Source organism: Pseudomonas sp. BT76 TE3572, from assembly GCF_050435365.1.
Classification (GTDB): domain Bacteria; phylum Pseudomonadota; class Gammaproteobacteria; order Pseudomonadales; family Pseudomonadaceae; genus Aquipseudomonas; species Aquipseudomonas fluorescens_W.
Window position 1 is genome coordinate 6,106,740 of sequence record NZ_JBNDKE010000001.1, and the last position, 227,218, is coordinate 6,333,957.

Annotated in this window: 213 protein-coding genes, 2 tRNA genes, 2 pseudogenes and 1 riboswitch (2 of these 218 only partly in view); of the genes and pseudogenes, 117 read left to right on the forward strand and 100 right to left on the reverse strand. The window is 58.7% G+C overall.

Annotated features, from left to right (window positions below; all coding sequences use genetic code 11):
- From ABH912_RS27865 to ABH912_RS27875, 3 genes are all read left to right on the forward strand, one after another.
- Positions 1-1,058 carry the 3' portion of a CaiB/BaiF CoA transferase family protein gene (locus tag ABH912_RS27865; RefSeq protein ID WP_033061368.1) on the forward strand. The gene continues 136 nt to the left of window position 1, outside the view, so 1,058 of the gene's 1,194 nt are visible here — the last part of the coding sequence; its start codon lies beyond the left edge, outside the window; it ends in the stop codon at positions 1,056-1,058.
- A complete protein-coding gene (locus tag ABH912_RS27870) occupies positions 1,055-1,981 on the forward strand; it encodes a hydroxymethylglutaryl-CoA lyase (RefSeq protein ID WP_033061369.1) in 927 nt (308 codons plus the stop codon). The genes ABH912_RS27865 and ABH912_RS27870 overlap by 4 nt, the downstream gene beginning before the upstream one ends.
- 183 nt (positions 1,982-2,164) lie before the next feature.
- Entirely contained in the window at positions 2,165-3,496 is a 1,332-nt protein-coding gene (locus ABH912_RS27875; RefSeq protein ID WP_033061371.1) for an MFS transporter, read from the forward strand.
- 78 nt (positions 3,497-3,574) lie between these two features.
- Here ABH912_RS27875 and ABH912_RS27880 read toward each other — a convergent pair whose 3' ends face one another.
- A complete protein-coding gene (locus ABH912_RS27880; protein ID WP_033061372.1) occupies positions 3,575-4,060 on the reverse strand; it encodes a DMT family transporter in 486 nt (161 codons plus the stop codon).
- Positions 4,061-4,137: 77 nt separating this feature from the next.
- Between ABH912_RS27880 and ABH912_RS27885 the strand changes: the two genes are divergently transcribed.
- Positions 4,138-5,115 carry a LysR substrate-binding domain-containing protein gene (locus ABH912_RS27885; protein WP_429512147.1) on the forward strand — a complete coding sequence of 326 codons (978 nt, stop codon included), beginning with the start codon at positions 4,138-4,140 and terminating at the stop codon, positions 5,113-5,115.
- Between the two features lie 31 nt (positions 5,116-5,146).
- Here ABH912_RS27885 and ABH912_RS27890 read toward each other — a convergent pair whose 3' ends face one another.
- Positions 5,147-5,431 carry a type II toxin-antitoxin system RelE/ParE family toxin gene (locus ABH912_RS27890; RefSeq protein ID WP_082459273.1) on the reverse strand — a complete coding sequence of 95 codons (285 nt, stop codon included), beginning with the start codon at positions 5,429-5,431 and terminating at the stop codon, positions 5,147-5,149.
- Positions 5,421-5,660 (reverse strand): CopG family ribbon-helix-helix protein, encoded by a 240-nt coding sequence (locus ABH912_RS27895; RefSeq protein WP_033061375.1) that lies wholly within the window; start codon positions 5,658-5,660, stop codon positions 5,421-5,423. The genes ABH912_RS27890 and ABH912_RS27895 overlap by 11 nt, the downstream gene beginning before the upstream one ends.
- A 166-nt stretch (positions 5,661-5,826) precedes the next feature.
- Between ABH912_RS27895 and ABH912_RS27900 the strand changes: the two genes are divergently transcribed.
- The 6 genes from ABH912_RS27900 (at position 5,827) to ABH912_RS27925 (ending at position 10,366) form a co-directional block, all read left to right on the forward strand.
- Entirely contained in the window at positions 5,827-6,561 is a 735-nt protein-coding gene (locus ABH912_RS27900; RefSeq protein WP_033061377.1) for a hypothetical protein, read from the forward strand.
- Between the two features lie 35 nt (positions 6,562-6,596).
- Complete coding sequence (locus ABH912_RS27905) at positions 6,597-7,328, forward strand: hypothetical protein (protein WP_033061378.1); 732 nt, start codon at positions 6,597-6,599, stop codon at positions 7,326-7,328.
- Positions 7,329-7,440: 112 nt separating this feature from the next.
- Positions 7,441-8,079 (forward strand): LysE family translocator, encoded by a 639-nt coding sequence (locus ABH912_RS27910; protein WP_033061380.1) that lies wholly within the window; start codon positions 7,441-7,443, stop codon positions 8,077-8,079.
- Between the two features lie 84 nt (positions 8,080-8,163).
- Complete coding sequence (locus ABH912_RS27915) at positions 8,164-9,513, forward strand: diguanylate cyclase domain-containing protein (RefSeq protein WP_429512150.1); 1,350 nt, start codon at positions 8,164-8,166, stop codon at positions 9,511-9,513.
- 117 nt (positions 9,514-9,630) lie between these two features.
- Entirely contained in the window at positions 9,631-9,789 is a 159-nt protein-coding gene (locus ABH912_RS27920) for a KGG domain-containing protein (RefSeq protein ID WP_010462447.1), read from the forward strand.
- Between the two features lie 73 nt (positions 9,790-9,862).
- Entirely contained in the window at positions 9,863-10,366 is a 504-nt protein-coding gene (locus ABH912_RS27925; RefSeq protein WP_429512152.1) for a DUF4142 domain-containing protein, read from the forward strand.
- Positions 10,367-10,411: 45 nt separating this feature from the next.
- On the opposite strand, the gene ABH912_RS27930 is transcribed toward ABH912_RS27925, so the two are convergent.
- A complete protein-coding gene (locus ABH912_RS27930) occupies positions 10,412-10,822 on the reverse strand; it encodes a low affinity iron permease family protein (RefSeq protein ID WP_033061385.1) in 411 nt (136 codons plus the stop codon).
- Between the two features lie 286 nt (positions 10,823-11,108).
- On the opposite strand from ABH912_RS27930, the gene ABH912_RS27935 reads away from it, so the two are divergent.
- Entirely contained in the window at positions 11,109-12,194 is a 1,086-nt protein-coding gene (locus ABH912_RS27935) for a type I restriction endonuclease (RefSeq protein WP_429512153.1), read from the forward strand.
- A 91-nt stretch (positions 12,195-12,285) separates the two neighbouring features.
- On the opposite strand, the gene ABH912_RS27940 is transcribed toward ABH912_RS27935, so the two are convergent.
- Together ABH912_RS27940 and ABH912_RS27945 are read right to left on the reverse strand one after the other, a co-directional pair.
- Positions 12,286-12,825 (reverse strand): AidA/PixA family protein, encoded by a 540-nt coding sequence (locus tag ABH912_RS27940; RefSeq protein WP_429512155.1) that lies wholly within the window; start codon positions 12,823-12,825, stop codon positions 12,286-12,288.
- A gap of 124 nt (positions 12,826-12,949) precedes the next feature.
- A complete protein-coding gene (locus ABH912_RS27945; RefSeq protein ID WP_033061388.1) occupies positions 12,950-13,453 on the reverse strand; it encodes an inclusion body family protein in 504 nt (167 codons plus the stop codon).
- Positions 13,454-13,855: 402 nt separating this feature from the next.
- Here ABH912_RS27945 and tam point away from each other — a divergent pair, with 402 nt between their 5' ends.
- Complete coding sequence (gene tam, locus ABH912_RS27950) at positions 13,856-14,626, forward strand: trans-aconitate 2-methyltransferase (protein ID WP_429512156.1); 771 nt, start codon at positions 13,856-13,858, stop codon at positions 14,624-14,626.
- An 80-nt stretch (positions 14,627-14,706) separates the two neighbouring features.
- Here the strand turns inward: tam and ABH912_RS27955 are convergent, their stop codons facing one another.
- The gene (locus ABH912_RS27955) at positions 14,707-15,045 is read right to left on the reverse strand and encodes a hypothetical protein (protein ID WP_046055747.1); all 339 of its coding nucleotides are present in this window, start codon (positions 15,043-15,045) and stop codon (positions 14,707-14,709) included.
- A 440-nt stretch (positions 15,046-15,485) separates the two neighbouring features.
- Here ABH912_RS27955 and ABH912_RS27960 point away from each other — a divergent pair, with 440 nt between their 5' ends.
- Genes ABH912_RS27960 through ABH912_RS27980 form a run of 5 tightly spaced genes read left to right on the forward strand, consistent with a single transcriptional unit; the run spans position 15,486 to position 20,524 of the window.
- Positions 15,486-16,958 (forward strand): c-type cytochrome, encoded by a 1,473-nt coding sequence (locus tag ABH912_RS27960; RefSeq protein WP_429512158.1) that lies wholly within the window; start codon positions 15,486-15,488, stop codon positions 16,956-16,958.
- Positions 16,959-17,008: 50 nt separating this feature from the next.
- The gene (ctaD, locus tag ABH912_RS27965) at positions 17,009-18,784 is read left to right on the forward strand and encodes a cytochrome c oxidase subunit I (protein WP_033061394.1); all 1,776 of its coding nucleotides are present in this window, start codon (positions 17,009-17,011) and stop codon (positions 18,782-18,784) included.
- Complete coding sequence (locus tag ABH912_RS27970) at positions 18,781-19,473, forward strand: cytochrome c oxidase subunit 3 (protein ID WP_429512160.1); 693 nt, start codon at positions 18,781-18,783, stop codon at positions 19,471-19,473. Before ctaD ends, ABH912_RS27970 begins: the two co-directional genes overlap by 4 nt.
- A gap of 6 nt (positions 19,474-19,479) precedes the next feature.
- Entirely contained in the window at positions 19,480-20,193 is a 714-nt protein-coding gene (locus ABH912_RS27975; RefSeq protein WP_033061396.1) for a heme-copper oxidase subunit III family protein, read from the forward strand.
- A 13-nt stretch (positions 20,194-20,206) separates the two neighbouring features.
- The gene (locus tag ABH912_RS27980) at positions 20,207-20,524 is read left to right on the forward strand and encodes a cytochrome C oxidase subunit IV family protein (protein WP_033061398.1); all 318 of its coding nucleotides are present in this window, start codon (positions 20,207-20,209) and stop codon (positions 20,522-20,524) included.
- Between the two features lie 31 nt (positions 20,525-20,555).
- Here ABH912_RS27980 and ABH912_RS27985 read toward each other — a convergent pair whose 3' ends face one another.
- From ABH912_RS27985 to ABH912_RS28050, 14 genes are all read right to left on the reverse strand, one after another.
- The gene (locus ABH912_RS27985; RefSeq protein WP_429512162.1) at positions 20,556-21,116 is read right to left on the reverse strand and encodes a magnesium transporter; all 561 of its coding nucleotides are present in this window, start codon (positions 21,114-21,116) and stop codon (positions 20,556-20,558) included.
- 261 nt (positions 21,117-21,377) lie between these two features.
- Positions 21,378-22,922: a Fic family protein gene (locus ABH912_RS27990; RefSeq protein WP_429512164.1), complete on the reverse strand. Its 1,545-nt coding sequence runs from the start codon at positions 22,920-22,922 to the stop codon at positions 21,378-21,380.
- A 280-nt stretch (positions 22,923-23,202) separates the two neighbouring features.
- Positions 23,203-23,276 (reverse strand) — tRNA-Gly (locus tag ABH912_RS27995).
- A 161-nt stretch (positions 23,277-23,437) separates the two neighbouring features.
- On the reverse strand, positions 23,438-24,322 hold the full coding sequence (locus ABH912_RS28000) for an alpha/beta fold hydrolase (protein ID WP_033061402.1): 885 nt from the start codon (positions 24,320-24,322) through the stop codon (positions 23,438-23,440).
- A gap of 312 nt (positions 24,323-24,634) precedes the next feature.
- On the reverse strand, positions 24,635-25,327 hold the full coding sequence (locus ABH912_RS28005) for a pseudouridine synthase (RefSeq protein ID WP_033061404.1): 693 nt from the start codon (positions 25,325-25,327) through the stop codon (positions 24,635-24,637).
- 56 nt (positions 25,328-25,383) lie between these two features.
- Positions 25,384-25,578 carry a cysteine-rich CWC family protein gene (locus ABH912_RS28010; RefSeq protein ID WP_008153014.1) on the reverse strand — a complete coding sequence of 65 codons (195 nt, stop codon included), beginning with the start codon at positions 25,576-25,578 and terminating at the stop codon, positions 25,384-25,386.
- Entirely contained in the window at positions 25,579-27,072 is a 1,494-nt protein-coding gene (locus ABH912_RS28015) for a sensor domain-containing diguanylate cyclase (protein WP_429512167.1), read from the reverse strand.
- A 271-nt stretch (positions 27,073-27,343) separates the two neighbouring features.
- Positions 27,344-29,122 (reverse strand): allophanate hydrolase, encoded by a 1,779-nt coding sequence (gene atzF, locus ABH912_RS28020; RefSeq protein WP_429512168.1) that lies wholly within the window; start codon positions 29,120-29,122, stop codon positions 27,344-27,346.
- 25 nt (positions 29,123-29,147) lie between these two features.
- Entirely contained in the window at positions 29,148-32,789 is a 3,642-nt protein-coding gene (gene uca, locus ABH912_RS28025; RefSeq protein WP_429512170.1) for an urea carboxylase, read from the reverse strand.
- Positions 32,790-33,069: 280 nt separating this feature from the next.
- The gene (locus ABH912_RS28030; RefSeq protein ID WP_076030050.1) at positions 33,070-33,711 is read right to left on the reverse strand and encodes an urea amidolyase associated protein UAAP2; all 642 of its coding nucleotides are present in this window, start codon (positions 33,709-33,711) and stop codon (positions 33,070-33,072) included.
- Positions 33,712-33,722: 11 nt separating this feature from the next.
- Complete coding sequence (locus ABH912_RS28035) at positions 33,723-34,448, reverse strand: urea amidolyase associated protein UAAP1 (RefSeq protein WP_429512172.1); 726 nt, start codon at positions 34,446-34,448, stop codon at positions 33,723-33,725.
- 12 nt (positions 34,449-34,460) lie between these two features.
- On the reverse strand, positions 34,461-35,249 hold the full coding sequence (locus tag ABH912_RS28040; protein ID WP_429512174.1) for an ABC transporter ATP-binding protein: 789 nt from the start codon (positions 35,247-35,249) through the stop codon (positions 34,461-34,463).
- The gene (locus tag ABH912_RS28045) at positions 35,246-36,061 is read right to left on the reverse strand and encodes an ABC transporter permease (RefSeq protein WP_429512176.1); all 816 of its coding nucleotides are present in this window, start codon (positions 36,059-36,061) and stop codon (positions 35,246-35,248) included. Before ABH912_RS28045 ends, ABH912_RS28040 begins: the two co-directional genes overlap by 4 nt.
- A gap of 16 nt (positions 36,062-36,077) precedes the next feature.
- The gene (locus ABH912_RS28050) at positions 36,078-37,145 is read right to left on the reverse strand and encodes a putative urea ABC transporter substrate-binding protein (protein WP_429512177.1); all 1,068 of its coding nucleotides are present in this window, start codon (positions 37,143-37,145) and stop codon (positions 36,078-36,080) included.
- Between the two features lie 62 nt (positions 37,146-37,207).
- Positions 37,208-37,308: riboswitch (guanidine-I (ykkC/yxkD leader) on the reverse strand.
- Positions 37,309-37,585: 277 nt separating this feature from the next.
- Between ABH912_RS28050 and ABH912_RS28055 the strand changes: the two genes are divergently transcribed.
- From ABH912_RS28055 to ABH912_RS28085, 7 genes are all read left to right on the forward strand, one after another.
- Positions 37,586-37,828: a hypothetical protein gene (locus ABH912_RS28055; protein WP_033054105.1), complete on the forward strand. Its 243-nt coding sequence runs from the start codon at positions 37,586-37,588 to the stop codon at positions 37,826-37,828.
- A gap of 167 nt (positions 37,829-37,995) precedes the next feature.
- Positions 37,996-38,454, forward strand: a complete 459-nt coding sequence (locus tag ABH912_RS28060; RefSeq protein ID WP_429512179.1) for a hypothetical protein — start codon at positions 37,996-37,998, stop codon at positions 38,452-38,454.
- A gap of 316 nt (positions 38,455-38,770) precedes the next feature.
- Positions 38,771-40,000 (forward strand): glycosyltransferase family 4 protein, encoded by a 1,230-nt coding sequence (locus ABH912_RS28065; protein WP_429512181.1) that lies wholly within the window; start codon positions 38,771-38,773, stop codon positions 39,998-40,000.
- A 22-nt stretch (positions 40,001-40,022) separates the two neighbouring features.
- Positions 40,023-40,880 carry a hypothetical protein gene (locus ABH912_RS28070; RefSeq protein ID WP_429512183.1) on the forward strand — a complete coding sequence of 286 codons (858 nt, stop codon included), beginning with the start codon at positions 40,023-40,025 and terminating at the stop codon, positions 40,878-40,880.
- Positions 40,881-40,882: 2 nt separating this feature from the next.
- The gene (locus tag ABH912_RS28075) at positions 40,883-41,473 is read left to right on the forward strand and encodes a hypothetical protein (RefSeq protein ID WP_429512185.1); all 591 of its coding nucleotides are present in this window, start codon (positions 40,883-40,885) and stop codon (positions 41,471-41,473) included.
- A 13-nt stretch (positions 41,474-41,486) separates the two neighbouring features.
- On the forward strand, positions 41,487-42,671 hold the full coding sequence (locus ABH912_RS28080) for a calcium-binding protein (protein WP_429512186.1): 1,185 nt from the start codon (positions 41,487-41,489) through the stop codon (positions 42,669-42,671).
- A gap of 126 nt (positions 42,672-42,797) precedes the next feature.
- On the forward strand, positions 42,798-46,475 hold the full coding sequence (locus ABH912_RS28085) for a calcium-binding protein (RefSeq protein ID WP_429512188.1): 3,678 nt from the start codon (positions 42,798-42,800) through the stop codon (positions 46,473-46,475).
- A 179-nt stretch (positions 46,476-46,654) separates the two neighbouring features.
- On the opposite strand, the gene ABH912_RS28090 is transcribed toward ABH912_RS28085, so the two are convergent.
- The gene (locus ABH912_RS28090) at positions 46,655-47,758 is read right to left on the reverse strand and encodes an enoyl-CoA hydratase/isomerase family protein (RefSeq protein ID WP_429512189.1); all 1,104 of its coding nucleotides are present in this window, start codon (positions 47,756-47,758) and stop codon (positions 46,655-46,657) included.
- Between the two features lie 132 nt (positions 47,759-47,890).
- On the opposite strand from ABH912_RS28090, the gene ung reads away from it, so the two are divergent.
- Positions 47,891-48,583: a uracil-DNA glycosylase gene (gene ung, locus ABH912_RS28095; protein ID WP_111450846.1), complete on the forward strand. Its 693-nt coding sequence runs from the start codon at positions 47,891-47,893 to the stop codon at positions 48,581-48,583.
- A gap of 85 nt (positions 48,584-48,668) precedes the next feature.
- Here the strand turns inward: ung and ABH912_RS28100 are convergent, their stop codons facing one another.
- The 5 genes from ABH912_RS28100 to ABH912_RS28120 are packed head-to-tail and all read right to left on the reverse strand — an operon-like array spanning position 48,669 to position 54,045.
- On the reverse strand, positions 48,669-49,709 hold the full coding sequence (locus ABH912_RS28100) for an AbrB family transcriptional regulator (protein ID WP_429512191.1): 1,041 nt from the start codon (positions 49,707-49,709) through the stop codon (positions 48,669-48,671).
- The gene (locus ABH912_RS28105; protein ID WP_033054084.1) at positions 49,702-51,216 is read right to left on the reverse strand and encodes a tripartite tricarboxylate transporter permease; all 1,515 of its coding nucleotides are present in this window, start codon (positions 51,214-51,216) and stop codon (positions 49,702-49,704) included. The genes ABH912_RS28100 and ABH912_RS28105 overlap by 8 nt, the downstream gene beginning before the upstream one ends.
- A 1-nt stretch (position 51,217) precedes the next feature.
- Positions 51,218-51,676 carry a tripartite tricarboxylate transporter TctB family protein gene (locus tag ABH912_RS28110; protein ID WP_033054082.1) on the reverse strand — a complete coding sequence of 153 codons (459 nt, stop codon included), beginning with the start codon at positions 51,674-51,676 and terminating at the stop codon, positions 51,218-51,220.
- A 59-nt stretch (positions 51,677-51,735) separates the two neighbouring features.
- On the reverse strand, positions 51,736-52,713 hold the full coding sequence (locus ABH912_RS28115) for a Bug family tripartite tricarboxylate transporter substrate binding protein (protein ID WP_033054080.1): 978 nt from the start codon (positions 52,711-52,713) through the stop codon (positions 51,736-51,738).
- 39 nt (positions 52,714-52,752) lie between these two features.
- On the reverse strand, positions 52,753-54,045 hold the full coding sequence (locus tag ABH912_RS28120) for an OprD family porin (RefSeq protein WP_429512194.1): 1,293 nt from the start codon (positions 54,043-54,045) through the stop codon (positions 52,753-52,755).
- Positions 54,046-54,280: 235 nt separating this feature from the next.
- Here ABH912_RS28120 and ABH912_RS28125 point away from each other — a divergent pair, with 235 nt between their 5' ends.
- Both ABH912_RS28125 and ABH912_RS28130 read left to right on the forward strand, forming a co-directional pair.
- A complete protein-coding gene (locus ABH912_RS28125; RefSeq protein ID WP_008153060.1) occupies positions 54,281-54,952 on the forward strand; it encodes a response regulator in 672 nt (223 codons plus the stop codon).
- Positions 54,945-56,333 carry a sensor histidine kinase gene (locus ABH912_RS28130; RefSeq protein ID WP_033054074.1) on the forward strand — a complete coding sequence of 463 codons (1,389 nt, stop codon included), beginning with the start codon at positions 54,945-54,947 and terminating at the stop codon, positions 56,331-56,333. Before ABH912_RS28125 ends, ABH912_RS28130 begins: the two co-directional genes overlap by 8 nt.
- Before the next feature lie 43 nt (positions 56,334-56,376).
- Here the strand turns inward: ABH912_RS28130 and ABH912_RS28135 are convergent, their stop codons facing one another.
- Positions 56,377-57,198, reverse strand: a complete 822-nt coding sequence (locus ABH912_RS28135; RefSeq protein ID WP_033054073.1) for an HDOD domain-containing protein — start codon at positions 57,196-57,198, stop codon at positions 56,377-56,379.
- Between the two features lie 34 nt (positions 57,199-57,232).
- Positions 57,233-58,174 (reverse strand): YgfZ/GcvT domain-containing protein, encoded by a 942-nt coding sequence (locus ABH912_RS28140; protein WP_429512197.1) that lies wholly within the window; start codon positions 58,172-58,174, stop codon positions 57,233-57,235.
- A gap of 149 nt (positions 58,175-58,323) precedes the next feature.
- Between ABH912_RS28140 and ABH912_RS28145 the strand changes: the two genes are divergently transcribed.
- On the forward strand, positions 58,324-58,578 hold the full coding sequence (locus ABH912_RS28145) for a succinate dehydrogenase assembly factor 2 (RefSeq protein WP_033054070.1): 255 nt from the start codon (positions 58,324-58,326) through the stop codon (positions 58,576-58,578).
- Positions 58,562-59,014 (forward strand): protein YgfX, encoded by a 453-nt coding sequence (locus ABH912_RS28150; protein ID WP_082458995.1) that lies wholly within the window; start codon positions 58,562-58,564, stop codon positions 59,012-59,014. The genes ABH912_RS28145 and ABH912_RS28150 overlap by 17 nt, the downstream gene beginning before the upstream one ends.
- Here ABH912_RS28150 and nadB read toward each other — a convergent pair.
- Positions 58,983-60,599 carry an L-aspartate oxidase gene (gene nadB / locus ABH912_RS28155; protein ID WP_033054068.1) on the reverse strand — a complete coding sequence of 539 codons (1,617 nt, stop codon included), beginning with the start codon at positions 60,597-60,599 and terminating at the stop codon, positions 58,983-58,985. The genes ABH912_RS28150 and nadB overlap by 32 nt on opposite strands.
- A 556-nt stretch (positions 60,600-61,155) precedes the next feature.
- Between nadB and rpoE the strand changes: the two genes are divergently transcribed.
- From rpoE to ABH912_RS28175, 4 genes are all read left to right on the forward strand, one after another.
- Positions 61,156-61,737: an RNA polymerase sigma factor RpoE gene (rpoE, locus tag ABH912_RS28160; protein WP_007944079.1), complete on the forward strand. Its 582-nt coding sequence runs from the start codon at positions 61,156-61,158 to the stop codon at positions 61,735-61,737.
- A gap of 30 nt (positions 61,738-61,767) precedes the next feature.
- Positions 61,768-62,355 carry a sigma-E factor negative regulatory protein gene (locus ABH912_RS28165; protein ID WP_033054066.1) on the forward strand — a complete coding sequence of 196 codons (588 nt, stop codon included), beginning with the start codon at positions 61,768-61,770 and terminating at the stop codon, positions 62,353-62,355.
- A gap of 8 nt (positions 62,356-62,363) precedes the next feature.
- Positions 62,364-63,320: a MucB/RseB C-terminal domain-containing protein gene (locus ABH912_RS28170; protein WP_033054065.1), complete on the forward strand. Its 957-nt coding sequence runs from the start codon at positions 62,364-62,366 to the stop codon at positions 63,318-63,320.
- Between the two features lie 181 nt (positions 63,321-63,501).
- Entirely contained in the window at positions 63,502-64,932 is a 1,431-nt protein-coding gene (locus tag ABH912_RS28175) for a DegQ family serine endoprotease (protein ID WP_033054064.1), read from the forward strand.
- Positions 64,933-65,008: 76 nt separating this feature from the next.
- Here ABH912_RS28175 and ABH912_RS28180 read toward each other — a convergent pair whose 3' ends face one another.
- Positions 65,009-66,442 carry a M48 family metalloprotease gene (locus tag ABH912_RS28180; RefSeq protein ID WP_429512201.1) on the reverse strand — a complete coding sequence of 478 codons (1,434 nt, stop codon included), beginning with the start codon at positions 66,440-66,442 and terminating at the stop codon, positions 65,009-65,011.
- 98 nt (positions 66,443-66,540) lie between these two features.
- On the opposite strand from ABH912_RS28180, the gene ABH912_RS28185 reads away from it, so the two are divergent.
- Together ABH912_RS28185 and ABH912_RS28190 are read left to right on the forward strand one after the other, a co-directional pair.
- A complete protein-coding gene (locus tag ABH912_RS28185) occupies positions 66,541-66,780 on the forward strand; it encodes a sulfurtransferase TusA family protein (RefSeq protein WP_123366784.1) in 240 nt (79 codons plus the stop codon).
- 31 nt (positions 66,781-66,811) lie between these two features.
- Entirely contained in the window at positions 66,812-67,882 is a 1,071-nt protein-coding gene (locus ABH912_RS28190) for an AI-2E family transporter (RefSeq protein WP_033054061.1), read from the forward strand.
- Positions 67,883-67,920: 38 nt separating this feature from the next.
- Here ABH912_RS28190 and ABH912_RS28195 read toward each other — a convergent pair whose 3' ends face one another.
- Together ABH912_RS28195 and ABH912_RS28200 are read right to left on the reverse strand one after the other, a co-directional pair.
- Positions 67,921-68,394, reverse strand: a complete 474-nt coding sequence (locus ABH912_RS28195; protein ID WP_429512204.1) for a peroxiredoxin — start codon at positions 68,392-68,394, stop codon at positions 67,921-67,923.
- A gap of 10 nt (positions 68,395-68,404) precedes the next feature.
- On the reverse strand, positions 68,405-68,965 hold the full coding sequence (locus ABH912_RS28200) for a glycine cleavage system protein R (RefSeq protein WP_046055714.1): 561 nt from the start codon (positions 68,963-68,965) through the stop codon (positions 68,405-68,407).
- A 328-nt stretch (positions 68,966-69,293) separates the two neighbouring features.
- On the opposite strand from ABH912_RS28200, the gene dapA reads away from it, so the two are divergent.
- From dapA to ABH912_RS28225, 5 genes are all read left to right on the forward strand, one after another.
- Positions 69,294-70,172, forward strand: a complete 879-nt coding sequence (gene dapA / locus ABH912_RS28205) for a 4-hydroxy-tetrahydrodipicolinate synthase (RefSeq protein WP_033054058.1) — start codon at positions 69,294-69,296, stop codon at positions 70,170-70,172.
- A gap of 17 nt (positions 70,173-70,189) precedes the next feature.
- On the forward strand, positions 70,190-71,305 hold the full coding sequence (gene bamC, locus ABH912_RS28210; RefSeq protein WP_033054057.1) for an outer membrane protein assembly factor BamC: 1,116 nt from the start codon (positions 70,190-70,192) through the stop codon (positions 71,303-71,305).
- A gap of 4 nt (positions 71,306-71,309) precedes the next feature.
- Positions 71,310-72,068 (forward strand): MBL fold metallo-hydrolase, encoded by a 759-nt coding sequence (locus ABH912_RS28215; RefSeq protein ID WP_008153089.1) that lies wholly within the window; start codon positions 71,310-71,312, stop codon positions 72,066-72,068.
- 28 nt (positions 72,069-72,096) lie between these two features.
- Positions 72,097-72,810, forward strand: coding sequence for a phosphoribosylaminoimidazolesuccinocarboxamide synthase (purC, locus tag ABH912_RS28220; RefSeq protein WP_008034929.1), 714 nt, complete (start codon positions 72,097-72,099; stop codon positions 72,808-72,810).
- An 83-nt stretch (positions 72,811-72,893) separates the two neighbouring features.
- Positions 72,894-72,983 (forward strand) — tRNA-Ser (locus ABH912_RS28225).
- 115 nt (positions 72,984-73,098) lie between these two features.
- On the opposite strand, the gene ABH912_RS28230 is transcribed toward ABH912_RS28225, so the two are convergent.
- Positions 73,099-74,265 (reverse strand): MFS transporter, encoded by a 1,167-nt coding sequence (locus ABH912_RS28230; RefSeq protein WP_429513170.1) that lies wholly within the window; start codon positions 74,263-74,265, stop codon positions 73,099-73,101.
- Positions 74,266-74,594: 329 nt separating this feature from the next.
- Between ABH912_RS28230 and ABH912_RS28235 the strand changes: the two genes are divergently transcribed.
- The 4 genes from ABH912_RS28235 to ABH912_RS28250 all read left to right on the forward strand — a co-directional run bounded on the left by ABH912_RS28235 (position 74,595) and on the right by ABH912_RS28250 (position 76,938).
- Positions 74,595-74,939: a hypothetical protein gene (locus ABH912_RS28235; protein WP_429512206.1), complete on the forward strand. Its 345-nt coding sequence runs from the start codon at positions 74,595-74,597 to the stop codon at positions 74,937-74,939.
- A gap of 290 nt (positions 74,940-75,229) precedes the next feature.
- Complete coding sequence (locus ABH912_RS28240; protein WP_008074435.1) at positions 75,230-75,421, forward strand: YegP family protein; 192 nt, start codon at positions 75,230-75,232, stop codon at positions 75,419-75,421.
- 170 nt (positions 75,422-75,591) lie between these two features.
- Complete coding sequence (locus tag ABH912_RS28245) at positions 75,592-76,503, forward strand: LysR substrate-binding domain-containing protein (RefSeq protein ID WP_033054053.1); 912 nt, start codon at positions 75,592-75,594, stop codon at positions 76,501-76,503.
- A 69-nt stretch (positions 76,504-76,572) separates the two neighbouring features.
- Positions 76,573-76,938 (forward strand): 5-carboxymethyl-2-hydroxymuconate Delta-isomerase, encoded by a 366-nt coding sequence (locus ABH912_RS28250; RefSeq protein WP_033054052.1) that lies wholly within the window; start codon positions 76,573-76,575, stop codon positions 76,936-76,938.
- Between the two features lie 3 nt (positions 76,939-76,941).
- On the opposite strand, the gene ABH912_RS28255 is transcribed toward ABH912_RS28250, so the two are convergent.
- From ABH912_RS28255 to ABH912_RS28265, 3 genes are all read right to left on the reverse strand, one after another.
- Positions 76,942-77,877: a LysR family transcriptional regulator gene (locus tag ABH912_RS28255; RefSeq protein WP_033054051.1), complete on the reverse strand. Its 936-nt coding sequence runs from the start codon at positions 77,875-77,877 to the stop codon at positions 76,942-76,944.
- Between the two features lie 131 nt (positions 77,878-78,008).
- A complete protein-coding gene (locus ABH912_RS28260; RefSeq protein WP_429512208.1) occupies positions 78,009-78,926 on the reverse strand; it encodes a DMT family transporter in 918 nt (305 codons plus the stop codon).
- A 15-nt stretch (positions 78,927-78,941) separates the two neighbouring features.
- Positions 78,942-80,126 carry a cyanate transporter gene (locus tag ABH912_RS28265; protein ID WP_429512209.1) on the reverse strand — a complete coding sequence of 395 codons (1,185 nt, stop codon included), beginning with the start codon at positions 80,124-80,126 and terminating at the stop codon, positions 78,942-78,944.
- A gap of 405 nt (positions 80,127-80,531) precedes the next feature.
- Here ABH912_RS28265 and ABH912_RS28270 point away from each other — a divergent pair, with 405 nt between their 5' ends.
- The 6 genes from ABH912_RS28270 to ABH912_RS28295 all read left to right on the forward strand — a co-directional run bounded on the left by ABH912_RS28270 (position 80,532) and on the right by ABH912_RS28295 (position 87,082).
- Positions 80,532-81,914, forward strand: coding sequence for a glutamine synthetase family protein (locus ABH912_RS28270; protein ID WP_033054048.1), 1,383 nt, complete (start codon positions 80,532-80,534; stop codon positions 81,912-81,914).
- 180 nt (positions 81,915-82,094) lie between these two features.
- A complete protein-coding gene (locus ABH912_RS28275) occupies positions 82,095-83,744 on the forward strand; it encodes a phosphoethanolamine transferase (RefSeq protein ID WP_429512211.1) in 1,650 nt (549 codons plus the stop codon).
- A 75-nt stretch (positions 83,745-83,819) separates the two neighbouring features.
- Complete coding sequence (locus ABH912_RS28280) at positions 83,820-84,482, forward strand: class I SAM-dependent methyltransferase (RefSeq protein ID WP_033054044.1); 663 nt, start codon at positions 83,820-83,822, stop codon at positions 84,480-84,482.
- Between the two features lie 123 nt (positions 84,483-84,605).
- Positions 84,606-85,739 (forward strand): ribonuclease D, encoded by a 1,134-nt coding sequence (gene rnd / locus ABH912_RS28285; RefSeq protein ID WP_033054042.1) that lies wholly within the window; start codon positions 84,606-84,608, stop codon positions 85,737-85,739.
- Positions 85,736-86,029 carry a YcgL domain-containing protein gene (locus tag ABH912_RS28290; protein WP_007898694.1) on the forward strand — a complete coding sequence of 98 codons (294 nt, stop codon included), beginning with the start codon at positions 85,736-85,738 and terminating at the stop codon, positions 86,027-86,029. Before rnd ends, ABH912_RS28290 begins: the two co-directional genes overlap by 4 nt.
- A 120-nt stretch (positions 86,030-86,149) precedes the next feature.
- The gene (locus ABH912_RS28295; protein WP_033054041.1) at positions 86,150-87,082 is read left to right on the forward strand and encodes a D-2-hydroxyacid dehydrogenase; all 933 of its coding nucleotides are present in this window, start codon (positions 86,150-86,152) and stop codon (positions 87,080-87,082) included.
- 62 nt (positions 87,083-87,144) lie between these two features.
- On the opposite strand, the gene ABH912_RS28300 is transcribed toward ABH912_RS28295, so the two are convergent.
- Positions 87,145-87,738: a nitroreductase family protein gene (locus tag ABH912_RS28300; RefSeq protein WP_046055702.1), complete on the reverse strand. Its 594-nt coding sequence runs from the start codon at positions 87,736-87,738 to the stop codon at positions 87,145-87,147.
- A 166-nt stretch (positions 87,739-87,904) separates the two neighbouring features.
- On the opposite strand from ABH912_RS28300, the gene ABH912_RS28305 reads away from it, so the two are divergent.
- The 3 genes from ABH912_RS28305 (at position 87,905) to ABH912_RS28315 (ending at position 90,835) form a co-directional block, all read left to right on the forward strand.
- Positions 87,905-88,354 carry a YcgN family cysteine cluster protein gene (locus ABH912_RS28305; protein WP_033054039.1) on the forward strand — a complete coding sequence of 150 codons (450 nt, stop codon included), beginning with the start codon at positions 87,905-87,907 and terminating at the stop codon, positions 88,352-88,354.
- Between the two features lie 90 nt (positions 88,355-88,444).
- Positions 88,445-89,674, forward strand: a complete 1,230-nt coding sequence (locus ABH912_RS28310) for a hypothetical protein (RefSeq protein WP_429512215.1) — start codon at positions 88,445-88,447, stop codon at positions 89,672-89,674.
- A 225-nt stretch (positions 89,675-89,899) separates the two neighbouring features.
- Positions 89,900-90,835: an IS110 family transposase gene (locus tag ABH912_RS28315; RefSeq protein ID WP_429512216.1), complete on the forward strand. Its 936-nt coding sequence runs from the start codon at positions 89,900-89,902 to the stop codon at positions 90,833-90,835.
- Positions 90,836-90,942: 107 nt separating this feature from the next.
- Here ABH912_RS28315 and ABH912_RS28320 read toward each other — a convergent pair whose 3' ends face one another.
- The 4 genes from ABH912_RS28320 to ABH912_RS28335 form a co-directional block, all read right to left on the reverse strand.
- Positions 90,943-91,320 carry a YgaP family membrane protein gene (locus ABH912_RS28320; RefSeq protein WP_429512218.1) on the reverse strand — a complete coding sequence of 126 codons (378 nt, stop codon included), beginning with the start codon at positions 91,318-91,320 and terminating at the stop codon, positions 90,943-90,945.
- Positions 91,321-91,412: 92 nt separating this feature from the next.
- Complete coding sequence (locus ABH912_RS28325; RefSeq protein WP_007944014.1) at positions 91,413-91,883, reverse strand: RNA methyltransferase; 471 nt, start codon at positions 91,881-91,883, stop codon at positions 91,413-91,415.
- 210 nt (positions 91,884-92,093) lie between these two features.
- Positions 92,094-92,468 carry a YajD family HNH nuclease gene (locus ABH912_RS28330; protein WP_007942195.1) on the reverse strand — a complete coding sequence of 125 codons (375 nt, stop codon included), beginning with the start codon at positions 92,466-92,468 and terminating at the stop codon, positions 92,094-92,096.
- A 48-nt stretch (positions 92,469-92,516) separates the two neighbouring features.
- The gene (locus ABH912_RS28335) at positions 92,517-93,203 is read right to left on the reverse strand and encodes a spermidine synthase (protein WP_046046099.1); all 687 of its coding nucleotides are present in this window, start codon (positions 93,201-93,203) and stop codon (positions 92,517-92,519) included.
- Between the two features lie 98 nt (positions 93,204-93,301).
- Between ABH912_RS28335 and ABH912_RS28340 the strand changes: the two genes are divergently transcribed.
- Complete coding sequence (locus ABH912_RS28340) at positions 93,302-93,592, forward strand: hypothetical protein (protein ID WP_429512219.1); 291 nt, start codon at positions 93,302-93,304, stop codon at positions 93,590-93,592.
- On the opposite strand, the gene ABH912_RS28345 is transcribed toward ABH912_RS28340, so the two are convergent.
- On the reverse strand, positions 93,589-94,062 hold the full coding sequence (locus tag ABH912_RS28345; RefSeq protein ID WP_123366765.1) for a cyclic nucleotide-binding domain-containing protein: 474 nt from the start codon (positions 94,060-94,062) through the stop codon (positions 93,589-93,591). The two genes, ABH912_RS28340 and ABH912_RS28345, sit on opposite strands and share 4 nt — an antisense overlap.
- 208 nt (positions 94,063-94,270) lie before the next feature.
- Positions 94,271-96,325, reverse strand: coding sequence for a S9 family peptidase (locus ABH912_RS28350; RefSeq protein WP_429512221.1), 2,055 nt, complete (start codon positions 96,323-96,325; stop codon positions 94,271-94,273).
- Between the two features lie 100 nt (positions 96,326-96,425).
- On the opposite strand from ABH912_RS28350, the gene ABH912_RS28355 reads away from it, so the two are divergent.
- Genes ABH912_RS28355 through ABH912_RS28365 form a run of 3 tightly spaced genes read left to right on the forward strand, consistent with a single transcriptional unit; the run spans position 96,426 to position 98,286 of the window.
- Positions 96,426-96,923, forward strand: a complete 498-nt coding sequence (locus tag ABH912_RS28355) for a hypothetical protein (protein ID WP_033053470.1) — start codon at positions 96,426-96,428, stop codon at positions 96,921-96,923.
- A 31-nt stretch (positions 96,924-96,954) separates the two neighbouring features.
- Positions 96,955-97,731 (forward strand): class II glutamine amidotransferase, encoded by a 777-nt coding sequence (locus ABH912_RS28360; RefSeq protein WP_033054032.1) that lies wholly within the window; start codon positions 96,955-96,957, stop codon positions 97,729-97,731.
- Positions 97,732-97,743: 12 nt separating this feature from the next.
- Positions 97,744-98,286 carry a DUF2937 family protein gene (locus ABH912_RS28365; protein ID WP_033054031.1) on the forward strand — a complete coding sequence of 181 codons (543 nt, stop codon included), beginning with the start codon at positions 97,744-97,746 and terminating at the stop codon, positions 98,284-98,286.
- Positions 98,287-98,440: 154 nt separating this feature from the next.
- On the opposite strand, the gene ABH912_RS28370 is transcribed toward ABH912_RS28365, so the two are convergent.
- Positions 98,441-99,355 carry a LysR family transcriptional regulator gene (locus tag ABH912_RS28370; protein WP_033056163.1) on the reverse strand — a complete coding sequence of 305 codons (915 nt, stop codon included), beginning with the start codon at positions 99,353-99,355 and terminating at the stop codon, positions 98,441-98,443.
- Between the two features lie 148 nt (positions 99,356-99,503).
- Between ABH912_RS28370 and ABH912_RS28375 the strand changes: the two genes are divergently transcribed.
- The 4 genes from ABH912_RS28375 to ABH912_RS28390 all read left to right on the forward strand — a co-directional run bounded on the left by ABH912_RS28375 (position 99,504) and on the right by ABH912_RS28390 (position 103,230).
- Entirely contained in the window at positions 99,504-100,790 is a 1,287-nt protein-coding gene (locus ABH912_RS28375; protein WP_033056162.1) for an MFS transporter, read from the forward strand.
- 63 nt (positions 100,791-100,853) lie between these two features.
- Positions 100,854-101,606 (forward strand): 5-oxoprolinase subunit PxpA, encoded by a 753-nt coding sequence (locus ABH912_RS28380; protein WP_429512224.1) that lies wholly within the window; start codon positions 100,854-100,856, stop codon positions 101,604-101,606.
- The gene (locus tag ABH912_RS28385; protein WP_429512226.1) at positions 101,603-102,307 is read left to right on the forward strand and encodes a 5-oxoprolinase subunit B family protein; all 705 of its coding nucleotides are present in this window, start codon (positions 101,603-101,605) and stop codon (positions 102,305-102,307) included. The genes ABH912_RS28380 and ABH912_RS28385 overlap by 4 nt, the downstream gene beginning before the upstream one ends.
- Positions 102,304-103,230 (forward strand): biotin-dependent carboxyltransferase family protein, encoded by a 927-nt coding sequence (locus tag ABH912_RS28390; RefSeq protein ID WP_429512228.1) that lies wholly within the window; start codon positions 102,304-102,306, stop codon positions 103,228-103,230. The genes ABH912_RS28385 and ABH912_RS28390 overlap by 4 nt, the downstream gene beginning before the upstream one ends.
- Before the next feature lie 112 nt (positions 103,231-103,342).
- Here the strand turns inward: ABH912_RS28390 and ABH912_RS28395 are convergent, their stop codons facing one another.
- Together ABH912_RS28395 and ABH912_RS28400 are read right to left on the reverse strand one after the other, a co-directional pair.
- The gene (locus ABH912_RS28395; protein WP_033056157.1) at positions 103,343-104,521 is read right to left on the reverse strand and encodes a vWA domain-containing protein; all 1,179 of its coding nucleotides are present in this window, start codon (positions 104,519-104,521) and stop codon (positions 103,343-103,345) included.
- A 33-nt stretch (positions 104,522-104,554) separates the two neighbouring features.
- Positions 104,555-105,400 (reverse strand): AAA family ATPase, encoded by an 846-nt coding sequence (locus ABH912_RS28400; RefSeq protein WP_008153159.1) that lies wholly within the window; start codon positions 105,398-105,400, stop codon positions 104,555-104,557.
- Positions 105,401-105,630: 230 nt separating this feature from the next.
- Between ABH912_RS28400 and ABH912_RS28405 the strand changes: the two genes are divergently transcribed.
- Positions 105,631-106,134, forward strand: a complete 504-nt coding sequence (locus tag ABH912_RS28405) for a DUF2442 domain-containing protein (protein ID WP_429512230.1) — start codon at positions 105,631-105,633, stop codon at positions 106,132-106,134.
- Here ABH912_RS28405 and ABH912_RS28410 read toward each other — a convergent pair.
- Positions 106,131-107,207 (reverse strand): DUF748 domain-containing protein, encoded by a 1,077-nt coding sequence (locus ABH912_RS28410; RefSeq protein ID WP_429512232.1) that lies wholly within the window; start codon positions 107,205-107,207, stop codon positions 106,131-106,133. The two genes, ABH912_RS28405 and ABH912_RS28410, sit on opposite strands and share 4 nt — an antisense overlap.
- A 126-nt stretch (positions 107,208-107,333) precedes the next feature.
- Between ABH912_RS28410 and cysK the strand changes: the two genes are divergently transcribed.
- Together cysK and ABH912_RS28420 are read left to right on the forward strand one after the other, a co-directional pair.
- The gene (gene cysK, locus ABH912_RS28415) at positions 107,334-108,308 is read left to right on the forward strand and encodes a cysteine synthase A (protein WP_033056153.1); all 975 of its coding nucleotides are present in this window, start codon (positions 107,334-107,336) and stop codon (positions 108,306-108,308) included.
- Positions 108,309-108,517: 209 nt separating this feature from the next.
- On the forward strand, positions 108,518-109,456 hold the full coding sequence (locus ABH912_RS28420; protein WP_429512234.1) for an aspartyl/asparaginyl beta-hydroxylase domain-containing protein: 939 nt from the start codon (positions 108,518-108,520) through the stop codon (positions 109,454-109,456).
- 53 nt (positions 109,457-109,509) lie between these two features.
- On the opposite strand, the gene ABH912_RS28425 is transcribed toward ABH912_RS28420, so the two are convergent.
- Positions 109,510-109,707, reverse strand: coding sequence for a hypothetical protein (locus ABH912_RS28425; RefSeq protein WP_156363910.1), 198 nt, complete (start codon positions 109,705-109,707; stop codon positions 109,510-109,512).
- Positions 109,708-110,433: 726 nt separating this feature from the next.
- Here ABH912_RS28425 and ABH912_RS28430 point away from each other — a divergent pair.
- Positions 110,434-111,297 carry a DMT family transporter gene (locus ABH912_RS28430; RefSeq protein WP_429512236.1) on the forward strand — a complete coding sequence of 288 codons (864 nt, stop codon included), beginning with the start codon at positions 110,434-110,436 and terminating at the stop codon, positions 111,295-111,297.
- Between the two features lie 33 nt (positions 111,298-111,330).
- On the opposite strand, the gene ABH912_RS28435 is transcribed toward ABH912_RS28430, so the two are convergent.
- The 4 genes from ABH912_RS28435 to ABH912_RS28450 all read right to left on the reverse strand — a co-directional run bounded on the left by ABH912_RS28435 (position 111,331) and on the right by ABH912_RS28450 (position 115,471).
- On the reverse strand, positions 111,331-112,272 hold the full coding sequence (locus tag ABH912_RS28435; protein WP_033056149.1) for a LysR family transcriptional regulator: 942 nt from the start codon (positions 112,270-112,272) through the stop codon (positions 111,331-111,333).
- A 69-nt stretch (positions 112,273-112,341) separates the two neighbouring features.
- Entirely contained in the window at positions 112,342-113,871 is a 1,530-nt protein-coding gene (locus ABH912_RS28440; protein ID WP_033056148.1) for a tripartite tricarboxylate transporter permease, read from the reverse strand.
- The gene (locus ABH912_RS28445) at positions 113,868-114,401 is read right to left on the reverse strand and encodes a tripartite tricarboxylate transporter TctB family protein (protein ID WP_429512238.1); all 534 of its coding nucleotides are present in this window, start codon (positions 114,399-114,401) and stop codon (positions 113,868-113,870) included. The genes ABH912_RS28440 and ABH912_RS28445 overlap by 4 nt, the downstream gene beginning before the upstream one ends.
- 53 nt (positions 114,402-114,454) lie before the next feature.
- A complete protein-coding gene (locus ABH912_RS28450) occupies positions 114,455-115,471 on the reverse strand; it encodes a Bug family tripartite tricarboxylate transporter substrate binding protein (protein ID WP_429512239.1) in 1,017 nt (338 codons plus the stop codon).
- 371 nt (positions 115,472-115,842) lie between these two features.
- Between ABH912_RS28450 and ABH912_RS28455 the strand changes: the two genes are divergently transcribed.
- The 6 genes from ABH912_RS28455 (at position 115,843) to ABH912_RS28480 (ending at position 123,276) form a co-directional block, all read left to right on the forward strand.
- Positions 115,843-117,177 (forward strand): MFS transporter, encoded by a 1,335-nt coding sequence (locus tag ABH912_RS28455; protein ID WP_429512240.1) that lies wholly within the window; start codon positions 115,843-115,845, stop codon positions 117,175-117,177.
- Entirely contained in the window at positions 117,170-118,126 is a 957-nt protein-coding gene (locus ABH912_RS28460) for an amidohydrolase family protein (protein WP_429512241.1), read from the forward strand. Before ABH912_RS28455 ends, ABH912_RS28460 begins: the two co-directional genes overlap by 8 nt.
- Positions 118,123-119,127 (forward strand): 4-hydroxythreonine-4-phosphate dehydrogenase PdxA, encoded by a 1,005-nt coding sequence (locus ABH912_RS28465; protein WP_429512243.1) that lies wholly within the window; start codon positions 118,123-118,125, stop codon positions 119,125-119,127. The genes ABH912_RS28460 and ABH912_RS28465 overlap by 4 nt, the downstream gene beginning before the upstream one ends.
- 313 nt (positions 119,128-119,440) lie before the next feature.
- The gene (locus ABH912_RS28470) at positions 119,441-120,616 is read left to right on the forward strand and encodes an L-rhamnonate dehydratase (RefSeq protein ID WP_140677315.1); all 1,176 of its coding nucleotides are present in this window, start codon (positions 119,441-119,443) and stop codon (positions 120,614-120,616) included.
- Between the two features lie 41 nt (positions 120,617-120,657).
- On the forward strand, positions 120,658-121,653 hold the full coding sequence (gene araD1 / locus ABH912_RS28475; protein WP_429512245.1) for an AraD1 family protein: 996 nt from the start codon (positions 120,658-120,660) through the stop codon (positions 121,651-121,653).
- A gap of 42 nt (positions 121,654-121,695) precedes the next feature.
- The gene (locus ABH912_RS28480) at positions 121,696-123,276 is read left to right on the forward strand and encodes an aldehyde dehydrogenase (NADP(+)) (protein WP_429512247.1); all 1,581 of its coding nucleotides are present in this window, start codon (positions 121,696-121,698) and stop codon (positions 123,274-123,276) included.
- A 131-nt stretch (positions 123,277-123,407) separates the two neighbouring features.
- Here the strand turns inward: ABH912_RS28480 and ABH912_RS28485 are convergent, their stop codons facing one another.
- Entirely contained in the window at positions 123,408-124,316 is a 909-nt protein-coding gene (locus ABH912_RS28485; protein ID WP_429512249.1) for a DMT family transporter, read from the reverse strand.
- Positions 124,317-124,445: 129 nt separating this feature from the next.
- Here ABH912_RS28485 and aceK point away from each other — a divergent pair, with 129 nt between their 5' ends.
- From aceK to ABH912_RS28500, 3 genes are all read left to right on the forward strand, one after another.
- Positions 124,446-126,164, forward strand: coding sequence for a bifunctional isocitrate dehydrogenase kinase/phosphatase (aceK, locus tag ABH912_RS28490; protein WP_033056136.1), 1,719 nt, complete (start codon positions 124,446-124,448; stop codon positions 126,162-126,164).
- Between the two features lie 191 nt (positions 126,165-126,355).
- Entirely contained in the window at positions 126,356-130,267 is a 3,912-nt protein-coding gene (hrpA, locus tag ABH912_RS28495) for an ATP-dependent RNA helicase HrpA (protein ID WP_429512251.1), read from the forward strand.
- Positions 130,268-130,475: 208 nt separating this feature from the next.
- Entirely contained in the window at positions 130,476-131,597 is a 1,122-nt protein-coding gene (locus tag ABH912_RS28500) for a beta-ketoacyl-ACP synthase III (RefSeq protein WP_429512253.1), read from the forward strand.
- 219 nt (positions 131,598-131,816) lie between these two features.
- On the opposite strand, the gene ABH912_RS28505 is transcribed toward ABH912_RS28500, so the two are convergent.
- The gene (locus ABH912_RS28505) at positions 131,817-133,148 is read right to left on the reverse strand and encodes a putative porin (protein WP_429512255.1); all 1,332 of its coding nucleotides are present in this window, start codon (positions 133,146-133,148) and stop codon (positions 131,817-131,819) included.
- 283 nt (positions 133,149-133,431) lie between these two features.
- Between ABH912_RS28505 and ABH912_RS28510 the strand changes: the two genes are divergently transcribed.
- Complete coding sequence (locus ABH912_RS28510; RefSeq protein WP_429512257.1) at positions 133,432-134,556, forward strand: GNAT family N-acetyltransferase; 1,125 nt, start codon at positions 133,432-133,434, stop codon at positions 134,554-134,556.
- A 15-nt stretch (positions 134,557-134,571) separates the two neighbouring features.
- On the opposite strand, the gene aqpZ is transcribed toward ABH912_RS28510, so the two are convergent.
- From aqpZ to ABH912_RS28535, 5 genes and pseudogenes are all read right to left on the reverse strand, one after another.
- Entirely contained in the window at positions 134,572-135,267 is a 696-nt protein-coding gene (gene aqpZ, locus ABH912_RS28515; RefSeq protein WP_429512259.1) for an aquaporin Z, read from the reverse strand.
- Positions 135,268-135,554: 287 nt separating this feature from the next.
- A complete protein-coding gene (locus ABH912_RS28520) occupies positions 135,555-137,387 on the reverse strand; it encodes an ABC transporter ATP-binding protein (protein WP_429512261.1) in 1,833 nt (610 codons plus the stop codon).
- Positions 137,388-137,469: 82 nt separating this feature from the next.
- Positions 137,470-138,027, reverse strand: a complete 558-nt coding sequence (locus ABH912_RS28525) for a peptidylprolyl isomerase A (RefSeq protein WP_008153188.1) — start codon at positions 138,025-138,027, stop codon at positions 137,470-137,472.
- Positions 138,028-138,030: 3 nt separating this feature from the next.
- Positions 138,031-138,836, reverse strand: a pseudogene (locus tag ABH912_RS28530) (alpha/beta fold hydrolase).
- 14 nt (positions 138,837-138,850) lie between these two features.
- Positions 138,851-139,774, reverse strand: a complete 924-nt coding sequence (locus ABH912_RS28535; protein ID WP_033056127.1) for a LysR family transcriptional regulator — start codon at positions 139,772-139,774, stop codon at positions 138,851-138,853.
- Positions 139,775-139,823: 49 nt separating this feature from the next.
- Here ABH912_RS28535 and ABH912_RS28540 point away from each other — a divergent pair, with 49 nt between their 5' ends.
- From ABH912_RS28540 to ABH912_RS28550, 3 genes are all read left to right on the forward strand, one after another.
- Positions 139,824-140,138, forward strand: coding sequence for a hypothetical protein (locus tag ABH912_RS28540; RefSeq protein WP_033056126.1), 315 nt, complete (start codon positions 139,824-139,826; stop codon positions 140,136-140,138).
- A gap of 150 nt (positions 140,139-140,288) precedes the next feature.
- Positions 140,289-140,888: an FMN-dependent NADH-azoreductase gene (locus tag ABH912_RS28545; protein ID WP_429512263.1), complete on the forward strand. Its 600-nt coding sequence runs from the start codon at positions 140,289-140,291 to the stop codon at positions 140,886-140,888.
- Positions 140,889-141,232: 344 nt separating this feature from the next.
- On the forward strand, positions 141,233-142,099 hold the full coding sequence (locus tag ABH912_RS28550; RefSeq protein WP_033056124.1) for a carboxylate/amino acid/amine transporter: 867 nt from the start codon (positions 141,233-141,235) through the stop codon (positions 142,097-142,099).
- Between the two features lie 108 nt (positions 142,100-142,207).
- Here ABH912_RS28550 and ABH912_RS28555 read toward each other — a convergent pair whose 3' ends face one another.
- A complete protein-coding gene (locus ABH912_RS28555; protein WP_429512265.1) occupies positions 142,208-143,506 on the reverse strand; it encodes a mechanosensitive ion channel family protein in 1,299 nt (432 codons plus the stop codon).
- Between the two features lie 193 nt (positions 143,507-143,699).
- Here ABH912_RS28555 and ABH912_RS28560 point away from each other — a divergent pair, with 193 nt between their 5' ends.
- Positions 143,700-145,046 carry a DEAD/DEAH box helicase gene (locus ABH912_RS28560; RefSeq protein WP_008153197.1) on the forward strand — a complete coding sequence of 449 codons (1,347 nt, stop codon included), beginning with the start codon at positions 143,700-143,702 and terminating at the stop codon, positions 145,044-145,046.
- Positions 145,047-145,116: 70 nt separating this feature from the next.
- On the opposite strand, the gene ABH912_RS28565 is transcribed toward ABH912_RS28560, so the two are convergent.
- Together ABH912_RS28565 and ABH912_RS28570 are read right to left on the reverse strand one after the other, a co-directional pair.
- Positions 145,117-145,392 (reverse strand): hypothetical protein, encoded by a 276-nt coding sequence (locus tag ABH912_RS28565; RefSeq protein ID WP_033056121.1) that lies wholly within the window; start codon positions 145,390-145,392, stop codon positions 145,117-145,119.
- Positions 145,393-145,761: 369 nt separating this feature from the next.
- Positions 145,762-146,496, reverse strand: coding sequence for a DUF899 domain-containing protein (locus tag ABH912_RS28570; RefSeq protein WP_429512268.1), 735 nt, complete (start codon positions 146,494-146,496; stop codon positions 145,762-145,764).
- 176 nt (positions 146,497-146,672) lie between these two features.
- Between ABH912_RS28570 and ABH912_RS28575 the strand changes: the two genes are divergently transcribed.
- Entirely contained in the window at positions 146,673-147,065 is a 393-nt protein-coding gene (locus tag ABH912_RS28575) for a hypothetical protein (protein WP_033056119.1), read from the forward strand.
- A gap of 63 nt (positions 147,066-147,128) precedes the next feature.
- Here the strand turns inward: ABH912_RS28575 and ABH912_RS28580 are convergent, their stop codons facing one another.
- The 3 genes from ABH912_RS28580 to ABH912_RS28590 form a co-directional block, all read right to left on the reverse strand.
- Complete coding sequence (locus ABH912_RS28580; RefSeq protein WP_429512270.1) at positions 147,129-147,998, reverse strand: DUF6279 family lipoprotein; 870 nt, start codon at positions 147,996-147,998, stop codon at positions 147,129-147,131.
- Positions 147,999-148,078: 80 nt separating this feature from the next.
- On the reverse strand, positions 148,079-148,795 hold the full coding sequence (locus tag ABH912_RS28585) for a TorF family putative porin (RefSeq protein WP_429512272.1): 717 nt from the start codon (positions 148,793-148,795) through the stop codon (positions 148,079-148,081).
- A 218-nt stretch (positions 148,796-149,013) separates the two neighbouring features.
- Positions 149,014-149,202 carry a hypothetical protein gene (locus ABH912_RS28590; RefSeq protein WP_017337097.1) on the reverse strand — a complete coding sequence of 63 codons (189 nt, stop codon included), beginning with the start codon at positions 149,200-149,202 and terminating at the stop codon, positions 149,014-149,016.
- Between the two features lie 351 nt (positions 149,203-149,553).
- On the opposite strand from ABH912_RS28590, the gene ABH912_RS28595 reads away from it, so the two are divergent.
- Both ABH912_RS28595 and ABH912_RS28600 read left to right on the forward strand, forming a co-directional pair.
- The gene (locus ABH912_RS28595; RefSeq protein WP_033056115.1) at positions 149,554-150,390 is read left to right on the forward strand and encodes a CvfB family protein; all 837 of its coding nucleotides are present in this window, start codon (positions 149,554-149,556) and stop codon (positions 150,388-150,390) included.
- 129 nt (positions 150,391-150,519) lie between these two features.
- Positions 150,520-151,452, forward strand: a complete 933-nt coding sequence (locus tag ABH912_RS28600) for a DMT family transporter (protein ID WP_033056114.1) — start codon at positions 150,520-150,522, stop codon at positions 151,450-151,452.
- On the opposite strand, the gene ABH912_RS28605 is transcribed toward ABH912_RS28600, so the two are convergent.
- Complete coding sequence (locus ABH912_RS28605; RefSeq protein ID WP_429512274.1) at positions 151,397-152,578, reverse strand: MFS transporter; 1,182 nt, start codon at positions 152,576-152,578, stop codon at positions 151,397-151,399. The two genes, ABH912_RS28600 and ABH912_RS28605, sit on opposite strands and share 56 nt — an antisense overlap.
- Positions 152,579-152,681: 103 nt before the next feature.
- Here ABH912_RS28605 and ptrR point away from each other — a divergent pair, with 103 nt between their 5' ends.
- On the forward strand, positions 152,682-153,575 hold the full coding sequence (gene ptrR, locus ABH912_RS28610) for a putrescine utilization regulator PtrR (RefSeq protein ID WP_429512276.1): 894 nt from the start codon (positions 152,682-152,684) through the stop codon (positions 153,573-153,575).
- 139 nt (positions 153,576-153,714) lie between these two features.
- On the forward strand, positions 153,715-153,843 hold the full coding sequence (locus tag ABH912_RS28615) for a PA1414 family protein (protein WP_007914492.1): 129 nt from the start codon (positions 153,715-153,717) through the stop codon (positions 153,841-153,843).
- 104 nt (positions 153,844-153,947) lie between these two features.
- On the opposite strand, the gene ABH912_RS28620 is transcribed toward ABH912_RS28615, so the two are convergent.
- The 6 genes from ABH912_RS28620 to speB all read right to left on the reverse strand — a co-directional run bounded on the left by ABH912_RS28620 (position 153,948) and on the right by speB (position 159,507).
- Positions 153,948-154,199: a phosphopantetheine-containing protein gene (locus ABH912_RS28620; protein WP_033056110.1), complete on the reverse strand. Its 252-nt coding sequence runs from the start codon at positions 154,197-154,199 to the stop codon at positions 153,948-153,950.
- A 55-nt stretch (positions 154,200-154,254) separates the two neighbouring features.
- A complete protein-coding gene (locus ABH912_RS28625; RefSeq protein WP_429512277.1) occupies positions 154,255-154,980 on the reverse strand; it encodes an MBL fold metallo-hydrolase in 726 nt (241 codons plus the stop codon).
- A gap of 84 nt (positions 154,981-155,064) precedes the next feature.
- The gene (locus tag ABH912_RS28630; protein ID WP_429512279.1) at positions 155,065-156,444 is read right to left on the reverse strand and encodes a sodium:solute symporter; all 1,380 of its coding nucleotides are present in this window, start codon (positions 156,442-156,444) and stop codon (positions 155,065-155,067) included.
- Positions 156,445-156,582: 138 nt separating this feature from the next.
- Complete coding sequence (locus ABH912_RS28635; RefSeq protein ID WP_429512280.1) at positions 156,583-158,085, reverse strand: purine-cytosine permease family protein; 1,503 nt, start codon at positions 158,083-158,085, stop codon at positions 156,583-156,585.
- Between the two features lie 54 nt (positions 158,086-158,139).
- Positions 158,140-158,547 carry a YybH family protein gene (locus ABH912_RS28640; RefSeq protein ID WP_033056105.1) on the reverse strand — a complete coding sequence of 136 codons (408 nt, stop codon included), beginning with the start codon at positions 158,545-158,547 and terminating at the stop codon, positions 158,140-158,142.
- Positions 158,548-158,556: 9 nt separating this feature from the next.
- The gene (gene speB, locus ABH912_RS28645; RefSeq protein ID WP_008153224.1) at positions 158,557-159,507 is read right to left on the reverse strand and encodes an agmatinase; all 951 of its coding nucleotides are present in this window, start codon (positions 159,505-159,507) and stop codon (positions 158,557-158,559) included.
- 404 nt (positions 159,508-159,911) lie between these two features.
- Here speB and ABH912_RS28650 point away from each other — a divergent pair, with 404 nt between their 5' ends.
- Together ABH912_RS28650 and ABH912_RS28655 are read left to right on the forward strand one after the other, a co-directional pair.
- Positions 159,912-160,805, forward strand: coding sequence for a LysR family transcriptional regulator (locus ABH912_RS28650; RefSeq protein ID WP_007945995.1), 894 nt, complete (start codon positions 159,912-159,914; stop codon positions 160,803-160,805).
- A gap of 4 nt (positions 160,806-160,809) precedes the next feature.
- Positions 160,810-161,406: a tRNA-uridine aminocarboxypropyltransferase gene (locus ABH912_RS28655; RefSeq protein WP_429512283.1), complete on the forward strand. Its 597-nt coding sequence runs from the start codon at positions 160,810-160,812 to the stop codon at positions 161,404-161,406.
- 139 nt (positions 161,407-161,545) lie between these two features.
- Here the strand turns inward: ABH912_RS28655 and ABH912_RS28660 are convergent, their stop codons facing one another.
- Genes ABH912_RS28660 through ABH912_RS28670 form a run of 3 tightly spaced genes read right to left on the reverse strand, consistent with a single transcriptional unit; the run spans position 161,546 to position 166,471 of the window.
- Positions 161,546-162,925 carry an HlyD family type I secretion periplasmic adaptor subunit gene (locus ABH912_RS28660; protein ID WP_033056102.1) on the reverse strand — a complete coding sequence of 460 codons (1,380 nt, stop codon included), beginning with the start codon at positions 162,923-162,925 and terminating at the stop codon, positions 161,546-161,548.
- 9 nt (positions 162,926-162,934) lie between these two features.
- Complete coding sequence (locus tag ABH912_RS28665) at positions 162,935-165,094, reverse strand: type I secretion system permease/ATPase (protein WP_033056100.1); 2,160 nt, start codon at positions 165,092-165,094, stop codon at positions 162,935-162,937.
- Between the two features lie 18 nt (positions 165,095-165,112).
- The gene (locus tag ABH912_RS28670; RefSeq protein ID WP_033056099.1) at positions 165,113-166,471 is read right to left on the reverse strand and encodes a TolC family outer membrane protein; all 1,359 of its coding nucleotides are present in this window, start codon (positions 166,469-166,471) and stop codon (positions 165,113-165,115) included.
- A 592-nt stretch (positions 166,472-167,063) separates the two neighbouring features.
- Between ABH912_RS28670 and ABH912_RS28675 the strand changes: the two genes are divergently transcribed.
- Positions 167,064-173,693, forward strand: a complete 6,630-nt coding sequence (locus tag ABH912_RS28675; protein WP_429512284.1) for a retention module-containing protein — start codon at positions 167,064-167,066, stop codon at positions 173,691-173,693.
- 241 nt (positions 173,694-173,934) lie between these two features.
- Here the strand turns inward: ABH912_RS28675 and ABH912_RS28680 are convergent, their stop codons facing one another.
- The 5 genes from ABH912_RS28680 to ABH912_RS28700 all read right to left on the reverse strand — a co-directional run bounded on the left by ABH912_RS28680 (position 173,935) and on the right by ABH912_RS28700 (position 178,820).
- Complete coding sequence (locus tag ABH912_RS28680) at positions 173,935-174,294, reverse strand: DUF6124 family protein (RefSeq protein WP_283183517.1); 360 nt, start codon at positions 174,292-174,294, stop codon at positions 173,935-173,937.
- A 731-nt stretch (positions 174,295-175,025) separates the two neighbouring features.
- Positions 175,026-176,966 (reverse strand): cyclic di-GMP receptor LapD, encoded by a 1,941-nt coding sequence (gene lapD / locus ABH912_RS28685; protein WP_429512287.1) that lies wholly within the window; start codon positions 176,964-176,966, stop codon positions 175,026-175,028.
- Positions 176,967-176,988: 22 nt separating this feature from the next.
- Positions 176,989-177,696, reverse strand: coding sequence for a cysteine protease LapG (gene lapG, locus ABH912_RS28690; RefSeq protein ID WP_429512289.1), 708 nt, complete (start codon positions 177,694-177,696; stop codon positions 176,989-176,991).
- 130 nt (positions 177,697-177,826) lie between these two features.
- Entirely contained in the window at positions 177,827-178,222 is a 396-nt protein-coding gene (locus ABH912_RS28695; RefSeq protein WP_429512290.1) for a YbaN family protein, read from the reverse strand.
- Positions 178,223-178,232: 10 nt separating this feature from the next.
- Positions 178,233-178,820, reverse strand: a complete 588-nt coding sequence (locus ABH912_RS28700; RefSeq protein ID WP_008156162.1) for a YecA family protein — start codon at positions 178,818-178,820, stop codon at positions 178,233-178,235.
- Positions 178,821-179,235: 415 nt separating this feature from the next.
- On the opposite strand from ABH912_RS28700, the gene recQ reads away from it, so the two are divergent.
- From recQ to ABH912_RS28720, 4 genes are all read left to right on the forward strand, one after another.
- Entirely contained in the window at positions 179,236-181,362 is a 2,127-nt protein-coding gene (gene recQ / locus ABH912_RS28705; RefSeq protein WP_046055971.1) for a DNA helicase RecQ, read from the forward strand.
- Between the two features lie 119 nt (positions 181,363-181,481).
- A complete protein-coding gene (locus ABH912_RS28710) occupies positions 181,482-181,916 on the forward strand; it encodes a MarR family transcriptional regulator (RefSeq protein WP_033055913.1) in 435 nt (144 codons plus the stop codon).
- Between the two features lie 128 nt (positions 181,917-182,044).
- On the forward strand, positions 182,045-183,835 hold the full coding sequence (locus ABH912_RS28715) for a FimV/HubP family polar landmark protein (RefSeq protein ID WP_429512291.1): 1,791 nt from the start codon (positions 182,045-182,047) through the stop codon (positions 183,833-183,835).
- A 32-nt stretch (positions 183,836-183,867) separates the two neighbouring features.
- Positions 183,868-184,155 (forward strand): SelT/SelW/SelH family protein, encoded by a 288-nt coding sequence (locus tag ABH912_RS28720; RefSeq protein ID WP_033055915.1) that lies wholly within the window; start codon positions 183,868-183,870, stop codon positions 184,153-184,155.
- Here the strand turns inward: ABH912_RS28720 and ABH912_RS28725 are convergent.
- A complete protein-coding gene (locus tag ABH912_RS28725) occupies positions 184,149-185,042 on the reverse strand; it encodes a DMT family transporter (RefSeq protein ID WP_033055916.1) in 894 nt (297 codons plus the stop codon). The two genes, ABH912_RS28720 and ABH912_RS28725, sit on opposite strands and share 7 nt — an antisense overlap.
- Before the next feature lie 219 nt (positions 185,043-185,261).
- Positions 185,262-186,026: an AraC family transcriptional regulator gene (locus ABH912_RS28730; RefSeq protein WP_429512294.1), complete on the reverse strand. Its 765-nt coding sequence runs from the start codon at positions 186,024-186,026 to the stop codon at positions 185,262-185,264.
- Between the two features lie 136 nt (positions 186,027-186,162).
- Between ABH912_RS28730 and ABH912_RS28735 the strand changes: the two genes are divergently transcribed.
- Entirely contained in the window at positions 186,163-186,978 is an 816-nt protein-coding gene (locus tag ABH912_RS28735) for a UDP-2,3-diacylglucosamine diphosphatase (RefSeq protein WP_033055919.1), read from the forward strand.
- A gap of 51 nt (positions 186,979-187,029) precedes the next feature.
- Here the strand turns inward: ABH912_RS28735 and ABH912_RS28740 are convergent, their stop codons facing one another.
- Both ABH912_RS28740 and ABH912_RS28745 read right to left on the reverse strand, forming a co-directional pair.
- A complete protein-coding gene (locus ABH912_RS28740) occupies positions 187,030-187,620 on the reverse strand; it encodes an HD domain-containing protein (RefSeq protein ID WP_429512295.1) in 591 nt (196 codons plus the stop codon).
- A gap of 99 nt (positions 187,621-187,719) precedes the next feature.
- Positions 187,720-188,031, reverse strand: a complete 312-nt coding sequence (locus ABH912_RS28745; protein ID WP_008156143.1) for an Mpo1-like protein — start codon at positions 188,029-188,031, stop codon at positions 187,720-187,722.
- Between the two features lie 160 nt (positions 188,032-188,191).
- Here ABH912_RS28745 and ABH912_RS28750 point away from each other — a divergent pair, with 160 nt between their 5' ends.
- The gene (locus ABH912_RS28750) at positions 188,192-189,253 is read left to right on the forward strand and encodes an AraC family transcriptional regulator (RefSeq protein ID WP_429512297.1); all 1,062 of its coding nucleotides are present in this window, start codon (positions 188,192-188,194) and stop codon (positions 189,251-189,253) included.
- Here ABH912_RS28750 and ABH912_RS28755 read toward each other — a convergent pair.
- Positions 189,210-190,664, reverse strand: a complete 1,455-nt coding sequence (locus ABH912_RS28755; RefSeq protein ID WP_429512299.1) for a TrkH family potassium uptake protein — start codon at positions 190,662-190,664, stop codon at positions 189,210-189,212. The genes ABH912_RS28750 and ABH912_RS28755 overlap by 44 nt on opposite strands.
- Positions 190,665-191,050: 386 nt before the next feature.
- Between ABH912_RS28755 and ABH912_RS28760 the strand changes: the two genes are divergently transcribed.
- On the forward strand, positions 191,051-191,617 hold the full coding sequence (locus ABH912_RS28760; RefSeq protein WP_033055926.1) for an NAD(P)H nitroreductase: 567 nt from the start codon (positions 191,051-191,053) through the stop codon (positions 191,615-191,617).
- Between the two features lie 228 nt (positions 191,618-191,845).
- Here ABH912_RS28760 and ABH912_RS28765 read toward each other — a convergent pair whose 3' ends face one another.
- The 6 genes from ABH912_RS28765 to ABH912_RS28790 form a co-directional block, all read right to left on the reverse strand.
- Complete coding sequence (locus ABH912_RS28765) at positions 191,846-193,186, reverse strand: sensor histidine kinase (protein WP_429512300.1); 1,341 nt, start codon at positions 193,184-193,186, stop codon at positions 191,846-191,848.
- A 67-nt stretch (positions 193,187-193,253) separates the two neighbouring features.
- Positions 193,254-193,703, reverse strand: coding sequence for an LTXXQ domain protein (locus tag ABH912_RS28770; protein ID WP_033055928.1), 450 nt, complete (start codon positions 193,701-193,703; stop codon positions 193,254-193,256).
- 192 nt (positions 193,704-193,895) lie between these two features.
- A complete protein-coding gene (locus ABH912_RS28775; protein ID WP_007975295.1) occupies positions 193,896-194,573 on the reverse strand; it encodes a response regulator transcription factor in 678 nt (225 codons plus the stop codon).
- Between the two features lie 7 nt (positions 194,574-194,580).
- Positions 194,581-194,994 carry a translation initiation factor 2 gene (locus ABH912_RS28780; protein ID WP_429512302.1) on the reverse strand — a complete coding sequence of 138 codons (414 nt, stop codon included), beginning with the start codon at positions 194,992-194,994 and terminating at the stop codon, positions 194,581-194,583.
- Positions 194,995-195,104: 110 nt separating this feature from the next.
- The gene (locus ABH912_RS28785; protein ID WP_008156126.1) at positions 195,105-195,404 is read right to left on the reverse strand and encodes a YciI family protein; all 300 of its coding nucleotides are present in this window, start codon (positions 195,402-195,404) and stop codon (positions 195,105-195,107) included.
- 1 nt (position 195,405) lies between these two features.
- Complete coding sequence (locus ABH912_RS28790) at positions 195,406-196,002, reverse strand: septation protein A (protein WP_033055932.1); 597 nt, start codon at positions 196,000-196,002, stop codon at positions 195,406-195,408.
- Positions 196,003-196,089: 87 nt separating this feature from the next.
- Here ABH912_RS28790 and ABH912_RS28795 point away from each other — a divergent pair, with 87 nt between their 5' ends.
- The 6 genes from ABH912_RS28795 (at position 196,090) to rluB (ending at position 201,185) form a co-directional block, all read left to right on the forward strand.
- Positions 196,090-196,953 carry a PHP domain-containing protein gene (locus tag ABH912_RS28795; RefSeq protein ID WP_033055933.1) on the forward strand — a complete coding sequence of 288 codons (864 nt, stop codon included), beginning with the start codon at positions 196,090-196,092 and terminating at the stop codon, positions 196,951-196,953.
- A 13-nt stretch (positions 196,954-196,966) separates the two neighbouring features.
- Positions 196,967-197,596 (forward strand): L-threonylcarbamoyladenylate synthase, encoded by a 630-nt coding sequence (locus ABH912_RS28800; RefSeq protein ID WP_033056081.1) that lies wholly within the window; start codon positions 196,967-196,969, stop codon positions 197,594-197,596.
- Positions 197,597-198,418, forward strand: a complete 822-nt coding sequence (locus tag ABH912_RS28805; protein ID WP_033055934.1) for a segregation and condensation protein A — start codon at positions 197,597-197,599, stop codon at positions 198,416-198,418. It begins immediately after the preceding gene.
- Positions 198,419-198,429: 11 nt separating this feature from the next.
- Positions 198,430-199,416 carry an SMC-Scp complex subunit ScpB gene (gene scpB / locus ABH912_RS28810; protein WP_429512305.1) on the forward strand — a complete coding sequence of 329 codons (987 nt, stop codon included), beginning with the start codon at positions 198,430-198,432 and terminating at the stop codon, positions 199,414-199,416.
- 127 nt (positions 199,417-199,543) lie between these two features.
- A complete protein-coding gene (locus tag ABH912_RS28815; protein WP_429512307.1) occupies positions 199,544-199,735 on the forward strand; it encodes a DUF1289 domain-containing protein in 192 nt (63 codons plus the stop codon).
- Positions 199,736-199,892: 157 nt separating this feature from the next.
- Positions 199,893-201,185: a 23S rRNA pseudouridine(2605) synthase RluB gene (rluB, locus tag ABH912_RS28820; RefSeq protein ID WP_033055938.1), complete on the forward strand. Its 1,293-nt coding sequence runs from the start codon at positions 199,893-199,895 to the stop codon at positions 201,183-201,185.
- A gap of 198 nt (positions 201,186-201,383) precedes the next feature.
- Here rluB and ABH912_RS28825 read toward each other — a convergent pair whose 3' ends face one another.
- On the reverse strand, positions 201,384-201,836 hold the full coding sequence (locus ABH912_RS28825) for a hypothetical protein (RefSeq protein WP_033055939.1): 453 nt from the start codon (positions 201,834-201,836) through the stop codon (positions 201,384-201,386).
- Between the two features lie 162 nt (positions 201,837-201,998).
- A pseudogene (locus tag ABH912_RS28830) lies at positions 201,999-202,463 on the reverse strand (helix-turn-helix domain-containing protein); the annotation flags it as partial.
- A 712-nt stretch (positions 202,464-203,175) separates the two neighbouring features.
- Between ABH912_RS28830 and ABH912_RS28835 the strand changes: the two are divergent.
- The 4 genes from ABH912_RS28835 (at position 203,176) to ABH912_RS28850 (ending at position 206,747) form a co-directional block, all read left to right on the forward strand.
- Positions 203,176-204,591 carry an amino acid permease gene (locus ABH912_RS28835; protein ID WP_429512310.1) on the forward strand — a complete coding sequence of 472 codons (1,416 nt, stop codon included), beginning with the start codon at positions 203,176-203,178 and terminating at the stop codon, positions 204,589-204,591.
- A 33-nt stretch (positions 204,592-204,624) separates the two neighbouring features.
- Positions 204,625-204,720, forward strand: a complete 96-nt coding sequence (locus ABH912_RS28840; RefSeq protein ID WP_082459041.1) for a hypothetical protein — start codon at positions 204,625-204,627, stop codon at positions 204,718-204,720.
- Between the two features lie 95 nt (positions 204,721-204,815).
- A complete protein-coding gene (gene arfB / locus ABH912_RS28845) occupies positions 204,816-205,229 on the forward strand; it encodes an alternative ribosome rescue aminoacyl-tRNA hydrolase ArfB (protein ID WP_429512312.1) in 414 nt (137 codons plus the stop codon).
- A 210-nt stretch (positions 205,230-205,439) separates the two neighbouring features.
- Positions 205,440-206,747 carry a hypothetical protein gene (locus ABH912_RS28850; RefSeq protein ID WP_429512314.1) on the forward strand — a complete coding sequence of 436 codons (1,308 nt, stop codon included), beginning with the start codon at positions 205,440-205,442 and terminating at the stop codon, positions 206,745-206,747.
- Between the two features lie 125 nt (positions 206,748-206,872).
- Here ABH912_RS28850 and ABH912_RS28855 read toward each other — a convergent pair whose 3' ends face one another.
- The 6 genes from ABH912_RS28855 to phhA form a co-directional block, all read right to left on the reverse strand.
- A complete protein-coding gene (locus ABH912_RS28855) occupies positions 206,873-208,054 on the reverse strand; it encodes an MFS transporter (protein WP_429512316.1) in 1,182 nt (393 codons plus the stop codon).
- A gap of 105 nt (positions 208,055-208,159) precedes the next feature.
- On the reverse strand, positions 208,160-208,357 hold the full coding sequence (locus tag ABH912_RS28860) for a hypothetical protein (RefSeq protein WP_429512318.1): 198 nt from the start codon (positions 208,355-208,357) through the stop codon (positions 208,160-208,162).
- Positions 208,358-208,434: 77 nt separating this feature from the next.
- Positions 208,435-208,566 carry a hypothetical protein gene (locus ABH912_RS28865; RefSeq protein WP_008156098.1) on the reverse strand — a complete coding sequence of 44 codons (132 nt, stop codon included), beginning with the start codon at positions 208,564-208,566 and terminating at the stop codon, positions 208,435-208,437.
- A gap of 279 nt (positions 208,567-208,845) precedes the next feature.
- Entirely contained in the window at positions 208,846-210,039 is a 1,194-nt protein-coding gene (locus ABH912_RS28870) for an amino acid aminotransferase (protein ID WP_429512320.1), read from the reverse strand.
- Positions 210,039-210,395: a 4a-hydroxytetrahydrobiopterin dehydratase gene (locus ABH912_RS28875; RefSeq protein WP_008030478.1), complete on the reverse strand. Its 357-nt coding sequence runs from the start codon at positions 210,393-210,395 to the stop codon at positions 210,039-210,041. Before ABH912_RS28875 ends, ABH912_RS28870 begins: the two co-directional genes overlap by 1 nt.
- A 103-nt stretch (positions 210,396-210,498) precedes the next feature.
- A complete protein-coding gene (gene phhA / locus ABH912_RS28880) occupies positions 210,499-211,284 on the reverse strand; it encodes a phenylalanine 4-monooxygenase (RefSeq protein ID WP_033055950.1) in 786 nt (261 codons plus the stop codon).
- Between the two features lie 280 nt (positions 211,285-211,564).
- On the opposite strand from phhA, the gene ABH912_RS28885 reads away from it, so the two are divergent.
- The 13 genes from ABH912_RS28885 to fliS all read left to right on the forward strand — a co-directional run.
- Positions 211,565-213,127, forward strand: a complete 1,563-nt coding sequence (locus ABH912_RS28885) for a sigma-54-dependent transcriptional regulator (protein WP_429512323.1) — start codon at positions 211,565-211,567, stop codon at positions 213,125-213,127.
- 366 nt (positions 213,128-213,493) lie between these two features.
- Positions 213,494-214,234: a flagellar basal body rod protein FlgF gene (locus tag ABH912_RS28890; RefSeq protein ID WP_429512325.1), complete on the forward strand. Its 741-nt coding sequence runs from the start codon at positions 213,494-213,496 to the stop codon at positions 214,232-214,234.
- 45 nt (positions 214,235-214,279) lie between these two features.
- On the forward strand, positions 214,280-215,065 hold the full coding sequence (gene flgG, locus ABH912_RS28895; RefSeq protein ID WP_033055957.1) for a flagellar basal-body rod protein FlgG: 786 nt from the start codon (positions 214,280-214,282) through the stop codon (positions 215,063-215,065).
- Between the two features lie 52 nt (positions 215,066-215,117).
- Positions 215,118-215,813 (forward strand): flagellar basal body L-ring protein FlgH, encoded by a 696-nt coding sequence (gene flgH / locus ABH912_RS28900; protein WP_033055959.1) that lies wholly within the window; start codon positions 215,118-215,120, stop codon positions 215,811-215,813.
- A gap of 272 nt (positions 215,814-216,085) precedes the next feature.
- Positions 216,086-217,195 (forward strand): flagellar basal body P-ring protein FlgI, encoded by a 1,110-nt coding sequence (locus ABH912_RS28905; protein WP_033056083.1) that lies wholly within the window; start codon positions 216,086-216,088, stop codon positions 217,193-217,195.
- Between the two features lie 11 nt (positions 217,196-217,206).
- Positions 217,207-218,508, forward strand: coding sequence for a flagellar assembly peptidoglycan hydrolase FlgJ (gene flgJ, locus ABH912_RS28910; protein ID WP_429512328.1), 1,302 nt, complete (start codon positions 217,207-217,209; stop codon positions 218,506-218,508).
- A 23-nt stretch (positions 218,509-218,531) separates the two neighbouring features.
- The gene (flgK, locus tag ABH912_RS28915) at positions 218,532-220,547 is read left to right on the forward strand and encodes a flagellar hook-associated protein FlgK (protein WP_429512330.1); all 2,016 of its coding nucleotides are present in this window, start codon (positions 218,532-218,534) and stop codon (positions 220,545-220,547) included.
- Positions 220,548-220,560: 13 nt separating this feature from the next.
- Positions 220,561-222,138, forward strand: a complete 1,578-nt coding sequence (locus ABH912_RS28920; protein WP_033055962.1) for a flagellar hook-associated protein 3 — start codon at positions 220,561-220,563, stop codon at positions 222,136-222,138.
- A 313-nt stretch (positions 222,139-222,451) separates the two neighbouring features.
- Entirely contained in the window at positions 222,452-223,381 is a 930-nt protein-coding gene (locus ABH912_RS28925) for a ketoacyl-ACP synthase III (RefSeq protein WP_033055964.1), read from the forward strand.
- Positions 223,382-223,635: 254 nt separating this feature from the next.
- The gene (locus tag ABH912_RS28930) at positions 223,636-225,081 is read left to right on the forward strand and encodes a flagellin (protein ID WP_033055965.1); all 1,446 of its coding nucleotides are present in this window, start codon (positions 223,636-223,638) and stop codon (positions 225,079-225,081) included.
- Positions 225,082-225,155: 74 nt separating this feature from the next.
- Positions 225,156-225,506 (forward strand): flagellar protein FlaG, encoded by a 351-nt coding sequence (locus tag ABH912_RS28935; protein ID WP_033055966.1) that lies wholly within the window; start codon positions 225,156-225,158, stop codon positions 225,504-225,506.
- 80 nt (positions 225,507-225,586) lie between these two features.
- Entirely contained in the window at positions 225,587-226,972 is a 1,386-nt protein-coding gene (gene fliD / locus ABH912_RS28940) for a flagellar filament capping protein FliD (protein ID WP_429512333.1), read from the forward strand.
- A 155-nt stretch (positions 226,973-227,127) separates the two neighbouring features.
- On the forward strand, positions 227,128-227,218 hold the 5' portion of the coding sequence (gene fliS / locus ABH912_RS28945; protein ID WP_033055968.1) for a flagellar export chaperone FliS. The gene runs 299 nt beyond the window's last position; the window shows 91 of its 390 coding nt (coding positions 1-91); its start codon is at positions 227,128-227,130; its stop codon lies beyond the right edge, outside the window.

Here is a 227,218-nt window from a genome sequence, read left to right on the forward strand (position 1 = left end):
GCAAATGGCGCAAGCTGCACGAAGGCACGTCGCTGTGGTGGTACCTGCAATCGCGAAACAAGAAGTCCCTGGCGCTGAATCTGAAATCTCCCGAAGGCATCGAACTGGTCAAGCAACTGGCGAGCAGCGCCGACGTGTTGATCGAAAACCTGCGTCCCGGCGCTCTGGAGAAACTCGGCTTGGGCTGGGACGTCTTGCACGCCCTCAACCCCAACCTGACGCTGGTGCGTATATCCGGTTATGGTCAGACCGGCCCGTACCGCGATCGTCCTGGGTTCGGTGCGATCGGCGAGGCCATGGGCGGGATCCGCTACACCACCGGCACCCCCGGTTCACCGCCGGCTCGGGTGGGCGTCAGCCTCGGTGATTCCCTGGCTTCGCTGCACGCGGTGATCGGTGCCTTGATGTCGCTGCTGCGGGTCAAGACCGGGCAGGGCGGCGGGCAAGTGGTCGATGTGTCCCTGGCCGAAAGTGTGTTCAACGTGATGGAAAGCCTGGTGCCGGAATATGACATGCTCGGCCATGTTCGTGAGCGCAGCGGCGGGGCCTTGCCGGGCATCGCGCCGTCGAACACTTATCTGACGGCCGATGGCGCCTACGTGGTGATCGCCGGCAACAGCGACCCGATCTACAAGCGCTTGATGGACGTCATCGGTCGCCGTGATCTGGCCGATGCGCCGGAGTTTGCCCATAACGACGGGCGTGCCGCCAAGAGCAACGTGCTCGACGCGGCGATCACTCACTGGACCAGCAGCCTGCCGATCGACGATGTGTTGTCGGCACTGGAAGCTGCAGAAGTCCCGGCCGGGCGCATCTATTCAGTCGCCGACATCGTCGCCGATCCGCACTATCAGGCGCGGGACATGCTGCTCAACGCCGACTTGCCGGGCGGTGCCACGGTGAAGATGCCCGGCATTGTGCCGAAAATGTCCGAGACGCCCGGTGGCGTGAACTGGTCCGGACCTGCGTTGGGCCAGCACACCGACGGCATCCTCGCGGGACTGGGCCTTACCGGTTCGGACATCGAACGACTAAAAGCTCAAGGGGTGGTGCAATGATCACTGATTTTGCCGAGACCCTGATTGTTCAGGAAGTCTCCCCCCGCGATGGCTTGCAGATCGAGCCGACCTGGGTCGAAACCGTCGACAAGATTGCCTTGATCGATCAGCTGTCGCTGGCCGGTTTCAGCCGCATCGAAGCCGGCTCGTTCGTTTCCCCCAAGGCGATTCCGGCGCTGCGCGATGGTGAGCTGGTGTTCAAGGGCATCGCCCGGCAACCGGGGGTGATCTACGTCGCGTTGATCCCCAACCTGAAAGGCGCGCAACGGGCGCTGGCGACGAAGGCCGACGAGTTGAATCTGGTGATGTCCGCCAGCCAGACCCACAACCTGGCCAACATGCGCATGCGTTGCGAAGCCTCATTGGCCGCGTTCGGCGAGATCGTGCAATACGTCCAAGGGACGAAGGTGCGACTCAACGCCAGCATCGCCACCACCTTCGGCTGTCCGTTTGAAGGCAAGATCGATGAGGATCGCGTGCTGCAAATCGTCGAGGCCTATCAGGAACTCGGGATTCGGGGCATTACCCTGGCCGACACTACTGGCATGGCCAATCCGCGGCAGGTTGATCGTCTGGTGCGGCGGGTCTTGCAGCGAGTTTCGTCGGCTGATCTGACCCTGCATTTCCACAACACCCGCGGCCTCGGTTTATGCAACGTGCTGGCTGCCTACGAAGCCGGTGCCCGACGCTTCGACGCGGCCCTCGGCGGGCTCGGCGGTTGCCCGTTCGCGCCGGGCGCCTCGGGCAATATTTGTACTGAAGATCTGGTCAACCTGTGCGATGAGATCGGCATTCATACCGGCATCGATCTGCCGCTGTTGCTGCAATTGTCGCGAGGATTACCCGCGCTGCTGGGCCACGAAGTGCCCGGTCAGCTGGCCAAGGCCGGACGCAATTGCGATCTGCATCCAGTGCCTTCCTGACCCAACTCAAAACCCTGTGGGAGTGAGCCTGCTCGCGATAGCGGTGGGTCAGTTCATGCGATGTCGGATATGACTCCGTCATCGCGAGCAGGCTCACTCCTACAGTAAAAGCGTCCACAAAGCCTCTCAACCAGACAACAAAAACAATCGGACACCCACGGGCAGTCCGCCTGGAGAACCATCATGAGCCTTAATGTACTGGAGGCGGGCGCGAGCCCGTCCGTTAGCCACGACGAAGAAAAAGCCCTGGTCAGCAAAGTCGCCTGGCGCCTGATGCCGTTGATCATGGTCTGCTACCTGTTCGCGTTTTTCGACCGCATCAACATCAGCTTCGCCAAGTTCCAGTTGCAGACCGACCTGAGCCTGAGCGACACCGCTTACGGCCTCGGCGCCGGGTTGTTCGTGGTCGGTTACGTGATCTTCGAAGTGCCGAGCAACATGATGCTGTACAAGGTCGGCGCCCGGCGCTGGATCGCCCGGATCATGATGTCCTGGGGCCTCGCTACCGCGGCTATGGTCTTCGTCAATAGTGAATGGCAGTTCTACGCGCTGCGCTTTGTGATTGGCGCGATGGAGGCCGGTTTTGCGCCGGGAGTCCTGTATTACCTGACGCTGTGGTTCCCGCAGCACTATCGCGGACGCATCACGTCGATGTTGTTTCTGTCGTCGGCGTTTGCCGGCCTGGTCGGCGCACCGTTCTCCGGGCTGGTGCTGCAACACCTCGACGGTTTTATGGATATGCGCGGCTGGCACTGGCTGTTTCTGCTGGGCGGCGTGCCTTGCATTGGCCTTGGCTTGCTGGTGCTGACGTTGCTCAAGGACCGCATCGAAGACGCCCATTGGCTGACGCCATCCGAGAAAACGCTGCTGGCCAGCCGCATCGCGCACCATGAACCGCACAAGAGTGGCGGCTCGTTGCTCGCCGCACTGCGGATTCCGGGTTTCCTGACCCTCGGGCTGATCTACTTCCTGATTCAGGTGGCGTCCTACGGCTTGAACTTCTGGGCCCCGCAACTGATTCGCAGCGCGGGTACCGAGAGCCCGGTGATGATCGGTTTGCTGACTGCCATCCCTTACATCTGCGGCGCGATCAGCATGGTGGTGATCGGGCGGTTGTCCGACTCGACCGGTGAACGGCGCAAGTTTGTCGCAGGTCTGGTTGCGGTGGGCGCGGTGGGGTTCTTCTGTGCGGGGATCTTCGCTAACCACACGACCTTCCTGATTGTCGCGCTGGGCTTGCTCGGTGCCGGGATCATCGCCTCCATCCCGAGCTTCTGGACCCTGCCGCCCAAACTGCTGGCCGGTGCTGGCGCAGGGGCTGCTGGCGGGATCGCAGTGATCAACACCCTCGGCCAGTTCGGCGGCATCGTCAGCCCGGTGATGGTGGGGCGGATCAAAGACCTGACCGGCAGCACCACGCCGGCACTGTATGTCATCGGCGTCGCTGCGCTGATCGCCGTCGCGCTGCTGCTGTGGGGGTTGCCGCAGAAGCTGCGCACGCTCGACAAGTTTTAAAGGTTCGCAGGCTACCTCAGCCCTTACATGGACCACGCATCCCTGTAGGAGCTGGCGCAGCCTGCGATCTTTTGATCTTCAAGTCGTGATCACCCCTTTAACCGGTGTGGCACTGAACTGAATCAACGCCACGCCTGCTATCAACAACACCGCCCCAAACACCCGCGGTAATGTCATCTCCCGCTCCACCAACCCAAACCACCCGAAGTGATCCAGCACCAGCGACGCCACCACCTGTCCCGCCAGCGCCAACGCAATAAACCCAGATGCCCCGAGCTTGGGCAGCAACATCAGCGCCAATGAAATAAAGCACACCCCAAACGCGCCACCGGCCCACATCCACAGCGGCGCCTTGCTGATGAACGCCAGCGACGGGAATGGCAAACGCAGTGCCAACATTACCGGCAGCAACACCACAATACTCACCAGCAACGACGCGAGAGTCGCCCACAACGGATGGCCCAAACCGCGCCCGAGGTTGGCGTTGATCGCGCTTTGAAAAGGCACCACAGCCCCGGCTATCACGGCCAGCAGCAACAGCCCGGCCCAATGCAACGTACTCATGAAGATTCTCCAACAGGTTTTGCTGGACTCTAGAGTATTCGTCGCGCAGATTTAAATTCCAAATAGCTATGCAGAACATGCATCAGATGAATGATCTTCGGCGCGTCGACCTCAATTTGCTGGTGATCCTCGACGCCTTGCTCAGCGAACAACACGTGACCCGTGCCGCCGAGCGCCTGCACCTGAGTCAGCCGGCCGTCAGTCATGCCTTGGCACGGTTGCGGGATCTGCTTGGCGATCCTTTGTTGGTACGGGCTGGCGCGAGCCTTGTGCCAACCCCGCGAGCCCTGGAGTTGATGGCTCCATTGGCCGAAGCCCTGGCCCAAGTGCAATCGCTGCTGGCACCGAATACCTTTGATCAGGCCACCGCCAAGCGCACGTTTCGACTGGCGATGTCCGACTATGGCGCTGCCATCGTCCTGCCGGGGTTGATACGGACTTTGCGCCGGGAAGCACCGGGCATCGATCTGCAAATCAGCCATGCCAGCCGCGAAGGCATGATCGAGGGAGTGCTCAACGGCGACATCGACGTGGCGGCAGGCGTCTTTCCAGAGTTGCCGAACGAGTTGCGCAGCACCCCGTTGTTCGAAGAGCACTACGCTTGCCTGCTCGACCGTAACAGCCTGCCCGCCGATGGCGTGCTCGACCGTAACAGCCTGCCCGCCGATGGCGTGCTCGACCGTAACAGCCTGCCCGCCGATGGCGTGCTCGACCTGCCGACCTACCTCGCCCGACCCCACGTCCTGCTGGAAATGCGCGGCAGCGGCACCCCGGAAATCGAACGGGCCCTGACCGCCCTGCGTGAACGCCGTCGCGTGGCGATCAGCCTGCCGCACTGGAGCGTCGCCCCGGAATTCATCAGCGGCACCGACCTGATCCTCACCGTCGCTTCCCGAGGGTTGCTCAATATCGATGAGCAGTCGTTGATCGTGGTCCCGCCGCCGTTTCACATTCCGTCGTTTACGTTTGTGTTGGTTTGGCACAAGCGGCGGGGTGGGGATCAGGCGTTGAACTGGTTGAATGGGCGGATTGGGGAGGGGATCGGGCACGAATGACGTTCTATCCAGTGCCCTGATTTTGTAGTGTTTACCAACTGGTAGGTGGAAGACGTCTGGTATGGAAGACCCTTAGTACCTGCAGGCGTCCTTGGCGAACTCGATAGGGAATCAGATAAGGCCGGTCGGGCAAAACCCATTCTCGAGTGCCGGGCAGGCGGCCTTCACGGCCGGTTGCCGGGAAGTGTGCAAGGTGATCGACGCTGGTAAGGATGGCTTGGACGAAGTCCGCTGCGGCTTTCGGATTCTCAATTGCTATATAAGCGGCTTCGTCATCGAGATTTTTTAATGCGGTACGCAACCACTCAACGCGCATTGGCATTCCACTTGTCAGCGATTGCATTCACTTCTTCCGGCGTTGCGAAGTCACCAGCATCGGCTTCTTTCAGTGCTTTCTGAATTTCCTCGATTTGCCAGGCTTCCCTCGCGAGATATTCACGCAGAGCATCCACCGCGAGAAATGATTTGCTGCGGCCAGTGGCCTTGGAAAGATTGGCGAGGGTATCGGCGATTTCGTCTGGCAGACGTAAAGACATGACGGACATGACGGTCTCGATGTAGTGGTTTGTAATACAACATACTACAGCGTCATGCAGGGGGTTAGGCCATCCCCGTTCGTCTGCCGTAACAAATGATTGAACAGGTCTACCGAGCCGGGGATAGTGCGCGGCTGAAATCGTCTAGGTTTTTGAATTGAACAAGGAGCAGGGAATGACATTGAAGTCTGGATTGATAGGCAGTTTGGCTGCATGCAGCCTGATAATGACGGCCCAAGTGTTTGCTGAATGCGCGCCGCCGCCGTTGAGTGACGATTTTGGTCTTTCCGTTTGTAAGGACTGGCCCGCTTATCCCGGCCTTACTCTCACTGCCACTTCGCAGCACGAAGCGAATTCGTCGTTCGACAGTTCGGGTCGTGACGGAATTTATGACCTCAGCCTTGCGGTTGTGTCGGGTAGTGATTTGAAACCTCTGGCGTCCTTCCATCAGGCGTCTGCCTTCGTGTCTGATGCATTTGGTATTGAAGACCTGCAACTGGATACCGCTCGCTACACACTCACTCCAGAACTGCGAGCATTTGGCGTACGGATCAGGTTCAGCGGTTCGTCTCGCGCCAATCCCATGGCTGAAACCTGGCTGTCGCTCTATGTAAAAGAAGGCAATCAGTTGCGTCCAGTCCTGGACAGGCTCATCACGGAGGCGGAGAGCGGCGAATGGGACACCAATTGTGCCGGTGAACGCTACAACACCGTTCGAACCGTCGAGATTGGCAAAACCAGCTCATATGGATTTGCGGATCTGATCGTCAAATCCGTGGCCACGAGCATCATCGGAAAAGGCGAGGGGGAGGCTTGTGAATCCAGATCAATCACCGCTAAACCCGTGCTGACGACACTTCGATACAACGGCAAAGCCTATGTCCTTCCGCAAGGTTTCAAGGGCGTTTAAGTACTACGAGCGATTTGTGACGATCAGGGAAGACTATGACTATTACCAGGAAACTGCTGAGCTCAATCGCCGCACTCGGCTTCATCATTGCTGCCGGCCAGGCTCAAGCGGGTTGCGATGATGAGGCGCCCTTCGGCCAGCGTTCATTCACGCTATGCAAGGTTTGGCCGGCTTATGACGACCTGACTATTGTTGCCACGTCGACGTTTACCCCGGACTTCGTAGATGCAGGTAATGACGGCGGGAATGTCGATCTGGAGTTGTCGCTGATCCATTCATCCAATTCGAAGCGCCTGGCCAACTACCGAAAAAAAGACGCCTATTATTCGGACGCTGTGGCGTATGAAGGGCTGGCCATTGATACAGCAAGGTACAAGCTGAACACTGACGAGCGTGCGTTTGGCATTCGTTCGAAATTTGCGCATGAGTCGAGTGTCAGTCCCTATTCGAAAATAGAACTGGCACTGTATCTCAAGGATGGCAGTGTTCTACGCCCCGTGCTGGAAGGGCTGGTGGTCGAGAGCAACAACGGCGAGTGGGACGGTAATTGCGCAGGAGAGGGCGCGCGGATGCAACGAACGGTCGGTATCGCTAAGTCGATGCAAAACGGGTTCGCAGACCTCATTGTCAGCTCCACTGTGACGCTGACGAAGAGCTTCAAGGTCGGCGAACTGTGCGATGGCGAATCCAAAAAATTGAAGACAACCCAAGTCACTCTCCGTTACGACGGTAAGCAATATGTCGTACCAGAGGCACTTAGAAGTTAATCGGTCGGCAGCAGCCCTATGCCGGAATGAAGTTCTTCGACGATCAGTAAGTCAGGCTCCGGGGACCTGAGATAGACTTGCGTGCATTCAACCCGGCTCAACAGGACTTCCAATGACCCCTTCGCTGCTAATGGCTGTTCTGGCCTCGGGCTTTATTTACGGCATCACGCCGGGGCCGGGTGTGTTGGCGGTGTTCGGCATCGGTGCGGCGCGTGGTCGGCGGGCTGGGGCGGGGTTTCTCTGCGGGCATTTGCTGGGGGATGTGGTCTGGTGCAGCACGGCGCTGATCGCGATTGTCGGTGCGCGGGAAATCGGCAGCACCGCGTTCGATGTGCTGGGAGTACTCAGCGGGCTGTACCTGTTTTGGCTCGGCCTGCGCGCGGTTCGTGCCCGTCGCAGCAGTGTCGAAGCGCCACAGGGCCCGGCGCGGCAGCCGTTCTGGCACGGCATTCTGTTTGGCCTGACCAATCCGAAGGCTTACCCGGTGGCGGTAGCGACTTTTACGGCGTTGCTGTCCAGCCGTGCCGAATTGCTGCACTGGTCGATGCTGCCGTGGCTGATTGTTCTGAGCTTCGTCGGTGGCCTCATGGCCTACGCTATCCTCATTGGCATTGTCGGTGCGCGGCAGGTGCGCAGCTTGTACCAGCGTCATGAGCTGTTGATCACCCGGTTGTGTGGGGTGATGTTTATCGGTTTCGCCATCAACGCCCTGGCGCATGCATTGCCGGGGCTGGTGACGAACAAGGCGTGAGGCTGATCGCAGGGACGCGTCAGTTGTATTGCTGGGGAAGGGAAGGTTCATTATTGCTGCATATCCGGACACGCTCACCGCACTATGGCAACCAGAAATTCCGCGCCGTTGGCGAGCTTCATCGATCTCTTGCTGGACGCCGTCTGTGCGGTCGACAAACAAGGTCGCTTCGTATTTGTCAGCGCGGCCTGCGAACGTATTTTCGGATATACCCCCGAAGAGCTGATCGGCCAGCCGATGATCGACCTGGTGCATCCCGCCGATCGACAGCGCACCCTCGATGCCGCGCGGGAAATCATGGGCGGCGACCCCAAGCTCAACTTCGAAAACCGCTATCTGCGCAAGGATGGCCGGGTGGCGCACATCCTCTGGTCGGCGCGCTGGTCTGAGGTCGACCAGCTGCGCATCGCCGTGGCACGCGACATCACTGAGCGTAAGCAGGCCGAATCCCGACAAGCGGCGTTGTATGCGATCTCCGAAGCGGCCCACGCGGCGGAAGACTTGTTGGCGTTGTTCAAACGCATCCATTTGATCATCGGTGAATGGCTGCCGGCGCTGAATTTCTCCGTGGCGCTGTATGACGAACACTGTGCACAGCTGAATTTCCCTTATCACGTGGACGACCTGGAGCTGCAACCCGAGCAGCCCGGAACGATCACCGGACGTCTCTGCGCCGAAGTGATTCGCAGCGGCCAGCCGATTCTGCTGACCGCGGGTCAGGACAATTTGCCGGAAGGGTTTGAGGCGCTGGTCGCGGGCCAGCATTCACCCTGCTGGCTGGGTGTGCCGTTGAGTTCTCAAAACGGCACCATCGGTGCGCTGATCGTCAAAAGCGTACCGGGCGGCGAGCGTTACACCGAGCAGGACAAGGAGCTGCTGCAATACGTTTGCGCCCAGGTCGCCACCGCGATTGAGCGCAAGCAATTGCATGCCAGACTGCAGCGCATGGCCCAATACGACCCACTGACTCAACTGGCCAACCGAGAGTTGCTCCGTGACAGGCTTAAAGACTCACTGACGCAGGCGCGAGCGGACTCTGGCCGAATGGCACTGCTGTACGTCGACCTCGACCGCTTCAAGCAAGTCAACGACACCCACGGTCATACGGTCGGCGACATGCTGCTGCAAGCGGTCGCCAATCGGCTCAAAGGCTGCGTGCGCGAAACCGACACCGTGGCGCGCATCGGCGGTGATGAGTTTGTAGTGTTGTTGCACAGCATCCACGCCTCGGAAGACGCCGACATCGTGGCGGGAAAAATCCGACACGTCCTGGCTCAACCCCTGCGTCTGGACGGCCACAGCCTGATCATCCAGACGAGCATCGGCGTTGCGCAATACCCCGACCACGGCACTGAAGAAAATCAGTTGTTTCGGCATGCCGATGAAGCCATGTACGCCGCCAAGCGCCAACATCATCAGCGCCTCGGGGCCTGAAAAATCTGCCACCGTTCGTCGCGTAAATTTCAATTTCTCTAAACCTTTGCGGTGATCGAAATTCTGATTTTATGCGGGCTCCTGCTCGCCGCGATCATTACCAAGAGGTAGATAATCATGCCTAATTCAAGAAACTCGAACTCGGGAAACTTCGCCAACGATCGAACGAAGGCGTCTGAAGCCGGTCGCAAAGGTGGGAAAACTACCACCACGACTGTCGATAAAGACCCTGCGAAACCCGATATGGGCCGCAAAGGTGGTCAGAAATCGAAGTAGCGGTGAAGGTAGTTTTGATTGAGAGGCGGGAGCGTAAGCTCCCGTTTGAATTTTTTACGAGGAGGGCGCGACCATGAGCCGGATGGCCACCCGATTACGCAATGCCAGTTTTGCCACGTTGCTGGCCCTGTGCGCCAGCAGCGCCTTTGCCCAGTCCCCCGTCGAATTCATTAACGATGCGTCGGCCAAAGGCATGGCCGATATCGAAGCCAGCCGCCTGGCGCACCAGAAAACCGAATCCAAAGAGGTCAAGGACTACACCATCGTCGTCATCAACGACCGCACCACCGCCAACCAGCACCTGGCGAAAATCGCCAAGCAGCTGGATTTGCCGGTGGCCCCGCGCGAAGAGGTCGTCGATAAAGCCAAAGCCTTGATGCCGCAAGTGCAGGACGACGCGAGCTTCGACCAGGCCTACGCGGCCAGTCAGGTGAAAACCACCCAGGAAGCCATCGAACAGCTTCAACAGGCAGCGCAGACCACTGACGTGCCTGAAATCAAAGCCTTCGCCGAAGAAACGTTGCCCAAACTGCAGAACCACCTGCAAATGGCCAAGGCGCTGCAAGCCAGTCGCTAGCCATCGGAGTGAGCGGGTGGTCTGGGGCCACCCGCGACTTCCCGATCAGCATTGATTCAAATCCGGTTTGCCTTTTTCCTCGGCGACGGTCCCGTCCACGGAAACCGTTTCGCCCTCGCCAAGTTGCCGATACTGCTTTCTCAGCGCTTCCAGCTGCTTGAGATCCAGCGCCTCGAGGCCCAGCATTGCGTTCTGCGCATCCTTCGTCACCCGCAGCAACTCATCGATCTTCAAATGCAAAATGTCCGTGTCGCGGTTCTGGGTGTTCTGGATCAGGAACACCATCAGGAACGTAATGATGGTGGTCGACGTATTGATGATCAGTTGCCAGGTGTCGTTGAAGTGAAAAATCGGCCCACTCAGACCCCACAGAAAAATCAGAATGATCGCCCCCATGAATGTTTTGGGACTGCCGGCCCACAGGGCAAGTTTCTGAGCGACTTTTGCGAATTTCATTGCCGTGTTCCTTATAGGGATGTGCCTGAGTTTCAGACAGCACGGGCATGATGAAAATTCTGATTAAATTCTGGGTTCAATGAAAAGCCGGTAGCTCGGAGGAGCAGACGAAGGCTGCGAGCTAGCGATCTTATAGGACAAATTGACCCGGATATGGATGGAAGAAATCTCTGTTGTTCCCAATTCTTGGTTGGATTCTTTCTTTGTGCCGGTTTGTGTCTAGTATCAAAGGCAATCAATTTGCCAGCATGCAAACACACGGATCGAACCAGATAAGAGGCCACTCATGGAATTCTTCGAAAAGTTAGCAAGCTTAGCCGCCAAAGTTCGTTTGCAAGGCGCTGCCATTAAGACGGAAGAAGCAACCAAGAACGCGTTTGTCATGCCATTTATCAGTACGGTGCTGGGCTACGATGTCTTCGATCCGACGGAAGTAACTCCCGAATTCGTTTGCGATATTGGAACGAAAAAGGGAGAAAAAATTGATTACGCAATCATGAAGGGAGGAGAGGTTCAAATCCTCATTGAGTGCAAAAAAATAGGCGAGCCGTTGCACATCAATCACGCCTCCCAGTTGTTTCGCTACTTCCACGTCACCAGCGCCCGAATCTCTATCCTTACCAACGGTCAGGTCTACAAGTTTTTCACCGACCTGGATGCGCCCAACAAGATGGATGAGAAGCCATTTCTTGAACTCGACCTTCTGGATATCGATGAGTATTCCGTCCCCGAATTGGTCAAGCTCACCAAGTCAGCCTTCGATGTGGATTCGATTATTAGCGCCGCAGGTGAGCTGAAGTACGTCAGCCAAATCAAAAAGGTCATTGCTTCGCAGGTCAGCAAACCTGATGACGACTTTGTGAAAGTGTTCGCTTCGCGTGTATACGACGGTGTGATTACTCAGAAGGTCCGTGAGCAGTTCCATGAGCTAACGAGAAAAGCTGTGGTGCAGTTTCTCAACGACCAAATTAACGACAGGCTCAAGTCGGCCATGAGCGGCGCCATTCAACCCGCGTTGGCCTCTTTGCCGGTTTCCTCCAGTGGCGCTGAGCAGCCGGATTTGCGAGACGAGTCCGAGGACAAGGTTCTGACCACCTTGGAAGAGCTGGAGGGATATCACATCGTCCGTGCCGTCGTTCGGTCTGTTGTCGATGCAAAGCGGATTGTTCAGCGCGATACACAGAGTTATTTCGGCATTCTGCTCGACGACAACAACCGCAAACCGATCTGCCGTCTGCACTTCAATCGTTCACAGAAGTACATCGGGATTTTTGACGAAGAGAAAAATGAAACCCGGCATGCAATAAACTCGATAGACGATATCTACGAATACTCGGATCACTTGAAGAAGACTGTTGGGTATTACGACTAGCCGAGCTTGCTCGGCGCGAAAGAAAACCGGCCATCGCGGCCGGTTTTTTGTGGGCATTTGCCCTAGAAGCTGGTGTTTTTGGGGTTTCTGTTCACCCCGCCAACTTCACGTCCACCGACCAACTGAAGTACCCCAGTGCCTCGCAGCTTTTATTGATCAGCATGAATTTCAGTTCGCACGCCTCAACCCCAGCCGCCAATTGCGTGCAATGCCAGTAATGATCATCGGCCATGTGGCTGCCCGGTTGGGTCGGGTTTTCGGGATCGGGTGCGGGGACTGTCAGGTTTGCGTGGACCACCAGTTCAGGCGGTGAAAGTACCCCTGCATCACCTGCAGACATCTCGTAGAACACCACGCTGTGTTCGGCGAGCAAGCTGACGGTCCTGCCACGGATGTGGAAGTTCTCGCCGTTATTCGCGGTGAGCGTCATTAAGCTGTCATTTGTTGTACTTTGTGTTGACTTTGTTCCGCTGATGGCGAAGATGAAACCTTCTTCAATACCGGTCGGGTTTTGCGGTTCAAGACTGGGCTGCGGATAGCGTGACAGCAGTGATTCGGCATCGACGATCAGCAGCACATTGTTGGCTGGCGCGATACTCGTCGAGGGGGAGGTAATCGGTTCGGAAGTCATCATGGATTCCTTTCATGATGTTGATTCAAGACGGCAGCCGCATCAGTTCAAGCAAGACATCCCGTCCCGGCCGAAGCGGCAACGAACTCGGTAGGCCCCTCGTTGCCAAGGGGCCTGGTCATCGTCAGTTACGGATGGTAATGAAAGGATCCCACGAGCAGCAGCCTACGATCTTGCAGTCGCGATCAACGATCAGGAAATGGAAGTGGTAGGTCACGCTACCGCACGAAAGTGTTTCCGAAGACCAGTAATGGTTATCGACTTTCTGGCAGCTAGGCACCGACGGGTTGCTGGTGTTGGGGACGGCAACGCACGCTGTAGCCTTGCGGGGCGTGGGGGTGGAGATCAACTCGTTGCCGACGTTGCCAACGAACTTGTAGAAAATTACTGCCGTCTCGAAGCTCTGCGACAGGCTGGTTTCACGCCAACGAATCAAGTCGCCTACCTGGGCTTTCAAGTTAAGTTCGCCACCGGCCTGGCCGCTGACCACGTTGTTCTGATTGGTCACCATGTACACATGATTGACGTCGATTAACGTCGGCGACGCAGGGTTTTTGCTGATGTTCGGGTAGTTTTTCAGAATGGTTTCAGTGTCGATTGAAACAAGTACATCCGTGACTCGAGACATAGTAAAGCTCCTTGTTCATAGTGAATGCCTGGTTACTTTTCAGGCGCAACAACGCTTGCTTGCCTTGCGGCCGTTGCGAACACACTACGGGCGGAACCCACCTGTCACGGGCATGAGCTGGCCTTGCTCCTTGCGTGCAAACTAACGGGTTCGGGTTCCTTCCGACGGGCCGCGATTAGGACTATAGATGCGATATACAGGCTGTCAAAATTGCTTGGCTTCTGTCTCGACGAACGGTCGGTTTGGTTATGGCGCAAGAAGATTTGGCGATAAAAATGCCGGCCCGGATTCCTCTATGTTGCGTCGCCATCCGTAGGTCGGGATAGGGCGCACACGCCGGTCGATGTAACCTAGCTGACCGGATGTCTGCATCAGGCAACATCGCACCGACAGGAGAACGCAATGAGTTGGTCCGCCAAACAATACGTCGCTTTTGAAGATGAACGCACACGCCCGGCCCGTGACTTGCTGGCTGCCATTCCGGGCACGGATGCGCGCTCGGCCATCGACATCGGTTGCGGCCCTGGCAACTCCACTGAATTGCTGGTTGAGCGCTTCGCCAATGCTACGGTGCGTGGCCTGGACAGTTCGACCGATATGATCGAGGCCGCCCGCAAGCGCTTGCCGCAAGTGCAATTCGATACGGCTGATATTGATACCTGGAACGAAAACGGCCCGTTTGATGTGATTTTCGCTAACGCGGTGTTGCAGTGGGTTCCTGACCACGCGAAGTTACTGCCTGCACTGGCGAGCAAGCTGGCGCCGGGTGGCAGCCTGGCGATCCAGATGCCGGACAATCTCAACGAACCTTCGCATCGCTTGATGCGCGAAGTTGCAGCCGATGGCCCATGGGTTGGCAAACTGGCGGGCGCCGCCGGGCAGCGAACGGACATGGCAGACGCCAGTGGGTATTACTCGATGCTGCGAGCCCACTGTTCCCGTGTCGATGTGTGGCGCACGACTTACCATCATCCACTTGCTGGCGGCGCGTCTGGTGTCGTCGAGTGGTTCAAGGGCAGCGGTTTGCGGCCGTTTCTTGATCCGCTGGATGAGGCGGAGCGGGCGCAGTATCTCAAGCAGTACCAAGTGGCGATCGAGCGGGCCTATCCGTCGTTGGCCGATGGATCAGTGCTGCTGCCGTTCCCACGGTTGTTTATCGTTGCGACGCGTTGATGCATTAATGAAAAAAGGGACAGATCCCGCTCTTTCCGTCTGTCCCTTTCTCGCACTGATGGCCGAGCAACCCGCCGCCGCTAATCAAGCAGTTGATCGATCAAAACAGCGTTGCTATAGATCAAGCTTCCATCACTCGCTCGATGCCCGACCAGATGAAACTGGCCGCGCTCGTAGTGTATATAGACGCGCATCTGGCAATCGGACAACGGGCCGTATCCCTCCGGCAATTTCAACTCCAGTGTATCCATGTCGACATCGACCATGGTTTCACGCCCATCTGTCTTCTGCAGGCGTTCTTCAGCTTCCTCCAGTCTCAGACGGAGAGGGTTATCGACGTAAAAATGGATTTCACCTATTGGTTCCGACTTTTCTGCACCGTTGAGTTTGCACCGACCTTCGATCGTCAAGGCACTCATGACGAAATCTCCGTTATGGACGGATGGACGCTATCGCCCTTGGCCGTCATTTGTCTGACCGCTATGCATAGGCGAGGATCTTTCGGGCGCTTTTAGCCGATCTTTGCCTTCCGTAATCAGATTTTAATTATAGCTGGCAACCGGGCCTCGCTTGCTCGACGTGTCGTTCAGGCGAGAGGTGTTGCTCAATAGTTACAGTTATATATAGCGAATAGATTTCAACTCATCAGGTTGATGCTGAAGTTGGAATATCCAGGCGGCAAGGCTTTTCCGGAAAAGCGTTTGCTCCGGCCATGAACTATACTTCCTGCGGACTTTGCTGCGAAGATAAGTGGTATTTGTCCAACCTGTTTTGGCGTCAGATTAGTATGAGTTTGACGATGTTGTTCTGTGGGAATGCTTAGGCATGCCGATGAGTAACAGGAATAGGATGAAGGCAAATGGCAATAGCAATTATTCTTGTGCTAATCGTTATTGCCTCCGTGCTGTTCCATCTGGTAGCGCCTTGGCATGCGGCGCCGCCCGCGTCGAACTGGGGTTCTATAGACACCACCCTGTTTATCACACTGGTCATCAGCGGCATATTTTTCATCGCCATTACCGGTTTCATGGCGGTGGCCATCATGCGCTTCCGTCACAAGGAAGGCTCCAGGGCGGCCTACCAGCCAGAAAATAAACGGCTGGAATTCTGGTTGATTGTCGTGACCTCGATCGGTATTGCCGGGATGTTGGCGCCGGGCCTGGTTGTTTACAATGATTTCATCCGGGTGCCTAAAAATGCTACTGAACTTGAAGTGATCGCCCAGCAGTGGCAATGGGCTTACCGTTTTCCGGGCCAGGACGGAAAGTTGGGTAAGTCGGATATAAAGTTGGTTGATGCGGTCAATCCACTCGGCGTTGATCCCAAAGATCCTGTCGGGCAGGATGATGTAATAGTCAGAAGTAATGAAGTTCACCTTCCGCTCGATCAGCCGGTGAAAGTCTTATTGCGTTCCAAAGATGTACTGCACAACTTCTATATACCGCAGATTCGCAGCAAGATGGACATGGTGCCTGGGATGGTGTCGTACTTTTGGTTTACGCCAACTGTTATCGGCAAGTATGAAGTCCTGTGTGCCGAGTATTGCGGTGTCGGTCATTACAACATGCGCGGCACTATGATCGTGGAAGACCAGGCTACCTTCGCCCAGTGGCTGGGCAGCCAACCGACCTTTGCGCAAACATTGGCGACCGCTGCCAAACCCAGTCGGGACAGCGTGTTGGAAAAAGGCCGCCTGTTGGTCGAGCAGTACGGCTGCCGTGCCTGCCATAGCCAGGACGGCAGTGCCAGTCTCGGCCCTGGATGGAAGGGCCTTTACGGGCGCACCGAACAACTGGCCGATGGCACCAGCGTGCAGGTCGATGAAGCCTACCTGAAAGAGTCGATCCTCGATCCGAAGGCCCGCCTGGTGCAAGGCTACCCGCCGGTGATGGTGGCCTATACTCTCAATGACGATGAACTGGGTGCGGTCATCACCCTGATCAAATCACTGGGTACCGGACAGCAAGCTGAAGAAGCTTCTCCCGGTGAAGCGTCGGCCCCGGGTGAGGACTTGGTGACACAGGGTCAACGGCTGGCTCAGTCGCTCGGCTGTATGGCCTGCCACAGTGTCGATGGCAGCAAGGGTGTCGGCCCCAGTTGGCAGGGCCTGTACGGCAAGACAGAAACCCTTGCCGACGATTCGACGATAAAGGCCGACGAGGGCTATATAAAGGATTCGATCCTTAATCCCGGCGCCAAAATCGTCAAGGGCTACGCAGCCGTCATGCCGCCCTTTACCCCGAGTGATCAGGAGTTGAACGCGCTGATCGCTTTTATCAAATCCAAAGCGAATGCCGACGCTGATGCGAGCAAGGCGGAGCCAGGGAAGTAACCGTAAAGCAGCCAGGAATGCACTGAAACTTCGAACAGGAGGATGACGTGATGGCCTATGCGGAGCAAGCCGAAACAGAAGCGCTACACGAGCCCAAAAGTTTCCTGACCAAATATGTCTGGAGTCAGGACCACAAGGTCATAGCCATTCAATATTCCTTGACGGCTTTGTTCGTGGGTCTTATCGCCATCGTGTTGTCCGGTTTGATGCGCATACAGATAGGCTTTCCCGGCAGCTTGGCGTTCATGGACGCCAGTACTTACTATCAGGCGATGACCATGCACGGCATGATCATGGTCATTTATTTGCTGACGGCCTTGTTTCTCGGGGGCTTCGGCAACTATCTGATCCCGCTGATGGTGGGCGCCCGCGACATGGTCTTCCCCTACGTCAACATGCTGAGTTACTGGTTCTACCTGCTGGCGGTAGTAGTGTTGCTCTCCAGTTTCTTTGTACCGGGCGGCCCCACCGGTTCGGGCTGGACGCTCTATCCGCCACAGTCCATTTCTCAGGGGACACCGGGGGTGGAGTGGGGCATCGTCCTGATGCTCGTCTCACTGGCGATTTTTATTGTCGCAGCCACCATGGGCGGGTTGAACTACGTCACCACGGTGTTGCAGGCGCGAACGCACGGCATGACATTGTTTCGCATGCCGCTCTCCGTATGGGGCATTTTCATGGCCTCGATCATGGCCCTGCTGGCTTTCCCGGCGTTGTTCGTCAGTGCGGTCATGATGCTGTTCGACAAACTGTTGGGCACCAGCTTCTTTATGCCGGCGATCATCTCGCTGGGGCAGCCACTCGCTCACCAGGGTGGCAGCCCGATCTTGTTCCAGCACCTGTTCTGGTTCTTCGGCCACCCGGAGGTCTACATCGTTGCTCTGCCTGCGTTTGGTCTGGTCTCTGACTTGATCAGCACGCATGCGCGTAAAAACATCTTCGGCTACCGAATGATGGTGTGGGCCATTATTGCGATTGGCGTACTCAGCTTTGTGGTCTGGGCGCACCATATGTATGTCAGCGGAATGAACCCGTACTTTGGCTTTTTCTTCGCCGTCACCACCTTGATCATCGCGGTGCCCACCGCACTGAAAGTCTACAACTGGGTGCTGACCCTCTGGCGCGGCGACATTCATCTGACCGTGCCGATGCTGTTTGCCCTGGCCTTTATCGTCACCTTCCTGGTCGGCGGTCTGACCGGCTTGTTTCTGGGCAATGTGATCGTGGACATTCCGCTCTCGGACACCTATTTCGTCGTAGCCCATTTTCATATGGTCATGGGTGTCGCGCCGGTGCTGGTGGTATTCGGCGGCATCTATCATTGGTTCCCGAAAGTCACTGGGCGGATGTTGAACGACACCTTGGGCAAGCTGCATTTCTGGATTACCTTCTTGGGTACCTACGCCATCTTCTTCCCCATGCACTACCTGGGATTCCAGGGCATGCCACGCCGTTACTATGCCTATGACAACTACGCGTTTATCCCGCAGTCGGCGCAGGAGTTGAATGCCTTCATCACGGTGATCGCATTGACGGTCGGCGTTTCCCAATTGCTGTTCGTGTTCAACCTGGCCTGGAGTGTGTTTAAAGGCAGGCCCGCAGGCAGTAACCCCTGGGGCGCGGCCAGTCTGGAATGGCAAACGCCGAACACCCCACCGATACACGGCAACTGGGGAGCGAAGCTGCCGGTCGTGCATCGCTGGGCTTATGACTACAGCGTGCCGGGGATAGAACAGGATTTCGTTCCGCAAACAGTCTCCGCCGAGGAGCTGGAGCAGATGCGCCAACTCAGTGCCGGAACCACGATAGCGGGCGTTAAACCATGAGCAGGCTGCTATTGAGAAACGCCGACGGCGCTGACCCCGGCGGCAGCTGGAATCGCGATCCGCGGGGTACTGAGGCCGGCGAGGGCGCCGATCGATACCAAATCGCAAGAACAGGCCTGCGTTTGTTTCTGGTCGTGGTGAGTTCGTTATTTTTCCTGTTCTTGCTCGCCTTTATCGCCCGTTCACAAATGACCGACTGGCAGCCCCTGACAGAGCCCTTGGCGCCGTTGGCCAATCCATGGCAGCTATGGGTGAATTCCGCATTTCTGGTCTTGAGTTGCATTGCATTGCAGTGGGCGCGCATGGCCGCTCGCAAGACTCGGCTCGACGCAACGGTCATCGGCTTTGTGTTGGGAGGCCTATTTGCAATGGCCTTTCTGCTGGGGCAGCTCTGGGTCTGGCAGCAGTTTGTCGCCTGGGGCTACTTTGTCGCCGGCAACCCGGCCAACAGCTTCTTCTACCTGTTGACCGGTGTGCACGGGCTCCACCTGCTGGGTGGGTTGATTGCCTGGGGCAGAACCGTTGCTAAATTCCTGCAACGTGTGCCGTTGCCGCAACTCAGCGCCAGCATCGAACTCTGTGCCATTTATTGGCATTACTTATTGGGTCTGTGGTTCGTGCTATTTGCTCTGCTGACCAGCACGCCACAAACCTATGAAGCCATCGCCAGACTCTGCGGCCTGAGGTAATCAGCCATGGCATCGCACCCAGCAACCCCAGGCGAGTCCAGTTCCTCCAATCCCCCCGGCTCACCGCTTGTACCAGGATGGGAGGGCATCGCCAGCGACTGGTCCTCGGATAAGGAGGCTTTCAAGCAGGTCCCCTGGGGCAAGGCGATGATGTGGATATTCCTGCTCAGCGATACCTTTATATTCACCTGTTTTTTAACCGGCTACATGTCGGTACGCATGACCATCACTACCGCCTGGCCGAACCCCAGTGAAGTGTTCGCATTGACGATCGGCGGTAGAGAAATCCCGCTTATTCTGATCGCCATCATGACCTTTGTGCTGATCAGTAGCAGCGGCACCATGGCCATGGCCGTCAATTTCGCCTATCGCCGTGATCGTGCGAAAACCACGGCCCTGATGCTGGCGACCGCTGCCTTGGGTGTGACCTTCGTCGGCATGCAGGCATTCGAATGGAGCAAGCTCATCGCAGAAGGCGTGCGTCCTTGGGGGAACCCTATGGGGGCGGCGCAGTTTGGCGCCAGCTTTTTCATGATTACCGGTTTCCACGGACTGCATGTGTCAATCGGAGCGATCTACCTCAGCATTGTGGCGCGGAAAGTATTGCGGGGAGATTATGAGCGCTCCGGAAACTATCAGAACGTCGAGATAGCCGGGCTTTACTGGCACTTCGTGGATTTGGTGTGGGTGTTTATTTTTGCTTTCTTCTATTTATGGTAGAGGAGCACGGGTGATGGCACATGCTCAGGGTCAACAACATCCGATTAGTTTGTATCTCAAAATCTGGGGGCTGTTATTCGTCCTCAGCACGATGTCGTATCTCGTCGACTATTTTCACTTCCATGGCTATCTTCGGTGGGCCCTGATAATCACGTTCATGTTGTTGAAGGCAGGTTTAATTGTCTCCATCTTCATGCATATGGCCTGGGAACGGTTGGCCATGGTCTACGCCATATTGGTGCCACCGTTGTGTTTGCTGGTACTCGTCGGACTGATGGCCACCGAGGCGGACTATGTGTTCCTCAGTCGGGTCATTTCCTTCGGCCAATAGCAGCGTCTGGATGGCCTTCAGTCTCCAGAGGCTAACCCGATATCACTCGTTTGAACTGATGCCATTTGTGCTGCCAGGCGACTGTCCAGTGGGGGGCTGCCGTTCCCGTGCCGGCGATCTCCAGCATTGGATGATGTTCGATAACACCGTCCAATACCGACTCCTGATTCGGCTCGACATCGACGAAGAAAATATGTTTTCCCTCTGCTACCACCTGTTTAAAACTGCGGAAGTGAGTGTTTGGCACCTGGATACCAAAAAAACCGCCTTCCCAGATGCAGAAGCCACATACAACAATGGCAAGAAAGATAAAAGGCATCCAGCCTGCGGCGGATTCGGTCCAGCCCAGCCAATAGGCGCCGCCAAGAACCAGCGCCGCGAGTGGTATACCGATCACTGCACCAATTTCGCCAGAGTGGACAACATCCTGTTCCATTAACGAATTAACTTCGTGAAGGTGATGTTGTTCAACATCGGCAACGTGCTCACTGAGCACATGAATTTGTTCGGAGTTGATGCCGCTGGCTTCCAGCTCATTTTCAACGGCTTCAAGTTCATCGAGATTGTTGCTGATGTAATAGTGTCGATTCATGCCACACCTCCCATCTCGTGCTTGCCGTAGACCTCCTTTGTCTTGTAGCTGCCAGTCGAGATTTGCAGTCGGTATCAGTACCCGTGGGCAACGCTGTACGCTTCATTCAAAGCATAAAAAAGTATAGCACTGCATATCATTCAGGCATGGGGGCGGGATGCAGGCGGTCTGATGCTTCGCCCGGTTTTTTGTGCCCGGAATGTGGGGGGGGGCGGGCCATTTCTCTGATCCACCCCAAAGCCTTATCTAATCCGTCGAAAGTCACTCCTTGCCGGCCCCCATCTCCCTATCCTCGAACGCGGAGCGCACCGCCTCTATGACACGTTCAGCCATGGCCTCATCTTCAAGCTGCGGATACCCTTTCTTTAGCTTGCCGGACACCACCCAGCCATTCTCCTTGATGGAACGGATAATGCGGTTCGCGTCCTGGTCTGGCATCTCCAGCACCTCTTTCAGTTGCTCCTGAGCTCGCTGAAAGATCACCAGTACTTTAGCTTCGTCTGCCATTTCCTTTTGGATCGTGTGCTTGACGACGCGTGCGGTGTACAGGACGTGCTCGGTCAGGTCGGGATACCGCCAGGCAAAGCATGCGTCCTCGTATTCATCGAAGATGAAGTTACTGAGAGCGCCGTCTTCGTAGGTTACAAGTTCGCCGAACCGATAGGCCGTCGCGTAGCGTCGCATGAACGGTCGCGAGAACACTTCGAGCGTACGATCGTAGCCGGCCCTGAAGTCGATCGAACTGGTAATGGTGGCTGACACCGGCAGTATCACGCCGTCCGGCACTGCCTTATCTCGAATCAAGGTGTCGTTGATCAGGAAGCGATGAATCCGGCCATTGCCGTCTCGCATGGGGTGGATATACACGAAGCCAAATGCCAACACAGCGGCACGTGCCAGTGACTCCGCCCCACGCGTCGCGACCTCAAACTCAGTAAGTCCTGCCAATAGCTGAGGAAGATCTGCGAAATGGGGGGCGATGTAATGCACGATGTCCTCGCGCATTGTGGCCTGACCCACAAACACAGGAGAGCGGCGCAAGCCCAGTCCGATGGCATCACGCCCCAGGATGCCGGCTTGCAAGGACTGCAGGCTGTCGTTGCTCAACGGGTTTTTGATGTGACCGCAGTGCTGGGCAATGACATGGGCAAAGCGCTGAATGCGATCGGCCTGGTCGGCTTCCTTTTCGATGAGAAAACTCGCGCGCGATTCCTTGAACGTCAGCCAACTGGCCGTACGCATCAGGATGTCGGAGCCATAGGCGTGATCCAACTCTTCCAATGCTTCGCGCAAATCGAATTGCAGAGCTTCCTGCACTGATGGGGTACGACGAACCAAGGGGCAGAACTCAGCCGTGCCCGGCAGGTTGTTATTGATTCGCCAGCGTCGCGTTCGCAGTGACTCGCAACGAGTCAGGTATTTTTGGGGCGAAACTGCATCGACATAGGCGCCATTGGTCACGTCAGGCACATCCAGACGTTCCCCTGTCAGCCATTCGTAAAGGAACCCGGTGCGCCGTGCGTACTGGCCGAAAGGCTCTCGTCGACACCAGTCTTCGATAGGCTGCGGGCCTATCGCCGCAAACAGGCGAGAGAAGAACTCAAGATGAATCTCTTCGTACTTCTGACCGAATTCGAAATGCCCTGCGAAATCGTCTTCGGGCCTGTAACTTGGCGGGTACCGGTTCTCCACATTCCCGTCACTCTCGCGGCTGAGACGTGCAGTGCCGATCTCAGACTCGACACGCAGAGGCTGTGCAAGTGCGATGTCGTAGCGATCGGCGAGGGCCTTGAAACCGACTGGCATTGACGAATTCCTTAACAGGGCAATGAAAACGCTAATAAAACACCAATATGGCGCGAAAACGTTAATTTCCTGCGACGCGAAAATACTAATCCTGTGTGAATTTTGATACTAAAACTGTCATTCCACAAAAAAACGTTAACGAATCTCAGCTTAGTCGTAACGGCCCTAAGGGCAAAAGGCAATTCCACCAAACCCCAGACACAAAAAAACCGGCCATCAAGGCCGGTTTTTTCTTTACCTGCATCCCCCGTCAAAAAACGACGTGAGATTGAAATTCGATTGGAGCGGGTGAAGGGAATCGAACCCTCGTTATCAGCTTGGGAAGCTGGAGTAATGCCATTATACGACACCCGCTCAGAGCGGCTGACTTTGTACCAGATGTGGGCGTGGAAATGAAGTTTTTCTTTGTGCGCGATGCGTTTAGCGCAACGGAAACGGTCTATCGCGGGCAAGCCTTGCGCCTACAGGAATGCATTCAACACTGTAGGGCGAAGCTTGCTCGCGATGACGCTGTTTCAGATGGCCAATGCATGTTGGTCCTGGACGTAGTGATAACGCGGTCGACTTTCGTGTTGCGAAGGTTTCAAGAAGCCCAGCAATGCGTTGCGGCTGTCTCGGCAAGCAGATTTGTGTTCCATGTCGAGAAAGTGGCCGGTGGCCTGCAGGGTGGTGAAAGTAGCGTGTTGCACGTGGTTGGCGAACAGTTGAGCGCCGTCGGCAGCGGTGTACTCGTCCCATTCGCCGTTCATGAACAGCACCGGCACGTTGATTTTCTCCGCGGCTTTGAAGAAGCACTGGCGATCACTTTGCAGCAGATCGCTGATGTGGAAGTGCATCTGCCCGTATTCATGCTCGGCCAGGGAACTGACGTGCCGATAATTGAAGCGCTTGAACAGTGTCGGCAGGTGTTTGCCGATGGTGCTGTTCACCAGGTTGCCGACCCGGTCACCGTCCCGGCTGCCGAGGTAATCGATGCCGCGCTCGAGGTAATCGAGCATGTGCGCGTTGATCTCCGGAGAGAACGAGCTGATCACGGCTTTTTCGATGCGTCGTGGCTGGTGGGCCAGGGCGACCAGGGTCGCGGCGCCACCCCAGGAAAACGACAGCACGTGTTCGGCGGCGAAGTGGTCGATCAGCTCGAGGAGGATCTGCCCTTCGATTTCCTTGGTCAGCAATTTCTCGTGCAGGTTGTGGGCTTTCGACTTGCCCGCGTAGGGCTGGTCGTAGCAAACCACATTGAACTGCGGGTGAAGGTTTTTCACGGTTTGTGCAAACGACGCAGTCGTGGCCATCGAGCCGTTGACCAGAATAATGGTCTTTTCTGCGGCGTCTGCGCGATAGAACTCCGTGTAAACCCGGTACTGACCCTGTATATCCAGCACAGCGATTTCTGGCCTCATGTCATAAGACTCCAAGCAAGCGGGTATGCGCGCAAATGAGATTGCACGAGTTTTGTGACAGGTAGGCATACGCCTGGAATTTGGAGGCCCATGTCGATCCAATGCAGTCCGGTCGACGGGTATTGTTATTGGCGGGCAGTCTGCCGGGGGAAAGCGGAACCTGAGGGTTCTCTACCGGCAAAAAGTTTCTTAGAAGTATGTTGTGACTCGTCGGTCACATTTCGGCCGACGTCCTGATTCAAGCAGGGGTCACGTCATCGCGCAAGTATCTTTGACAAATTGTTCGACAACTTCTGCTGAGCGGTCGCCTGCTTAGATCAATTGAATCTCTTCGGTGCGTAATGCGCGGTACTCGCCCGGTTTCAGGGCACTGTCGAGCACCAGCGGGCCCATGCTTTCGCGGTGCAGGCGCAGCACCTTGTTGTCGAAATGGCCGAACATACGCTTCACCTGGTGGTAACGACCCTCGACGATGCTCAGTCGTGCGGACTTGGGGCTGAGCACGTCCAGCCCGGCGGGTTGGGTGGTGAGGTCTTCGAAAGCGAAGTACAGGCCTTCGGTGAATTTCAATGCGTATTGCGGGCCAATCTCTTGCTCGGTTTCTACGTAGTAGACCTTGGGCAGTTTGGTTTGCGGCTGGGTCAGGCGTCGCGACCAGCTGCCATCATTGGTGATCAGCATCAGGCCGGTGGTGTTGAAGTCCAGGCGCCCGGCGATGTGCAGGTCCTCCTTGTCCGGCTCATGGATCAGGTCGAGCACGGTCGGATGTTGCGGATCTCGGGTGGCACTGACGCAGCCAGACGGTTTGTGCAGCATGAAGTAGCGTGCAGGCTTGCCGACTTGCAGCAGCTCATCGTCGACTTCCACACGGCTGAATTCCAGTACGTCGGCGTGAGGGTCGCTGACGACTTTTCCGTCGATCCTGACGCGCTTTTCCACCAGCAACAGACGCACCTGCTTACGGTTGAAGCGCGGCAGGTTGCTGAGGAAACGGTCAATGCGCATGACAAGGGATCGGTAGGAAAGGGGCGCGTATCTTACGTGATCGGTTGTGCGGTTGCTTACAGCTGCGCCTCGACTTGCGCGCAGCGTGGGCACAAACAGGATTTGTCGCGCAGTTCGGGCGGCAGCGCTTCGAGCACCGCCGGGTCGATGCTGACGCCGTAGCACCAGCAGGCCCGATCGGCGGTTCGCGGGTCGGCCAGGGTGCAGTCGTTGGAGGCGCCGCAGGCCGGGCAGAAATCTGGCTTATTCATTTAGGGGTATGCATAACTGGAGTGAGGCATTTCCACGCAGGTGCGGTTACGGCCGGCTTGCTTGGCCCGGTACATCGCATGATCCGCCCTTGAGAGCAGCGTGTGCAAGGTGTCATCGGTCTGCAGGGTGGTCAAGCCGATGCTGACGGTCAGCTGCAATGCCTTATCGTTGTAGGCATAACGCTGTTGTTCGATATGCCGACGAATTTTCTCTGCGACCATCAGACCGGTCTCACCATCGGTGTCCTTGAGCAACACGATAAATTCCTCCCCGCCCCAACGGCAGACGATGTCGGAGTGCCGCAGGCAACTCTCCAGATCCCGTGCAAAGCCGATCAGCACCTGGTCGCCGGCAAGGTGACCGTAGGTGTCGTTCAACGCCTTGAAGTGGTCCAGATCCAGCAGCAACGCGGTCAGCGGTTTGGGCTCGCGCAGGGCTTCGTGCATGGCTTGCGCCGCCAGCAGGTCGAAACCGCGGCGGTTCGGCAATTCGGTCAGGCTGTCGAGGATCGCCTGGGCCTGGATCTTGCCCTGGTAACGCTTGATCACCCGGTTGAGCAGGGCCAGCACAATTAGCGTGACGATCAGACAGATCAAGAGGTTGAGGTACAGCGACTGGCGGATTTCACTGAGGGCGCCGTCTTCGCGTTTGTCGACGAACAAGTACCAGTTCAGCTCCGGGATGAAACGCACATTGAGAAAATGTCCCTGGCCCTGGGCGGAATATTCGTAGCTGCCGCTGTGGGGCTTGGGCAGCTGACTGACGAGGCTTTTCATGCTGTCGAGTTCGCCGAGGCGCTGCCCGATCTTCGCGCCTTGCGGGCCGCCCTCGGCTCCGGTGAGCACCAGGCGTCCGAAATTGTCGACGAAGTACACACTGCGCTGGTAGCGCTGCTGATACTTGTCGATCAGCTTGATCACCGCATCGACTGTAAGACCGACGCCGGCCGCGCCGATGAAACGGTTGTTGTAGTCGTAGACCTTGTAGTTGATGAAGAAGGTCAGGTTGTCCTGGTTGGCAAGGTCCGGGTCGACATTGATCTCGTAGGGATCGGCCATGTCCCGTACGCGGAAATACCACGCATCGCGGGGTTCAGTGGCTTTGACCTGTTTGAGTACGCCCTTGGCGTGGTAGTAGGTGAGGCTGGTGTTGGAGACGAAAAATGCGGTGTAGGCGCCGTAGTGGGTCATGACCTCGTTGAGGTAGCGGGTCATTTTTTCGGGGTCTTGCTCGCCGTTTACCACCCAGTCACGCATGAAGGTATCGCGGGACATCATCGAGGAAATCAGGATCGGTCTGACGAGGTCTTTCTGGATTTCCGAGTAGACCGTGTCCGACGTGAGCGGCAGTTCGGTGTTGACGATGCTGTCACGGATCGACGCTCGCGAGGCGTAGTAACTGAGGAAGGACGTGGCGAGAAAACCTGCGCCCAGCAGCGCGATCAGCGTGAGGACCAACGAACGTTGCGAATACAGCGACGAGCGAAGCGGCATGACGATTCCGTTGGCAGTGACCCGATGGCAGGCATTCTAATGGCACTGCCGGGAAATAACTGCTGCATTTGTGGGGGGAATGGTGTCAGGTAGGGCCACCCCTCACCCCAGCCCTCTCCCCACGGGGGAGAGGGGGAAAGGGAGCAGATTTGTATGTTGTTCAAAACCAGAGTTCGGCTCGATATTTCAGGTCGCTGTAGCTCAAACAAACACCTCGGTCAGTCCCCTCTACCCCTTGGGGAGAGGGTTAGGGTGAGGGGTGGATTCCGGATCAGACACGAGTCTCCAGATACGCACGCCACCCACCAAGGTGACTAATATCCACCGCCCCCTCCAACCCATACGCCTCACAAATAAACCCGCTCTCCCAACGCCCATCCGCCAATTGCACCTTGCCCAACCCCAGCGGCGCCGGAATTCCGGTCAAAAACGAACCCAACTCACGGCTCGGCAGTTCCCAAACTTCCACGGCAATCGCCACCCCCCCGTCCTTCACGCGAACCATCCCGGGACGAAACGGCGGGCCGCCAGCCAGGGCATACAGTTGATAGTCCGGCGAGCTGAATGTCGTCTCGACCAGTCGAGCCCCGCGCTGCTTGAGCTGCCAGTTCAGCGCGAGCCCATCCAGATGCGCGCCACACACCACCAACCGCGCCAGGTCATTGCGTGCGACAGCCGTAGGCGCAGGCGCGAGCAAACCTTGCTGGCGCTGCAAGGCATCCGCCACACCCAACAAATACTGATCAGTAAACGCCCGCCCGAACAACGTCACGCCCCAAGGCAAACCATTGCCCATGAAACCGCTGGGCACGGCGACGGCGGCGTAATCGAGCAGGTTCATGAAATTGGTGTAGTAGCCCAGTTCCGAATTACGCAGCACCGGCTCGGCGTTCAGTTCCGCCAGCGTGACGGAGCGGCCGATGGTGGGTGTGAGCACGCAGTCGAGGTCGTCCAGTGCCTGGTCGCACAGGGCTTTCAGCGCTTGCAGCCGGTACTGGGCGCGGAAGGTTTGCACGCCGCTCACCGCCGGCGCCTTGGCCAGCACCGCGCGGATCACCGGCAGTACGGCTTCAGGATTTTGTTCCATCAATTCGCCGGCGACGCTGTAGCGCTCGGCCACCCACGGGCCTTCATAGAGCAACCGCGCCGCTTCAAGGAACGGCGACAAATCCAGTTCCACGGCTTCACCGCCCAACGCCTTGAGCTGATCGATGGCATCACCAAACAACAGCGGACCCTCAGGGCAGCCGAAGAACTGCAGATCCTGAGCACGCGGCACGCCAAAGCGGAAGGGGCGAGGCGCACCAAACGCCGAGCCGTCATTCCACAACGGATTACTACGGCTGTATTCATCGCGGGGATCAAGGTGCGCAGTGAGCGCGAGCAACTGACTGGCTTCCCGAGCGGTTGCGGTGAACGTGGTCACGCAATCGAGAGTGCGACACGCCGGGATCACACCGGCCGTGGAGATCAACCCTTTGGTGGCTTTCAACCCCACCAGATTGTTCAGCGCTGCCGGCACACGCCCGGAGCCCGCCGTGTCGGTGCCGAGGGAGAAACTCGCCACGCCGAGCGCCACCGCCAGCGACGATCCGGCACTGGAACCGCCCGACGGATACTCCGGCAACACGCTGTTCGGGCACACGCCATACGGTGAGCGACTGCCGTTAAGCCCGGTGGCGAATTGATCAAGATTGGTCTTGCCCAACGGAATCGCGCCCAGCGCCAGCAATTGCTCGACGATGGTCGCCGAGCGTTCCGGCACGTAGGCAAACGCCGGGCACGCTGCGGTGGTGGGAATACCCGCCAGGTCGATGTTGTCCTTGATCGCGAATGGCACGCCGAACAGCGGCAAGCTATCGGGGTCGCGACCGTCGAGTGCGGCGAGGTAAGGTTCCAGTTCTTCAACACTGAGCAAGTGGATGAACAGGTGATAATCCGGGTTCAGCGCCGCGGCTTTATCGCGCAGGCTCAGCAGCAATTGCCGAGGTGCGATGCTGCCGTCGCGATAGGCGTTGCGCAGGGCGTCGAGTTGCAGATTGATGTTCATGGCGTTAATCCTTTTCAAAATGGGTTCAGTCGAGTTCCAGCACCACGACGCGCTGTCCGGCGCGCACCGCCGAACCCGGTTGCACGCGAATCTCGCGTACCACTCCGGCCATGGGGGCGAGCAGCGGGATTTCCATCTTCATCGACTCCAGAATCACCAGCACATCACCGGCGGCGACGCGGCTGCCGGTCTCCACCTGAACCTGCCAGAGGTTGCCGGCGATGTGGCTGTCGACGCTCTGCTGACCGCTGGCCAGCGGCGCGTCTTCGGTCACTTGCGGGACAAGTTCTTCGCTGTCGAAATGCGCCTGGCCACTGGCAATCCAGCGCTCGCGCTCGGCGTTGAACGCGCCTTTTTGCTGATCGCGAAACGCGGCAATGCTCTCGGCTTCTTTCGTCAGGAAGGCTTGGTAATCCGCCAGATTCAGCTGACTTTGCTCGATGTTCAGGTCGAAGCGCCCGAGTGGGAAATCCCGTCGAATGCGCAGCAGTTCATCGGCACTGACCGGGTAGAACCGGATCTGATCGAAGAAGCGCAGCAGCCATGGTTTGCCATCGAATGCGGCGACCTCGCGATAGCGATTCCACATCTGCAAAGTGCGGCCGACGAACTGATAACCGCCAGGGCCTTCCATGCCATACACGCACATGTACGCGCCACCGATGCCCACCGAGTTTTCCGCGGTCCAGGTGCGGGCCGGGTTGTACTTGGTGGTCACCAGACGATGCCGCGGGTCGAGTGGCGTGGCGACCGGTGCACCGAGGTAGACGTCGCCCAGGCCCATCACCAGGTAGCTGGCGTCGAACACCGTGCGCTGCACTTCGTCGAGGTTTGGCAGGTCGTTGATGCGGCGGATGAACTCCAGATTGCTCGGGCACCACGGGGCGTCCTTGCGCACGGTGGTCATGTATTTTTCGATCGCCAACTGGCAGGCCGGGTCGTCCCAGGACAGCGGCAAATGCACGATGCGCGAGGGCACTTGCAGGTCCTTGGCGGCGCACACGGCGTCCCATTCGCCGGCGACGATGCCGAGCAGATCGGCCAGCGGCAGTTGCTCGGGCTGGTAGTGCACTTGCAGCGAGCGGATGCCGGGTGTCAGGTCGATGACGCCGTGCAGGTTTTGGCTTTCCAGTGCTTGCATTAAGGCGTGGGCGCGGAAGCGCAGGACCAGGTCCAACTCAGGTGCGCCGATCTCTAGCAATAAGTGAGTATCTCCCGACAATCTGGCAACCAGCCGCGTATCCTCCTGACCCAAGTCCAAAACCACAGGCGACACAATCCCCTGTAGGAGCGAGCCTGCTCGCGATAGCGGTGTGTCAGTCACATCAATGTTGGCTGTACTGCCGCCATCGCGAGCAGGCTCACTCCTACAGGGGGGATTCCATTTCAAGGCGAGGTTGCGGGCGGTCTTCAGGTCGACGGGGAGGAACTGCACTTTGTCGCCAGCCTTGAGCTGGCCCAGCTGCCAAAGATCCGCCTCGATCACCGTCACCGGGCAGACAAACCCGCCGAGGCTCGGGCCGTCGGGACCGAGGATGACCGGCATGTCACCGGTGAAATCCACTGCACCAATGGCGTACGGATTGTCATGAATATTCGACGGATGCAGACCCGCCTCGCCACCATCGGCACGCACCCATTCAGGCTTCGGCCCGATCAGCCGCACACCGGTTCGGCTGGAATTGAAATGGACTTCCCACTGGGTGGCGAAGAAGGTGCTGATGTAGTTTTCGGTGAAGTATTCCGGTGCGCCATGAGGGCCGTAGATCACGCGAATTTTTCGTACGGCAGGCAACTCAACGATTTCAGGCAGTTGGGCACCAGCGCTGCGGTTGATCAAAGCCGGCACATGCAGCACATCACCCGCCCGCAATGCACGCCCACCATGCCCACCAAACTGACCGAGGGTGAAGGTGCTTTTGCTGCCCAGATAATCCGGCATTTGCAGGCCACCGCGCAGGCACAAATAGCTGCGAGCGCCTGCGCCGGCCATTGTGCCGAGGCTCAAAGTCGCCCCCGCCGGAACCAGCAGTGCGGTGTTCATCGGTACGGTTTCACCGTCTAGTGCTAATGGAATCATCGCGCCGGTGACCGCCACCACCGCATCGCAATTGAAGCGCAGCAACGGCCCGCTCATGGTGATTTCCAGTGCTGCGGCGCCTTCGTCGTTACCCAGTAAAAGGTTGCCCAGACGCAACGCGCGACTGTCCATCGGCCCTGATGGCGGCACGCCTACCGCCCAATATCCAAGGCGCCCCGGATAGTCCTGAACGCTGGTTTGGGTACCGGCGCTGAGCACTTCAAACGTGTTGGCCTGATACACCAGACCTTCCAGGCAACGGGTCCACGGCTGACCGCTGGCGAAGGGCGCATCGAGCAGAATCTGCCGCAAATAATCGCGGTTGGTTTCCACCCCGTAGAGCAGGCTGTCGCCCAATGCCTGATGCAGATCGGCAGCGGCTTGTTCACGGCTCGGCGCCCAACTGATGACTTTGGCAATCATCGGATCGAAGTACGGCGGGATCTCGCAACCGGCCTCAACCCAGGTGTCGATGCGCAGGTGTTTGCCATCGGCGGTGGGGAAGTTCACGGCGGTCAGCAAGCCTGGGCTCGGCTGAAAATCCCGCCCCGGGTCTTCCGCGTAAAGCCGTGCCTGAATCGCATGGCCGCAGGCTTTCAAGCCTTGGCTCAACGAGCTCAGTGGCGGCAAATCACCCGCCGCCAGTTCCACCATCCAGCGCACCAGATCCACGCCCCAGACTTGCTCGGTGACGCCGTGTTCCACCTGCAAACGGGTGTTCACTTCGAGAAAGTAGAAACGCTGAGCCTCGCTGTCGAAGACGAATTCAACAGTGCCGGCACTGCGGTAGTTCACCGCTTTGGCCAGTTTGATTGCCGCTGCAGACAGTTCCTCAGCCATGCCCTCGGGCAGGTTTGGCGCCGGGGTTTCTTCGAGGACTTTCTGGTTGCGCCGCTGCACCGAACAGTCGCGCACGCCGAGGGCGATCACGTCGCCCCGGCCGTCGCCGAACACCTGGACTTCCAGATGCCGGGCACGCTGGATGTACTTCTCGATGAACACCCCGGCGTCGCTGAAGTTGTTCTGGCCGAGGCGTTTGACGGCTTCAAAGGATTCGCTCAACTCGGCCGCACTGCGACACACGCGCATGCCGATGCCGCCACCGCCGGCGGTGCTTTTGAGCATCACCGGGTAGCCGACCTGTTCGCCGGCAATCAGCGCTGCGTCGAGGCTGTCGAGCAACTCGGTGCCTTCGAGCATCGGAACGCCGTGTTGCTTGGCCAAGGCGCGGGCGGTGTGCTTAAGGCCGAACACTCGCAGCTGCTCTGGCGTCGGGCCGATGAAGGCGATGTTGGCGGCTTGGCAGGCTTCGGCGAACGCGGCGTTTTCCGAGAGAAAACCGTAGCCCGGATGGATCGCCGTGGCGCCAGTGGATTTGGCTATGGCGAGGATTTTTTCGACGGCCAGGTAGGTGCCGACAGCTGCGCCTTCACCGAGGCTGTGGGCTTCATTGGCTTGCAAGATGTGCAAACTGGCGGCATCGGCTTCGGAGTAAACGGCAACGCCCTGGACCTGCAACTGACGCAGGGTGCGCAGGATGCGACAGGCAATGGCGCCACGGTTGGCAATCAGGACTTTTTCGAACATGGCATAACCCCTGGAGGGGATGCGGGCCGTCCCGCAGTTTTTCTTGATGCATCCGGGCCGTCCCGGATGAAAAATCGAATTTCTCAAACGCCGCCGTTCCCCTGTAGGAGTGAGCCTGCTCGCGATAGCGGTGGGTCAGTCGACATCAAAGGTGACTTTGCTGACGCCATCGCGAGCAGGCTCACTCCTACATTGGGATTGCGGTGTTCTTATTTTTTCAGGCATTGGCCTGAACGGGCCTGGCACAGGGCAAACAACCATCTACGCAACCGTGAGAATTTCAGTTCCATACCAGCAGCTCCGCAGGAGTGGGGTTGTAGGCGTTGCACGGGTTGTTCAGTTGCGGGCAATTGGAGATCAGCACGATCACGTCCATCTCGGCCCGCAGGTCGACGTATTTGCCCGGCGCCGAGATGCCGTCTTCAAACGTCAGCCCGCCATCCGCTGTGACCGGTACGTTCATGAAGAAGTTGATGTTCGGCCCGATGTCGCCCTTGCCCAGTCGCCCGTCGTGGACGCAAGCGCGCAGGTAGTTGTCGCGGCAGCTGTGCATGTAGCGTTTCTCCAACGCATAACGCACCGTGTTGCTCTCTTGCGCGCAGGCACCGCCGAGGGTGTCGTGACGGCCGCAGGTGTCGGCAACGATGGTCAGCATCGGCTTGCCGAGGTTGGAATACAGCACGCTGCCGGTGCTCAGGTAGACGCTGTTCTGTCGACGCAACGTGCGTTGCACGTCGTAGCGCTCCTTTGGGTTGGCAACGCTGTAGAACAACGTGTCGACGGCCTGATTGCCTTCCAGGTCGAGGATGCGCAAGGTCTGGCCAGCCTTGACCTCCATCAGCCAAGGTTCGCCGGCCGGGATGGTGGCGCGGTAGATCGCGGTTTCGGGCAGCTGTTGAGCGGTAGCAATTGCGAGTGACATGGCAGCGATCCTCAGGCGAACAGACGGTCGGTGTTGATGAAGCCGCGCTCGTTTTCCGGGCGCGAGGTGCGGCAGTGTTCGGCGACGCTGGCGTCAGCGTTCATCCAGCTCAACTTCAATGGTTTCGGCGCGTACTCAGGCGAAGGGTCCATCGGATGTTGCAGAGCGGTGAGCACCACCAGCGTGTCCATCGGCGCATACAACTCGATGTAGTCGCCGGCCTTGGAATTGCCGTCGACGAAGTGAAAACACCCGGCCTCATCGACATTCACCCGGCTGAACAAATTGAGCGTCATCAGCAGGTCGGACAGACCCAAACCCCACTTGCCCAGCTCCACCAACAGGTTGTCGGTGCCGTTGCGGAAGAAGCCGTTGCGCAGTTCCTGATAGCGCCCCTCGCCGTATTTTTCTGCGACCTCTTCAGCGCAGAGCACACCGCCGAGGCTGTCGCTCCAGCCGCAGGTGTCAGCAGTGATGGCGGCCAGCACGCGGCCCATGTCCGAATACAGGCAATGGCCGCTGGTGAGTTTGGCGGTGTGTTGGCATTTGAGGCTGTCAGGCAGGTTCAGGCGTTCGGTTTTTTCGTTGGCGTTGAGCAGCGTCAGACTGACGTTGGTGCCACCGCGCAGGTCGGTCAGGCGCAGCAGTTGGCCGCGTTTCAACACGAAGGAACGATGGCCGCCACCGGGGAGCACTTCTTCGGCGAAGGGCGGGAACAGTTGAGTCGAATCAGTCATTTCAAAACTCCTCTAAGCGATACGAAGCGAGCCCGCCAGCGCTTCAGGCAGGGCGTCGACGGCGGCGCGATTCACGCGGCGGTCGCTGTTCAAAGGGATGTCGTAGGTGATGCGTGCGCCATAGGCACCGGGGGCGTGCGGGTCAACGCGGACCTTGTCGAACACCAGCAGGCGAGTGCCGAGGCTGAAGCCTTCGGACAGATCGTGGGTGACCATGAACACCGTCAGTTGCGTCTCGCGCCACAGCTCCAGCAGCAGGCCGTGCATGTCTTTGCGGATGCCTGGATCGAGGGCGCCGAACGGTTCGTCGAGCAGCAACACGCGCGGCTTCATGATCAGCGCCTGGGCAATCGCCAGTCGTTGTTGCATGCCGCCGGAGAGTTGCGCCGGGTACTTGTCCAGCGAGTGACCGAGACCGACTTTGTGCAGCAACACTGAGGCTTGTTCGCGTGCGTCTTTTTTTGCGCTGCCGAACAAGCGCCCGAGCAGCGGCGAACGTGGCAGTTCAAGGCCGAGGGCGACGTTGTCCAGCACCGTTAAATGTGGGAACACCGAGTAGCGCTGGAAGACCACGCCACGGCTGTCATCCGGCTCGCCGGCCAAGGCCTTGCCGTCGAGCAGAATCTCGCCGCGACTGGCGCGTTCCTGGCCCAGCAATAACCGCAGGAAGGTCGACTTGCCGCAACCCGACGCACCGACCAAGGTGCAGAACTCACCCTCGTTGACGTTCAGGTTCAGCCCTTCGAGCACCACCTGATCGGCGTATTGCTGCCAGACATTTTTCACCGTGATGAAGCTCATGCGCGGGCCCCTTCATACCAAGGAAACGCCCGTTGGGTCAGGCGCTTGAGGCCCCAATCCATCAGCCAGGCGAGCAGGGTGATCCACACCACGTAGGGCAAAATCACGTCCATCGCCAGGTAGCGGCGCACCAGGAAAATCCGGTAACCGAGGCCGTCGGTGGAGGCGATGGCTTCGGCGGCGATCAGGAACAACCACGCCGAACCCAGCATCAGCCGCAGCGAGATCAGCAGGCGTGGGAGCAATTGCGGCAGCACCACTCGCAGCATCAGCGTCCAGGTCGAAGCGCCGAGGGTCAGGGCCTTGATCAGCAACTCGACGGGAATTTCCCGGGCGCGTTGCTCCAGATCACGGGCCAGGCACGGGGTGATGCCGATCACGATCAGCATCACTTTCGACAACTCCCCCAGGCCGAACACGATGAACAGAATCGGCAGAATCGCCAGCGGCGGTACCATCGACAGCACCGTCAGCAACGGCGATAAAGGCGCGCCAAACAGCGGCAGCGTACCGGCGGCGATACCCAGGCACAGCCCGGCCAGCGCGCTGATGCCGAGGCCGATGGCCAAGCGTCGCAGGCTCGATGCGGTGTCTTGCCACAACACGTATTCACCGGTGCGGGTGTCGGCGGTGAACGCCAGGCGTTTCACCGCGTCGGTCATCTGCACGGCGCTCGGCAGCAGCTTGTCATTGGGGTTGTCCGTCAGCCGCTCGGCCGAGCCCATGAAGTAGGCAAACAGCACCAGGGCGAACGGGAGGATCACCAACAGCAGGCGACTCGGGCGATCCGGGTGGCGATTGATCAGGCGCATGGCCAGGTCCTCCTGTTTACAGCTTGGCGTCGGCAGCCATCTGCACGTAGGTCGGGTCGAAGCGCAGCTTGAGGTTGGTCTTGTCGCCGCTGGTCACGCCATTGGCGAACGCCATGCCGACCGCGCTGGTGTCCTTGGCGCCTTCACCCAGCAAGCCGTGCTGGAACGAGAATTCGGCCACCTTGCGCATGGTTTCCGGCAGTTGCTTGCTGGTGGAGAACGCCAGGGCTTCCTTAGGTGTGGCGAACAATTTGGTGGTGTCCAGTTGCGCCTGGAAACCGGCCAGATCGGTGCCGGAAGCTTTAGCCATGTGTTCGAGCGCGGCTTTGCTGGCGGCGTTTTTCGCGTTCATCAACTCGACCACTTCAAACCAGGCACCGGTCAGCGCTTTGCCCAGGGCCGGGTTGTCTTTGAGGGTCGATGAGTTGACCACCATCATGTCCATGATTTCGCCGGGGATCTGGCTGGAGTTGAACACTTCGGTCACCGCAGGCTTGGCCTTGATGTCCGAAAGCATCGGGTTCCAGGTGGTGACGGCGTTGACTTGATCGGTGTTGAAGGCGGCCGATATGTCGGCGTCGGAGGTGTTGACCACTTTCAGGTCTTTCTCGGTGAGATCGACCGAATCCAGCGCCCGGGCCAGCAGGTAGTGGGAAACCGAGAGCTCCACCAGATTGACGTCCATGCCTTTGAGGTCGGTGACTTTCTTGCCGTCACCCTTGAGCACGATGCCGTCGTTGCCATTGGAGAAGTCGCTGACGATCAGCGCGGTGCTGTCGACGCCACCGGCTGCCGGAATGGTCAGCGCATCCATGTTGGTCATGGTGCAGCCGTCGAACTGGCCAGCGGTGTATTGGTTGATGGATTCGACGTAATCATTGAGCTGCACCACATCGATCTTGATGCCGTACTTCTTTGCCCATTTGTCGATGATGCCTTGGCTGCCAGCGTATTCCCAGGGCATCCAGCCGGCGTAGATGGTCCAGCAGACGCTGAAGTGGTCTTTCTGGGCGGCCTGGGACGAGAAGCTCACGAAGGCTGCGAATGCAGCGGCGAGCAGGGCGGGTAAACGAAGCTGGGACATGGGTGGTTCTCCAGTTGGTCAAGGGCGGGCAGGAGTCAACGCGGCACCGCGAACGGTGGCTTGTCTCCCGGGCTTTTATCCCGCCGTGTAACCTCAACTGGAGGTCGCCAACTCTCGGACCAGCCACTCGCCTTAGCGAGCCGGAACCCTAGTCAGCCATTGCAAATTGTGGTGCCGCGAACCTGTGATGACTCCTGCACGTCTTTGCTAAAGCGAGAGCCGTGCCAAGTCGGCTTGAGCGCTCTAGCGTGGGCGATTACGCCGTTGGCGCGTTGGAGACAGGTGGCGGCGTTGCCTTGTGATGGTGCGTGGGTGCACCGCAATGGATCGGGTTGGCCGCTGATCTGAAGGTCCGGGCGGCTCGGCACTCGGTGCAACATTGCCAGTCAAAACAGATGTCAGCCGGCCTGTTCCGGTTGTGGGTCTTTCAGGAGGCCGCCATGTTTCGTCGACTGTTGCTTGGTGTTGTTCTGGGTCTTGGGCTAGCCGGCTGCTACTACTATGCCGGTGGCTATGATGTGTATTCCGAGCCTTATTACTACCCTGGCTATTCGCCCTATTCCTACTATTACGGACCGCGTTATTACTATGGTCCGCGCTTTTATGGCGGCTATCGCTACTACTATTGGGGCGGGCACGGGCCACGTCATTACGGAGGTGGATATCGTGGTGGCCACCATTAATCAGCGGGTGAATGGATGACAAACCTTTCATCGGCGACTTGTTTCAATCTGTTTCAGGAACGCACCAGATTTGGAAAACGATGTCTGATCTTTCGACAGTCACCGAATAATTGACTGTCGCCTGCCAGCGTCGCTGGTGTGGCTCACTCGCGGTCCAGGAGGCCGCCATGTATCTGCGAATTCTTCTGATTGCTGTATTGGGATTGTCTCTTGGTGCATGCGTGCCTTATTCCGATGGAGGAGCCAGCTATTACCGTTCCGAGGTCTATGACAGCGGACCTTACTATTCAGGTGGCGGCGGTTATTACACGCAACCACGCCGGTACTACGCACCGCCAGCGCGGTATTACCAGCCAACGCCGCGGTATTACCATCAGCCGCGGGTTTATCAACCGGCACCACGCTATTACCAGCCGCAACGAGGCGACTATCGGGCCCATCAGAATCAAGGTTGGGATGGCCATAACCGTGGCGGCTGGGATGGCCATAACCGTAGCGGTTGGGACGGCCGTAACCGCGGTGGAAACAACGACTATCGCGGCGGCCATGGCGGACGCGACAACCGTGGCGGAAGGGGCGACCATAACGGTCGCGGTGATCACGATGGCCGAGGCGGCCACCGGTAGTCCTCACAAAAACCTCTACAAAATAGCGGCGCATCAAGCGCCGCTTTTTTTTGCGCTGCGTCAGGCATCGCTCGTTGGGTCGTGACTGGCGTGGGGGGGGGGAAGCCCTCAACGAAATCGTACAGCCGGTGGCGGGAAAGAAAGAGAGGCGCTCCAACTCGATTCGAAAAATCACTCGTCTTGCCCATCTCCTCGGGTGTTCTCGGAACCCTCCTACAGTTTTATTTCTGCGCATTTGTTAGCGTTTGTGCATCACATTGATGTTGGAAAAACTTCAATTTAACGGGGGTATCCAAGGAAGAAAGTCGGTCAAATCATGAATTTACTCATTATTCATCAAAACTTCCCCGGTCAATTTCGGCATGTTGCATTGGCGGCGCTGAGACGACCAAGCATCACAGTTACTGCGATAGGGCGAAATACTGCTCCAGGTGTTCCTGGAATAAAGCTCTTTCGATATAGGCCTATAAGAAAAAAACCAGATCATGTTCATCCATATTTGCATAAATATGAAGAAGCGATACTTGATGGTCAGCAAGTCCTTAGAGTGTTGAGTAAACTCAAACGAGAAGGTTATTGCCCTGATGTGATACTCGCTCACCCGGGATGGGGTGAAACACTGTTCGTAAAGGATGTATATCCTGACACTCCGCTCATACATCTCTGTGAATATTATTATCATTCAAAGGGTGCGGATATGGGTTTCGATCCAGAATTCCCGTGTGCCGTAGATGCATCATCAAGGCTTCGTCTCCTGAATTCGATGCATCTTTTGAACCTTGAGCAATGTGATGTTGGAATTTCACCAACACATTGGCAGCGCAGTCTGTTTCCACCCAATTATCACTCTAAAATTCATGTGATTCATGAAGGTGTCCCTTTGCAATCTCCTGAACCTGTGCCAGTTGCCTCTGTAAAGTTACCCAGTGGACACGTAATAAAAGCCGGCCAATCAATCGTGACGTACGTTGCCAGAAACCTCGAACCCTATCGTGGGTTTCATAGTTTCATGAGAGCCATACCATATATTCAAGCGCAGTGTCCAGACGCTCAAATCGTAATAGTAGGAGGGGACGGCGTAAGTTATGGGCGAATGCCGGTGGGGCATAAAAATTGGCGCAGCAAAATGGTGGCTGAATTAAAAGTGGATCTTTCCAGGGTGCATTTTACCGGCAAACTGCCTTATGAAACTTATAGGGCTATTTTGCGGGTTTCAGTAGTTCATGTTTATTTGACTTATCCCTTCGTTCTGTCTTGGTCATTGCTTGAGGCTATGGCGTCTGGATGTGTCGTTATAGGTTCCGATACCGCTCCAGTCAAAGAGGTGATTGTTGACGGTGTAAATGGATTGTTAGTGGATTTCTTCGATAGTGAATCGATAGCAGGAAAAGTTTGCAATGTTCTAAGGTCTCCTGGTGATTTTAGGATAATTAAAAGATTTTCGGATTTGACAGCGAGCGAGTTTGATGTAAAGCATGGTGTCAAAAGCTATTTTGAGATTTTTGATCGCGTGATGTCTGGTTGTTGTTCTAGATTGGCTGTTTGATCATTTTAAAATGGAGTTTGAAATGCATAAGTTGTTTCGCAAAGGTGTAAGTCGGTGGTGTAAGGCGATACTGAAGTACGGTTTGGTTTTTGCTCTGTGTTATTGGGTTGTGGATTTTTATATTGAATGGGAGCGCATGGCAGAAGCAAGAGAACGTCATTATCAGGAATCAAAAAAATGTAGTCAGAAACTTGCCAGTATGGAATACGTTCCTATATTGGGAGGGGGGCTCCTTGATAGAACTAAAATACCAGGGTTTCATTTTGGTTCTTCAACGAGGGACGGGCTGTGTATTGCAGATGTTCTTGAGGGTTCTTTTTGGTGGACGGGGACGGAACTGCGCACGGAATATCAGGAGAGCGGGAAAGAAAAACCATCTAGCTGGGGTCATTTCAATGTGGCTGCCAGGCTGTATATAAGAAAGCCATCCACCGAACCGTACAATATGGGGTTTAAGGTTGTTGATTGGCCTGAAGAACTGATTGTGAAACTCAAAAATTATCCTGGCTTGGAGCTTTGGCTTAATGAGCGACCTCCTAGTATTAAGAATGAGTTCTCAGTTACAGATTTTGTAATACGAGACTGGCGCCGACGTGACGGAACACCGCGCACGATATCGTGTGACGGTTTGGGGTCCCCGAGGAAAGCAATTTTAGAAAGTGGAGTGAGTAAGGCGGATCTGTTGAAGTTTAATAAAACGCAACTGGAGAATTTAGATTTTGGTGATTTGAGTGCCTATTGTACAGTCGGATTGCATGATTTCGATTTTGCAGGTGGAGATGCTCGTATAGGAACTGGAACTGAATCGTTACTTGGCGCTCCCATAGCGCTTCAGTTGATTAGTGAATATCTTTCGAATGCTATAATTACAGGGAAGTAAATATGAGCTATGTTTTTAGTGTCTTAGAGAAAAAAAGAATTTTCGATGCTGTCAGTATGTGCGATGGGATGGTGTTTGATTCGGTAAAAGAAGACTATAAAGCAGTAGCGATAGAAGGTAAGAATTGCGTACCTTTCTATCAGACGTTATCAGATATTATTGGAGAGAAACTCTCTGGTCGAGTGGTTTTTAATGAAAGCGTTAAGCGTACTTTAAAAAGCGCCAAGCTCTGGCTTGATGTGGCGATTGATGCCAATGGAGGAAATGGTGCTTACTCTACTTTAATTCGTGCCTATACGCTACGGCAAGGACAGTTGAGGCTCAAGGAAACGCTTAGCACTGAGTTGATACAAGAAGCATCTAATGGGGTGGCAGCCAATTTTGTAAATGCTCTGGTATACGGATCAGCTAAAGATAATTTGGCGCCGTGGACCGTGCCTTTAATTAGCCAAATCGCTTCCATCGATGCAAGAGCCGTTGGCGAAATATTGTTCAGGCGGAAGATTGGTGAAGAAGACACTGCTTCAAGCCGTAACTCAGGTTGGTCGGGGACAATCGCGTTCAGTCTGTTGGGGGGGGGAGTTCCCCTATGAAACGTGGAGATTGATGTCGGCAGGTGATCCTGGATCGGAATTAAAAGGCAGTCATGAACAAGCAAAGGTTAATAGAGTCGATGATTTCAAGAACATCCTGTTTGCCATAGATTCATACAGTGTGGCGCTTGAAGCAGTGATCAAAAATTTCGGCAGGAATATTTTTGAGAGTTTGTTTTCAGTTGTGCCAGAGCAGATAAATGTGGCACTTAGTAGCGGTAGTGTTAATCCGCTAATCCAGTATGTGGTTAAAGGCACGCCTATTTCACCAGTGGTTGATCTGATATTAAGATATGGCGTGAATGCCTTCTTTGACATGTTTAGACGAACATACGAAGGAGACTCTACTGTTACACCTACTACGGATGAAACGTTTGCCGCTAACGCCTATACGTTTTTCTCGGCGCTCCCACCGAGCCAATCCCAAAGCATTGTTGCGAAGACAATTGGGGAGTACGGCAGCGCTTCTGAGTGGGGAGTACTAGCTGCCCAAGATACGTCTATCGGGCAGGCGTTACGGAACTCTCTGAAACACCTGAGCGAAATAGTTATAGAAAGAGACGACGGTTTTTCAGTGCAAGGGCTGGAACTTTATGACTCGAAAACCGGCGAAGGCGTCATCACCGAGCAATGGCTTATTGATCGCGCAGATATGTTAGGCCGCCTGATAGCCAGGACCAACGGATCATTTGGAGAAAACACCGCTCAGAAGTTTTCCTACTCAGATCTTGCGTCAGGCAAGCAAGCGCCAATGACTACAGGGGTTTCAAATCCGCTGGTCATGTTTGGTGATGATGGAGGCCGCTCGTTCAGCGGGGGAGCAAATATCGACCATCTTTACGGTGGCGCGGGCAATGACACTCTCAACGGGCTAGAAGGAAACGATTATATTGAAGGTGGTCATAGTCGCGATTCGTTAAGCGGCAGAGAGGGGAGTGACGCGCTACATGGGATGTCGGGTGATGATGTATTAGTGGGTGGTAAAGGTAACGATATTCTGATTGGCGGCGCAGGCAATGATCGATATGAATTTTCGAGTGGCGATGGAGTCGATCAGATTTTCGATTTGAACGCAGATGGTCATATACTTATAAATGGTTTTCCGATTCCTGTCCTTAAACGTAGTGGCCCTCTGGGCAATACTTGGATTACTGAAGATGGCGCTATTACTTTAACCCTCATCGAAGAGCTCGCTTAAAAAACACTTAATATCAAATACGGTCAGAATGACCTGGTTGTTATAAAGCACTACACACCAGGAATGTTGGGCGTCCAACTCCCGGATTACAAAGTTCAGCCGATTCCGAGACCCGATCTAACCGTAATGGGTGATTGGAAAGCAAAAGATACCGACCCAGATGTTCCCGGTGATCAGTTCTCTTACGATGAACTAGGCAATGTTGTGGTGATGCCGAATGTAAAGCAGAGAAACAAGGCCGACTCACTTTACGGATCGCCGAACGACGACGTAATTATTGGGCTTGGTGGTTCTGATCGGTTATTCGGTAAAGCTGGAAATGACCGGTTGTTTGGAGATAAGCAATCAACAATCGAACAAGCGTTGGCTGATGGAACCCTTCGCGGGAAGGCGAGTCGTGGTGATTGGCTTGATGGGGGGCAGGGCGATGATCTTCTTGTGGGCACCGGGTCCCGAGACGTGCTACTCGGAGGCAACGGTCGAGATACGCTCATTGGGGGAGCCGGCGACGACAATTTATCCGGTGATGAAGTGACCGGTGTGTTGGAGAAAAACTGGAATTTTAAAAGGATTGACGTTCCTCTCGGCGACGGTGTCGTCAGCATGCGTAACGTGTATGCCAAAGCGTCCCTTAGCAACCCTTTGGAGGGGGGCAATGACATTCTTTACGGTCAAGGTGGTCGGGACTTTATCTCTGGCGGCTGGGGGGACGATTTGCTCGATGGCGGAACTGAAAACGATGTCCTGAGCGGCGATGGGGGAAATGACACGCTTAGCGGCGGGGAGGGCAACGACACATTGGCGGGAGACAACCTTGATTGGGCTGGTGGTCTCCAAAGCAGGCACCACGGTAACGATTTGTTGGTTGGAGGGGATGGCAATGATGAACTTGCTGGTAACGGTGGTAGCGATGTGTTGTACGGCGGAATGGGTAACGATGATCTAAAAGGAGATGACCCTGTATTGCAGGGTATTGAGGGTGACGCCGCGAATTCTTTTGATAATGATTTTCTGGATGGTGGTGCGGGTGACGACTCCCTTCAAGGTGGCGGTGCTGATGATTTACTTTATGGCGGCGCAGGTAACGATGATCTATCTGGCGATTATGCCGATCACCCAATTCGCTACCACGGTGACGATTTCCTTGATGGCGGCATTGGTGATGACACTCTCCGAGGCATGGGAGGCTCCGATACGCTGATCGGGGGGCAAGGGGCTGACGCCCTGGATGGAGATGAGCAAAACCTACAATCGGGTGGAGCCAATGATGACTACGTTCAAGGCGATGCAGGAAACGATACGATCTGGGGAGGCTTAGGCGCCGATACACTTTACGGAGGTGCTGATGATGACTTCTTGCTGGGTGACTATGAGCAAACACCCGAAATGGAACATGGCGCAGATTATCTTGATGGAGGTCTAGGTAACGACACTCTATTAGGCGGTGGTGGAAACGACACATTATATGGCGATGCTGGTGTGGACTATCTTCGTGGTGGCTCCGGCAATAACGTTTTTGCAGGTGGCGTCGGCAACGACTATCTGGATGGGCTAGACGGTGATGATATTTATCATTTTGGTGCCGGTGATGGTCTCGACGTTATCGCAGATACAGGCGGAAATAACGTCATAAAATTTGGATCTGGATTTACTGCGGATAATTTAAAGGTTGACATCATTGTTGTCGATGTTGGGCCGGTATTACGACTATCGAATGGTTCAGGTGACGCCATTCTGATTCGCAATTTTGAAAAATGGCAAAATTCATCATTTGGTTTCACTGGCGGGGTTGTTTTAAGTTTTCAGGATGTTATGAAAATAGTCCAAAGACCGGTAGACGTTTCGCCTTTGGCAGAAACATCTCTGGTAGGTGGCACAGACGGAACTAGCGTCGGGGCTATAGATAATCATAATGTTACGGAGCAATCCGGTAATGACAATTCTAATGGGGCGACGGATACCACTAACGCAGCGGTCGATACTCCTCGCCTTGAAGGTGATAATGACAAACTGTGGGGCGAAGAGTTTCTGGCGAACATGAAAAAGCGCCGCTCGGCATTTATACTGGCATCGGGGTTCGTGCTAAATACTCAGGGCGCCTGGAGTAAAAGCCATATTACTGATGATGAGTACAACTACCACGAAAAAACCAATTTAATTGTTGAAAGCTTCCAGGCAGGATCATTGTCGGAAACTCCGGATCGAATGAGTCTTGTTTCTGGTAGAGCAGTACTCAGTGAGAGATCCTCTAATACGATGTCCCGCACTGAGTCAATACCTTCAGTGGTGGGTGGGCTGAAGTATACGCCAAAACAAGAGCCGAAATACTATCCCTCTGGCTCAAACAATAGTGGCTTTGCTTTAAGTGCCGGGGAAATTATCATCGAAAATAAAAGCGTTACAGGTGTCATCCAAGGTTGGTATGTTTATCCTGCTGGAAGCTTCGAAGATGGTGCGGTTAGTTATAAGCAGTTCAGTTGGGATGTCACCACTGAAACCGTTAGGCACCAAGTTGTTCAGGGCGATGACGCAGGCGGTAGAGTAAATCTTGAAGGTGGCAATATTTTTCATGGAGGGACGGGCGATGATTTAGTCGTCACTGTTAAGGATCCCGACGTTTATTATGGTGAACATGAAGGTAACACACTCGGTGCGTTTCTTTCAGGCGGGGCAGGAAACGATACGCTGCTTGGATCAGACGGTGCGGATTATTTAGTGAGTGGCTCTGGGCATGATTGGCTTTACGGTGAAAACGGTCCTGATACTTATATAATAGGTGCGCATGCAGGAGCGACTACCATTATTGCGGATATGTTAAGCCCTGTTTTTCTCCGTCCTGAAGTTGGGGTTGCTGGGTGGAAATCTGAGTCCGGACTAGACGATACTGATACCGTTAGACTTCCGGAGGGGGTGATTCTTGAGCAGTTGCAATTAAGTTGGGGTGCCGTATTGGTTGAAGCAGTCAATATAGAGTTATCACCAAAACCACAGCGCGGCACCTTTCGCAGTCCACCCCGTGGGCTAATGCTGTACTCAACACTTGATATTTCCTGGGGTAAGGAACAACAAGTGCGTATTGTATTGCCGAATGCAAGTGATCTTGGTGGTTCTGGTATTGAAGTTATAAAGTTTGCAGATGGTGTGACCATTCGCTTGGAACAGCTTATCGCTAACAGTAAATTAGGTCCTGCTCCTGATATTTACCGTGATGGCGTTTTGGTGGTCGACGCTCCTTTAGTCAGATCTTCTCGTGATAATAAAGCGCTTCCTCTCGTTGGTGGTCGAGGTGATGACACTTTGAGTGGGTCAGGTGAGATAAGAGGCATGCAGGGAGATGACTCGATCTCGGGCGGTCCAGGAGACGATGTTCTTTGGGGAGGACCGGGTGACGATACTCTCGTCGGTGGCGCGGGCAATGACGTTTACAAATATGACGGGCTGGGAAGAGATTTGATTGTTAATGCATCTGGCGGCATTGATGGAGTCGATTTTACGGATTTCGATGCATCCATCCATCAGCTGAAATTTCACCGCGATAATGATGATCTGGTAGTAGTGGTGAATTATGGTTCGTCTCCGAAGATACGAGTGGTTAATCATTTTTTAGGAGGCGATGCTGCGATAAGTTTTATCAGAGTACAAGCAGTGGACAGAACTCCCCAAGACTACACTGCGGACCAACTTGTTGAACTTCTACACGCTTTGCCCCCGCTTAGGGATGTGGAAGACATCTTGTTGCGCAATGACGATGACGCGTTGCAGGCATTGAAGGAAATAACACAATTTTATAGGCTTAACGGTTAATTATTACTTCGATGCCGAAAAACGGGTGATGACTACAAACAATTCCTCCGCTTGCGGTAGGAGGCTCGTTCCGGGAATAGGGCAGGGACGAAGTGCCGTTAACAGCGTGTAGGAGCATGGCTTGCCCGCGATAAGCCCTTGAGATAGCCATCGCGGGCAATGCTCGGATTTCAGTATTCCTACAGATCGGCCAATGGGTGCCGGCCTTCCCAGGCCTTGTGGAAATGCGCTTCTATCACTGCATCCGGCAGATTATTGATGTCTGGCCAGTGCCAATGAGGTTTTTGATCCTTGTCGATCAACCGTGCGCGTACACCTTCGCTGAACTCCGGATGACGGCAGCAGTTGAGGCTCATGGTGTATTCCATCTGAAAGACTTGAGCCAGTGACATGTGCCGGGCGCGGGCGATCTGCTCCCACACCAGATGAGCGGTCAGGGGCGAGCCTTCGCTCATGGTTTTCGCGGCACGGCTGAGCAGCAGATCCGTGTTGTCGCGCAGCTGGCTGATGGCCTTCCAGGCGCAGCGCACGTCACTGACATCCAGCAGCTCATCGATCTGCTGGCGTCGTGGCAGCCACTGGGCTTCGGGCATTTGCGCGATCGCTTCCTGCTGCAAGGCCTTGAGCAGGCTGTTCAGCTGCATCGGCGTCTGTTCCTGCCAGTTCAGCTGCAGCAGGCCTTCCATCAGCTCTTCCTGCTGTTCATCGAGCAGGAAGCGGTCGGCCAGGTCCAGATCGATCGCATCGCGACCGTTCATATGGGCGCCGGTCAGGCCGAGGAATAACCCGAGCTTGCCGGGCAGGCGTGACAGAAACCAACTGGCCCCGACATCCGGGTACAAACCGATACTGATCTCCGGCATTGCCAACCGGCTGCTCGGCGTAACAATCCGGATGCTCGCCCCTTGCAGCAGCCCCATGCCGCCGCCGAGCACATAGCCATGCCCCCAGCAGATCAGCGGTTTAGGGTAAGTGTGCAGATTGAAGTCCAGGCGATATTCTGCCGCAAAGAAATGCGCGGCCAGCGGCGGCACTTCGCCGGGATGGGCACGACAGGCTTCCACCAGGCTGCGGACTTCGCCCCCGGCGCAAAAGGCTTTGGCACCGTTGCCGCGCAGCACGACGCAGACGATTTGCGGCTCTTTGGCCCAGACGTCCAGTTGATCGCGCAAGGCGTTGATCATCGGCAAGGACAGGGCATTGAGGGATTTTTCGGCATCCAGGCTGGCGACTCCGATGCGTGCGCCATCGGTGCCAGTGAGTTCTTCGAAGTGCAGATTCATCGTGACCTCGATCGGGAATTTGAGCGTTCAGTATGATCGCTATGTAGGAAAGTGCCGGATCTGCGTCAGATCAATTGACAAGCGTGATGGGCTTTCCTAGGGTTCGCCCCATTGTTTTTGCCGGATGTAACCATGACTGCTGACGACCGTATCAAACTCGAACCGAGCTGGAAGGAGGCACTGCGTGCCGAATTCGACCAGCCCTACATGGCAGAGTTGCGCAACTTCCTGCAAGAGGAGCGCGCGGCCGGCAAGGAAATCTACCCTCCAGGACCGATGATTTTCAACGCGCTCAATTCGACGCCGCTGGATAAAGTCAAAGTCGTCATCCTCGGCCAGGACCCGTACCACGGTCCGGGACAGGCCCATGGCTTGTGCTTCTCGGTGCAACCGGGCGTACCGGCGCCGCCGTCGCTGGTGAACATCTACAAAGAGTTGAAACGCGACCTGAACATCGACATCCCGACCCACGGTTGCCTGCAAAGCTGGGCTGACCAGGGTGTGCTGATGATCAACACCACCATGACTGTGGAACGCGCCAACGCCAACGCTCACGCGGGCAAGGGCTGGCAGCACTTTACCGATCGGATTATCGAAGTGGTCAGCGAACACCAGCCACATCTGGTGTTCCTGCTGTGGGGCGCGCATGCCCAGAGCAAGCAGAAACTGATCGATGCCACCAAGCATCTGGTGCTGACGTCGGTGCATCCGTCACCGTTGTCCGCCTATCGCGGCTTCCTTGGATGCGGGCACTTCAGTCGAACCAATAAGTTTCTGGAGCAGAATGGCGAAACGCCTATTGAATGGCGGTTGCCGCCAGTCTAAAAAGCATCGCGAGCAAGCTCGCTCCCACAAGGATCACGCGAACCCTGTGGGAGCGAGCCTGCTCGCGAAAGAGGCGACTCGGTATTCAGTCCGAATCCGGCTGCCGATTCCAATACTTGAACAACGGCTCCGCCAGAAACAACACAAACAAAAGTCGCATCACCTGCATCGCCGTCACCAGCGGCACAGACAACTGCAACGTCTCTGCCGTCAGGCTCATCTCCGCAATCCCGCCGGGCATCATGCCTAACGTCAGCGAACGCAAATCCAAATGCGTCAGCGCACTCAACCCCAAAGCCGCCAGTGTGGCGATCAACATGGTCAACACCGTGCCGATCAAAGTCCGGCCCATGAACGACGGTGCGCGACGGAAAAACTGCCGATTGAAGTGACAGCCCAACCCGCTGCCAATCAGCCATTGGCCGATCTGGCTGCCGCCGTTGGGCAAACTGATGTGCAGATCCCAACCGATACTCACCGCCGCACTCACCAGCAATGGCCCGAACAGCCATGGATTGGGTTGACGCAGACGTTCCCAGAGCCAGGCGGCGAGGGCGCCAGCCGGAAACAGAAGTGCCAGCCAGCGCCAGTCAACGGAAGTTGCATGGGACAACGGCGCACCGTCACCCAACAAATACTTGAACGCCGCCGGCACACACAGCACCACCACCAACACCCGCAGACTTTGCCCCGCCGCAACGCGACTGAGCACCGCGCCGTTACGCGCGCCGAGGTTGACCATCTCCCCGGAGCCGCCCGGCATACTGGAAAAGAACGCGGTGGCGCGATCTTCACCGGTGCGCCGCATCAACCAGACCCCGACCACGGCCGAGAGGCTGGTGACCAATGCACCGAAGAAGATCAGACCGAAGTGGCTAAACACCTGCTCCATCACCACCGGGGTGAAGTGCAGGCCAATGCCGATGCCGACAATCCACTGGCCGCACTTGCGGCCGCCAGGGATTTCCGCCAACTGCCAGGGTGTCAGGCAACGCACCAGGATGATCGCCAGCAACGAGCCGACCATCCACGGCAGTGGCCAGCCGATCTGGCTGGCCAGGTAACCGCCCAGCAGACCGACCAGCGGCGTTCCCCACCAGGCTTTGAAGGGTGTTCGATCAGACATCGGCGATAACGCGCCGGGCGACCGAACGTTTGCGCCAGATTCGCAGGATCGGCATCAGCAGCATGATTGCGGTCAGTACCCAGACACCGAAGGTGATCGGGCTCGACCAGAGGATTTCCAGTGCACCGTTGGAGATCGACAGGGCGCGACGCAGGTTTTGCTCCATCAGGCCACCAAGAATGAAGCCCAACAGGACCGGCGACAGCGGGAAGTCCAGCTTGCGCAGGATGTAGCCGAAGATGCCGATACCGATCATCAGGAACAAGTCAAAGGTAGTGGCGTGCACCGCGTAGACGCCGATCCCGGTAATGATCGCGATCACTGGCACCAGCGCCCAGTTCGGTACGGCAAGGATGCGGGTGAAAATGCGGATCATCGGGATGTTGAGGATCACCAGCATGATGTTGGCGACGAACAACGAAGCGATCAGGCCCCAGACGATGTCCGGTTGCTGTTGGAACAACAGCGGGCCCGGGGTGATGTTGTACAGCGACAGTGCGCCGATCATCACCGCCGTGGTGCCCGAACCTGGAACGCCGAGGGTCAGCATGGGCACCAGGGCGCCGCAGGCAGCGCCACCGATAGCGGTTTCCGGAGCCGCGAGACCACGCATGTCGCCTTGTCCGAAAGTGCCGTTGGCGCCGGCGATACGTTTCTCGGTCATGTAGGCCACCGCGCTGGCCAACGTCGCGCCGGCACCCGGCAACACGCCCATGATGAAGCCCAGCAAACCGCAACGGATGTTCACCACGAACACCGCCGAAGCTTCCTTGAAGTTGAACATCATGCGCCCGGTGGCTTTCACCGCTTCCTGGCCGCGATGAGTTTTTTCCAGCAGCAGAAGGATTTCACTGATGGAGAACAAGCCCAGTACCAGCACAACGAACTGAATGCCGTCCGTCAAATGGATGTTATCCCCGGTGAAACGGTACACGCCGCTGTTGGCATCGATCCCGACGGTCGATAGAAACAAACCGATCAGCGCGGCGATAAAGGTCTTTAGTGGTCGGTCGCCGGCCATGCCGCCGAGACAGACAATCGCAAACACCATCAGCACGAAGTATTCCGCGGGTCCGAAGGCAATTGCCCATTTCGCCAGCAGCGGGGCGAACAGCACCATGCCGCACGTCGCGATGAACGCACCGATGAACGAGCTCCACGCCGACAGCGACAGCGCTACACCGGCCAGCCCCTTGCGGGCCATCGGGTAACCGTCGAGGGTGGTCATTACCGTGGAAGCTTCACCCGGGATGTTCAGCAGGATCGAACTGATCCGGCCGCCGTATTCGCAACCCAGGTACACCGCCGCCAGCAGAATCAGAGCCGACTCCGGTGGCAGGCCGAGGGCGAATGCGATCGGAATCAGCAACGCTACGCCGTTGATCGGGCCCAGGCCTGGCAACAGCCCCACGACGGTGCCGATCAGGGTGCCGCACAGCGCGGTCACCAGGTTGTACGGGCTCAGCGCGACGCCGAAGCCCTGACCCAAATAGCCAAGAGTATCCATATCAGTTCTCCAGAACGTCGAGCACGCCCAGCGGCAGTGGCACGTCCATCACCTTGTCGAACAGCAGATAAAGACCGATAGCCATCAGGCTGATGATCACCGTACTGGGCAGCCAGCGGCCGCCATACAGGCGTGCCATAGGGATTCCAATCAGAATGCTGGCGACGATGAAACCAAGGGGTTCGAAGGCCCCGGCGAACACCAGCAACAGCAGTACGCAGATGCCGATTTTGATCAGGGTTTCACGGTCCAGTTTCGGGTCGTCGTCGCTGTGCACAATGGGCGTCGGCCGAAACACCATGTACAACAATGCCAGCCCCATCAGGCCGAGCATCAACAGTGGAAAGGCTCGCGGCCCCACCGGTTCGTAGGAAAAAGACGCTTGGTACGGCCACGCCATCAGCGCCAGGCCGACACAGGCCAGTAACAGCACCGAAGCAAAAATGCGTTGTAAGAGCATGGGAAACTCCTGTGCCGCGGCCCTCCAGAACAAGGGCCGCAGCCGCTAGACAGAGGCGATCACTGAATCAGGCCGAACTCTTTGGCCAGCACTTTGTAGTCCGTGACCTGCTTCTTCACGTAGGTGTCCAGCTCCGGGCCGGTCATGGCGAACGGGAACAGTTCACGCTGATCGCGCAACTTGGCGAACTCTTCGGAAGCCAGCAGCTTGTCGAAAGCGTCTTTCCACCAGGCGTAGTCTTCGTCACTAACCTTTGGCCCGAGGTAGAAGCCGCGAACCACTGGCCAGACGATGTCGTAGCCTTGCTCTTTGGCGGTCGGAATGTCTTTCATTTCCGGCTCGTCCAGACGCTTCTCGGAGAACACGGCCAGCAGGCGCATGTCACCGCTCTGGATGTGCGGCATGGAGTCGGAGATGTCGGTGCTGCCGACCTGGATGTGGCCACCGAGCAGGGCGGTGGCGATTTCACCGCCACCTTCGAGGGCGACGTAACGCAGGTCGCGCGGGTTGATCCCGGCAGCCTTGGCGATCAGGGCGGTCTGCATCCAGTCCTGGCTGCCGACGGTGCCGCCGGAACCGATCACCACTTTGCTCGGATCTTTCTTCAACGCCTGAACCAGATCGTCCAGGTTCTTGTAAGGCGAATCGCTTTTCACCGCGATGGCGCCGTAGCTTGTGCCAACCGCTGCCAGCCAGCGCACGGCGCTTTCATCGAAACGACCGAACTTGCCTTGGGCCAGGTTCAACAGCGAACCGCTGGACCATGCCACCAGCGTGCCGGCATCGGCCGGACGCTGAGCGACCACCGCGTTGTAGGCCACCGCGCCAACGCCGCCGGGCATGTAGGTCACACGCATGGGTTTGGTCAGCAGTTTCTGATTCACCAGCGCGCTTTGCGCCAGTTTGCAGGTCAGGTCGAAACCGCCGCCGGGCGAGGCCGGGGCGATGCATTCCGGGCGTTTGGGTTCGGCGAGCAATTGGCCGGCGAACAGCAGGGCGCTGGCGGTGAGAGCAACTTTACGCAGTGATAGGTTCATTCAAGTCTCCTTGGGAGTTGTTGTTATAGGTTTACTGAATTACCAAAGGGCAACGCTATAGCTCACCAGCAGACGCACTTCATCGGCATCGCGAGCAGAGTAGTTGGAACGGTAAGTGGCATTACGCAGGCGCACGGCGACATCCTTGAGCGCGCCGCTTTGTACGACGTATTTGATTTCGGTGTTGCGTTCCCACTCTTTGCCTTCGTCACCGTTCTTGAGCTTGATGTTGTCGCCGCTCACATAACGGCTCATGAAACTCAGGCCGGGAACCCCAAGCCTGGCGAAGTCAAAGTCGTAACGTGCCTGCCAGGAACGTTCTTCGGCGCCGGCAAAGTCGTTGATCTGAACGAAGTTGACCAGGTAGGGGTCACTGCCATCGACATAAGGGAACGCGCTGTCGCCGGACATGTGCTGATAGCCGGCGCTGAATTTATGCCCGCTCAAGGCGTAGCTCACCAGGCCGTTGAGGGATTTGTTGTCGATATTGCCGCCACGGGCCGCGCCCTCGTCATCACTGATGGCCAGGCGCAGATCGGTGCCGAAAGTGCCGGGGCCGAAGGGTTGCGATGCGACAACACCGAGGAAGTGCTGGTTGTAGACTTCATCAAGTTGCGCGAAGTGGTAGCTGCCGGTGATTTTGTCGGTGAACTTGTAGTCCACGCCGCCAAAGTCGAAATGCTTGCCGGCTACAGTGCCAGCGAAGCGGCTGTTCTTGTTGTTGAGGGCGATGTCCTCGAAGTCGGTACTGTCGCGGTCCTTGGCTTTCTCCAGACGCCCGCCGGTGAAGGTCAGGTTCTTGATTTCCTTGGAGGTCAGCATGCCGCCTTCGAAGGTCTGCGGCAGGATGCGTCCGTCGTTGGGCTTGAGGATCGGCAATTCCGGAATCAGGCTGCCGATTTTAAGTTCCGTGGCGGAGATTTTCACTTTGCCGGTCAGGCCCAGCTTGGAGTACTCATCGGCTGCGCGGCCGTCGTCATGGGTTGGCAGCAGGCCGGTGCCGGTGCGGTCGGGACTCGAATCGAGTTTGACCCCCAGCATGCCCAGCGCATCGACACCGAACCCCACGGTGCCGTCGGTGTAACCCGATTGCAGATTGAGCATGAACCCCTGAGCCCATTCGTCCCGCTTGGATTGCTGGGCGCTGGTACCGTCGCGAAAGTCGCGGTTGAAATACATGTTGCGGGTTTCGAGCGTTGCCGTACTGTCTTCGAAGAAGGCAGCCTGGCTCAACGGAGAAAAGCCGGCGAGGGCGGCGGCACTGGCAAGGGCGGTGTGGCTGAGACGGGAAAAGCGAGCAGGCGGGCATGCCTGGAGCTGCATGGACAGCATATTGAAGTACTCCGTTTATTGTTCTTATTGGCGAAAACGCTTCGAGGCGTTTTTCGTATCGCTATGGGCGGTAGCGCACGGCAGTCGAAACTGTCCGTGGCTGGACTCTAACCGGCCAACCTTTCGCTAACCTTTCAGAAGACTTTCACGGTTTTCGGGCTTCACAGCGGCGGTTGCGGCTGTAAACTCCGCGCCAAAGAATGGCGCCGACCATCCCTGAATGAGGTAAAGATCCATGCGTGTTCTGCTCGTCGAAGACCATCTGCAGCTCGCCGAAAGTGTCGCCCAGGCGCTCAAGAGCACCGGGCTGACCGTGGATGTGCTACACGACGGTGTGGCGGCGGACCTGGCGTTGAGCAGCGAGGAATACGCCATGGCGATCCTCGACGTCGGCCTGCCGCGCATGGATGGCTTCGAGGTGCTGGCGCGCCTGCGGGCGCGGGGCAAGAACCTGCCAGTGTTGATGTTGACCGCTCGCAGCGACGTCAAGGATCGGGTCCACGGCCTGAACCTCGGCGCTGACGATTACCTGGCCAAACCATTCGAACTGACCGAACTCGAAGCCCGGGTCAAAGCCTTGCTGCGTCGCAGTGTGCTCGGCGGTGAACGACTGCAGCGCTGCGGCGTGCTGGCCTATGACCTGGACACTCGGCGTTTCACCCTCGGCGAAGAATTGCTGACCCTGACCTCCCGCGAACAAGCTGTTCTTGAAGCGCTGATCGCCCGTCCTGGCCGGGTGATGAGCAAGGAACAACTGGCCTCGCAAGTCTTCGGACTGGACGAAGAGGCCAGCCCCGACGCCATCGAGATCTATGTCCATCGCCTGCGCAAAAAGCTGGACGGCCAACCGGTGGTCATCGTGACCTTCCGCGGTCTCGGCTACTTGCTGGAAAGCCGCGATGCATAAGCCCAGCAGCCTGCGCTGGCGGTTGCTGTGGAATCTGGCGTTGTTGCTGGTGGTGTTGATGTTGGCCAGTGGTTTGAGCGCTTACTGGAACGGTCGCGAAGCTGCCGACACCGCCTATGACCGGACCTTGCTGGCCTCTGCGCGGACCATCGCGGCGGGCGTCTCCCAGCGCGACGGCTCACTGAGTGCTGACGTGCCGTACGTGGCCCTCGACACCTTCGCCTACGACAGCGCAGGACGGATTTTTTACCTGGTCAACGACATCAATCAGAAACTGATCTCGGGCTACGAAAACCTGCCGCCACCGCCGCCGGGAACCCCGCGAACGGATGACTATCCGGCACTGGCGCGTTTCTATAACGCCAAGTACCAGGGGCAGAACGTACGTGTGGTGAGCCTGCTCAAACCCGTGAGCGAGCCAAACATGAACGGTATGGCGGAAATCCGCGTGGCGGAAACCGATGAAGCGCGGGTCAGCATGGCCCGCAGCCTGGCAGCGGACACGTTGCTGCGTCTGGGCATGCTGGCGGTGGGGGCGTTGTTGCTGGTGTGGTTTGCGGTCAGCGCCGCGTTGCGTCCGCTGGAACGCTTGCGCACGGCGGTGGAAGAGCGTCAGTCGGACGATCTGCGGCCATTGCCGTTGGTGGAAGTGCAGCATGAATTGTGGCCGCTGGTGCGCGCGCTCAATCACTTCACCGAGCGCCTGCGCGGGCAGTTCGAGCGTCAGGCGCAGTTCATCGCCGATGCGGCCCATGAGCTGCGTACTCCCCTGGCGGCGCTCAAGGCACGACTGGAACTGGGTTTGCGCTCGACCGAACCTGAAACCTGGCGCAGTACATTGGAATCCGCCGCCCAAGGCACGGATCGTTTGACCCACCTTGCCAATCAATTGCTCTCGCTGGCACGGGTCGAAAATGGTGCCCGGGCCATCGCCGAGGGCGGCGCGCAGTTGCTTGACCTGAGTCAGCTGGCTCGCGAACTCGGCATGGCCATGGCGCCGCTGGCCCATGCACGCGGTGTGGCGCTGGCGCTGGAAGCGGACGAACCGGTGTGGTTGCGCGGTGAGCCAACGCTGTTGAACGAACTGTTGAGCAATCTGGTGGACAACGCGCTGGCGCACACGCCGTCGGGTGGCAACGTGATTCTTCGGGTCACGGCACCGGCCGTGCTGGAGGTCGAGGACGACGGCCCCGGCATTCCTCTTGAAGAGCGCGATCGGGTGTTCGAACGCTTTTACCGGCGCAACCAGCAGGTGGCCGGTTCGGGGTTGGGGCTGGCGATTGTTGGCGAGATCTGCCGCGCACACCTGGCTCAAATCAGCCTGCACGATGGCGGGCAGGCGGGGTTGAAGGTGCGGGTGAGTTTTATCGCCGGGGAGTGAACACAACCCTGTGGCGAGGGAGCAAGCTCCCTCGCCACAGAAATCAGTAGAACATCGACCGCGATTCTTCCAGATCGCGGCACATCGCCTCGTTCTCCGGATCAATCCCCAGCTTTTTGAACGCCGGCACGCTAAATACGTCGATGCGCGCGAGGGGATGGTCGGTGTCCTTGTGGCAATACAGGTTGGCCACTTGCACCAGATCGACATAATCGACCCGCTCGGACTGTCGATTGAAGTCCAGATAAAGCCCCGGCACCTGTACCAGCATTTCCGGAAAATCCCAGACCCTGAGCAGTTTGTCGCCGAGCAGTGGATGAATGTGATCGATCACATGGTTGAGGCTGACCGGGTCAGCCAGCAGTTCATAGTGATCTTCGGCGTAGGTCAGGATCGGCAACACACCGATCTGATGCACCAAACCGCCAAGGGCTGCCTGATCGGGCTTGAGTTGCGTGTACCGGCGGCACAATGCATAGCTGATCCCGGCGATTTCCAGGCTTTTGCGCCAGACATCGCGCATTTTGTGTTCCACCACCTCGGAGCGGGCATGGAAAATCTGTTCCATGACCAGGCCGATGGCCAGGTTGCTGCTGTAATTGACGCCCAATCGAGTGATTGCCGTGTGCAGGTCAGTGACTTCCTGGGTCGCGCGCAGCAGCGGGCTATTGACCACTTTGATCAGGCGCGCCGACAGCGCGGTATCGCGGCCGATCACTTTGCTCAGGGTGCTGACACTGATTTCCGGGTCTTCAGCGGCCTTGCGAATCTGCAGGGCCACTTCCGGTAACGTTGGCAGAACCAGGTCATCGTTATCGATGGCCTCAACCAAATCCTGTTGGACCTTTTCCGCCAGCTCACTCATTTCGTTTCTCTAGGTATTGCGACAAATGCTGCTGTTAACGCTGGATTTCGCGATCGCGATCCAGTTCGTAAGGCAGGTCGAGCAGGTGCAGGGCTGGCCCTTCGAGCACGCCCAGATGGATATCACCCCCTTCTGCTGCTTCGGCTTGCAGCACGGCCAGGAGTTCAATGTTTTGCCCTGCCTTGGCGGCCAGTACCACTTCGCCGATAGAGCTGCCGTGGGTAGGGGAGAACAGCGGTGTGCCGGGTTCAGGCAATTCGCTGGCATCCAGTGTCAGGCGATACAAGCGGCGCTTGAGTTTGCCCAGGTACTGCATGCGTGCAACGATTTCCTGGCCGGTGTAGCAACCTTTCTTGAAGCTCACGCCACCCACGGCTTGCAGATTGAGCATCTGCGGGATGAACAGCTCGCGAGTGCTCGGCATGACTTGACCGATCCCAGCGCGGATCTGGCCTAACAACCATTGATTCAGATCGCCTTCGGCCAATAGGGCGGACAGCTTGCCCTTGATCAGGTTGGCCTGGTCAGCGGCGACCCAGAGCTCGGCGCGGTCCGGCGAGACGCGAATGGCGATCAAGCCGTCATTGCGCGCGACGCTGTCGGTGTCGGCCGGAAGCTCAAGACCGAGGCTGATCAGTGCTGCATCGCCATGGTCGACGCCGAAGCGGACCCAGGCAGCGCTTTCATCGGTCAGTTTGGATTTGGAAAACACCGCGTACTTTTTCAGGTCCGCCAGTTGCGGTTCCAGCAATTCGGTGGCCATGGCCATCAGAACGCCGTCGCCTTCCAGCAGGATGCGGAAACTCGACTGCATCCGGCCCTTCTGCGTGCAGCGGGCGCCGAGGCTGGCCTGGGTGTCACTCAGGTAATTGAGGTTGCAGGTCAATTGGCCTTGCAGGAATTTGCCGGCATCCGCGCCGCGTACTGCGAGAACGCCTTCGTGAGACAGGGTGCAGAAAAAAGCAGAGTCGGCCATGGGTCATCGCAGGGTAAAGAGTCTGGGGGACATCATAAGGGGGCGCTCTTGAAATGGGTAGTTCACAAAGGATCGTTGGTGGCCGACCAAAGCCGAGTGTCCGACTGTGCCTGGGGCTGTATACTTGCCGCCTATTTGAGGAGCGCTCCATGGTCGAAGATGTTGAACTGAATCGCCTCTACTGGCACAGCCGCCGCGGCATGCTTGAGCTTGACGTGTTGCTGGTGCCGTTCGTGAAAGAGGTCTATCCGCACCTCAATGATGTCGACCGCGATTGCTACCGTCGGCTGCTCGAATGTGAAGATCAGGACATGTTCGGCTGGTTCATGGAACGCGCCGAATCGGAAGATCCGGAGCTTCAGCGCATGGTTCGCATGATCCTGGATCGTGTCCAGCCCAAGTAATGCGTTCGAATGCCGCTGGCATGCCTCACGGCAATTGCTGGCGGCGTATCTTCTGGCCCAGCTGTTTGCGCTGGGTTCGCTGTGCCTTCTCTCTATACCGGCCTGGGCCAGTCTGCTCGGCGCTTTTTGCTGTCTGGCTCACGGCGCTTGGGCATTACCGCGACAGATTCTGCTGACACACCCAAGGGCATTGCGCGGCTTGCGTCGCAATGCCGATGGCTGGCAATTGTGGAATCAGGAGGACGGTTGGCAATCGGTGCAGCTACGACCGGACAGCCTGGCGCTACCGTTGCTCGTTGTGCTGCGTTTTCGTCTGCGAGACGAGCGGCGGGTCAGATCAATCTGCGTTCCCCGCGACTCGCAGGCGGCGGATCTGCACCGGCGCCTGCGGGTTCGGCTCACGTTCAGTCGACGTAGGTGGGCGGCACCAGAATAGTGTCCAGGGCAACCGGCAGCATGTTCGGATAGTCGAGGGTGTAATGCAGGCCGCGACTCTCCTTGCGTTCCATGGCTGACTGGATCATCAGCTCGGCCACTTGGGCCAGGTTACGCAATTCGATCAAATCGCGACTGACCTTGTAGTTGCTGTAGAACTCGTCGATTTCGTCCAGCAACAACCGCACACGGTGCTGCGCCCGTTGCAAGCGCTTGTTGGTGCGCACGATGCCGACGTAGTCCCACATGAATCGGCGCAGCTCGTCCCAGTTGTGCGCAATGATGACGTCCTCATCGGAGTCGGTGACCTGGCTCGCATCCCAGACGGGCAGGGCGATCGGAACCGAAACCTGCGGCAGCTGCTCAAGAATGTCCGCCGCCGCCGAGCGCGCGTAAACGAAACACTCCAGTAACGAGTTGCTTGCCATGCGGTTGGCGCCATGCAGGCCGGTGAAACTGGTTTCGCCAATGGCGTATAGACCCGGCACGTCGGTGCGACCCTGCTGATCGACCATCACGCCGCCGCACGTGTAGTGCGCTGCCGGAACCACCGGAATCGGTTGTTTGGTGATGTCGATGGAGAATTCGAGGCAGCGTTCGTACACCGTCGGGAAGTGAGTCTTGATGAACGCTTCCGGCTTGTGGCTGATGTCCAGATAGACACAATCGACGCCCAGGCGCTTCATTTCATGGTCGATGGCCCGGGCGACGATGTCGCGTGGGGCCAGTTCGGCACGAGGGTCGAAGCGTTGCATGAAGCGTTCGCCGTTGGGCAGCTTCAGGTGTGCGCCTTCGCCGCGCAGGGCTTCGGTGATCAGGAAACTCTTGGCTTGCGGGTGATACAGGCAAGTGGGGTGGAACTGGTTGAACTCCAGATTCGCCACCCGGCAACCCGAACGCCAGGCCATGGCAATGCCATCACCGCAGGCGCCGTCGGGGTTGCTGGTATAGAGATAGACCTTTGCTGCGCCACCCGATGCGAGGATCACAAAGCGAGCGCCGTAGGTGTCGACTTCACCGGTCCCGCGATTGAGGACGTAGGCGCCGAGGCAGCGATCACCTTCAAGGCCCAGTCGCTTTTCGGTGATCAGGTCGACCGCGACCCGCTGCTCCAGCAGTTCGATGTTCGGTCGTTGCCTGGCCTTGTCGAGCAAGGTTCTGAAAATCGCTGCGCCGGTGGCATCGGCGGCATGGATGATGCGCCGATGGCTGTGACCGCCTTCGCGGGTCAGGTGGAACTCGAATCCGCCATCTTCGGTGCCGGACTGTTCATCGCGCGTGAAGGGCACGCCTTGGTCAATCAGCCATTGAATCGCCTCTTTACTGTGCTCGACGGTAAAGCGCACAGCGTCTTCGTGGCACAGGCCCCCGCCAGCATTGAGGGTGTCATCGACATGTGATTCAACGGTGTCGGTGTCATCCAGGACGGCAGCGACGCCACCCTGGGCCCAGAAAGTCGAGCCATTGGCGAGGTCGCCTTTGCTCAGTACGGCGATGCGCAAATGACCGGGCAAGGTCAGCGCAAGGCTCAAGCCGGCAGCACCGCTGCCAATTACCAGAACATCGTGTTGAAACTGTTGGCTCATTTCAGGATTCCGCTCAAAGCGACCCGGGTCGGGGTTGGCGCAAGACAGCTGGATCGGCGAGTCAAGACAGCCACACAGCCCACTAGTATATAGAGGGGGGGAGCGGCACAATAGCGAGCACACATGGCATTGTGAAACTACTGTGACGGAAAATATCTGACGCTTCGTCGGATGGTTTTTCGGCTGGTTCGGTGACAAGACGACTGTATCAACGATTTAACACTCTTTTTCTATTCGCGGTTGCACAATGTCGCTTTCGCGCGGCTATAAATAATTGGAACTTTTGCCAAAGGCCCAAGATCAATAGACGGTGCCTGAAAAGAAGGACAGTGTCGGCTTCGGGGTGGACTTGCGGTTTGGTCCTTCCCGGTGAATCCGATGACAAGATTATTCGCGCAGCCGGGTCATGCCGAGCTGCGCTTTTCGTGCGTGCCAAATCAGAGCCCGCAGGAAACTTGCTTGGAGGGGGAGAACTTTTGCGAAAAGCCCGAGTCTATGTTTGCAAGCCTGGTCGTTTAGTTATGCAAGTCTCCTCCAAGCTTATCGAGGAGTGTTCATGCTAACCCAGGAAGAGGATCAGCAGCTCGTCGAGCGCGTTCAACGCGGCGACAAGCGAGCTTTCGATCTGCTAGTGCTGAAATATCAGCACAAAATTCTCGGGTTGATCGTGCGTTTCGTGCACGACACCCATGAAGCCCAGGATGTGGCACAGGAAGCCTTTATCAAGGCCTACCGTGCACTTGGCAATTTTCGCGGGGACAGCGCGTTTTATACGTGGCTTTACCGCATCGCCATCAACACGGCGAAGAACTATCTGGTTTCACGCGGCCGTCGGCCGCCGGATAGCGATGTCAGTTCCGAGGATGCAGAGTTCTACGATGGCGATCATGGCCTCAAGGATCTCGAGTCGCCAGAGCGTGCATTGCTGCGGGATGAGATCGAAGGCACCGTCCATCGAACCATCCAGCAACTTCCAGAAGATTTGCGTACGGCTTTAACTTTACGTGAATTCGATGGTCTGAGTTACGAGGACATTGCAGCGGTCATGCAATGTCCGGTGGGTACCGTGCGCTCCCGGATTTTCCGCGCTCGGGAGGCCATCGATAAAGCCCTGCAGCCGTTGTTGCAGGAAAACTGAGACAGCGGCGATAGCCAAGAGAGGAACGCCATGAGTCGTGAAGCCCTGCAGGAATCGCTGTCCGCAGTGATGGATAACGAAGCGGACGAATTGGAATTGCGTCGGGTATTGAATGCCTTTGACGATGTCGAAACCCGTGATACCTGGGCTCGTTATCAAATCGCTCGGGCAGTTATGCACAAGGATTTGCTGCTTCCACGTCTGGATATCGCTGCGGCAGTCTCTGCTGCGCTGGCTGACGAAGCTGTACCAGCAAAAGCTTCCCGTGGTCCATGGCGTAGCCTGGGTCGTTTGGCGGTCGCTGCTTCGGTAACCCTCGCCGTACTGGCAGGTGTTCGTCTGTATAACCAGGACGAGATCGCTGGGGTCGAATTGGCTCAGCAATCCAGTCAACCTGGTCTGGCCGTTCCTCAGGTCAAGGGTCCAGCTGTATTAGCAGGCTACAATGAGAGTTCGGAAGCCACTGGCCCTATGGCCAACGGCGTATTGCAAGGTCAGCCAGGCTGGCACGATCAGCGTTTGCCAGGCTACTTGCGCCAACATGCTCAACAGGCTGCACTGAAAGGTACTGAGAGCGCTCTGCCTTACGCTCGTGCAGCCAGTCTGGAAAACCGTTAAGGAGGATCATGCGCGCCATCCCTCTACTTACGCTTCTGCTCGGTGGCTGGTTTGTTGTTCCAGCCCATGCTGATGAAGCCCAGGACTGGTTGACCCGTCTGGGCCAAGCCGAGCAACAGCAGAGTTATCACGGTACATTCGTCTACGAGCGTAACGGTAGTTTTTCTACCCACAACATCTGGCACCGTGTCCAGGATGGCAAGGTCCGCGAGCGGTTACTCCAGCTCGACGGCTCGGCACAGGAAGTCGTGCGCATTGATGGGCGTACTCAATGCGTCAGCGGCATTCTGATCGCAGGGCTTGGAGATTCCCCCAGCTCCTCTGCTCGGGCACTCGATCCACAAAAGTTAAAGAATTGGTACGACCTTGCCGTCATTGGCAAGTCGCGTGTGGCCGGGCGTGCGGCAGTGATCGTTTCACTGACACCTCGCGATCAACATCGCTACGGTTTTGAATTGCATCTGGATAAAGAAACCGGCCTGCCTCTCAAATCATTGCTTCTGAATGAACGAGGGCAGTTGCTGGAGCGATTCCAGTTCACACAACTGGATACCGCCGATGTTCCGTCCGACGGTGACTTGCAGCCTGGCGCCGATTGCAAAACGGTTGCCCTCGACAGTGACAAGGCTTCTGCAATCAAGGCTGCGCAAGTATGGCGTTCGGACTGGTTGCCACCTGGTTTCGAGCTGACCAGCAGTACCTCCCGCAAGGATCCAGAGACCAAAACCCAAGTCAACAGTCTGATGTATGACGACGGTCTGGCCCGTTTCTCGGTTTTCCTTGAGCCGTTGAATGGCGCAACCATTACTGACACTCGCACCCAGTTGGGGCCTACCGCTGCAGTCTCCCGACGCTTGACTACCCCGCAAGGCGAAATGATGGTGACCGTGGTCGGTGAGATTCCGATTGGCACCGCTGAACGGATTGCGCTATCCATGCGCAGCGACGCCACTGCAACCAAGTAGTGAGCTGAAATCGAAATGTTTGGTGAGCATTTCAACTTGCAAATATTCCCGAATTTTTCTATAGGTCAGAGCCTCTCGGCTCTGGCCTTGTTTGTTGTTCCCGGAACAAAAATACCGGCGTATCGTTCCCGGTGTTCCTTGCTCCATATCGCTTAACCATGCTCGTCGTAACGGGAGCCGTATGTCGATACCACGCTTGAAGTCTTATCTCTCAATTTTTGCCACCGTGCTGGTGCTTGGTCAGGCGGTCGCTGTTCAGGCGGCCGAGTTGCCTGACTTCACACAGTTGGTCGAACAGGCCTCGCCCGCGGTGGTGAACATCAGTACCACGCAGAAACTGCCGGACCGCAAAGTGTCGAGCCAGGAGATGCCTAACCTTGATGACTTGCCGCCAATGCTGCGCGAGTTTTTTGAGCGCGGCATGCCGCCACAGCCTCGTACGCCACGCGGTGATCGTCAGCGCGAAGCCCAGTCCCTGGGGTCGGGCTTCATCATCTCGCCTGATGGCTACATCCTCACCAACAACCATGTAATCGCCGATGCCGACGAAATTCTCGTTCGTCTCGCCGACCGCAGCGAATTGAAGGCCAAGCTGATCGGCACCGATCCACGTTCCGACGTGGCGCTGTTGAAAATCGAAGGCAAGGATCTGCCGGTCCTGAAACTAGGCAAATCCCAGGATCTGAAAGCCGGCCAGTGGGTCGTGGCGATTGGCTCTCCATTCGGTTTCGACCATACCGTGACCCAAGGTATCGTCAGCGCTATCGGTCGCAGCCTGCCGAACGAAAACTATGTGCCGTTCATCCAGACCGACGTGCCGATCAACCCGGGTAACTCCGGTGGTCCGCTGTTCAACCTGGCCGGTGAAGTAGTGGGCATCAACTCGCAGATCTACACCCGTTCCGGCGGCTTCATGGGCGTGTCGTTCGCGATCCCGATCGACGTCGCCATGGACGTTTCCAATCAGCTCAAAAGCGGCGGCAAAGTCAGCCGTGGCTGGTTGGGTGTGGTGATTCAGGAAGTGAACAAGGACCTGGCCGAGTCGTTCGGTCTGGATAAGCCAGCCGGTGCACTGGTGGCTCAGATCCAGGATGACGGCCCGGCTGCCAAGGGTGGCCTGCAAGTAGGGGACGTGATCCTGAGCATGAACGGCCAACCGATTGTCATGTCCGCCGATCTGCCACACCTGGTGGGCGCTCTGAAAGCCGGCTCGAAAGCTGATCTGGAAGTGATTCGTGAAGGTAAGCGCAAGAATGTCGAGTTGACTGTCGGCGCTATCCCGGAAGAAGGCAAAGAGCTGGATGCACTGCCGAAATCCAGCACCGAGCGCAGCAGTAACCGCCTGGGTGTTTCCGTGGTCGAGCTGACTGATGAACAGAAGAAAACCTACGACCTCAAAGGCGGTGTCGTCATCAAGGAAGTCCAGGACGGTCCTGCTTCTCTGATTGGCCTGCAGCCAGGCGATGTGATCACTCACCTGAACAATCAGGCAATCGGTTCCACCAAGGAGTTCACGGATATCGCCAAGGCGCTGCCGAAGAACCGCTCGGTGTCGATGCGGGTTCTGCGTCAAGGACGCGCCAGCTTCATCACCTTCAAACTGGCTGAATAATCCGGTTGTTGGCTGAATAAAAAACCGCCTCGAAAGAGGCGGTTTTTTTGTGTCTGAAATTTTTTTCTGACAAGCGTCAGCCCATCATGTCCTTGATCATGCGCTCTTCCTCCATCAGCTCACGTTGTCGTGCGTCGATCCGCGACGACAGCGGGAAATTGGTACCGGCCTTACGCTTGGCGAAGTCCAGTTGCTGAATGGCCTGACGGTAATCCCCGACCAGGGCGAAATACTCGGCGCGGGCCTGATGCAGGCCGATGATGTTGCCTGACAGACCGCGCGTCTCGGCCACCATGTACCAGACGTCCGGATCGTCCGGGCGGCTCTTGAGCAGATTCTCCAGCGCTTTTTCCGCTTCGGGCGCACGGTTCTGCTTGAGCAGCAGATCGACACGCACCGAATTCAGCGGATAGTTGCCGGGGTACTGCGTCAACATCCGGTCAACCCGGGACTGGGCGTCCGGCAGACGATTGTTGGTAATGTCCAGATCGACCTGCGCCAAGTTGTAGATGATCTCGTTCGGCGACTTGGCCAGCAGCAGCTTGAGGTTTTCCCGTGCTTCATTCAGCTGGCCGCCCTTGATCTGGGCGATGGCCAGGCCATAGCGAGCGACATCATTTTTCTGGTTTTCATCAAGCTGGGCGCGAAAGCGTTTGGCGCCCAGGCCTGGGGTTTCTTCATAGATCAACTGGACCCGTGCACGAATCAGCTGATAACGCATCGTGTCTTCGATGCCGCCGGGTTTTGCCTGTTCGGCGCGGTTGCGCGTGTCAGCGATCCGCGACTCGGTCACCGGGTGAGTCAGCAGAAATTCCGGTGGCTTGGCGTCAAAGCGGTATTGGCGCGCCAATCGCTCGAACATGGTCGGCATCGAGCGCGGGTCGTAACCGGCCTTTTCCAGATTGAGAATGCCGATGCGGTCAGCTTCCTGTTCGTTCTGGCGCGAGAAACGCCGCTGTTCCTGAACGGCCGCCGCCTGCGTACCCGCAATGGCCGCGATCCCGGCATCGCCGGCGCCAGCTGCGGCAATCACAATCCCGGCCAGCAGCGCGGCCATCATCGGCACCTGCATACGCTGTTGGGCTTCGACGCCACGGGCGAAGTGGCGCTGCGACAAGTGAGCCAATTCGTGGGCGAGTACCGAGGCGTATTCGCCTTCGGTCTGGGCGTTGAGGAACAAGCCGCCGTTAACCCCGACAATGCCGCCCGGTGCCGCGAAGGCGTTGAGTTGCGGGCTGTTGATCAGGATGAATTCCAGGCGCCGGTCATTGACCTGGCTGGTCTCGACCAACCTGTAGACGCTGGATTCGACGTAGTCCTTGAGCTGTGGATCGTTGAGCTGCGAAACCTGGCTGCGCAACAGCGCCAGCCAGGCACGGCCTAACTGGTGTTCCTGTTGCGGCGAGACGATGGCAGAACTGGCGTCGCCGAGTGACGGCAAGTCGTCGGCGAAGCCCGGTGAGGCGAGCAGGCAAGCGAGCGTCAGCAGGGTAGGGCGCAAAAAAGTCATGCACAAAGCCTTAGTCGACAAAGACCTTACTGTAGCCGGACACTACGCTTCGGACCAGATATTCTAGCCGCTCGACCCCCTGACCCCGGAGTGATGCAATGACCGACGCTGTAGCCCATGACGCCGAGCTCGACGCCAGCGGCCTGAATTGCCCCTTGCCGTTGCTCAAGGCCAAGATGGAACTCAATCGACTGGCCAGCGGCGCAGTGCTGAAGGTAATCGCCACCGATGCAGGCTCACAGCGCGACTTCCGCACCTTTGCCCGATTGGCCGGTCATACGCTGCTTCGTGAAGAAGATGACGCGGGTGTTTACCGCTACTGGTTGAAAAAAGCCTGAATTCTGCTGCGTTCGTTTCTAAGGATTATTGATGTTCAAAGTGTTACGCGACTGGATTCAGCGCTACTTCTCTGATGAAGAGGCCGTTGTGCTGGCGGTCCTGCTGTTTCTGGCGTTTACCGCCGTGCTAACGCTGGGCGGCATGCTTGCGCCAGTGCTGGCCGGGATGGTGCTGGCGTATTTGATGCAGGGGTTGGTCGTCACTCTCGAACGTCTGCGCATGCCGGGCGGGGTGGCGGTGGGGTTGGTCTTTGCGTTGTTCATGGGGCTGTTGCTGGTGTTCATCGTGGTTGTGGTGCCGTTGCTCTGGCATCAGTTGATCACGCTGTTCAACGAATTACCCGGCATGCTCGCCAAATGGCAGTCGCTGTTATTGCTGCTTCCCGAGCGCTACCCGCATCTGGTGTCCGACGAGCAGGTGCTGCAGGCGATCGAAGTGGCGCGGGGCGAGATTGGCAAGTTCGGTCAGTGGGCGCTGACATTCTCGCTGTCGAGTCTGCCGTTGCTGGTGAACATCATGATCTACCTGGTGCTGGTGCCGATCCTGGTGTTTTTCTTTCTCAAGGACCGGGAGATGATCGGTCAGTGGGTGCGTGGTTACTTGCCCCGTGAGCGGGCGCTGATCACCCGCGTCGCTCATGAGATGAACCGGCAGATTGCCAATTACATTCGCGGCAAGGTCATCGAGATTTTCATTTGCGGTGGCGTGACCTACATCGGTTTCGTTGTTCTAGGCCTCAACTACGCGGCACTGCTGGCATTGCTGGTGGGCGTGTCGGTGGTGGTGCCTTACGTCGGCGCTGTGGTGGTGACCGTGCCGGTCATGCTGATTGCGCTGTTCCAGTGGGGCTGGAGCGATCAGTTCATCTATTTGATGGCGGTCTACGGGATCATCCAAACGCTGGACGGCAACGTGCTGGTGCCGCTGCTGTTCTCGGAAGCGGTCAATCTGCATCCGGTGGCGATTATCTGCGCGGTGTTGTTGTTTGGCGGGCTGTGGGGTTTTTGGGGCGTGTTCTTTGCGATTCCGCTAGCGACCCTGTTCAAGGCCGTACTGGATGCGTGGCCGCGCAAAGAGCCGATAGTGGCGCCGCTGTTGTAAGGAGCCTGTGGGAGCGGGCTCCCACAGACGCCAGATATTCAGGCTTTGTTTAGTGCCTGAGCGGCAGCCAGAACAGCATCCACATGGCCCGGCACTTTCACACCGCGCCATTCCTGACGCAGCACACCGTTCTTGTCGATCAGGAACGTGCTGCGATCAACGCCCATATATTCTTTGCCATAGAGCTTTTTCAGCTTGATCACGTCGAACTGCTGGCAGAGCGCTTCTTCCTTGTCGCTGATCAGCTCGAAGGTGAACGCCTGCTTGGCCTTGAAGTTTTCGTGTGATTTCAGGCTGTCGCGGGACACGCCGAAGACTTCGGTGTTGGCGGCTTTAAAAGCATCAAGCTGATCACGAAAGCCCTGACCCTGGGTGGTGCAACCCGGTGTGCTGTCCTTCGGATAGAAGTAAATCACCACTTGCTTGCCTTTGAGGCTCGCGAGGCTGACGGTCTGCCCGCTGGTGGCGGGTGCTTCGAAGTCGGCAACCGGTTGGTCGATGGCAACGGCCATGAAAGCTTCCTTACATTGGGTTTTGTGGGCGCCACGGTTCGATCAGGGCATCCAGGTTCAGCGCGTCGGCGAAATCCAGGAACTGATCGCGCAGCCAGCTGATTTGCACACCGGCCGGCAAGGTCACGGTAAACGTGGCATTGAGCATGGTGCCGCCGGTTTGCGGAGCCTGATAGGTGTCGCAGGTCAGGTTCTCCAGCTCGACGTTGTGGTCCATGAAGAACTGGCACAGCTCGTTGATGATGTCCGAGCGGTAAGCCGAGCTGACATAAGCGACGTACGGCAGGGCTTGAGGACGATTCTCCAGCGCTGCGCTGCGCACCACATTGACCGTAAAGGCGTGCTTCTTGGCGAGGCTCGACAGGCTGCCTTCGAGGCGCGCCAGGGCGTCCCAGCTGCCGGAGATCTCGAGGATCAACGCACTGCACTCGCCATGACGGGTCAGGCGGGAAGTGACCACGGCGCAGCGGTTTTCATGGCTGGCGCGGCACAGGACGTTAGTCAGCTCCATGGGGTTGGCGCCGAGGGCACTGATGACAAGGAATTGTTCGCGAACTGTGGGGGTGGACATGCAGCATTCCTAAAGCGATGAGCGGTCGATACTTCTACGGGCTTTTTTTACCGGGGGCGAGCCTGCGGATGCGAATTCAGAAAACCCGGGCCGAAGGTTGCAACGTGCTCCAGAGTGGCAGGAGCGAGGGGTGGCAACGCTGGATCGGGGCTTGTGATGCCGAAAATGGAGGCTGGAACCCGGCGTACGAGCTTATCAGTACCGATCAAAGTCTGAAGGGTAGCGAAAAGCAGCGCCAAGGGGAATGGCAGCAGCGCAGTACTTCGCTTGTACAAGCATCTTGGCGCCAGTACCATTACGGCTCTCTTTTTCCGGCAGGAGCGGTTGCATGATTGCGGGCAGTATGGTGGCACTGGTCACACCCATGGATGCACAAGGTCGTCTCGACTGGGACAGCCTGAGCAAACTGGTGGACTTTCACCTGCAGAACGGCACCCACGCGATCGTGGCCGTCGGCACTACAGGTGAATCGGCCACCCTTGACGTGAACGAGCACATCGAAGTGATTCGTTACGTGGTCAAGCAGGTTGCAGGGCGCATTCCGGTGATTGCCGGTACCGGCGCCAACTCGACTCGCGAAGCCATCGAGCTGACCACCAATGCGAAGACCGCCGGCGCCGATGCTTGCCTGCTGGTCACTCCGTATTACAACAAGCCGACCCAGGAAGGCTTGTACCAGCACTTCAAGGCCATCGCCGAAGCCGTCGACATCCCGCAGATCCTGTACAACGTGCCGGGCCGTACGGCCTGCGACATGCTGACCGAAACCGTGATCCGCCTGTCGACCGTGAAAAACATCATCGGCATCAAGGAAGCCACCGGCGACCTGAGCCGTGCCAAAGCCATCATCGACGGCGTGAGCAAAGACTTCGTGGTGCTGTCGGGTGACGACGCCACCGCAGTCGAGCTGATCCTGCTCGGCGGCAAAGGCAACATCTCGGTGACCGCCAACGTCGCCCCGCGCGACATGGCCGACCTGTGCAACGCTGCGCTGAAAGGCGACGCTGTCACGGCTCGCGCGATTCACGAAAAGCTGATGCCGCTCAATAAAACCCTGTTTATCGAATCCAACCCTATCCCCGTGAAATGGGCGCTGCATGAAATGGGCTTGATGCCGGACGGTATCCGTCTGCCGCTCACCTGGCTCAGTGCTGCCTGTCACGAACCGCTGCGGCAGGCCATGCGCCAGTCCGGCGTCCTGGTTTAATTGAGGAAGTACTACGCATGAAGCGATTGGCCGGACTTTCCGCACTTGCCTTGATCATCTCCAGCACCAGTGGCTGCGGATGGGTCTGGGGCCCGGAAGGTTATTTCCGTGACCGCGGTAGCGATTACCTGGAAGCGCAACAGACTGCACCCATGCAACTGCCGCCGGATGTCAGCACCGCCAAACGTCTGGATCCGCTGTTGCCGATCCCACGCAACGTGGCCGATGACTCCGTCAAGGGCGAGTACATCGTTCCTCGTCCGCAGCCGTTGTCGGCATCGGCTGACGCCAGCGCCTACTCCCTGCAAAAGACCGGTGATTCGCGCTGGATCGTCGCTCAGAACCCGCCGGCCGAAGCCTGGCCAGTGGCCGTGCAGTTCTTCCAGGACAACGGTTTCCGTCTGGACGAACAGCGTCCGCAAACCGGCGAATTCACCACCACCTGGCAGCATTCCGACGAACTGTCCGCCGCGATGGCCAAGCGCCTGAGCGCAGCCGGTGTCGGCGCCGACAGCGAAACCCGCGTGCGGGTCCGCATCGAGCCAGGCGTGCAACGCAACACCAGTGAAATCTACGTGGTCAGCGCCGAGCGTCCTGCCGGTAGCACCTCCGACGTGGCCTTCACCAACCGGTCGGTCAACACTGGCCTGGACGCGGCACTGGTCGACGACATGCTCGCGAGCATGAGCCGTACCTCGGAGAAGGGCGGTTCGGTCTCCATGCTGGCTTCGCGTGACTCCGATACGCCAGGTCGTGTCAGCCTGAGCGAAGACGGCAGCGGTAACCCTGTCCTGAACGTCGGCACCGATCTGGATCGTGCATGGTCGAGCGTCGGTCGTGCGCTGGAACAGGGCGAATGGCGCGTTGAGGACATCAACCGCAGCCTGGGTCTGTACTACATCAACCTGTCTGAAAAAGCCGAGAAGAAAGACGAGAAACCTGGTTTCTTCAGCGGCCTGTTCGGCAGCGCGCCGAGCAAGGAAGAAGTTGAAGCCCGTGCCGAGCGCTATCAGGTTCGCCTGAGCAAGGTTGGCGACAACGTCCAGGTCACCGTCGAGAAAAACATCAACACCGTGGCGCCAGCAGACGTGGCGCGCAAAGTGTTGAGCGTGATTCAGGATAACCTGGGCTGATCACATGCGTTTTGCCGTTCTCGGCAGCGGTAGCCAAGGGAACGGCACGCTGATAGCCAGCGCTGACACGTATGTGCTGGTGGATTGTGGTTTCTCCCTGCGGGAAACCGAAAAACGCCTGCTGCGTCTGGGTGTGAACCCTGCGCAGTTGAGCGCGATACTCGTGACCCACGAACATGCCGACCACGTGCATGGCGTGGGTTTGCTGTCTCGGCGCTACAATCTGCCTGTCTACCTCAGTCGCGGTACCCTGCGCGGGATGCGCAAACCAATTGAACCGGCTGGCCTTCTGGCTGGCGGCGAGCAACTGCAGATCGGCGCACTGAGCATCGGCGTCATTGCCGTGGCCCATGATGCACAGGAGCCGACGCAATACGTCTTCAGTGACGGTGAACGGCGATTCGGCCTGTTGACCGACCTGGGCTCGTATTGCAACAAGGTGCTGGACGGCTATCGGGACCTCGATGCGTTGATGATCGAGTCCAATCATTGCCGTGACATGCTGGCTCGCGGTCACTACCCCTACTTTCTCAAGCAGCGGGTGGGCGGTGAACTGGGGCATTTGAACAACCATCAGGCGGCATTCCTGGTGTCCGAGTTGGGCTGGCAAGGCCTGCAACACCTGGTCCTGGCCCATCTGAGCAGCAAGAACAACCTGCCGCAGCTGGCCCGGCAATGTTTTGTCGACACCCTCGGGTGCGACCCGGACTGGCTGCAACTGGCCGATCAAGATTCAGGGCTCGACTGGCGACACATCGCCTAGCCCACCTACTTAGCAAGCGGAGCCCATCATGGAAAAACGTGAAGAACTCTACCGCGGCAAAGCCAAATCGGTTTTCAAGACCGACGACGCTGACCGCTTGATCCTGCTGTTTCGCAACGACACTTCGGCGTTCGACGGCAAGCGCATCGAGCAGCTCGACCGCAAAGGCATGGTGAACAACAAGTTCAACGCCTTCATCATGCAGAAACTCGAAGCAGCCGGCGTGCCGACCCAATTCGACAAACTGCTGGGCGACAATGAATGCCTGGTGAAGAAGCTCGACATGATCCCGGTCGAGTGCGTCGTGCGTAACTACGCCGCCGGCAGCCTGGTCAAGCGCCTGGGCGTCGAAGAGGGCATGAAGCTCAACCCTTACACCTTCGAACTGTTCCTGAAGGACGACGCCAAGGGCGACCCGTTCATCAACGAATCCCACGTCGTGGCCTTCGGTTGGGGCACCGCCGAGCAACTGGTTCGCATGAAAGAACTGTCGCTCAAGGTCAATGAAGTCCTGAGCAAACTGTTCGACGACGCCGGCCTGCTGCTGGTCGACTTCAAACTGGAATTCGGCGTGTTCTCCGACGGCTCCATCGTCCTGGGCGACGAGTTCAGCCCGGACGGCTGCCGTCTGTGGGACAAGGCGACCGGCAAGAAAATGGACAAGGACCGCTTCCGTCAGGGCCTCGGTGACGTCATCGAAGCCTACGAAGAAGTTGCCAATCGTCTGGGCGTACCGCTTTAATCGACGCAAGCATCTGATAGCACGGAAAAATTTCGCTTAGGGGGTTCGCTTCCGGCAAAAGTGTTGTTATGATGCGCGCCGTTGGAGAGATGCCAGAGTGGCCGAATGGGACGGATTCGAAATCCGTTGTACCTTCACCGGTACCTAGGGTTCGAATCCCTATCTCTCCGCCATTATTGAATAAGACTAAGCCCCTGAAATTGTTAAAAGTTTCAGGGGCTTTTTCGTTTCTGGCGTTTCGTTTCAGGGCAAATTGGCCGCCTGTTTTCCCGGCGGTATCGCTCTTTGCTATCGAATCTGAACCCTCGCCTGGATCACCCACAATCCCAGCAAAGTCAGAACAGCAAAGCCCCCGCCCATCAAGAAAGTGCCTTGGAAGCCTACTGTGTCCCACAATGCCCCAGCGATGACGCTGGCCAGCAGCAAGGTCAACCCGGTCAACAGATTGAACATGCCGAATGCCGTCCCGCGCAGTTCAGCCGGCGCGCAATCGGCGATCAGGGCGGCGAATATCCCCTGGGTAAACCCCATGTGCAGCCCCCATAGAACGACACCGACGGCCAGGCCATCGATACCCGGCGCGAACGCCAGAGTCAGGTCGGCAGCAATCAGCAATATCAGACCCACGCCGAGCACCGCCACGCGGCTGACACGATCAGACAAGACCCCGGCGGGATAGGCTGACAGTGAATACGCCACCCCCATCAGGACTAGCACCGCTGGCGCCCACATCGGCGCCAACCCGACGGCCTGGCCGCGCAGAATCAGAAAGGCTTCGCTGAAACGCGCCAGGGTGAACACCGCCGCGACACCCACCACCCACCAGTAGCCAGCGCCCAGTCGGGCCAATTCCCGTCGGCTCAAAGGCACCCGCACCCGGTGCGTCCCTTCCACTGGTTTGGGCTCATGAACGAACACCAGCAGCACCGCGACGGCAAGGAAGGCCGGGATGACGGCCACCCAGAACACAGTCTGGAAGTGGTTCGCGGTCAGCCACATCAATCCGATCGCCAGCAGCGGTCCCAGGAATGCACCAACGGTATCCAGAGTTTGTCGCAGGCCGAAAGCTGCCCCCCGGATCTCGGGCGGCGTGATGTCAGCCACCAACGCATCGCGCGGAGCGCCGCGAATACCTTTGCCAATGCGGTCGATAAAGCGAGCGCCGGTCAACCACTCCAGCGAGCCCGCCAAAGGAAAAATCGGTTTGGACAATGCTGCCAGTCCATAGCCCAGCGCCGCGAGCAGTTTGCGCTTGCCCAACCGATCACTGAGTGCCCCTGAGAATACCTTGGTGATCGAGGCCGTAGCCTCGGCGATGCCTTCGATGAGACCCACCGCCAGAACTGAGGTACCCAGTACTGTGACCATATAGAGCGGCAACAATGCATGGATCATCTCTGAGGAGATGTCCATCAGCATCGAGACGAAGCCCAACGCCCAGATGCCGCCAGGCATGGTGCGCCAGACGTTGCCGGTTGACGTCTTCTTGATTGGCGCAGTAACCGAAGTGCCATCCGACTTGTCAGTGGTTTTCATCATGAGCCTCGAAAGCCTGTTTGGCATAGGCCTCTAATAGCGCCTCGCACCCCTGCAGCCGCGTTGCCGCTACCTCCGCCAAGATACGCTGTATCGATGAGTGAATTCGATCAACAGATTGCGCAATCTGTTGAACAGAGTCGCCTTTCTGTCAGCGATCCCTCATGAGTTTTTTCTGACTTTCGGTGTAACCCTGGTCATTAGCTATCATGCAATACAGAGCAAATCACCGGATGACGGGTGAGTGCATGAACAGATGGCGACGGTTTTGGGTGTTTGTGAAGCTGGTGGCAGCATTTGCAGCCTGCCTGGCTGTTGCAGTCCAGGCTTTTAGCTACATGTTGGAAAGTCCCGACGCAGAGCAGATGCACCCTTTAAGCATTGTGGTTGTCGGACTGATCTTTGGCTTCATCACCTATGGAATCCTTTCACTGATTGAACGGGTTGTACGGGTTTTCCTGCCCCATCGGGCCCCAGTCACCACCACGGTAGCGGTTCAACCTCAAACAGAACTTGAGGAAGATGCCGTGCTGATGGAAGAACAGCCATTGGCCCTGTCAGCTGACGATTCAACTCAGCAGAAAAATCAGTGAACAGTCTGTATGGCATGTATTACCGGGCGATCACCAAAGGCTCGACTCAGTGTTTTTGCGTCGGAACAGACAGCACTGCAGCGTAAGAAAAATATGCATCTGCAAGGGAAAAGTTACTCAACGCAGTCACCCAATTTACCGCCCCCCGAATCTATTGGACGTCCCGCCAATCAAGGCTGTATCTGCGAAACATCCCCTGACATTGAAACCCGTTGCCGCAAAAAAACCTCATCTACTCTGGTTTCGCAGATCACTGATCTGCCGTCATCAGCAATCGCAAGGAGCGAGTAATGTATTTTGAGATTTACAGGCAAACCCGTGGCATCGCACAGACCGGCAAAGGTCAATGGCGGTGGCGTTTGAGGGCGGGAAACCATGAAACGATTGCCAGCGGGGAGGCTTACGTCAACAAGTCTGATTGTGTGCATGCCATCAGTTTGATCAAAGGGACCCACGATCAGACCCCGGTCAAGGAAATCTAGGCTTCAGACGGTGAAGCTGCTCAGTCAGAGCAGCTTCGTTTCAACGGGCGGTCTTACGGTTGCGAGTGCCGCTGCCTGAATCCGGATAAAACGCAAACTGCTTGAGTCGCATAGACGCCGATTGCGACGCCTACCTAAACTGTCATCAGATTTGGGAGAGGGGTCAGTGGATGAATCGTAACGAACTACGCAAGGCCGACATCAACCTGATGGTGGTGTTTGAAACGCTGATGCTCGAACGCAACGTCACCCGGGTGGCGGAGAAATTGTTTCTCGGCCAGCCGACCATCAGTTCGGCGCTCAATCGCTTGCGCACGATGTTCAACGACCCGCTGTTCATACGTGTCGGGCATCGTATGGAGCCGACGGCGCGGGCCGAGGAGATTATTCTGCACCTGTCTCCGGCGCTGGATTCGTTGTCGGTGGCGTTGAGCCTGACCCATGATTTCGACCCCGCCAGCAGCACCATGACCTTTCGTATCGGGCTGTCGGACGATGTCGAGTTTGGCCTGCTGCCGCCGTTGCTGCGCGCCTTGCGCCATGAAGCACCGAAGGTGGTGTTCGTGGTGCAGCATGTCGATTACTGGCGGATCCCGGATTTGCTGGCGTCCGGCGATATCACCGTTGGTATCAGCCAGACTCGCGGGCTGCCGGCCAACGCCAAGCGCAAGTTGTTGCGGCACATCCTGCCCTGCATTTTGCGCGCGGACGCATCGGACACACCGCTGACGCTCGATGAGTATTGCGCGCGACCACACGTGCTGGTTTCCCACACCGCCAATGTCAGTGGTTACGCCGATGAGTGGCTGGCGGAGATTGGTCGTACGCGCCAGGTCGTCCTTTCCGTGCCGCAATACAGCTCGTTACCGGCCTTGCTCGCCGGGACCGATCTGATCGCCAGCCTGCCGGACTACGCCGCCGAAGCGATGGCCGCGTCCGGCCAGCTGTTCAAGGAACCGTTCCCGTTCAAGACGCCGACCCTGGATCTGTCCATGGTCTGGCTCAGTCATGTCGATACCGACCCTGCCGAGCGCTGGTTGAGGTCGCGGCTGGAGGCGTTCATGAGTGAACGCGCGGAGTAGCCACTGCCCGAGTGAGGGCGGTGCTGTGTTATATGTACGACCTTTCTGCCCACTTTCAGGAGCTCAGTCATGCCTCACCTGCACATGGAATACACCGCCAACCTGCCCGAGCTCAATGCCGACCTGGCGTTGATCCGGCTCAACAATGCGTTGGTGGCTTCCGGTCAGTTTGCTGCCGAATACGACATCAAGAGCCGAGCGGTGAAGGTTGAGACATTCAAGGTCGGCACGGTGTCAGGTGAGCGAGCCTTTGTGCATGTGAAGCTGGCACTGTTGAGCGGTCGCTCACCGCAGATCAAGAAGCAGTTGTCCGAAAGTTTGCTGGCCGTCGTGCAGGATCTGTGTAATTGGCCGACGGACATTGAAGTCCAGCTGGCCGTGGAAATCCTCGACATCGATCGAGAGTCCTACACCAAGATTGCCATCAGCCACTGAGTTTCAGGCCATTTCCTGCTCGGTGCAGGCCTTGACCACTTGCTCGCGCAGCCAGGTGTTGGCGCTGTCCTGATCGACATTCTGGCTCCACTGCATGTCGAGGCTGAAACCCGGCAAGCCGTTGGGCGCTTCGCAATGATTGAAGATCGCGTCGTTGGCCAGCAATTGCTGGATACGCCGAGGCAGGGTCAGGATGAAGTCGGTGCCGGTGATCATCTTCAGTGCCGCGCTGTAGCTGTTGGAACGCGCAACGATCTGCCGTTTTTGCGCCTGCTGCGCCAGCCAGCCGTCGACCATGTTGGTGGTGGACGTCCAGGGTGTCGGGAACACGTGTCGGCGTTGGACGAAGGCTTGCAGGCTTAAACGCGGCTCCGGCGGTGTGGCACGTTTATCGAAGACACAGACCAGGTCGTCCTCCAGCAACATCCGGGATTTGAAATCGCCGTGACTGCGATGAAAGTTCGGGCCGAAGCAAATCACCAGGTCTAGGCTGCCGTCGCGCAGTTCTTCGGCCGGGATGTCGGTTTCGAACTTGTGCATGTTGACCATCACTGGCAGGTCGGCGAAATCGAAGCTTTTCAACAGGCGCGGCAGGATCAACTGCTCGAAGTATTCCGGTGCGCAGATATTGAAGGTGACGGGTTGCAGGGTGGGGTCGAATGCGGGTGCGCCGGCGTGACACAGGTTGATGCTTTCGAGGATCTTCAGCACGTGGGCGTACATGGTGCTGGCTTTGTAGGTAGGGCGCATGCCCGCGCGCGTATTGATGAACAGCTCGTCTTCGAAACTGGTACGCAGTTTTTTCAGGCAGTAACTCACGGTGGACTGGCTGACGCAGAGCGCCTCGGATACACCGCTGACGCTGCTTTGCTCATACACGGCGATAAACACCATGAGGTCCTGCATATCGAGCTTTCTAAGCAAGTTACTGTTCAACATCCGTTTGTCTCGCTGTGCTCCTTGCGCTGACTGTGCGCAAACTTGTGCGAGAGATCCTAACGGAACGATGGTGCCAGGAGAATGCCCTGTAGGCGTTTTCATGGAAAGTTGTGGGGCGGTTCCAGAGGTCTTCAGCCCTGAACGGCTGCAGGCACCCCGCGGCGGCTGGACATCAGCAGTGCCCACATGCCAACGCCCACCAGCAGCGCGCCGATGATTTCCAGCGGCAGTGGCGACTGACGTAACCAGAACCAGTGAAACAATGTGAGGAACAGCGTGCTCAGGTAAATGTAGGAAATGACCGAGGAGGGGGCGATAACACTGATGGCCCGATGCAGCAGCCAGAAGGTCGCCAGCGTGGCGAACACCGCCAGGTAAATCAGCCACCAGAAATCGCTCACGGTCAGCAATGACGCCGATCGCCAGCCGCCGCTGAACCCACAGAATGCCAGCAGAAACAGCGCGCCGAACAGCATGTTCCAGAACGTCATGCCCACCGGGCCGCGCCCCTTGAGGCTGCGGGCCTTGAGCCGTTGACTCAGGGGTGAGTAGAGCGCCATCGCCAGGCAACCCACGCCATACACCGCCACCGCATACAGCGAAGGCAGCTCGCCAGGGCCTGCGCCTTTCAAAACCAGCAACACGGCTCCGGCAGCGGCAATCAGCATCGGCAGCACCCGCTGTTTCAGGTTGCTGTCGGGCATCAATACGGCTTCGAAGAGCAATGTCAGCAGTGGCACCAAGGTGAACATCGTCCCGGTATTGACGGCCGAGGTGTAGCGCAGTGCTTCGAACAGCGAGCCGAAATACACCGCCAGCAGTAAACCGAGCACGGCATGGCCGGACAGTCCGCGGGCGGTCATGGCGGTATCGCCCTTGATCAGCAGCAGCGGCAAAAACACCAGGGCGCAGAACAGCAGGCGCAAACCGGTCAGCAGGATCGGGTCGATGGCCTGGCTGACCTGTGCTGCCGCAGAAAACGATGCAGCGATCAACAGTGCCCAGAGCAGCATGCCGACGTGAGCGGCGACGAAACCGGTGTGTTTCATGGTGGGGTGTCCGGGTCAGTGAATGTGTCGGGCGTAATGCCGCGGATCGAAGCGCAATACCATCAGGATCATCAGTGTCATGACGCCGGTCAGTGACCACCAGGCCCATTCGAAGCTGCCGAGCTGATCGCGGATCAACCCGGCAATCAGCGGCGATAGACCGGCGATCAGGTAGCCGATGCCTTGCACGAACGCGGTCAGGCCGCCAGCACGCTGGGGATTGTCCAGATGATCCAGGGACACGATCAGGCTCATCGGGAACAACCCGCCGATGCCGAGCCCCAATAGACATGGCCACAACAGACTCAGGTACTGCGGGCTGAGAATAAGCCCGCAAAAACCCGCCATGATCAGCGACAGCAATACCACCAGCACCACGCGCCGGTCGCGGCTGCGATTGGCGATGGCCGGTGTCAGCAGGCCGGACAGCACTTCCATGGCGGTCAAGAAACCCAGGAGCAACCCGGCGTTTTGTTCGCTCCAACCCTTTTCCACGTAGTACGGCGCCAGCCAGGCCAGCACGCAGGTGTAGGACGCCGTGCCCAGACCGAAGAAAATGGCGAGCAGCCAGGCGCGGGAATTGCCGAAGAAGGCGCCATTGCGCTGCGCCTGAGCGGGCTGCGCCGGGAGCCTTTCACGTTGTACGCACCAAAACAGCAACGCGACCAGCGCCAGTGCCGCCCAGATTGCCAGGCCTGCTCGCCAGCTGCCGGTACGGATCATCACCAGCGGCGCAAATGACGCCGCCATCGCTGCGCCGCCCATGATCGACGTGACGTAGAGCCCCATGCACACGGAAACGTTATCGCTGAAGCGGGATTTGATCAGCGCCGGCATCAATGCCTGGATCAGCGCGATACCGATTCCCGCCAGCACGGCGCTGAGGATCAGTTCGGCCGCCGAATCGAGGAACAACCGCGACACCGTGGCCACGCCGATGATCAGCAGCGAGAGCACCACGGTGCGTTGTTCGCCGATTCGTTGGCTGACGCTCAACCCAAAGAACATCGCCAGCCCCATCGCCATCACGGGCAGCATGGTCAACAGCGAGGCCAGGCTGAAACTCAGTGCAATGTCGCCGCGAATCGCCGACAGCAAAGGACCGACGGCGGCCATGGAAGGCCGCAGGTTCAGGGCGACAAGCATGATGCTGAACATCAGCCAGAGGGCGGGGCGGGAGATTGCGCGAACGTTTTCCATCGATCGGACCTTGAATGACAAGGAGCCGATTAGGCGCGCCAGGCCTGCGGGCCGCAAATCAGAAAGTCCGGAGCAGTATTTAGAAATTAAATAGTTCTGCAGCGACGCGAGCCCCAATGTGAATGTTTAGCCAACCTGCAACCAAAGTTCTTCAAATCCCGATTTAACGACTTAACCTCCCGTGTGACGCTGCGGGTCATCTGTTCTTTGCGGTTTTATCTATGGACGGTTGTCCCGTCGCACTTCCCTCCGAATTAGCCTTTTGGGCGCTGTGGCACTGCCGTCACGCGCGCCCACCGGATTCCTGCATTTCCCGTTGATTGTTCTTACAGGTCCCGCGCTATGCGCCGGGATCAAAGCGGCGACGCCTGTGCGTTTGCCTGACGCGGAAATAAGAGAATTCCCATGAGTGTTGCCACGACATCTTTCGCCTCCAAGCAAGAAGCCCTGACCTTTCTGGAACAGAACCCGGATATCGAGATGTTCGAGTTGTTCATCCTCGACAACAACGGTGTACCTCGGGGCAAGTTGTTGCACCGCGATGAATTGCTGGCGGTGTACGAAAGCGGGCGGCCATTGCCGAGCACCATTCTTGGCCTGACCATCAATGGCGATGACGTGGAAAACTCCGGTCTGGTCTGGGACGTTGGCGATATCGACTGCCGGGCGTACCCGATCAGCGGCAGTTTGACGCGCATGCCGTGGCGGCTGATTCCTACGGCGGCAGTGCAGGTCAGCATGCACCCGAAGGAGGGCATGCCCGCGACGATTGCCGATCCACGGCATCTGCTGGCAAAAGTCATCGAAGGTTTGCAGGCCGACGGCTATTACCCGGTGATGGCGGCGGAGCTGGAGTTTTACCTGCTGGATCAGCAGCGCGACAGCAATGGTCGGCCGCAACCGGCACGGGATGTCGATGGTGGACGGCCGCGTGGCACTCAGGTCTACGGTTTGCGTGAGCTGGAGCAAATCGAGCCGTTTCTGGCTGATCTTTACAGCGCCTGTAAACTCCAGGGCATTCCGGCGCGTACGGCGATTTCCGAATACGCGCCGGGGCAAGTGGAAATCACCCTCGAACACCGCACCGACGCCTTGCAGGCGATGGACGAGGCGGTGCGCTACAAGCGACTGGTCAAAGGCGTGGCGCACAAACACGGGATGACCGCGTGTTTCATGGCCAAACCGTTCGATGACCTGGCGGGCACTGGCATGCACATGCACGTCAGCCTGGCGGACAAGGAGGGCAACAACCTGTTCGCCAGCGAAGCCCCGGACGGCACGCCACTGCTCAAACAGGCGGTCGGCGGAATGCTCAGTACGTTGCTCGATTCATTGCTGCTGTTCTGTCCGAACGCCAACTCTTACCGACGCTTCCAGACCAACAGCTATGCGCCGCTGGCACCCACGTGGGGCGTGGACAATCGTACCGTGAGTTTGCGCGTGCCCGGCGGGCCGGCGTTTTCCCGGCATATCGAACACCGCATCTGTGGCGCCGACGCCAACCCGTATCTGGCGGCTGCGGCGATTCTGGCCGGGATCCATCGCGGTATTCGCGAACAACTCGATCCTGGCGCGCCGGTGGAGGGCAATGGCTACGCCCAGGCCACGGAACTGTTGCCGACTGACTGGCTGACCACGTTGCGGGCGCTGGAAGGTTCGAGCTGGGCACGGGAAGCGTTTGGCGGTGAGTTCCTCGGCGTTTACCTGGCGGTAAAGCGTGCCGAGTATCGACAGTTCATGGGCGAAGTCGGCGAACAGGATTGGCGTTGGTATTTGCATCAAGCCTGAGCAGAACATGAACCATTCTCAAATAAGCCAATAATTTTTGGCCTGGTGCCACGAGCCAACTAATCGTTGGCTTCTTTTTCACAAAAAATTGATGGCTGGCTACCTAAAATTAGTGCTGTCGCGGTAAACGAAATTTTCACATTTACCGAAGGCACCTCTTTTCAGGACCCGCCGATCATCATGTTGAAGATTAAAGCCGTGCGCCCCGAGTGGGTGACACTGATTGCCAGTGCCTTTCTATTAACGGGCTTCAATCTTGTTCTCTGGAAACACCTGTTTGAAATCACGGCATCTGACGGTCAGGGCATCGTCATGCGCGTGGCTTTCGGCTTGATGATTCTGGCCGCCTTCAACATTGTGCTGACCCTGCTCGCGTTCCGGCCTGTGCTCAAACCGGTCTTGACCCTGATGTTCATGATCAGCGCCGGGGTGGCGTATTTCATGAGCCAATATGGTGTTTTGATTGACACCGGCATGTTGCGTAACTTTGCTCAAACCAATGCGACGGAAGTGCGTGACTTACTCTCGATCAAATTGCTTGTTTATATTGTCTTGCTCGGTGTTTTGCCGTCCATTTTGTTATGGAAGACGCCGATTAGTTACCGTCGCTGGCACCGTGAACTGCTCAGTAAGGTTCTCGTGAGTGTCGCGTCAGTTGCGGTGATCGGTGGTGTCGCACTGGTTAACTATCAAGGCTTGTCCTCATTGTTTCGCAATCACCATGAGTTGCGCCTGATGGTGGTGCCGAGCAACTACATCGGCGCCTCGGCCGGCTTTCTGCGTGAGCAGGTCGCGTCTGCGCGGCAACCCTTCGTCAAACTGGGCGAAGATGCCCAGCGAAATCCCGCCTGGCAAACCCACAGCCGCAAATCCCTGACCGTGCTGGTGGTGGGCGAAAGTGCCCGGGCCGAGAACTTCGGGATCCTGGGGTATAACCGTGACACCACACCCAAACTGGCTAAAGAAGCCGGCCTGATCGCGTTCACCGACGTGCACTCCTGCGGGACGGAAACAGCGGTGTCGGTGCCGTGCATGTTTTCCGACATGGGCCGCAAGAATTACAACGCCAGCAAGGCCAAGAACCAGGAAGGCCTGCTGGACGTACTCAAACGCGCGGGTCTCGACGTGATCTGGCGTGATAACCAATCGGGCTGCAAAGGCACTTGCGATAGGGTAACCATCGACGACGTCAGTAACCTGAAAGACCCGGTGCTGTGTGCCAATAGCGAATGCCGCGATGAAATCCTGCTGCAGGGTTTGCAGCACTTTATCGATACCCTGGATAAAGACACGGTACTGGTGTTGCACCAGATGGGGAGTCACGGTCCGGAATACTTCAAGCGCTACCCGAAAGAATACGAGCGCTTCACCCCGGTTTGTGAAAGTAACGCCCTGAACAATTGCAGTCGCGAAAGTATCGTCAATGGCTACGACAACACGCTGGTGTATACCGACCACGTGCTGTCCACCCTGATCGATCTGTTGCGTAAAAATCAGGAGAAAGTCGACACCGCGATGCTCTATCTGTCGGACCATGGCGAATCCCTGGGCGAGTACAACTTGTTCCTGCATGGCACGCCTTACATGCTCGCGCCGGAACAACAAAAGCATGTTGCGATGCTGGCCTGGTTTTCCGACAGCTATCAAAAGTCGTTCTCGGTGGACACCCATTGCCTGCAACTGAGTCGCGAAAAGCCCTTGAGCCAGGACAACCTGTTCCATTCGATGCTCGGTTTGCTGGAGGTCAAGAGCAAGGTCTACAACCAGGACCTGGATATGTTTGCCGGGTGTCGCGGAGCGGTGATCGACGGCGTGTTGGCCAGAGAGTGAGTGCTTCAACCTTTTTTTCACGCACCGGCCGCTAACTTGCGGTCGGTTGGAGTTCCCTCCCGAGAACCATTGCACATGTCCGCTCAATCCCCATCCGCCATCGAGCTTGAGATCGCCCGGCGCTACGATCAGGAGCATGCCCGCGTCTGTCTTCAGCCGCGACCGCGTGGCCTGGCCGGGCGGTTGACGTTCTGGCGTGAAGAGCAACTGGTGCGTAGCGCGCTCAAGGCTGCTGGCGAGCCGGGCCTGGTTCTCGATTTAGCCTGCGGTGTCGGGCGCTTCTGGCCGGTACTGGCCGAGCATGCCAACCGGGTGATTCTCGCGGCCGACCCGTCGCAGGACATACTCGATCATGCCCGCACCCACCATCCGCAGAATCTGCTGAAACGGGTCAAGACCTTTCAGAGTTCAGCGTTCAACATCGGCTTGCCGGCGAATGCGGTTGACTGCATTTTTTGCATGCAACTGTTTCAACACATCGCCTGCCCCGAGCATCGCTTGGCCATGCTTAAGGAATTCCATCGGGTCAGTCGCGATACGGTGATTGTGGCGGTACGGGTCGATGCTCATTTCAAAGGCCGGCGCACGGATGAACAGGGCGTTCCGGCCCGACCGCTGGCCAGCAAGGCCGACGTGGAAGCCGAGTTCAAGCGCGCAGGTCTGCGCTTGCTCAGTCATCAGGACTTCTTGCCCGGCTGTGCGCGGATGCGCGTCTACGTACTGCGTAAGGCCGGCTAGTATCCGCTTGTCAGACATTTCTTGCCGTCAGGCAGGCATTTTCGCTAAAGCTCTTGTTCAGTGAATGCGCGGAAATCGCCGGGGGCGATATATACTGCGCGCCATTCTTCAAGGGAGAGCCGTGTGGCCATCGATATTCACTGGATTCGCGACAACGATAGCCTCGGTCAGTTTTGCGCCGAGTGGCAGCAGCTGCCATTCGTTGCCCTCGACACCGAATTCATGCGGGTCGACACCTTTTATCCGATTGCAGGCCTGCTGCAGATCGGCGATGGCGTACGCGCTTACCTGATTGATCCACTGAGCATCGACAACTGGCAGCCGCTGGCCGCGTTGCTGGAAAACCCGGCCGTGGTCAAAGTCGTCCATGCGTGCAGCGAAGACCTCGAAGTCCTGCTGCGCCTGACCGGCAGCCTGCCGGCGCCACTGTTCGACACTCAGTTGGCCGCCGCTTACCTGAACCTCGGTTTTTCCATGGGCTATTCGCGGCTGGTGCAGGAAGTGCTCGGCATCGACCTGCCCAAGGGCGAGACCCGATCCGACTGGCTGCAACGTCCGCTTTCCGACACCCAAATCAGCTACGCCGCCGAAGATGCTTTGCACCTGGCGGAAGTTTTCGTACAGCTTCGTCCGAAGCTTTCTGACGACAAGTACGCCTGGGTCCTGGAAGACGGCGCCGAGCTGGTGGCCAACCTGCGCCGCGAAGTTGATCCGTATGAGGTCTACCGCGAAGCCAAGCTGGCCTGGAAGCTTTCCCGCGCCCAGCTCGCCGTGTTGCGTGAACTGTGCGCCTGGCGCGAGCGTGAAGCCCGCGCCCGTGATCTGCCGCGCAACCGCATCGTGCGTGAGCATTCCCTGTGGCCGCTGGCGCGGACTCAGCCGGACAACCTCGGCGCGTTGGCGAAAATCGAAGACATGCACCCGCGTACCGTGCGTCAGGACGGCGAGTTTCTGCTTGATCTGATCAAACGCTCTGGCAGTGTGTCGCCTGATCAATGGCCGCCAGCAGTGCCGGAGCCTTTGCCGGTGGATGCCGCCACGCTGGTCAAACAGCTGCGTGCGATCGGCCAGGCCGAAGCAGAACGCCTGAACATTGCGCCGGAGCTGATGCTGCGCAAGAAAACCCTGGAAGCGCTGCTCAAGAGTGGCTATCCCAACGGTCCCTACCAATTGCCTGATTCGCTGCGTGGCTGGCGCCGCGAATTGATGGGCCAGGCGCTGCTCGACAGCCTGGCCACCGCCGGAGAACAGCCTTGAAACGTATTTGCTCCATTTATCGAAGCTTGAAGAAAAACGAGATGTACCTCTATGTGCTCAAAAGCGATGCACTGGAGCGGGTCCCGGAAAGTCTGATGGCCGCCTTCGGCAAACCGCATCACGCCTTCGACCTGGTGCTGACCCCCGAGCGCAAACTGTCGCGCGAGGACATCACCGTGGTCCTGGAAAACCTTGAGAAGCAGGGTTACCACTTGCAAATGCCGCCGGCCGAAGACGAGTACATCGAACACTTGCCGGAAGAATTGCTGCGCCGCAACGACCCGATGTGACCGGCAGACAGGCTCTGTTCAGAGCCTTTATGAAACACTGGAATGATTTTGGCGATGGCCAGGGCGATGGAGCTTTACTCCATCGGCGGCCGTCTGCACTGTTTTTGAAAGGTTTGAACCATGCGCGTTCTGATTGCTGAACACGACCACCCGGTGTACGCCCAACTGCTGCGTCAAGCAGCACCTGACCTGGAAGTACTGACCAGCGGCGACTCCGCCGAACTGGCCAGCCTGGCCGCTGATTGTCCGATCTGGCTCGGTCAGCCGGACCTGCTGGCGACCTTGCTGCGTCAGGGCCACGAGCCACAATGGCTGCAATCGACCTGGGCGGGCATTACGCCGCTGCTGGCCGACGGCTTGCCACGTCATTATCGCCTGACTCGGGCGGTCGGGATTTTCGGTCAGGTCATGGCCGAATACGTGCTGACCTACATGCTCGGCCACGAACGCGAAGTGCTGCCGCGGCTGGTCAGCCAGGTCGAGCGCAAGTGGGACAGTCGCCAGGGCCAAAGCCTGGCCGGGCGCAAAGTGTTGATCGTCGGTACCGGTGACATCGGCCAGACCGTGGCGCAGTTTCTTCTGCCGTTTGGCGTCGAGTTATACGGCATCGCCAGCGAAGCCCGCGAGCAGGCGCCGTTTGTCGAAGTCGGGGCGCTGGCTGATCTGCCGCGTCTGGTCGGTGAAGTGGATTACGTGATCAATCTGCTGCCGAATACGCCGAATACCCACGACCTGTACGACGCAGCGCTGTTCAAGCAGTTCAAGCCGACCGGGTTGTTCATCAACGTCGGGCGCGGTGTGGCAGTGGTCGATGCGGACCTGGTGGAAGCCTTGAAAGAAGGGCATCTGGCCGGTGCGGTGATCGACGTCTGCCGTCAGGAGCCGCTGCCGCAACGTCATCCGTTCTGGACCGCTTGGGGCCTGCTGCTGACCGGCCACAGCTCGGCACCGACCTCGCCATCGATGATGGTGAACCTGTTTGTCGAGAACCTGCGGGCGTATCAGGCAGGTGAGGCGTTGCGCGGGGAAGTGGATTTCGATCGCGGGTATTGAATTCACCGCAATCTAATGTGGGAGCGAGCAAGCCCGCTCCCACAATTGTTTTGCAGTGTGGCTTAGAGGGTGAAGTCGCCTTCAGCCGCCAACTCGCTCAGCGGACGACGCGGGCTCGGTTCTTCACGTGCTTGCAGATAGTCCGCCAGCGTCGCCTTGTCGCCCAGTTTGCCCACCGCCACCGCCGCGTGCAGCGCATAACCCTCAGGAATGTTCAGCTCCTTGCGGGTCAGGTCCTGGTCGAAACCGGCCATGCCGTGGGTGTGCCAGCCGCTGATGCTCGCTTGCAGCGCCAGATGGCCCCACGCGGAACCGGTGTCGAAGGTGTGCCATAACGCTGGGGTTTCTTCCGTGGCGCCAGGCACCGCGAAGGTGGTTTTCGAGATCACGATCACCAGTGCCGAGGCGTGTTGCGCCCAGCTGCGGTTGAATTCGTTCAGCAGCCCCAGATAGCGCTCCCAGTTTGGCGTGTCGCGACGCGCATACAGAAACCGCCAAGGCTGCGAGTTGTAGGCCGATGGCGCCCAACGTGCGGCTTCGAAGAAGCTCAGCAGGGTTTCTTCGCAGATCGCTTCGCCGGTGAAGGCGCGGGGCGACCAGCGGTCGGTGAACTGAGGGTGGATGGCATAGTCGGCAACGCGTGGATTGGCACTCATCAAGAGATTCCTTGCTACGTTTGAAGGTGAGGGGCGACGCAAAACCCTACTGGGCGGCGCAATAACTGACAAGCCCGTTTTTACCGGCAGTCGCCAACGCTTGGCCCACAAGGGCCTTGGCACTAGACTGGCGGCCTTTTCACCACCTGATGTTGATACTTGAGCCATGGCCGCCAAAGTCGAACCGTTCTGGATACGCAAAACCCTCGATCAACTCGATCCGCAGGAGTGGGAATCGCTGTGCGACGGTTGCGGCCTTTGCTGCCTGCAAAAGCTCGAAGATGAAGACGACAACAGCGTCTATTACACGCGCATCGCCTGCAAACTGCTGGACCTGAAAACCTGTCAGTGCACCGATTACCCGAACCGCCGCGACTTCGTCCCCGATTGTATCCAGCTCACGCCGGGCAAGGCTGACGAATTCAAATGGTTGCCACCGACCTGCGGTTATCGCCTGGTCAGCGAAGGCAAGGATCTGCCGCTCTGGCATCACTTGGTGTGCGGTGATCGTGATGCAGTGCACCATGAACGAATTTCACAATCCGGGCGCATGCTGGCCGAAGGCAGCGTGGCCGAAGACGATTGGGAAGACCATCTGATTTTCCGGGCGGGTTAATTCCCGCTCACAAAATCGGCATTGATGACTAGAATTCAGGGCTGCCAAGCAGCCCAGCGCGAGCAAGCTCGCTCGCCACAAGGAGTGTGTATGGCTGTGGGATTGCGGCTGGCGTTGACCCTTGGATTATTAGTCCTGGGTTCGCCTGCGTGGGCGGCGAAGAAGGTTGATCTGGATTACCACGTGCGCCTGTTGCCGCAAAGCGATCAGGCCGAAGTGCGGCTGACTCTGGCTCAGGGTTCGGCGGTGCGCAGTCTGGATTTCGACTTGGGCGATGGCAGCCACTACAGCGATTTCAAGGCCGACGGCCAATGGCAGCTCACGCCGGGCAAGCAGGCCCGTGGTGTCTGGCGTCCGGCCGCCGACAAGGCCAGCCTGACCTACCGCGTACGCATCAGCCATGGGCGCAAGAGTGGCAGCTTCGATACGCGCATGACCCCGACCTGGGCGCTGATGCGCGGCGACGATCTGGTACCGGCAGCCAAACTCGATCAGCAGGACGGCATAGAACTGGTTTCACGCCTTGAATTCGAATTGCCCACCGGCTGGAAAAGCGTTGAAACCGCCTGGCCGCGAATCGGCAAGAACAAATTCCGGGTCGATAACGCTTCTCGCTTGTTCGACCGGCCCACGGGCTGGATGCTCGCTGGTCACCTCGGCAGCCGTCGTACGCGGCTTGGGGAAACCGAAGTCACCGTCGCCTCGCCCCTGGGCCAGGGCATGCGCCGCATGGATGTGCTGACGCTGCTGACCTTTGTCTGGCCGCAAGTGCAGGTGGTGTATCCCCGTCATCCCGTCAAACTGCTGATTGTCGGTGCCAACGACCCGATGTGGCGCGGCAGTCTGGGCGCGCACGAATCGATCTATCTGAACACGCGTTTGCCGATGGTCAGCGAAAGCGGTAGCAGTGCGCTGGTGCGGGAATTGGCGCAGGTGTTCGGGCGGATCAACGACCAGCAGCGCAGTGACTGGATCAGCGAAGGATTTGCCGAGTATTACGCCATCGAACTGGTGCGCCGCGCCGGCGGCATGAGTGATGAGCGGTACGAGAGTTTGCAGAAGAAGTTGGCCAAGGACAGCCAGAAAGTCACGACCTTGCGCGCTGAGCAGGTCAGCCCGGCACAGGTGTCGAAAGCGGTCGTGTTATTGCAGGAACTGGATCGCGAGATTCGCCTGAAGACCCGCAACAAGCGTTCGCTGGATGATGTGTTACGCGGGGCGATGCATCTGGAGAGCGTGGATACCAAGGAATTTGTTCAGCTGGCCGAAAGTGTTATCGGTGAATCTTCCAAGGTTCTCGACACCGAGTTACTTCAGTAACACCGCCTTCGCGAGCAGGCTCGCTTGTATGTTTAGACTTGAAGGGGTGGGTGGGACTACAGACTCGATTCTGACTCTGACCAGTACAGACCGTGGGAGACTTCTCGTCCCACCCCTTCTACCCAAAGCGCCGATAAGGAATTCATCGGTAAACCGACGATAGAGACAAGCCAGCGCAACGGTAGACCCCAACAAGTACTTAAACCCTAGCTCCGAGGATTTGTCATGACAATCCTTACTTCGCAGACGGTTGTTGGTATCGATATCGCCAAAGCCGAAGTCGTTGCCTACCGCGCTGACCAGCAAACCATTGAACCCATCAAGAACGATCGAACCGCCCTCAAACGTTGGCTCAAAGCGTTGCCTGCTCACAGTGCTATCGCACTTGAAGCCACCAATATTTACCACTTGGACACGGTCGAACTGGCTCATCAAATGGGCCACCAGGTCTACGTGGTGGATGCCTATCGTGTCAGTCATTACCGCCGTGGCGTCGGCCAACGAGCCAAGAATGACGCCTGCGATGCACGTTTGCTGGCGCGTTACTTGGAGAGTGAACAAATCAAGCTGCGGGTCTGGAACCCGCCCCCCAAAGCCTACAGCTCACTGAAAAGCCTTCTTCATAGACGTGCAACGCTGATCCAGAATCATGCAGGGCTGATGTTGAGTTGGGCCAATGAACCCTTGTTGAGAAAGGTGCAGGCCGCTCAGCAGAAAGCGTTCAAGCAAGCGGATCAGGCTATCCAGAAACTGCTGCGCAAAGTCAGCAAAGAGGCAGGGATTGAGGAGAATATTGATCGCTGCAAAGCCATAGAAGGTGTGGGCGAACTGACCGCAACCGGGTTGGCGACGACTTTTATGCGGGGGGATTTTGCGAACAGCGATGCGTTCATCGCGTTTTTAGGAATGGACTTGGCAGTCGATGACTCCGGCAAGAAGAATGGCCTGCGGCATCTGACCAAAAAAGGGGACCCGGAAGTGCGTCGCTTGGCTTACAACGCCGCAATGGCGGCGTGTCGCTCGCCCAAATGGAAACCGTTTTACGAGTCATACCTGGCTAGAGGTTTTTCGAAAACCCAGGCCTTGGTGGCCTTGGCCCGAAAGCTCTGTCGGGTGGCATTCGCCCTGATGAAAAATCAGAGCGAATACTTGTCAGCCTGAGAATTCAGGGTTGCGGGGCAACATAGAATCTCCTACATTGGAATGCGGTCACCTGTGGGAGCGAGCCTGCTCGCGATGAGGCCTTAAGCCCCACCGCAACGCTTGGATCAAACCCCGGTTTTCGGCGACTTCAAAGAATCATTACCGGTCACGGTAGCCGTCTTGGTCGCCGCTTCAGCATTCGCCTTCAACCGGTTCAACTCTTCACCCGCCCGCTGAATCTTTGCCCGCACGTTGTTCATGTCCTGACGGCTTTTCTCCAGCAGGCTTTTCGCCGAACTGTGCCCGGTAATACCACGCGCCAGGGCCACGCCGCCGATCGCCACTTGAATCAAGCCGAACACACCACCGCGACGCAGGCCCTTGCCGACCATCACCACGCCGCCGGCCAGGGAACCGATGCGTTCCCAACCCTGCACGTTCTGCTCTGTGTGAGTCTGGAACGGGGTAGATTCGATGCGTTCTACGCGTTTGAGTTCGTTCATGATCTGTCTCCGGGCTGGAATGACTGCTTCAAGAATAGATATTTAAGCTGACTGCCAAGGCGGGCGGCTTGTTCCATCGGATGTGTGGTGAATCAGCGAAATTTCGCCCCGGAGCGGGTGTTGAGACCCTTGGACATACGGTCATAGAGCACGACGTTGACGGTGGCCGCCAGGTTCATGCAACCGGTGGTCGGGATGTAGACCACGTCTTCGCACCAGTCGCGAATCTCTTTATCCAGCGAGCCGTCTTCCGGGCCGAAGATATACAGCGCGCGGTCAGGGTGTGTGTATTCCGGCAGTGAACGGGCGCCGTCCACCAGTTCCACAGCGACCGGAACGCAGCCCAGCGGCAGGATTTTCTTCAGATCGTCGATGCCGATCAGCGGAATGTCGTAGTGGACGCGCTTGGTGTCGGTGACGAAGTCGGCGGCGCGTTCATAACGTTTGCCGGTGTAGAACACGGACGCTACGCCATAGCAGCCAGCGGCGCGCATCACCGAACCGACGTTCTCCGGTGATTTGGGGTTATACAAACCAATGCAGCTGTACCGTTTGTCTGCCACGAGCGGGTGCCTTCGGGGAAAAAACGGCGATTATACGGGGATTGGGGGAGGGGTGTTCGGTTTGGAGATTGGTGGTGTCTGGTCGGCCGCCTTCGCGAGCAAGCCCGCTCCCACGTTCGATCTCTGGTGAACACACTACTGGCGTACGCCGCAAATCAAATGTGGGAGCGGGCTTGCTCGCGAAGGAGCCGGTCGAAGCACTGAAGATCTTCAGTCTTCTTTCTTCATCAGGCCAGCCAACGCCGCAAACGGGTTATGCGTCGCCTTGGCAATCTTCGGCGTACTCAGAGAGCCTTCGTCGAAATACTGCTGGTCGGTGTACCGCGAGTGTTCGTTGTCGTGGCAATACAGGCACAACAATTCCCAGTTCGAGCCGTCCTGAGGGTTGTTGTCGTGGTTGTGGTCGCGGTGGTGCACGGTCAGTTCGCTCAGGCGCTTGCCGGAAAACTCACGGGCGCAGCGGCCGCACACGTGCGGGTACATTTTCAGGGCCTTGTCGCGGTAACCCATTTCCTTGTCGCGCTGGTTGTCGGCAAGGATGCGGTCCAGTTTCGACGTGTTGGTCGGGGGTGTTGACGAACTCATGGGTTCACCTTTGTAAAAGACTAATGACGGTTATGAGCCAAGTTTAGCTCAGCCCTTGAGCTTCTCGGCAATCCAGATGGTGTGGCGGGTGCCTTTGTTGCCGTGGGCGAAGACCTGGACTTCCTCGGCCTTGAAGCCGGCCTTCTTCAGTTTGTCGGAAAACTGTCGGTCAGCGCTCGCGGACCAGACGGCCAGCACGCCTTTGGGCCGCAAGGCCTTGGCACAGGCACTCAGGCCGCCAGCGGAGTAGAGCCAGCTGTTGGCCTTCTGGGTCAGGCCTTCGGGGCCGTTGTCGACGTCGAGCATGATCGCGTCGAAACCTTGCGGCTCGGCCTGCAGGACTTTGGCCACGTCTTCCATGCGAATGACCGTACGCGGGTCGAGCAGCGGGCTCCCGGCTTTCTCGCCCAGCGGTCCACGGTTCCACTCCACCACGCCCGGCACCAGTTCGGCGACCACCACTTCAGCGGTCTTGCCCAGATGCTTGAGGGCTGAGGCGAGGGTGAAGCCCATGCCCAGGCCGCCGATCAGCACGCGCGAATTCGGCCGGCCAGCCACTTTACGGCAAGGGATCTCCGCCAGAGCGTCTTCCGAGCCGTGCATGCGGGTGTTCATCAGTTGCCCGCCGTCGCCGCCCTGGATCTTGATGACGAAATCCTCACCGTATTCGAACAGGCACAAGGCACCGCCATTTTCAGGAATTGGAGTGGTGTCGAGCAGAACGAAACGTTTCATGGGACTCACTTGAGGAGAAATTGGCATAAGAGGGGGAAGGCAAACACGCGCAGTTGGGAGTAGCCTGCAAACAGACAACAAGGCCAACGGAGCCATTGATGAAGCGCACCATTCTAACGGTCATTACCTTGGCCGCGCTCTCGATAACTGCAGTGCAGGCCCAGCAGTTGCAAACCATTCCGACCAGCCCTTCGCCGCTGCCCGGTTCGCCCGGCACCGCGACCCCGACACCGTACCCGCAAATCACCCCGACCAGCGTGCCCAAAGTCGGGCCCGGCAGTGGCGGTCCGCCGTTGGTGCCCATTGAAATGCCTAGCCCGCCTACCAAGGACCAGCCACTGCCGGGGCTGGAGCAAACCCCGTCGAAAGCCAAATCACCGGGCGGTTAAACCTGCTGCGAGAGCAGCTGACCATCAGCCATGCGCAGGCGCTTGGAGAGGGAGACGGCGAGGGCGCGGATGATTTTGGCGGCGATTTTCGGCGCATCGTTGAGCATCTTTTCCAACGAGTCCTTGCCCAGGTTGAGCAACTGGCAATTGCTCGCGGCCACACAACTGGCCGAGCGGCGTTCGCCGTCGAGTACGGCCATTTCGCCGAACGCCCGACCGCTGCGCAACGTTGCCATGGTCACCAGGTGACCTTCGCTGTTGGTTTTCTGCACCGCCACCTGGCCGGTGTGGATGATGCACATGAAGCTGCCGGCATCGCCCTCATGGAAAATCTCTTCGCCCTGAGCAATGGTGCTGATGCTGAAGTAGCCCGAGGCCGTGGCGAAGTCCGCCGGCAGCAGTTGATCGAACAGGCCACAGTCCATCAGCCAGTCGCGAATTTCGTTGTTCAGTAAGGTCGGTTCTGACATGTCGTCACGGTCTTTTTCTTGTGTCTGGTTCCGGTCTTCTGGATGTCCCCAATCCCTGTAGGAGCGAGCCTGCTCGCGATTGCGGTGTGTCAGTCACACATTAATTGACTGAAAGTCCGCAATCGCGAGCAGGCTCGCTCCTACAGGGGAGTCGTGAAGCCTCCGCCCCGGCGTCTGGTGTTAAGACCGGTACGCCGAACGGAGTTCCTCAGGCGATGCCCAAAACCTTGAAAACAAATGCGTATTCGAGTGCTACGTCACGTAATCCCTGATAACGACCGCTCATCCCGCCATGCCCGGCACCCAATTCGGTCTTGAGCAGCAGGGGATTGGTGTCGGTTTTGGTCGCGCGTAATTTCGCCACCCACTTGGCCGCTTCCCAGTACTGCACGCGGCTGTCGTTGTAGCCGGCGATCACCAGGGTCGCCGGATAGGCTTGCGCGGTGACGTTTTCGTACGGGGCGTAGGCCTTGATCCGATCATAGACGTCCGGTTCTTCAGGATTGCCCCACTCGTCGTATTCGGTGACGGTCAACGGTAGATCGGGGTCGAGCATGGTGTTCAGCACGTCGACGAACGGCACTTCGGCAATCGCTGCGCCGAACAACTCCGGCCGCTGATTGAGCACCGCGCCGATCAGCAGACCGCCGGCGCTGCCGCCGCTGATCGCCAGTTGCTGTGAAGTAGTAAAACCACTGGCGATCAGGTGCTCGGCGCAGGCGATGAAGTCGCTGAAGGTGTTGTGTTTGTGTTCCTGCTTGCCCGCGCGATACCAGGCTTCGCCCAGTTCACCGCCGCCACGCACGTGAGCGATGGCGAACGCCACGCCACGATCCAGCAGACTCAAGCGGGCGTGGGAGAACCACGGGTCGAGGCTTTCGCCGTAAGCGCCATAGCCGTACAGATAAAGCGGCGTCGGCTTGCCGAGTGTTTCGCGTTTGACGACGAGGCTGATCGGCACTTTCGTACCGTCAGGTGCGGTCGCCCACAGACGCTGACTGACGTAGGCATCGGCGTCGAACGGACCGAGCACCGGGGTTTCCTTGAGGACTTTCTGCTCGCTGCTGTCCAATATCAGTTGGCGGATTTGCGCCGGACGGTTCAGCGCTTCGTAGCGCAGACGGATCTTGTCGCTGACGAATTCCAGGCTGTTCTGCACGTGCAGGCTGTAGGCCGCATCCGGTAATTGCACACGGTAGCTCGGCAGATCTTGCGGATGCACTTCGATGATCGGCAAGCCACCTTCACGCAGGCTCAGGGTCATGGCTTCGGCATTCAGGCTCATGCCTTCGATCATCACCGTGTCGCTGTGGGGGATCAGGTTCTGCCAGTCGGCCTCGGTCGGCGCCACGCCGGTGTCTACGGCGTGGTAAAGGGCAAAGTTGATGCCGTCGCGATTGGTGCGAATGAACCAGGTCCATTGACCGTCGAGTGCGCCGTGATCGACGTCGTACTCATGGTCTTCAACCCTCGGTGCAATGCAGGTAAAAGCCTGCTTCGGCTGGAACGCGTCAAGCACCCAGACTTCGCTGGTGGTCTTGCTGCCCAGGGACAGCAGCAATTGCTGCTCGGAACTCGAGCGGTAGCAATGCATGAAGAAACGACCGTCCGGCTCATGGAACACTTCTTCGGCCGCTGTACCGTCCAGCCGATAGCGGAACAGTTTGTGCGGACGATGGGTGTCGTCCAGCTCGCCGAAGAACAGCGTCAGGCTGTCATTGGCCCAGGTCATGCTGCCGTCGCAATCCTGGAACTCCAGTTCACTGACACGGCCGTTGGACAATTCCTTCACGAACAGCGTGAAAATCTCATCGCCCGTGGCGTCGATGCTGTAGGCCAGACGCTGGTGGTCCGGGCTGATACTGAAGGCGCCCATGGAGAAGAAGCCGCCGTTGGCCAATTCATTCGGGTCCAGCAGCAGCTGTTCCTGGCTTTCGTCGAGCTGCAGGCTGTCATCGGCCGGGCGCGGGCAGCGGTAGTGACGGGCATATTCATCACCGGCCGTGGTGCGCGTGTAATACAGGTACGGACCCCAAGGGGAGGGCAAGGACAGGTCGGTTTCGAGAATCCGGCCCTTGATTTCTTCGAACAGGGTTTCACGCAACCCTGCCTGATCGGCGGTTTGCGCCTCTTGGTAGCGGTTTTCCGCTTTCAGGTAGTCGAGCACCGCGTCGGTGTCGCGCTCCTGCAGCCAGGCATACGGGTCGTCGCCTTCGGCCTTGTGGGCAATGGGAGCGTCGGAAACGTTGACGGATAGGGGCATGAAGGACTCTCGAGCGTTTTACGAAATAGGGTTCGCAGACGGCGGGCAAGCCTGACGTGCGAAAAGTCGTTACTATAAGCGCCTCTTTGCCTGCCTTGCCATGGACACCATGACCGAGAACGACTATCTGATCGCTTGGGGCCTCTACGCCTTTGCCGCTTTGGGCTGCCTGTTGGTGTGGATGCGTATCACCCGCTGGATGTGGCGCTGGCTGCGTGAGCCGTTACGGCTATTGGTTGCCGTGTTGCTGTTCAGCCCGACCATCATTGATCCGGTGAAGGAAAAGGTTGCCCCGGCCATCGCCATTACTGCCCTTGATCTATTGTTCAAGGTCGGCAACAACGCGTGGCGGGCGATATCCGACCTGTTCATGTACGGCATGATTGCCTTCGGCATTTACCTGGTATTCGTGGCGATCCGTTTCCCAATCGAACGTGCGTCCAACGCTCGCAAGGAACAGGCTGCCGCTGCCAAGGCTGCGGCCCGGGCCGATGACCCTGAAGAGGATCATCCTTTCGGTGGTGCGGGCGATGATCGTTACGGTCGTCCCCCGGTGCCGAGCAACCCTCAGCGAATGCGGGTTGAACCGCGTCTGTAACCTTGCCCCTGCCTTCAGCGAGAACCCGAACATGTGTGAGTTATTGGGCATGAGCGCCAATGTGCCGACCGATATCGTGTTCAGCTTCACCGGGCTGATGCAGCGCGGCGGCCGCACCGGTCCGCACCGTGACGGCTGGGGCATCGCTTTTTACGAGGGCCGTGGCCTGCGCCTGTTTCAGGACCCGGCGGCGAGCTGTGAGTCCGAGGTCGCAAACCTGGTGCAGCGCTATCCGATCAAGAGTGAAGTGGTGATCGGGCACATCCGCCAGGCCAACGTCGGCAAGGTCTGCTTGTCCAATACCCATCCATTTGTACGCGAGTTGTGGGGCCGTAACTGGTGTTTTGCCCACAACGGCCAGCTCGCCGAGTTTCAACCGATCAAGAGTTTTTACCGCCCGGTCGGCGATACCGACAGCGAAGCGGCGTTCTGCGATTTGCTCAACCGCGTGCGCGCAGCGTTCCCGGAACCGGTAGAAATCGAAGAACTGCTGCCAGACCTGGTGGCCGCCTGCGCCGAATACCGCAGCAAAGGCGTGTTCAACTGCCTGCTCAGTGATGGCGACTGGTTGTTCTGCTATTGCTCGACCAAACTGGCGCAAATCACCCGTCGTGCGCCATTCGGCCCGGCGCGCTTGAAGGACGTCGATGTGATCGTCGATTTCCAGGCCGAAACCACGCCCAACGACGTGGTCACGGTGATCGCCACCGAACCCTTGACCGAAAACGAAACCTGGACCCGCTACGAACCGGGCCAATGGAGCCTCTGGCGACGCGGTGAATGCGTCAGCCAGGGCAAGACCGAATAAGGATTCCCCCTCATGTTGCTCAGTTATCTACGGCTGGTGTTGTTCGCGGCGGGCCTGTTGATCGGTGTCCAGGTGCCAGGGTTCATCAGCGATTATGCCAAACGGGTCGAAGCGCATCTGATTGAGGCACAGACCAGTCTGAGCGGTTTTCAGGGCACGGCGAATCAGTTCTTCAAGGGTGACGTGCAGGCGTTGGTGGCCCATTACCGCGCCAGCGACGATCCGATCTTTCGCAGCGATGCCGACAGCCTGAGCACCTTGCTGACCCGTCAGCTGGCGCTCGATAAACAGTTCCAGGCCATGCAGGGCCCGTGGTACATCCGCCTCCTGCAGGTTGCACTGGCGGCTGATCCGGATATTCGCAAGGAAACCTGGAACGGCTACAGCTACCAGATCCTGCTGACGCCGGAAGCGATGATCTGGGGCATGAGCGGGGCGTTGCTGCTGTCGTTCGGCATTGAATGCCTGTTCCGTCTGATCGACTGGGTGGTGCTGGGCGGCAAACGCCTGCGCCAGAGCCGGCCGATCGAAGATCGGGATGTGCGCGGACTGTAATGAGCGCCACCGACCTGTAGCAGCTGGCGAAGCCTGCGTTCGGCTGCGAAGCAGTCGCGAAATCAGGCACCGCGGTGTTTCAGGTAAACCGAGCTGGCTGGATTGACGACTGCTTCGCAGCCGAACGCAGGCTTTGCCAGCTGCTACATTAAGGTTATCGCGCGAGGACGATGTAGTTCTCACCCACCTTCTTCGCATACCCGTCCAGCACCTGCTGACATAACGAAACAATCTCTTCGACCCACTCCACGCCAACCCGCCACGACACCACCACCTGCAAATTCGGTGGCCGTTGATCGATGGCCAGCAAGGTCAATTCCCCCCGCGCCAGCTCTTCGGCCACCAGCACCGGCGGCAGCGCGCCAATACCGAAACCGTCGCGCAGCAACCGGGTGATCGCCGATACCGAGTTCACGCAGTTGAGCCGTGGTGCCATGACGCCATTGGCCTGCATCAAACTCAAAATGTCCTGATGCGGGTGTGAGTTTTTCGAGTAAGTAATGATGCGCTCGCGCGCCAGATCGGCGATGCCGGAATACTCGCGGTTGTAGATCGAATTGCTGGCAACGATCCAGCCCATCGGGTGACTGGCCAGCTCAAGGCTGCGCACGCTTTCCTGACGCAACAGGTCAGTTTGCAGGATCAGATCGAGAAAGCCTTTTTGCAGCTGATCGCAGAGGTTGAGAGCGGTATCGGCCACCAACTCGATTTCCACCAGCGGATAGTGATCCATCATTTTCGCCACCAACGGGCTCAACCAGGTATGGATGACCGTGTCCATCACGCCGATGCGAACCCGTCCGACCTTGCTCGAACGGGTTTCGATCGACTGCTTGAGGGATTGCATGGTGTCCATCATTTGCTCGGCGTACTCGAGCACTTTCAAACCTTCAGGTGTCAGGCTCACGCCACGTGAATCGCGCAGGAACAGCTTCACCCCGAGCTCGCCTTCGAGCACGGCAATGCGGCTGGAAATCGACGCCTGGGTGGTGAAGAGCTTGTCTGCCGTCAGGCGAAAACTCTTGAGTCGGGCGACCCAGACAAAGGTCTCGAGAAACTTCAGGTTCATAGGGACAAGTTTTTCTTATGTCTAAAGCGGGTTTTTATTAGTTGGACGTCACAGGGTAAAGCGCCCAAAAATCAGGCCATCCGGTTCCCACGATAGGCGTCGTCGGGGCTCAGAACAATACCAATAAAAATTAGCGCGGAGATTTGCCATGAGTGCGCCCGATACGCTCGACATCCCCAAAGCCACGGTTCGCCCGGGACCTTTCGACTGGTACCGCAACATCAACAAACAGGAACGCCGCACCTTCTGGAGCTGCAAGATCGGCTATGGCCTGGACGGCATGGACACCCAGATGCTCAGCTTCGTGGTGCCGACCCTGATTGCGATGTGGGGCATCACCACCGGCGAGGCCGGGTTGATTCACACCAGCACCCTCATCGCCTCAGCCATCGGCGGTTGGGTGGCAGGGATTTTGTCCGACCGCATCGGTCGCGTACGCACTTTGCAACTGACCGTTCTGTGGTTCGCCTTCTTCACCTTCCTCTGCGGCTTCGCCCAGAACTACGAGCAACTGCTGATCAGCCGCACGCTGATGGGCTTCGGTTTCGGCGGTGAATGGACCGCTGGCGCGGTGCTGATGGGTGAAGTGATTCGCGCCAAGGACCGTGGCAAGGCTGTTGGCATGGTGCAATCCGGCTGGGCATTGGGTTGGGGACTGACGGCGATCTTGTATGCGCTGCTGTTCTCGGTTCTACCGCCGGAAGACGCCTGGCGCGCACTGTTCATCCTTGGCATCGTGCCGGCGATTTTTGTGATCTTCGTCCGCCGGCTGGTCAAGGACCCGGAAATCTATCGCGAAGCCAAGGCTAAGCAAGAACCCAGCAATCCGGCAAAATTCTACGAGATCTTCGCTCCCGGCATCCTTTTCACCACGATTCGCGCCTCGGTGCTGACCACCGGTGCTCTGGGCGGTTACTACGCGATCACCTCCTGGTTGCCGACCTTTCTGAAGAACGAACGCGGTTTGAGCGTACTCGGTACGGGCGGTTATCTGGCGATGGTGATCGTCGGTTCCTACGTCGGTTATGTCATCAGCGCGTATTTGACTGACATCCTCGGGCGTAAAAAGAACTTCATTCTGTTCGCGGTCGGCTCGTTCACCATTGTTCTGCTCTACACCCAATTGCCGGTCAGCAACGGCGTGATGCTCTGGCTGGGCTTTCCTCTGGGCTTCTTCGCCTCGGGGATCTTCAGCGGCATGGGCGCGTTTTTGACCGAGCTGTTTCCAACGCGGATTCGCGGTTCGGGTCAGGGCTTTTGCTACAACATCGGCCGGGCGCTGGCGGCATTGTTCCCGCTGTTGATCGGCTTGATGAGTCAGAAGGTGCCATTGAGCGTGGGAATCGGTGCTTTTGCGGCGGTGTCCTACGGGGTGGTGATCCTTGCGGCCCTGAGCCTGCCGGAAACCCGTGGCAAGCAACTTGAAGCCGAGTAATTGATAATCTGCGGGCAAATGCCGTACAGATAGAAAAGAATAAAACTTACAGGAGTGTTCACCGTGAGCCGCCTGCTATTGAACTGCGACATCGGCGAGAGTTTCGGCAACTGGACCATGGGTCTGGACGCCGAGGTCATGCCCTTCATCGATTGCGCCAACATCGCCTGCGGCTTCCATGCCGGCGACCCGAGCATCATGCGCAAGACTGTCAGCCTGGCCCTGAGCAACGGGGTTCAGATCGGTGCTCATCCGGCGTATCAGGATCTGGTCGGCTTCGGCCGCCGTTCCATGGCCTACACCGCCCAGGAACTTCAGGACATTGTGCATTACCAGATCGGCGCCCTCGACGGCATTTGCCGGGCTCAGGGCGGGCGGGTGAGTTACGTCAAGCCACACGGAGCGATGTACAACGACATGATGGCCAACCCGGCGCAATTGCGCGCGGTGCTTCAGGCTGTGGCGTCCTATGATCGTGAGTTACCGCTGATGTTGATGGCCACTCGCGACAACAGCGCAGCCCAGCAGTTGGGCGATGAATACGGCGTGACCCTGTGGTTCGAAGCCTTTGCCGATCGCGCTTACGACAGCGCGGGCATGCTGGTTTCGCGGCAACTGCCGGGCGCGGTGCATCACGATCCCGAAACAATCATCGAGCAGGCACTGACCATTGCCCGCGGCGGCAACCTCACGGCCAGCGATGGCAGTGCCTTGCACTTGCAGGCCAACACCCTCTGCGTACACGGCGACAACGCCAGTTCGGTAGCTGCGGTGCGGCGTATTCGCGAAGCACTTAATCAGCAGAGCGCGCCATGAAAATCCGGGTAGAAGTGGTGGCGCTGGATTGCTTGATGGTGCGCCTGTTCGATGAGATAGCCGAAGCGAACATGCCGTGGATGCTCGCCGCCAGTGAAAGTCTGCGTGCTGCGTTTGCCGGGCATCTGATCGATCTGGTGCCGTCTTATACGACATTGATGGTGCATTACGATCTGACCGCACTGAGTCCGGCCCAGGCTCGGGAGCTGATCGCTGAAGCCTTGATCGATCTGTCGCCCAACGCCTGCACCCGCGGAAAATGTCATGTATTGCCGGTCTGGTATGACTTGAGCGTTGGCCCGGAGTTGAGCCTGTTATCCCAGCGCAGCGGATTGGCCGTGGATGAAGTGATCCGCCGCCACAGCGAGCGCGAATATCAGGTGTTCGCCTTGGGTTTCGCGCCGGGTTTCGCCTTTATGGGGTTGGTGGAAGAAGCGCTGGCGGCGCCGCGTTTGAATACCCCGCGTAAAAAGGTGGCTGCGGGCAGCGTCGGCATCGCCGAACGCCAAACGGCCGCTTACCCGGTGGTGTCTCCCGGTGGCTGGAATCTGATCGGCCGCACCCCGACCAAATTGTTCGACCGCGAACGCGACGGCTACAGCCTGATGCAACCAGGCGACACAGTGCGCTTCGAAGCCGTCAGCCATGCTGAATTCATCAATCTGGGCGGTGATGACACGCCATTGGAGGCGCAGGCATGAGCCGTCTATCAATAGAAGCGAGTACACCGCTGTGCCTGTTGCAGGACGCTGGCCGTTTCGGCGTGCGGCATCTGGGCGTGACGCAGGGCGGGGCGGCGGATTGGCGATCGATGTCATGGGCCAATTGGTTGCTGGGCAATAGCCTGAATGCACCGGTGATTGAAATCACCCTCGGCGGGTTTACTGTCGTTGCCGAAGAGGATTGCGTGCTGGCGTTGGCCGGGGCGGATCTGGGGGCGCAGGTGGATGGCGAGGCGTTGGCACCGTGGCGCAGTTTCAGGTTGAACAAAGGTCAGCAATTGCAATTCACTCAGCCGCTGCTTGGGGCCCGGGCTTATTTGGCGGCCCCGGGCGGATTTGATGCGCCAAAGGTGTTGGGCAGCAGCGCAACGGTGGTCCGTGAGGAGCTCGGCGGGCTGGATGGCATGGGCCGGGCGTTGGCCAAAGATGCGCAGTTGAGCTACTCGGGCAGCTCGCTGCTCCTGCTGCGGGAATTGGCGCGCGAACAGGTGCCGGATTTCAAACTCAACGCGCCGCTGGACCTTGTACTCGGTGCGCAGATCGGCGAGTTCAGTGGACAGAGTTCGTTCGACGCGTTCAACAGCGTCTGGACCCTCGACAGCCGTGCCGACCGGATGGGCATCCGCTTGCTGGGAACGGCGTTGCAGTATCAGGGTAAGCCGATGATTTCCGAAGGCATCCCGCTGGGTGCGGTTCAGGTGCCGCCGGACGGGCAGCCGATTGTGTTGCTCAATGATCGGCAGACCATTGGTGGTTATCCGCGATTGGGGGCGTTGACGCCGTTGGCGCTGGCACGGCTGGCGCAGTGTCTGCCGGGGACGCAGGTGCGGTTGAAACCGGTGGTGCAGGATGTGGCGCATCGAGAGCAAGTCGAGTATCTGCGCCGGTTTGTGAACCGCTAAAAGCATCGCGGGCAAGCCTCGCTCCTACAGGGTCAATGCACAACGCACGAACACCGAAACCTGTAGGAGCGAGGCTTGCCCGCGAAGGCGGCATCACAGACAACAACGATTTTTATTTGGAAAGAAACCGCATCCCTTCTTCAAGCCCCCGCAACGTCAGCGGGTACATCTGGTCGTTGATCAAGTCCCGCACGATGTTGGTCGACGACGTATAGCCCCACGTATCTTTCGGATACGGGTTGATCCAGATGACCTTCTTGTACTTCTCCATGAACCGCTGCATCCACACATAACCCGCTTCTTCGTTCCAGTGCTCGACGCTGCCACCGGCCTGGGTGATTTCGTACGGCGCCATGGCGGCGTCACCGATGAAGATCACTTTGTAGTCGGCACCGTATTTGTGCAGCAGGTCCTGGGTCGAAGTGCGCTCGGACGTGCGGCGCATGTTGTTCTTCCACACCGATTCATAAATGAAGTTGTGGAAGTAGAAATACTCCAAGTGCTTGAACTCGGTCTTGCAGGCCGAGAACAGCTCTTCGCAGATCTTCACGTGGGCGTCCATCGAGCCGCCAATGTCAAACAGCAGCAACAGCTTGATGGTGTTGCGCCGCTCCGGACGCATCTGAATATTCAGCAGCCCGGCATCGCGTGCGGTGTGGTCGATGGTGCCATCGATGTCCAGCTCTTCCGCCGCACCCTGGCGCGCGAATTTGCGCAGCCGGCGAAGGGCGACCTTGATGTTGCGCGTGCCCAGCTCCACCGAATCGTCGAGGTTCTTGTACTCGCGCTGATCCCAGACCTTGACCGCTTTGCCCTGACGCTTGCCGGCATCGCCGACCCGAATGCCTTCCGGGTTGAAGCCGCCGGAGCCGAACGGGCTGGTGCCGCCGGTGCCGATCCACTTGTTACCGCCGGCATGACGTTCTTTCTGTTCTTCGAGGCGTTTCTTGAACTCCTCGATCAGCTTGTCCAGGCCGCCGAGGGACTGGATCGCCGCCCGCTCTTCGTCGGTCAGCGAACGCTCGAACTCCTTGCGCAACCAGTCTTCCGGGATCAATGCCTGAAGGTGGTCGTCGAGTTTTTCCAGGCCGTTGAAATAGGCACCGAACGCCCGGTCGAACTTGTCGAAATGCTTTTCGTCCTTCACCAGAATCGCCCGGGACAGGTAATAAAACTCGTCCATGTCGGCAAAGGTCACGCGCTGCTTCAGCGCGTTGATCAGGTCCAGCAGCTCCCGTACCGAGACCGGCACTTTGGCGGCGCGCATTTCATTGAACAGGTTAAGCAGCATGGCTATCGCCCTCTATCTTGTTAAACAGAGGGATCAGCGAGTGCCGCGACGGCTCATGAACGCCAGACGTTCAAGCAATTGCACGTCCTGTTCGTTCTTCACCAAAGCGCCTGCCAGTGGCGGAATAGCCTTGGTCGGATCACGCTCGCGCAGTACCGCTTCGCCGATGTTGTCGGCCATCAGCAGCTTCAGCCAGTCCACCAGTTCGGAGGTCGATGGCTTCTTCTTCAGACCCGGTACCTTGCGCACGTCGAAGAAAACGTCCAGCGCTTCGCTGACCAGGTCCTTCTTGATGTTCGGGTAGTGCACGTCGACGATCCGTTGCATCGTGGTGCGATCCGGGAAGGCGATGTAGTGGAAGAAGCAGCGACGCAGGAAGGCGTCCGGCAGCTCTTTTTCGTTGTTGGAGGTAATGATGATGATCGGGCGTTTCTTGGCCTTGATGGTCTCGTCGATCTCGTAAACGTAGAACTCCATCTTGTCGAGTTCTTGCAGCAAGTCGTTCGGGAACTCGATGTCAGCCTTGTCGATTTCGTCGATCAGCAGGATCACCCGCTCTTCGGACTCGAAGGCTTCCCAGAGCTTGCCTTTCTTCAGGTAGTTGCGAACGTCGTGGACCTTTTCCGTGCCCAGCTGCGAGTCGCGCAGGCGGCTGACCGCGTCGTACTCGTACAGGCCTTGATGCGCCTTGGTGGTGGACTTGATGTGCCAGGTGATCAATTTGGCGCCGAAGGACTCGGCCAGTTGCTCGGCGAGCATGGTTTTACCAGTGCCCGGCTCGCCCTTGACCAGCAGCGGACGCTCCAGGGTGATGGCGGCGTTGACCGCCAGCTTCAGGTCATCGGTGGCGACGTAGGCCTGGGTGCCTTCGAACTTCATCTGCTAATCCTCGAACGGTAACGCCGACCTGAACGAAGCAGGGCGGGGCGTAATAATTGTAGTACCCGACTATAACGCGGTGCCCGGTCGACTGTGAACGCAGACGGCTTATTCAGTCTCTGAATGGGGCGTCACATCTTGACTCAGTCTCGGCCGCTGGCCAGTATTGAGCTATCGCCATTTTGGCGATAGCTTGCCCGTCAGATGCAATTGCTGGAGGATTGGAAACGATGTTACCCATGAAACGACCACGGCTGTCGGCCGTGCAGGCGTTGCCGGATCACCGCCTTATGCTGACCTTTGTCGACGGTCAGCAACTGAACCTCGATTTGAGTCGGGACCTGCGCGCCTATCCAGGATTGCAGCCGTTGCTGGAGGCTGGTGCTTTCGACGGTGCAACCGTGGGTGATGATGGCTGGAGCATTGAGTGGCCCGAACTGGACATCCAGATCGGCGCAGACACTCTATATCTGGATGCGCTCGCACAAAACGCATCGGACGAAAACACCCGGATCTTCATCGACTGGCGCGCTCGTACCGGGCTGCCGCTCAATCAGGCGGCCGAAGCGTTAGGGGTCAGTGCCCGCAGCATCACGCGTTACAGCAGTGGTCGTGAAGCCGTTCCACGATCGCTGGCACTGGCCTGCCTAGGCTGGGACTTCTTGCAGCAGCAATCGAACCCGGCGCGGGCGGCCGAAGAAAGCGGTCGCTATACCGTCACACGCAAGCCTTAACCGGCGTCCGGCTTGGGCCGTTCGTATTGGGCATTGAAGGCCTGGATGAAGCCGTTGCGTAAAATCTGCAAAAAAGCCTCGAATGCGTTGATATCTCGGCGATGCACATTGCCGCTCAGTTGCACGCGAGTCGCAAACTGGTTCTTGCCCTGGTTTTTCAGCACTGTTTCGGAGCCGCCGACGATGGCCTCCCAAATGGAGCGGAAAATCCCTTTGTCCTTGTTCTCGACGTCCTGCTGCCAATTGAACACGTCGACGTCCTTCAGCAGCGGTTTGATGTAACCCGTTAATTGAGCTTTTTTAGCCTGCGCTTCAATGACCACATCACCGTGACCGGCATTGAAGTCGAACTTGCCATAGGCGGAGGCGAAGTCGTTCATGCGTTTGAGTTCGATGTCTTTGGCCCGCAGGCGGAACTCGAATTCTTCAAAGTTGCTTAAAGGGTCGAAGGTGGCGGTGGTTTCCAGTGGCGCGTGCCCTAGCAGCAGCGCCTTGCCGTCGAAGCGAGCGTCGCGTTTGCCTTTGGTGTCGACCACGTTGGTCAGGTTGTAAATGCTGGCGTTGACCTGAGAGGCGTTCATGTTCACGGGGGGCTTGGAGTTGAAGTTGCGGAAACTGATCTTGCCATCGCTGATCTGAACTTCGTTCAAGGTAATGGGGGCCAGTTTGCTCAACTGCGCACGCCAGTCGGTGCCCTGACCGGTCTGGGAGTTTTGCTTGTTGGCACCGCCGTCGACGAAGTTCACCTCGGGTTTGAAGAACTTCACCTCGGCCACGACGGCGTGGTCGTACCAGAGCGAGTGCCAACTGACGGAAAGGTCGATCAGTGGCGCGTTGACGAAAGGCACCGGGACCTTGCCTTCGACCTTGACGATTTTCAGCCCGTTGATTTTGTACGCACCGCGCCACAGGGCCAGGTCCACATCAGTGATCTGGCCACGGTAATCGCCCATGTTCGCCAGCTTGTCATTCAGGTAGTCGCGCACCATGTAAGGCAGGGCGATGTGCAGGACAATCAGCAGCACGACAAGGCCGGCGAGGGTCCACAGGGGCCAACTGTATCTGCGTTTCATGATGGCAAATCTCTGGCGTTGTAAAGCCATTGACTGCTGCGGTAACAGGACGTTCGACTGACTGGACGATCAAGGGCAACAGGCATACCTTGGAGAGCTAATTTAACGCTGTATAAGGACCCAGCCATGAGCCGTATCTACGCTGACAACGCCCATTCCATCGGTAATACGCCGCTGGTGCAGATCAACCGTATCGCCCCTCGCGGCGTAACCATCCTGGCCAAGATCGAAGGGCGTAACCCCGGTTACTCGGTCAAGTGCCGGATCGGTGCAAACATGATCTGGGACGCCGAAAGCACTGGCAAACTCAAGTCTGGCATGACCATCGTCGAACCGACCTCAGGCAATACCGGTATCGGCCTGGCGTTCGTTGCGGCGGCTCGCGGTTACAAGCTGATGCTGACCATGCCGGCGTCCATGAGTATCGAGCGACGCAAAGTGCTCAAGGCTTTGGGGGCCGAACTGGTACTGACCGAACCGGCCAAGGGCATGAAAGGAGCGATCGAAAAGGCAGCTGAAATTGTCGCCAGCGATCCGGCTGCCTACTTCATGCCGTCGCAGTTTGAGAACCCGGCGAACCCCGCCATCCACGAAAAAACGACCGGTCCGGAAATCTGGAACGACACCGATGGTGCAGTCGATGTACTGGTGGCAGGCGTCGGAACGGGTGGAACCATTACCGGAGTTTCGCGGTATATCAAGAATACCCAGGGCAAACCGATTATTTCGGTGGCGGTGGAGCCAGTGGTGTCGCCCGTCATCACCCAGGCAATGGCCGGTGAAGAAATCAAGCCGAGCCCTCACAAGATTCAGGGTATTGGTGCCGGTTTTGTGCCGAAGAATCTTGATCTGTCGATGGTCGATCGGGTTGAGTTGGTCAGCGATGAAGAATCCAAGGCCATGGCCCTGCGCCTGATGCAGGAAGAAGGGATTTTGAGCGGCATTTCCTGCGGCGCCGCCATGGCGGTGGCCGTCCGCCTGGCGGAAACCCCGGAAATGCAGGGCAAGACCATCGTGGTGATCCTGCCGGACTCCGGTGAACGCTACCTGTCGAGCATGCTATTCAGTGATCTGTTTACCGAGCAGGAGAATCTGCAATAGGTGTTGCGATTTTTCATCCAGTGGGAGGGGGTGACTCAGGTCAGCCCCCGTTCAGGAACTTTATGTTAAGAAGTGCTTTATTGCGCAATCCTTAACACTGAATGTTGAGATACACGGGTTCTTCCCGAGGCCGGTAGTGTTTATCATGGCTGACTGCCACGTCGGGTAAATGGCGTTGTGCAACGTTGTCTACTATCAAGGAGTCGTTGATGACCGTTTCCCTTGCCGCGAAGGCGTCGCTTTTGTTGCTGTTCTTCTGCAGCACTCTCTATGTGCATTTGCGCGGCAAGGCACGTTTGCCGGTCTTGCGTCAGTTCGTCAACCACTCGGCTTTGTTCGCGCCCTATAACGCCTTGATGTACCTGTTCTCCAGCGTGCCATCCAAACCCTATCTTGACCGCAGCAAGTTCCCGGAACTGGATGTGCTCAAGGACAACTGGGAAGTCATCCGCGACGAAGCGATGCATTTGTTCGACGAGGGTTACATCCGCGCCGCCGAAAAGAACAACGACGCCGGCTTCGGTTCGTTCTTCAAGAAAGGCTGGAAGCGTTTTTACCTCAAGTGGTACGACAAACCACTGCCATCGGCCGAAGCCCTGTGCCCGAAAACCGTGGCACTGCTCAGCAGCATTCCCAACGTCAAAGGCGCCATGTTCGCGTTGCTGCCAGGCGGCAGCCATCTCAACCCGCACCGTGATCCGTTCGGCGGTTCCCTGCGTTATCACTTGGGGCTGTCAACGCCGAACTCCGACGATTGCCGGATCTTCGTCGACGGTCAGGTTTACTCCTGGCGCGATGGCGAAGACGTGATGTTCGACGAAACCTATGTGCATTGGGTCAAGAATGAAACCGACAAGACTCGGGTCATCCTGTTCTGCGACATCGAACGACCGCTGAGCAACCGCCTGATGACCCGCATCAACCGCGGGATCAGCAGCTTTTTGGGGCGCGCCACTGCACCGCAGAATCTTGATGATGAACGTGTTGGCGGGATTAACCAGGCTTACGCCTGGAGCAAGAACTCCAGCGACAAGTTCAGCGGTGTGGTCAAGCGGTGGAAGCGTCGTAATCCCAAGGCCTACCGGGTGTTGCGACCGGTGCTGGCGGTGGTGATATTGACGTTGTTGGGGTATTGGTTGTTTGGGTGATTCCGGACAAGAAATGAAAAACCGCTCATTGGAGCGGTTTTTTTTCGCCGAAGTTATGGTCGCCCGGCGAGTACGTCAGGTTCGCCTTCGATGCCCGTCGCAAGGACCTGCAAAATGCGCCGCTGACTGGCCGTCAGTTCTACTTTAACAGTCTTGTTTTCCTGGGCAGAGGAACGTTTTTTTATGCGGGGATTTCTGATGACTCCGTGCATGTTTTCTCCGTCATCGGTCATTAATTGAACAGTTTTCACGTTACTAGGCTCTCCACAGTTTTGACAAGTCGACCTTCAGCGTCTTCGTTGAAGTCGAGTCGTTTATAAACAGAAATTGCACCTTCCAGCGCTCGCAAGCAGCCAGCGCCTGTGCATTGATGGCGTCAAACCGCACTAGTGATAGATCAATGTCCGTTGGGCCTGCCAGTTCCAGTTCATGTTGCAACTGAGCAGCGCTGGTAGCAGCAAGCGTTCTAGCCCTCGACCGATACAACTGATACCGAAGATGCGTCCGTTCCCTTGGCATGTGATCTCGTGCATTCCATGTCCCTCATAGCGGGCGTTTGCATTTCTTTCCAAGGTAGATTGCGGCGTGGCAGCTGTCGTTACTGGCCCTTTGACCAAGTCATTGCAATCTATGTCGCGGGCTGGTTATAGTCGGCGCTCGCCTGCTTTCCCCAGCACGGCCCTCAAAAAAGATCAGCCCATGCCAGCTTCCCTCATCAACGCGGTAGTCGATTCAGCGGTCAACGCTGGCGTCGTGCCGTGCGGGAATCAGCAGCCTGCGCAGATCAGTCATTACCCTCCCACCTGTCAGTAGCACGCCGGTGTGCGCAGTCGTATCACCGCCAGGCGTTGGCTTCTCGGGCTGATCAGCTTCTTTTTGCTGTTCTCATGCCCGTCTGAAAAAGCTCACGCCTGAAAAACTACTGAATTTCAGCTTCGGCTGAGTTGGCTTTTTTTGCCTGACTACAGGTGGTATTCATGTTTGTCCTTTCGAAAAAAACCGCGCTCGCGGCGGCGTCCACGAGCCTGTTCGTTTTGCTGTGGAGCAGCGGGGCGATCTTCTCCAAATGGGGCCTGGCCCATGCGTCCCCCTTTGCTTTTCTGTTGATTCGCTTCGCTATCGCAATCTGCGGATTGGTGCTGCTGGTGCCGTTGCTCAAGTTGAAGCTGCCCAAGGGCGGCAAGCCGATGCTGTATGCGATGGCCACGGGCGTGGTGTTGCTGGGGGCTTATCAGATTTTCTATCTGCTGGCCCTGGACCTGAAGGTCACACCCGGCGTCATGGCCACGATCATGGGCGTGCAGCCCATTCTTACCGTGGTGATCATGGAGCGTCAGCGATCAGCCAGCAGAATGTTTGGTCTGGCACTGGGTTTGGCCGGGTTGATCATGGTGGTTTACCAAGGCATCGGTCTGGCCGGTATGTCATTGGCCGGTATGCTCTTCGGTTTGCTGGCGCTGGCGAGCATGACGTTCGGTTCGATCATGCAAAAGCGCATCACCGACAATCCACTCGGCACGCTGCCAGTGCAGTACCTGGCGGGGCTGTTGCTCTGCGGAGTCTTCGTGCCGTTCCAACCCTTTCATTTCGAACACAGCACCGGTTTCATCGTGCCGGTGTTGTGGATGGGATTGGTGGTGTCGGTGCTGGCGACGTTGCTGCTGTATCGGCTGATTGCACGGGGCAACCTGGTCAATGTCACCAGTCTGTTTTACCTGGTGCCGGCGGTGACGGCGGTCATGGACTACCTGATTTTCGGCAACCGGCTGGCGGCGTTGAGCATGCTGGGCATGTTGCTGATCATCATTGGATTGGTATTCGTATTCCGTAAGGCAGCATAAAAAAATGGCCTGGAGCATTGCTCCGGGCCGTTTTTATTTGGCCAGCGCATGCTCGGCCCGCACCGAATTCATGAACGCCTGCATCGCCGACGATTGAATACGATGACGCCGAGTGATCAGCCCGAACGGCGGCAACCGCGCTTCGAACTTGATCGGCAAAACCGCCAGCAAATCACGGCCAGGATAATCCTCGACCACCGACACCGGTGTAACACCGAGCATGTCGGTCTGCTGCACCAACGAGAGCAGGGTCATGATCGAGGTGGTTTCAACGATGCTGCTGGGAATGTCGACCCGCGCGTTGTGAAACACCTGATTGATGATCGCGCGCATCGGGCTTGGATGTTGTTGCAGTACCCAGGTCATGTTCTGCAATTCCGCCCAGCTCAGCTGCGTCTCCTGCGCCAGTGGGTTTTGCGCGCCGGCAATCACGCACAAAGCTTCTTCGCCGAGGCTGTCGAAGAGCAATTCTTCGGCCCGGGCACCTGCCGGAATCCGACCCAATACGATATCCAGTTGATCCTGCAGAAGTGCTTGCACCAGCACGTCGCTGGTATCGACCTGGATGCTCATCGACAAGCGTGGATGGCTCTGTTTCAAGGTCGCGATGGTGCGGGTCAACAGCCCCGAAGCCAGCGCCGGAATCGCACCGACCGCGACCCGGCCAAGGTTGCCGGATTCCAGCGCGACCAGTTCTTCCCGCATGCCGCTGAGTTCGGCAAACACCATGCGCGCGTAGTAGATGACGGTTTCCCCGAAGGGGGTAGAGCGCATGCCCCGAGGCAGGCGTTCGAAGAGCTCTACGCCGAGCAGGTCCTCGGCCTCGTGCAGCATCTTGGTCGCCGCCGGTTGGGTCATGCCGATGTGGTCGGCGGCGCGGCGCAATGAGCCGAATTCCTGCAACGCCAGCATCAGCCGCAGTTGGCGAAGACGCAGTCGGCTGTGGATCACGTTGGCTTCAGGAATTCGGGTCATGGGCCATGCTCGCAAAAAGGACTGCGGCAAGCCTGACAACAAATGTCAGGCGTTGCCAGCATTGCTGTGTCACAGCACCGATTTTGGCTTGGCGATGTGGGGTTTGCGCAGGCCCATCAGGGTTTGCAGCGCCTTGGAAATCAACGGCCAGAACAGCATCAGCAGCGCCGCCGTGGTCAGGCTTCCCACCAATGGGTTGGACCAGAAGATCCCCAGGTGCCCGTCGGAGAACAGCATCGACTGACGGAATGCGTCTTCAGCCTTGTCCCCCAACACCGCAGCCAGTACCAGCGGGGCGATCGGGTAACCGAGTTTCTTGAACAGATAACCCAGCGCGCCGAAGCCCAGCATCAGCACCACGTCGAAGAACGAGTTGTGCACCGAGTAGGCGCCGATGGCGCAGACCATGATGATGATCGGTGCAATGATCGAGAACGGAATCCGCAGGATCGAAGCGAACAGCGGCACGGTGGCCAACACCACGATCAGACTGACGACGTTGCCCAAGTACATGCTGGCGATCAGGCCCCAGACGAAATCATGCTGCTCGACGAACAGCGTCGGGCCAGGGTGCAGACCCCAGATCATCAAACCGCCGAGCATCACCGCTGCCGTCGCCGACCCTGGAATGCCCAGCGTCAACATCGGCAGCAGGGCACTGGTGCCGGCAGCGTGGTCAGCAGTTTCGGGGGCGATCACGCCTTCGAGTTCACCCTTGCCGAAGTTCTCGCGGTTCTTCGAGAAACGCCGCGCCAGGCTGTAGCTCATGAACGACGCCGCCGTTGGCCCGCCGGGCGTGATGCCCATCCAGCAACCGACCAACGTGCTGCGCACAATCGTCCACCAGTAGCGCGGCAACTTGGCCCAGGTGCGCAGGATGACCATCGGCGTGATGCGCGCATGCTCGCCGCGAAACACCAGGCCTTCCTCGACGGTGCAGAGGATTTCGCCGATACCGAACAGGCCGATCACTGCCACTTCGAAACTGATGCCGGTCATCAGGATTGGCTGGTCGAAGGTCAGGCGCAGGTTGCCGGACACAGTGTCCATGCCGACGGCGGCCATGGCGAAGCCGATCATCATGGCGACCACGGTTTTCAGCGGCGGGTTCTTGCTCATGCCGATGAAGGTGCAGAACGCCAACAGGTATACCGCGAAGAACTCCGGCGAGCTGAACGACATGGCAAACGCGGCGATCTTTGTCGACAGGAACGTCAGCAACAACACCCCGGCCAACGCGCCGATCAGCGCCGAGCTGAACGCGGCGGTCAGGGCTTCGGCGGCGCGACCTTCGCGGGCCATCGGGTAACCGTCAAAGGTGGTCGCCACCGATGAGGGCTCACCGGGAATATTGAACAGAATCGAGGTGATCGAACCGCCGAACAGTGCGCCCCAATACATGCACGACAGCAGAATGATCGCCGACACCGGCGACATGGTGAACGTCAGCGGCAGCAGCAACGCCACGCCATTAGGGGCGCCGAGGCCGGGCAACACGCCGACCAGAATGCCCAGCAGCACGCCGATCACCATCAGGCCGATGTGGCCCGGGGTCAGGATCAGGTTCATGCCTTGCAGCAGGGAATCGAATTCGCTCATTTGAAAGATCTCCCGGCCAGGGCAATCCAGTCGCCCATCGGGCCGGCATCCAGCGGGACTTTGAACCACAACGCGAAAATCAGGTAGCTGGCGAGTACCGCGCCAAGGGACACGCTGCCAATCATCAGTTTGCCGTAAGGCTTGGCGCGGACCTTGTCACGCCACATGAACCAGGCGATGAAACAGGCCGAGGCCACGTAGATGCCGGTGAACGGCATCGCACCGACGAATAGCGCAATCGGGATGAACACCGACAACACTTGCTTGAATGCACTGCGGCTGACGAATGAAATGCTCAGGGCGTGCCAGCGCACCACGGTCAACACGCCATTGGCCACGCTGGCGGCGCTCAACATCAGGCCGATGTAGAAGGGGAAGTAACCCGGCTCGGGGCCGGAATCGCCCCAGCCGATACCTTGTTCGAGACTGCCGAACATCACCACCGCGCCAATCAGCGTGGTGAACAGTGCCAGGCCGAGTTCGACCCAGCGGGTACCGACCAGCGCTGGTGAATCCGAAGAATGGGACATCAAAGCACCTCCAGAGGTGACGGCCGTGCGCAGGGCGGACGGCCGTGGACAACTCAGTTTTTCAGCCAGCCGGCATCTTTGAACACCGGCGTGACCCGGGCGGTGTCTTTCTCGATGTAGGCGGTCAGCGGCTCGCCTTCGAGGAAGGTCGGCACCAGCGCGTTCTGTTTGACGTAGGCCTTGAACTCCGGAGTCTCGGTGACTTTGCGCATCAGCTCGACATAGAACGCCCGCTGTTCAGCGGTGACTTCGCCGGGCATGAACACGGTGCGCGGGAAGCGGTATTGATCGATGCCCAGCCCCTGTTCGTGGCAAGTTGGAACGTCGGCCCAGGATTTTTCGCCGGCGACTTTCTCGGTGTAGCTCATGCGCTCTTTACTGAACACACAGAGCGGTTCGACCTGATCACCGCGCCATTGGCTGATGCTTTCGCTGGGGTTGTTGACGTTGGCGGCGATGTGTTTGCCGGCCAGTTGGGTCGCGGCTTCACTGCCGCTCTTGAACGGGATGTACACCAGTTTGCTGTTGGTGGTCTGGTTCAGCAGCAGGGTTAACGTCTGGTCGACATCCTTGGACTGACTGCCGCCCATGCGCAGGTTCGACGGGTCAGCCTTGACCGCTTCGTAGAAGCTTTTGGCGTCCTTCCACGGCGCGTCTTTATAGCTCCAGAGGATGAAGTCATCCTCGGCCACGGCGGCGACGGGGGTGAGTTCCTGCCATTGATAGCCGAGCTTGGACACCAGCGGCAACAGGTAGATGTTGTTGGTGCCGATCACCAGTTTTTCCGGATCGCCCTTGTTCATCTTCAGGTCGAGAAAGGCTTCGGCGCCGTTGCCGCCGCCCTTGTTGAGGACGATGGTATTCACGTCGAGGAATTTATGGGTGGTGATGATCGACTGGATCAGCCGACCGAGCTGGTCAGTGCCGCCACCGGGGCCGCCAGCGACGACGATTTCGACGTTCTTGTCCGGTTGCCAGGCGGCGCTGGCCAGTGCGGGGAGGGCGCCGGCGGCAACCAGTGTGCAGCCAAGAAACAGACGGGATGTGCGACGGACGAATGCATTTCGCATGGAAGGGCCTCGTTTTTGTAGTTGTTATGAGTGACTTGTCAAAGCTGCAAGCCTGGAGTGAGTGTGTGAAGCCTCGGAGCCCGCGTCTAGTCAAAACAATACATACACCGATAGCCTGCGGTTATAGGTCATGGCAGCCAAAATCGCCGTTATCGCTCAACGCTTTGCGCCAGAGCCATTTGCGAGAAAAACCGGGGCTTGCCTCCTACGTTGAAAGCGCCGTGAAAGCAGGGCATGCCATAACTCGAGGCTATCGCCTTATTTCAAGTTTTGATTAGACGGTTATCACGCAGCCTTCGATAGTGCTCACCAGCGCCGCCCTGAAGCGGCAAAGTTGCCATCCACAACAATAATAAAACGAGGTACGCACCATGGCTCGTTCCAGTGCTTCCCTGCATCTGCCTGGCGCAGTTGCCCAGCCAGCGGCAACACCGCTGACCGGCACGACCAAAGCCAGCAGCGTGCGCTGGCGGATCTTCGCGATCATCTTTGCGTTGACCATGGTCAACCTGATCGACCGGGTCTCGCTGTCCATCGCGATGCCGACCATCGCCCATGAATTTTCCCTGTCGCCGAGCCTGCAAGGGATGATCCTCAGCAGCTTCTTCTGGGCCTATGCGCTGTTGCAAATTCCCGGCGGCTGGATGATCGATCGCTTCGGGCCGCACCGGGTCATCAGTTGGTCCACCGGGTTGTGGGGTACGTTTCAGGTGCTGGCGGCGTTTGCGACCGGAGGGTTGTCATTGTTGTTCGCCCGGGTCGCACTCGGGGCGGCAGAGGCACCGTTGTTTCCGTCTGGCGGCAAGTTGATTTCCCTGTGGCTGGCACCGAGCGAGCGCAGCCGTGGCGCGGTGCTGATGGACAGCGGCAGCCCGTTGGGCGTGGCGTTGGGCGGGTTGATCATTGCCTACCTGATTGCCTCGCTGGATTCGTGGCGTCTGGCGTTCGTGATCGCCGGTATCGCGACGCTGGTGCTGGCCTGGCTGGCGCGGCGTTATCTGCGTGATGACCCGGCCAGTCACCCGCAAGTGAATGCTGAAGAACTGGAAAAGATTAATGCCGGGCGCGCGACGCCCGCTGCCGAAGCCGCGCGTGTGCCGGTCAAAGGCTTGGGCATCGCGGCACGATCCTTGAGCGGTTTGCTGATCGGTCGCGCCAGTTGGGCGATGGTGTATTTCGGGCTGCTGACCTGGGGGCCGAGTTATCTGGCGCAGGCTCGCGGCTTCGATATCAAGGGCATTGGCGCGGCGACGTTTGTGATCTTCGTGTGCGGCGCGTTGGGCTCGTTGACGGGTGGTTTCCTTTGCGACGGACTGATCCGCAAAGGCGTCAGCCGTGGCGTGGCGGTCAAGAGCCTGCTGGCGTTTTCCGGGCTGGTAGCCCTCGGCGCGTTCCTGTTGCTGCCAACCCTGAGTAATCCTTTTGCGGCCGTGGCGTTGTTGGCCATGACCGCATTTTTTCTGATGTGGGGCAGCCTCTACTGGAGCTTCCCGGCGTTGCTGGCGGCCCCGGCGCGGGTCGGTTTGATCGGCGGCGTGATGAACATGGCCGGCAGCACCGGCGGCATCGCAGTGCCGATTCTGGTCGGGGTGATTCTGCAAATGACCGGTGGTTTTGCGCCGGTGCTGGGGTTCTTTGCGGTGTGCTCGGCAGTGTTTGTTCTAGCGACGTTGTTCATCAGCCTCGACGAGGTGCGCCATGGGTGAGTTGTGGAACGGCCCGATCATTGATGCCCATCATCACTTCTGGGACCCGTCGATCAATGACCATCCGTGGCTGGCGCCCGAAGCCAACATCCCGTTTCGTTATGGTGATTACAGCGCGATCAAGCGCCGCTATTTTCCTGACGACTATTTCGCTGACGTCGGCCTGCATCGCGTGGTGCAAACGGTGTACGTCGAGACCGAATGGGACCCGCAAGACCCGATTGGCGAAACCCTTTTTATCGAGGGGCTGGCCGCCCGATACGGCGTACCGAATGCGGTCGTCGCGCAAGCCTGGCTCGACCACCCGGACGCCATCGCGGTACTGGCCGAGCAAGCCAGTTTCAAGTGTGTGCGCAGCGTGCGGCACAAACCTGGCGGACCGACTTCGCCTGCGCAGGTTGGCCACGTTCGCAGCCTGATGAGCGACGAATATTGGCGGCGCAGTTTCGCCGCGCTCGAAGGGTTGGGGCTGCATTTCGATTTGCAGGCACCGTGGTGGAACCTGCACGAAGCCGAACGGCTGGCCCGGGACTTTCCGGGCACGACGATCATCCTCAACCACGCCGGGTTGCCCAATGACCGCAGTGCCGAAGGCCTGGCGGGTTGGCGTTTGGCGATGGCGCGGCTGGCCGAGTGGCCGAACGTGCAGGTGAAGATTTCCGGCCTGGGCCAAAGGGGCCAGGCGTGGCGCGCCACAGACAACGCCTGGATCGTGCGTGAAGTGATTGCCATGTTCGGCACTGATCGGGCGATGTTCGCCAGCAACTTCCCCGTGGACAGCCTGTGCGGCTCATTCGACGACATCTACAGCGGTTTCAAATCCATCGTTGCTGATCTGCCCAGCGCCGATCAGGAGCGTCTTTTCTACAGCAACGCGCAGCGGGTTTATCGCTGCGAGCCTTGCGCCATTGACCGGACATGGCCTGAACCCTTGAGGAGTGAAGCATGAACAAGACAACCATCGCGATGGTCCTGGGTGACCCGGCAGGTATCGGCCCGGAACTGATTGCACGTCTGCTCGGTGAACCCGAAGTGCGCAGCCAGGCCAATGTGATACTGATCGCCGACGAAGCGGAAATGCGCCGCGGCATGCGCATCGCCGGGGTGGCGTTTCCTTACCGGCGCGTCGAGTCGCTGGATCAGCTGGATTTTCGTGATGACACGCCGCTGTTCTATGACTTCCGCGGCGACACGATTGGTGAATTTCCCCGCAGTGAAGCCAGCGTCATCGGCGGTCGCTACAGCCTCGATACCCTGGAAAAAGCCCTGCGCCTGACCGAGGCCGGTATTACCGACGCGGTGCTGTTCGGGCCGCTGAACAAGACTTCGCTGCACATGGCCGGCATGGCCCACAGCGATGAGCTGCACTGGTTCGCCGAGCTGCTGGATTTCCACGGGCCGTTTTGCGAATTCAACGTGCTCGACAACCTCTGGACCTCGCGTGTGACCTCCCACGTGGCGCTGGCCGAGGTACCAGGCATGCTCAACCAGACGCGGGTGATTGAAGCGATCCAGCTGATCGACACCGCGCTCAAACGCAATGGCCTGGAAAAACCGCGCATTGGTGTGTGTGGACTGAACCCGCATAACGGCGACAACGGCTCGTTCGGTCGCGAAGAACTGGACATCATCGGCCCGGCCGTGCGCTCGGCTCAGGCGTTGGGCATTGCGGCCGAAGGCCCATATCCGGCTGACACGATCTTCCTCAAGGTTCAGGGCGACGCCAGTGCCTTTGACGCGGTGGTCACGATGTATCACGACCAGGGGCAGATCGCGATCAAGTTGATGGGCTTCTCTCGCGGGGTGACGGTGCAGGGTGGCTTGCCGATTCCGATTACCACGCCGGCGCATGGCACCGCGTTTGATATCGCGGGGCAGGGCAAGGCGAATGTCGGGGCGATTCGGCAAGCGTTCGAGATTGCGTGCCGGATGGGCGTCAACAACTACTGATACAACGCAATACCTCTGTGGGAGCGGGCTTGCTCGCGATGGCGCCAGTCCAGACACCGTGCGGTGACTGTCGGACCGCTATCGCGAGCAAGCTCGCTCCCACATTTTTTTGTGTGATGCCTGATAACCCTATCTACCTACAAATCGGTTTATGCGATCACCCCAGGTTATCGCCGGATACGCATAAGTGATTATCCGCAGCCCCCGAGCGCTGGCTAAAGTCGCTCCATCGAATGCCCGGGCCGGCCACTCAAGCGGCCCCGCGCAGCGACCCGACAACTACAAAAAACCGGCAGCGCAAGGAACTGTATTCATGAAAATCAAAGCCATCCGTACCCGCGTTTTCGAGTGGAAAGGCAAAGTCGTCCCCCCTCAAGCGCACTTCTGCACCAACGCCAGCGACATCCTGTTCGAGCGCGGCGATGCCATGGGCTCGTTCCGTTTTCACGGCTGGCTGGTGGTGGAAGTCGAGACCGACACCGGTCTTGTCGGCATCGGTAACTGCGCCCTGGCGCCGCGTGTGGCCAAGGAGATCATCGACACCTACCTGGCGCCGATCGCGATTGGCGAAGACCCGTTCGACAACGAATACATCTGGCAAAAGATGTACCGCCAGAGCCACGCCTGGGGCCGTAAAGGCATCGGCATGGCGGCGATCTCGGCGATCGACATCGCGATTTGGGACATCATGGGCAAAGCCGTGAACAAGCCGGTGTTCAAGTTGCTCGGCGGCCGGACCAAGGAAAAGATCTGGACCTACGCCTCCAAACTCTATGCCAATGACAACCTCGACCTGTTCCTCGAAGAAGCCCAGGGCTATCTGAACCAGGGTTTCACCGCGCTGAAAATGCGTTTCGGCTACGGCCCGAAAGACGGCCCGGCGGGCATGCGCAAGAACATCGAGCAAGTGCGGGCGCTGCGTAACCTGGCTGGCCCCGACATCGACATCATGCTCGAGTGCTACATGGGCTGGACCCTGGAATACGCCCGTCGCATGTTGCCCAAACTCGCCGAGTTCGAACCGCGCTGGCTCGAAGAACCGGTGATCGCCGACGACATCGAAGGCTACATCGAACTGAAAAAAATGGGGATCATGCCGATCTCCGGCGGCGAGCATGAGTTCACCTCCTACGGCTTCAAAGACCTGCTGGAACGCCGCGCTGTCGACGTGATTCAGTACGACACCAATCGCGTCGGCGGCATCACCGCCGCGCGCAAGATCAACGCCATGGCCGAAGCCTGGTCGGTGCCGGTCATTCCTCATGCCGGGCAGATGCATAACTACCACCTGACCATGTCCACCACCGCCTCGCCGATGGCCGAGTTCTTCCCGGTGTTCGACGTCGAAGTCGGCAACGAACTCTTCTACTACGTGTTCAAGGGCGAGCCGCAACCGGTCAACGGCTACATCCAGCTCGACGACAACAAACCGGGCCTGGGCCTGGAAATCTCCGATGAGTACCTGAGCGACTTCAACATCATCGAGTGACCCTGTGGTGCCACAAATTCACGAATCTCTGGAGGGCCGTCATGCGCCTGATTCAATTTGAAAACACTGCCGGTGAACGCCAGGTGGGCCTCGTCGAGGGCGCACAGGTCCAGGTGCTCAAAGGCACCCGCAGCACCCGTGAACTGGCCCTTGCCGCGATCCGCGCGCAACGCAGCCTGCAGGAAGAAGTCGCCCGGTGCGGCACCGAGCCCGGCCCGGATTACGCTCAGTTGTTGCAGCAGGGTAATGTCCTGCCGCCACTGGATCACGAAGACCCGGCGCATTGCCTGATCAGCGGCACCGGCCTGACCCACTTGGGCAGCGCTTCGGCACGGGACAAAATGCACCAGCAGGACGGCGCGGTCGAAGCCGGCATGACCGACACCATGCGCATTTTCAAATGGGGCCTGGAGGGCGGGAAACCGGCGGCTGGTCAGGTCGGTGCGCAGCCGGAATGGTTCTACAAGGGCGATGGCAGCATCGTTGTGCGTCCCGGCGCAGACTTCCCTGTACCGCCATTTGCCGAGGACGCCGGTGAAGAACCGGAGCTCACCGGCCTCTACGTGATCGGCGACGACGGCCAGCCTTACCGGGTCGGTTATGCCTTGGGCAACGAGTTCTCCGACCATGTGATGGAGCGGCGCAATTACCTCTACCTCGCCCATTCGAAACTGCGCTTCTGCGCCTACGGGCCGGAGCTGCGCGTCGGTGAATTGCCCCGGCATCTGGCTGGCACCAGCCGCATCATTCGCAACGGCGAAACGCTTTGGGAAAAGGAATTTCTCAGCGGCGAAGACAACATGTGCCACAGCCTCGCCAACCTCGAATTCCATCACTTCAAATACGCGCAGTTTTTGCGTCCCGGCGATGTTCACGTGCATTACTTCGGCACCGCCACGCTGTCGTTTGCCGACGGGGTGAAAACCCAGCCGGGCGATCGCTTCCAGATCAGCCTCGATGAGTTCGGCGCGCCGCTGGAAAACGGCATCGGCGAAAGCGCCCAGCCGTTGGCCATCGGTCAGGTACGCGCGCTTTAAGTCTTTAACCTCCGGCGCTGTTGGCCGGTCAAGGAATCCCTCATGACATTGCCACTTGGACACAACTACATCGGCGGTCGTCGCAGCGCCAACGGTACGGTGCAGCTGCAAAGCCTCGACGCGACTACCGGCGAGCCGCTGCCCGGCACCTTCTTCCAGGCCACTGAAGCCGAAGTGGATATCGCCGCGAAATCCGCAGCCGCTGCCTACCCGATCTACCGCAATCTGAGCGCGGAAAAACGCGCGGCATTCCTCGATGCCATCGCCGATGAAATCGATGCCTTGGGCGATGACTTCGTCGCCACAGTCTGTCGCGAAACCGCGTTGCCGGCCGGGCGTATCCAGGGTGAACGCGCCCGCACCAGCGGGCAGATGCGCTTGTTCGCCAAGGTTCTGCGTCGCGGCGATTTCTACGGTGCGCGGATTGATCGGGCGCTGCCGGATCGCCAGCCGTTGCCGCGTCCGGATCTGCGTCAGTACCGCATCGCCCTCGGGCCGGTTGCGGTGTTCGGCGCCAGCAACTTTCCGTTAGCGTTCTCAACGGCCGGTGGCGATACCGCCTCGGCGCTGGCAGCCGGTTGCCCGGTGGTGTTCAAAGCTCACAGCGGGCACATGGCAACGGCCGAGTGGGTCGCGGACGCGATCATCCGTGCCGCCGAGCGCACCGAGATGCCGGCCGGCGTGTTCAACATGATTTATGGCGGGGGCGTCGGCGAATGGCTGGTCAAGCACCCGGCGATTCAGGCGGTGGGTTTCACCGGTTCGCTCAAGGGCGGCAATGCCTTGAGTCACATGGCGGCGACCCGGTCGCAGCCGATCCCGGTGTTTGCCGAGATGTCGAGTATCAACCCGGTGTTCCTGCTGCCCGAAGCGCTCAAGGTGCGCGGCGAGCAGATCGCTGTGCAACTGGCCGGTTCGGTGACACTGGGTTGCGGGCAGTTTTGCACCAATCCAGGTTTGGTCATTGGTTTGCGTTCACCGCAGTTCAGCCTGTTTCTGGAAAGCTTTTGCGCGAGCATGAACCAGCAACTGGCGCAAACCATGCTCAATGCCGGTGCGCTCGTCAGCTACAGCAAAGGCCTGGGTGAGCTGCACGAACATCCGGGGCTGACGCATCTGGCGGGCAAGCCGCAACAGGGGAATCAGGCGCATCCGCAAGTGTTCAAGGCTGATGTCAGCCTGCTGCTCACGGGCGAAGAACTGCTTCAGGAAGAGGTGTTCGGGCCGACCACCATCGTCATCGAAGTCGAAGACCGGGCTCAGCTCGCGGCTGCGCTGCACGGTTTGCGCGGGCAACTGACGGCGACGTTGATTGGCGAGGCCGAGGAATTGCTGGAGTACCGTTGGCTTGCGGAGGCGCTGCAGGAAAAGGTCGGGCGGATTTTGCTCAATGGTTATCCGACGGGGGTCGAGGTCTGCGAGGCGATGGTGCATGGCGGGCCTTACCCGGCCACTTCAGATTCGCGGGGTACGTCGGTGGGTACGCTGGCGATCGATCGCTTCCTGCGGCCGGTGTGCTTCCAGAATTACCCGGATGCGTTGTTGCCCGAGGCGTTGCAGAACGCTAATCCGCTGGGGATCCGGCGGTTGGTGGATGGCGAGGTGAGCAAATTAGCTTTGTAGTCGTCTGAACCGACGCTATCGCGGGCAAGCCCGCTCCCACAGGATTGGGTGTTGATCACAGAATCTGTGTACGACACCAATCATTGTGGGAGCGGGCTTGCCCGCGATGGCGCCAGTAGCCTCACCACAAATTACTTGGCAGCCACCGCAGCAGCCTTCACCACCGTACGCTTCAACACCAACCACAACGCCGCCGCAATCAACACCCCGCCATAGATATGCGCCATCGACAACGGTTCATCCAGCAACAACGCCCCCCACAACACCCCGAACGGCGGTATCAGAAAGGTCGTGGTCATCGACTTCACCGGCCCGACCGAGCTGAGCAGGCGGAAGTAAATAATGTACGCCAACGCGGTACATACCAGCCCCAACCCCAGCAGCGACAACCAGACGCTCCAGCCGCCCCAGCTTTCCGGTGGCTGGCTGATCACGCTGTAGCCAAACAGCGGCAACAGAAACAAGGTTGCGCCGAGCATGCTGCCCACCGCCGATAGACGACTGTCGAGACCACCGGCCTGATCAAGCCAGCGGCGCGCGAGGAACCCGGCGAAACCGTAGCAGGTCGTGGCGAGCAGGCAGGCGAGGGCGCCCATCAGCAGTTCCATGTCGAACGCCACCGGACCGGCTCGGGTCAGGATGCCCACGCCCAACAGCCCGAGGAACACGCCGCCAAGTTTGGCGGCGGTGAGTTTTTCATGGAAGAACAGACCGCCGATCAGCACGCCCATCAGTGGCGTGGTGGCGTTGAAAATCGCCGAGTAACCGGCCGGCAGCACCTGGGCGGCTACCGAGTACAGGGTCGCCGGAATCCCGGAGTTGATCACGCCGAGCAGCATCACGGTTTTGAGTTTGCCTTTGAAATCCCAGCTGATGCGCATCAGCCCGAGAATCACCAACAGGCCGACCGCGGCAATCGACACGCGGAAAAAAGCAGTGGGGATTGTGCCAATCACCGGGGCAATGATGCGCATGAACAGAAAGCTCGCGCCCCAAATGGCGGCAAGCGACAACAAACGCAGAGTATCGACGGGGTTCACAGCGCTTTCCTTCCTTGATAGGCGCGCAAGTGTCGCGCCAGTCAGGACGCAAGGCAATGGTTGCGTTGCGTAACAAAGGGCCACTAAGCTCAGGCCCCACGATAAGAATCAGCCGCCGAGGTTTTACCTATGCCGCAGCAATGGCCAGCCGCCGACATCGCCCGAATGATCCTCGATGGCTTTGACGATTATCGCGAGCATTTCCGCCAGATCACCGACGGCGCCCGGGCCCGCTTCGAGCAGGCCAAGTGGCAGGAGACGCAATCGGCGTCGGCCGCGCGGATCAACCTCTACGAAGAAAAAGTCAGCGAAACGGTCGGACGGCTGCACATCGCTTTCGACGCCGACACGCTGGATGTCAGCTGCTGGCCGCTGGTCAAAAGCGCTTACATCACGCTGATCGACCTGCGCTTCGACGATGAACTGTCCGAAACCTGGTACAACTCGATCTTCTGCGGGCTGTTCAGCCACGACCTGATCAGCGACGGCTGCATGTTCATCCACACCACCCGGCCGAGCCTGCGCCGGGCCCGCGCCGCACAAACCCGCACCTACAAGCCCCAGGGCCAGTTGTCCGGGATGCTGGCGAGCATTTTTGCCGACTACCGCTTCAGCGAGGATTACGCCAACCTGGCGGGCGACCTGAGTCGACTCGAAGGGCAATTACGCGAGAACCTGCCGGACTGGGTCTGCAAGGACCCGGAGCTGAGTGTCGAACTGTTTTCCTCGGTGCTTTACCGCAACAAAGGCGCGTACCTGGTCGGGCGCATCTACACCCAGGACGAACAATGGCCGCTGGTGATTCCGCTGCTGCACCGTGAAGGTCGCGGGATTCAGATCGATGCGCTGATCACCGATGAAGCGGACGTGTCGATCATCTTCTCGTTCACCCGCTCGTATTTCATGGTCGACGTGCCGGTACCGGCGGAGTTCATCGGTTTCCTCAAGCGCATCCTGCCGGGCAAGCACATCGCCGAGCTGTACACCTCGATCGGCTTTTACAAACACGGTAAATCCGAGTTCTACCGGGCGCTGATCAATCACCTGGCCAACACCGACGACCAGTTCATCATGGCCCCGGGCGTGCGTGGCATGGTGATGAGCGTATTTACCCTGCCGGGTTTCAACACCGTATTCAAAATCATCAAGGACCGTTTCTCGCCGTCAAAGAACGTCGACCGCGCCACGGTGATCGAAAAATACCGTCTGGTGAAGAGCGTCGACCGGGTCGGGCGCCTGGCCGACACCCAGGAATTTGCCGACTTCCGTTTCCCGTTGAGCAAGTTCGACCCGGCCTGTCTGGAAGAGCTGCTCGATGTGGCGGCGTCCACCGTGTCGGTAGAGGGCGACACCGTGCTGATCCGCCACTGCTGGACCGAACGGCGGATGACGCCGTTGAACCTGTATCTGGAAAACGCCAACGACGCTCAGGTCCGCGAGGCGCTGGAAGATTACGGGCTGGCGATCAAGCAACTGGCGGCGGCGAACATCTTTCCCGGCGACATGCTGCTGAAGAATTTTGGCGTCACTCGTCACGGACGGGTGGTGTTTTATGACTATGACGAGATCTGCTTCCTGACCGAGGCCAACTTCCGGCATATCCCGCAACCGCGCACGCCGGAAGACGAGATGGCGTCGGAGCCGTGGTATTCGATCGGACCGCTGGATGTGTTTCCTGAAGAGTTTCCGCCGTTTTTGTTTGCGGATGCTGGGCAGCGCAGGTTGTTTGATCAGTTGCATGGTGAGCTTTACAACGCCGATTACTGGAAAGGCCTTCAGGAAGCCATTCGCGCCGGGAAGGTGATTGATGTGTTTCCGTATCGGCGCAAAGGCCTTGATAACGAATAACCCACTCAGTACACACCCTGTGGCGAGGGAGCTTGCTCCCGCTGGACTGCGCAGCAGTCCCCTTTTGGGGCCGCTTCGCAGCCCAGCGGGAGCAAGCTCCCTCGCCACAAAGGCAGGTTGCATTCGTCGCCATGCACCCAAATCTGCGACAATCGCCCCCCTGCGCCACTAGACGACTTAATGCGTACCTGATGACTGACGAATCGCCTTCCATCGACAAACTGCTGAAAAACCTCGATCACGCCATGCTCGCCGACCGCCACCGGCTGCGGCGGCAGTTGCTTGAGCTGCGCAAGAAACCTGACGAAGCCAAGCTGGCCCAGTGGGTGACGCGCACGCAGGCGTCTTGTGATCAGGTGTTGGCGCGGCGGGCCAGCCTGCCGGTGATTCGTTACGACGACAGCCTGCCGATCGCCGCCAAGCGCGACGAAATCAAAGCAGCGCTGCTCAAGCATCAAGTGCTGATCATTGCCGGTGAAACCGGTTCGGGTAAAACCACCCAGTTGCCGAAAATCTGCCTGGAAATCGGTCGCGGTCAGCATGGCCTGATCGGCCACACCCAGCCCCGTCGAATTGCCGCCCGCAGCGTGGCGAGCCGGGTCGCCGAAGAACTGGCGACGCCGTTGGGCGCGCTGGTTGGCTATCAGGTGCGGTTCGAGGACCAGAGCGATTCCAACACCCTGATCAAACTGATGACCGACGGCATCCTGCTGGCGGAAACCCAGAACGACCGCTACCTCGAACGCTACGACACGATCATCGTCGACGAAGCCCACGAACGCAGTCTGAACATCGACTTCCTGCTCGGTTACCTGAAAACCCTGTTGCCGCGTCGCCCGGACCTGAAAGTCATCATCACCTCGGCGACCATTGACCTGGAGCGTTTTTCCAAGCACTTCGACGATGCACCGATTGTCGAAGTCTCGGGCCGCACCTTCCCGGTAGAAACCTGGTACCGCCCGCTGACCCTGGAGCAGGACGAAGAGGGCAACCGCGTCGAGGATGACTTGACGGTGGATCAGGCGATCCTCGCCACCCTCGACGAAATCGCCGCGTTCGAACGCAGCGAACGCAAGAGCCCCGGCGATGTGCTGGTGTTCCTGCCCGGCGAGCGCGAGATTCGCGACGCGGCGGACATGCTGCGCAAAGCCCAGCTCAAGCACACTGAAATTCTGCCGTTGTACGCGCGATTGTCGCCGGCCGAGCAGCAGCGGATTTTCCAGTCGCACCCAGGCCGTCGCGTGGTCCTGGCGACCAACGTCGCGGAAACCTCGCTGACGGTGCCGGGCATTCGTTACGTGATCGACAGCGGCACCGCGCGCATCAGCCGTTACAGCTACCGCGCCAAGGTCCAGCGCCTGCCCATCGAAGCCATTTCCCAGGCCAGCGCCAACCAGCGAAAAGGTCGTTGCGGGCGGGTCGAACCGGGCATTTGCATTCGCCTGTACGCCGAAGAAGACTTCATCGGTCGCCCGGAATTTACCGATCCGGAAATCCTGCGGACCAACCTCGCGGCGGTGATTTTGCAGATGCTGCATCTGCGCCTCGGCGAGATCACCGATTTCCCGTTTATCGAGCCGCCGGATGGCAAAGCCATCAGCGACGGTTTCAACCTGCTGCAAGAACTCTCGGCGGTCGACCGCAACAGCCAGCTGACGCCGCTCGGTCGCCAATTGGCGCGGTTGCCAGTGGACCCACGGATGGGCCGCATGCTGCTGGAAGCGGCAAAACTCGGCAGTTTGCAGGAAGTGCTGATCGTCGCCAGCGCCATGTCGATTCAAGACCCGCGCGAGCGTCCGCCGGAGCGTCAGCAAGCGGCGGATCAAGCGCATGCGCAGTGGAAAGACGTGGACTCGGACTTCGCCGGGCTGGTCAATCTGTGGCGTGGTTTCGAAGAACAACGCCAGGCGCTGACCGCCAGCCCGCTGCGCAATTGGTGCCGCAAGAACTTTCTGAATTACCTGCGTCTGCGTGAATGGCGCGACTCCCATCGGCAGCTGAGCCTGATCTGCCGCGACATGCAGTTGAGCCTCAATAAAGAGCCGGCGGATTACCCGAAACTGCACAAAGCCGTGCTCTCGGGGTTGCTCAGCCAGATCGGGCAGAAAACCGATGAAGGCGACTACCTCGGCGCCCGTCAGCGGCGCTTCTGGATTCACCCGTCATCGGGTCTCGGCAAGAAGCGTCCGCAATGGCTGATGGCCGCCGAACTGGTGGAAACCACCAAGCTCTACGCGCGCATGGTCGCCAAGATCGACGCCGACTGGATCGAGCCACTGGCCGGGCACCTGATCAAGAAGAACCACTTCGAACCCCACTGGGAGAAGAAGCGCGGTCAGGTGGTGGCCTTCGAGCAGATCACTTTGTTCGGGCTGATCGTGGTCGGTCGCCGGCCGGTGCATTACGGGCCGATCGACCCGGTGGTGTCCCGTGAGTTCTTCATTCGTGAAGGCCTGGTGCGCGGCGAGATTCAGTCCAAGGCCAAGTGCCTGACGGCCAATGCGCAACTGCTGGAACAGCTCGACGAACTGGAAGCCAAGGCTCGCCGTCGCGACATTCTGGCGGACGAAGAAACCCTGTTCGCCTTCTACGATGCGCGACTGCCGGCGGAGATCCACCAGACCGCTACCTTCGATAGCTGGTATCGGGTCAACAGCCAGAAGGACCCGCAGCTGCTGATCATGCGCGAAGAAGACGTACTGGCTCGCGAGGCGAGTGAAGTCACCGCGCTGCATTACCCGGACACCTTGCACATCGGTGATCTGGAGTTGGCGCTGAGCTACCACTTCGAGCCGAACCACCCGCGTGACGGCGTGACCCTGCGTGTGCCGGCGCCGTTGTTGCCGATGCTGCCGCCAGAACGCCTGGAATGGCTGGTGCCGGGCGTGATCGAGGCCAAGTGCATCGCGCTGGTGCGCAACCTGCCCAAAGCCCTGCGCAAGAATTTCGTGCCGGTGCCGGACTTCGTCAAAGCCGCATTGCAACGCATGACTTTCGCCGAGGGCTCGTTACCGCAGGCGCTGGGCCGTGAACTGTTGCGCATGACCGGTGCGCGGGTCAGCGATGAAGCCTGGGCCGAAGCGTCGCAGCAGGTCGACAGTCATTTGCGGATGAACCTGGAAATCGTCGACGGCCAGGGCAAGTTCCTGGGCGAAGGGCGTGATCTGGCGGAGCTGACCGCACGTTTTGTCGAAGCCAGTCAGGCCGCGTTGGCCGTACCGCAAACCGCGAAAAACCAGCAGCCGGTAGAGCCGAAAGTGTTTGCCGCCGTCGCCGAGAAAACCCAGCAGAAGATTGCCGGGCTATCGATGACGGTGTATCCGGCGCTGGTGGAAGAGAGCGGCACGGTCAAGGAAGGACGTTTTTCGACGCCGGCCGAGGCCGAGTTTCAACATCGCCGCGCCTTGCAGCGTTTGCTGATGCAACAACTGGCTGAACCAGCGAAGTTCCTGCGCAGCAAGTTGCCGGGGCTGACCGAATTGGGCCTGATGTACCGCGACATGGGGCGCATCGACAGTCTGGTCGAAGATATCCTGCTGGCCAGCCTCGACAGCTGCATTCTCGACGGCGAAGACCCGCTGCCACGGGATGGCGCCGGGTTGGCATCGCTGGCCGAACGCAAGCGCGGTGGCTGGACCGAGCACGCCGAGCGCCTGGCCAAGCTGACGCTGGAAATCCTCAAGCTCTGGCACGGCCTGCAAAAACGCTTCAAGGGCAAGATCGACCTGGCGCAAGCCGTGGCCCTGAACGACATAAAGCAGCAGCTCAGTCATCTGGTGTATCCGGGCTTCGTTCGTGAAACCCCGATGCAATGGCTCAAGGAATTGCCGCGTTATCTGAAAGCAGTCGAGCAACGCTTCGAGAAAATCGGCGCTCAGGTGCAGAGGGACCGGGTCTGGAGCGGCGAGTTGTCTGGTCTGTGGACGCAATATCAAACCCGCGCGAGCAAACATGCCCAGGAAGGCAAACGCGATCCGCAGCTGGAACTCTATCGCTGGTGGCTGGAGGAATACCGGGTTTCCCTGTTCGCCCAACAATTGGGGACCAAGGTGCCGATCTCCGACAAGCGCTTGAACAAGCAATGGACCCAAGTCGAACCGTAGTATTCAATCTCGCAAAAGGCGCCAAAACCCAATGTTTATGGCAAACTTCGCGCCTATAAACGCCGGCCCCGCGGTTTTGAGCCTTCACAGGTCTGGGCGGATCGGAATAAAGCGATGCCAGGTTTGCTCCCCCTGACGGGAGCAGATCCTTTGTGTGTTGGTACGTCGGTGCCAACACTTTCTGCCTGAACAGATTAGAGAAACGACCATGCATAACGTCGTCATCAGCGGCACCGGCCTGTACACCCCGGCCAACAGCATCTCCAACGAAGAGCTGGTGCAGTCTTTCAACGCTTACGTCGCGCTATTCAACGCCGACAATGCCGACGCCATCGCGCGCGGCGAAATCGAAGCGTTGACCGAGTCCAGCGCGGCGTTTATCGAAAAGGCGTCTGGCATCAAAAGCCGTTTTGTCATGGACAAGGACGGCATCCTCGACCCGCAACGCATGGCGCCACGCCTGCCGGAACGCTCGAATGACGAGTGGTCGGTGCTTTGCCAAATGGCCATCGGCGCCGCCGAGCAAGCCTTGCAGCGTGCCGGCAAGACCGCCGCGGACATCGACGGCGTGATCGTCGCCTGCTCCAACCTGCAACGTGCCTACCCGGCCATCGCCATCGAAGTCCAGGAAGCCTTGGGCATCCAGGGTTTCGGTTACGACATGAACGTCGCCTGTTCCTCGGCGACCTTCGGCATCCAGGCCGCCGCCAACAGCGTGCAACTGGGCCAGGCCCGGGCGATTCTGATGGTCAACCCGGAAGTCTGCACCGGTCACCTGAACTTCCGCGACCGTGACAGCCACTTCATTTTCGGCGACGCCGCTACCGCGGTGATCATTGAGCGTGCTGACCTGGCAACGTCCAAGTACCAGTTCGATATCGTCAGCACCAAGCTGCTGACCAAGTTCTCCAATAACATCCGCAACAACTTCGGCTTCCTCAACCGCGCGGCGGAAGAGGGCATCGGGAACAAGGACAAACTGTTCGTGCAGGAAGGCCGCAAGGTGTTCCGCGATGTCTGCCCGATGGTCGCCGAGCTGATCGCTACGCACCTGGAAGAGAACACGCTCAACATCGGCGACGTGAAACGCTTCTGGCTGCACCAGGCCAACCTCAGCATGAACCACTTGATCGTCAAGAAACTGCTGGGCCGCGAAGCCACCGAAGAAGAAGCCCCGGTGATTCTCGACACCTACGCCAACACCAGCTCCGCCGGTTCCGTGATCGCGTTTCACAAGAACCAGGACGATCTGGCCGCCGGTTCGCTGGCAGTGCTCAGCTCGTTTGGCGCCGGTTACTCGATTGGTAGCGTGATTCTGCGCAAGCGCTGAGTTCGCCTGGATAGTCGCAGTAGCTGAAAAGATCGCAGCCTGCGTCAGCTCCTACAGGGTTAGGTAATCCCCCTGTAGGAGCTGACGCAGGCTGCGATCTTTTTTTGCGCCAACAAAAAAACTCGCGCTGCAGTATCGGACGGATGATGGGGACCGATACCACAACGCGAGTTTGGAAAAGCGCCTCGGGCTTCCTTGCCCGAGTCGTGTAGCGGGGAATCAGAACTTCGCTTCGGCATCCAGTTGCAGGGTGTTGATGTCGGAGTCTTTCTTGTTGATGCTGGCGTTGGTTTGGTCAGAGGTAGCCATGAAGTACGTCGCGCCGAGGTTGAAGTTCTTGTCCAACTCGTAGCTCACTTTCAACTTGCTGCCGCGCGAACCGGTGTAACCGTTGGCAAAGTCGGAGTCGGTGAAGGCGCCGACAACCGCGTTACGCTGTACATCGCGGTAGTTGTAGTCCACTGCGAAGCCGTAGATCTTGGACTTCACACCGGCCAACCAACCAGTGTCCTGATTGTTGCTCGCGTCTTTGTTGTTGACGTACTGACCGTACAACGAGAGCGGTACTGGCAGGTTGCTGAAGTCAAGTTGACCAAAACCTTCGTACAGATTGAACTCTTCCCTCGGGCTATTGCCATTGACGGCCAGTGCGCACGGTGCGGTAACGGTGCCGGTGGTAGGGCAAGCACTGCTGTCATCGTTGTCGTAGGCATAGATACTGCCGCCCAGGGTCATTTTCATGCTGTCAGTGATGGCGAAACGCGCGCCCAACTGGCCAGCGTACAGACGCAGGTCGTGTTTGAACTGCACACCCTCGCCGTCGACGTTGTCCTTGAGGGTGTAGTGGCCGGCGCTACCGAACAGCTCGGTGCTGCCGCCCAGCGGGTATTTGTAAGTCGCTGCCAGGCCTTCCGGGTTGATGTCGCTATCCCAGATGATGTCGCCCATGCTCACCCATTGTTGCGGCATCTTGCCGCCGACGAGGTGCAGGTTCTTGATCGCGTCGGGGTGGTAGTCGACGTAGCCCTGGTCCAGCCAGATCGACTTCTTGTCGAAGTAGTTGTTCAGGTCCTGGTTGGTGGACCGGGCGTCGTCGTTGCTGCCGGTGGCGATACGAATACCGGTGTCGACTTGAGGGTTGATTTCGCTGTAGGCACCCAGACGGGCACGAATGCGCTGACGATCCTGGTCTTTGTTGTTTGGAACGCCATCGTTGTGGACTGTTTCCTCACGGAAACGCACGTCACCCTTGAACTGGGTCTTGGCAGCCCACGCCAGTTTCTGGTCGAAGGTACTCAGGTCATTGGTTTTCTTCGCAGTCGCGGCGATCTGCTCGTTGGTCTCTTGTTGAGCCTGGCGGGCGATTTGCTGGTCTTTCTGATCCCTGGCCAGCTCGGCTTGCAGTTCGGTGTACTGCGCAGGCGAAATCGATCCGTTTGCCTTGAGCATGTCGAGCAGTTTGGCGTCGACTGCGGCGCTGGCCGGAACACTCATGGCCAGCAGCAACCCACCACACAAGGCCGCCGCAGTTTTCGTGGAAGCAAGACGCATATCAATCTCCGAAGATGTAATGGGATGACTGAGCCATCCAGGACACAACCGACCGTTGACGGACGGAAAACAGTGACCAGGTATAGAACCCGGCGCTCTAAAAACAGGCGCCAGTATCGCGATGGTTTATGACAGGGCGGTGGCAATGTGATGGCATCTCGATGACGATACAAAGTCGTCGAGAACTATTGAGCTAAAGCGCTGTCGTCGAATTGCTCGTGTGCAATGCAGAGCGATAAGCGATACTCGCGATGCTTTCACGCCATGAAGAGTGAGGATGGTGATGCCGCTGCAACGTCTGCAAAGTCTGTCGGAAATCGCGTCGCAGACGTGGGACGCCCTGGTGCCCGAGAATCAGCCCTTTCTGCGCCACGCCTTCCTCAGCGCGCTGGAAGACAGCGGCAGCGTCGGCCCTCATTCCGGCTGGCAACCCGAGCATTTGCTGCACATCGAAGGCGATCGCCTGATTGCCGCGCTGCCCAGTTACCGCAAATGGCATTCCTACGGCGAGTACGTGTTCGACCACGCCTGGGCCGATGCCTGTGAGCGTGCCGGTATCGATTACTACCCCAAGCTGCTGACGGCCGTACCGTTCAGTCCGGTCAGTGGCCCGCGTTTGCTGGCGGCCACGCTCGAGGACGGTTTCGAACTGTTGAAAAGCCTGCCGGGCTACCTTGAAATCGAACAACTCTCCAGTGCCCACATCAACTTCACCGACCCGTTCACTGACGCGGCCCTGGCCGAGCAGCCGGGTTGGTTGCAGCGAATCGGCTGTCAGTACCACTGGCAGAATCGCGGCTATCGGGATTTTCAGGACTTCCTCGACGCCCTCAGTTCGCGCAAGCGCAAGCAGATGCGCAAGGAGCGCGAACAAGTGGCCGGGCAGGGCATTGATTTCGAATGGCTTGAAGGTAGGCAACTCGATCAGGCGCAGTGGGATTTTGTCTATGCCTGCTACGCCAACACCTACGCAGTGCGTCGGCAAGCGCCCTATCTGACGCGGGAGTTTTTCAGTTTGCTGGCCGAGCGCATGCCAGAATCGATTCGTGTGGTGCTGGCCAAGCAAGGCTCACGGCCGGTGGCCATGGCCTTCAGTCTGGTGGGGGGCGACAGCTTTTACGGTCGTTACTGGGGCTGTCTGGCGGAGTTCGATCGTTTGCATTTCGAGACCTGTTTCTACCAGGGCATGGACTATGCGATTGCCAATGGCTTCCAGCGATTCGATGCCGGTGCCCAGGGCGAGCACAAGTTGATTCGCGGGTTCGAACCCGTGATCACTCATTCATGGCACTACTTGCGTCATCCCGGCCTGAAAGCTGCCGTCAAAGACTTCCTGCAGCAAGAGCGCGTGGGTGTGTTGGCGTATGCCGAGGAAGCGAGGACGGCCTTGCCTTACCGGCAAGACTGATCCTCGCTCTGGGCTTCAGCTGCCTTCCTTGCCTAACCATCGATACGTCACGCCGCCAACCACCGCGCCGAGCAGCGGCGCCACCCAGAACATCCACAATTGCGCGATGGCCCAGCCTCCGACGATCAGTGCCGGGCCAGTGCTGCGGGCCGGGTTGACCGAGGTGTTGGTGACCGGGATCGAGATCAGGTGAATCAGCGTCAGGGCCAGGCCGATGGCGATCGGCGCCAGCCCGGCGGGGGCGCGCTTGTCGGTGGCACCGAGGATGATCAGCACGAACATCGCCGTCATCACCAGCTCACAGACAAAGCCTGCGGCCATCGAGTATTTGCCGGGAGAATGCTCGCCGTAGCCGTTGGAAGCCAGACCGCTGGCGAGATCGAAGCCTTCCTTGCCGTTGGCGATGTAGTAGATCAAGGCCGCCGCGATAATCGCGCCAATCACCTGAGCGAAGATGTAGGCGGGCAGCTCTTTGGCGGGGAATCGACCGCCGACGAACAAACCGACCGAGACGGCGGGGTTGAGATGGCAGCCGGAAATATGGCCAATGGCGAATGCCATCGTCAGTACCGTCAGACCAAAGGCCAGGGCCACACCCAGTACCCCGATCCCCAGCGGAGAAGACGCGGCCAGGACCGCACTGCCGCAACCCCCCAACACCAGCCAGAACGTACCGAACAACTCAGTGACTGAACGTTTGAACAGAGACATGAGAGCGTCCTTGATAGGCGACCTATCATCGAGTGATGCGTCCTGCAGTTACGACAGGCTCGTTTCCAGAACCTTGGCTGAGTACAGCAGGATTTATGCAGTTTTCCAGCGGCCCAAAAAAACCGCCAGAGCCCGTGATTGGCGGACTATGGCGGTTTTTCGGATTGTCGCAGATCCCTGTGTGAGTGAGCCTGCTCGCGATGGCGGCGTGTCAGTCGGCACACATGCAGGCTGTTACACCGCCATCGCGAGCAGGCTCGCTCCTACAGTGTCGGTGGTGAATTCAATCAATCGATGCCGACAAACCCACCGGTCTGGTGCTGCCACAACCGCGCATACAATCCGCCATGGGCCAGCAGTTCGGCGTGGCTGCCGGTTTCGGCGATCTTGCCTTTTTCCAGCACCACCAGCCGGTCCATGCGGGCGATGGTCGAGAGCCGGTGGGCGATGGCAATCACGGTTTTGCCCTGCATCAGGGTTTCGAGGCTTTCCTGGATCGCCGCTTCGACTTCCGAATCCAGCGCCGAGGTGGCCTCGTCCATGATCAGGATCGGCGCGTCCTTGAGCAGCACGCGAGCAATCGCAATCCGCTGACGCTGGCCGCCGGAGAGTTTCACCCCGCGCTCACCGACGTGGGCATCGAAACCGGTGCGACCTTCGGAGTCCGACAGCAATGGGATGAACTCGTCGGCACGGGCCTTGTGCACCGCCTCCCAGAGTTCGGCGTCGGTGGCGTCGGGTTTGCCGTACAGCAAATTGTCGCGGATCGAGCGATGCAGCAGGGACGTGTCCTGGGTGATCATGCCGATGCGCTCGCGCAGGCTTTCCTGGCCGACTTCGGCGATGTTCTGGCCGTCGATGAGGATGCGCCCGCCCTCCACGTCATAGAGGCGCAGCAGCAGGTTGACCAGGGTTGACTTGCCGGCACCGGACGGACCGATCAGGCCGATTTTTTCACCGGGCTTGATGGTCAGGTTGAGGTCGCCGATGATCCCGCTCTTCTTGCCGTAGTGGAAATCCACGTGCTCGAAACGCACTTCGCCACGGGTGACCGTCAGCGGTTTGGCCTGCTCACGATCGGTGACGCTGACCGGTTGGGAAATGGTCTGCAAACCGTCCTGAACCATGCCGATGTTTTCGAAAATGCCGGTGACCACCCACATGATCCAGCCGGACATGTTGACGATGCGGATCACCAGGCCGGTGGCCAGGGCAATCGCGCCGACGGTGATCAGCGACTGCGTCCACAGCCACAAGGCCAGGCCGGTGGTGCCGACGATCAGCAAGCCGTTCATGCTGGTGATGACCACGTCCATGCTGGTGACCACCCGGCCGGCCAGTTGGGCTTTTTCGGTTTGTTCCTTGATTGCTTCGCGCGCGTATTGCTGCTCGAAATTGGTGTGGGCGAACAGCTTCAGGGTGGTGATGTTGGTGTAGCCGTCGACAATCCGCCCCATGAGTTTGGAGCGCGCATCGGAGGACACCACCGAACGTTCCTTCACCCGCGGCACGAAGTAGTAAAGGGCACTGATGAAGGCGACGATCCAGGTCAGCAGCGGGATCATCAGGCGCCAGTCGGCTTCGGCGAACAGCACCAGCGAACTGATCGCGTAGATCAGCACATGCCACAGCGCGTCCACCGCTTGCACAGCCGAATCGCGCAGCGAGTTGCCGGTCTGCATGATGCGTTGGGCGATGCGCCCGGCGAAGTCGTTCTGGAAAAAATTCAGGCTCTGTTTGAGCACATAACTGTGGTTCTGCCAGCGGATCAGGCTGGTCATGCTGGGGCTCAGGGTCTGGTGCACCAGCAGGTCGTGCAGGCCAACAAAAATCGGCCGGAAAACCAGGGCTACCACCGCCATCCAGGCCAGCTCGATGCCGTGTTCCTTGAAGAAATCGACGTTAGGCGTGCCTTGGGTCAGGTCGATGATGCGACTCAGGTAACTGAACAGCGCCACTTCGATCAGCGCACCGATCAGACCGACGAACAGCAGGACGGCGAAACTCGGCCAGACCTGCTTCAAGTAATAGGTATAAAAAGGGAGAACCCGATCCGGCGGAGCGGCCGTCGGGGCCTCGCGGAAAATGTCGATCAGTTTCTCGAAACGGCGATAAAGCATCAGTTCTCCGCCCGCGCACGGGCTCTCCTTTGAACAGTGTGAGCGGCGCACTCCGGCAGCCGCTCAAGACTACCTGTGTAGCTTAGTCGATGACTTTGGCCGACTTGATGAACACAGGGTCGGCTGGCACATCTTTCATGCCGCCACGGGTGGTGGTTTGCGAGTTGACGATGACGTCTACCACGTCCATGCCTTTCACGACTTTACCGAAGACCGCATAGCCGTCACCGCTGTCGAGGAAGTCGTTGTCCTTGACGTTAACGAAGAACTGGCTAGTGGCCGAATCAGGATTGGAGGTGCGGGCCATCGACAGCGTGCCACGGACGTTATGCAGACCGTTTTTGGATTCGTTCTTGATCGGTGCCTTGGTTTCTTTCTGCTGCATTTGTTGAGTGAAACCGCCGCCCTGGATCATGAATCCTGGAATGACACGGTGAAAAATCGTGTTGTTGTAGAAGCCGCTGTTGACGTAATCAAGGAAGTTCTTGGTACTGATCGGCGCTTTGACCGGGTCCAGTTCGATCTCGATCTGGCCGTTAGTGGTTTCCAGCAGCACGTGCGGCGCCTTGGCGGGCGTTGCGGCCATCAGGTTGGCGGCAAACAGAACGGAGCCAGCGACGAGGGCGATTTTTTTCAGCATGGGTCAGTGATCCTGAGTGAGGTGGTGTCGACTGCGGTGAGAAACTCGAGCAGCGTTTGGTTGAACATTTCGGGTTGATCCAGCGGGGTGGCGTGGCGCGAGTCGGCGATCACCACCAGCCGCGCATCGGGCAGCAGTTTTACATAGGTTTCTTTCAGCGAGACCGGTGTGTAGTCACGGTCGGCGCTGACGATGAGGGTTGGACAGGAGACCCTCGAAAGTCGTTCCTGAACCCCCCAGCCAACGATCGCATCGAAGCTGGCGAGATAAGCATGTTTGTCGTTTTTTGCCCAGCGCTCGGCCATTTTTTGTCGCAGGTCGGCCTGTTCGGGTTTGGGGAACAGCTTGCCGCCCAGGGCCGTGCCGATGGCGCCCAGACTGAGGACGCGCATCAGGCTCCAGCGCTTGAACCACTGCCAGTAATCGTCGCGGCTGCGCAGTTTGACCTCGGGCGCGCTGTTGACGATGCACAGGCTTTTGAGCAATTGCGGCTGGTCCACGGCCAGCTGAAAACCGATCATGCCGCCCATGGACAGGCCCACGTAATGAGTGGGGCCGAGGTTCAGGTGTTCAATGAGGGCGATCAGGTCGGCGCTGAACCCGGCGATGCTGTAGCGCTCGCGGGGTTTGTCGGAGCGACCGTGGCCGCGTACATCCGGCACGATCACCCGGTAGCGGGCCGACAGCGCCGGGATCTGCTTTTCCCAATCCAGGGTGCTGGAACCCAGCCCGTGGACCAGCAGCAACGGCGTGCCGTGGCCATATTCCTCGTAGTGCAGGTTGCAACCTTCGTGTTCGAAATAGGCCATGCGTACACTCCGTGTCAGGCTTGTTCAGGGGCGGCGAAAGGTGCATCCAGCGGCGCAGTGTCAAAAGTGCGCAGCAGTTCGATGAGAATCTGCGTGGCCGGACCCAAGGGTTTGTCCTTGTTCGAGTACAGGTAGAAGCTCGGGTTGCGGCTGCCGCCCTGGTCCAACGGTAGCAGCTTGAGCAGTCCTTCCTTGAGTTCTCGTTCGATCATGTGCCGAGGCAACCAGGCGAAACCCAGGCCGCTGCTGACAAAAGTTGCCGCGGTGGCCAGGCTGCCGACGGTCCAGCGCTGTTCCGCGCCGAGCCAGCCGACGTCCCGTGGTTGCTGGCGACCGGAGTCGCGGATGACCACCTGCAGCTGACTTTCCAGGTCCTGGAAATTCAGTTCGCGATTGAGGCGATGCAAGGGATGCTCGGGATGGGCGACCGCGACGAACTCGACGTCGCTCAATTCCGCGCCCAGATAACCCGGGATGCTAAAGCCACTGATGGCCAGATCGGCCACGCCTTCGAGCAGTACTTCTTCAACGCCCGACAGCACCTCCTCACGCAGACGCACCCGGCAGCCACGACTCTGCGGCATGAACGCGGTCAAGGCGCGAACGAGGCGGGCGCTCGGATACGCAGCGTCGACCACCAGCCGCACTTCCGCTTCCCAGCCTTGTTCCATGTGATGGGCCAGGTCTTCCAGCTGACTGGCCTGTTTGACCAGTTGCCGCGAGCGGCGCAGCAGCACGCCGCCGGCTTCGGTCAGCACCGCTTTGCGACCGTCGATGCGCAACAGCGGCACGCCGAGCTGGTCCTGCATGCGCGCCACGGTGTAGCTCACCGATGATTGCGAGCGGTGCAGCGCTTCGGCGGCCTGGGCGAAACCGCCGTGGTCGACCACGGCCTGTAACGTTCGCCATTGATCAAGGGTCACGCGGGGCGCTTTCATGAATAGCTCCTCTTGTCCTAAGCTGGCAGTCCCTATTGGAGACTGCTGAATGAAAAAGCTTTGTTGTGTGGTGTTGGCGATGCTGCCGCTGACTGCGTTTGCTTATCCGATCGACGTTGAAAAACAGCTGAATGGCTTGAGCATCGACTACAACACGTATGACACGGATAGCGACATTGCCACCATTCAGGTGAACAACTACGGCACCACCGATGCGGCCTGTAAGGTAGTTTTCAACAATGGCCCGGAAGCGCCACGCACCCGCAATATCGAAGTGGCCGCTGGTAAACACAAAAATGCCACCGCCAAGTTCAACCGGAGCATCATCAAGATGCGTATCAAGCTGACCTGCACCCCCAAATGACCTCAAGCGGAGCACGCCCGCCAGGCACACTCCGCTTATAAACGAATTTATTGATGCTTTATAGCAGTTATTTGCGCTTTTTCATCGATTTAACTCCGTTTAACCTTCACTCCATCGACCTACAGCATTCTCAGATGGAGGCTACATCCCATGTCCCGCGTTCTGATCATCGAAAGCAGCGCCCGTCAGCAAGACTCGGTTTCGCGTCAACTGACCCAGACCTTCATCAGCCAGTGGCAAACCGCGCACCCGAACGACCAGATCACCGTTCGTGACCTGGCCGTCAACCCGGTGCCGCATCTGGACATCAACTTGCTGGGCGGCTGGATGAAACCTGCCGAGCAGCGCAACGACATCGAACAAGCTTCCCTGGAACGCTCCAACCAGTTGACTGACGAATTGCTGGCCGCTGATGTACTGGTCATGGCCGCGCCGATGTACAACTTCGCCATCCCGAGCACCCTTAAAGCCTGGCTCGACCATGTGCTGCGTGCCGGCGTGACCTTCAAGTACACCGACACTGGCCCGCAAGGCTTGCTCAGCGGCAAGCGTGCCTACGTGCTGACTGCGCGCGGCGGGATCTACGCCGGCAGCACCGCGGATCACCAGGAACCGTACCTGCGTCAGGTCATGGGCTTCATCGGGATTCACGACGTGACGTTCATTCACGCCGAAGGCATGAACCTGGGCGGTGACTTCCAGGAGAAAGGCCTGAGCCAGGCCAACGCCAAGCTTTCCCTCGTCGCCTGAGGCTTTAATCGCCAGATAATCCCTTGATGTTCAAGTGACCTGGCGCAACCCCTTCATGGCTTTACGCGCATCGAACCTCCCTTTGCACTTGTTGCTCCTGAGTGCTGTAGCCCGATTGAACGCTTTAGCGAGATCGGGCTTTTTTTTGCCTGCGATTTGATGGGCGGGCATAAAACCCTGTGGGAGCGAGCTTGCTCGCGATAGCGGTGTGTCAGATAACATTGATGTCGACTGACACTCCGCCATCGCGAGCAAGCTCGCTCCCACAGGGTTTTGTGTTGCCTGACTGTTCGCGATAACAAACAAAAACCGTTATCGTCGCCGCCATTCGAAACGAGGCGAGCATGGGCTATCTACTTTTTGTCACGCTGATTCAGGCGTTTTCCTTCAGCTTGATCGGCGAATACCTGGCCGGTCATGTCGACAGTTACTTTGCGGTGCTGGTGCGAGTGGTACTGGCGGGGCTGGTGTTCATTCCGTTGACCCGCTGGCGTTCGGTTGAGCCGGCGTTCATGCGTGGCATGCTGCTGATCGGCGCGTTGCAGTTCGGCGTGACCTACGTCTGCCTGTACCTGAGCTTTCGGGTGCTGACAGTACCGGAGGTGTTGCTGTTCACCATCCTCACGCCGCTGCACGTGACCTTGATTGAAGATGCGCTGAACCGGCGTTTCAATCCCTGGGCATTGGTCGCGGCACTGGTGGCGGTGATGGGCGCAGCGGTGATTCGCTACGACCGGATCAACCCCGATTTCTTCATGGGCTTCCTGCTTCTGCAACTGGCCAACTTCACCTACGCCGCCGGGCAAGTGCTCTATAAACATCTGGTGGCCCGCCATCCAAGCGATTTGCCGCATTACCGGCGCTTTGGTTACTTCTACCTGGGGGCATTGGCGGTGGCGTTGCCGGCGTTTCTGTTGTTCGGCAAACAGAACTTCCTGCCCGAAGCACCGCTGCAATGGGGCGTGCTGGTGTTCCTCGGCCTGGTCTCGACTGCGCTTGGGTTGTACTGGTGGAACAAAGGCGCGTGCCTTGTGAATGGCGGGACGCTCGCGGTGATGAACAACCTGCATGTGCCGGTGGGGTTGCTGATCAATCTGCTGATCTGGAATCAGCATGAAGCGCTGGGGCGGTTGTTCCTGGGTGGGTCGGTCATTCTGGCGGCAGTCTGGATTAGCCGGTTGGGTATACGTAAACCTCTGGCCGTTCACTAAACCTTGTGGGAGCGGGCTTGCTCGCGAATGCGGTGTGTCATTCAACATTAATCTCGACTGACACTCCCTCTTCGCGAGCAAGCCCGCTCCCACAAGGGGAAAGTGGCGTTACATAACGTGTTTTTCGGGTTCGGGGATGTGGCTCGCGCCTAACATGGCCGGAAGCAACCCAGCCCTTAAATCACCGCCACTGGGCTGCTGATAAAGGCTCAAGCCAAACTCCGGCAACACCGCCAGCAGGTAATCGAAAATATCCCCCTGGATCCGCTCGTAATCCGCCCACACGGTGGTGCGGGTGAAACAGTAGATTTCCAGCGGAATCCCCTGCGCGGTGGTCTGCATCTGTCGAACCATGCAGGTCATGTTCGGCTGGATTTCCGGGTGACTCTTCAAATACGCCAATGCATACGCGCGGAAGGTCCCGATATTGGTCATCCGCCGACGGTTGGCCGACATCGCCGCCACATTACCCTGGGCTTCGTTCCAGGCCTTGAGTTCAGCCTGCTTGCGACTGATGTAGTCGGTCAGCAGATGCACCTGGGACAGCTTCTGCTCTTCGTCATCGCGGATGAACCGCACACCACTGGCGTCGATGAACAGGCTGCGCTTGATCCGTCGTCCGCCGGATTGCTGCATGCCGCGCCAGTTCTTGAACGACTCGGACATCAGGCGCCAGGTTGGAATCGAAACAATCGTTTTATCGAAATTCTGCACCTTGACCGTATGCAGCGTGATGTCGACCACGTCACCGTCGGCGCCGACTTGCGGCATCTCGATCCAGTCGCCGACCCGCAGCATGTCATTGCTGGTCAGCTGCACGCTGGCGACGAACGACAGCAGGGTGTCCTTGTAGACCAACAGAATCACCGCCGACATGGCGCCCAGACCCGACAGCAGCAACAGCGGCGAACGGTCGATGAGGGTGGCAACGATGATGATCGCGCCAAACACGTACAAGACCATTTTCGTCAGTTGTACGTAGCCTTTGATCGAGCGGGTACGGGCATGTTCGGTGCGCGCGTAGATGTCGAGCAGGGCGCTGAGCAGGGCACTGACCGCCAACAGCAAAAACAGAATGGTAAATGCCAGCGCGACGTTACCCAGGAAGATCAGACTGGTCTTGCCCAACTCCGGCACCAGGTGCAAGCCGAACTGGATCACCAGCGAGGGGGTGATCTGCGCCAGGCGATGGAAGACCTTGTTATGCCGAAAGTCATTGATCCAGTGCAATGCCGGCTGGCGACCGAGCATTCTGGTTGCATGCAGAATGAGGTAGCGCGCCACTCGTCCGAGGGCCAGCGCAACCACCAGCAATACCACCAAAGCCAGGCTGGAATGCAGGAGAGGGTGCTGATCAAGGGCACCCCAAAGGTCTTGGACGTTGAGCCAGAGCTGTTTGATATCCATGGGCGAAAACGGTTCTTCTGTAGGACGCGACGGGGCGATTAGAGCATTTAAGACGCTTTGGATGACGTTTGAGGACAAAAGACGCAACAAAAAAACCACTGTTTAGCGCCGTTTGTATAAAGAAACTCGGCCTTAGCGCTCGAAACCGTTACCCTATGCAGCTGTTTTTTTGTATTTCTTCGAGGTAGCACCCGTGTTTTCCCAATTCGCCCTGCACGAACGCCTGCTCAAAGCCGTGGCCGAGCTTAAATTTGTCGAGCCAACGCCTGTGCAAGCAGCGGCTATTCCGCTGGCGCTCCAAGGGCGTGACCTGCGGGTGACAGCGCAAACCGGTAGCGGCAAAACCGCTGCATTTGTTTTGCCGATTCTCAACCGTCTGATCGGCCCGGCTAAAGTCCGCGTCAGCATCAAGACCCTGATCCTGCTGCCGACCCGCGAACTGGCCCAGCAAACCATCAAGGAAGTTGAGCGTTTCGCTCAGTTCACTTTCATCAAGTCCGGCCTGATCACCGGCGGTGAAGACTTCAAGGTCCAGGCTGCAATGCTGCGCAAGGTGCCGGACATCCTGATCGGTACGCCGGGCCGGATGATCGAGCAACTGAACGCCGGCAACCTCGACCTGAAAGAAGTCGAAGTACTGGTCCTCGACGAAGCCGACCGCATGCTCGACATGGGCTTTGCCGAAGACGTCCAGCGTCTGGTGGAAGAGTGCACCAACCGCCAGCAGACCATGCTGTTCTCCGCCACCACCGGTGGTTCGGGCCTGCGCGAGATGGTCGCCAAGGTACTGAACAACCCTGAGCACCTGCAGCTGAACAACGTCAGCGATCTGAATGCGACCACCCGTCAGCAGATCATCACCGCTGACCACAACCAGCACAAAGAACAGATCGTGAACTGGCTGCTGGCCAACGAGACCTACCAGAAGGCCATCGTGTTCACCAACACCCGGGCCATGGCCGACCGTATCTACGGCCGCCTGGTGGCGCAGGAATACAAAGCGTTCGTCCTGCACGGTGACAAAGACCAGAAGGATCGCAAGCTGGCCATCGACCGTCTGAAGCAGGGCGGTGTGAAAATCCTCGTCGCCACCGACGTCGCCGCTCGCGGCCTTGACGTGGAAGGCCTGGACCTGGTGATCAACTTCGACATGCCGCGTAGCGGCGACGAATACGTTCACCGCATCGGTCGTACCGGCCGTGCCGGCAATGATGGCCTGGCCATCTCGCTGATCTGCCACGGCGACTGGAACCTGATGTCGAGCGTCGAGCGCTACCTCAAGCAGAGCTTCGAGCGCCGCACCATCAAGGAAGTCAAAGGCACCTACGGCGGACCGAAAAAGGTCAAGGCCTCGGGCAAAGCCGTTGGCGTGAAGAAGAAAAAAGTCGACGCCAAGGGCGACAAGAAGAAAACCGGCGCCAAGGCACCGACCAAACGCAAAATCGCCAACCGCCCGAAGACCGACGCCCTGTCGCTGGTCAGCAAGGACGGCATGGCGCCGCTCAAGCGCCGCAAGCCGGAAGCGCCGGCTGCTGAGTAAGCAGTTTTAGCGACCCACAAAAAACCGGACTGATGTCCGGTTTTTTTATGCCTGGGATTCCTTGGATGGATCATCCCTCGGCTTTCTTCTCCGCTGATCCCAGCTCCTTCAATCGCTGATCGATCAACTGGCACTTGTCCGGCAGATCGGCGCTTGCTGTCCCCAGATCCATCTTCTGCAGCTCATCGTTGATCTCCTTGGCTTTGGCCGGATTCTGCTGGGTGAGCTTGGTGACTTCCTTGGCCAGTTGTTCGCGTTTGGCCGTAGCTTCCTCGGGCGTGCAGGCCCAGGCGGGGAGGGCGCAGGCGAGGGTGGCGGCGAGGGTGAGTTTCAGCAGGGCTTTCATAGGCTGGGCCTCATTTCCGGTTAAGGCGGGTTATCCGGTTGAGGGGCGAAGGGTGTAAAAAGTTCAGAAACGCCAAACACGGTCGCCTTTTGGGCGACGGTTTGACTATAAGGATCAGCCGCCCAGCGGTACAGATCCCCGGTTCTGAAGTTGATGTAGGGGAAATGTCCTGGTGCGGTCGGACAGAGCTGATGACTAAACATTGCCAATATCTGTGGGAGCGGCTCCGGGCAGCGATCCGACGATAGCGGTGTATCAGTCGATATCAGTGTTGAATGTTTGTCAGTCATCGTCGGATCGTAGCCCGGAACAAGCTCGCTCCCACAGTGGATTTGCGGTGTTTGGGGATAGGTGTTCTGCACAAGTGGTCTATCCCCCATGGCAGCAACTGGCCGCTGCCTTGTCCTCATACCGGTCGTGATACCTCACCCACTCCATGATTTCCTCTTCATTACGCCCCTTGGGCGTCAGGTCGAGGTAGTTGTAAGCCCCGACCAACAAGTCCAAACCTCGGGCATAAGTGGAATAGGTGTGGAAAATCTCTCCAACTTCATTGCGATAAAACACGCTGAGGCCAGGCAATTCTTCTTCGGCACCGTCAGATTTTTCGTAGTTATAGGTGGCTTTGCCCGCGGTGACGTCTTCTGCTCGGGCCGAGACGCCGAAGTCGTAGTTGAAGTCGCAGCCTTCTGACGACACCCAATCGAATTTCCAGCCCATGCGCCGTTTGAAGGCCTGGAATTCGGCGAACGGTGCGTGGGAAACCGCCACCACGGCGACGTCATGATGGGCCAGGTGTTGGTTGGCGCCATCGATGTGGTCGGACAGGAACGAGCAGCCGGAGCAGCCTTCGTCCCAACCTTTGCCAAACATGAAGTGGTAGATGACCAATTGGCTACGGCCGCCGAACAGGTCAGCTAGTTTCAGTTCGCCGTTCGGGCCCTGAAAGCGGTAGTTCTTGTCGATTTTCACCCAAGGCAGGGCGCGGCGTTCGGCGCTGAGTTTGTCTCGTTCTTTGGTGAAGGCTTTTTCGTGGGCCAGGTGTTGCTTGCGGGCGGCGAGCCATTCTTCTCGGGAGACGACAGGATGATTCTGAATGTTCATTGGGATTCTCCTGCAGGAGGCTGAGAGGTGACTTACACAAGCTAGTCGTTTGACCTACGCCCAATTCGACATACCGCCGGTCGGTGCTGTTCAAAACCTCAGCTGAACGGCTACGAGCCGCGCCGGTCACAACCTATAAGGCCATCTCACTCTCTGGCTTTGGAGGTTGAATCAGGATGACGACTTATAACTGGGATTTGATTGAACGCTTGTTGCACGAGGCGCAGAACAGCGCTGGCCACAGCTTTACGCCACGGCCCTACGCCGAGCAGTACGCGGCGGAAAAAGCGGCGAAGGGCGAGGAGATTGAGAACCTGGATCATCTGAAAGCAGTGGCTGGTGAGTATGAAAAGTTACTGTTATTGCGCGGCTACATTGAGCCTCGGCCTGAGGATCAAGGTGGCAACGGGTCGAACTACATTTTGACGCCACGGGGCTCGAGTTTATTGAGCCTGATCGACAGCAGTATTCCGGGCAATGACCATCCTAGGCAGGTGTTGGATGAGCAGGAAGATGCGCTGGATGAGGTGACGTTTGATGGCGTGGCGTCGAAGGCGCAGATTGCCTGACGATCACCCCCTAACCCATTGTGGGAGCGAGCAGGCTCGCTCCTACAGGGATTTGCGTAGTGCTTAGCTCTGTTTTGCAGCCTTCAGACACGTCAAATCACTGAAATCCTTCCTCACCCCTTCGATCTTCTTCAACAACCGCTGGCGCTGTTCTGGCGTGCTTTCGGCCATCAAATCCACAAATAGTGCCCGTGCCTGGGCTTCGGTGCTGGCGTAGGCCTGGCGATAAGCGGGCGTCCACAAGCTCTCGCGATTCACCAGAAGCGTCTCGATTCGCTGGGGGAATTCTGGACTGTGGCGCTGCGCAACCGCTGCACTGAACTGCTTCTGCCAATGGACGCGGTTGGCGATCCATTGCGTATTCTGGTCACCCAAGGCGTTTGACCACGCGGCAACCCGCAGCTGCTGGGTTGCACTGAGCGGGCCGAGCCAATCATTCAGGCGTTTTTCCATACGCTGGCTGCGTGCCTTGATCTGTTGATCGAGAGACGGTTTGAGGTACTGCGCCTGGCGTTTATGTTGGTCCTTGGCGAAGGCCTCGTTCATTTCCGCTACTTGCTGGTCATTCAGCCCTTGCAACAGCTCAATGGCCGACGGGGTGATTTCCCGGGCGGTCTGGGCGATGGCCTGTTTGGCTTCCTGGACGCGGGATTGCAGTGCAGCGTCGGTGACCTGGTTGGTCTCGACCATGACCTGCAAGCGATCCAGCCAGTCGAGGTAGCCCGGCAGTTGGGTGGTGCAGTGCCAGCTCAGGTGTTCCTTGAGGCGCTCGTTGAACCAGCCTTTCTGCTCGCCGTTCATGTCCAGGTAGTCGCTGAGCGTCCATGGAATGATCACGTCGAGGTTGCGGTAGGCCAGGCCCACGCGGCTGCACGCACCGAGGGCGAGACAGAGGGTGATAACGACGGCGAGACACTTCAACCAGCGCGACATGGGCGAATCCTTTGCGAAGGCCTGGCTTTTTTAATGGGCTTTTCTATGTGAACGCAGGATGAGCCTCGCAGTTCAGCCGATCAGTAAAAGGCGCGTTCGGCCTTTAGGGTGACCAGCCCATCACATTGACTGTTGTGCCCGGAATAGGCGGAGCAGCTGCTGCCACTCAAGTTAGAGTCACTGTAGATCAGGTCCAGATCGATGCCCATGAACGGGCGGGAAAGTTGCACTGACCAGTCGGTGAAACTGCCTACATACCCACCGTCGACGGACACCGGTGTATTGAGCTGGTGGGTGGTGTATTTCATGCTGATCCCGATGCCAAACGGCTGATTGCCGCCCAGGTCGGCGAACACGGTGCTGTTCTGTTTGTCCGGGTCATTGCTGAACGCTGCGCCGAAACGGCTACCGAGAAAGGTCAGGCCACCGAAAAGCTCCTGGCTGTCGAGGGTGTCCACTTTCGGATAGCTGTAACGGATCATGCCGACTTCGTATCCGAGGGTATTATCGAAAGGCTGTTTAAAGCCCATGTAGGAGTCGACTTCAAGTTTGGCCCCAGGCGTTAAACCCATGCTTGGCGCCCATTGGCCCACGTAAAAGCCGCTGTCGTGGCTCAGGTCGAGACCACCGTGGAACGAGCCGGTGCTGGAAGGTTTGACCAGCCCCTGGGCCATGCTGCGGCTGGCGGTGGTGCCGAGTTTGAGATTGAAGTCGCCCAGTTCACGCTGAAAGATTTGCGCATTGGCGACCGAACACGACAGCAGGGTGCCGAGCAATAAATAGGAGGGTTTGAGCATGCGTCACTCCATGACAGCGAGGAGCAGGAACTAAAACCTACTGAAACGCTTGATTTAGACGTGTGCAAGCATACCGGCGAATGCTCGGCATCGAGGGCCGTTCGTCGACTTTTGACATATTGATGTGTTTGGCGGGGTGTTGCGAGGAGGGTTCCAGTCCAAGCGCTTCGAAGCTCAAAGCGCTTAGGGACCAGGTGACGCGGCGGATCTTGGGGAAGTTACTTCTTGCCCAAGGTGATCTGCTTGGACGGGCCGAACGTCTGGCCGCTGACGCCTTTGGCAATTTGCTGGATCTCTCCGCCGGACTTGAGGAACGCAGCAATCTGGTTGTTGATCGATTCGCTGGTTTCAACGGCTGGAGCTGGCTTTGCTTTGCTGTTGGATGCTTTTACACGCATGGCGGCCATTAACCTATAGAAAATTAACTTGGCCAGGCATCGTACAGGAAATACTTGACAATTGCTTGGTAAATATCCCCACGAAATACACAGGGCAAATGAAGAATTAATCACAAGTTATTATTCTGAATAGGCCTCTAAGCTGCTGTTTTAACTAAGAACGAGCGTGAAAAAATACAGTTTTCAGCCTGGCGGGCAGGTGCGAAAATCACCAGAACGGCCTGACGAGCGGCCAGGCGCGTGCGGCAAAACCCAGGAAAATTAAGCCCTTCAGAGGATTTTCTTGCGCCACCGGGCTGGCCAGCGAACGCGACCCGCAAAACCGGGTAGAATGCCGCCCACGCAATGAGGGTATTGGAAATGGCTTTAGTCGGGCGCTACAACAGTTTGCAAGTGGTTAAACACACTAACTTCGGTTTATATCTGGACGGTGGCGCGGATGGCGAAATCCTCCTGCCTAATCGTTATATTCCCAAAGATATTCCCAGCGAAGATGAAGACTGGCTCAACGTTTTTATTTATCTGGACAGCGATGACAAACTCATCGCAACTACCGAAAAGCCGAAAGTTCAAGTCGGTGAATTCGCCAGTTTAAAAGTCGTTGAAGTCAACAGCATCGGTGTTTTCCTGGATTGGGGCTTGCCGAAGGATCTGTTGCTGCCGTACTCCGAAGAAAAGCGCCAGATGACCGCCGGCGAATATGTCGTGGTGCACGTCTACCTCGACAAGCACACCCGCCGCATCACCGCGACGGCGCGTCTGGACCGCTACCTCGACAAGACCCCGGCCAACTACACCCCTGGCCAGGAAGTTGATTTGCTGGTTGCCGAAGCCACCGATATGGGCTTCAAGGCGATCATCAACAACAAGCACTGGGGGCTGATCCACAAGAACGAAATCTTCAAGTTCATGCGCGCCGGTAAAGAAGAGAAGGGCTTTATCAAAGAAGTCCGTGCCGACGGCAAGATCAGCCTGAGCCTGCAACCGGTTGGCGAAGAAGCCGCCACCAGCCTGAACTCGAAGATTCTCGCCAAGTTGCGCGACAACAATGGCAGCCTGCCGGTCAGCGACAAGAGCGACCCGACGGTGATCAGCAGTATGTTTGGCGTCAGCAAGGGCAACTTCAAAAAGGCCATTGGTGCGTTGTACAAGAACGGCCAGATCGTCATTCACGCTGATCGCATTGAACTAAGCTGACCTCGCGCCCGCCCTCATGTAACGCGATTGCATAGGGTTGAACTGTGATGAAAAAGTCCCGGCTCTGTGTCGGGGCTTTGCTTTTTACTGCCGAGTGACTGCCATGTTTTGTGTTTTCGAGGTGTTCCGGTGAGCGCCACCCGGCGCAGCGCCGATGGGTTTGCCCTGCAAGTGATGATTGGGTTGTGCCTGATCTGGGGTGTTCAGCAGGTGATGATCAAGTGGGCGGCGCCAGACATCGCGCCGGTCATGCAGGCCGCCGGGCGCTCGGGTATTTCCGCGTTGCTCGTAGGACTGTTGATCTGCTGGAAGGGCGGTTGGGATCAAGTGGGCAACACCTGGCGCGGTGGACTACTGGCTGGCGCGCTGTTTGGCCTGGAGTTCTTCTTCATTTCCGAAGGCCTGCAACTCACCACTGCCGCGCACATGTCGGTGTTCCTTTACACCGCGCCGATCTTCACCGCATTGGGCGTTCATTGGCTGTTGCCGAGTGAGCGTTTAAGACCGCTTCAGTGGCTGGGTATTTTTCTCGCCTTCGTCGGGATCGCCATCGCCTTTGCCGGTGGGGTGTCCTGGGACAACCTCGATCACCGCATGTTGATGGGCGATGCGCTGGGCGTGCTGGCTGGCGCGTCATGGGGTGCAACCACGGTGGTGGTGCGCGCTTCGCGCCTGTCGGAAGCGCCGGTGACGCTGACGCTGTTCTATCAACTGATTGTCGGTTTTGTTGGCCTGTTGCTGATCGCGATCCTCAGCGGCCAGGTCACCCACGTCAGCCTGACCACCGTCGCGGTGGCCAGTGTGTTGTTTCAGGGATTGGTGGTGTCGTTCTTCAGTTACCTGACCTGGTTCTGGCTGTTGCGCCGTTATCTGGCGGCGAACCTGGCGGTGTTTTCGTTCATGACGCCGCTGTTCGGCGTCACGTTCGGCGTGGTGCTGCTGGGCGAAGAGCTGAGCTTCAATTTCGTTGTCGGCGCGGTGCTGGTATTGCTGGGCATCACGTTTGTCAGCGCTGAGCAGTGGGTGCGCCGTCGCTTGCGCAAAGCCCTTGGGCAGAGCTGACCGGACGCAGTAACAGACCGCCGGCGACAATCAAACCGCTGCCGGCGAACACCAGCGCGGGATGCAAACCTCCGCTGAAGTGGCTGCTCAATGCGGCCAGCAACGGCCCGCTGAGCTGGCCCACGGCGAAGCATGCCGTCAGCAGCCCGGCGTTGCGCTGGGCGGTGTGGGGCGCCAGTTCCCGGGAGCGTTGCATCACCAATTGCATGCAGGCCAGGAACGGCGTGCCGCAGAGGATCACGCCCAAGGCCAGGCCAGGGCCGCTGCCCAACAAGCAGGCGAAGACCCCGGCGGCTTGCAGCCACAACGTCGCCATCAGCCAATAACGAGTGCCCTGCGGGTGTTGTCGACGCAGACTTACCAGCACCACCCCGATGGCCGAAGCAAGACCGAAGCAAGGCCAGAACAGATCGGCCTGCCATTGGCCATGGAACTGCGCGTTGGCCATTTGCGAGAGGAAAGTGGCCGGAATGATGTAGCCCAAACCGTACAACCCATAGACCACGCCTAAACGGCCGATGCCATGATTTCCCGAGCCAGCGACGCTGGGGGCGGTGGCCACGGTCGTGGCCGGTTGCGGCAGGAACGGCAGAATCCCCAGCAGCATCGCCAGCCCGACGCCGGCATATACCAGCCACAAGGCTGCAGAAGTCTGCCCCAGCAGGTTCGATCCCAAGGCCAACAAGCCCGTCAGAAAAATCCCCAAACCCGGTCCGGCAAATACCAGGGCGCCAAGCCGTGGGCGACCGGCCGCCGCGGCCAGTGGCTGGCTCAACGCAGTGATCATCACCAGCACCCAGGCGCTGGCCACGCCGGTACCGAACCGCAGCACCAGATGGGACCAAAACCCGTTGGCCCAGAACGAGGCCAACGTCAGCAATACACAGAGCCATAAACCGCCCAGCAAACGCCGGCGGACTTGCTCGGGGCGGCGAGAGAACATCGCGTCCACTGCGCCAACGAAGTAGCCAAGGTAGTTGGCGGCGGCAATCAGACCGGCGGCAGTCAGGTCGATCTGACCTTCGCTGAGCAGGTGCGGCAACTGAGGCGTGAGGGCGAAACGCCCGATGCCCATGGCCATCATCAGGGCGATGAAACTGGCGAGTAAGCGAATCAGAGGGGACATGGTCTGAATTCCGGCAGAGGATCAATGACCGTCAGGCTAGGACTGATTGACTTTCTTTTAAAATGAATAATAGTGAGTAACTTGTTCTGATTTGGAGAAAGGTGTGGAATTCAGCCAATTGCGGATTTTCCAGGCAGTAGCGCAGGAGGGTTCCATCACCCGCGCTGCCGAACGCCTGCACCGGGTGCCATCGAACCTGTCGACCCGGCTTAAACAGCTGGAAGAGCAACTCGGCGTAGAACTGTTCGTGCGTGAACGTCAGCGTTTGCAGTTGTCGCCTGCAGGAAAAGTCCTGCTGGACTACACCGCCAAGTTGTTCAATCTGCGCGACGAAGCTCAAGCGGCGGTGCAGGGCGGGCAACCGGCCGGGGACTTCGTACTCGGCACGATGTACAGCACGGCGGCGATTCATCTGCCGGGGTTGTTGGCGCGTTATCACCGCACTTATCCGGCGGTGAACCTGCAAGTGCAGGCCGCGCCAAGCGGCGAATTGCTTGAAGGTTTGCTCACCGGTCGTCTCGATGCGGCGCTGGTGGACGGTCCGCTGGAACTGGCCGGGCTCGACGGCGTGCCGTTGTGCGACGAACGGCTGGTGCTGATCAGCGAGGCCGATCACCCGCCGATCCTCAGCGCGCTGGATGTGCAAGGGCGCTCGGTGTTCACGTTTCGCCAGGGTTGTTCCTACCGGATGCGCCTGGAAGCCTGGTTCTCCCATTACCACGCGGCCATGGGCCGGGCGATTGAAATCGAGTCTTATCCGGGGATGCTGGCCTGCGTGATCGCCGGCTCAGGCGTGGCGCTGATGTCGGCGTCGATGCTCGCCAGCCTGCCGGGCCGCGAAAGCGTGGCGGTGCATCCGTTGGCCGAGCCATTTGCCAGTGCCACCACGTGGCTGATGTGGCGCAAAGGCATGGTTGGGGCGAACTTGAACGCCTGGCTTGAGCAGCAACAATTGGTCTATCCGTCGACGCCGAGTCAGGCTCGGGAGATAGCTTGAACTATCGGTCAGGTATTTTGATCAATTCAGTAACAGATCATTGCGACTTTGGGCGAGCATTGCGTAGGACTTCGGACTATTATCAGTGCGAAGTGGCTACAGAATTTTGGCCACTCGGCACTACCCTGAAGGGGGCACCATGAAAGAGAAAATCCAAAACTGGCTGCACGACCTGGGTGTTGCACTCGGTTTGATTGAACCGCCTCTGCAACCTGTGCCTATTCGCACTGACGACGAACAACGCCGACGCCAGCAGCGCCGCCGGTAAGCGTAGCGCAGCCGTTGTTGTAGCAGTTGCCGAGCCCAACGCAGCCTCGCGGTGCTCGGCAGCTGCTACAGGACCCCAGTCGAACTCAAGAGAGTGGGCGGGGCTTAGTGCCTTCCGATCTCCATTAAAAACCGGCTCAAGTCATTCGCCGTCCTGGCGGTCTTGAGCAACTGATCTTCCTCTGCCGTAAACGCCGTCAAACCCAGCTCATCTTCCAGATGGAAGATCAGCTCTTCGATATCTTCTTTATCCAATCCCAATTGCGCCAGGCTGGCGTTGTCGTCGAAGTCATCCTGACCCTCCAGCAGGCGGCGGATGAAACGATGCACGACAGCACGAACGGCAGCTCTTTTCATGGCGGTTATTCGAGGGCGTTATTGTTGTTGTCCCTGGGGCTGAGTACAGCAGGCTTCAGGCGTGCGAGCGCTGCCACTCGTCAATCATCGTGCGCAAATGCTCCCCGGAAAAACTCCCGAAATGCCCGCCATGCACCGTGCGGATCGGCAACTCGCGCAAACGCTGCAGGCTGCGGGCGTAGTCCTCGAGGTTGGAGTGGTAGGCGTCTTCGATCAGTGGCCCGTCGTAGATGATGTCGCCGCTGAACAGCGTCTCGGTCGCCGCTTCGTACAGGCTGATGCCGCCCGGTGAATGCCCCGGTGTGTGCAGCACTTGCAACACGCGATTGCCCAGATCCAGCACGTCACCTTCTTCGATCAAACCGGTGGCTGGTGCGGCTTTGACCCGATACTCGGCGTAGCACAACGGGCAATCCGGGTGCGCCTCGAACATGTCGTCGCCGACAAAGGCTTTACTCAAATCGTTGTCGCCGTCCGGTGCGGCGAGGATGTCCGCCTCAGCCGGATGCACCAGCCGTTCGGGGAATTCGTGATGGCCGGCGATGTGGTCGAAATGGCAATGACTGGCCACGGCTACCAGCGGCCGTTCGGTGATCCACGGCAGTTGCTCGCGCAGGCTGACGAGCCCGGAACCGCTGTCGAGCAGCAAGTCTTTGTCGCGGCCCTGGATGTGCCAGAGGTTGCAGCGATAGAAGGGGCGGATGTAAGGCTCGTGAATCAGGCGGATGCCGTCGCTGAGTTGTTTGACTTCAAACCACTGATCGCGAGAAACAATCTTCATCAAGGTTTTCTCCAGACGAAAAAAAACGGGTGTGGCAACCGACGCCACACCCGTCGAAGAAAGCATCAAGTCGTTATGTTCAGCTTAGGCGGCGCTGGGCACCGCTGCAGGGCGAGGGGACAGCAAGCTGACCACCACGAAACTCACCAGACCTACGCCGAGGCTGTAGTAGATCGGGGTGTTGGCATCCAGACCGTCTTTGAACATGAACAGCAACGCTGTGGCGAAGCCCATGCCCATGCTGGCGATAGCGCCGGCGGTGTTGGCGCGTTTCCAGAAAATCGCACCGATCAGCGGGATCAGCATGCCGCCCACCAGCAGGTTGTACGCCAGGGTCAGGGCGCTGATCACGTCATTCACGACCAGAGCGATGCCGAGTACCACGATGCCGGTCAGCAGGGTGAACAGGCGGTTGATGCCCAGAGTCGACTGTTTACCGCCACGCAGTTTCGGCAGCAGGTCTTCGGTCAGGGTGGTGGCAGCGGCGAGCAGGCCGGCGCTGGCGGTGGACATCATGGCGGCCAGGGCTGCGGCGATCACCAGGCCACGGATACCGTCCGGCAGGGACAGTTTGACGATGGCGGCGAAGGCGTTGTTGACGTTGTCCAGGTCCGGGATCAGCACATGAGCGGCCATGCCGATCAGGGCGCAGGCCAGTCCGTAAAGGATGCAGTAGAAGCCTGCGAATGTGCCGGCGACCTGGGCCACTTTGGCGCTCTTGACGGTGAACACACGCTGCCAGATGTCCTGGCCGATCAGGATCCCGAAGAAGTAGATCATGAAGTAGGTGATGATGGTGTCCCAGCCAATCGTGGTGAAGCTGAAGGCGGTGGCCGGCAGTTTCAACACCAATTCATCCCAGCCACCGACGCGGTACATGCAGATTGGCAACAGGATGAACATCAGGCCCACGGTCTTGATCACGAACTGGACGATGTCGGTCAGGGTCAGGGACCACATGCCGCCGATCGCCGAATAAATCACCACCACGCCACCGCCGACCAATACCGACAGCCAGAACGGCAGGTCGAACAGCACTTGCAGCACGGTGCCGATAGCCAGGATCGAGACCACACCGATCATCAGTGCATACGCCAGCATGATCACTGCGCTCGCGGAGCGGGCCATCGGGTTGTAGCGTTTTTCCAATACCTGGGTAACGGTGTAGATCTTCAGTTTCAGCAGCGGTTTGGCGAGGAACAGGTTCAGCGCGACGATCCCGCAACCGAGGGCCGCACAGAGCCAGAAACCGGAAATGCCATGGACGTACCCCAGGCGCACGGTGCCGACGGTGGACGCGCCGCCCAGAACGGTGGCGGCCATGGTACCCATGTACAGGCTCGGGCCGAGGTTACGACCGGCGACCAAAAAGTCTTCGTTGGTCTTGGCCTTGCGCATGCCGTAGTAGCCGAGTAGCAGCATCGCGGCGGCGTAGATGAGTACGACGATTAAATCCAAAGCCATTATGGCGTGTCTCCGATTGTCTTTTTTATGGTGAGGCTGAAATCAAACTTTTGTGTAGGAGCGATGCTTGCTCGCGAAGGGGGCGCCGCGGCCAGTCAGGCCGACCGCGTTATCGTTCTTCGCGGGCAAGCCACGCTCCTACACCATCGCCGGTTTAGCGAGCGAATCGGTGCCCTTGCTGCGTGGATCATTTGGACCGAACACCGCGGCCGATTCCGGGAACAGGCTCAACAGTGCCAGGTACACCAACGACGCCAGGCCAAGGGTGACCGGCAGGCTGATGTCGATGCCGCCGGCCAGTTCGCCGAGCGGACCGACGAACTGCCCAGGCAGGTTCACAAAGCACAAGCCCACCGCAGCGCTCGGGATCCAGGCACCCAGCCCACGCCAGTTCCAGCCATGGGTGAACCAGTAGCGGCCACCTTTCTCGCCGCGGGTGAACACTTGCAGGTCATCCGGGCAGTAGAAGCCGCGGCGCACCAGCAGGCCGATGATCATGATCACCATCCACGGGGTGGTGCAGGTGATGATCAGCACGGCGAAGGTCGACACGCTCTGCACCAGGTTCGCTGCAAAGCGGCCGATGAAGATGAAAGCAATCGACATCACACCGATCAGCAGCGTGGCCTTGACCCGCGACAGTACCCGTGGAAACACGCTGGACATGTCCAGCCCGGTGCCATAGAGCGAGGTGGTGCCGGTGGACATGCCGCCGATCACCGCGATCAGGCACACCGGCAGGAAGAACCAGCTCGGCGAAACGGCCAACAGACCGCCGACGTAGTTGTTGGCGGCGATGTAGTCCGGCGCCTTGATCGCTACGATGGTGGCGGTGGCGAGGCCGAACAGGAACGGGATGAAGGTCGCGATCTGCGAGATCACCACGGCAGCCATGATGCGGCGCTTGGAGGTATCACGCGGGATGTAACGCGACCAGTCACCGAGGAACGCGCCGAAGGAAATCGGGTTGCTCATCGCCACCAGTGCAGCGCCGATAAAGGCCGCCCAGAAACCCGGTTGACCCATGCTGACGGTGCCGGCGTAGTTCACATCGAACGGACCGATGAAGGCGAAGATGCCCAGCAGGAACAGCAGGCTGGCGCTCCATACCGCGATCTTGTTGACCCACAGCAGGAAGCGGAAGCCGTAGATGCAAACGGTCAGCACCAGGATCGCGAACAGACCGTAGGCCAGGCCCAGGGTCAGGTCGGTTTCCGGCAGGCCGATCAGGCGTTTGGCGCCACCGATCAGCGCATCACCCGAACTCCACACCGAGAGCGAGAAGAAGGCGATGGCGGTCAACAACGACAGAAACGAACCGACGATCCGCCCGTGCACGCCGAAGTGCGCACCGGAAGACACGGCGTTGTTGGTGCCATTGATCGGGCCGAACAGGCCCATGGGCGCAAGGATCAGCGAGCCCAGCAACACACCCAGCACAATCGCCCAGACGCCCGCCTGAAAAGACAGGCCGAACAGGACCGGGAAACTGCCGAGCACGGCGGTGGCAAACGTGTTGGAACCCCCAAAGATCATCCGGAACAAATCCGTCGGACCTGCGGTGCGTTCGCTGTCCGGGATCTGTTCGACCCCGTAGGTTTCAATGTGCGTAAGGCTTTGGTCTTTGTTGTTGTTATTCATGATCAGCTCCGATCATAAAGGCGCGCTCATCGTGTGTGAGCGTCACCTGTTTGGCTAAGGGGTTGGCAGCCCTTCCGGCATCGCGGACAAATGTTCGTGGCAGGCCAGCCATAGGCCTTGTTGTTGTCGGCGAAACACAATCGTCTCGCGCTCCTGGCTGAAGTGTTGCTCCCCTTGCATGCGCAGCTCGGTGGCCACGTCATGGATGAAAATCGCCACGTCACCCTGCAGGCTGACGAAGGCGTTGCTCGAGGTGCACGAAAGCACCTCGAAGCCATCCTCCGAGCGCCAGGTGTCCCACAGCGCCTGATAGGCATCGCGCGACAGCAGGGGCTGTTCGAGGGTGTAGAACACGAAGCTGGCGTCGGCGCTGAATGCGCCGAAGTAGGCTTCGCGATCGTTACGGGCGAAGGCGGTTACCAGATCGGCAGCGGCCTTGAGTACCTGATCACGTTCGTTCACGAGCAATCCTCAGCGGTGGACCACGCCAGGCAGTACGCAAAGCATTTCGTACAGCAGGTTGGCGGCCAACAGCGAGGTGTTGCCGGTGGTGTCGTAAGCGGGCGAGACTTCTACCAGATCGCAGCCGACCAGGTCGAGGCCTTGGCAGCCGCGAACGATTTCAATCGCCTGAATGGTTGTCAGACCACCGATTTCCGGGGTGCCGGTACCTGGCGCCCACGCTGGATCGATGCCGTCGATGTCGAAACTCAGGTACACCGGACCGCCGCCGACTTTCTCGCGAACTTCGGCCATCAGCGGTGCCAGGGATTTGTGCCAGCACTCTTCGGCCTGAACCACACGGAAGCCCTGGTTGCGGCTCCAGTTGAAGTCGTCAGCGGTGTAGCCCTGAGCGCGCAGACCGATTTGCACTACGCGGTCCGGATCCAGAAGGCCTTCTTCGACAGCGCGACGGAAGGTGGTGCCGTGGGCGATTTTCTCGCCGAACATGTGGTCGTTCACATCAGCGTGAGCGTCGATGTGCACCAGGCCGACCTTGCCGTGCTTCTTATGAATCGCACGCAGGATTGGCAGGGTGATGGTGTGGTCGCCGCCGAGGGTCAGGGGGATCACATTGTGTTCGAGGATTTTGTGGTAGGACTCTTCGATGATCCGTACCGCGTCCAGCAGATTGAACGTGTTGATCGCCACGTCACCGATGTCGGCAACCGACAGCGAGTCGAACGGTGCAGCGCCGGTGGCCATGTTGTATGGGCGGATCATCACCGATTCAGCGCGGATTTCGCGTGGTCCGAAACGGGTGCCGGGGCGCAGGGACGTGCCGATGTCCAGCGGGACGCCAACGAAGGCAGCATCCAGACCGGCAGCGGTTGGCACATGGGGGAGTCGCATCATGGTGGCGATGCCGCCGAAGCGCGGCATTTCATTGCCGCCCAGTGGTTGGTGAAGAATCTTGTCCACGGGTAGGGCCTCATCGTCGTTGTTTTATTTATGTCGGTTGCACTGGTCGGGGAGACGCAGGAACCGCTGTGGGGCGATTCTGCGAAATGTAGTGGCCGGGAAGAATCGCTACGGGCAAATACTTAGTTCAGATTTTTCTAAACTAATGGCTGGAGGGGGATTAGACTTTGCGGCATTGAGATTTGTGATCGGCTCAAGAACGGCCCCTCACCCTAACCCTCTCCCAGGGGGAGAGGGGACTGACCGAGGTGTTCTCGGGAAATACATCGACCTGAAATATCGAGTCAAACTCAGGCTTTGAAAGCCATGGAGATCGGCTCCCTTTCCCCCTCTACCCCGTGGGGAGAGGGTTGGGGTGAGGGGTGGATTTAACAGACAACACATTTCTAAAGCCCGGAGCCCCCATGGCCAACGCATTACCCGACCTGAAACTCTTGCGCATCTTCGTCAGCGTGGTTCGCCATCAGGGGTTTGCCAACGCGCAGCAAGAGCTCAACCTCTCGACGTCGGCCATCAGCACTTACATGAGCCAGCTCGAAGCTGCCCTCGGCCTGGTCCTCTGCCATCGCGGCCGAGGTGGTTTCAGCCTGACCAGCAAAGGCGAGCTGTTCCATCAGGAAACCCTGCGCCTGCTCGGCGAACTCGAAGGCTTCGAACAATACGCCGCGGCGCTCAAGGGCGAATTGCGCGGCACCTTGAACCTCGGCGTCATCGACTCCACCGTCAGCGACAAGGCCTTGCCCTTCGCCGAAGCCATTGGCGCTTACAGCCAGGAACACCCGGCCGTGCATTTGCACCTCTCGGTGATGAGCCCTTACGAGCTGCAACTCGGCGTGCAGGATAACCGTCTCGACCTGGCCATCGGCGCGTTCTCCACGCGCATGAGCGGTCTGGTCTACATGCCGCTGTACCGCGAACAACACTGGTTGTATTGCAGCAGTCGTCATCCGCTGTTCACCGAGCGGCGCATTCCCGAGCAAGTCATCACTCAGCAACGCATGGTTGGCCGTGGCTACTGGAGCCAGGCGGAACTGGCACGCCACGGTTTCAAACACAGCGCGGCGACGGTAGAGAGTATGGAGGCGCAGCTGATTCTGGTGCTGTCCGGCGCCTACATCGGTTACCTGCCGGAGCACTATGCTCAGGCCTGGGCCGACAAGGGCGATTTGCGGGTGCTGCTGCCGGCGACCTTTGGTTATCAAGCGCCGTTCTCGATGATCGTGCGTCGTGGCCGCAGCCGCGAGCCGCTGATCCAGACCTTCCGCGATTTGCTCAAAGCGCAACTGAATCAGGCTTGAAAAAATGTCCAGAATTCAATGCCCGCGCTGCCTGCGCCCGCAAACTCACTGTTTGTGCCCACTGATTCCGAGCCTGGACAGCCGCACCCGAGTGCTGTTGTTGCAGCATCCCAGCGAAGTGAACCATGCGCTGAACACCGCACGGTTGGCGGCGTTGGGGTTGAAGAATGCCGAGTTGATAGTGGGCGAGGTGTTCGAGGATTTGCCGGCGCTGTTGTATCAACCGGGCTATCAGGCGCGGCTGCTGTTTCCTGCCGATGATGCGCAGCCGTTGCAGGCTTACACGGCAACTGATCAACCACTCTTGCTGGTCGTCCCGGACGGCACCTGGCGCAAGGCGCGCAAGATGCTGCACCTCAACCCGCTGCTGGCGGCGCTGCCGAGGGTGACGTTGGCGCAGGGCGGGGTGTCGAGGTATCGATTGCGCAAGGCACCGGGGCCGGGCGCGTTGTCGACGGTGGAGGCGATTGTTCAGGCGTTGCAGACGCTGGAAGCGCCGAGCACGTTTGAGCCGTTGTTGAAACCGTTCGAGGCGTTGATCGAGGGGCAGATTGCGGCGATGGGGGAGGAGACTTTCCAGCGTAATCATGGACCGAAATGATCGCTGAATATAAGGCCCTCATCGCGAGCAGGCTCACTCCTACAGTGGACCGAGTTTCTCCAGAGGAAATGCGGTCCACTGTAGGAGTGAGCCTGCTCGCGATGGCGGTAAAACAGCCACCGCAAATTTCAGCCAGAGACTACCTTTCGCGCATCGCCTCAGTCCGGGCTTTAAGTACCGGTTTGAGCAAGTAATCCAGCACGCTTTTCTCCCCGGTGATGATGTCCACCGTCGCCACCATCCCCGGAATGATCAGCAACGGTTTCACATCCCCGCCCAAGTGATTCTTGTCCGTGCGCACCTGAATCAGGTAGAAGCTGTTGCCCTTGTCATCCGTAATCGTGTCCGCCCCAATCAACTCCAGCTTCGCACTCAACCCGCCATAAATCGTGTAGTCGTAAGCACTGAACTTGACCATGGCTTTCTGCCCCGGATGCAGAAACGCCACGTCCTGCGGCCGCACTTTGGCTTCGATCAGCAAGTTGTCTTCAATGGGCACGATTTCCACCATGTCGCTGCCCGGCTGGACCACGCCGCCGATGGTGTTGACCTTCAGCACTTTGATAATCCCGTGAACCGGCGACACCACCGTGGTGCGGGTTACGCGGTCATCGATAGCAATGCTCGATGCGGTGATTTTCGACAGGTCGGTGCGTTTTTCATTGAGCTCTTTCGCCGCGTCGGAGCGGAAGGATTGTTCGGACTCATCAATCTTGCTTCTGATCTCATTGATCGCCGATTCCGCGCGGGGAATTGCCAGCGTCGTGGCGTTCAGCGAGCCGCGAATCTCCACCGCACTGCGTTTGAGTCGCAGGATTTCCACCGGCGAAACCGCCCCGGTGCCCACCAGTGGCGCGGACATGTTCATTTCTTGTTGCAGCAGCGCCAGGCTTGAACTGAATTGGCCCTGTTTGGAGCGGAACTCCGCCAGTTCCTGGGTTTTTTGCCGAAGTTGTTCACTCAGGGTGCGCTGTTCGCTGGCCAGTCGCCGTTGTCGTTGTTCGTACAGCGAGCGCTCGTCTTCGGCCACTTGCGGCGCCTTGGCGATCACTTCCGGGGAGAGCTTGAATGGCCGGCCTTCCGCTTCGGCCGACAGCCGTTCGACCTGCGCGGTCAGCGCATAACGATCCGCCTCGCTTTCGCCCTTGTTCGACAGGAATCGAGTGTCATCCAGGCGCAGCAACGTATCGCCCTTGTTCACCATTTGCCCTTCGCGCACGAAGATCTCAGTGACGATGCCGCCCTCCAGATTCTGGATCACTTGGACTTTGCTCGACGGAATCGCCTTGCCTTCGCCCATGGTCACTTCCTGCAACACCGCAAACTTGGCCCAGACCACCGCGGTGATAATCAACGCAGCCGCCAGCCACACGGTGATCCGCGACCAGCGTGGTGAGTCCTGCAACGAGGCGCCGGCGGTTTCCGGCATGAATTCGCTTTCGGCGCTTTTGCTGAAACTGCCAAAGTAGCCGCGTGGCTTCGAATTAGAGCGCGACGCGTCGGATGATGAACGGGCCATGGCTAGCTCCTAGACAGCCGCAGAGCCGACACGGCCCTTGCGCAGTGCATCGATGACCACTTCTTTCGGACCGTCGGCGACGATCCGCCCGTTGTCCAGCACCACCAGCCGATCCACCAGACTGAGCATCGAGGTGCGGTGGGTCACCAGCAGCAGGGTTTTGCCCTGGACCCAGCGGTGGAGTTTTTGCCGCAGGACGTCTTCGCTGCTGTTGTCCATGGCACTGGTGGGTTCGTCGAGCAACATGATCGGCGGATCCAGCAACAACGCGCGGGCCAGCAACACCGCCTGACGTTGCCCGCCGGACAGCAGTTGTCCGCGTTCGCCCACCGGCCGGTCGAAGCCTTGCGGATGCTGACGGGCCAACTCGGTGACGCCGGTCAGTTCGGCGACTTCGAGCATCCGTGCATCGCTGATGTAGCGGGCGCCGAGGGTCAGGTTGTCGCGCAGGCTGCCGGCCAACAGTGGCAGGTCATGGGCGACGTAACCGATTTGCTGGCGCAGGTCGGCGACGTCCAGTTGCCGCAGGTCCAGGCCATCGAGCAGCAGTTGGCCTTCTTCCGGTGCGTAGAAACCCATCACCAGTCGCGCCAACGTACTTTTCCCCGAGCCGCTGCGACCGATGATGCCGATCCGCTCGCCGGGTTTCACGCTGAAGCTGATGTTGGCCAGGGCCGGCGCGTTCTGGCCGTTGTAGTGGAACGTCACGCTGCTGACGTCCAGCGCACCTTGCAGTTGTGTGCGTTCCAGCGGCCGTTGTGTGGCGTCGCGTTCCTGCGGCAAGGACATCAGCGCATCGGTGCTTTTCATGGTCAGTTGCGCTTGCTGGTAGCGGGTGATCAAACCGGCAATCTGCCCCAGCGGCGCGAGAACCCGGCTGCCGAGCATGTAGGTCGCCACCAGCGCGCCGACGCTGAGGTTGCCGGCGATGATGCTGTAGACCCCGGCAACGATGGTCGCCATGCCGGAGAATTGCTGGATGAACAGCGTGCCGTTGGTGGCCAGTGCCGAGAGGTTGCGCGCATGGCTGTCGAGGCGGGTGAGGGCGCCGTGGGTGCTTTCCCATTTGTGCTGGCGTTCGCTTTCGGCGCTGCAGGCCTTGAGGGTTTCCAGACCGCCGAGGGTTTCGATCAGCAGCGCCTGGCGTTCGGCGCCCAGGGTCAGGCTTTTCTGTACGGTGTCGCGCAGGCGCACCTGGATCACCATCGCGAAGATGATCGTGATCGGAAACGCCAGTAACGGGATCACCACCAGCCAGCCGCCGAGCAGGCCGATCACCACCAGCATCAGCACGGCAAAGGGCAGGTCGATCAGGCTGGTGAGGGTCACGGCGGTGAGGAATTCCCGCAGGCCCTGGAAGTCATGGATGCTTTGGGCGAAACCCCCAATGGTCGCCGGCCGCGCTTTCATCGCCATGCCGGTGATGCGTTCGAACAACGTGGCCGAAAGGATCACGTCGGTTTTCTTCCCGGCGGTGTCCAGCAGGTGCGCGCGGACCACCCGCAACACCAATTCGAAACCGGTGCCGATCAGCAAGCCGATGGACAGCACCCACAACGTCGATGTTGCCTGGTTCGGCACCACCCGGTCGTAGGTCTGCATCACGAACAGCGGCACCATCATCCCCAGCAGGTTGATCAAGAAACTCGCCAGAATCGCATCGCTGTACAGCCACTTCGACAGCTTCAACGTGTCGCGAAACCACGCCTCAACCCGCGGCACCAGCGGCGAACGCAAGTCTTCGAGTTCATGCCGTGGCCGAGCGAACAAGGCCTGGCCGCTGTAATTCTCGGCCAGCTCATCGCGGCTGACCCATTGTTCACCGCCGTCGGATTCGCTCGGCAAAATCAGCAACTGCCCATCATCGCCGAAGCGTCGTAGAACGGCAGTACGGCCGTTGTTGAGGATCAGCATTACAGGCAGGTTGAGGGCGGAAATGTCCGCCAGTTCACGGCGCAGCAATCTCGCCTGCAAACTGGCCCGGGCCGCTGCGCGAGGCAGCAGGTCCAGGCTCAAACGTTGTTTGTTCAGGGGGAGCCCGGCACTCAGGCTGGCGCGACTGACCGTTGCGCCATGGAGTTTGCAGAGGATCAACAGACCGTCCAGAAGTGGGTCATCGAAGCTCAGGCGCGGATCGACACCGATGTTGCCGGGTTCCATGCTGGTCACATTGATCTCTCCACAGGCCTACTTCAGTTCAGGCAAACGGGCTTCGTTTTTTACTTCTGAGGAGGCGATCGCATCGGCGGGCAATACCACCCGTTGTTTGCTCAGCAACTGACCCATGTTCGCCAGCACGCGATACATCGAGTACTCCTCGGTGTAGCGCACTTCGGTGTAGCGACGGTTGGCGTTGTAGAGCTCGTTTTCACTGTCCAGCAAGTCGAGCAGGGTGCGTTGGCCAAGGCCGAACTGGTCCTGATACGCCACGCGCACGCGTCGGCTGGTATCCGCGTATTCGCGGGCAGTCGGGGTTTGTTTCTTGGCATTGACCATGGCGTTCCAGGCCAGGTGAATGTTCTCGTTGAGTTGGCGCAGGGCATTGTTGCGGATGTCCATCGCCTGGTTGATCTGGTGCGCATCGGAGGCCAGGCGAGCCTTGTCGCTGCCACCGCGGAACAGGTTGTAGTTCATCACCACGCCGACTCGCCATTCGTTGTCGTGGCCTTCATCGCCCTGCACGTTGTTGTTCGCACCCACGGCCGCTTCGGCGTCGAAGCGAGGGTAGAACGGCGACTTGGCAACTTCGTACTGGCTCTCGGCCGATTGCACATCGGCCTGGGCAGATTTCAGGTACGGGTTGTTTTCCACCATGCTTTGCTGAGCTTCCGGCAGGGTGGCGGGCAACTCGCCGCGGATCGACGGTGGTGCTTCGAGCTCATCGGGCAGGCGCCCGGTTACGGCGTAGAAGTTCGACTCGGCATCCGCCAGATCGACTTCAGCGGTATCGAGGTTGTTTTGTGCCAGTGCCCGGCGAGCGACGGACTGGTCGGAGTCGGCGGTGCTGCCAATACCACGCTGGGTGCGCAGACCGATCTGATCGTTGACCCGCATGTGAGCTTGCAGATTGTTCGTGGCCAGGGTCACCAGTTCGCGGCGTTTGAGCACTTCGAGGTAGACCTCGATGGTGCGCAGGGCCAGATCCTGTGCGGTGCCCTGAGCGTAATAGGCCCGGGAATTGACCACGCCTTTGGTGCGCTGGACTTCGTTGGCGGTGTTGAAACCATCGAAGAGCATCTGCCGCAGACGCAATTCCGATTGGGTGTACGTCAGGATTTCGGTGTGGTGATTACCGAGTGCCCGGGTGTTGGTGTTATCGCTGTACCCGCGCCCGTAGGCGGCATTCAGATCAACTGATGGATAAAAGCCCCCCTTGGCGACTTTCACCTGCTCATCGGCCGAGAGGCGGCTGTCTACACGCGACGCCAGCTCCGGGTGGGTCGCGATGGTGCTCTGGATCGCCTCCGTCAATGACATGGCTTGAGCCTGAGAAGTGCAGGCCATGGCCAGCAGAATTGCGCTGCAGAGGGGGGTTAATACGCGCATGGGTGCCTCTCCCTGATTCCTAATGGTGCTTATTAGTCGCCAAATATTTGACGGCATTTATAGTGAAAACCGTTTCATGCTTGTAACAACAGAGCTAAGAACATTCTAGAGAGAACCATAGAAGAAATTTTCATAATTGCTATGCCAAAAAAAACTTATGCGCTCCGCAAAATCCAGCACATTGTTCACTGCGAAAGCCCTTGATTTATGAGCCTTAGGGCGCTCAGCGGGGCTTGAGGAAAGTTCCAATCCACATATCGACTTAGGGCGGGGAAGTGCTGGAGGGGAGGGACGCGGACGGTTTTCAGGTGACGGTTTTTTGTCACCTTGGTGGATCAAAACCGTTACGCATCGCTCAAAAGGCGACTTGTTGCGCAAGTGGATCCCGATGCCATTGATTGCAGAGGGTTTTTATCCCGCAGCAGACATGTCGCCCGCGAGCGGCACGCTTGGCGAGAACGGCGCCAGGGCAGCGGCTTACTTCAAGTAACCGCTGCCAGCAGGCGATTCCGCCAGGCAACCCGTTAGAGCCAGGAGCACGTTCTTCGCAAAAACAGGATGCCGACAGCGGTTGGCAGCGGAGGAAGTGCACATGGCTACGCTCATCGGTATTGTCAGTAAGGTCATTGGTCAGGTGTTCGCGGTTGCGAGCGATGGCACCCGACGCGCGCTGGTCGAGGGGGACCGGTTATTCACCGGCGATCAACTGGTCACCGGGGCCGAAGGCGCGGTGGCGGTTCATCTGCAAAATGGCCAGGAGCTGACACTTGGGCGTGGTAGCAGTCTGGAGATGACGCCCCAGTTACTCGCGCATCAGGCACCCCATGTAGAGACCGCTGAAGCAGTGACGCCGACTCAGGTGCAACTGACCGATGTCGAGCAACTGCAAAAAGCGATCGCTGCCGGCGACGACCCGACCCAGACCGCTGACCCCACGGCGGCCGGACCGGATTCGACCGGAGCACCGGGTGCACTGGGCGGCGGCCACTCGTTTGTCATGCTTGAAGAGGTGGGGGGGAGTGTCGATCCGACTATTGGTTTTCCTACCGCAGGCTTCAACGGCATTCCCGAATTTCCCTTGGGGCGGCTGGCTGGAAACCCGGACAACGGTGGCAACGGCGACAATGGCGCAGGCGGTTCAGGTGGTTCAGGTGGTTCAGGTGGATCAGGAGGGGCAGGCGTTGTTCCTGTAACACCGGTTGATCCTGTAGCACCGATTGTTCCTGTGACACCGGTTGTTCCTGAGGTGCCGAACAATCCGGTGACCCTTTCCGGCCTGTCGGTGGCAGGGGGCGAACTGACCCTCAATGAGGCCAGCCTGGCCGACGGTTCGGCCCCCAACCCCGGGGCACTGACCAAGACCGGCACGTTCAGCGTGTCTGCTCCTGACGGGCTGACCAGCCTGAGCATCGGTGGGGTCAACGTGATCAGCGGTGGCGTTGCCGCAGGCTTCCCGCAAACAATCACCACCCCGTTGGGCAATACCCTGACCGTCACCGGCTACAACCCGGCCACGGGGGTTGTGAGTTACAGCTACACCCTCAACGACAATGAAACCCATCCGGCCGGTGACGGCACCAACAACCTCAGCGAACACTTCACCGTGGTGGCCGGCGACAGCAATGGCGATACCGCCACGGGTTCTCTGGACGTCAACATCACCGACGATGTGCCCAAGGCGTTCGATGACAACAACGCCAGCACCGCGTCGGAAACTCTGGTAAGCCTGACCGGCAGTGTGCTGCCCAACGACGTTCAGGGCGCTGATCGCATTCCTGCCGGACCCGAGAGCGGGCCGGTGGTTGGCGGCACTTTCACCGGTAAATACGGCACCCTGGTGCTCAACGCCAACGGCACATACACCTACACCCTGAACACCAGCGACGCCGACTTCAAAACCTTGCACGCGGGTGGCACCGGGACCGAATCCTTCACCTACACCCTGACCGATGCCGACGGCGACACCAGCACTGCCAAGCTTGTGCTGAACATCCATAACAACGATGACCCGGTCACGATTGGCGGCCTGAACGTCGAAGGCGGCGAAATCACCGTCTACGAAAAAAACCTCAGCTACGGCAGCGACCCTGATGCCCCGGCCCTGACCCAGAGCGGCACCTTCACCGTCAACGCGCCGGATGGCCTGCAAACCCTGACCGTGAGCGGCGTTGCGGTGGTCAGCGGTGGGGTGGCGGCAGGTTTCCCGCTATCGGCCACTACCTGGACGGGCGCCACCTTCACCATCACCGGTTACGACCCGGCCACGGGCGTGGTGAGCTACAGCTACACCCTGAATTACGACAGCGACCACCCCAATGCGGATGGCGCCAACAGCATCTACGAGAACTTCGAAGTCGTTGCCACCGATGCCGACGGCAGCACGGCGACCGGGCAAATCAACGTCAACATCGTCGATGATCTGCCGACCGCCAACCCTGACTCGACCTCGGTCGCAGAGGGCGGCATCGTCAGCGGCAGCGTGTTGGGGAACGATGTCACCGGCGCCGATGGCCCCGCCGCAGGGGGCGCGGTGGTTGGCGTGCGCGCCGGTTCAGACACCTCGACCCCAGTCATCGGCGGCCTGAACAGTCAGATCAATGGCACCTACGGTTACCTGACGCTGGACGCCAACGGCAACGCCGTGTACCACAGCAACCCGAACGCCGTGAGCGGCCCGGGTGCGACCGACGTGTTCACCTACACCGTGCGCGATGCCGACGGTGACCAAAGCACCACCACCATCACCATCGACGTGCACAACAGCGGCATCAGCGCGGCCAGCGACAGCGACGTGACCGTCTACGAAAAAGCCCTCGACCTGAACAAGGACGGCCAGGACCTGGCGCCCGGCACCGTTACCGGCAGCCTACCGGGCAACACCGGAGAAACCGCCAGTGGCACGCTGGTCGGTTCGGTCAGCGGCGCGGTCGGCGCAATCACCTACACCCTGGTCGGCAGCGCCACCGGCACCTACGGACAGATCCTGCTCAATCCCGATGGCTCCTACACCTACACGCTGACCTCGGCGCCAAGCACCACGCCGCATGCAAACGACGGCGCCAACACCCTCAGTGAAAGCTTCACCTACCAAGCCACCGACTCTCTGGGCAACAGCACCACCAGCACCATCGTGGTCAAAATCGTCGATGATCAGCCGATTGCCCATGCCGACGAGACCTCGGTCGCCGAAGGCGGCACCGTCAGTGGCAACGTGCTGTGGAACGACGTCGGCGGCGCCGATGGCCTCGCCGCAGGCGGCGCGGTGGTCGGCGTGCGGGCGGGGTCAGACACCTCGACCTCGGCGGTTGGCGGCCTCAACAGCCAGATCAATGGCACCTACGGTTACCTGACGCTGGATGCAGCGGGCAACGCGGTCTATCACAGCAACCCGAACGCCGTCAGCGACCCCGGGGCGACCGACGTGTTCACCTACACCGTGCGCGATGCCGACGGTGACCAAAGCACCACCACCATCACCATCGACGTGATCAACAGCTGCATCAGCGCGGCCAGCGACAGCGACGTGACCGTCTACGAAAAAGCCCTCGACCTGAACAAGGACGGCCAGGACCTGGCGCCCGGCACCGTCACCGGCAGCCTACCGGGCAACACCGGAGAAACTGCCAGCGGCACCCTGGTCGGTTCGGTCAGCGGCGCGGTCGGCGCGATCACCTACACCCTGGTCGGCAGCGCCACCGGCACCTACGGACAGATCCTGCTCAATCCCGACGGCTCCTACACCTACACGCTGACGTCGGCGCCCAGCACCACGCCGCATGCAAACGACGGCGCCAACACCCTGAACGAAAGCTTCACCTACCAAGCCACCGACTCTCTGGGCAACAGCACCACCAGCACCATCGTGGTCAAAATCGTCGATGATCAGCCGATTGCCCATGCCGACGAGACCTCGGTCGCCGAAGGCGGCACCGTCAGTGGCAACGTGCTGTGGAACGACGTCGGCGGCGCCGATGGCCTCGCCGCAGGCGGCGCGGTGATCGGCGTGCGAGCCGGTTCCGACACCTCAACCTCGGCTGTTGGCGGCCTCAACACCCAGATCAATGGCACCTACGGTTACCTGACGCTGGATGCAGCGGGCAACGCGGTCTATCACAGCAACCCGAACGCCGTGAGCGACCCGGGGGCGACCGACGTGTTCACCTATACCGTGCGTGATGCCGACGGTGACCAAAGCACCACCACCATCACCATCGACGTGATCAACAGCTGCATCAGCGCGGCCAGCGACAGCGACGTGACCGTCTACGAAAAGGCCCTCGACCTGAACAAGGATGGTCTGGATCTGGCGCCCGGCACCGTCACCGGCAGCCTACCGGGCAACACCGGAGAAACCGCCAGCGGCACGTTGGTCGGCTCGGTCAGCGGCGCGGTCGGCGCGATCACCTACACCCTGGTCGGCAGCGCCACCGGCACCTACGGGCAGATCCTGCTCAATCCTGATGGCTCCTACACCTACACGCTGACCTCGGCGCCAAGTACCACGCCGCATGCGAACGACGGCGCCAACACCCTGAGCGAAAGCTTCACCTACCAAGCCACCGACTCTCTGGGCAACAGCACCACCAGCACCATCGTGGTCAAAATCGTCGATGATCAGCCGATTGCCCATGCCGACGAGACGTCGGTCGCCGAAGGCGGCACCGTCAGTGGCAACGTGCTGTGGAACGACGTCGGGGGCGCCGATGGCCTTGCCGCAGGCGGCGCGGTGCTCGGCGTGCGAGCCGGTTCGGACACCTCGACCTCGGCCATCGGCGGCCTCAACAGCCAGATCAATGGCACCTACGGTTACCTGACGCTGGATGCAGCGGGCAACGCGGTCTATCACAGCAACCCGAACGCCGTGAGCGACCCCGGGGCGACCGACGTGTTCACCTACACCGTGCGCGATGCCGACGGCGACCAAAGCACCACCACCATCACCATCGACGTGATCAACAGCTGCATCAGCGCGGCCAGCGACAGCGACGTGACCGTCTACGAAAAGGCCCTCGACCTGAACAAGGACGGCCAGGATCTGGCGCCCGGCACCGTCACCGGCAGTCAGCCGGAACACACGCTTGAAACCGCCAGTGGCACCCTGGTCGGCTCGGTCAGCGGTGCGGTCGGTGCGATCACTTACACCCTGGTCGGCAGCGCCACGGGCACCTACGGGCAGATCCTGCTCAATCCCGATGGTTCCTACACCTATACGCTGACGTCGGCGCCAAGCACCACACCGCATGCAAACGACGGCGCCAATACCCTCAGCGAAAGTTTCACTTACCAAGCCACCGACGCCCTGGGCCATTCCACCACCAGCACCATCGTGGTCAAAATCGTCGATGACCTGCCGACCGCCAACCCCGACGCGGTCTCGGTCGCCGAAGGCGGTACCGTCAGTGGCAACGTGCTGGCGAACGACTTCAACGATGCCGATGGGATTGGGGTGGTCGGCGTGCGCGCCGGTTCAGACACCTCGACCTCGGCCATCGGCGGCCTCAACAGCCAGATCAATGGCACCTACGGTTACCTGACGCTGGATGCCGCGGGCAACGCGGTCTATCACAGTACCCCGGGCGCCGTGAACGGTCCCGGTGCGACCGATGTATTCACCTACACCTTGAGCGATGGCGATGGCGACGAGAGGACCACCACCATCACCATCGACGTGAACAATAGCTGCATCAGCGACAACGACGGCGACCAGGCCAGCTCGGTGTCGACGGTCATTGCGAACGCGCCACCGGTGGTGGTCGATGACCACATCATCACCAACGTGCTGTCGGGCAACATCGTGGTGCCGGGCGAGTTGCTGCTGGCCAACGACACCGATCCGAATGGCGATCCGCTGACCGCTTCGCCGACCACCGTCAGCACCGGTTGGATTGCCAAAGGCGCGGACTTCACCGGCACTCATCAAAACTTCAGCTTCACCGGCGGTAACGCGCAGGCGGTGACCCTTGCCCGCAGTGCATTCGTCGCCAACACGGCAGCCATGACGGCGGTGTTGGTCGTCAGCGGGGCGCTGGGAGCGGTCAACAATCCCCACGATGAGGACCGCATCACCGTCGACCTCAAACAGGGTGAAACCCTTAACCTGGATCACAACCTGGCGGCCGGTCATGTCGCCATGGAGTACTCAATCAATGGCGGCGCATGGATCGCCCTCGCGGACGGCCAAACCCTCACCGCAACATCGGACAGCACCTATCAGATCCACATCACCAACATCGACAACGGTGGTCCGGGCAACAGCGGGAAGGGGGCGGAAAACTACCAACTGACCATGACCGTCAACTACGCCGGTGCCCACGACATCACGCCCGACGCCCACGGCACCTACGCCGCCAACGACAGCCATGGCGGCAGCGACAACGCCGCCGTGACCATCACCTATCAGGACGGCCACACCCTCACCGGCACGGCAGGCGATGATGTACTGGTGGCGGGCGACGGTAACAACGTGATCAATGCCGGCGACGGCAACGACGTGCTCACCGCCGGTTCCGGCAACAACGAAATGCACGGTGGCGCCGGCAATGACTTGCTTTACAGCGGCGCGGGCAACGACCTGCTCGACGGCGGCACCGGCGTCGACACCGCGAGTTATGCCCACGCCACGGCCGGCGTCACGGTCAATCTGGGCGTACTCGGTGCGCAGAACACGGCGGGCGCCGGGACCGACACCCTGACGGCGATCGAAAACCTGACCGGCTCGAACTTCAACGACAGCCTCACCGGCGACAACCACAGCAACATCATCAACGGCGGCCTGGGTAACGACATGCTCAACGGTGGGGGCGGCGACGACTTCCTCATTGGCGGCCTGGGCAACAACAGCCTCACCGGCGGCAGCGGTGCCGACACCTTCCAGTGGCTCAAAGGCAACAGCGGCCACGACGTGGTCACCGACTTCACGCCGGGCATCGACAAACTCGACCTGTCGCAACTGCTGCAAGGGGAAAACAGCACTGCTGCGTCGCTGGATGACTACCTGCACTTCAAAGTCACCGGCAGCGGCGACTCACTGGTCACCAGCATCGACGTCACCGCCATGGCTGGCGCTGCGCCGAACCAGACTATCGATCTGGCGGGTGTGAATCTGGCCAGCCACTACGGCGTAACGCCGGGGGCGGGTGGGGTGATTGCCGGTGGGCACGATACGGCGACGATCATCAATGGGATGTTGAATGATCATTCGTTGAAGGTTGATACGGTGTGATCGGCTTTTGATTCGAGCCTGAAACGACAAAACCCGCCGCCCGATCAAACGGTGCGGCGGGTTTTTTCTGTCTGAAGAGATGTGTCGTCGGTGAGTCAGCCTTTGCGAGCAAGCCCGCTCCCACAGTTGATCCTCTGGGATCACAGATTTTGTGTTCGACAACGATCCAATGTGGGCGGGCTTGCTCGCGAAGGGCCAGAATGGACACCGAATCAATCAGTAAGTGTTCCTCAGGCCTCGGTCAGCCCGGCAACTCCAGATTATCCAGCACCCGATTCACCGCCAGTTCCCCGAGCATGATCAACTGCGCAATCCCCAACACCGTCCGGCGCTGCGGCCCCGGCAACTGGCCGGCGAAGTCCTGGGCGATGGTCTTTGCCGAAGCGAGAGTTTCGCAGGCATCGGTCAACAGTTCCTCGTTTTTTGTGTCCGCGGTCACGGCATACATCCCGCGGGTTTTACGTGGGGGCGGCGTGGAGCCGGGCGGGCAGAGGTAGTGGTCGAGCGCGCGGTCAGCGGCTTCGTGGAGTTTTTTCGAATCGAGGGATTCGTAGGGGGAGGTGGGGGCGGTTTCGGGCGGGTTGGGTGTGGGTTTGAACATGGATGAATCTCCAAATCATAGAAAAGGAGCCATCATCTTTCGCTACCAAACGAAGGGGTGGTGGCCATACGAAGGTTGGTAGACCGGTGACTTGGAAAACCGGCGCGCCCGAAGACGCCCTGCGCATGACCACCATAAATACACAGCCCCGGAAGGGCCTGTATCGGGTGACGCTATGCGCCAAGTCTAAGCCGGGCTACCAAACCCGATCGCTGATTCGTCAGCGACCGGACCACAATAGAACCCACCCCCAAGGCGCACAAGCCGGCGGATTCTGGCGTAGCTGTAGGCAATGGCGCAAGGATGTGTAGCCTGGGAGGCGTGTCCGGAAGTGTTTTTAAACGCCATAGTTTAAAAGCAAAAGATCACAGCCCCCGGCAACTCCAGCAGGATCAAATGCAATCCGCTGTATGAACTGTCGCAGGCTGCGATCTTTTTAAACGCTCAATATTAAATAGATCCGTCCCCTTATCCTGTCCTTATCCTTTTGGTAGGGAGGGACGACTGCCAGAACGCCGATGCCGCGATCGGGCGGAAATACAACGACTTGTCCACTGGACGCGGTGGCAGCGTTTGTCACAGGGTTGTTCATGAGTACGTACCTTCCATAGAGGCGCCCGGCTTCTCGAATGGGAGGCACCGATAGGGATGAATTAGATAGTCGGCGTGAGTGTTTGCCTACTGTCATATCTGACAGGTAAACCCACGTTTACGACGAACGGTCGAACCCCTCACATCGGCTCCGGCGGCCCAATCAACCGCCCCATCACCCCAAACAATCCCAACTCCCGGATCACCTCCAGCTCCCCTTTGGTCTCCACCATCTCCGCAATCAACGGCAAATCAATGCTGTTGGTCGCCCGAAATATCGCTTCGATAAATAGCCGTTTATCACTCTGCTCATCAATGTGACGGATGTACGCCCCATCGATTTTCAAGTAAGCCAGCCCCAGTTGAGCCAGGTTGCCGATCTGGCCGAAGCTGCCGCCGAAATGCTGCAGGCCGATGCGGTAACCGGTGTTGAGCAGGCTGTGGCTCAGGCGTTGCAGTTCTTCCTGAGGGGGCAGTTGGCGTTCGTCGATTTCCAGAATCAGCAGCGGCGCGAGTTCGGGCAGCGATTCGAGCATGTCGAGGATGTGTTGCAGCTGCGCTGGATCGCGCAGGGTGCTGCCGGACAGGCTTAACGCCAGCGGCCAACGATTGATGATGAGGTAGTCGAGGGTGGCTTCGAGCATGGCCAGGTCGAACCTCGCCGACCAGCCGAGTCGCTCGATCCACGGCAGGAAGTGCCCGGCCGCAATGGCCTCGCCCTGCGGGTCGAGCAGGCGCGCGAGGACTTTGTGATGCAGTACCTGACTGGTGTCGGCGCATTGCACCACTGGCTGGAAATACAACTGCATCTTGCCTTGGTTCAAGGCGTCGTCGATCCAGGTTTGCCAGTCGTTTTGGGACGGGGTCGGCGCGGTGATGGCATCGGCCAAGTGGACCCACGGGCGCTCTGGATGTTGCCGGGCTTCGGTCAACGCCTGATCCAGTCGCGTCAGCACGTCACTGGCGGGCTCACCGGGGTGGTAAGGGGCGATCCCCAAATGCGCCACCGGCATGGAGTCGCTGGCGCCGGTCAGGCGCAGGTTTTCCAGGGTGGCGCTGATTTCGCTGGCCAGGCGTGCGGCGTCGGCGCTGTCCAGGCCTGGCGTCAGCAGGCTGAATTCACCGCCGCGATTGCGCGCGGCTAGCCAGGTGCGACGTTCCGGTGGCTGGGTCAGGCGCTTGAGTAATTCACCGACGGCGCTGATCAGCGCATCGGTGCGCTGGCCACCCAAGCGTTGGTTGAGACCGACCAGATCGTTGATTCGCAGCATCAGCAAATGGCCGTCGCTGCTCTGCTCGGAGACCAGCAACTCGTCGGCCAATTCTTCATCCAGCAAGCGTCGATTGGCCAGGCCGGTAAGGCTGTCCTGATAGGACTCGGCCCGCAGTTTTTCACTGCGCGCGACCTCTTCGGCGAACAGCGTCTTGAGCTTCTCGACCATCTGGTTCATGGCCAATACCACGCGTTTCAACTCCGGTGTGCGCGGCAGTTTCGGCAGGCTGAGGAACTCGCGTTTGCTGATGGCTTCGGCCTGTTTGACCATGGTGTCGAGTGGACGAAATTGCCGGCGCAGCAACCAGCCACCAAACACCGCACTGAGCAGGCCGCACACCAGCAACCAGATCAGGCTGCCGAGGGTGCTGTCCCAGAGTTTGGCCAGGGCGAACTGCGGATTGCTCAACACTTCGACCCGTGCCGCCTGGACCCAGCCGCGCATGATCAGCGCTTCGCCACCGGGCGGGTGCAGGTTGACCAGGTTCACAAACCAGGTGGGAACGCCCTCGATTTGCCCCGGCGCACTGCGCTCCACCAGCACCTGCGCATCCTCGATGTTAATGATTCGAATGCTGCTGAAGTAACCGCTGTCGAAAATCGAGCTGACCATCAATTCGATCATGGCCGGGTCATCGATTTGTGCCGTCAACGACAAACCCAACGCGGTGGCGGCGTCCTGGGCGTGGGAGCGCAACTGGCCGAGCATCTGGTCGCGAGAGCTTTCCAGGCTGACAAAAAAACTGCCGCTGAACGCCACCAGCAAGAACAGGCAGATGGCGAGAAACAACTGTTTACGCAGTGACATAAATCGCTCCTTGCTCAGGTGGCTAGCCGTCGCCCACGGCGAACCCTTCGGCCTGCATCTTTTTTAGTACGTCCTGCCAGCGCGACAGTTTTTTCGAGTCGCTGCTGCGTTTGCCGCCATTGGCTCCCGGCAAGTACAGACCTTCTGCGTTGAAGGCGTACACCGGCAGCAAGTCTTTGCGTTGGGAGGCGGGGCGGACCTCGCCGATCAAGTTGTCCAGCACCAGCGGATCGGCCGTGGGACTGTTGTAGTACGTCAGCACCATGTGCGCCTGGTTCTGGGTCAGGGCTTTCACGTAGGTGATGCGTAGTTTTTCGCTGGGAATTCCCAGGTAGCGCAGGCTGAAATATTTCGCCAGTGCGTAGTCCTCGCAATCAGCGGAACCCTTGATCAGGGATTCGACGGGCGTGGCCCAGTAATCGGTCTGGTGCCAGATGCGGGTGTCGTCCAGAAAGCTCAGTTGCTGATTGAAGAAGCGATTGACCGCGTTCAGTTGCTCGCGCTCGGGGGCATTGACTTCGCTTTGCAGCATCTGCCCCCAGGCCTCGATCCTTCCCCGTCCCGGGCCGAGGGTGCCGTAGCGATCTTCGGCGGTTTGCAGGATCTGCGTAAAACTCCAGTTGGCCCCGACACTGCCCAGCCCGGCCAACAGAAAAGTGATCAGCAACAGCCATCCGCCGAGCCGAAGTCGGAGCGTTGACCATCCTGGACGACGCGGACTGCGGGACATGTCTGGCCGCTCGGGTGCAGATGCCTGAAGTCTAGGCGGTGTTTTCAGCGAGGCAGGACAAATCGTCGGGCTGATATGCGGACCGAACCGAACGCAGGCTTCGCCAGCTGCTACGGAGATTGTGGTGTTTTCAGGATTTGCGCAGGGTTTTCTGTTTGAGGATGTAGAAGGTCACCAGGACGGCGCTGGTCAGCATGAACCCCCGCGCCCACGGCAGGGGCACCAGGTAGCAGGAAAGCAGGATGCTCGCCCACATCAGGCCGATGGCGTAGACCTTGCCCTTGAGCGGGATGCCGTTGCCGCTCAGGTAGTCGCGAACCCATGGCCCAAGCCGCGGATGTTCAACCAGCCAATGATAGAAACGCGGCGAACTGCGGGCGAAGCAGGCGGCCGCCAGCAGCAGGAAGGGCGTGGTGGGCAACACCGGCAGGAAAATCCCGATCACCCCCAGCGCTACGCTCAGCCAGCCGATGGCCAGCAGCACGTAACGCAACATCAGGGAGCGGTTGCCTATGGGGTTGTCCATAGGCAAAACCTTAGTGGTGACGAGGCTTGAGGATCGCCGGTTTTTCGTCTGGCGCCTGGCACAGCAGGTACAGCGCGGTCAGGGCTTCCGGGATCTGTACGATCATGTCGTCCATCAGGTTGGCGTCTTTGGCGATGTCTTCGAACTCAGGCTGTTCGTCGAACAGACCCGAACCGACCATGATCGGCAGCAGCATTTCGCTGACTTCGTCTTCGGCGGTTTCGAACCAGGCCGCTTCGCGCAGGAACACGCCTTCCATGAAGCCGATGCACCAGCCGCGCAGGTCGGAGTCATCCGGCTCTTCGCCCAGGTCCAGGTCGCAAGGCAGCTCGAACTCTTCATCGGATGCCAATTGGCGAGCGATGTGAGCCTTGAGGGCCAGCAGGGTGGATTCGATCGCTTCACGCTCGGTGTCGTCGGCGTAATGCGGTTCTTCGGCGAAGAGGGCGTCGATCCATTCACGGTCGGGAACGGTTTCGGAACAGATCGACAGCGCAGTGAGGTAGCCGTGGGCGGCCACGTAGTCCAGCGCCTCGTCATGCAGTTCGTCGGCGTCGAGGAAGACTTGCAAACGGGTTAGTTGCTCAGCGAAGGACATTAAAGGGCTACCTTGGGAATTAAACAGATGCGGGAATTCTAGGCCTTCTTGAGCGCTTGGGCCAGCCGCGCGGCATTTTTGCAGCCCTCGCAAGAACAGGAAACACCGCAATCCCTGTAGGAGTGAGCCTGCTCGCGATAGCGGTGGGCCAGTCAGCACTGATTTTGAATGTAACGCCGCCATCGCGAGCAGGCTCACTCCTACAGGGTTCTTTGTTGCATTGGCATTCGTGTGTCTTATCAGCGGCACCCTTTGCAGCGGAGGGGTCGGGTATACTCGCGCGTTTTGTGATGCCCTGCCGGCGTCGCGGCTGAAATGTGAAGCGTCATGCAATGCGCACTTACGATTTGTCGGTGCAGCCTTCGTGGTTCTGAACCAGCCTTGCAGGGATGTTTTTGTGATTTTTGGAGTTTCTATGCTCGAACAGGCTCAACGCGTCCTCAAGGACATCTTCGGCTACGACAGTTTCCGTGGCCGTCAGGGTGCAATCATTGAGCGCGTGGCCAGTGGCGGCGACGCCCTGGTGCTGATGCCTACCGGTGGCGGCAAGTCCTTGTGTTTCCAGGTGCCGGCGCTGTTGCGCGAAGGCCTGGCGGTGGTGGTGTCGCCGCTGATCGCCCTGATGGACGACCAGGTCGCCACCCTCGAAGAGCTGGGCGTCGCCGCGGCGGCATTGAACTCCACGCTCAGCGCCGAGCAGCAGCGTGATCTGGCGGCACGGATCAAGCGAGGTGAAGTGAAAATGCTTTATCTCGCGCCCGAGCGTCTGGTTCAGCCACGGATGCTGGCCTTCCTGCAAAGTCTTGAAATTTCCCTGTTCGCCATCGACGAAGCCCACTGCGTGTCCCAATGGGGCCACGACTTCCGCCGCGAATATCTGCAATTGGGCCAGTTGGCGGAATTGTTCCCCAACGTCCCGCGCATCGCCCTGACCGCGACCGCCGACAAGCGTACCCGGGAAGAAATCGTCGACCGCCTTCATCTTCAGGATGCCGAGCGTTTCCTGTCGAGTTTCGACCGCCCCAACATCTTCTATCGCATCGTGCCCAAAGAGCAGCCGCGCAAGCAGCTGCTGGCGTTCCTCGCCGAACGGCGCAGCGATGCCGGCATCGTCTATTGCCTGTCGCGCAAGAAAGTCGACGAAGTGGCGGTGTTTCTCAGCGAGCAAGGCTTCCCGGCGCTGCCGTACCACGCCGGTCTGCCCAACGATACCCGGGCTCACCATCAGAAGCGCTTCCTCAATGAGGAAGGCCTGATCATGGTTGCCACCGTGGCGTTCGGCATGGGCATCGACAAGCCCAACGTGCGCTTTGTCGCTCACCTCGATTTGCCAAAATCCCTTGAGGCGTACTACCAGGAAACCGGTCGCGGCGGTCGAGACGGTCTGCCGGCAGACGCCTGGATGGCTTACGGCCTGCAAGACGTGGTGATGCTCAAGCAGATGCTGCAGAACTCCGAGGGCGACGAGCGTCACAAACGTCTGGAGCAGCACAAGCTCGATGCCATGCTCTCGCTCTGCGAAGAAACCCGCTGCCGTCGCCAGACGCTGCTGGCCTATTTCGACGAAGACATGCCCGAGCCGTGCGGCCATTGCGACAACTGCGTCGACGGCGTGCAGACTTGGGACGCCACCGAGCCGGCCCGTCAGGCGCTTTCGGCGATCTATCGCACCGGCCAGCGCTACGGCGTGGGGCATTTGGTCGATGTATTGCTGGGCAAGGACAACGAAAAGGTTCGCAGCTTCGGCCATCAACACCTGTCGGTGTATGGCGTTGGCAAAGCAATGGGCGAGAGCGAATGGCGCTCCTTGTTCCGACAACTGGTGGCCCGCGGTCTGGCGGACATCGACCTCGAAGGCTACGGCGGCCTGCGCCTGAGTGACACCTGTCGACCGCTGCTCAAGGGCGAAGTGACCCTGGAGCTGCGTCGCGACCTCAAGCCGCAAACCACGGCCAAGAGCAGCAAGAGCCAGGCGAGCCAACTGGTTCGCGGCGAAGAGCGCGAACAGTGGGAAGCCCTGCGCGCCCTGCGCCGCAAGCTCGCCGAGGAGCATGGCGTGCCGCCGTACGTCATCTTCCCCGACTCGACACTGCTGGAAATGCTCCGCAGCCAACCGACCTCGCTGTCGGAAATGGCCACGGTCAGCGGCGTTGGCGCGCGCAAGCTGGAGCGTTACGGCGAGGCCTTCCTCGAAGTCCTCGGCGGGCAAGTCGAGGCGCCGAAAGTGGTGGCCGACCTGCGCCACGAACTGATCACCCTGGCCCGCGCCGGCATGACACCGTTGCAGATCGCCGGTCAGCTGCAATGCTCGGAAAAGAACGTCTACACGCTGCTCGCCGAAGCGATTGGCAAGCAGCAGTTGTCGCTGGAGCAAGCGCTGGATCTGCCCGAAGAGTTAATGGGCGAAATCCAGGACGCGTTCCTCGACGGCGAGGGCGAGTTGCCGCCCGTGTCGGAGATTGCTGCACTGTTCACCGGGAAGGTTCCGGAAGGGGTTTTGTACTGTGTTCGGGCGGCGCTGCAATCCGAATTCGAGATTTAGGTGACCTGCCACATAGATGTAACGATTCAGTACAGAGCAAGCCTTGCCTCTGGCGAAGGGTCATGCTTAGCTGACTAATAATTAGTTTTTCTTTATTTCAGTCTAATCATGAGTGTTTTATGCCGTTAACCGACCAACACCGCTTTGGCATGCAACTGGCCCAGATGTCGCGCGGCTGGCGTGCCGAACTGGACCGCCGTCTGGCTGGCCTGGGGCTGTCCCAGGCGCGCTGGCTGGTGCTGCTGCACCTGGCGCGTTTTGAGGATGCCCCGACCCAACGTGAACTGGCGCAGAGCGTCGGCGTTGAAGGGCCGACCCTGGCGCGACTGCTCGACAGCCTCGAAAGCCAGGGACTGGTGCAACGTCAATCGGTGCTGGAAGACCGCCGGGCGAAGAAAATCGTCCTCTGTGCCCCGGCCCTTCCCTTGATCGAACAAATTGAAACCATTGCCACCCAACTGCGCCACGAGTTGTTCGAAGGCGTCGATGAGGCGGACTTGAAGATCTGCATGCGTGTCCACGGGCACATTCTGGCCAACCTCGAAAAGTCTTGAGGTAAAACCGCACGCTGGATTTTTGAGAGACCCCGTTGGGCAGACTATAAAGAACTACTTAGCAATATCGTGTTCGTACCGGAGGTGCGAACGCGTACAAGATGGTTCTGGTTATCTAAGGGATGCTCATGCTCGAGAGTTGGCACATGGCTTTACGGTGTTGCGCCAGGCTGCTTCTGGTCGGTGGTGCCGTCACTTACTCGGCATTGGCGCCCGCGTTGGGCCTGGGTGATATCACCCTGCATTCGGCGCTGAATCAGCCGTTGCGCGCCGATATCGCACTGGAAGATGCCGCAGGTCTGGAGGAGGGTGAGCTCTCGGTCAGCCTGGCGACAGCGGACGAGTTCAGCCGCGCTGGAGTCGATCGGGTGTTCTTTCTCAATAATCTGAAATTCACCCCGATCCTGCGCGGCAACCGCAGCCTGATCCGGGTGAGCTCCAGCAAACCGGTCAATGAACCTTTCCTGAATTTCCTGGTGCAGCTCAATCAGCCCAACGGGCGCGTTCTGCGCGAGTACACGGTGCTGATCGATCCGCCGGGTTCGCCGGGGATCGTTCCCGTCACTGACGAACCGTTGACCGACGTTCAGTCCTCCGGGTTCCCGACGGTTGAGCCGGCCGTTGCAAAGCCACCTGCGGCGAAGGGCAAAAAGCCCCCTGTTCCTCGCGTTGATCAACCTGCCGCCGCGCCTGAGAGTGACCCCGTCGCCGAGCAACTGGCCGCCAGCGTGCTGCAAAACCAGCAGCTGCAAGCAACCATCAATGATTTGACTGCGAAGCTCCAGGCCCAGGAGGAGCAGGTCGCCGGTCAGAAAAAGCAGGTGACTGAACTACAAACCCAATTGGCGGAAATCAAGACCTCTGCGGTGGAGCCGGTTGCACCCTCCGTTGAGGCTCCCGCGCCGGTTGTTGTTGAAGATCCTGAGGCCACCCACTGGGGGCTTATTCTGGGGTTGCTGGCGGTGGTGGCTCTGGTGTTGCTGGGGTTGTTCGTTCGGCGTCAACGACAACGGGTTCAGGCATTGCCCGACGCTTTACCTGTTTTGCCGTCACGGCATGAACCGGTGCTCAATCGCACGGCAGAACCGGTTGCCCGATCGTTAGCGTTGCAACCGGCAACTGAACCGGGTGGTGAGACGCCCGCCGGCGATGTGCTCGAAGGGGTTGGAATCTATCTGGCCTATGGCCGTTTTTCCGAAGCGGCCGGTTTGTTGCGAGAGGCGCTGATCAAAGAGCCACAGCGTACGGATCTGGCCGTTCAGCTGTTGGAAGTCTTGGGTAAACAGGGTGACGTAGCCGCCTATGAAACACAGGAAAACAACCTGCGTGACGCCGGATACGACCTGCAAGAACTTAAGAATATTCGCGCCCGACACCCGAAATTGAGCAGTGCGGTAGCGTTGACCGTCGCAGCGCCAATCACTCCCCCCAAGGCTGCGATACCCGAAACAGCGCCCAAGGATGAATTCCAGTTGAACCTGGATGACCTGTCGATGGATTCGAGTTGGGATTTGATCAGCCCTTTTGAGGACTCGCCGTCCGCCGCGAAGACATCGAGCGAATCCGCGCCGGTCGAGCCGCCGTTTGTCTCGAACCTGCACGTCTTGCCTGAGGTGTTTGAAATACCCGACGACCCGACGCTGGACGAGCCCGAACTTGAATGGGTCGCCGAGCCTGATTCGCCGTCTCTGGATGACACCTTTCTCAACGAGTTCAGCGATCCCGGCCAGTCGCTGGAACTGGAACCGCTGAACCTGGAACCGGCCGAGCCGAGCAGCGCCGACAAACTGGAGCAAGCCCAGACCTGCATTGATGATGGCGATGTGGACAGCGCCATCGAACTGCTCAACGAGTTGCTCAAGGAAGGTAACGAGCCGCTGAAGCAGACCGCCCGGAACCTGCTCGCCGGGCTATCATAGCGGCGCCCTCTGGCTCAGGAGTTTCGCCGATCATGACTGCACGCAAACCGGAAATCATCATCACGTATTGCACGCAATGCCAGTGGCTGTTGCGTGCTGCCTGGCTGGCCCAGGAACTGCTCAGCACCTTCGGCGACGACCTGGGCAAAGTGTCGTTGGTGCCCGGCACCGGTGGGGTGTTTCACATTTTCTGTGACGACGTTCAGATCTGGGAGCGCAAGGCTGATGGCGGTTTCCCGGAGGCCAAGGTGCTGAAGCAGCGGGTCCGCGATCAAATTGATCCGGACCGCGACCTGGGGCACAACGACCGCACTCAGTGAGAGGCGGCTTCTGCCGCAACGGTCTTCTTGCTTGAGCCGCCCGAGAGTCGGCTGGAGACCACGATCGCCACGATGATCAACGCGCCACCGAGCAGCATGCGCAGCGTCGGGTTTTCATCAAACAGCAGCCAGGCCATGGTGATGCCGTAAACCGGCTCAAGGGCGAACACCACGGCCGCGGTCCGCGCCTTGATCACTGCCAGGCTGGCGACAAACAGACTGTGAGCGACGCCGGTGCAGAACACCCCGAGCAGACCGATCCACAACCAGTCGATGGCGCGCACTTCACTCAACTGCGGTGCCGCAATCGGCAACAGGCACAACGCGACCACCACGTTCTGACACAGCGCAGCCTGCACCGCCGGGATTCGCCCGGAGCTGGCACGGTTGGTCAGCGATAGCAGAGAGAACAGCAAACCTGAGCCCACCGCCCACAGCAGGCCAGTGGTGGCGCCGCTGGCCAGATCGAAGTCAGGGGTGACCAGCACCAGCCCGACACTGACCAGCACCACCAGCAGGATTTCGTTGGCGCGAATCCGCTCGCGGAAGATCAACCCTTCAAGGATCACGGTAAACGCCGGGAAGCTGGCGAAACCCAGGGTCGCGATTGCCACGCCCGCGACCTTCACTGCAATGAAAAAACTCACCCAGTGTCCGGCCAGCAACAAGCCGCTGAGCAACAGTCGGCGCCAGTCCACAGCCTCGAGTTTCTGCCAGCGAGTAGTGCTGGCGAACCGCGCAAACACGGCCAACGCCAGCACAGCGAACGCGGCACGACCAAAAACGATAATGGCGGGGGAAGCCGCAGCGAGTTTGCCGAACACACCGGTCAGGCCGAACATCAGTGCGCCGATATGCAGGGCGCCAAGGGCGGTACGGGGAGTCATTGCAATCCTTGAGAAACGTATAAAACCAAGCCGGAGACAACGCCGTCCCCTGTAGCAGCTGGCGAAGCCTGCGTCCGGCTGCGAAGCAGTCGTAATATCAGGCACCGCGGTCTTTCTGATGCACCGTGCATACAGTTTTACGGCTGCTTCGCAGCCGGACGCAGGCTTCGCCAGCTGCTACATTTAATCGTGCTAACGCCAGCTACGTCTGTCGCCAGACTATCGTTCTTTGTCGCCACCCTCTCGGCGCAACTTGCCAGGCGATGCGCCAAACTCCCGCAACACCGCTGCAGCAAATGCACTCTGCGAACTGTAACCCACTCGACTGGCTACCTCGCCAATGGGCAATGGCGAATCCCGCAGCAGTCCCACAGCGATATGGAGCCGTCGACTGCGGATGTAATCCATCGGCGTCTGCCCGCATTCAGCAACGAACCGTGCATGCAGCCGAGCGCTGGACAGACCAGCGACGCGCGCCAGATCGGCGACTTGAAGTGGATAGGCTGCGTACTGATCGATGTGCGCATTCAGCGCCGCATAAGGCAGGCGCCGACCGCCGACGATCTCGGGTTTGGCGTTGTTGAGGCTGGCCAGCAGCAACACCGCGCCTTGTTGCGCGATCAATGGATCGCTGACCTGACTGCCCGCCAACCAACTGACCAATTGGCTTTGACCGGCATCCAGCGGCAGGCGACCGGCGTTGTCGAGCAAACGACGGCTGGCCTCGGCGTGATCACCCAGGGACTGAGCAACCCATTGGTCGCTGGGCACATCCAGCACCAGGCAACGGCTGCCATTGGCGCTACCGCAGGCGTGATGGAAACCGGACGGCACCACCACGAAACTCTGCTGGACCACCTGACTGCCATGCCCGTCGACCTCGAAATCCAGCGCACCCGACAGCCCGAACACCAGCTGCGCGTGGTCGTGGCTATGGACGATCAGGTCATGCGTGTATTGGCGTAGCGTGAGGATCGGTCTCATCGCAGGTCTCCCGGGCAAGGTTGCCAGTTTACACCGTGGGCAATCGTGGGGCGCTGTCACAGGACTGACTCGCCACTGTCATGGGCAATTAACCCGACCGGCGCAAGCTTGCAAAAACTTATCCAGAGGGTTGCCCATGACCAGCGCCGAGCTCGCCAAACCCAGTCGTAAGCAACGTGTGCGGACCTTGTGGATTTCCGACGTGCATCTGGGCACCCGGGATTGCCAGGCCGAACACCTGTCGCAGTTTCTCAAGGGTTATCACGCGGACAAGGTCTACCTGGTCGGCGACATCATCGATGGCTGGAAGCTGCGCAGTGGCATGTACTGGCCTCAGGCGCACACGAACGTGATCCGCCGCTTGCTGACCATGAGCAAGCGCGGTACCGAGGTGATCTACGTCACCGGCAACCACGACGAATTCCTGCGCCGCTACTCGAAGCTGATTCTGGGCAATATCCAATTAGTGGACGAGGCGGTGCACGTGACCGCCGATGGCCGGCATCTGTTGGTGATCCACGGCGATCAGTTTGATGTGATCACCCGGTATCACCGCTGGCTGGCCTTTCTCGGCGACTCGGCCTACGAATTCACCCTGACCCTCAACCGTTGGCTCAACCATTGGCGCGCACGCTATGGCTACGGTTACTGGTCGCTGTCGGCGTACCTCAAGCACAAGGTCAAAACCGCGGTCAGCTTCATCAGCGATTTCGAAGAAGCCATCGCTCACGAATGCGTCAAACGCGAGTTGCACGGCGTGGTGTGCGGGCACATTCACCATGCCGAGATACGCAAGGTCGGCGGGGTGGATTACCTCAATTGCGGGGATTGGGTGGAGTCGTGCACCGCGCTGATCGAGCATTGGGATGGCTCGATCGAGTTGTATCGATTGGCGGATGCCCAGGCGCGGGAGGCCGAGTTGAAGGCCGTCAAAATCGCAGAACCGGCTTAAGAACAAGGTGCTGGGGCGGGTCTCTTCGCGAGCAGCAGTTCCCTGCAGTTTTCAGGCTGGCGAATGTTCTTCCATCGCCGCCTTGTAAATTGAATGCTTGGGCTGAGCAAACAATCGCTCCATCATCGGTTCAAAGAAGCTCAGCGGCAGGGTGTCATACGCCGGATCAAACGCCGCCGCATCGTATTTGGCGCAAAACTCAATGGTCGCCTGATACTGCGGATGCCCGCTGAATTGCTCGCGCAGATGCCGGTCCATCCCTAGATGATGGAAGAAGTAATACCCCTGGAAAATCCCGTGCTTCTCGACCATCCACAGGTTCTCGGCGCTGACGAACGGCTTGAGGATTGCCGCAGCGATGTCCGGATGGTTGTAGGAACCCAAGGTGTCGCCGATGTCGTGAAGCAGCGCGCAGACCACAAATTCTTCATCGCGGCCATCGCGCCAGGCACGACTGGCGGTTTGCAGGGAATGGGTCAGGCGATCCACCGGGAAGCCGCCAAAATCACCCTCCAGTAATTTCAGGTGCGCCACAATCCGTGTCGGCAGTTGCCTCGCATAGGCACTGAAATCTGCGGCGATGATCGCCCAGTCTTCCTGCGTGCCGTCCTGCATGTGGGTGAAACGGGCGCTGGCATTCATCGGCTATCCTCTTGTTCTTATCGAAAGGGATTTTTTGAGTGTAGAACCTGGATCCAATGCCGCACTGGCCGCGCAGGACGCTTTTGTGGCCCATCGGGCCTAGAACGGCACGCGACCCAGAATCATGTCTCGGTACATCACGAAATCGCCGAGCAGGCTGTAAAACGGATGTTGAAAGGTCGCGGGACGGTTCTTCTCGAAGAAGAAATGCCCGGCCCAGGCGAAGCTGTAACCCGCCAGAGGAAGGGCCCATAACAGCAGCCAGGCGCCTTTGCCGATGGTCAGGGCCAGGATGAAAATAACCAGCGTCGTGCCGATAAAGTGCAGTCGTCGGCAGGTGCTGTTGCTGTGTTCGCTGAGGTAATACGGGTAGAACTCAGCGAAGCTGTTGAAACGTTTGATGTTTTCCACGACTGCGATCTCTGTGGTTATTGTTCTGACTGCAAGATGTTCTGCGGGTAGCTTATTTGAGTCTAGAGTGATCATTGGTATCAGCCAGTGACAATGGGCGCCACTTTAGTATCCTTCGGAAATTAGCCGTAGCATGCGGCTCATCATGTAAGTGGACGACATGAGCGAACGAACGACTTCTGCAAGCTGGGCGATGGGGATTGTCAAAGCACTGGAGATGGACGGCCTGGATTGCCGGGTTCTGTTCAAGCAGCTGGGGCTCGACTACGCGGCACTGGATGATCCGGACGCGCGCTTCCCGCAAGATTCCATGACACGTCTGTGGCAGCGCGCGGTTGAGCTGTCCGGCAATCCGGCGATCGGCTTGAACATGGGCAAGGTGGTGCGACCGGCTTCCTTCCATGTGGCGGGCTACGCGTTGATGTCCAGCCAGACCCTGGCCGAAGGCTTTCAACGGCTGGTGCGCTATCAGCGGATCATTGCGGAAAGTGCCGACCTGAGTTTCCGATTGTTGGAAGAAGGCTACGCGCTGATTCTGACGGTCCACGGCGACCACCTGCCACCGACCCGGCAGAGCGCCGAAGCGTCACTGGCTTGTGCCCTGGCGCTGTGTGGCTGGTTGACCGGGCGCACCCTGCAACCGCGCAAGGTGCTGGTGCAGGGCGATCAGCCGGTCGATCTCGAACCCTATAAACAAGCCTTCCATGCGCCTTTGGTGTTCAACGCGCCGTATGACGCCTTGATCTTCGAACGCGCGGACATGGAGGCACCGCTGCCGACCGCGAATGAGGCGATGGCGCTATTGCATGACCGGTTTGCCGGTGAATACCTGGCGCGGTTTTCCGAGAGTCGCGTGACCCACAAGGCGCGGCAGGTGCTGTGCCGTTTGCTGCCCCAGGGCGAGCCCAAGCGCGATACCGTGGCGCAGACGTTGCACTTGTCGCAACGCACCTTGCAGCGACGCTTGCAGGAAGAGGGTACGAGTTTTCAGACGTTATTGGACGACACCCGACGTGAACTGGCAGAGCAGTACCTGGCGCAGCCGACCATGACCCTGCTGGAAATTGCCTACCTGCTGGGGTTCGCCGATCCGAGCAACTTCTTCCGCGCTTTCCGCCGCTGGTTCGACGCCACCCCCGGCGAGTACCGGGCGCGGCTGATGGGCACGCTTGCGCCTGTCAGTGACGCCAGAATGCCGGAATACATAGAACAAACACCGTAATGATCTCGAGTCGGCCCAGCAGCATGCCGAACGAGAGAATCCACTTGGCGGCGTCCGGCAGAGTGGCAAAGTTGCCCGCCGGGCCAATCGTCTCGCCCAGCCCCGGACCGACGCCGGACACCGTGGCGGCCGCGCCGGTGAGGGCGGTCATCCAGTCCACACCGAGCAGCGACAACAGCAGCGCGATGACGCAGATGGTGATGGCGAAGAAGAACGAAAAGGTCAGAATCGAACGCACGATTTCTTCGTCGAGACGGTGACCGTTGTACTTCTGCTTGATCACCGCGCGCGGGTGAATCAACTGGTTAAGGTTGGCCTTGAGCAGGATGTACGCGACCTGGAAGCGGAAAATCTTGATCCCGCCAGCGGTCGAGCCCGAACAGCCGCCGATAAAGCCCAGATAAAAGAACAGCATCAGCGAGAAATTGCCCCAGAGGCTGTAGTCCCCCAGCGCAAATCCTGTGGTCGTGACCACCGAGGTCACGTTCAGCGCCACATGCCGCAGGGCTTCCAGCCAATGCAGCTGGGTGGTCCACCAATACCAGGTGCCGAGCACCAGCCAGGTCACCAGCAACATGCCGAGCAGCCCCTGAACCTGTTCATCCTTGATCAGTGCTTTGCGGTTACCGCGCAAGGTCGCTACATACAGGGTGAACGGCAGGGCACCAAGAATCATGATAACGACCGCGACCCAATGCACAGCAGGCTCCGGCCACTTGGCCAGAGACTGGTCGGACGTTGAGAAACCGCCGGTGGAAATCGCTGACATCGCGTGGTTGATCGCATCGAACGGGCTCATCCCGGCCCACCAGAACGCCAGGCTGCCGAAAATGGTGATGCCGACGTAGGCCGCAACGATCAAACGCGCCACCATGTGCGAACGGGGCATGACTTTTTCGGAACGGTCCGACGACTCGGTCTGAAACAGCCGCATGCCACCGATGCGCAGCAGTGGCAGAATCGCTACCGCCATGCCGATAAAGCCGATGCCACCGATCCAGTGCAGCAATGAGCGCCACATCAGGATGCCGGGAGACATGTTATCCAGGCCCGTGAGCACCGTCGCACCGGTGGCGGTGATGCCGGACATGCTTTCGAAGAACGAATCGGTGTAGCTGATGTGCTGGGTCAGCAGGAACGGCAGCGCGGCGAAGATGCACACCACCAGCCAGCTGCTGACGGTCAGCAGGTACATGTCTCGCGGACGCAGGTGTACATGTTCCGGGCGACCGGGGATAACCAGCGCGAGGCCGGCGACAAAGGTAATCATGCTCGCCCAGAGGAACGACGGCAGGTCGCTGGTGCGGTCGAAAATCACCAGCGTGGCCATGGGCACGACCATGGAGATGGCCAGTGTGATCAGGAAGATGCCGATGATGAAACCAATAGTCCGTAAGGTCGGCAACGCCATGAAGTCCGCTCGGGCTGAAATAGGGAAGGGCGCCATTCTACCTGTGGGGCCTGCTATGTAAACCGGCACTCCCGAGGTGGTTGCCGGGCCTGCCATCAATTATTGCCTGTGCCGCGCCGGGTCTGCTGTTGTGCAGGGCAAGGCGCGAGGAGCGTAGTTTGGTCATTCCAAATAAGCTCCGAGCAACGCAGCCCTGCACAACAGCAGGCCCGGCCCTTCGGGTTGTGCCTGGAAGCGGGCCAGGCTGCGTTGCAGTCCTTGGCAAGGGAACGACCATTCCCGGCGGACTGCGTCTTGCCTGGCCCGCTTCCAGGCAACAACGCGGCGCAGGCAATAATTGATGGCAGGCCCTAGAATAGCTTCACATTTTTTTCAGGAGGTGGCCGATGCAGGCTCTCGACGCTTTGCTCAACCGTGTTTCCGTTCCACGATTGATAGAACCCGCACCGACCGCAGAACAACGCGAAGTGTTGTTTGGCGCCGCGATGCGAGCGCCAGACCACGGTCACTTGCAGCCTTGGCGCTTTCTGACAGTTGAAGGCGCGGCACGCGAGCAAATGGGCGAGTTGCTGGCCGAAGCGGCGAAGCTGCAGGACAGTGAAGTGTCCGAGGCGGCGCTGGACAAGGCGCGTAACGGTCCGCTGCGCGCGCCGCTGGTGGTTGTGGTGATCGCGCGGTTGCAGGATCACGTTAAGTATCCGAAGTCCGAACAACTGCTGGCAGCGGGCTGTGCAGCTCACGGGATTTTGTTGGCGGCTTATGCGCAGGGGATTGGCGCGGTGTGGCGCACGGGTGAACTGGCGTATTCGGCGCATGTGGCCAAGGGGTTGGGCCTGGCTGAAGGGGAAGAGGTGATTGCGTTTCTTTACCTGGGTACGCCGCAGAAGGAACCGCGGGTGGCGGAGAAGGTTGATCTGGCTGAGTTTGTCAGCGCCTGGCCGGGTCAGGCCTGAATCGTGTTGTTCTTGATTGAGGGGTGAATCATTGAGATCCACCCCTCACCCTCACCCTCACCCTCCCGAAACGTCGGACCGCCCCAGAGGGGCGAGGGGACTGATCGAGGTGTTCTTGGAGCTGCATCGACCTGAAAAATCAGGTTGAACTCAGGATATGAAACGCCCCCGATCTGCTCCCTTTCCCCCTCTCTCCTGTGGGGAGAGGGCTGGGGTGAGGGGTGAATTTCAGAGCTGTACCACCGCCCCCGGCACCAATGGCAATTCGAGGCTGGCAATAAACCCGCCCTCCGGGTGATTGGCCAGCACCAGACTCCCGCCATGCCGCTCCGCCGCACGGCGCGCAATCGCCAATCCCAAACCATGTCCAGCCGCCGTCTGCCCCGGCGCCCGGTAAAACGGCTCACCCAGCTGGCTCAAATGCGCAGCCTCTACGCCCGGTCCATGGTCACGCACACTGACCACAATCCGCTCACCCTGACGCACCGCCTGCATTTCAATCGCTTGCCCTACCGGGTTGAACCGCTGAGCATTGCGCAGCAGGTTGTCGACGGCGCGCTCGATCATGGTCGGCCAGCCTTTAAGGTTCAGCTGCGGCTCGGCCTCAAGGTGCACGTTCTGATCCGGCGAACCCAATTGAGCATCCTTTTGCAGCGTGTTGAGCAGCGCATTGAGATCAACCTCTTCAGCGCTGGCGTTGTCGGCATCGACCCGCGCCAGAACCAGGATTTCGCTGATCAGTGCTTCCAGTCGGTCGCACTCCCGAGTGAGGCGCGGCCAGAGTTTTTCCCGTTCCTCAGGGTTGGCCCGCTCAGCCAGTGCCAGCGCGATGCGCAGCCGGGCAAGCGGTGAACGCAGTTCATGGGACACATCCCGCAGCAACTGTCGCTGACTGCCAATCAAACTTTGCAGGCGCGCGCCCATGCGGTTGAAGTCGTTGGCCAGCACGCCGAACTCATCGCGCCGGTTGGCCAGTTTTACCAGGCTGTTTTGTTGGTAGGTGGTTTGCCCCAGATCATGCACGGCACCGCGTAAGCGGCTGAGTGGGCGAGTAATGGACATCGTCACGAACAGGCTGAACAAGGTCAGCACCACCAGCGCGATACCCAGCGCACTCAACGGCCAGAGCAGGCTTTCGCGGTGCCAGGCGTCCAGTTCCGGGTGCGGAATTCGGTAGATCAGCAGGTAGGTGTCACCGGTTTTTTCGCTGGTGTATTCCGCAGTCAATCGGCGCCACGGCAGGCGGCGATCATCGTTGTTCTGTCGCGCTTCGAAGGCCGCCGCCCTGCGTGGGAAAGTACCGCGCACCACAGGGTCACCGCTCTCGTTGAGCACTTGAACGTCGATGTGATACTGGCGCTTGCGCTGTTCCAGAATGTCCTGGGCCGCGTCTTCACCCTGTAACTCGTAGGTTTGCGTCCACTGCTCGGGCAAAGTATTGAGGCCGGGATGGCGACTGAGAATCCACGCGTCCTGGTTGAGCATGTGCCCCAGCAGAATGGAAAGCCCTGCAACCAGAGCGATGGCCAACCAGAAGCTGGCCAGAATACGCCAGAACAATGAGCGCACAGAAAATCCTCAAGCAAAGAAAGCCCAACGGCGATTAACCGTTGGGCTGTGATATGACGCTAGAACATTATTGCGCCTTTTGCGGCTGTTGCGCTTTCCAGGCCTTGAACTCGGCCCATTCGGCGCGACGCTCAGCCTGTTTTTTCTGGATCTCGTCGAATTTCTTCTGTTGATCCGGTTTCAGCAGGGCGCGCACGTCGGCTTCAGCTTTCTTGTGGTTGGCCGCCATTTCATCTTTCATGGCTTTCTGGTCGGCTGGCGAGAGTTTTTCCAGGTACTTGTCGACCACTTGCTGACGCTCATGCATCTGCTCGCCCATGATTTTGCGGATCTGCTCGCGCTGTTCGCGGCTCAGGTCCAGCTGGCTGTACGGGCCTTTGCCGTGCATGCCGTGCATCTGACCGCCATGGCGTGAGCCGTCCATCGGGCCACCCATCGGGCCGGCACCTTCAGGCATGGCCATGGCAACGGTTGGCAGGGCGGCAGCGAACATCAGAGCGATAAGAGTCTTGCGCATGGTGAATCTCCTTGTCTCGTTCCCGGTACGTTCCGGATGAGTACAGATTACGGAGATCAAGGTCAGCGGCAGTCAGCGGAGCGTAAAGCTTAGGTAAAGACGAATCTGGACCTTCCTGACAAATCCAACACTTTCGCCGAACGCAGCCTCGCCGGGGCTCGACAGCTGCTACAAAAACAGATCGTGTGGACTTTATAGGCTGTAGTAATAGCCGCGGCTACGCAGGGCCACGATGCGTGGGCGGCCGTCGGGGTGCGGGCCGATCTTTTTGCGCAGGTTGCTGACGTGCATGTCCAGGCTGCGGTCGTACAGCGTCAGTTTGCGGCCGAGGGCGATTTGCGCCAGTTCCTGTTTGTCCAGCGGCTCGCCGGGTTGCTTGAGCAGGGCTTCGAGCAAGCGGCTTTCGGAGACGGTGAGGGTGAATTCCTGTTCATCGATGCTGACCACGCCGCGCACCGGGCTGAAACACAGGTCGCCCAGTTCCAGCTGACTGGAGACTGCAGCCGGATGACTGCGGCGCAACACGGCGCGCAGACGGGCTGTCAGTTCCCGTGGGTCGCACGGTTTGGCCAGGTAATCGTCGGCGCCGAGTTCCAGGCCAAGGATACGGTCCAGCGGCTCGCCGCGGGCAGAGAGCATCAGCACCGGCAAGTCCGGGTGATCGCTGCGCAATTGCTTGAGCAGTTCCAGGCCGCTGCCGTCCGGCAGCATCACGTCCAGTACCACGGCTGCCGGCGCCGTTTCGGCCAGTGCGCGACGGGCGCTCTGACCATCGTGGCAGGCGCGGACCTGGAAGCCTTCCTGGCTCAACCAACTGCTCAGGAGCTCACACAGCTCCTGGTCATCATCAATTAATAACAGCTCGCTCATGACTCACTCAATTTAGCCATTGCCTACGTTTTCTGGTGGCACCACTGGCGAAGATACCGCAGAGCAGCGCCAATAGCGCTACTGCGGCGCCGACGACGAACCACTGTTGCTGATCGGTCAATAGACGCGGCAGCGGGCTGCTGGCCTGGGCTTCCTTGAGCTGCAGCTTGAGGCGCTGATTCTCTTGGCGCAACCGGCTCAGCTGAGCGCTTTCGCGTTCGGCATCGGTATTTTGCAGTTGTTTGCTCAGTATTTCTCGTTGCTGTTCGCTTGCCTTCAAGCGCTGTTGCAACTCGGTGATCTGGCTGCCGGCGCTCAGGGACAGCGGTGTGGAATTACCGCCCTCGGCGCTTTCTTCACCGTGGGCAGGGGCCACAATCGACAACGTCACCAACATCAGACACAACGGACCTTTGCGCATCGCCACTCCTGATTCCAATACGAGTATTGGGCAGGTTGTCGGCCGGTAAACGAGAATAATGAGCGTTGAGAGCGCGATGAACCGATAAGGTTCATCGCGCTGGAGGGATATTACGGCAGGACTTGCTTGAACGGCTTGACCGAAACGTTGGCGTAGACGCCTGCGGCGATATACGGATCGGCGTCGGCCCAGGCCTGGGCGGCGCTCAGGGAATCGAATTCAGCGACGATCAGGCTGCCGGTGAAACCCGCAGCGCCCGGATCATTGCTGTCGACCGCCGGGTGTGGACCGGCCAAAACAATGCGACCTTCACCTTTGAGCACTTGCAGGCGCTCAAGGTGTGCAGGCCGTGCGGCCAGGCGGGCTTCCAGGGAGTTGGCGACGTCTGTGGCAATGATTGCGTAAAGCATGTCAGTCCTCGGTTTTTGGCGTTGTGGTATCGGCGTCGTGCAGGTGGCGGGACAGGTAAATGCCCTGGGCGACCAGGAACAGCAGCGTCATGCCCAGGCTGCCGAAGACTTTGAAGTCAACCCAGTAGTCCTGAAAGGTGAACGCGACGAACAGGTTGGCGGCACCGCAAAACAGGAAAAAACCGATCCAGGCGATGTTCAGACGGGTCCAGACCGGCTCCGGCAGGGTCAGCGCGTGGCCCATGATGCGTTTGATCAGCAGTTGTTCACCGATGAAGTGGCTGCCAATGAACGCCAGGGCGAACAGCCAGTTCACCACCGGGGCTTTCCATTTCAGGAAGGTTTCGCTGTGGAACGCCAGGGTCAGGCTGCCGAAGACCAGGCAGGCGATGAGGGTCAGCCACTGGCTCTTCTCGAGCTTGCGCTGCTTGATGAACAGCGTGCCGTAAACCACCAGGGAACTGATGATCAGCATGGCGGTGGCGCTGTAAATACCGCCTACAGTTACCTCATGACCGGCAATGTCGACGACCCGTGGATCGAGTTTGAAGACGATGAAGAACAGCAGAAGCGGGATGAAATCGATGAATTGTTTCACAGTGGCAGCCAGAAGCAGGATGTGGCGGCATAATAACAAACATATGGGCGCGCGATAGCGCCAGCTGATTTGAGGTAAAAAAGTCCTGTGAATGTTGATTTGCACTGCCATAGCACGGCCTCCGATGGCGCTCTCGCGCCTGCAGTACTGGTTGCGCGTGCGTTCGAGAAAGGCGTGCGAGTCCTGGCGTTGACCGATCATGACACCCTCGAGGGCCTCGACGAGGCTCGCGGTGCGGCGACCGCGCTGGGGATGCAACTGGTCAATGGCGTCGAATTGTCCTGCACCTGGGGCGGAGCGACCATTCACGTGCTGGGCTATGGTTTCGACGTCAACGCCGCACCGTTGGTCGAGGCCATCGCAAAATTGCACGATGGCCGCTGGCTACGGTCCGAAGAAATCAGCCGCAAGCTGGCCCTTAAAGGTATGCCGGGCGCGCTTGAAGGCGCCCGGGCCATCCAGCAGGAACTGGGCGACAGCGGCAATGCGCCGGCCCGCCCGCATTTCGCCGACTGGATGGTGCGTGAAGGTTACGTCAAGGACCGCGCTGAAGCGTTCCGCAAATGGCTGGGCGCCGGCAAGTTGGGGGACGTCAAGCAACATTGGCCGACTCTGGAAGACACGGTCGAAACCCTGCGCGCCGCGAAAGCCTGGGTCAGCCTGGCGCATCCGTGGCACTACGATTTCACTCGCAGTAAACGTCGCCGCCTGATTGCCGACTATATTCAAGCTGGGGGCCACGCTATCGAAGTGGTCAATGGCCATCAGCCCGCCGAGCAAGTGGGCAGCCTGGCGATTCTCGCCCGTGAGTTCGGTCTGCTGGTCAGCGCCGGCAGTGATTTTCATGGCCCTGGAGGCTGGTCCGAGATCGGTGAGTACCGCCCGCTCCCGGAGGATCTGCCGCCACTGTGGTGTCGATTCAAACATGACCCAATTATTGCCGCCGTCTGAACAGGTAGAGAATGTGAGTCAATTTTTCCAGATTCATCCGGAAAACCCGCAAGCGCGCCTGATCAAACAGGCTGTAGAGATCATCCGCAGCGGCGGGGTGGTGATTTATCCCACAGACTCGTCCTACGCCATTGGTTGCCAGATCGGCGACAAGAATGCCGTGGAACGCGTGCGCCGGTTGAGACAGTTGGACGAAAAGCACAACTTCGCGCTGATTTGCAGCGACCTGTCGCAATTGGGGCTGTTTGCCAAAATCGATACCGGCACTTTCCGCCTGCTGAAAGCTCACCTGCCGGGGCCTTACACCTTCATTCTCAACGCCACCCGCGAAGTCCCGCGGCTGTTGTTGCACCCGAAAAAACGCACCATCGGCCTGCGCGTGCCGAGCCATCCGATTGCCCTGGCGCTGCTGGAAGAACTCGGCGAACCGCTGATGAGCGTGACCCTGATCATGCCCGGCGACACCGATCCGATGACCGATCCTTACGAAATGCGTCAGTTGCTCGAGCATCAGGTCGACCTGATCATCGACGGCGGTTTCGGCGGGATCAAGGCGTCCACCGTGATCAACCTCGCCGATGGCGAGCCGGAAGTGATCCGCGTGGGTTGCGGCGACCCGACGCCGTTCATGGCCGAGGCGTAGATGTCTGCAGTAGAACCCGTTGTCGACAGTCAGGCCGGAGCCCAGCAAGAGCTGCCCTTCGCGATGGTCTATGGCCAGGCGGTCATGGAAATGCCGCTGGACCTGTACATTCCGCCGGATGCGCTTGAGGTCTTTCTCGAAGCCTTCGAAGGCCCGCTCGACCTGCTGCTGTACCTGATCCGCAAACAGAACATCAACATTCTCGACATCCCGGTGGCGGAAATCACCCGTCAGTACATGGGCTATGTCGAGTTGATGCAGTCGGTGCGCCTGGAGTTGGCGGCCGAGTACCTGGTCATGGCCGCGATGCTGGCCGAGATCAAATCGCGGATGCTGCTGCCGCGTGCCGAAACGATCGAGGCCGAAGAGGACGATCCTCGCGCCGAACTGATCCGCCGCTTGCAAGAGTACGAGCGGTTCAAGGCTGCTGCTGAAGGCATCGATGGCCTGACCCGTGTGGGGCGTGACGTGGTAGTCCCCAAACTCGACGCCCCGGAAGCCCGGGCACGCAAGCTGTTGCCAGACGTGCGTCTTTCAGAGCTGTTGTTGTCCATGGCAGAAGTGTTGCGCCGTGGCGACATGTTCGAAAGTCACCAGGTCAGCCGCGAGGCGCTGTCCACGCGCGAACGGATGAGTGATGTGCTGGAGCGCCTCAAGGGTGGCGGTTTCGTGCCCTTTGCCGAGCTGTTCACCGCTGAGGAAGGACGTCTGGGGGTGGTGGTAACCTTTATGGCGATTCTCGAACTGGTCAAGGAATCCTTGGTCGAGCTGGTGCAGAATGAGCCGTTCGCAGCGATCCACGTGCGGGCCCGAGCCGAATAACGAGTTGAATCATGAACCTGACTGAACCCCGCGAGCTGGCGCCACTGCTTGAAGCCTTTCTGTTGGCCTCGGGAAAACCGCAATCGCTTGAACGCCTGTTCGAACTCTTCGAAGAGGGCGAGCGGCCGGAGCCGCCAGTCTTCAAGAAAGCCCTGACGATTCTGGCCAAATCCTGCGACGGCCGGGCCTTCGAGCTGAAGGAAGTGGCCTCCGGGTATCGTCTGCAGATCCGCGAAAAGTTCTCGCCGTGGGTAGGACGTTTGTGGGAAGAGCGGCCGCAGCGTTATTCCCGCGCCATGCTCGAAACCATTGCGCTGATCGCCTATCGCCAGCCGATCACCCGGGGCGAGATCGAAGACGTGCGGGGCGTGGCGGTCAACAGTCACATCGTCAAAACCTTGCTGGAGCGCGAGTGGATCCGCATCGTCGGCTACCGCGACGTGCCGGGTAAACCGGCGATGTTTGCGACCACCAAGGCCTTTCTCGATCACTTCAACCTGAAAAACCTCGACGATTTGCCACCGCTGGCCGAATTGCGCGAGCTGGAGCCTGATCCGGTGCTCGATTTCGACGACGCGCCGGTGCCTGCCGCACTGCAGGAGTTGGCCGACGCCAGCGCCGAGCCGGAAGAGCCGAAGGAGGAAACCAGTTTCCACACGTTGTTGCTGGAGCTGGACACCATGGAGGAGGGGCTCAAGACCGATTTCGACGATCTGTTGCGCGATGGCGAGGTGACCGAGACCGAAGAGGTTTTGGCGTTGCCGGAGCCTGAGATCGAAGCTGAACTTCCGGTTGAGCCAGAAGCCACAGTCGAAGAAGAGCAGGAAGAAGAGCTTGAAGACGACGTGCTTGGCGTCGCCGAAGCTCGCGAAAAACTCCTCGCTGCCGTCGCCGCTCTGGAAAAACCGAAACCCGAGCCCGAGTTGACCGACGAAGAAGCCGAAGCCCGGGCACTTGCCGAAGCAATCGAAGCCGAACGCCGCGAATTCGACGACTGACCCCGGCCCCTGTGTGCGAGCCTGCTCGCGATAGCGGTCTGTCAGTCAGTTAGATGTTGAATGTGCCGCCCTCATCGCGAGCAGGCTCACTCCTACAGTGGATTTGTGTTGTTTCCTGGAGATGGTGATGAGTTCGACAAAAGACCCCTGCATCAGCGTCTGCAAATTCACCGACGACATCTGCCTCGGCTGCGGTCGCAGCAAGCGCGAGATCAGGGCGTGGAAGAAATTCGACAAGGTGGACAAGCTCACGGTTCTTGCCGAAGCCTCGCGGCGGCTAATCAAACTCGGTGCCACCGGTCGGCGGAAATCCAGGTAACGCCCCATTAATCAACTAGTCTCTGATGCGCGAACGCTCCCATGAGCGTATGATTCGCGACCCTTCGGCAATCCCTTTGCCCAAGCTCTTCAAAAAAGTACCCAGATTTACATCGCTCAGGCAAAAGCCTGAACAGACCACACCGGGAGGTGCCCAGATGAGTATCAAAGACCAGAAAGACGACCAGGAAATCGGCCCAGCAGGCGAGAAGCTGCAGAAAGTCCTCGCCCGTATCGGCGTCGGCTCGCGCCGTGACGTAGAAGCCTGGATCAGTCATGGCCGCATCAAGGTCAATGGCAAAGACGCCACCCTCGGGCAGCGCGTCGACATGCACGACGCCATCACCATTGATGGCAAGGTGATCAAGCGCGAAGAAGCCGCCGAGTCGGTACGCCGCGTGATCATGTACAACAAACCGGACGGCGAAATCTGCACCCGCCTTGATCCGGAAGGTCGTCCGACCGTTTTCGACAAGATGCCGAAACCAAAAGAAGGTCGCTGGATCAACATCGGTCGCCTGGACATCAACACCACCGGTCTGCTGATGTTCACCACCGACGGTGAGCTGGCCAACCGTCTGATGCACCCTTCCTACGAAATGGACCGTGAATACGCGGTACGTGTGCGTGGTGAAGTCGATGACGAGATGATCGAGCGTCTGAAAGCAGGCGTCGTCCTCGAAGACGGCCCGGCCAAGTTCACCGACATCAAGCAGGCGCCAGGCGGCGAAGGTTTCAACCACTGGTACCACTGCGTGGTGATGGAAGGTCGCAACCGCGAAGTCCGTCGTCTGTGGGAATCCCAGGGCCTGGTGGTCAGCCGTCTGAAGCGCGTGCGTTTCGGCCCGGTGTTCCTCAACTCCGACCTGCCGATGGGTCGCTGGCGCGAAATGAGCCAGTACGAAGTCGACATTCTGAGTGCTGAAGTTGGCCTGACGCCTGTGGCCATGCCGCAGATGAACGCCAAGAGCAAAGACAAGCTCGACCGCATGCAGCGTAAATCGTCGCGTCCGATGGGCAAGACCGAGCGCGTGCGTTCGTTGCGTCCAGCCATCGGTAACCAGACCGCTGCTACGCCGCGTGACTCCCGTGAACCGCAGATCGAAGGCGAGCGTCCAGCCCGCAAACCAGCAGCACCTCGTGCTGACGGCGAGCGCGGTCCACGCACGCCACGTCCGGCCAATGGTCGCACCGAGCGCGGCGAAGGCCGTGGTGCGCCAAGCGGTGGTCGTAGCGATCGCGGTGCTCCTCGTGGTGAGGCTCGTGGTGATTCGAGTCGCGGTACGCCAGTGGCAGATCGTCCTTCCGACACCAAGCGCCCGGCCAAGGCACCAGCGAAGAAGCGTCCAGGCATCGTCCTGGTCGACAAGGACGCGCCATCGGGCAAACGCCGTGGTGCGCCAGCCGGTTCGGGCCAGCGTCCAGGCTTCGGTCGTCGCAAGCCTGAGTAATCGGTAAGCGCTCCATAAAAAACGCCAACCCTCGGGTTGGCGTTTTTTTTCGTCTGGTTTTAGTTGGCTGATCGTTCCCACGCAGAGCGTGGGAACGATCATACTCAGATGAGAAACGACTTTATTCTGACATAGCACACCGGTTGCGGATTTCATTGATATTGGAAATTTCGTAGTGTTAATTATGATGGCGTCGATTTATACGTCAAATGTGAGGCTGCCAGTGTAGGTGTATGGTCCAGTGAACGTTACGTTTCCGTTAATTTTTCCAGATACATGTTTCTGGATAACAAGTGTTCCACCGTCGGCGTAATAAAATTGTTCATCTTGTCCAACGCCGAAATACACCGTGGCATACGGCCCACCATCAGGGGATACAGGGATGGGGTAGGTCCCACTGGGCGCATCTTTATTGTTATGCAGCTTGATAGTGATGTCGTTATAGACAATATCGACGTATTGCACCGCAAATATGGTCAGGGTTTCATCTGAATCGCTACGGTTCACATCTTGTGTATCAAAAATGACGGGAGGGTAAGTCGATCTCTGGATAAAACCCTTAATCACGCCGGTCTGCTTAGACGGGGATATGATTTTTTTGATCTGTGCTACCTGCTGCTTGAATAGTTCGGTTTTATTGTCGATTGTCATGTTAAGGCTCCTTTGATTAGAGTTTGTTACTGTAAAATATGTCATAAGGTTTTCGCACTTCGTACTGTCATAAATACCAGTTTTTTAGAGCCTTTTACGATATGCGTTATCGCATTCATGCGCGGCCTGATGGGGCTTCTGGTCTGGTGCCTTCGAATTAACTTACTTGTCTTGAACCGCTTGAACCGCTTGAAGCACTTCCCGCGCCCGTTGGATTTTATTCAGAAACTTCTCTCCCTTTACATTCCAAACGTATCGAGTCGGTTGGGTATTGCGTAATGCCATGAACGTTGTAATGGAGCTTTCCAGTTCACGCACAGAGGCGAATCTACCGTCGCGGAGATAGACCGTGATGTACCTGAAAAACCGTTCAACCATGTTCATCCATTCACTGGAAGTCAGGTGAGGCTTCAAATCGTTGGCGGCCCATAATTTATGAACGGTGCTTGGGGAAATGCCCGCAGTCCGCTCCGTGTTCCGACAACTCCATCGAGGCTCACCGATTCGGGGTTAAGTGACTTGTTCCAACACGCGACGGACAGTCTCGACTGGCAGCGACGACTTGCGTTCGCGTCCTGGCTTGTCGACGAGTCCATCCAGTCGAAATGCCTGAAAACGCTTGCACCAGTTGAAGTCGTAGTCGAAATACTCAATAAATTATTTCACGGACCACTCACTATGCCGAAGTGGAAAACAACCGTTACGCTATGTAACGGAAAGCTGACGTATTCGACGGTCTTGACCCCTGTAATCGCATGGTTCTGATTAGTGTAAGGAATTACTTCCATGCGCTGGCTGGGGCGAGCGCTTCGGCTGCTTCAGGCCTCTTGTTTCCCAGCCCCTTGAAGGGTGAGATGCGCCCCATGCCTGTCGTGCAGGTGCATAACAAGAAGGAGGCGCAATGTACGCCGTGACTCATCTCCATCTCTCCCCGTGGGGCGATTTTTCCGTCGCTCCCGTCGATGACCTGCAAAGGTCTGACTCTGATTTTGCAGTCGCCCGAGACCCTCGAGGCGGACACAGGCAATCCCGGCAAATGACACGCTGATCCAGTGGTGTCTGGCAGCAGGGGGTTACAGGTGTACAATGCGCCGCGTTTTAACTGTGACCTCCTGCGCATCTGCGCAAACCTCAAGGCTATCCGCCTTGTTCACTCCGCCGCGCCACAAGCGTGTCGGGTTCGATTTCGTCACAGATAAAAACAAACAGGTGACGCATGACCGTTGTAAAAACGCTGAACTCCTTTTGCCTTCGCTGGGGTTTGATCGGCGCTGCTTGACATCGCAACCGAGCAGCAACGTCTAACGAACATCATCAAACCTTGCGTGAGACCCTTTTCATGAGTGGACAAAACTCGCATTCAGGCGAGCTGAAACGCGGCCTGAAAAATCGTCATATTCAACTGATTGCCCTCGGTGGCGCGATCGGTACCGGGCTGTTCCTCGGCTCGGCCGGCGTGCTGAAATCCGCCGGCCCGTCGATGATCCTCGGCTATGCCATCTGCGGCTTCATTGCTTTCATGATCATGCGCCAGCTTGGTGAAATGATCGTCGAAGAGCCGGTGGCCGGTTCCTTCAGCCACTTCGCCCATAAATACTGGGGCGGTTTCGCCGGCTTCCTGTCGGGCTGGAACTGCTGGATTCTGTACATTCTGGTGGGCATGTCGGAGCTGACCGCGGTCGGCAAATACATCCACTACTGGGCGCCACACATCCCGACCTGGGTCTCGGCAGCCGGCTTCTTCGTCTTGATCAATCTGATCAACCTGGCGAACGTCAAAGTCTTTGGTGAGGCTGAGTTCTGGTTCGCGATCATCAAGGTCGTGGCCATCGTCGGCATGATTGCGCTCGGCAGCTACCTGCTGGTCAGTGGTGACGGCGGCCCGCAAGCGTCGGTGACCAACCTGTGGGTCCACGGCGGCTTCTTCCCGAATGGTGTCAGCGGCCTGGTGATGGCCATGGCGATCATCATGTTCTCCTTCGGCGGCCTGGAAATGCTCGGTTTCACCGCAGCTGAAGCCGACAAGCCGAAAACCGTGATCCCGAAAGCCATCAACCAGGTGATCTACCGGATCCTGATTTTCTACATCGGTGCGTTGGTTATCCTGCTTTCGCTGACGCCATGGGACAGCCTGCTGGCGACCCTGAACGCGTCGGGTGATTCCTACAGCGGCAGCCCGTTCGTACAAGTGTTCTCTATGCTTGGCAGTGACACCGCTGCGCACATCCTCAACTTCGTGGTCTTGACCGCGGCATTGTCGGTGTACAACAGCGGCACCTACTGCAACAGCCGCATGCTGTTGGGCATGGCCGAGCAGGGCGATGCGCCGAAAGCCTTGTCGAAGATCGACAAGCGCGGCGTGCCAGTGCGTTCGATCCTTGCTTCGGCGGCGGTGACGTTGATTGCCGTGTTGCTGAACTACCTGATCCCGCAAAACGCGCTGGAACTGTTGATGTCGCTGGTGGTTGCCACCCTGGTGATCAACTGGGCGATGATCAGCTTCTCGCACTTCAAGTTCCGCCAGCACATGAACAAAACCAAGCAGACGCCGCTGTTCAAGGCCCTGTGGTACCCGTACGGGAACTACATCTGCCTGGCGTTCGTGGTGTTCATTCTGGGCGTGATGTTGTTGATTCCGGGGATTCAGATCTCGGTGTATGCGATTCCGGTGTGGGTCGCGTTCATGTGGATTTGCTACGGCATCAAGAATAAGCGTCGTGACCGGCATGCATTGCAGGCTGCAAACGCGAAGTAAGCGCAGCATGCCGAAACAACAAACCCGGCCAATGTGCCGGGTTTGTCATTTTCAGGCTTCACACAAACCCCCTGTAGGAGTGAGCCTGCTCGCGATAGCAGCGTGTCAGTCAACATCTTTGTTGCCTGACAAGACCCCATCGCGAGCAGGCTCACTCCTACAGGGACCGCATTCGTTCAGTCCATTCGCGGTATCCTGCGCGTTCTGAATACGGACGCTTTTCCATGCTGGTGATTTCCAACAATGTGCATCTGCCGGATGCCGAGATCGAGTTGACCGCCATTCGTGCCCAGGGCGCCGGTGGACAGAACGTCAACAAGGTCTCCAGCGCGATGCACCTGCGCTTCGACATTCCGGCCTCGTCCTTGCCCGAGTTCTACAAGGAGCGCTTGCTGGCGCTGCGCGACAGTCGCATCACCAGCGAAGGGGTGTTGATCATCAAGGCCCAGCAATACCGCACGCAGGAAGCCAATCGCGCGGATGCGCTGGAGCGGCTGACCGAGTTGATCCTCAGTGCCACCAAGGTCGAAAAGAAGCGTCGTCCGACCAAACCGACCCTCGGTTCGAAGAAGCGTCGGTTGGAGTCCAAGAACAAGCGTGGCAGCATCAAGGCCGGGCGTGGCAAGGTGGATTTCTGAGTCGATAGCGAGTCAAAGCGATGATTCGACTGGTCGCCGTCTTATTCCTTATTTCCATTTCATTGGATGGGTATTGCGAAACACTTTGGTTTGATAACGTTATAAGGCCGTGAGTCCGTTGGGTACTGTCATGTTTGACAGGTTACGTGATCTTTTTGATGGCGTTTAATGTTCTCGGGAACTTCCCCTGATTTTACGGATTAAGTAGAAATGAATCATTCCAGCGATGAGCAGCGCCTCACGTCTACGCGTGGCAGTGTGGATTATAGTTTTGGTGTGGCGGGCAAGGTTTATTTATATGACGGCCCGGAAAACACATTCCTGCAGCCCCGCGCGATCCATGTATTTCCTGACGGTAAAATGCTGTGTGCCGCGAGCTCTGAATCGCTGCAAATGACTTACCTGATCATGCTGGACGAACGAGGTGTTATTGATGAGGCATTTGGAACCGCGGGAAAGTGCCGAATTAAAGTGCCTGATTACTTCCCAAGTTTAAAATTTGGGCAGCCTTTTGCGTTGCAGTACGACGACGAGCGTAAAAAAATTGTAATGGGGTTTTATGCTAAGGGTGAAGTCTATACGCCATGGTTGGGGGCTGTGAGATTCGACTTGAATGGCCATCTGGATACAACTTTTGGTGTCGGCGGTGTGATGGTGTGTGAGTATGATCTGAAAAACCAGGAGCTCGATGCGCTGTCCTCTGGCAATGCGAACATTGAAGGTCCAAATGCCCTGGGTTACTCGCCTTCAATGGTGGTGTTGGGGGACGGCAGTATTATGTTTTCATCCCTCATCGAACTCGTTTTTACATATACGGTTTTAACGAAAGTGACTTTTGATGGTGTGCTGGATGAATCATTCGGGAGGAAGGGGTTCGTAATGATCTCCCATAAAAACCGACACGCAAAAACCGAAGATCTTATTCGACAAGGTGAAAAAGTTTTGCTGGCTGCCAATTCCAGTCTGCAGTGGGAAGGCGAATGGTTCGTTGGGCGATACAATGCTGACGGTAGTCTGGATGAAAGTTTTGCAACGGATGGGTATTACGACTCTCGCTCAGGAGTCAAATCACGTCTGTTGTGGAGAGAGGATGAGAAAGAGCTCTACATTATTGGTACGAGTGCCAACACGGCCGGGCAGCATTTATTTGTTAAAGTTCAGCGCATAGGCGTTGATGGCCTGGAGGATCCGCATTACGGCGATCGAGGTTGGTCTGACGCCTTGGATAATTCATTCATCGGTCAAACCGTCGTCTGGCAGGCTAAGCTGTACAACTCAGGATCGACCATTGTGTTGGCAGGCCATGTTGAACTCAATTCGAACGACAGGCGAACAGTCATCGCGAGTATCGAACAGGATATGGGGTGGGATGGCGCGTTCGGTAATGAAGGGCGGGTCATGTTGGGCGCAGAAGTTGTGGTGCATGCGCTGGCTGTACAGGCTGATCGCAAGGTCGTTTATATTTCAAGTACGAACAACACTCTCGAAACTTTTGCAATCAATCGATTGCACGGTTGAGTGCTTGGGTCATCTGCCGCCGTAGGAGCAGCGAAGCATCTCAAGATTAGAGAGCGTGGGCGTATACCATTGGCCGTTCAGCCCTGTGCGACTGAGCGGTCAGTTTTTATTGACGACTTTTTTGTTCAATAATGACGCGTTTTTTGCCGTTGCAAGTAAATGCTCAAGATCAAGCCACCCAAGGCGGCAAGGGCAGCGAACAGGAAGATCGAGGCAAAACCAAAGCCTGCCGCAATCGCACCGGCCAGCGGCCCGGTAATCCCCAGCGACAAATCGATGAACAGCGAATAAGCCCCGACTGCCGCGCCACGACTTGAGGCCGGCACCAGATTGACCGCTTCCACCCCCAGTGCGGGGAACACCAGCGAGAAACCGAACCCGCTTAGCGCCGCACCGGCCAGTGCCCAATGAGCGTCCGGCGCCAGCCACAGCAGCAACAGCCCCAGTGTTTCCACCGACAGGCAGACAATCGCCACGCGAAAGCCGCCGAGACGGTTGATCAGGTTGCCGAACAGCAGCCGTGCACCGATGAAACTGGCACCGAACAAACTCAAGCACAGCACCGCGTTGTCCCAATGCTGCGTGGCGTAATACAACGTGATGAACGTCGCGATAGTGCCGAAACCGATGGAGCCCAGCGCCAGACCGCAACCATGTGGCAGCACGCGCCCCAGCACATGCATGAACGGCAAACGCTCACCGACCACAATCGGCGCAGCGGTCTTCGGCCAGGCCAGCACCAGACCTAGGACGGCCAGCAACATGATGCTCACGCCCATGCTCCACAAACCTAATTGACTGACTAGCAGCACGCCCAGCGGTGCGCCGACCGCCAGTGCGCCATAACTGGCGATGCCGTTCCAGGAGATGACCTTGGCAGTGTTCGCCGCGCCGACCCGACCGATGCCCCAGCCGATCGAACCGGAGCCCACCAGGCTTTCCGCGCTGCCGAGCACCAGGCGGCCGATCAACAGGCTGATCAGGCTCAAGGTCGGCAGGCTCTGGGTCCAGGCCGACATCAACATGAACACACCGCTCAAACCGCAGCCGGCGAGGCCGTACATCACGGCGAGTTTGCTGCCCTTGTTGTCGATGATTTTCCCGGCATAAGGGCGGCTGAGCAGGGTGGCCAGGTATTGCACGCTGATCACCAGGCCGGCGATGACCGCGCCGAAGCCCAGGTCGCTGTGGACGTAGCCCGGCAATACGGCCAGGGGAATGCCGATATTCAGGTAGCCGATGAAGGTGAACAGGACGATGGAAACGACTTGCAGCGTGACCGCCAGGGGGCGCTGGTTTTCAGACATGGGTAAAGATCCACGGGGAAGCAGGATAGATAGGCTGCTTATGATAGCGGCGCGAACGGCTGCGGGTCGTGGAAAAAGTAAAACTATTTGCCAGGCGGGGATGAATCAGGGTTTAGCGGGAGCGACCAGATGCGTGGTGACCAGGGCGGCCAGGGCGTTTTCTTCGCTGCCGAAACGGGCGAGCAGCGCGGCGCGTTTCTCGGGGGACAGGCGATTCCAGATCTCGATCATCTTCTCGGTGGTACCGATCAAGACGCTGGCCTGCAGCTCTTCATCAAAAGGAGGGGAGAAGTCGTCGGTCATGGTGTGGGGCTCAAGGGTTCAGGCGGTGTGGAAAGCGCATGTTAGCGCTTTCCACACGGTCTGGCATTGCAGGTGAATCAGTCTTCGCTGTCGGCCTTGCGGCGTTCAGTGGCTTCTTTTGGCTCGGGCTGTTGGGCGCCGGCTTGTTGCGTGGGTGTCTGCTCAGTTTCGTGCAGGCTTGGGAAGGGGAGATTAGGGATCTCGTGCATGTTTCGCGCTCCTCGCAAAGTCTGTTGATAGATCTGGTAGATCCGCGCTTTTAAAAAGCTTGGGGAGGATACAGCAGAAGAAATGACAAAAAGACTTTTATATCTAATTGTTGCGACGGATGGGATTGTCTAGACAGGTTAGTAGCAGCACCACAAAACAATTGTAGGAGTGAGCCTGCTCGCGATAGCGGGTGTGTCAGTCAACAGATGTATCGACTGACTTTCCGCTATCGCGAGCAGGCTCACTCCCACAGGGGGAGGGGCTTTGCAGGGCTTGAGTTATTTGCAGACTTCGGCGATCGCCTCGGCCAGCAGGTCCAGCCGGGTTGCGTCGATTCCGGCGACGTTGGCCCGGCCAGTGCCCACCATGTAAACGCTGTGATGATCGCGCAGTTGTTTGACCTGGTCCGGCGTCAAACCGGTGTAGGAAAACATCCCGCGCTGCACGCCGATGTGCGCAAAGCGTTCGCGCAAACCATGAGGTTCAAGCGCTTCAACCAAACCGCTACGCAGTTGGGCGATACGCAAACGCATGGCTTCCACTTCGTCGGTCCAAAGGCTTTTCAGCTCGGGGTCACCGAGGATGGTCGCTACCACCGCAGCGCCGTGATCCGGTGGTGTCGACCACAGGTTGCGGGCGATGTTGGCCAGTTGGCTGCGGATATCCACCAGCTTGTCAGCGGTTTTCGCGCAGACAATCAGCGCGCCGGTGCGGTCGCGGTAGAGGCCGAAGTTCTTCGAGCAGGAACTGGTGATCAGCACTTCCGGTAACGCGGCAGCGAACAACCGGGTCGACCAGGCGTCCTGTTCCAGGCCATCGCCGAAGCCCTGGTAGGCGAAGTCGATCAGCGGCACCAAATCGCGACTGCGCACCACGTCCAGCACCCGGCGCCAATCGTCGTGGGACAGATCGAACCCGGTCGGGTTATGGCAGCAGGCGTGCAGCAGCACCACATCGCCCTTCGGCGCTTCATTGAGTACCGCGAGCATCGCTTCGACGTCGAGACGGTTATCGCTGCCAACATACGGGTAATGACTGACCTTGACTCCGGCCGCCGCGAAGATGGTTTCGTGGATCGGCCAGGTCGGGTTGCTCAGCCACACGCCACGACCCGGCAGGCACTGGGCGATGAAGTCGGCACTCAAGCGCAGCGCGCCAGTGCCACCCGGTGTTTGGGTCGCGCCGGCCCGTTGTTCGGCGATCAGCGGGGAATCGGCACCCAGCACCAATTCAACGATGGCTTTGCCGAACGCCGGTTCACCGTGGCCACCGATGTAGGTCTTGGTGGTCTGACGATCTACCAGACGTTGCTCGGCGAGCTTCACGGACTGGGGGATCGGTGTCAGGCCCTGGGCATCTTTATAGACGCCCACGCCGAGGTCGAATTTGCGCGGGTTGGGGTCCTGCGCATAGGCCTCCATCAGGCCGAGAATCGGGTCGCCGGGTACTCGTCCGATGGCGTCGAAATGCATTATTTGCGGCCCTCGGCGTCCTTGGCCACTTCGTCAGTGCGCGCGGCCATGATGAAATCGTTGCGATGCAGGCCTTTGATGGAGTGGCTCCACCAGGTCACGGTGACTTTGCCCCACTCGGTCAGCAGACCTGGGTGGTGACCTTCAGCCTCGGAGATTTCACCGACGGCGTTGGTGAACGCCAGTGCGTGTTTGAAGTTCTTGAACAGGAAAACTTTTTCCAGCTGCATCACGCTGTCGCGCACTTCAATGTTCCAGTCAGGAATCTGCTTGATCAGTACCGGCAGTTCTTCGTCGCTGACCTGAGGGGCATCGGCGCGGCAGGCTTCGCAATGGGCTTGGTTCAATGTGGACATGATGGGTTCCTGAAATCGAATTATTGGAATTCGGCCGTCAATTCACCACGCTAAACCAAAGCGTCGGTTCCTGACAGGCTCACTTGATTCTAAAAGCTGCGGATCACGCAGCCTTTGGCGGAAATTTTGGTGTGTGCAAGCCCAGCTGCATGCCTTGCTTGACCATGCCCATGATGTCTTCGTGGGCGAGGTCGAACAGGCGCTTGAGGTTCGGCAGGACAAAGTACAGCGGTTGCAGGATGTCGATGCGGTACGGCGTGCGCATGCATTCCAGCGGGTCGAAGGCCTGATGCTCAGGTTCGTTCGACAGGCAGTAAACGGTTTCTTTTGGAGAGGAAAGAATGCCGCCGCCGTAAATGCGCAGGCCTTCAGCTGTATCGACCAGGCCGAACTCGATGGTCATCCAGTACAAACGCGCCAGGTACACGCGTTCTTCCTTGGAAGCCTGTAGGCCAAGTTTGCCGTAGGTGTGGGTAAATTCAGCGAACCAAGGGTTGGTCAGCAGCGGACAGTGGCCAAAAATCTCGTGGAAAATGTCCGGCTCTTGCAGGTAATCCAGCTCTTCGCGGGTACGAATAAACGTCGCTACCGGGAACTGCTTGTTGGCGAGCAATTCGAAAAAGGTCTGGAAGGGGATCAGCGCGGGTACCCGGGCAACCTGCCACCCGGTGGTTTCACCGAGGACCTTGTTGATCTCACCGAGTTGCGGAATGCGGTCGTGGGGCAGACCGAGTTTTTCGATACCGTCCAGGTATTCCTGGCACGCACGACCCTCGATCACTTTCAGTTGGCGAGTAATCAGCGTGTTCCACACCGCGTGTTCTTCGGCGGGGTAGTCGATAAAACCTTGCGCATCGGGCTCACGAGCCACGTATTGCGTCTGCTTCATGCTGCTCTCCTGCTAGGGGATTTCGTTCTTGTTATGTCCTGCTATGGACTTAGAAATACCTCAAGAAATGCGGCTCTGCAGCACGCGAGTAGCGCAGCTCGTAGGAAAAATCGTCGATTTTTGTAAAGTATTCGTTACGGATCGGCCGCTGTGGCGTAGGGATTGCGATTTCAGGGTTTGAAATGGTGTGCAGGTGTCACATAATCTTGACGACTAAGTTGTTGCCTGTGCAGAAAAATCCCTGTTCAGGCCCTCGATCACCTCTGTTTCGGGCCTTTATATGCGTATCAAAGTCCACTGCCAGAACCGCATCGGCATCTTGCGCGACATTCTCAACCTGCTGGTGGAATACGGGATCAACGTCGCTCGCGGCGAGGTTGGCGGAGAACATGGCAACGCGATCTATCTGCATTGCCCAAACCTGATCAACATTCAGTTTCAGGCGTTGCGTCCCAAGTTCGAGTCGATTGCCGGGGTGTTTGGCGTCAAGCGCGTAGGGCTGATGCCCAGCGAGCGTCGGCACATGGAACTCAATGCGTTGCTCGGCGCCCTGGAGTTTCCGGTGCTGTCGATCGACATGGGCGGTTCGATCGTCGCGGCCAACCGTGCGGCGGCGCAGTTGCTCGGCGTGCGGGTGGATGAGGTACCAGGGATTCCGCTGTCGCGTTACGCCGAGGATTTTGACTTGCCGGAACTGGTGCGCGCCAACAAGTCGCGGATCAACGGCTTGCGGGTGAAGGTCAAGGGTGACGTGTTTCTCGCCGACATCGCGCCGCTGCAATCGGAGCATGACGACAGCGAAGCCATGGCCGGCGCGGTACTCACGCTGCACCGCGCCGACCGGGTCGGTGAGCGCATCTATAACGTACGCAAGCAGGAGTTGCGCGGCTTCGACAGCATTTTTCAAAGCTCGAAGGTGATGGCTGCCGTCGTGCGCGAAGCCCGACGCATGGCGCCGCTGGATGCGCCGCTATTAATAGAAGGCGAAACCGGTACGGGTAAAGAGTTGTTGGCGCGAGCCTGCCACCTGGCGAGTCCGCGGGGGCAGTCACCGTTGATGGCGCTTAACTGCGCGGGTTTGCCGGAGTCCATGGCCGAGACGGAGCTGTTCGGCTACGGCCCCGGCGCTTTCGAAGGGGCGCGGGCCGAAGGCAAGCTCGGGCTGCTGGAGCTGACGGCAGGCGGTACGCTGTTTCTCGATGGCGTCGGGGAAATGAGCCCGCGTTTACAGGTGAAATTGCTGCGTTTCCTGCAGGACGGTTGCTTCCGTCGTGTGGGCAGCGATGAAGAGGTTTATCTGGATGTACGGGTGATCTGCGCGACGCAGGTCGACCTGTCCGAGTTGTGCGCACGGGGTGAGTTTCGCCAGGATTTGTATCACCGTTTGAACGTGCTTTCACTGCACATCCCGCCACTGCGCGAATGCCTCGATGGTTTGACGCCGCTGGTGGAACACTTCCTCGATCAGGCCAGTCGGCAGATCGGTTGCCCGCTGCCGAAACTGGCGCCGGCGGCGATGGAGCGGCTCAGTCACTACCATTGGCCGGGCAATGTTCGGCAATTGGAAAACGTGTTGTTCCAGGCGGTTTCGTTGTGTGAGGGTGGGACCGTCAAAGCCGAACATATTCGCCTGCCGGACTACGGCATGCGTCAGCCACTTGGCGATTTCTCGCTCGAGGGCGGGCTTGACGAGATTGTCGGGCGTTTCGAGAAAGCGGTGCTGGAGCGTTTGTATTCCGAGCATCCGAGCAGTCGGCAACTGGGTAAGCGGTTGGGGGTTTCGCATACCACCATTGCCAATAAGTTGCGTGAGTACGAAGTCGGCAAAGAACCCGGCGCTTAAGCTGAGGCAATGACTACTTTGTGGCGAGGGAGCTTGCTCCCGCTCGGGCGCGAAGCGGCCGCAAAACCATCCGACGCGACTTCCCTGTCAGGCCTCGGCCAATCTTTTGGGGCTGCTTCGCAGCCCAGCGGGAGCAAGCTCCCTCGCCACAGGGGGATCTTTTGACTGCAAAGGTCAGTGCTTGCCACTAACCGGCATAACACCGCCGGTTTTTCGTCTCTGACACAATCCCCAATTCCCCTCTGAACCCCTCAAGTCCTTTGTTTGCCTGCCCCCGCGCCGTCAGAAAAAAGTTGGTCTGCAAATTGCTTATGGCTCATCAGTACAGCAGTGGGCGGCAAACGTCCGGCATGCAGAGGAAAGAGTGTGGACAAGTACCTTTATGTGGCAATGACCGGCGCCAGCCAGAATGCACTGGCGCAAAAGGCTCATGCGAACAACCTGGCGAACATCTCCACCAACGGCTTCCAGAAAGACCTGGAGCAGGCGCGTTCGATGCCGGTGTTCGGTGACAGCTTTCCGGCGCGTGCGTTTGCCCTGTCCGAACGTCCGGCCACCGACTTCTCCCCTGGCGCGCTGGTGGAAACCGGTCGCGACCTCGATGTCGCGGTGCAAGGCAATGGCTGGATCGCCGTGCAGAACCCGGACGGCGGCGAAAGCTACGTGCGCACCGGCAGCCTGAACGTCGACGCCCTGGGCGTGCTGCGGGCCGGCAACGGTATGCCGGTGATGGGCAATGGCGGGCCGATTGCCGTGCCGCCCGAGCAGCAAATCGAGGTGGGCGAGGACGGCACCATCAGCATTCGCGCGATGGGCGAAGGTCCGCGCGTGATGGCGGAAGTCGACCGCATCAAGCTGGTTAATCCTGATTTCAAGAACATGACCAAAGGCCTGGACGGTTCGATCCACACCAAGGACGGTAAGCCGGCGCAAGCCGATGCCAACGTCAAGCTGGTGTCCGGTTTCCTTGAGTCGAGCAACGTCAACGCCGTGGAAGAGATGACTTCGGTGCTGGCCCTGGCCAAGCAGTTCGAGCTGCACATCAAGATGATGAACACCGCCAAAGAAGACGACCAGGCCATGGCTCGGGTCTTGCAGATCAGCTAATTATCAGAACGTCGCGCCGTAAAACAGGCGCACGAGGAGAATCGAATGCTTCCGGCTCTATGGGTTGCCAAAACAGGTCTGTCCGCCCAGGACACCAACCTGACGACCATTTCCAACAACCTGGCCAACGTGTCGACCACGGGTTTCAAACGTGACCGCGCCGAGTTCCAGGACTTGCTCTACCAGATCAAACGCCAGCCAGGCGCCCAGTCGACCCAGGACAGTGAACTGCCGTCGGGCCTGCAATTGGGTACCGGTGTGCGCATTGTCGGCACCCAGAAAAACTTCACCGCCGGTAGCCTGCAAACCACCGAGCAACCGTTGGACATGGCCATCGACGGTCGCGGTTTCTTCCAGATTCTGCAGCCGGACGGCACGACTTCCTACACCCGTGACGGTACGTTCCACCTGGACTCCAATGGTCAGATCGTGAACTCCAGTGGCTTCGCTCTGGAACCGGCCATTGTCATCCCGAACGATGCACAGACCTTCACGGTCGGTCGCGACGGCACCGTGTCCATCACCGTTGCCGGCAACCCGGCATCTCAGGTGATCGGCAACCTGCAAACCGCCGACTTCATCAACCCGGCCGGTCTGCAGGCTGTGGGCAACAACCTGTTCCTGGAAACCGCTGCCAGCGGCGCGCCGCAAGTCGGCACCCCGGGCCTGGCCGGTTTCGGCACCACCCTGCAGAACACCCTGGAAACCTCGAACGTCAGCACCGTTGAAGAGATGGTCAACATGATCACCACTCAGCGCGCTTACGAGATGAACTCCAAGGTGATCTCCACCGCCGACCAGATGCTCTCGTTCGTAACGCAGAATCTGTAATCAAGTCTATGAGGCGACCATGAGGTCGCCTGCAACACCGTGAGGTAGGGTCATGAATCGCTTCGTATCTGTTCTGGCACTGAGTGGGATCGCCGCGCTTTCGGGCTGCGTCGGTCCGACGCCCAAGCCCAATGACCCTTACTACGCTCCGGTGTTGCCGCGCACACCGCTGCCGGCTGCCGCCAATAACGGCTCGATCTACCAGGCCGGTTTCGAACAGAACCTGTACAGCGACCGCAAGGCGTTCCGGGTCGGTGACATCATCACCATTACCTTGAACGAGAAGACCCAGGCCAGCAAAAACGCCAACTCCCAGGTCGGCAAGAACAGTAAAACCAGCATTGGCCTGTCCTCATTGTTCGGCAGTACGCCCAACACGAATAACCCGCTCGGCAGCGGCGACCTGAGTCTGGATGCCAGCTACAGCGGCGACCGCGCGACCAAGGGCGACAGCAAGGCCGGGCAGGGCAACAGCCTGACTGGCTCGATCACGGTGACCGTCGCTGACGTGTTGCCCAACGGCATCATCGCCGTACGCGGCGAGAAGTGGATGACCCTCAATACCGGTGATGAACTGGTGCGGATTGCAGGGCTTGTTCGTGCCGATGACATCGCGACTGACAACACCGTTTCGTCGACCCGTATCGCCGATGCACGTATCACCTATTCGGGCACCGGTTCGTTTGCCGATGCGAGTCAGCCAGGCTGGTTCGACCGTTTCTTCCTCAGCCCGCTGTTCCCTTTCTAGGTGGGGGGCGTGTCATCTCTTATTTCCTGGGTTGCGCCGGGTCTGCTTTTACGCAGGGCAAGGCGCGAGGAGTGTGGTTTGGTTGTTCCAAATAAACGACGAGTAACGCTGCCCTGCGTAAAAGCAGGCCCGGCCCTTCGGGTTGTGCCTGAGCGCGCGCCATGCTGCGTTGCAGGCCTTGCCAAGGGAGCGACCATTGGCGGCGGCCTGCGCCTTGCCTGGCCCGCGCTCAGGCCTCAACGCAACCCAGGAAATAAGAGATGACCCGCCCCATGTTGAATCTCAAACACCTGATGGTGGCCGCCCTGATGCTGTCCGCAGCGTTCAACGCGCAAGCCGAGCGGCTGAAGGATATCGCCAGTATTTCCGGCGTGCGTTCCAACCAATTGATCGGCTACGGCCTGGTGGTCGGGCTTAACGGTACCGGCGACCAGACGACTCAAACCCCGTTCACCCTGCAGACCTTCAACAACATGCTCTCGCAGTTCGGCATCAAGGTGCCGCCGGGTTCGGGCAACGTGCAGTTGAAGAACGTTGCGGCGGTGTCGATCAGTGCTGATTTGCCAGCGTTCGCCAAGCCGGGTCAGCAGGTCGACATCACTGTATCGTCCATCGGTAACTCCAAGAGCCTGCGCGGCGGCACCTTGCTGCTGACGCCGCTCAAGGGTATCGACGGCAACGTCTATGCGATCGCTCAGGGCAACCTGGTGGTCGGCGGTTTTGACGCCGAAGGTCGTGACGGTTCGAAGATCACCGTCAACGTTCCGTCGGCCGGTCGTATCCCGGGCGGTGCGTCGGTTGAGCGTTCGGTGCCGAGCGGTTTCAACCAGGGCAACAGCCTGACGCTGAACCTCAATCGTTCGGACTTCACCACGGCCAAGCGCATCGTCGACAAGATCAACAATATGCTCGGCCCTGGCGTTGCCCAGGCCATCGACGGCGGTTCGATTCGCGTCAGTGCGCCACTCGATCCAAGCCAGCGCGTCGACTATTTGTCGATCATCGAGAACCTTGAAGTCGACCCGGGTCAGGCGGTGGCGAAGGTCATCATCAACTCGCGGACCGGCACCATCGTGATCGGCCAGAACGTCAAGGTTTCCCCGGCCGCCGTGACCCACGGCAGCCTGACCGTGACCATCACCGAAGACCCGATCGTCAGCCAGCCCGGCCCTCTGTCCAATGGTCAGACTGCTGTAGTGCCGCGCTCGCGGGTTAACGCTCAACAGGAAGCCAAGCCGATGTTCAAGTTCGGCCCGGGCACCACCCTCGACGAAATCGTGCGTGCGGTGAACCAGGTCGGCGCGGCGCCGGGTGACTTGATGGCGATCCTCGAAGCGCTGAAACAGGCCGGCGCGTTGCAAGCCGACCTGATCGTAATCTGAGGACGGCGACCATGGATATGCGCAAGGGCGGATTGGGGGTCGGCAGCAACGATTCGGGCTCCTATTCGGACCTCAATCGCTTGAACCAGCTCAAGGTCGGCGACAAGGACAGTGACGCGAACATGCGCAAGGTTGCGCAGGAATTCGAGTCGCTGTTCCTCGGTGAAATGCTCAAGTCCATGCGCTCGGCCACTGAGACGCTGGGCCAGGACAATCCGCTCAACACGCCGGCCGCCAAGCAATACCAGGAAATGTACGACCAGCAGTTGGCCGTTTCCATGTCCCGTGAGGGTGGTGGTATCGGTCTGGCTGACGTGTTGATGCGTCAGATGTCGAAGAACAAACCGCTGGCCCCGGGCGAGGCTGCTGCCGCGTCAGCCGCCAAGCAAGCTGCCGCGAAAGCCGCCGTGGAAACCCCGATTGCCGCCGGCACGGTCGCCACCCACGGGCCGCTGTCGCGCCTCAATGGCGAGCGTCCGTTGTGGGCTTCGCGCTCTGTGAGGTCGCCAGCCAGTGTGGGCGAGGGCGCTCATCGCAATGACATGGCGCTGATCAATCAGCGACGTCTGGCGCTGCCACCGAAACTGGCCGATCGCTTGCTCGCAGGGCTGGTGCCGTCGGCATCGACCCCTGCCGCGACCGCCACGACGGTGCAGAACAACCTCCAAATGCCGCAGAGCACCAAGACCGGTGCCGGTCCCCTGTACAACGGCGATTGGCTGGCTTCGCAAACGGATGCGACATCCAGCGGGCGCCTGCAGGTTTATGGCCGTGCCATGGCGCAAATACCGCTGGCACCGGCGAAGAAAGCGTTCAGCTCCGCCGACGAATTCGTCAACACCATGCTGCCGATGGCCAAAGAGGCCGCCGAGCGCATTGGTGTCGATCCGCGTTACCTGGTAGCGCAGGCGGCGCTGGAAACCGGTTGGGGCAAATCGGTCATGCGCGCCCAGGATGGCAGCAGCAGTCACAACCTGTTCGGCATCAAGGCCGGCAACAGTTGGAAAGGCGATTCGGCGCGCGCGATCACCAGCGAATTCAGGAACGGCGAGATGGTCAAGGAGACGGCTCAGTTCCGTTCTTATGACTCTTACAAGGACAGCTTCCATGACCTTGTGACGCTGCTGCAAACCAACAATCGCTATCAAGATGTTGTGAAGTCGGCCGATAACCCAGAACAGTTTGTGCGCGAGTTGCAAAAGGCCGGTTACGCAACCGACCCGGACTACGCAAGCAAGATTTCGCAGATAGCCAAGCAGATGACGAGTTACCAGAACTACGCTGCGGCGGGCGCTACCACCACGCCTCTATAGGCATAAGCTATAAGGTCTGAACCATGAGTTTGCTCAATATCGGGATGTCGGGGCTGGCTGCTGGCCATTCCTCATTGCTGACTACCGGCAATAACATCGCCAACGTCGACACCGCCGGGTACTCGCGGCAGCAGACCGTGCAGGGCACCAAAGCCTCGCAACAGTTCGGCAATGTCTACATCGGCACCGGTACGACGCTGGCCGATGTACGTCGGGTGTACAACAGCTACCTCGATGCTCAGTTGCAGACCACCACTTCACTCAATAGCGATGCGCAAGCGTATCTGGGGCAAGCCACGCAAGTGGACAAGCTGTTGTCTGACAGCGGCACCGGTATTTCGAAAACGTTGCAATCGTTTTTCTCGTCGTTGCAAACGCTGTCCGCCAACTCCAATGACAGCGCTGCACGTCAAGCATTGTTGACCAATGCCCAGGGGTTGAGCAGTCGCTTCAATGCCATCTCCCAGCAATTGAATCAGCAAGGCACGTACATCAACGATCAGCTGGGCTCGATGGCTGAGCAGGTCAATAAGCTGGCGGCGACTGTTGCGGCCTACAACAAGAAAATCAGCGAGGCCGGTAGTTCGGGCGGCATGCCCAACGACCTGCTGGACCAGCGCAACGAGACTGTTCGCCAGCTCTCCGAGCTGGTAGGCACGCAGGTCACAGAAACCAACGGCAGGCTGGATATTTATCTGGGCAGCGGTCAGCCGCTGGTCATCGGTGATACGGTCAATACGTTGCGCGTGGCGGCCGACAAGAATGACCCTACCCGGTCCTCGATCATCATGGATCGCGGCAGTTCGACGATTGATATCACTTCGCGAGTCAGCGGCGGCGAGATGGGCGGTCTGTTGCGTTACCGCGACGACGTGCTGACGCCAGCCGTCAACGGCCTGGGTCGCATCGCCATGGTGGTGGCCGATCAGGTCAACAAGCAGTTGGGGCAGGGGCTGGATCAGAACGGCAATTTCGGCTCGGCGTTGTTTAACGACATCAATAGCCTAAAGGCCATCAGCCAGCGCAGCATCGCCAATGGCAACAACGACCCGACCTCCGGCAACCTTGACGTCACCATCAAGGACACCAGCAAGCTGACGGCCAGCGATTACCAGGTGACCTTCACTAGTGCCACCGGCTACAGCGTGCGTCGTCTGTCGGATAATACCGACATGGGCAGTTTCACCCTGCCTGTGCCCCCGGCCGCAGCCCCGGTCATCGACGGCTTCAGCCTGAGCCTCAATGCTGGACCGGTGAAGGCCGGCGACACTTTCAAGATTACCCCGACGCGCAGTTCTGCGGCGGACATGACCACCGTCATGACTGACGCCAAGACCCTGGCCACAGCCGCTCCGCTGACGTCCACCAAGGCCTCGGGCAATGATGGCACCGGTGCTGTCAGCCAGCCAGCGTTGAGTACTGCACTGGATATCTACGATCCGGTGCAGCGCCTGGAAGTACAGACGGCGGTCAAGGCGGCGATGCCGGTTCGTCTGCTCATGACCAGCAGCACCGCTTATGAGGTGTTCGACGCCAAGGGCACCAGCATCGGGACCGGCAGCATCGTGCCTGGTCAGAACAATGATCTGAGTATTTCGGTGCCTTACACGGACGCCGGGGGCGCTGCGAAAACCTTCAAGGTCGCGATGACCGTCAGTGGCAGCCCCGCCAAGGACGACAGTTTCAATATCTCGATGACGGCGCCGGATAGTACCGACAACCGCAATTCGCAAGCGCTGCTCGGTCTGCAAACCAAGGCCACGATCGGTGCCAACGCTACCAGCCCGGGCGTGAGCTTCACTGAGGCCTACGGTAGTCTTGTCTCCTCGGTCGGCTCCATGACCAAGCAGGGTCAGATGGATGCCACCGCGACTGACACCATCCTGACCCAGGCCAGGAACTCTCGCGACTCGCTGTCGGGCGTTGATCTCGATGAAGAGACCGGCAACCTGATCAAATACCAGCAGTACTATTCGGCCTCTTCGCAGATCATCAAGACTGCGCAGGAAATCTTCAGCACTCTGATTAATGCCCTTTAAGGAGCCGTAGAACATGCGTATTTCTACTGCACAGTACTACTCGACGACGGCTGCCAACTATCAGCGCAACTTCAATAACCTGCTGAAGTCGGCCGAGCAGGCCAGTAGTGGTGTGAAGCTTGAGACAGCGGCGGATGATCCGGTCGGTGCGGCCCGCCTGCTGCAACTCGATCAGCAAAAAGCCATGCTGGGTCAGTACACGACGAACATCAGCTCGTTGAACACCGCTCAGGCGCAGGAAGAAAGCGTGCTCGACAGCATCAACAACGTGCTGCAGAAAGTCAGCGAGTTGACAGTGCGTGCCGGTGGCGGTTCGTTGAACGACGATGACCGCAAATCCATTGCGTCGGAGCTCGGCGCGGCCGAAGACCAATTGCTGAGCCTGATGAACAGCAAGGATGCCAACGGCAAGTACATTTTTTCCGGCGCCAGCAACAACACTCAGCCGTTTGCGCGCAATAGCGACGGCACCTACAGCTATCAGGGTGACCAGACCCAGCTGGAGCTGAAAATCGGTGACTCGATGTCGCTGGGGCTCAATGACACCGGTTGGGACGTGTTTCAGCAGGCCATCAACGCCGCTCGAAGCTCGACCACCATGACTGCGCCGGCGGTCAATGACGGGCGTGTGGCCCTGTCGCCGGGCCTGGTGAGTTCCGGCCCGGCTTTCGATGCGAATTTCCGTAGCGGTCAGCCGTATACCCTGGCGTTCACCAGCAGCACCCAGTTTTCGATCACGGATGCCTTGGGCAATGACGTGACCGCCGAGGCAAGTCAGGGCGGTGTGTTTGATCCGAACACCAAGGGCGGCTCCGACGTCAACTTCCGTGGCGTGACCTTTAAACTGGATATCACTTTCCAGGCCGGTGACAACGCCACCAACGCCGACGCGGTGATCGCCGGTCACAGTTTCCAGTTGACGGCCAAGCCGGACAGCTTTGTCAGCAATCGTGCGCCGAACAACGGATCGACAGCGTTGGTGGGCCAGACTTCGGTGACCAATGCTGCGGATTATCAGAGCTTTTTCCCTGAAGGCGGGGCGGTTCTGAAATTCACCAGCCCCACAACCTTCGACCTTTTCGCTCGTCCATTGACCAGCAGCAGCACACCGGTCACCTCCGGGACTGTGGCAGCTGGCGTGGCGACGGCGGCCGGTGTCAGCTTTACCCTCAGCGGGGGGGCGCCCGCTGCGGGTGATCAGTTCGACATCGCGGTCAATACGCACCAGACCCAGAACGTGCTGGATACCATCAGCCAGTTGCGTCAGGCGCTTAATACACCGACCCAAGGCAACCCGACCGCCCAGCGCTTTATGGAAGATACCGTGGCTTCGGCAATTGCCAACCTGGGCAATGCCAAGAACCAGGTCGACCTGGCCCGTGGCGCCATCGGTGCCCGGGGTAACGTGATGGACATGCAAGCCGAACAGAACCAGAGCACAGGGCTGATCAACGAGGCGACGGGTAACTCGATCAAGAACACCGATCCTGCGGAAGTGCTGACACGTCTGACCTTGCAGCAAACCATGCTGCAAGCGGCACAACTGGCGTTCTCGAAGATTTCCCAGCTGGGCCTGTTCAACAAGCTTTGAGTCGGTCTTGACGGCTCGCGGCCAGTCCCTGTCATCAGGGGCTGGCTTTTTTTTTGCGTTTTTTTTGAGAAGATCGAGGCAGGTCCGGACTGCGCTGGGGTCACAAAATGAAATAAAGCACTGATCTCTGAGTGACCCGCCAGTCAAAACGCGCATCTTCACTGTATCCTGTCCGCGGGCGGTGAAGGTGGTGGGCCTGATCAAGGCGATCCTTGAGGCCCGACGTTGCCACCTCTAGGGGTTGAGCCCTGACTGTAGACGCCCTCGATTCAGCGAGCGGTGATATTCAGCTGTTTATTATTGGGAAGCCATAATGATTGGCATAAAAAACATAGCGAGTTACGTGCCGGCAGCCGGGGTTGACAACTACGCCCAGGGTGCAAAGTTCGACAAGGACGAAACCTTCATCCTTGGCAAGATCGGCTCGGCGTTTTTGCCGCGCAAGGGTGCCGATCAGGAAACTTCGGATCTGTGCGTTGAAGCAGTCAATGCCCTGTTCGCCTCCAGTCCCGAACTCAAGCGTGAATCCATCGATTGCCTGATCGTCGTCACCCAGAACGGTGACGAAGAAGGCCTGCCGCATACCGCTGCGATCGTTCAGGACAAGCTGGGGCTGCCAACCCATGTTGCCGCGTTCGATATCTCCCTGGGCTGTTCTGGCTACGTGTACGGCATCTATGCCCTCAAGGGGTTCATGGAGGCGACGGGGCTGAAAAATGGCCTGCTGGTGACGGCTGATCCGTACTCGAAGATTGTCGACCCGGAAGACCGCAACACCACCATGCTGTTCGGCGATGCCGCCACTGCGACCTGGATGGGCGAAAACGCTGTCTGGCAGCTGGGCAAGTCGAAGTTTGGCACTGACGGTTCCGGTGCGCCGCACCTCAAGGTCACCGATGGCGTGTTCTTCATGAACGGCCGCCAGGTCTTCAACTTTGCTCTGCTGAAAGTCCCGGCCCATTTGCATGAGCTGCTGGATGAGTCCAACTTGCAGGCGCACGATATCGACGCCTTCTGCATTCACCAGGGCAGCGCGGCGATTGTCGATGCCGTTGCACGTCGCTTCGAAGAAGGCGAGCCGGAGAAGTTCATCAAGGACATGCTCGAAACCGGTAACACGGTGTCTTCGAGTATTCCATTGCTGTTGCAGAATCACGTGTTCGATTCCAAGTGGACCCGTGTGGCCATCAGTGGTTTCGGCGTAGGCCTGTCGTGGGGCTCGGCGATTCTCTTTCGCGGTTGATCGGCTGCGTAGCAATGAAGCTATAAAAAAACGCCCGGGAGCGAAAGTTTCCGGGCGTTTTGCGTTTTACTGGCGCCGAATTTCTGGCTCTAAAGCCTTGAAACTAAAGGGCTGGCAAGCTGCCACTAAAAATTTGCAAAAAACCCCTCAAGCAAAGCCTCTTCACGACGATAACTATTACGTAGGTTCTCTAGGCCACACCCGACGGATGTCAGGGCCGGAAGCCGCAGTATCCATCCAACGAGGATTTCGTCATGGCTTTAACAGTAAACACCAACCTTGCATCGTTGACCGTTCAGAACAACCTGAACAAAGCTTCCAGCAACCTGCAAAACTCGATGCAACGTCTGTCTTCCGGCCTGCGAATCAACAGCGCTAAAGACGATGCGGCCGGCCTGCAAATCTCCAACCGTCTGACCAGCCAGATCAACGGCCTGGGCACTGCCATCAAGAACGCCGGTGACGGTATCTCCATCGCGCAAACTGCTGAAGGCGCGATGCAGGAATCCACCAACATCCTGCAAAAAATGCGGACCCTGGCCCTGGCTTCCGCGAACGGTTCGCCAAGCGCCGATGACCGTAAGTCGAACAACGCCGAGTACTCGGCTCTGACTTCCGAGCTGTCGCGTATCGCCAGCACCACTACCTTCGGTGGTCGTAACCTGCTGGACGGTTCTTTCGGTACTACCGCTTTCCAGGTAGGCGCTAACGCCAACCAGACCATCAACATGACTCTGGGCGACGTATCCGCTAACAACATCGGCTCCCAGCAGCTGAAAAGTGTGGCCATCCCGCCAAGCCTGGCCGGTGTGACCGGTGGTGCCATCGCTGTTACCGGTGGCGGCCAAACCGCTAACATCACCACCGTTACTGGACAGTCTGCAAAAACGACCGCTGCCCAGCTGAACGGCGTTATCGGCGGCCTGTCGGCTACTGCCAGCACTGAAGCCAAGTTCACTGTAAACACCGCGGCGATCACTGGTGCTCTGCCAGGTACTGCAAACTTCACCATCAAGGTAGGCGCTGGCGCAGCCGTCAACATGGTCGGCGTAACCGACACTGCTGGCCTGGCTGACCAACTGAAGTCCAACGCTGCCAAACTGGGCATCAGCGTTAACTTCAACGCCACCACCAACAGCCTGGAAGTCAAATCCGATTCCGGCGAGAACATCATCCTGAACGCTGGTGACGCCAGTGCCATCGCCGGTATCTCGGTTCAGGCCAAAGACGGTTCCGGTGCTTACGGCGCTGGTGTTGCTGCCGCTGCCACTGCAGTTCAGGTAACTGGCGCAGTTTCGCTGAACTCCACCAACAGCTACTCGATGAACGGCGCTGGTGCAACTGGCCTGTTCGTTGCTGCCGGTACTACCGTCAGCTCGGCCAAAACCGTGGTCAGCAACACTGACGTGACCACTGCTGCCAACGCACAAAACGCTGTTGACGTGATCTCGCAAGCGATCGCCAACATCGACTCCCAGCGTGCTGACCTCGGTGCCGTACAAAACCGTTTCGACAGCACCGTGTCGAACCTGCGCAGCATCTCGGACAACTCCACTGCTGCTCGTGGCGTGATCCAGGACGTCGACTTCGCGTCGGAAACTGCTCAGCTGACCAAGCAACAAACCCTGCAACAGGCTTCCACCGCGATCCTGTCTCAGGCTAACCAGCTGCCATCCGCTGTACTGAAGCTGCTTCAGTAATATCAGCGCTTGGTGACTGACGGAAGGGCGCGTTTACGTGCCCTTTCGTCTTTTCCGTGATGAGGAGATTTAGCATGGACATGAGCGTCAAGTTGAACCTGTCTTATCCAGCCGTTGCCCCTCAGGGTACAACGCCGACTGTTGCTGCCAAACAGGAACAGCCCAAGGCTGAGCCCGTCGCCAAATCGGGCTCCGAGCCCAAGCGTGACGACCTGGAAAAAGCCGTGACCGATATTAGGGAATTCGTCCAGGCTGCCCAGCGCAAGCTGGATTTTACCATTGATGATTCCACCGGCCGGGTCGTGGTCAAGGTCATCGCCACCGAAACCGGTGACGTGATTCGCCAGATCCCTTCGGAAACTGCATTGAAGCTTGCACAGAGCCTGACGGACGCCAGCAGCTTGCTGTTTAACGCCAAGGCTTGAGCTGGCATGAATTTTGTTGCTGTCGCTGACTAGACGCTCTAAGTCAAGAAAACGACAGCCACTGGATAAGGAGAGAGATGATGGCGGGTACAACGGTTAGCGGTATTGGTTCGAACATCGATACCCAGGCGATCGTGAAATCTTTGGTGGATTCCGAAAGGGCACCGAAGCAGACACAGATCAACAGCCAGACGCTGAAAGCGACTACCTCGCTATCGTCGATCGGTAAGATCCAGGCAGCGCTGGATGCGTTCCGTGGTGCGCTGGACAACATGAAGACGGCCTCCAGCTTCAATGGGCTGACCGGTTCGACCTCCGATGAAAAAGTAGCCACTGTCACCACCGGCAATGGCGCGGCGGCCGGCAGTTTCTCGCTGGTGGTCACTCAGTTGGCCACGGCGTCCAAGATTTCGTCCAAGGTCTACGCGGCTGGCGCTTCGACGGTCATCAACGCAGGCGCGGTGCCAACCACGCTGAGCATCAAGCAGGGCAGCAACACTTACGACGTAAGCATTCCGGTCGGCGCAACGCTGCAGCAGGTTCGCGACTCGATCAACTCGCAGTATGCCAACCAGGGCTTGAGCGCCAACATTCTGACCGACGCCAGTGGCTCTCGACTCGTGATGACGTCGACCACCACCGGTGTCGGTACGGACCTGACCTTGTCGGGCAACTCGGGCCTGGAAACCGGCACCTCGGTCCTCGCTCCGCCGCAGAACGCCAAGTACACCCTTGACGGGCTGGTCATGGAATCCAAGACCAACACCATCGCCGACGCCGTGAGTGGGGTGACCGTCAAGCTGACAGGAATTTCTCCCACCGCAGCCGGTGCTTCCGCGCCGACAGCGAGCACCATTACCGTGGCCGCCAGCAGCACGACGCTGAAGTCTTCGGTCAAAGGCTTTGTCGACACCTACAACGCTTTGATCAAGGCTGCCAATGCCGAAACCCAGGTCACCACAAACGCCGATGGTTCGATAACGTCCGGCGCCCTGACCGGCGATGCCTCGTTGCGCTCACTGGTGTCTGCCGTACGCACCGAGCTGAACGCAATGTCGGGCACGGGCCAGATGAAAGCGTTATCCCAGTTTGGCGTGCAGACGGACCAGAAAACCGGCACCCTGACGATCGACGACAAGCAGTGGGATACTGCGGTGCTGACCAATGCCGCCGACATCAACGCGATCTTTACTGGCGATACCGGTTTGCTGGCGCGTATGAAAACCGCGACCGACAGCTTCGCCCTGAGCAAGACCGGCGTGTTCGCCGCGCGATCGGCAAGCCTGAGCGACAGCCTGACCGACTTGAAGAAGCAGCAGGACACGCTCGATTCGCGGATGTCCAGCCTGCAGTTGAGCCTGACCGCCAAGTACACCGCGATGGACTCTTTGGTGGCCAAGTTGCGGGCGCAAAGCGACAGCATCATGACCACGCTCAACGCACTGAACAATCCGAAGTCCGACTGATCCGGATCAGGCATAAAAAAACCCAGGCCGGCTGTCATTACAGCGCCTGGGTTTTTTCTTGGGTAGCGGGTTGGCGTTAAAGTTTTGTGTCGACCAGTCGACATAATGATCAGAGCAAACCTATTTTCATTTGTTGTCTGTCACGAGGTAGAAACATGAATCCCATGAGAGCCCTTCGCCAGTATCAGAAGGTCAATTCCCATGCTCAGATCTCTGAAGCCAATCCCCATCGCCTGGTTCAGTTGC

What these genes read in the sequence shown, in the direction of transcription:
- ABH912_RS27985 (WP_429512162.1), bottom strand. Translation starts at nt 21,116, where the DNA reads ATGAATCGACACTATTACATCAGCAACAATCTCGATGAACTTGAAGCC.
- ABH912_RS28455 (WP_429512240.1), top strand. Translation starts at nt 115,843, where the DNA reads ATGGCTCGTTCCAGTGCTTCCCTGCATCTGCCTGGCGCAGTTGCCCAG.
- ABH912_RS28175 (WP_033054064.1), top strand. Translation starts at nt 63,502, where the DNA reads ATGTCGATACCACGCTTGAAGTCTTATCTCTCAATTTTTGCCACCGTG.
- ABH912_RS28110 (WP_033054082.1), bottom strand. Translation starts at nt 51,676, where the DNA reads ATGCTCTTACAACGCATTTTTGCTTCGGTGCTGTTACTGGCCTGTGTC.
- ABH912_RS28120 (WP_429512194.1), bottom strand. Translation starts at nt 54,045, where the DNA reads ATGCTGTCCATGCAGCTCCAGGCATGCCCGCCTGCTCGCTTTTCCCGT.
- ABH912_RS28510 (WP_429512257.1), top strand. Translation starts at nt 133,432, where the DNA reads ATGCCGCTGCAACGTCTGCAAAGTCTGTCGGAAATCGCGTCGCAGACG.
- ABH912_RS28035 (WP_429512172.1), bottom strand. Translation starts at nt 34,448, where the DNA reads ATGACTGATTCGACTCAACTGTTCCCGCCCTTCGCCGAAGAAGTGCTC.
- ABH912_RS27945 (WP_033061388.1), bottom strand. Translation starts at nt 13,453, where the DNA reads ATGTCTCGAGTCACGGATGTACTTGTTTCAATCGACACTGAAACCATT.
- ABH912_RS28750 (WP_429512297.1), top strand. Translation starts at nt 188,192, where the DNA reads ATGAGCGAACGAACGACTTCTGCAAGCTGGGCGATGGGGATTGTCAAA.
- ABH912_RS28235 (WP_429512206.1), top strand. Translation starts at nt 74,595, where the DNA reads ATGAACAGATGGCGACGGTTTTGGGTGTTTGTGAAGCTGGTGGCAGCA.
- ABH912_RS28065 (WP_429512181.1), top strand. Translation starts at nt 38,771, where the DNA reads ATGAATTTACTCATTATTCATCAAAACTTCCCCGGTCAATTTCGGCAT.
- ABH912_RS28545 (WP_429512263.1), top strand. Translation starts at nt 140,289, where the DNA reads ATGTCCCGCGTTCTGATCATCGAAAGCAGCGCCCGTCAGCAAGACTCG.
- ABH912_RS28015 (WP_429512167.1), bottom strand. Translation starts at nt 27,072, where the DNA reads ATGCCGCTTCGCTCGTCGCTGTATTCGCAACGTTCGTTGGTCCTCACG.
- ABH912_RS28400 (WP_008153159.1), bottom strand. Translation starts at nt 105,400, where the DNA reads ATGAAGTTCGAAGGCACCCAGGCCTACGTCGCCACCGATGACCTGAAG.
- ABH912_RS27880 (WP_033061372.1), bottom strand. Translation starts at nt 4,060, where the DNA reads ATGAGTACGTTGCATTGGGCCGGGCTGTTGCTGCTGGCCGTGATAGCC.
- ABH912_RS28060 (WP_429512179.1), top strand. Translation starts at nt 37,996, where the DNA reads ATGTATCTGCGAATTCTTCTGATTGCTGTATTGGGATTGTCTCTTGGT.
- ABH912_RS28855 (WP_429512316.1), bottom strand. Translation starts at nt 208,054, where the DNA reads ATGTCTGAAAACCAGCGCCCCCTGGCGGTCACGCTGCAAGTCGTTTCC.
- ABH912_RS27970 (WP_429512160.1), top strand. Translation starts at nt 18,781, where the DNA reads ATGAGCAGGCTGCTATTGAGAAACGCCGACGGCGCTGACCCCGGCGGC.
- ABH912_RS28875 (WP_008030478.1), bottom strand. Translation starts at nt 210,395, where the DNA reads ATGTCCACATTGAACCAAGCCCATTGCGAAGCCTGCCGCGCCGATGCC.
- ABH912_RS28520 (WP_429512261.1), bottom strand. Translation starts at nt 137,387, where the DNA reads ATGCTTTATCGCCGTTTCGAGAAACTGATCGACATTTTCCGCGAGGCC.
- ABH912_RS28460 (WP_429512241.1), top strand. Translation starts at nt 117,170, where the DNA reads ATGGGTGAGTTGTGGAACGGCCCGATCATTGATGCCCATCATCACTTC.
- ABH912_RS28770 (WP_033055928.1), bottom strand. Translation starts at nt 193,703, where the DNA reads ATGCGCAAGACTCTTATCGCTCTGATGTTCGCTGCCGCCCTGCCAACC.
- ABH912_RS28435 (WP_033056149.1), bottom strand. Translation starts at nt 112,272, where the DNA reads ATGACCCGAATTCCTGAAGCCAACGTGATCCACAGCCGACTGCGTCTT.
- ABH912_RS28230 (WP_429513170.1), bottom strand. Translation starts at nt 74,265, where the DNA reads ATGCCTGGCGGCATCTGGGCGTTGGGCTTCGTCTCGATGCTGATGGAC.
- ABH912_RS28335 (WP_046046099.1), bottom strand. Translation starts at nt 93,203, where the DNA reads ATGAAACGTTTCGTTCTGCTCGACACCACTCCAATTCCTGAAAATGGC.
- rluB (WP_033055938.1), top strand. Translation starts at nt 199,893, where the DNA reads ATGAGTATCAAAGACCAGAAAGACGACCAGGAAATCGGCCCAGCAGGC.
- ABH912_RS28540 (WP_033056126.1), top strand. Translation starts at nt 139,824, where the DNA reads ATGAAAAAGCTTTGTTGTGTGGTGTTGGCGATGCTGCCGCTGACTGCG.
- bamC (WP_033054057.1), top strand. Translation starts at nt 70,190, where the DNA reads ATGAAGCGATTGGCCGGACTTTCCGCACTTGCCTTGATCATCTCCAGC.
- ABH912_RS28860 (WP_429512318.1), bottom strand. Translation starts at nt 208,357, where the DNA reads ATGACCGACGACTTCTCCCCTCCTTTTGATGAAGAGCTGCAGGCCAGC.
- ABH912_RS28115 (WP_033054080.1), bottom strand. Translation starts at nt 52,713, where the DNA reads ATGAACCTATCACTGCGTAAAGTTGCTCTCACCGCCAGCGCCCTGCTG.
- ABH912_RS28245 (WP_033054053.1), top strand. Translation starts at nt 75,592, where the DNA reads ATGAATCGTAACGAACTACGCAAGGCCGACATCAACCTGATGGTGGTG.
- ABH912_RS28395 (WP_033056157.1), bottom strand. Translation starts at nt 104,521, where the DNA reads ATGCTGCTTAACCTGTTCAATGAAATGCGCGCCGCCAAAGTGCCGGTC.
- ABH912_RS28170 (WP_033054065.1), top strand. Translation starts at nt 62,364, where the DNA reads ATGCGCGCCATCCCTCTACTTACGCTTCTGCTCGGTGGCTGGTTTGTT.
- nadB (WP_033054068.1), bottom strand. Translation starts at nt 60,599, where the DNA reads ATGAGCCAACAGTTTCAACACGATGTTCTGGTAATTGGCAGCGGTGCT.
- ABH912_RS28730 (WP_429512294.1), bottom strand. Translation starts at nt 186,026, where the DNA reads ATGAGACCGATCCTCACGCTACGCCAATACACGCATGACCTGATCGTC.
- ABH912_RS28360 (WP_033054032.1), top strand. Translation starts at nt 96,955, where the DNA reads ATGTGTGAGTTATTGGGCATGAGCGCCAATGTGCCGACCGATATCGTG.
- ABH912_RS28050 (WP_429512177.1), bottom strand. Translation starts at nt 37,145, where the DNA reads ATGTCCCAGCTTCGTTTACCCGCCCTGCTCGCCGCTGCATTCGCAGCC.
- ABH912_RS28735 (WP_033055919.1), top strand. Translation starts at nt 186,163, where the DNA reads ATGACCAGCGCCGAGCTCGCCAAACCCAGTCGTAAGCAACGTGTGCGG.
- ABH912_RS28785 (WP_008156126.1), bottom strand. Translation starts at nt 195,404, where the DNA reads ATGCTTTACGCAATCATTGCCACAGACGTCGCCAACTCCCTGGAAGCC.
- ABH912_RS28930 (WP_033055965.1), top strand. Translation starts at nt 223,636, where the DNA reads ATGGCTTTAACAGTAAACACCAACCTTGCATCGTTGACCGTTCAGAAC.
- ABH912_RS28125 (WP_008153060.1), top strand. Translation starts at nt 54,281, where the DNA reads ATGCGTGTTCTGCTCGTCGAAGACCATCTGCAGCTCGCCGAAAGTGTC.
- ABH912_RS27915 (WP_429512150.1), top strand. Translation starts at nt 8,164, where the DNA reads ATGGCAACCAGAAATTCCGCGCCGTTGGCGAGCTTCATCGATCTCTTG.
- ABH912_RS28330 (WP_007942195.1), bottom strand. Translation starts at nt 92,468, where the DNA reads ATGAGTTCGTCAACACCCCCGACCAACACGTCGAAACTGGACCGCATC.
- phhA (WP_033055950.1), bottom strand. Translation starts at nt 211,284, where the DNA reads ATGAAGCAGACGCAATACGTGGCTCGTGAGCCCGATGCGCAAGGTTTT.
- ABH912_RS28655 (WP_429512283.1), top strand. Translation starts at nt 160,810, where the DNA reads ATGTCCAGAATTCAATGCCCGCGCTGCCTGCGCCCGCAAACTCACTGT.
- ABH912_RS28145 (WP_033054070.1), top strand. Translation starts at nt 58,324, where the DNA reads ATGGTCGAAGATGTTGAACTGAATCGCCTCTACTGGCACAGCCGCCGC.
- ABH912_RS28865 (WP_008156098.1), bottom strand. Translation starts at nt 208,566, where the DNA reads ATGCACGAGATCCCTAATCTCCCCTTCCCAAGCCTGCACGAAACTGAG.
- ABH912_RS28365 (WP_033054031.1), top strand. Translation starts at nt 97,744, where the DNA reads ATGTTGCTCAGTTATCTACGGCTGGTGTTGTTCGCGGCGGGCCTGTTG.
- ABH912_RS28775 (WP_007975295.1), bottom strand. Translation starts at nt 194,573, where the DNA reads ATGAGCGAGCTGTTATTAATTGATGATGACCAGGAGCTGTGTGAGCTC.
- ABH912_RS28565 (WP_033056121.1), bottom strand. Translation starts at nt 145,392, where the DNA reads ATGAAAGCCCTGCTGAAACTCACCCTCGCCGCCACCCTCGCCTGCGCC.
- ABH912_RS28105 (WP_033054084.1), bottom strand. Translation starts at nt 51,216, where the DNA reads ATGGATACTCTTGGCTATTTGGGTCAGGGCTTCGGCGTCGCGCTGAGC.
- ABH912_RS27910 (WP_033061380.1), top strand. Translation starts at nt 7,441, where the DNA reads ATGACCCCTTCGCTGCTAATGGCTGTTCTGGCCTCGGGCTTTATTTAC.
- ABH912_RS28660 (WP_033056102.1), bottom strand. Translation starts at nt 162,925, where the DNA reads ATGGCCCGTTCATCATCCGACGCGTCGCGCTCTAATTCGAAGCCACGC.
- ABH912_RS28595 (WP_033056115.1), top strand. Translation starts at nt 149,554, where the DNA reads ATGGCTTTAGTCGGGCGCTACAACAGTTTGCAAGTGGTTAAACACACT.
- aceK (WP_033056136.1), top strand. Translation starts at nt 124,446, where the DNA reads ATGCCGCAGCAATGGCCAGCCGCCGACATCGCCCGAATGATCCTCGAT.
- ABH912_RS27935 (WP_429512153.1), top strand. Translation starts at nt 11,109, where the DNA reads ATGGAATTCTTCGAAAAGTTAGCAAGCTTAGCCGCCAAAGTTCGTTTG.
- hrpA (WP_429512251.1), top strand. Translation starts at nt 126,356, where the DNA reads ATGACTGACGAATCGCCTTCCATCGACAAACTGCTGAAAAACCTCGAT.
- ABH912_RS28525 (WP_008153188.1), bottom strand. Translation starts at nt 138,027, where the DNA reads ATGCTGAAAAAAATCGCCCTCGTCGCTGGCTCCGTTCTGTTTGCCGCC.
- ABH912_RS27905 (WP_033061378.1), top strand. Translation starts at nt 6,597, where the DNA reads ATGACTATTACCAGGAAACTGCTGAGCTCAATCGCCGCACTCGGCTTC.
- ABH912_RS28760 (WP_033055926.1), top strand. Translation starts at nt 191,051, where the DNA reads ATGCAGGCTCTCGACGCTTTGCTCAACCGTGTTTCCGTTCCACGATTG.
- cysK (WP_033056153.1), top strand. Translation starts at nt 107,334, where the DNA reads ATGAGCCGTATCTACGCTGACAACGCCCATTCCATCGGTAATACGCCG.
- uca (WP_429512170.1), bottom strand. Translation starts at nt 32,789, where the DNA reads ATGTTCGAAAAAGTCCTGATTGCCAACCGTGGCGCCATTGCCTGTCGC.
- ABH912_RS28265 (WP_429512209.1), bottom strand. Translation starts at nt 80,126, where the DNA reads ATGGAAAACGTTCGCGCAATCTCCCGCCCCGCCCTCTGGCTGATGTTC.
- dapA (WP_033054058.1), top strand. Translation starts at nt 69,294, where the DNA reads ATGATTGCGGGCAGTATGGTGGCACTGGTCACACCCATGGATGCACAA.
- lapD (WP_429512287.1), bottom strand. Translation starts at nt 176,966, where the DNA reads ATGTCACTGCGTAAACAGTTGTTTCTCGCCATCTGCCTGTTCTTGCTG.
- flgH (WP_033055959.1), top strand. Translation starts at nt 215,118, where the DNA reads ATGAATCGCTTCGTATCTGTTCTGGCACTGAGTGGGATCGCCGCGCTT.
- ABH912_RS28370 (WP_033056163.1), bottom strand. Translation starts at nt 99,355, where the DNA reads ATGAACCTGAAGTTTCTCGAGACCTTTGTCTGGGTCGCCCGACTCAAG.
- ABH912_RS27900 (WP_033061377.1), top strand. Translation starts at nt 5,827, where the DNA reads ATGACATTGAAGTCTGGATTGATAGGCAGTTTGGCTGCATGCAGCCTG.
- ABH912_RS28215 (WP_008153089.1), top strand. Translation starts at nt 71,310, where the DNA reads ATGCGTTTTGCCGTTCTCGGCAGCGGTAGCCAAGGGAACGGCACGCTG.
- ABH912_RS28430 (WP_429512236.1), top strand. Translation starts at nt 110,434, where the DNA reads ATGTTTGTCCTTTCGAAAAAAACCGCGCTCGCGGCGGCGTCCACGAGC.
- ABH912_RS28075 (WP_429512185.1), top strand. Translation starts at nt 40,883, where the DNA reads ATGAGCTATGTTTTTAGTGTCTTAGAGAAAAAAAGAATTTTCGATGCT.
- ABH912_RS28000 (WP_033061402.1), bottom strand. Translation starts at nt 24,322, where the DNA reads ATGAGGCCAGAAATCGCTGTGCTGGATATACAGGGTCAGTACCGGGTT.
- ABH912_RS28870 (WP_429512320.1), bottom strand. Translation starts at nt 210,039, where the DNA reads ATGCATTTCGACGCCATCGGACGAGTACCCGGCGACCCGATTCTCGGC.
- ABH912_RS28295 (WP_033054041.1), top strand. Translation starts at nt 86,150, where the DNA reads ATGCGCGTTCTGATTGCTGAACACGACCACCCGGTGTACGCCCAACTG.
- ABH912_RS27930 (WP_033061385.1), bottom strand. Translation starts at nt 10,822, where the DNA reads ATGAAATTCGCAAAAGTCGCTCAGAAACTTGCCCTGTGGGCCGGCAGT.
- ABH912_RS27885 (WP_429512147.1), top strand. Translation starts at nt 4,138, where the DNA reads ATGCATCAGATGAATGATCTTCGGCGCGTCGACCTCAATTTGCTGGTG.
- ABH912_RS28100 (WP_429512191.1), bottom strand. Translation starts at nt 49,709, where the DNA reads ATGTCTGATCGAACACCCTTCAAAGCCTGGTGGGGAACGCCGCTGGTC.
- ABH912_RS27980 (WP_033061398.1), top strand. Translation starts at nt 20,207, where the DNA reads ATGGCACATGCTCAGGGTCAACAACATCCGATTAGTTTGTATCTCAAA.
- ABH912_RS28010 (WP_008153014.1), bottom strand. Translation starts at nt 25,578, where the DNA reads ATGAATAAGCCAGATTTCTGCCCGGCCTGCGGCGCCTCCAACGACTGC.
- ABH912_RS28935 (WP_033055966.1), top strand. Translation starts at nt 225,156, where the DNA reads ATGGACATGAGCGTCAAGTTGAACCTGTCTTATCCAGCCGTTGCCCCT.
- ABH912_RS27895 (WP_033061375.1), bottom strand. Translation starts at nt 5,660, where the DNA reads ATGTCCGTCATGTCTTTACGTCTGCCAGACGAAATCGCCGATACCCTC.
- ABH912_RS28675 (WP_429512284.1), top strand. Translation starts at nt 167,064, where the DNA reads ATGGCTACGCTCATCGGTATTGTCAGTAAGGTCATTGGTCAGGTGTTC.
- ABH912_RS27890 (WP_082459273.1), bottom strand. Translation starts at nt 5,431, where the DNA reads ATGCGCGTTGAGTGGTTGCGTACCGCATTAAAAAATCTCGATGACGAA.
- ABH912_RS28905 (WP_033056083.1), top strand. Translation starts at nt 216,086, where the DNA reads ATGTTGAATCTCAAACACCTGATGGTGGCCGCCCTGATGCTGTCCGCA.
- purC (WP_008034929.1), top strand. Translation starts at nt 72,097, where the DNA reads ATGGAAAAACGTGAAGAACTCTACCGCGGCAAAGCCAAATCGGTTTTC.
- flgK (WP_429512330.1), top strand. Translation starts at nt 218,532, where the DNA reads ATGAGTTTGCTCAATATCGGGATGTCGGGGCTGGCTGCTGGCCATTCC.
- ABH912_RS28280 (WP_033054044.1), top strand. Translation starts at nt 83,820, where the DNA reads ATGTCCGCTCAATCCCCATCCGCCATCGAGCTTGAGATCGCCCGGCGC.
- ABH912_RS28630 (WP_429512279.1), bottom strand. Translation starts at nt 156,444, where the DNA reads ATGGCTTTGGATTTAATCGTCGTACTCATCTACGCCGCCGCGATGCTG.
- ABH912_RS28580 (WP_429512270.1), bottom strand. Translation starts at nt 147,998, where the DNA reads ATGTCGCGCTGGTTGAAGTGTCTCGCCGTCGTTATCACCCTCTGTCTC.
- ABH912_RS27975 (WP_033061396.1), top strand. Translation starts at nt 19,480, where the DNA reads ATGGCATCGCACCCAGCAACCCCAGGCGAGTCCAGTTCCTCCAATCCC.
- ABH912_RS28085 (WP_429512188.1), top strand. Translation starts at nt 42,798, where the DNA reads ATGGGTGATTGGAAAGCAAAAGATACCGACCCAGATGTTCCCGGTGAT.
- ABH912_RS27990 (WP_429512164.1), bottom strand. Translation starts at nt 22,922, where the DNA reads ATGCCAGTCGGTTTCAAGGCCCTCGCCGATCGCTACGACATCGCACTT.
- ABH912_RS28340 (WP_429512219.1), top strand. Translation starts at nt 93,302, where the DNA reads ATGAAGCGCACCATTCTAACGGTCATTACCTTGGCCGCGCTCTCGATA.
- ABH912_RS28605 (WP_429512274.1), bottom strand. Translation starts at nt 152,578, where the DNA reads ATGTCCCCTCTGATTCGCTTACTCGCCAGTTTCATCGCCCTGATGATG.
- ABH912_RS28615 (WP_007914492.1), top strand. Translation starts at nt 153,715, where the DNA reads ATGAAAGAGAAAATCCAAAACTGGCTGCACGACCTGGGTGTTGCACTC.
- ABH912_RS28725 (WP_033055916.1), bottom strand. Translation starts at nt 185,042, where the DNA reads ATGACTCCCCGTACCGCCCTTGGCGCCCTGCATATCGGCGCACTGATG.
- ABH912_RS28090 (WP_429512189.1), bottom strand. Translation starts at nt 47,758, where the DNA reads ATGAATCTGCACTTCGAAGAACTCACTGGCACCGATGGCGCACGCATC.
- ABH912_RS28710 (WP_033055913.1), top strand. Translation starts at nt 181,482, where the DNA reads ATGCCGTTAACCGACCAACACCGCTTTGGCATGCAACTGGCCCAGATG.
- ABH912_RS28255 (WP_033054051.1), bottom strand. Translation starts at nt 77,877, where the DNA reads ATGTTGAACAGTAACTTGCTTAGAAAGCTCGATATGCAGGACCTCATG.
- araD1 (WP_429512245.1), top strand. Translation starts at nt 120,658, where the DNA reads ATGCGCCTGATTCAATTTGAAAACACTGCCGGTGAACGCCAGGTGGGC.
- ABH912_RS28700 (WP_008156162.1), bottom strand. Translation starts at nt 178,820, where the DNA reads ATGTCCTTCGCTGAGCAACTAACCCGTTTGCAAGTCTTCCTCGACGCC.
- ABH912_RS28350 (WP_429512221.1), bottom strand. Translation starts at nt 96,325, where the DNA reads ATGCCCCTATCCGTCAACGTTTCCGACGCTCCCATTGCCCACAAGGCC.
- ABH912_RS28420 (WP_429512234.1), top strand. Translation starts at nt 108,518, where the DNA reads ATGACCGTTTCCCTTGCCGCGAAGGCGTCGCTTTTGTTGCTGTTCTTC.
- ABH912_RS28190 (WP_033054061.1), top strand. Translation starts at nt 66,812, where the DNA reads ATGTTCAAAGTGTTACGCGACTGGATTCAGCGCTACTTCTCTGATGAA.
- ABH912_RS28385 (WP_429512226.1), top strand. Translation starts at nt 101,603, where the DNA reads ATGAAAATCCGGGTAGAAGTGGTGGCGCTGGATTGCTTGATGGTGCGC.
- ABH912_RS28635 (WP_429512280.1), bottom strand. Translation starts at nt 158,085, where the DNA reads ATGAATAACAACAACAAAGACCAAAGCCTTACGCACATTGAAACCTAC.
- ABH912_RS28030 (WP_076030050.1), bottom strand. Translation starts at nt 33,711, where the DNA reads ATGTCACTCGCAATTGCTACCGCTCAACAGCTGCCCGAAACCGCGATC.
- ABH912_RS28885 (WP_429512323.1), top strand. Translation starts at nt 211,565, where the DNA reads ATGCGTATCAAAGTCCACTGCCAGAACCGCATCGGCATCTTGCGCGAC.
- lapG (WP_429512289.1), bottom strand. Translation starts at nt 177,696, where the DNA reads ATGTCCCGCAGTCCGCGTCGTCCAGGATGGTCAACGCTCCGACTTCGG.
- ABH912_RS27925 (WP_429512152.1), top strand. Translation starts at nt 9,863, where the DNA reads ATGAGCCGGATGGCCACCCGATTACGCAATGCCAGTTTTGCCACGTTG.
- ABH912_RS28275 (WP_429512211.1), top strand. Translation starts at nt 82,095, where the DNA reads ATGTTGAAGATTAAAGCCGTGCGCCCCGAGTGGGTGACACTGATTGCC.
- ABH912_RS28625 (WP_429512277.1), bottom strand. Translation starts at nt 154,980, where the DNA reads ATGAAGATTGTTTCTCGCGATCAGTGGTTTGAAGTCAAACAACTCAGC.
- ABH912_RS28140 (WP_429512197.1), bottom strand. Translation starts at nt 58,174, where the DNA reads ATGGCCGACTCTGCTTTTTTCTGCACCCTGTCTCACGAAGGCGTTCTC.
- ABH912_RS28195 (WP_429512204.1), bottom strand. Translation starts at nt 68,394, where the DNA reads ATGGCCGTTGCCATCGACCAACCGGTTGCCGACTTCGAAGCACCCGCC.
- ABH912_RS28805 (WP_033055934.1), top strand. Translation starts at nt 197,597, where the DNA reads ATGTCTGCAGTAGAACCCGTTGTCGACAGTCAGGCCGGAGCCCAGCAA.
- ABH912_RS28815 (WP_429512307.1), top strand. Translation starts at nt 199,544, where the DNA reads ATGAGTTCGACAAAAGACCCCTGCATCAGCGTCTGCAAATTCACCGAC.
- ABH912_RS28440 (WP_033056148.1), bottom strand. Translation starts at nt 113,871, where the DNA reads ATGAGCGAATTCGATTCCCTGCTGCAAGGCATGAACCTGATCCTGACC.
- ABH912_RS28070 (WP_429512183.1), top strand. Translation starts at nt 40,023, where the DNA reads ATGCATAAGTTGTTTCGCAAAGGTGTAAGTCGGTGGTGTAAGGCGATA.
- ABH912_RS28835 (WP_429512310.1), top strand. Translation starts at nt 203,176, where the DNA reads ATGAGTGGACAAAACTCGCATTCAGGCGAGCTGAAACGCGGCCTGAAA.
- ABH912_RS28535 (WP_033056127.1), bottom strand. Translation starts at nt 139,774, where the DNA reads ATGAAAGCGCCCCGCGTGACCCTTGATCAATGGCGAACGTTACAGGCC.
- recQ (WP_046055971.1), top strand. Translation starts at nt 179,236, where the DNA reads ATGCTCGAACAGGCTCAACGCGTCCTCAAGGACATCTTCGGCTACGAC.
- ctaD (WP_033061394.1), top strand. Translation starts at nt 17,009, where the DNA reads ATGGCCTATGCGGAGCAAGCCGAAACAGAAGCGCTACACGAGCCCAAA.
- ABH912_RS28045 (WP_429512176.1), bottom strand. Translation starts at nt 36,061, where the DNA reads ATGCGCCTGATCAATCGCCACCCGGATCGCCCGAGTCGCCTGCTGTTG.
- ABH912_RS28040 (WP_429512174.1), bottom strand. Translation starts at nt 35,249, where the DNA reads ATGAGCTTCATCACGGTGAAAAATGTCTGGCAGCAATACGCCGATCAG.
- ABH912_RS28695 (WP_429512290.1), bottom strand. Translation starts at nt 178,222, where the DNA reads ATGGACAACCCCATAGGCAACCGCTCCCTGATGTTGCGTTACGTGCTG.
- ABH912_RS28320 (WP_429512218.1), bottom strand. Translation starts at nt 91,320, where the DNA reads ATGAACGAACTCAAACGCGTAGAACGCATCGAATCTACCCCGTTCCAG.
- ABH912_RS28465 (WP_429512243.1), top strand. Translation starts at nt 118,123, where the DNA reads ATGAACAAGACAACCATCGCGATGGTCCTGGGTGACCCGGCAGGTATC.
- atzF (WP_429512168.1), bottom strand. Translation starts at nt 29,122, where the DNA reads ATGAACATCAATCTGCAACTCGACGCCCTGCGCAACGCCTATCGCGAC.
- ABH912_RS27940 (WP_429512155.1), bottom strand. Translation starts at nt 12,825, where the DNA reads ATGACTTCCGAACCGATTACCTCCCCCTCGACGAGTATCGCGCCAGCC.
- ABH912_RS28505 (WP_429512255.1), bottom strand. Translation starts at nt 133,148, where the DNA reads ATGCGTCTTGCTTCCACGAAAACTGCGGCGGCCTTGTGTGGTGGGTTG.
- ABH912_RS28260 (WP_429512208.1), bottom strand. Translation starts at nt 78,926, where the DNA reads ATGAAACACACCGGTTTCGTCGCCGCTCACGTCGGCATGCTGCTCTGG.
- ung (WP_111450846.1), top strand. Translation starts at nt 47,891, where the DNA reads ATGACTGCTGACGACCGTATCAAACTCGAACCGAGCTGGAAGGAGGCA.
- ABH912_RS27960 (WP_429512158.1), top strand. Translation starts at nt 15,486, where the DNA reads ATGGCAATAGCAATTATTCTTGTGCTAATCGTTATTGCCTCCGTGCTG.
- ABH912_RS28310 (WP_429512215.1), top strand. Translation starts at nt 88,445, where the DNA reads ATGGCTGTGGGATTGCGGCTGGCGTTGACCCTTGGATTATTAGTCCTG.
- ABH912_RS28445 (WP_429512238.1), bottom strand. Translation starts at nt 114,401, where the DNA reads ATGTCCCATTCTTCGGATTCACCAGCGCTGGTCGGTACCCGCTGGGTC.
- ABH912_RS28450 (WP_429512239.1), bottom strand. Translation starts at nt 115,471, where the DNA reads ATGCGAAATGCATTCGTCCGTCGCACATCCCGTCTGTTTCTTGGCTGC.
- ABH912_RS28590 (WP_017337097.1), bottom strand. Translation starts at nt 149,202, where the DNA reads ATGGCCGCCATGCGTGTAAAAGCATCCAACAGCAAAGCAAAGCCAGCT.
- ABH912_RS28250 (WP_033054052.1), top strand. Translation starts at nt 76,573, where the DNA reads ATGCCTCACCTGCACATGGAATACACCGCCAACCTGCCCGAGCTCAAT.
- ABH912_RS28130 (WP_033054074.1), top strand. Translation starts at nt 54,945, where the DNA reads ATGCATAAGCCCAGCAGCCTGCGCTGGCGGTTGCTGTGGAATCTGGCG.
- ABH912_RS28550 (WP_033056124.1), top strand. Translation starts at nt 141,233, where the DNA reads ATGGGCTATCTACTTTTTGTCACGCTGATTCAGGCGTTTTCCTTCAGC.
- ABH912_RS28180 (WP_429512201.1), bottom strand. Translation starts at nt 66,442, where the DNA reads ATGACTTTTTTGCGCCCTACCCTGCTGACGCTCGCTTGCCTGCTCGCC.
- tam (WP_429512156.1), top strand. Translation starts at nt 13,856, where the DNA reads ATGAGTTGGTCCGCCAAACAATACGTCGCTTTTGAAGATGAACGCACA.
- ABH912_RS28620 (WP_033056110.1), bottom strand. Translation starts at nt 154,199, where the DNA reads ATGAAAAGAGCTGCCGTTCGTGCTGTCGTGCATCGTTTCATCCGCCGC.
- ABH912_RS28680 (WP_283183517.1), bottom strand. Translation starts at nt 174,294, where the DNA reads ATGTTCAAACCCACACCCAACCCGCCCGAAACCGCCCCCACCTCCCCC.
- ABH912_RS28740 (WP_429512295.1), bottom strand. Translation starts at nt 187,620, where the DNA reads ATGAATGCCAGCGCCCGTTTCACCCACATGCAGGACGGCACGCAGGAA.
- ABH912_RS27920 (WP_010462447.1), top strand. Translation starts at nt 9,631, where the DNA reads ATGCCTAATTCAAGAAACTCGAACTCGGGAAACTTCGCCAACGATCGA.
- ABH912_RS28925 (WP_033055964.1), top strand. Translation starts at nt 222,452, where the DNA reads ATGATTGGCATAAAAAACATAGCGAGTTACGTGCCGGCAGCCGGGGTT.
- ABH912_RS28850 (WP_429512314.1), top strand. Translation starts at nt 205,440, where the DNA reads ATGAATCATTCCAGCGATGAGCAGCGCCTCACGTCTACGCGTGGCAGT.
- ABH912_RS28650 (WP_007945995.1), top strand. Translation starts at nt 159,912, where the DNA reads ATGGCCAACGCATTACCCGACCTGAAACTCTTGCGCATCTTCGTCAGC.
- ABH912_RS28570 (WP_429512268.1), bottom strand. Translation starts at nt 146,496, where the DNA reads ATGAACATTCAGAATCATCCTGTCGTCTCCCGAGAAGAATGGCTCGCC.
- ABH912_RS28720 (WP_033055915.1), top strand. Translation starts at nt 183,868, where the DNA reads ATGACTGCACGCAAACCGGAAATCATCATCACGTATTGCACGCAATGC.
- ABH912_RS28005 (WP_033061404.1), bottom strand. Translation starts at nt 25,327, where the DNA reads ATGCGCATTGACCGTTTCCTCAGCAACCTGCCGCGCTTCAACCGTAAG.
- ABH912_RS28315 (WP_429512216.1), top strand. Translation starts at nt 89,900, where the DNA reads ATGACAATCCTTACTTCGCAGACGGTTGTTGGTATCGATATCGCCAAA.
- ABH912_RS28410 (WP_429512232.1), bottom strand. Translation starts at nt 107,207, where the DNA reads ATGAAACGCAGATACAGTTGGCCCCTGTGGACCCTCGCCGGCCTTGTC.
- ABH912_RS28755 (WP_429512299.1), bottom strand. Translation starts at nt 190,664, where the DNA reads ATGGCGTTGCCGACCTTACGGACTATTGGTTTCATCATCGGCATCTTC.
- ABH912_RS28480 (WP_429512247.1), top strand. Translation starts at nt 121,696, where the DNA reads ATGACATTGCCACTTGGACACAACTACATCGGCGGTCGTCGCAGCGCC.
- ABH912_RS28575 (WP_033056119.1), top strand. Translation starts at nt 146,673, where the DNA reads ATGACGACTTATAACTGGGATTTGATTGAACGCTTGTTGCACGAGGCG.
- ABH912_RS28240 (WP_008074435.1), top strand. Translation starts at nt 75,230, where the DNA reads ATGTATTTTGAGATTTACAGGCAAACCCGTGGCATCGCACAGACCGGC.
- flgJ (WP_429512328.1), top strand. Translation starts at nt 217,207, where the DNA reads ATGGATATGCGCAAGGGCGGATTGGGGGTCGGCAGCAACGATTCGGGC.
- ABH912_RS28055 (WP_033054105.1), top strand. Translation starts at nt 37,586, where the DNA reads ATGTTTCGTCGACTGTTGCTTGGTGTTGTTCTGGGTCTTGGGCTAGCC.
- fliD (WP_429512333.1), top strand. Translation starts at nt 225,587, where the DNA reads ATGGCGGGTACAACGGTTAGCGGTATTGGTTCGAACATCGATACCCAG.
- ABH912_RS28405 (WP_429512230.1), top strand. Translation starts at nt 105,631, where the DNA reads ATGTTACCCATGAAACGACCACGGCTGTCGGCCGTGCAGGCGTTGCCG.
- ABH912_RS27955 (WP_046055747.1), bottom strand. Translation starts at nt 15,045, where the DNA reads ATGAGTGCCTTGACGATCGAAGGTCGGTGCAAACTCAACGGTGCAGAA.
- ABH912_RS28345 (WP_123366765.1), bottom strand. Translation starts at nt 94,062, where the DNA reads ATGTCAGAACCGACCTTACTGAACAACGAAATTCGCGACTGGCTGATG.
- ABH912_RS28390 (WP_429512228.1), top strand. Translation starts at nt 102,304, where the DNA reads ATGAGCCGTCTATCAATAGAAGCGAGTACACCGCTGTGCCTGTTGCAG.
- aqpZ (WP_429512259.1), bottom strand. Translation starts at nt 135,267, where the DNA reads ATGTCTCTGTTCAAACGTTCAGTCACTGAGTTGTTCGGTACGTTCTGG.
- ABH912_RS28305 (WP_033054039.1), top strand. Translation starts at nt 87,905, where the DNA reads ATGGCCGCCAAAGTCGAACCGTTCTGGATACGCAAAACCCTCGATCAA.
- flgG (WP_033055957.1), top strand. Translation starts at nt 214,280, where the DNA reads ATGCTTCCGGCTCTATGGGTTGCCAAAACAGGTCTGTCCGCCCAGGAC.
- ABH912_RS28300 (WP_046055702.1), bottom strand. Translation starts at nt 87,738, where the DNA reads ATGAGTGCCAATCCACGCGTTGCCGACTATGCCATCCACCCTCAGTTC.
- ABH912_RS28200 (WP_046055714.1), bottom strand. Translation starts at nt 68,965, where the DNA reads ATGTCCACCCCCACAGTTCGCGAACAATTCCTTGTCATCAGTGCCCTC.
- arfB (WP_429512312.1), top strand. Translation starts at nt 204,816, where the DNA reads ATGCTGGTGATTTCCAACAATGTGCATCTGCCGGATGCCGAGATCGAG.
- ABH912_RS28920 (WP_033055962.1), top strand. Translation starts at nt 220,561, where the DNA reads ATGCGTATTTCTACTGCACAGTACTACTCGACGACGGCTGCCAACTAT.
- ABH912_RS28165 (WP_033054066.1), top strand. Translation starts at nt 61,768, where the DNA reads ATGAGTCGTGAAGCCCTGCAGGAATCGCTGTCCGCAGTGATGGATAAC.
- ABH912_RS28080 (WP_429512186.1), top strand. Translation starts at nt 41,487, where the DNA reads ATGTCGGCAGGTGATCCTGGATCGGAATTAAAAGGCAGTCATGAACAA.
- ABH912_RS28715 (WP_429512291.1), top strand. Translation starts at nt 182,045, where the DNA reads ATGCTCGAGAGTTGGCACATGGCTTTACGGTGTTGCGCCAGGCTGCTT.
- ABH912_RS28375 (WP_033056162.1), top strand. Translation starts at nt 99,504, where the DNA reads ATGAGTGCGCCCGATACGCTCGACATCCCCAAAGCCACGGTTCGCCCG.
- ABH912_RS27875 (WP_033061371.1), top strand. Translation starts at nt 2,165, where the DNA reads ATGAGCCTTAATGTACTGGAGGCGGGCGCGAGCCCGTCCGTTAGCCAC.
- rpoE (WP_007944079.1), top strand. Translation starts at nt 61,156, where the DNA reads ATGCTAACCCAGGAAGAGGATCAGCAGCTCGTCGAGCGCGTTCAACGC.
- ABH912_RS28500 (WP_429512253.1), top strand. Translation starts at nt 130,476, where the DNA reads ATGCATAACGTCGTCATCAGCGGCACCGGCCTGTACACCCCGGCCAAC.
- ABH912_RS28135 (WP_033054073.1), bottom strand. Translation starts at nt 57,198, where the DNA reads ATGAGTGAGCTGGCGGAAAAGGTCCAACAGGATTTGGTTGAGGCCATC.
- ABH912_RS27870 (WP_033061369.1), top strand. Translation starts at nt 1,055, where the DNA reads ATGATCACTGATTTTGCCGAGACCCTGATTGTTCAGGAAGTCTCCCCC.
- ABH912_RS28670 (WP_033056099.1), bottom strand. Translation starts at nt 166,471, where the DNA reads ATGCGCGTATTAACCCCCCTCTGCAGCGCAATTCTGCTGGCCATGGCC.
- ABH912_RS28555 (WP_429512265.1), bottom strand. Translation starts at nt 143,506, where the DNA reads ATGGATATCAAACAGCTCTGGCTCAACGTCCAAGACCTTTGGGGTGCC.
- ABH912_RS28470 (WP_140677315.1), top strand. Translation starts at nt 119,441, where the DNA reads ATGAAAATCAAAGCCATCCGTACCCGCGTTTTCGAGTGGAAAGGCAAA.
- scpB (WP_429512305.1), top strand. Translation starts at nt 198,430, where the DNA reads ATGAACCTGACTGAACCCCGCGAGCTGGCGCCACTGCTTGAAGCCTTT.
- ABH912_RS28780 (WP_429512302.1), bottom strand. Translation starts at nt 194,994, where the DNA reads ATGCGCAAAGGTCCGTTGTGTCTGATGTTGGTGACGTTGTCGATTGTG.
- ABH912_RS28355 (WP_033053470.1), top strand. Translation starts at nt 96,426, where the DNA reads ATGGACACCATGACCGAGAACGACTATCTGATCGCTTGGGGCCTCTAC.
- ABH912_RS28825 (WP_033055939.1), bottom strand. Translation starts at nt 201,836, where the DNA reads ATGACAATCGACAATAAAACCGAACTATTCAAGCAGCAGGTAGCACAG.
- ABH912_RS28185 (WP_123366784.1), top strand. Translation starts at nt 66,541, where the DNA reads ATGACCGACGCTGTAGCCCATGACGCCGAGCTCGACGCCAGCGGCCTG.
- ABH912_RS28270 (WP_033054048.1), top strand. Translation starts at nt 80,532, where the DNA reads ATGAGTGTTGCCACGACATCTTTCGCCTCCAAGCAAGAAGCCCTGACC.
- ABH912_RS28585 (WP_429512272.1), bottom strand. Translation starts at nt 148,795, where the DNA reads ATGCTCAAACCCTCCTATTTATTGCTCGGCACCCTGCTGTCGTGTTCG.